This is a genomic window from Paracoccus sp. NIOT.M2S5SZ12 (assembly GCF_057748165.1).
In genome coordinates this window covers 1-220,976 of sequence record NZ_JBYLFR010000004.1, presented here as the reverse complement: position 1 = coordinate 220,976, position 220,976 = coordinate 1, and the positions used below count along the sequence as shown (strand labels likewise).

Genomic DNA, 220,976 nt, shown 5'->3' with positions numbered 1-220,976 from the left:
CGCGCAAGGCCGCCTGGCCCAGCTGGCGTCCGACCGACAACATGCTGCGCACCGAGCCGCAGCTGTACGGCCAGTTCCGCAACGGCCTGCCGGGCGGCATGCAGAACCCCCTCGGGTCGCGGGCGCTCTATCTCTATCAGGGCAGCGTGGACACCTATTACCGCATCCACGGCACTCTGGACCCCTCGTCCATCGGCAAGGCGACCTCGGCGGGCTGCATCCGCATGTTCAACCAGGACGTGATGGATCTGTTCGAGCAGATCCCGACCGGCACCGAGGTGATCGTGCGCTCTCAGGCGGAAAGCGTCCGCATGGAAGGCCCGATGGTCGAGACGCCCGAAGGCTATGTCGTGCCCGCGACTGCGGCGCCCGCCGCCGATCCGGCCGTGACCGCCCAGGCCGCGGCCCCGGTGCAGACCGCGATGGTGCAGGCCTCGCCCGTGCAGTCGGCCGTGCCGGCCGCGCCGCTGATGGACCCCTATGCCGCGATGGCCGCGGTTCCCGCCGCGACGCCGGTCGAGCCCGCGCTGGTCAGCGACCCCTTCGCCTCGGGCAGCGCGATCTTTGTCTCGCCGGTCGAAAGCGCGGTTCCGGCGCGCTGACCGCACGGCCCTGCCGGGCAGTTCGGCAACAGTGACGGGCCCTGGCAAAAGCCGGGGCCTTTCCAATTGCAAAAGGCCGGTTTCCTGCGCAATGTCGGTGCCGAACGCCCCCTGCCCGTCGAAGGTGCCCGGATGCCCAATTACGCCAAGCGCGAACAGGAAACGCTGAGCGCCGATCAGCTGGCGCTTGCCGGAAAAAGCCGCCATCCCGCCTTGGGTGCCTTGGACGATGCGGCGGTTCTGAGGCTGATCGCCGATCTGCGCGCGGCCCGCGACGATGCCCCCGCGGCGGCGACCGCGGGCGATCCGGGACCGGCGGAACTGCTGTCGGCGGCGCTGCGCCGTGTCGAGACGGAACGCCGCAAGCGGGGTCTCACGGCCGCGGGGACCGCGCCCGCCGCGGCACCCGTCGTCTCCGCCGCCAAGGTGGCCGCGACCAAGGTGCCCGCGACCAAGCGCAAGCCCGCGACCCTGCCGCGCACCCCCGCGGGCCGCAAGCCCGCCGAGACGCGCAAGACCGACCTGCGCACCGAGCCGCACCGCATCCCCAAGCGCGGCGCAAAGCCCGCGACCCTGCCGGGCCAATCCACCGACCCTGTCACGAGGACACCAGCCATGAGCACCGACGAGGCCAAGAAAGCCGAGAAGCAGGCCGCCCGCAAGGCCGAGAAGGACGCCGCCAAGGCCGCCGCGAAGGAGGCCGCGAAGGCCGCCCGCAAGGCCGAGAAGCAGGCCGCCCGCCAGGCCGAGAAGGAGGCCGAGAAGGCCGCCAAGGCCGCGAGGAAGGACGCTGAGCGCGAAGCCCGCCGCGCCGCCCGCAAGGCCGAGAAGCAGGCCGAGAAGGGCGCCGCGCCCAAGGCCGAAGCGACGGCCGAGCTGCCGAAACCCGCAAAGCCCACAAAGCCCGCTGCCGTCGCGGAGAAGCCCGCGAAGGCCAAGGCACCTGCATCCAAGGGCGCCGCCAAGCCCGGCAAGGCCAAGACCAAGACCAAGGCCGCCAAGCCCGCATCCGGCGCGGCGAAGAAGTCCAAGTGAGCCTGCGCCCGCGCCCCCGGGCGCGGGTCCTGCCGCGTCCCCTGCCGATGCTGTCGCGATCCCTGCTGCGGCCGCTGGCGGTCGCCCTGACGCTGGCGTTGGCCACGGCGCCCATGGCCGGAGCGCGCCCGGCGGTGGATGCGCATCACGGCCTGCCCCCGGTCCGCCAGTCCGAGGACCTGCGCTGCAGCGAGGATGCGCGCGACTGCATCGCCCGCGCGACCTATGCCGCCGATGTGTGCAAGCTGATCGAACGCAACGCCGCCGATCACGGGCTGGACCCGGCCTTCCTCGCGCGGCTGCTGTGGAAGGAGAGCCGGTTCGAACCCTCGGCCGTCAGCCCGGCGGGGGCGCTCGGCATCGCGCAGTTCATGCCCGGCACGGCCGATCTCTACTCGCTGGACGATCCGTTCAACCCGGCGCAGGCGATCAGCAAGGCCGCGTGGTACCTGGCCCATCTGCGCGACCGGTTCGGCAATATCGGCCTGGCCGCCGTCGCCTATAACGGCGGAGAGAACCGCGCCGCGCGGTTCATCGCCCAGGCCACCACCCTGCCCTACGAGACCGTCGATTACGTCGAATCCATCACCGGCTTCAGCGCGCATCGCTGGCGCGATAACCCGCCGCCCGCGTCCGAGCTGCGCCTGACGCTGGACCCCGACCAGCCCTTCCGCGCGGCCTGCGAACGCATGGCCGGAGAGCGCCGCCTGCGCGAGTTCAACAGCCAGCCCCCGGCGATGCCCTGGGGCGTGGTGGTGGCCAGCCATCCCAGCCAGGCGGGCGCGGCCCAGCAGGTCGCGCGGCTGAACCGCACGCTGCGGCCGATCCTGACGGACGGGGCGCGCGTCGGCTATGTCCGCAAGCGCATGAACAGCATGCCGCGCGCCGTCTATACCGCCCAGGTCGGCTATGCCTCGCGCGACGAGGCAACGCGGTTCTGCAACCGCTTCAAGTCGCTTGGCGGGCGCTGCATCGTGCTGAAGAACTGATCACAGAAAGCTCTGCGGATCGATGTCCACGGAGAGGCGCAGGTTCGTGGGCAGCCTGATCCCCGACAGCCAATCGGCGATCGCCGCCTGCAGCGGCGCCTGACGCGGCGCGCGGATCAGCATGCGCATGCGGTGCCGTCCCCGGACCCGCGCGATGGGCGCGGGCGCGGGCCCCCACAGCTCCGCCCCGACCTGGGCCAGCGGCTCGGCCCGCCCGGCCAGATGGCGCGCGAAATCGGTGACCGCGCCCAGGTCCGGATGGGACAGGATGATCCCCGCCAGCCGTCCGAAGGGCGGCATGCCCGCCGCCTGACGGCCCGCGGCCTCCGCGTCCCAGAAGGCCTCGTCCTGGCCCGACAGGATGGCGCGGATCACCGCATGGTCGGGCTGATGCGTCTGGAGCAGCGCCACCCCCGGCGCCGCCCCCGACTGCCGCCCGGCCCGTCCGGCCACCTGCCGCATCAGCTGAAAGCTGCGTTCCGCCGCGCGCAGATCGGCCCCCTGCAGGCCCAGATCGGCATCGACCACGCCCACCAGCGTCAGGCGCGGAAAGTTGTGCCCCTTGGCCACGATCTGGGTGCCGATGATGATGTCGGTGTCGCCCTCGGATATCTGGGCGATGGTCTCCTTGAGCGCGCGGGCGGAGTGGAACAGGTCCGAGGACAGGACGGTGGCCTTGGCCTCGGGGAACCGCACTGCCACCTCCTCGGCGATGCGCTCGACGCCGGGACCGATGGGGGCGAGCTTGCCCTCGACCCCGCAGTTGGGACAGGCGGTGGGGATGGGCCGCGTCTCGCCGCATTGGTGGCAGACCAGGCGGTTCTGGAACCGATGTTCCACCATCCGCGCATCGCATTGATGGCACCCGATCTGCTCGCCGCAGGCGCGGCAGACGGTGACCGGCGCGAATCCGCGCCGGTTCAGGAAGATCAGGGATTGCTCACCCTTGGCCAGCCGGTCGGTCACCGCCTGCGCCAGCGTCGGAGAGATCCAGCGCCCCTGCTCCATCGCCTCGGCGCGCAGGTCGATGGCGGCCATCTGCGGCAGCTCGGCCTCGCCATAGCGGGACCGCAGGTCGAGGCGTGCATATTTCCCGGTCGCGGCGTTCACCCAGCTTTCCAGGGAGGGCGTGGCCGAGGCCAGCACCACCTGCGCCCGGTTGATCGAGGCGCGCAGCACCGCCATGTCGCGGGCGCTGTAATAGACGACATCCTCCTGCTTGTAGCTGCCGTCATGCTCCTCATCGACGACGATCAGGCCCAGATCGGCAAAGGGCAGGAACAGCGCCGACCGCGCGCCGACGACCAGCCCGACCTGCCCGCGCCCGGCCATGTGCCACAGCCGGCGGCGTTCGCTGCGGGTGATGCCGCTGTGCCATTCGCCGGGGCGCGCGCCGAAGCGGGCCTCGACCCGGTCCAGGAACTCGGCGGACAGCGCGATTTCCGGCAAGAGGACCAGCGCCTGCCGCCCCTGCGCCAGGCATTCCGCCACGGCCTCAAGGTAGACCTCGGTCTTGCCCGAGCCGGTGACCCCGCGCAGCAGCGTGGTGCCGTAATTGCCCGCCCGGATCGCGGCGCGCAGCCTGTCGGAGGCCGCCTGCTGATCGGGGGCCAGGGGCTTGCCCGGCCGCGTGGGGTCCAGCAGGGGATAGGGGGTGTCGCGCGGCGCCTCGATCTCGGCCAGGGCGCCGCTGGCGACCAGGCCCTTGACCACCGAGGTGCCGACCCCTGCCAGCTGCGCCAGTTCCGAGGCCGCGAAACTGGCCCCGCCGTGATCGGCCATGACCTGCAGCACGCGGGTCCGCGCCTCGGTCGCGCGGCCGGGCTGGCCCGTGCCCGGCACGATGATCCGCCGCGCGGCGGGCGGCTGGTCGATGTCGGGCGCGCGGGTCGCCATGCGCAGCATCAGCGGCAGCGGCGTCAGCGTGTATTCCGCCGCCCGCGTCAGGAAATCCAGGAAGCGCGCGTCGAAGGGCTGCGCGTCCAGCACGCGGGCCACGGCGCGCAGCTTGGCCAGGTCGAAATCGCCCTTGCCCGGCCCCCAGACCAGCCCCAGCACCCGTCGCGGCCCCAGGGGGACCAGCACCAGCTGTCCCTGCCGCACCCCGCCTTCGGGGGACAGGTAGTCCAGCACGCCGACCGTCTCGGCGGTCAGGACCGCGATGCGGGCGCGGGGGGGAAAGAATTCGGGCGGGGTCATGATGGCGCGATAAAGACGGGCGGCGGGGCGGGTTGCAAGCCCCCGCCTTCGGGTTCTTCCCCTTCCCGCCCGACCCCATCTGCGATATGACCGTGCCGAACGGCAGCCTGAGGAGATGGGCCATGAAATTCTTTGTCGACACCGCCGATATCGCCGCGATCCGGGAGCTGAACGACCTGGGCATGGTCGATGGCGTGACCACCAACCCCTCGCTGATCCTGAAGTCGGGCCGCGCCATCGCGGAGGTCACCGCCGAGATCTGTGCCATGGTCGAGGGTCCGGTCAGCGCCGAGGTCGTGGCCGAGAAGGCCGACGACATGATCGCCGAGGGCCGCCACCTGGCGAAGATCGCGCCCAATGTCTGCATCAAGGTGCCGCTGACCTGGGACGGCCTCAAGGCCTGCCGCGTGCTGTCGGACGAGGGCCACAAGCTGAACGTCACGCTGTGCTTCAGCCCGGCGCAGGCGATCCTGGCCGCCAAGGCCGGCGCGACCTTCATCAGCCCCTTCATCGGGCGCCTGGACGACATCCACCTGGACGGCATGGACCTGATCGCCGACATCCGCGAGATCTATGACAATTACGGCTACGAGACCGAGATCCTGGCCGCGTCGATCCGCAGCGTGAACCACATCGTCGAGGCCGCCAAGATCGGCGCCGACGTGATCACCGCGCCGCCCGCGGTCATCAAGTCGATGGCCAACCACATCCTGACCGACAAGGGCCTGGCGCAGTTCAACGCGGACTGGGCCCAGACCGGCCAGAAGATCCTCTGACCCCCTGCCCCCGGAGAGACCCGCATGACCGACGCGCTGGACCCCGAGACCCGCGACCGGCTGCTGGCCGATCCGGGGGCGATCCTGGCCGACCGCGACCTGATGCGCGCCCTGGTGGCCGCGCGCGAGGCCGAGGTCGGCGGCAATGTCATCGACATCCGCGGCCGCGCCATGGAGGCGCTGGAGACCCGGCTGGACCGGCTGGAGGCCACGTATGAAGGCGTGATCGCAGCCGCCTACGACAACCAGTCGGGCATGGCGATGATCCACCGCGCCGTGCTGGGCCTGTTGGAGACCGCCGATCTGGCCGATCTGGGCGCGGCGCTGCAGGCCGACATCGCGCCGCTTCTGCGCATCGAGACGCTGCGCCTGGTGGCCGAGGGCGAGCCGCCCCTGGCCCTGCCCGCCGACACCGCCATCGTGCCGCCCGGCACCATCGCCCGCATCCTGGAGGCGGGCCGCCGGATGCCGCGCGGCGACGACATCGTGCTGCGCCCGGCGATGGTGGTGACCCGTCCGCTGCACGGCCGCACCATCGCCTCCGAGGCGCTGCTGCCGATGGATCTGGGCGCGGACCGCCCGCGCGCCCTGCTGCTGATGGGCAGCGCGGATGCCGCCCGCTTTCAGCCCGCCCAGGGGACGGACCTGCTGCGCTTCTTCGGACAGGTCTTCCGGCTGGCGCTGCTGGCGCGGCTGCCCGCATGATGGACCGGCTGACGGCCGCCGCGACGCAGGCCGCGCTGGACCGCTGGCTTCTGACCGAGGCCGCGGCGCGCGACCGCTCGGACCATACCGTCACCGCCTATCGCGGCGACGTCACCGCATTCCTGCATTTCATCGGCGCCCATTGGGGCGAGGCCGTGGCGCCCGGCGCGCTGGCCCGGCTGCGGCAGACGGACATGCGCGCCTTCGCGGCCTCCGAACGCAAGCGGGGTCTGGGCGCGCGGTCGCTGGCGCGGCGCATGTCGGGGGTGCGCTCCTTCCTGCGCTGGATCTCGGACCGCGAGGGGCTGGACCTGTCGGCCGCCCTGTCGACCCGCAGCGCGAAGTACGCCCGCAGCCTGCCCCGCCCGCTGACCCAGGACCAGGCCCGCGACACGCTGGATCGGGTGGCGGATCATGGGACGCCCTGGATGGGGGCGCGCGACGTGGCGGTGCTGACGCTGCTCTGGGGGTCGGGGCTGCGCATCTCCGAGGCGCTAGCGCTGAACGGCACCGACTGGCCCTTTGCCGAGGGGCTGGTGATCCGCGGCAAGGGCGGGCGCGAGCGGCAGGTGCCGGTCCTGCCCGTGGCCCGCGACGCGGTCGCCCGCTATCTGGACCTGTCGCCCTGGGGCCACAGCGCCGATGCGCCGCTGTTCCGCGGCGTCCGCGGCGGCCGCCTCTCCGCCGGCACGGTCGAGGCCGCGATGCGCCAGGCCCGCGCCGCCCTGGGCCTGCCCGCCAGCGCGACGCCCCATGCCCTGCGCCACAGCTTCGCCACGCATCTGCTGTCGGCGGGCGGCGACCTGCGCACCATCCAGGAGCTTCTGGGCCATGCCAGCCTGTCCACCACCCAAGTCTATACCGGGGTGGACGACGCACGGCTGATGGCCGTCTATCGCGGCGCGCATCCGCGCGGATGAACCCGCACGCGCGCTGCCGCGTTTCCCTGTCCCCCTGACCCCTGAGGCCCGCATGACCGACCACGCCATCTTCCACCGCCCCCTGGGTGCCAATCCCCCCGCCGGATACGACCAGGCCATCTTCGGGATGGGCTGCTACTGGGGTGTCGAGCGGCTGTTCTGGAAGCAGACCGGCATCTGGCTGACCGAGGTGGGCTTTGCCGGGGGCACGGTCCAGAACCCGACCTATGAGCAGGTCAAGCGCGGCGATACCGGCCATGCCGAGGTGGTGCGCATCATCTATGACAGCGCGCTGATCAGCTATGACCACCTGCTGCAGCTGTTCTGGGAGAACCACGACCCGACCCAGGGCGACCGGCAGGGCAATGACGTCGGCCCGCAGTATCGCAGCCTGATCATGACCTTCGACGACCATCAGGCGGCGATCGCCGAACAGTCGCGCATCGACTATGACAACCGCCTGGCCGTGCAGGGTTTCGGCAAGATCACCACGCAGATCCTGCCCGCGTCCACCTTCTGGCCGGCCCATGAGGCGCATCAGCAATATCTGGAAAAGAATCCGGACGGTTATTGCGGGCTGAAGGGCACCGGAGTAGAGGCCAGCCTTCCCAACCCGGATACGATCTGATGACCACCTTCACCGCGCTGACCCATGTGAAAGGCCGCGAGGCCGCCGAGGCCCTGGCCGAAGCCTGCGAGGACCTGACCCCCGAGCCCGTCGGCACCGGCGTCTTCGAGATCGAGGACGGCAGCGAGCGGTGGGAGGTCGGCGCCTATTTCACCGAAGCCCCCGACGAGATCACCTTGGCGATCCTGGCCGCGGCCTATGGCGCCAACCCCTTCGCCGTGTCCGAGGTCCCGGATGTCGATTGGGTCGCCCATGTGAAGCGGGAGCTGACCCCCGTGCGCGCGGGCCGCTTCTATGTCCATGGCAGCCATGATGCCGACGACATCCCGCCGGGGGTGGAGGCGCTGTGGATCGAGGCCGCGATGGCCTTCGGCACGGGCCACCACAACACCACCAAGGGCTGTCTGGAGGCGTTGGACCGGCTGGCGACCGAAGGGTTTCAGGCCACGCGCATCGCCGATATCGGCTGCGGTACGGCGGTGCTGGCCATGGGGGCCGCGCGTCTGTGGCCGGTCACCGTGTTGGCCAGCGACATCGACCCGGTCGCGGTGGACACGGCCGCCGCCAATGTCATCGCCAACGGCCTGGACGGTCGCGTGGAATGCCTGGAGGCCGCGGGCTTCGACCACCCGATGCTGGAGCGCGCGGCGCCCTATGATCTGGTGCTGGCCAACATCCTGAAGCAGCCGCTGATCGACCTGGCCCCCGACATGGCCCGCCATGTGGCGCCCAAGGGCCGGATCATCCTGTCGGGCATCCTGACCACCCAGGCCGATGAGGTCACGGCTGCCTATGGGGCCGCGGGCTTCGCGCCCGAGCGGCGCGACGACATGGGCGACTGGACCACGCTGGTCATGACCCGCGCCTGATCTCCGCCCGGCAGACATGGAAAACCCCCGCAAGCGCAAGCTTCGGGGGTTTGATCGTCAGGAAGGGGGGCTGGCTTCAGAAGCCGCGCGCAATCCGCTCGATGTCGCCGCGGCACAGACCGATATCGTCCAGCTCGCGATCCGACAGGCGGCTCAGTTCGCGACGCGTCACGCGGGTTTCCCGCCAGGACGCCATCAGCGACACGATATGCGCGACGATGTTGCCCACGCCTCCGACAGCCACGCTGCGGTTCGTTTCGATCGTCGACATCATTTCACCTGTTTTCACTTTGCCCTATCCGAGGGCAGTTTTCCGATACGCAGGAGATAATTCGGGCAGTCCGCAAAGAGTAGCCGGCAAAGCCGCAAGGCCGCCATGCGGTTTCTGCAACAGCCGGGGCCGAAACTGTCGCATTTCGGTCACAAAGGGCCGCACCCGGCGAATCGGGATCAGCGCCAGTCGCCCAGGGCCGCCTGCCACAGCGCCAGCGCCGCGACCGCCGCGGTATCCGCGCGCAGGATGCGCGGCCCCAGGCTGACCGGGGTGACGAAGGGCAGGCGCGACAGCTGCGCGCGCTCCTCCGGGGAAAACCCGCCTTCGGGGCCGATCAGGATGGCCCAGGGGCCGCGGGGAAGGCCGGACAGGGTCTCGGCCGGACCCGCCCGCGATTCATCGGCCCAGAGGATGCGCCGCCCCGCATCCCACCCGTCCAGCAGCGCCGACAGCGGTTGCAGTTCCGCCACAGGGGGCACGAAGGTCCCGCCGCATTGCTCGGCCGCCTCGACGGCATGGGCCTGGAGGCGGTCCTGGCGGATGCGTTCGGAATTGGTGAAGCGCGTCTGGACCGGCATGATCCGGGCGGCGCCCATCTCGGCCGCCTTCTCGACGATGAAGTCGGTGCGCGCCTTCTTGATGGGCGCGAAGATCAGCCACAGGTCCGGCGGGTCCTGCTGCGGCGCGCTCGGCGCGGCCACCGTCAGCACGCCGCCGCGCTTGCCCGCCTCCTGCAGATGCGCCTGCCATTCGCCGTCCCGCCCGTTGAAGACCAGAACCGCGTCACCCTGCCGCAGGCGCATGACGCCCGTCAGGTAATGCGCCTGCGGCCCGTCCAAGGGGACGGGTTGTCCTGCAACCAAAGGGTGATCTATGAACAGTCTGATCCGGGGCATGATGGGCGTGACGCTATGCAAAGCCAGACCGAAAGGCCAGATGCCGTCTTCGACGCGCCGCCCGACAACTGGGTGGACCGCTTCGCCCCCGCGCGGACCCGGCCCTGGCTGCGGCTCAGCCGGGCGGACCGGCCAATCGGCACCTGGCTGCTGCTGATCCCCTGCTGGTGGGGGATCGGGCTGGCGATGATGGCGGACGCGCCGCGCCTGTTCGACCTGTGGATTGCGCTGGCCTGCGCGATCGGCGCCTTCGTCATGCGGGGCGCAGGCTGCACCTGGAATGACATCACCGACCGCGCCATCGACGCGCAGGTGGCGCGGACCCGGTCGCGGCCGCTGCCCTCGGGGCAGGTCAGCCTGCGCGGGGCCTATTTCTGGCTTCTGGCGCAGGGGCTGGTGGGGCTGGTGATCCTGCTGACGCTTGGCCGGGCGGCGGTGTGGATGGGGGTCGCGTCACTGGCGCTGGTCGCGATCTATCCCTTCGCGAAACGCTTCACCTGGTGGCCGCAGCTGTTTCTGGGCTTCGCCTTCAACTGGGGCGTCATGCTGGCCTATGCCGCCCATATGGGCCGGGTCGATCCGGCGCCGGTGGTGGCCTGGCTGGGCGCCATCGCCTGGACGATCTTTTACGACACGATCTATGCCCATCAGGATGCGGATGACGACGCGCTGATCGGGGTGAAATCCACCGCCCGCCTGTTCGGCGACCGGAGCCCCGCGATCCTGGCGGGCTTTGCGGTCCTGTCTGTCGCGGTGCTGGCGCTGGCCACGGGTCTGGCGGGTCGCAATCAGTTGATGGCTTGGGCCGGGGTCGCGGCCTTCGGCCTGCACCTGCTGTGGCAGCTGCGGAATTTCCGCCCCGATCAAGGGGATGTCTGCCTGCGCCTGTTCCGGTCGAACCGCGATGCGGGGCTGATCCTTGCGCTGTTTCTTGCCATTGCGGGGCTGGCATGATTGCGCCGTTCCCCCCGCGTCGCTAGACGTTGCCCGCTTGCAACAGCCCAAGGTTTTTTCGATGGCCCGTTCCCGCCGCCTGTCCACATCCATGGCCACCATCCTTGTCTTGGCGGGCGCGGGCGGGCTGTCCTGGATGGGCGCCGAACAGGCCGCCAGCTTCATCGAGGATCGCGCCACCCGCGACGTGACCCAGGCCCTGCGCGAGGCCGGGCATGATTGGGCGGGCGTCGCGGCCGACGGGCTGCGCGTGACCCTGACCGGCACCGCCCCCACCGAGGTGGAACGGTTCCGCGCCGTGACCCAGGCCGGCACCGCCGTCGATCCGGGCCGGATCGAGGACCGCATGACCGTCGCCTCGGTCGAGGCGATGGCCGCCCCCGAGTTCAAGGTCGAGCTGCTGCGCAGCGTGGAGGGGCTGTCGATGATAGGCCTGATCCCCGCCGCCACCGACCGCGCGGCGATGCGGCGGGCCTTCGGCGGGGGCACGGTGCAGGACGACCTGCTGGAGCAGGCCGACCACCCGGTGCCGGACGGCTGGACCGAGGCGCTGCGTTTCGGCCTGCAGGCCGCGGGCATGGCCGATCAGGCCAAGATCACCGTGCTGCCGGGCCGGGTGCAGGTCACCGCCCTGGCCGCCGACCGCGCGGCCCAAGGGCAGCTGGAACAGGTGCTACGCAGCGCGGCTCCCGGCGGGGTCACGGTCGATCTGGACATCAGCGCGCCGCGCCCGGTGATCGCGCCCTATATCCTGCGCTTCGCGCTGGACGCGGACGGGGCGCGCTTCGACGCCTGCAGCGCGCCGGACGCGGATGGCCGCACCCGCATCATGGAAGCCGCCCGTGCCGCCGGGCTGGAGACCGCGCCCGACTGCGCCCTGGGCCTGGGCGCGCCGTCCGACGACTGGCCCCAGGCCGCCGCCGCCGCGATCGAGGCCCTGGGCCAGCTGGGTCAGGGCCAAGTGACGCTGTCGGATGCGCAGGTCGCGCTGGTCGTGCCCGCCGCCGTGACGCGCGAGCGGCTGGACCAGGTCGCGGGCGCGCTGGACGGGGCGCTGCCCGATCCCTACCGCCTGGAGGTCCAGCGCGAGGAGGCCGATGTCCAGGCCGCCCCGATCGAGTTCCAGGCCACCCTTCCCCCGTCGGGCGAGCTGGCCATGCGCGGGCGCATCGCGGACGACCAGATGCGCGAGGTCGTGGACAGCTTTGCCCGGTCGCGCTTTGCCGTGGCGCAGAGCGGGCTGCGGCCCGATCCGTCCGTGCCCGCGGGCTGGACCGTGCGGGTCATCGCCGGGCTGGAGGCCATGGCGCCGCTGCATGCCGGCCAGGCCCGCGTCACCCCCGAGATGGTCGAGCTGACCGGCGTCTCGGGCGATCCGCGCGCGACGGAACGCGCCGCCGCGCTGCTGTCGGACAGGCTTGGCGCGGGCGCGGCCTACCGGCTGGCCATCAGCTACGACCGGCGCCTGGACGAGGCCCTGGGCCTGCCCGACGGCGAGGAATGCGTGGCCCGGCTGAACATCATCATGTCCGAGAGCGAGATCGGCTTCGAGCCGAACAGCGCCGCCATCGCGGGCGATCCGGAGCCCACCATGGCGCGGCTGGCCCAGGCCATGACCGATTGCGACGACTTCCTGATGGAGGCCGGCGGCCATACCGATTCCCAGGGGTCGGAGGCGTTCAACGCCGAACTGTCGCGCAGCCGCGCGCAGGCGCTGGTCACCGCCATGACCGAGGCCGGGATCGACACCGCCAACATGTCCGCGCGCGGTTACGGCGAAAGCCGCCCCGTCGCCACCAACCAGACCGAGGAGGGCCGCGAGATCAACCGCCGGATCGAGTTCCGCCTGCTGTCGCCGCATCCGATGGGCGCCGATCAGCTGCCCAGCCCGGTGACGGTGACCGGCGTGACCGGCGACACCCCGCCCCCCGCACCCGTCCCGGCCGGGACGCTGGCCGACGACACGGCCCAGGGCCCGCAGCTGCCGCCCGTCCAGGGTCCGGTCCTGCCGGTCCTGGCGCCGCAGATGCAGGGGCCGCAGCTGCCCCTGCCCGCCGTCTCGACCGGGACGGCCCCCATGACCCTCGGCGTGACCGAGGAGTTCCAGACGCTGGACGAACGCGAGGAAAACCTTAGGGTGCCCGTGCTGACGCCCGATGACGACACCCCCCGCCCCGGACCGCGCCCCGACAGCGTCGCGGAACGGGCCGACGGCCAAGACGAAGCGACCGACGAATGACCCGATCCGATTTCATCGCCGTCACCGCCCTGATCCTGTTCGGAGCCTTCTTTCTGGGCTGGATCGCCAGCTGGCTGGTGCATCGCGTGACGCGTCCCGCGCGCGGCGACATGTCCGAACTGGACCGCATGGCCCATCAGCTGCACGAGGCCGAGGAGGCCCGCGACGCGGCCCTGGCGCAGACGCGCGAGCGCGAGGCCGCGCTGACCGCGCGCCTGGCGGGCACTCAGGCCGAGCTGCGCGCCGCCATGGAGGGCCTGCGCGACAGCCGCACCGAGGTCGAGGAACTGCGGGACTATATCGAGAGGGCGCTGGCGCGCAGCTGACGCGCCAGCCTGCGGGGATCAGATCCCCGCGTCGATGATGGCGCGGGCCAGGACCGGCACCGTGTCGCGGTTCAGGCCCGCGATGTTCAGGCGCGAATCGCCCACCATGTAGATGGCCGCATCAGTTTTCAGCTTCTGCACCTGCTCGGGCGTCGCGCCGAGGCGCGAGAACATGCCGCGGTGATGGCGGATGAAGTCGAACCGGTCGCTGCCCGACAGATCGCGCAGTTCGGCCGCCAGCTGGTCGCGCAGGCTCAGCATGGTGTTCCGGACCTCCTCCAGTTCCGCCGCCCAATCGGCGCGCAGCGCGTCGTCCGTCAGGATGGTGCTGACGATGCGCGCGCCATGATCCGGCGGGAACGAGAAGTTCTGGCGGTTCAGGAAGGCCATCGCCCCCTGCGCCAGATCGCGGCCCTTGGTCGTGTCGGCCAGCGCGATCAGGATGCCGGTGCGCTCGCGGTAAATGCCGAAGTTCTTGGAGCATGACGCCGCGATCAGCACCTCGGGCAGGCTGCGGGCGACCAGGCGCGTGGCCTCGGCATCCGCGTCCAGCCCGTCGCCAAAGCCCTGATAGGCGAGGTCGATCAGCGGGATCGCACCCGATTTCTCCAGGATCGCCACGACCTCGGACCACTGCTCAAGGGTCAGGTTCGCGCCGGTCGGGTTGTGGCAGCAGCCGTGCAGCAGGACTACATCGCCCTTGCCCGCCTGCGCGATGTCGGCCTTCATGCCGTCGAAATCGACGCCGCGGGTTTCCGCGTCGAAGTAACGGTATTCGGTATAGGGCAGGCCCATGAAGGCCATGATCGATAGGTGGTTCGGCCAGGTCGGGTTCGACACGAACACCCGCACGCCCGGATTGGCCAGCCGCGCCAGCTCCAGCGCCTGACGGATGGCACCCGTGCCGCCGACCGAGGCGACCGAGGCCAGACGGTCGGCGGGCAGATCGCCCAGCACCATCGTGGCCAGCGCGTTGCGGTAATCGGCCTCGCCCGCCAGTCCGGTATAGGCCTTCGTGGTCTGCGTTTCCCAGATCCGCTGTTCGGCGGCCTTGACGGCGCGCATGACCGGGGTGACGCCCTGCGGGTCCTTGTAGACGCCCACGCCCAAGTCGATCTTGCCCTGTCGGGTGTCGGCCTTGAACTCCTCGATCAGCATCAGGATCTTGTCGGGGCTTTGGGCTTTCAGGTCGGTCAGCATCAGGCGTCTCCGGTTGCGATGTTCAGGTCGGCGAAGCTGCCCCATTCGGTCCAGCTGCCGTCGTAAAGCGAATGGTCGCGATGGCCCGCCCGCTCCAGCGCGAAGGACAGCACCGCCGCCGTCACGCCGCTGCCGCAGGTGGTGATGACCGGCTTGGACAGGTCGATGCCCGCGTCCGAGAAGGCCGCGCGGATCGCGTCGGGCGCGATCATCGTGCCGTCGGCGTTGAACAGCCGGCCGAAGGGCAGGTTGCGCGAACCCGGAATGTGGCCGGCGCGCAGGCCGGGGCGCGGCTCGGGCGCCTCGCCGCGGAACCTCTCGGGGCTGCGCGCATCGACGATCTGCGGATCGCCCAGCTTGCTGGCCGCGGCGACCTGCGTCACGTCGCGCACGAGGCCCGCCTGACGCTGCACGGTGATGTGGCGGTCGCGCATCATCGGGGGCATGTCCTCGGTCGGGCGGCCCTCGGCGCGCCATTTGGGCAGTCCGCCGTCCAGCACGGCCACGTCGGTCTTGCCCATCAGCCGGAAGGTCCACCAGACACGAAAGGCACTGCGCACGTCGGAATTGTCATAGATGATCACCTGATGCCCGTCGCCCACGCCCATCGCGCGCATGCGGCTGATGAACATCTCGGGCGGGGGAGCCATATGCGGCAGGGCCGAGCGCTTGTCGCTGATCGCGTCGATGTCGAAGAAGCGCGCGCCGGGAATGTGGCCCGCGTCATATTCGGCCCGCGCGTCGCGGCCCGTGGCGGGCATGTGCCAGCTGGCATCCAGGATGCGCAGGTCCGGGTCGCCCAGATGCGCCGCCAGCCAGTCGGTCGAGACCAGTGTCTTCGGATCGTCCATGGCCCGCCCCCCTGCTGCGCCGCGCGCCCCGATTTACAGGGGCGGAGCCGGGGCTGCAACAGCCTATCCCTGCTTCAGCAGGCGCTGTTTCTGGCGGTTCCAGTCGCGCTTGGCGTCGGATTCGCGCTTGTCGTGGTTTTTCTTGCCCTTGGCGACGCCGATCTTCAGCTTCACCAGGCCGCGATGGTTGAAATACATCACCAGCGGAACCAGGGTCATCCCCTCACGCGCGGTGGCCTGCCACAGGCGCGACAGCTCGCGCTTGCTGACCAAGAGCTTGCGGCGGCGGCGTTCCTCATGGCCGAAGACGCCCGCACGTGCCAGGGCCGCGATATAGCCGTTGATCAGCCACAGCTCCCCGCCCTCGACCGAGGCATAGCTTTCGGCGATGTTGGACTGTCCGACGCGCAGGGATTTCACCTCGGAACCGGTCAGCATGATGCCGACCTCCAGGTCGCTTTCGATGAAGTAATCGAAGCGCGCCCGCCGGTTCTCGGCGATCACCTTGTAGTTCTTGCTGTCGTCATCCTTGGCCATGCCGGTCAGATAGGCGTGGCCGGTGCGTCTGTAAAGGCATGCGTTGCGCCCGCCCGCCGCCGCAGGTTAGGTCTGGGCGCAAGCATAAGGGGGGACAACATGCGGCATGGCGGACAGATCCTGGTCGAGGCCCTGCGCCTGAACGGGGTAACCCGGGTGTTCTCGGTCCCGGGAGAGAGCTTTCTGGCGGCGCTGGACGGGCTGCATGACAGCGGCATCGCCAACATCGTCTGCCGCCACGAGGGCGGCGCGGCCATGATGGCCGAGGCCCAAGGAAAGCTGACCGGCCGCCCCGGCGTGGCCTTCGTCACCCGCGGGCCGGGCGCCACCAATGCCAGCGCGGGCGTGCATGTGGCGCGGCAGGATTCGACGCCGATGATCCTCTTCGTGGGCCAGATCGCGCGCGGCGACACCGACCGCGAGGCTTTTCAGGAGGTCGATTACCGCGCCATGTTCGCGCCGCTCGCGAAATGGGTGGCGCAGATCGACCAGACCGACCGCATCGCCGAATATGTCGCGCGGGCCTTTCACGTCGCGCAGTCGGGACGCCCCGGCCCCGTGGTCCTGGCCCTGCCCGAGGACATGCTGTCCGCCCGCGCCGACTGCCCCGACCTGACCGCCGCCGCCCTGCCCCGCCCCCATGTCGCCCCCGACAGCGTGCAGGCGGTGGCCGAGGCGCTGGCCGGCGCGCGACGCCCGCTGGTCGTGGCGGGCGGCAGCCTGTGGTCGCAGCGCGCGGCCGATGATCTGGCGCGCTTTGCCGCGGCCTGGGACCTGCCGGTGGCGGCGCCCTTCCGCCGCCAGGACCGCATGGACAACCGCCTGCCGCATTACGTGGGCGATCTGGGCGTGGGCATGAACCCGGCCTTGGGCCAGGCGCTGCGCGAGGCGGATGTGATCCTGTCGCTCGGCTCGCGCTTGGGCGATACGCTGACGGGGGGATATGCGCTGATGGACCCCGCGCGGCCCCATGCGCGGGTGGTGATGGTCCATCCCGACCCCGATCAGCTGGGCGCGCTGTGGCGGGCCGATCCGGGCATCGCCGCCGATCCGCGCGCCATGGTGGCGGCGCTGGCCGCCCTGCCTGCGCCCGCGCCGGGCTGGGCTGCGTGGCGCGCACGTCTGCGCGCCGCCTATGAGGACTGGCAGCAGCCCCGCCCCACCCCCGGCGCGCTGCGGCTGGAGCAGGTCGTGACCTGGCTGGCCGAACACCTACCCGAGGACGCCATCGTCACCAACGGCGCGGGCAATTACGCCAGCTTCCTGCACCGCTACTACCGCTGGCGGCAAATGGGGACGCAGCTGGCGCCGACCTCCGGCTCGATGGGCTACGGGCTGCCCGCGGCCATTGCGGCCAGCATCGCCCATCCGGGCCGCATGGTGGTCTGCCTCGCGGGCGACGGCTGCATCCAGATGACCGTGAACGAGCTCTCCACCGCCGCCCAATACGGCGCGACGCCCATCGTCATCGTGGCCAATAACGGCCGCTACGGCACGATCCGCATGCATCAGGAGCGCCACTTTCCGGGCCGCGTGTCGGGCACCGACCTGTTCAACCCCGATTTCGCGGCGCTGGCGCGGGCCTATGGCGGCCACGGAGAGCGGGTTCAGCGCGACGCCGACTTCGCCCCCGCCTTCGAGCGCGCGCGCCTGTCGGGCCGCCTGGCGGTGATCGAGCTGGCCCTGGACCCCGAGGCGCTGACCCCCGGCGCGACCCTGACCCAGACCCGCGACGCCGCCCTGAAGGCGCAGGCATGATCCCCGGCCCGCGCAACCGGATCACCGACGTCGCCGGTCTGCGCGTGGGCCATGCACAGGACGACGCGCTGCGGTCGGGCGTGACGGTGCTGACGGCGGATGCGCCCTTCGCGGCGGCCGTGCATGTCATGGGCGGCGCACCCGGCACGCGCGAGACCGACCTGCTGGCGCCCGACAAGCTGGTCGGCGCGGTCGATGCGCTGGTCCTGTCGGGCGGGTCGGCCTTTGGCCTCGCCGCCTGCGACGGGGTGATGGAGGCGCTGCATGCCGCCGGGCGCGGCTTTGCCGTGGGCCCTGCCCGCGTGCCCATCGTGCCGGGGGCGATCATCTTCGACCTGCTGAATGGCGGCGACAAGGCTTGGGCCGCGAACCCCTATCCGGCGCTTGGCCGGGACGCATGGCGAGCGGCGGGGGCGGATTGCGCGACGGGTTCGGTCGGTGCGGGCACCGGGGCGCTGACCGGGGCGCTGAAGGGCGGGGTTGGCTCGGCCTCGGCGGTGCTGGCAGGGGGTGCGACGGTGGGCGCGCTGGTCGTGGTGAACGCGCTTGGGCAGGCGACGGTGGGCGACGGCCCGCATTTCTGGGCCGCACCATGGGAGCTGTCCGATGAATTCGGCGGGCTGGATCTGCCGGACCGTTTTCCGGCCGGTCACGAACCCCTGCCGACCAAACGGTTGGGTGAGGCCACGACCATCGCCATCGTCGCGACCGACGCGGCGCTGGACAAGGCCGGGCTGCAGCGGCTGGCCACGGCCGCCCATGACGGGCTGGCCCGGGCGCTGGTCCCGAGCCACACGCCCCTGGACGGCGATCTGGTCTTTGCGGTCTCGACCGGCGCGCGGGCCTTGGGCGATCCGGTCGGTGACGCCTTTGCCCTGGGCCATGCGGCGGCCTCGGTGCTGGCGCGGGCGGTGGCGCAGGGGGTGCATGCCGCCGACAGCCGTCCGGGCGACTTTCAACCCAGCTGGACGGCGCGTTTCGGATGAGAGAAGGGGCGGCGCGACCAGCGCACCGCCCCAGAGAGAGATCGCCAAGAGGGACAGCTCAGCGATTGGAGTCACAACGCCGCTTCGTCGCGTCGGTTGCCGCCCTTCGATCACGAATCCGTGACGCGCGGCATCCCGACCCCGCCCGCGGCGCTTTGACATTCCAGGCCGCGGCATGCTCACATGCCGCCAGACCGCACAGCGTGAGGATGTCATGACCGACCAGCCGACCGACCTGAAAAGCCTTCTGCGCGACCCGTCCCTGCTGGAGACCCGCGCCTTCGTCGCCGGTGACTGGGTCGATGCCGATGACGGCGCCACCTTCGAGGTCACGAACCCCGCCCGCGGCGACGTGATCGCCCGCGTGGCCGATCTGGGCCGGGCCGAGACCGCCCGCGCCATCGATGCCGCAGCCCGCGCCATGAAGGACTGGGCCGCCCGCCCCGCCAAGGAACGCGCCCAGGTGATGCGCAAGTGGTTCGACCTGATGATGGCCAACCAGGACGACCTGGGCACCATCCTGACCGCCGAACAGGGCAAACCCCTGGCCGAGGCCAAGGGCGAGATCGCCTATGGCGCAAGCTTCATCGAATGGTTCGGCGAGGAGGCAAAGCGCGTCTATGGCGAGACGATCCCCGGCCATGCCGCGGACAAGCGAATCAGCGTCATCCGCCAGCCCATCGGTGTGGTCGGCTCGATCACGCCCTGGAACTTTCCGAACGCGATGATCGCGCGCAAGGCGGGGCCAGCGCTGGCCGTGGGCTGCGGCTTCGTCGCGCGCCCGGCGACCGAGACGCCGCTCTCGGCCCTGGCCATGGCGGTGCTGGGCGAACGCGCGGGCCTGCCCAAGGGCATCCTGTCGGTGATCCCCTCGACCGGCGCCAGCGACATCGGCAAGGAGTTCTGCGAGAACCACCTGGTGCGCAAGCTGACCTTCACCGGCTCGACCGAGGTGGGCCGGGTGCTGCTGCGTCAGGCCGCCGACCAGGTGATGAAATGCAGCATGGAGTTGGGCGGCAACGCCCCCTTCATCGTCTTCGACGACGCCGATCTGGATGCCGCGGTCGAGGGCGCGATGGCGTCCAAGTTCCGCAACAACGGCCAGACCTGCGTCTGCGCCAACCGCATCTATGTCCAGTCCGGCGTCTATGACGCCTTCGCGAAAAAGCTGGCCGCGGCGGTGGAGAAGCTGAGGACCGGCGACGGCCTTAGCCAAGGCGTGACCACCGGCCCGCTGATCAACGAGAAGGCCGTCCAGAAGGTCGAGGAGCATATCCGCGACGTGCTGGACGGCGGCGGTTCGGTGCTGACCGGCGGCCGGCGCAAGGAGGGGCTGTTCTTCCAGCCGACCGTCGTGACCGGCGTCACCGCCGAGATGAAGGTCGCGACCGAAGAGACGTTTGGGCCGCTGGCACCGCTTTTCCGGTTCGACACCGAGGAGGAGGCGGTCGAGGCCGCGAACAACACCATCTTCGGGCTGGCCTCCTATTTCTACGCCCGCGACATCGGCCGCATCACCCGCGTCCAGGAGGCGCTGGAATACGGCATCGTCGGCGTGAACACCGGCCTGATCTCCACCGAAGTGGCGCCCTTTGGCGGGGTCAAGCAGTCGGGCCTGGGCCGCGAGGGCAGCCGCCATGGGTTGGAGGACTTCATGGAGATGAAGTATATCTGCCTCTCGCTGTGACATTTTCGCGCGTCCTTCGGGAACCGTGGGGGACAGGCGACGTTGCGATCCCAGAAGGGCAGACCGACAGGGTCGGCCAAGGGATCAAGGAGAATGACATGGGCTGGCTTGCAGCAATCATCGTCGGGGGCATCGCCGGTTGGCTTGCCGAACAATTCATGAAGTCGAACATGGGCCTGCTGGCGAACATCGTCCTGGGCATCCTGGGCGCGGTTCTGTTCAACTTCATCTTCGGCTCGCTGCTGGGCCTCTATGCGGCAGGCACCAGCTTCAGCTTCGCCTATCTGATCGCGGGCTTCGTGGGCGCCTGCATCCTGATCGCCATCGCACGCGCGGTGCGCGGTCGTGCCTGATTGCATCCGCGATCCGAAGATCAGGGCCGCGCCGGGGCAACCCGGTGCGGCCTTTTCATGGGCAGACCGCGAGGGCTGGAACGACAACGGCCGGGCAGATGCCCGGCCGTTCCGCATCATTGGTGCGATGGATCAGCGGCGGCGGCCGTCATCCTCGTCCTCGTCATCCTCATCTGATTCGGGCAGGTTGAAGAACGTGTCGGCATCCAGTTCCGGCTCGGGCTTTGCGGCGTCGCGGGTCAGGCTGAAGTTCTCCAGCCCGGCCATGGAACTTGGCAGGCGCGGCTCGTCGGACATGGCCAGCGAGGTCTCGGTGCTGACCAGCTTGCGACGCTCGTCATCGGTCATCACCCCGCCCTCGGCGGCCTTCTTCTTGGCGGCCTTCTGCACGGCGGCGTCCAGCTCGGTCTGGCGGCACAGGCCCAAGGCAACCGGATCGATCGGCTGGATGTTCTGGATGTTCCAATGCGTCCGCTCGCGGATCGAGGCGATCGTCGGCTTGGTCGTGCCGACCAGCTTGGCGATCTGCGCATCGGCCAGTTCCGGGTGGAACTTGACCAGCCACAGGATCGCCGCCGGGCGGTCCTGACGCTTGGACAGGGGCGTATAGCGCGGGCCACGACGCTTCTCCTCGCCCTCGGCGGCGGGGTTGTGCTTCAGGCGCATGCGATAGACGGGGCTCGCCTCGGCGCGCTTGATCTCCTCGGGGTCCAGCTGGTTCGAGGCGACCGGGTCGTAACCCTTGACGCCCGCCGCCACGTCGCCATCGGCGATGCCCTGGACCTCAAGCTCGTGCAGGCCGCAGAAATCGCCGATCTGCTTGAAGCTGAGCGTGGTGTTGTCGACCAGCCAGACGGCGGTGGCCTTGGCCATCAGCGGCTTGCTCATGTCAGTCTCCTTCGCGTGTCTCTTGGTCCCGGAACAGGGGGATTTGACAGGGGGCTTCGGCCGGAAAAACGGCTTCGGCTTGCGCCATTCCTCGTTTTCGGGGGGAATTGGCCGCTTCTATACCGATTTCGGGCGCCGGGGAAAAGAGGATTCGCGCGATTGCCGGTTGAGGCCGCGCCGCGCCGCGCTATCCTTGCCCCATGCGCCGCCTGATCCTGACCCTTGCCGCCCTGCTGACCCCGCTGCCGCTGGCCGCCCGCGACGTGGCGGGGCGGTTCGACTATTACGTCCTGGCGCTCAGCTGGCAGCCCTCCTGGTGCAGCGCCACGGGCGACGCGCGCGACGCCCCGGAATGCCGCCCCGGCACCGGGCGCGACGTGTCGGTCCACGGGCTCTGGCCGCAACACGAACGCGGCTGGCCGCAGGACTGCCGCAGCGGCGAGCGCGACCCCTCGCGCCGCGAGACGGCCGCGATGACCGACATCATGGGGTCGTCCGGCCTGGCCTGGCATCAGTGGAAGAAGCACGGCCGCTGCAGCGGGCTGTCAGCCGGGGACTATTTCGACGCGACGCGCCGGGCGGCGGCGGCCGTCACCGTGCCGCCCGTCCTGGACGACCTGGCCCGCGACGTGAACGCGCCCCCCGCCGTGATCGAGGAGGCCTTCCTGGAGGCCAACCCCGCCCTTTCGGCCGACGGCGTCACCATCGCCTGCCGCGACGGCGCCCTGACCGAGATCCGCATCTGCCTGACGCGGGACCTCGAACCCCGCGACTGCGCGCCGGACGTGCGCCGCGACTGCGGCGCCGCCCGCCTGCTGATCGAGGCCGTGCGCTAGTCCCCGCCGACCGTCAGGACGATCTTGCCGATATGCTGGCTGCTTTCCATCCGGCGATGCGCCTCGGCGGCCTCGGCCAGGGGAAAGGCCCCGTCAATGGTCACGCCGACCGACCCCGCCGCGATCATCGGCCACAGCTGCTTGCGCAGCGCATCCGCGATCTCGGCCTTGGCGACGTCGGATTGCGGGCGCAGCGTCGATCCGGTGATGGTCAGGCGGTTCATCATGATCTGGGCAAAGTTCAGTTCGACCTTCGGCCCCTCCAGAAAGGCGATCATCACCAGCCGCCCGTCCTGGGCCAGCGTCCTGATGTTGCGGGGGATGTAGCTGCCGCCGACCATGTCCAGGATCAGGTCCGCGCCGCCCGCCTCGGCCAGAACCTTGGTGAAGTCCTGGCTGCGATAGTTGATGGCGGTGGCGCCAAGCGCGGTGATGGCCGCGCATTTCGCGTCGCTGCCGGCGGTGGCGAAGACGCGCGCGCCAAGCGCGCGGGCGATCTGGATCGCCATCATCCCGATGCCCGACGTGCCGCCATGGACCAAGAACCGTTCGCCCCCGGTCAGGCGGCCGCGCTGGACCACGTTCGACCAGACGGTGAAGGCCGTCTCGGGCAGGCAGGCGCCCTCGCGCAGCGACAGGCCCTTGGGGATGCGCAGGGCGTGGTCGGCGTGGCAGACCGCATATTCGGCATAGCCGCCGCCCGGCAGCAGGGCGCAGACCCGTTCGCCCTTCTTCCATCGGGTCACGCCCGCGCCCAGGCCCACGATCTCGCCCGAGGCCTCCAGCCCCGGCAGGTCCGAGGCGCCGGGCGGGGGCGCATAGCTGCCCGAGCGTTGCAGCACGTCGGGACGGTTCACCCCGGCATAGGCGACCTTGATCAGGATCTGGTCATGGCAGGGCACCGGCACGGGCCGGGTCGTGGCGCGCAGCTGATCCGGGCCGCCGGGGCCCGCGATCTCGATGGCGGTCATGGTGTCGGGAAACATCGGCGGTCCTTCCTATCGCGCCCGTCCGGGCAGGGCGCGGTCGCGCGGCGCGCGGATCCAGCCCAGGGTCGCATCGGCCAACCGCGAGGCCCCCGGCAGGCGGCGCAGGCGGGCCTTCACGGTCTCGATCGACATGATGCCGTCGATGCGCCGGTCGATGAAGGCGCGCGTCTCGGCTTCGTCCTCGGACTCGTCGCCCAGCCAGAACAGCACGCTGGCCGAGATCACCGCCGACAGCGTCGCGCGTTTCGAATACCAGTTCACGTCCTGCGACCGGTCGCCCAGGGCGGTCCAGATCACGTCCGCCGTTTCCCAGACCAGCCGCGCGGCCAGGGTCGCGTTCTGCGGCAGGGCCAGCGTGGCCGCGCCGGCGCGCACCAGTTCGGGGTCCGACAGCTGCAGCCGCCGCCAGACGGCCTCGGCCACGCGGTCGCGGAACCGGCCCTCGGGCGGGGTGGCCGCCAGCGCCTCGCGCAGCGCCCGGTCCGCGCGGCGGTGATAGGCCGCGGCCAGATCGGCGCCGCCATGCGGGAAATGCACCCGGATCAGCGCAACATCCATGCCGATGTCGCGGGCGCCCGCGGCCAGGGCCAGGTCGTTCATCCCCTCGAAGGGGACATGGATCAGGGCGGCATCCAGCAATGCGTCTCGGTCTGTCTGGGTCATGCATACCTCGTCTGGACATTCGCGCCCGCCGCTGCTAGGGGGACGCTTCCTGCAATTGATCAACTCTAACCTAGGAAGGTGGTGACAACCACATGCAGGTCAATGTTCGCGACAACAACGTCGAACAGGCGCTCCGTGCCCTGAAGAAAAAACTTCAGCGCGAAGGTGTCTTCCGCGAAATGAAGCTCAAGCAGCATTTCGAGAAGCCGTCGGTCAAGAAAGCCCGTGAAAAGGCCGAGGCCGTTCGCCGCGCCCGCAAGCTGGCCCGTAAAAAGGCACAGCGCGAAGGCGCGCTGTAAGACGACGCGACATGTGTCATTTGGAAACCCCCGCGGCGCCATGCCGCGGGGGTTTTCTTTTGCCTGCGTGACGGTGGGCGCGCGATCAGCCGTTGCTGTCCGAGCCGCCCGAATCACCACCGTCCGAACCGCCGTCGCCGCCGGCATCACCACCGGAGTCACCGCCGGCATCTCCGCCGTCCGAACCGCCGTTGCCGCCGTCCGTGCCGGTGTCGCCGCCATCGCCGCCGGTATCGCCGCCATCGCCGCCGGTGTCGCCGCCGTCGGTGCCGGTATCGCCACCATCAGACCCGTCCGTACCATCGTCGCCGGTACCAGCCTCGCCATCCTCACCTACGGTCGTGCCGCCACCGACGACGCCGCCGCCACTCCCGGCCGGATCTCCGCCGGTCGCATCAGGCCCAACATCCGTGCCGGACGATCCCTCGGGCTCGGCCCGCGTCTCGACCCCGTCGACCGACACCAGACGACCGTTGGCGGTGCTGTAGACCAGTTCGGTCGGCACGCCACCACGCTGAGCCGTGATCGTCAGGATCGGGCCTTCGCGCTGGATGAAGATGTCGGAATAGCCCTGCGCCGATAGCGTCTCGGTGATGGCCTCATAGTTCTCGATGCTTTCCAGCCGGGGATAGTCGCCCTCGACCACGAAGCCTTGGGCGGGGGCCGCCTCCAGCGCTTCGTCGGGAACGATCACGGTCGTCCCTTGGGGCGATTCGACCGCGGTGGTCTGGGCGATGGCGGTGCCGGCCATCAGGCTGCCCGCGGTCAGGGTGGTGCCCAGCATCAGGGCCTTGAACGGAGTCTTCAACATCGTGCGTCTCCAGTTGTCTGTCTGGCGGCACAACGCGGCAGGAGGTCCGGAAGGTTCCCTCGACGCGGTTCAGACGGGAATCGCCGTGGTCCGGAAGACCGTGCGCAGGGCGAAGCTGGAATGCATCTGCGCGACCCCCGGCAGGCGGGCCAGGTGCTGGCGGTGGATGCGGGCGAAGTCGTCGGTATCCTCGACCACAATCTTCAGCAGATAGTCGGCCGTGCCCGCCATCAGGTGGCATTCCAGCACGTCGGGGATGGTCCGCACGCCGCGTTCGAAGGCGTCCAGAACCTCGTCCGCCTGACCCGACAGGGTGATCTCGACGAAGACGGTGGTCTGCCGGCGCAGCGCCCGCGCGTCCAAGAGCGCGACATAGCCCGAGATGACCCCCGCCTCCTCCAGCCGCTGCACCCGGCGGTGGCAGGCCGAGGGCGACAGATGCACCCGAAGCGCCAGTTCGGCATTGCTGATTCGCCCCTCTTTCTGAAGCAGGGACAGGATGCGTCGGTCTATTGCGTCAAGTTCGGCCATGCCGGCAGATTCTTCGATCGGGCGGGCCGTTGCCAGCGATTTCTTCGCCCAAGGACAGAATGGACGCCCCTGCTTCGCAGCACCTTGCGGATGCGACCTGTCAGGATGGAATCCCAAGGGAGAGGAGAGAGCCATGAAGATCGGATGCCCGAAAGAGGTCAAGCCGCAGGAATTTCGCGTGGGCATGACCTCCGCCGCCGCCGCCGAGGCGGTCGGACGCGGCCACACCGTCCTGATCCAGTCCGGCGCCGGAGAGGGGGCGGGCTTTGCCGATGACGACTATGCCGCCGCAGGGGCGCGGATCGTGCCCGATGCGGCGGCCGTCTTCGGCGAGGCCGAGTTGATCGTGAAGGTCAAGGAGCCGCAGCCCGCCGAACGCCGCATGCTGGCGCGCGGCCAGATCCTGTTCACCTATCTGCACCTGGCCCCCGACCCGGACCAGACGCGCGACCTGCTGGACAGCGGCGTGACGGCCATCGCCTATGAGACCGTGACCGATGCGCGGGGCGGGCTGCCGCTGCTGGCCCCCATGTCCGAGGTCGCCGGACGCTTGGCCCCGCAGGTCGGGTCCTGGGCGCTGCAGAAGGCCAATGGCGGGCGCGGCGTGCTGATGGGCGGTGTGCCGGGCGTGCGGCCCGCCAATGTCGTGGTGATCGGCGGCGGGGTCGTGGGCACCGCGGCCGCGCGCGTGGCGGTGGGCATGGGCGCGAACGTGACGGTCATGGACCGGTCGGTGCCGCGCCTGTCCTATCTGGACGACATCTTCATGGGCCGCCTGACCACGCAGTTCGCCAGCGCCGCGGCCACGGCCGAGGCGATTCGCACCGCCGATATGGTGATCGGGGCCGTGCTGATCCCCGGCGCGGCGGCGCCCAAGCTGATCAGCCGCGAACAGCTGTCCACCATGCCACAGGGCGCCGTGCTGGTGGACGTGGCCATCGACCAGGGCGGCTGCTTCCAGACCTCGCGCGCGACGACCCACCAGGACCCGATCTACGAGGTCGACGGCATCGTGCATTACTGCGTGGCGAACATGCCGGGCGCGGTTGCGCGCACCAGCACGCAGGCCCTGGGCAACGTCACCCTGCCGCATCTGCTGGCGCTGGCCGACAAGGGCTGGCACCGCGCGCTGAGCGATGACTCCCATCTGCGCGCGGGGCTGTCGGTGCATGACGGCCGGCTGACCTCGCCCCCGGTGGGCGAGGCCTTGGGCCTGGAGGCCGTCACCCCGGAGACCGCCCTGTCCTGCTGAGCGTCAGACCGGGTTCGCCCGGTCCGCCAGCAGGTCGCGGATCTGGGCCAGCAGCTCCTCCTGGCTGGGACCGGCGGGGGCGGCCTCCTTGGCCTCCTCCTTGCGGATCGCGGCGCGCTGCAGGCGGTTCACCGCCTTGACCAGCAGGAACACCGCCCAGGCCACGATCAGGAAGTTCAGCACCGCCATGGCGAAGGCGCCATAGGCGAAGATCGCGGCGCCCGAATCGCGCGCGGCGGCCAGGCTGGCACCATCCGGGACGTTGCCGGACAGGACCAGATACTTGTCGGTGAAGTCGATGCCCCCGGTCAGCAGGCCCAGGATCGGGTTGATCAGGTCCACCACCAGCGAATTGACGATGGCGGTGAAGGCGGCGCCGATGATGATGCCGACGGCAAGGTCGATGACATTGCCGCGGGCGATGAAGGTCTTGAATTCCTGGATCATGACAGATCATCCCTCGTGATGCGCGACAGCGTGCCGCAGACCGATCCTGCGGTCAGTCGGCCCGAAAAGCAATCGCGCCGAAGGATGGACCTCCGGCGCGCTGCCTGTCGGATCGGGAAGGGACGGTCACTCGGCCGGGGCGGCCTCGGCCAGCTTGGTGTCGATGACCTCCTTCATGCTCTCCCACGGCTGGTTCGAGACCTTCTCGCCGCCGATGATGAAGGTCGGCGTCGCCTCGACCTCGTCGGCGGTGGCATTGGCCTGGAAGGTGGCGATCAGCTGCTCGACCTTGCCGGTGTCGTTCCAGCAGGCGGTCATCTGCTCCTCGGTCATGCCGGCCTTGAGGCCGATGCGGCGCAGGTTGGCCGCGATCTCGTCGCCCGAACCGCCGGCCAGCCATTCCGACTGCTCGTCGAACAGCATGCCGCTGACGGGATAGAACTTCTCGTCCCCGCCGCAGCGCGCCAGAACGCCCGCCCACAGGCCCGGCTGGTCGAAATAGACGTCGCGCTGCACGAAGCGGACCTTGCCGGTGTCGATGTATTCGGCCTTCAGCTGCGGATAGACGTCGCTGTGAAAGTTCGCGCAATGCCCGCAGGTGAAGCTGGCATATTCGACGATGGTCAGCGGCGCGTCCTCGGCCCCCTGCGCGATATCGGGCAGGGTCGCGGGGGCGGCCGCGTCCTGCGCCAGGACGGGGGTCGCCAGCGTCAGGGCGAAGGCGGCGGCGGCGGTGCGAAGAAACATGGGTAATCCTTTCGGGTCGGGCAGATGGGTCAGGATCGGCGGCGGGCGACATTCATCGCCAGCCGGGCCATGGCCTGGGCCAGGCCGGGATCGTCGAACTGTCGGGCGACCCCCGCGGCCCGTTCCAGCAGCACCGGATCGGGGGCCGGAGGTTCGGGCGGGGCGTGGGTGAAGCGGGCGTGCCCCTCGGCAAAGCCCGAGGCCGCGGTCTGGGTCAGGGTGATGCGGCTGACCGCGTTGTAGCCATAGCAGGCGTTCACCCGTTCGCGCAGCTGCGGCAGCTGCATCTCGACCATGGGGGCCATCGGGCCGGTCGTCAGCAGCGTCAGCGTCGCGCCCAGACCGCCCCGCGCATGGCTGATGCGCACCGGACGGGTCACGGCGGCCAGCTGCGCGCCCGCGATCTCGGGCCAATGGGTCAACAGCCGCGTGACGGCGAAGCCGCGTCCCTCGGCCGCCTTCTGCACCCGCGCCGCCAACAGGCTGGAGGCCGCCTGAAAGCCGCGGCTGCGACGACGGGACCGGTCTGCGGCGGGATGGGACGGGTGGGCCATGGACGCCTTTGCTGCTATCACGCGCCCATCCTTAGCCAGCCATCCCCCCGGATGAAAGCGCGCCCTTCTGCAAAGGCCCACATAATTGCGTGAAAGCAAGGTGATCGCCCCCGACCTTCTGGCCTGGTATGACCGCCATGCCCGCGACCTGCCCTGGCGCGTACCGCCGGGCGGGCCGCCCGCCGACCCCTATCGCGTCTGGCTGTCCGAGGTGATGCTGCAGCAGACCACCGTGGCGGCGGTCAAGGCGTATTTCCTGCGCTTCACCGCGATCTGGCCGACGGTGCAGGACCTGGCGGCGGCGCCCGACGCGCAGGTCATGGCCGAATGGGCGGGCCTTGGCTATTACGCGCGGGCGCGCAACCTTCTGGCCTGCGCGCGGGCGGTGACGGCCATGGGCGGCTTTCCCGACAGCCGCGCGGGCCTTCAGGCGCTGCCGGGCATCGGCGCCTATACCTCCGCGGCCATCGCCGCGATCGCCTTCGACCGGGCCGAGACCGTGGTGGACGGCAATGTCGAACGCGTGGTCGCGCGGCTCGTCGCGGTCCAGACCCCCCTGCCCCGCGCCAAGCCGGAACTGGTCGCCTTGGCCGATACTCTGACCCCCGCGGCGCGGCCCGGCGACTATGCGCAGGCGATGATGGATCTGGGCGCGACCATCTGCACGCCGCGCAGCCCGGCCTGCGTGATCTGCCCGCTGCAGGCGCATTGCGACGCGCGCGCGCAGGGCATCGCGGCCGAACTGCCCCGCAAGACGCCCAAGCTGCCCAAGCCGCAGCGCAGCGGCACCGTCTGGCTGGCCCGTCAGGGCGACGCGCTGCTGCTGGAACATCGCCCGCCGCAGGGGCTTCTGGGCGGGGTGCTGGCCTTTCCCTCGGCCGGGTGGGACGGGCGCGACCTGCCGCCTCCCGGCCCGGCCGACTGGCGCGACCTGGGCACGGTGCGCCATGTCTTCACCCATTTCACGCTGGACCTGACGGTGCAGCTTGGCACGCTTGCCGGCAATCCCACGCGCGGAGAGCTGGTCCCCCTGGCGCAGATCGACCCCGCGGCCCTGCCGGGGCTGATGCGCAAGGTCTGGGATATGGCGCGACCGCAGCTGAGCGCCTAGCATCGGGGCATGAGCGAATCGCCCCGTTCCCCGATCCCCGCTGCGGCGCCCTTCTGGCTGTCGGTGGCGCTGGTCCCGCTGATGGCGCTGGCCGCGTGGCGGGGCGGGGCGTGGTGGCTGGTCGTGCCGGCCTATGCCTGGTATCTGACCACCGCGCTGGACGGGGTGCTGGGGCTGAACCCCGACAATCCGGACCCCGACACCGGTCCCGAACAGCTGTTCTGGCACCGCGCGGTCACGCTGATCTGGTTCCCGCTGCAGGCGGCGACCCTGGCCTGTTGCCTGTGGCTGGCGGGGCATGGCACGCATCTGTCGGGATGGGAGCTTCTGGGCCTGTTCTTCGCGCAGGGCGTGATGTCGGGCAGCGTGGGCATCGTCTATGCCCACGAACTGCTGCACCAGAAGTCGCGGGCCGAACGCTGGCTGGGCGACCTGCTGCTGGCCTCGGTGCTCTATTCGCATTTCCGGACCGAGCATCTGCTGGTCCATCACTCCTGGGTCTCGACCCCGCGCGACGCGGTCTCGGCGCGCTACAACGAGGGGTTCTACCGCTTCTTCGGCCGGGTCCTGACCCATGGCCCGGCCAGCGCCTGGCGGGCCGAGACGCGGTTCCTGGCGCGGGCCGGGCGCGGGCCTCTGGACCGGCGCAACCCGTTCTGGCGCTATGGCGCGCTGCAGGCGGGGATGCTGGCCGGGGCGCTGGCGCTTGGCGGATGGGCCGGCCTGGGTCTGTTCCTGTTCCAGGCCTTCATCGCCGTCTGGCAGCTGGAGCTGACCAATTACGTCGAGCATTACGGCCTGTCCCGCAAGCATCTGGGCGAGGGGCGATACGAGCCCGTCCGCCCGCGCCACAGCTGGAACGCCAGCCACACCGCGACCAACTGGCTGCTGATCAACCTTCAGCGCCATTCAGACCACCACACCCGGCCCGACCGCCGCTTTCCGCTGCTGCAGACCTATTCCGAGGACGAGGCCCCGCAGCTGCCGATGGGCTATCCGGCGATGACCCTGCTGGCGATGGTCCCGCCTCTGTGGCGGCGGCGCATGAACCCGCGGGTGCGCGCCTGGCGCCGCCGCTTCTACCCCGAGATCGAGGACTGGAGCGGCTACAACCGCGGCACCCTGCCCCTGCCGCGAAACGCGCTGTGACGCGCCGCCGCCGGGGTCCGCGTTAACCATCCGTGCAATGAATCGCCTCCGGACGGTTCCCTATGCCGCGATCTACCCCCATGGTATTTGTGTAGTGAAAATACACGCACGGGTTGATCGACCATGTATGACGATTCGGGACTGGCGGAGGGCGACAGGCCGCATTGGGCGGCAGCCCTGACCGGGGCGGGGGACATGGGGTACATGCTGTATCGCAGCGTGGCGCGTCCAGGGCTGGGGCGGGCAGATCTGGAGGCGATCCTGAACCAGGCCCGGCGGCGCAATGCCGAACGCGGGCTGACCGGCTGCCTGCACCATGAGAACGGGCTGTTCTTTCAATGGCTGGAGGGGCCGCGCTTCACCCTGTCGCGGCTGATGGAGCGGTTGCGCGACGATGACCGCCATGTGGGCGTGACGGTGATCGACCAAGGGCGGCTGGACCGGCGGCTGTTCGGCGATTGGCAGATGCGCCATTCCGACCCGGCGACGGCCTCGCTGCTGGAATGGCTGGCGGGCGGCGGACGGACCGAGGCGGACGGGGTGCGCAGTTTCCTCGAGACGATCCGCTGAACGAAAGATCCCCGCCATGCGGACATGGCGGGGCAAGGCGGCCCGGCCCGCGCGGCAGCGCGGCGCCAGACTGGCGAACGGAATGGGGGTCAGTTGGGCCGGGATTCCATCTCGGCCCTGATCTGCTGGCGCAGGATGTCCAGCGGGATCATCTTGCCCTCGCGGCGGAAATGCCAGTAGGTCCAGCCGTTGCACGAGGGCGCACCCTCCAGCGCGGCGCCGACCTGATGGATCGATCCCTTGACGTCGTTGCCGATCAGGCTGCCGTCGGCGCGGACCTTGGCCTTGTGGCGGTTGCCCAGGGAATACAGCTCCTCGCCGGGGCGCAGCATGCCGCGCTCGATCACCTGGCCGAAGGGGATGCGCACCTCGGCGCGCTTGGCGCGGGTCGTGGCGATGGCCTCGGCGTCCAGCGGGCGGACGCGGGACAGGCGGCGGGCGGCGACCTCGCGATAGGCCTCCTCGCGCTCGATCCCGACATAGGCGCGGCCCAGCATCTTGGCGACCGCGCCGGTGGTGCCCGTGCCGAAGAACGGGTCCAGCACCACGTCGCCGGGATTGGTCGTGCCGATGATGACGCGGTGCAGCAGACTCTCGGGCTTCTGGGTCGGATGGGCCTTCTCACCCGCGGCATCCTTCAGACGCTCGCCGCCGTTGCAGATCGGCAGGACCCAATCGCTGCGCATCTGCACGCCCTCGTTCAGCGACTTCAGCGCCTCGTAGTTGAAGGTGTACTTGGCGTTTTCCGACTTCGCGGCCCAGATCAGCGTCTCATGCGCGTTGGTCAGACGCTTGCCGCGGAAGTTCGGCATCGGGTTCGACTTGCGCCAGATCACGTCGTTCATGATCCAGAAGCCCTGGTTCTGGATCTCGGCGCCGACGCGGAAGATGTTGTGATAGCTGCCGATCACCCAGATCGCGCCGTTCGGCTTCAGCAGGCGGCGCGCGGCGGCCAGCCAAGCGCGGGTGAAGGCGTCGTAATCGGCAAAGCTGGAGAACTGGTCCCAATGGTCGTCCACCGCATCGACCCGGCTGTTGTCCGGCCGGTGCAGATCGCCGCGAAGCTGCAGGTTGTAGGGCGGATCGGCAAAGATCAGATCGACGCTGCCGGCGGGCAGCGCGTTCATGACCTCGATGCAGTCGCCCGCCAGAATCTGGTTCAGCGGTAAGGGATCATGCGGTGACGGGCGCGCGGAATCCGCGCGCTGGACCTTGGTTTTCATCGTGCTCTGCCTTCGGGAAATGCCGGCTTTTGCCGGTCTGGTATGGCCCCAAAGATGATTCAGATGCGAATCGGCGTCAATTTCTTTTTCGAATCAGTCACTTACAAAGGGGGGTTTACACAAGATATTGTGGACGGGCTTGAATGACCGCCTATGATGTGGGGTGATCCCCAGATTTAGCAGCGCGCGTTTATGGGCCGGTGTCGGATATCCCGCATTCACCTCCCAGCCATAACCGGGATGCTGTTGCGCCAAATCCACCATGATCGCGTCGCGCGCCTGCTTGGCCAGGATCGAGGCCGCGGCGATGGAGAGGCTGCGCCCGTCGCCCTTGACCACCGCCGTCGCGGGCAGGTCCAGATCGCGCGGCAGCAGGTTGCCGTCCACCAGGACGTGGCAGGGGCGCGTGCGCAGCCCGGCCAGGGCGCGGCACATGGCGACATGGCTGGCGCGAAGGATGTTCAGCGCGTCGATCTCGGCCACCTCGACATGGGCGACCGACCAGTCGCAATGCGCCGCGATCCATTCGGCCAGCGCCGCCCGGCGCGGCGCGGTCAGACGCTTGCTGTCGTCCAGGCCCTCGGGCAGCGAACCGTCGGGCAGGATCACCGCCGCCGCCGTCACCGGCCCGGCCAGCGGGCCGCGGCCGACCTCGTCCACGCCCGCGACATGGCGCGCGCCCGCGTCGCGCAGCGCGGTCTCCAGCGACAGGTCGGGCATCAGGCGGTGATCCGGACGGGGGGGATGGTGACCTCCTCCAGGTTGGTGCCCGCGCCCTCGCGGTCCACCACCAGGAAATCGGCCGCGCGGTCCAGCGGCGTCAGCACCCCGTGCCAGGTTCCCGCGTCCAGGTTCACCCCCGTATGGGCCGGCACCAGGAAGGCGCGCAGCGGCCCCGGACGCCCGTCCACATCGGGCGCCACGACCGACAGCCAGGGATCGGGCCCGAGCGGCATGAAGGCCTGGCTGCCCAGGGGGTGACGCTCCAGCAGGGTGCAGTCATGGGGCAGGCTGACGGCCTGGCTGCGGAACAGGCTGATGATCGCCTCGCCGCCGCCGCGTTCGACGGTGGCCAGCGCGTGATGGCGCTCGCAGCGGCCCGCATTGATCATGCGGTCGGGCGTGGCGCGCGGGGTCAGGACCTGCCCGAAGGGGGCGAAGGCGGCGGCGGTCAGGGGTTCGATGCGGATCTGGGTCATGCCCGCGGTTCTAGCGCAGCGCCGCCAGCCCGTCGAGGATCAGACCCGTCAGCGCGGCCCGCGCGGCGGGGTCGCGCAGATGCGCGGCCTCTGCCCGGGCGGCGGCGGATATGGCGCGGCACCGGTCGGGATGGGCGCGCGCCCAGGCCAGCTTGTCGCGCAGGTCGGTCAGGTGACGCGCCACGGGGATGTAATGGACCCACGGCCGGAAGCGGCCCGAATAGAAGACCTGCCAGCCGTCCTCCTCGGCCAGCAGCACCCCGTTCTGGTCCAGCCCCGAGATGAAGTTCGAGCCGTGGTCATAGCCCGTCATGCACAGCCGGTAGCGGAAGGCGTCAAAGTCGCGCGGCCCCATGCGCGGCCGGCAGAAGGGTGCGATCAGCGGGTCGTCGGCATGGTGGCGAAAGGCATGGGCCAGCACCAGCCCCACGTCGAAATCCGGATCGTCGATATGGGCGCGCAGGAAGGCCATGCGGTTCGTGCGGCACAGCCCTTCCCATGCGGCCCGGCGGTCGGCGGGGGTCGCCGCCTTGGCCAGGCGGGCCAGCCAGACATGGCTGGCGGGGCCGGGCTTCACGCCGGGCCGCATCTCCGAGCCCGAGATCATGCCGCGCCAGACCAGCCGGTCCTGCTTCTCCTCCCACGGGATGTCGTCGGGCGGCGTGGCCGGATCGAAGCCCGGCAGCCCCACCGCGTGCTGGTCGGGCAGCGGCCATAGCACGGCGTTCACCGCGCCGGCGCGACGGTTGTGGCACAGGACCGGCCGGTCCAGGGCCGCGCCTTGGGCGCTGCCGAACCAGCGGCTGTCCTCCATGTCGATCCAGACCGGGTCGCGGCGGTCCAGGGACAGGATGTCGTTGATGACCCCCTCGGCGCGGATCAGCTTGAAATGCCGCCCCTCGCGCGCCAAGGCCATCGGGCGCCCGCCGGGGGGCGTGACCAGCGTGAACTGGCGCGGTGCGCCCTTGGCGTCCGTCACCGCGCCCCGCCCGGACAGCGTCCCGTCCCAATGGCAGGCAAAGCCCGACAGGCCCGACAGATCGCCCGGCGCGCGGGCCCGCGCGCCCGACAGGCAGAAGCGCGCGACATCCGCCGCCCAGCCCTCTGGTGCGCGGGGCGGGGGCGGGGCATCGGCCCGCACGCGGGGTTCGGGCCAGCGGGACCGGGGGACGATGGGCAGCGGGACGATGTCCGACAGACGCGCGGCCAGATCAGCCGGGCGGGTCGTGGCCAGGTCCAGCACGATCAGCCGCGGATCGCCCGCGAACAGCGCCTCGACCGCCGCCTGATGGGCCGTGCCTTCGGGGTCGTCCTGGGTGGGGCGGGTCAGCAGGAAGACCGCATCGGGCATCCGCTCGCGCAAGAAGGCGGCACAGCGCCAGGCCTCCAGCCGCGGACGCCATGACGGTCGGTCCCGATAGAGCCCCGCGAAGAGCCGCATGCCCGGCCAGTCCCGCAGGGGAGGCGTCCCCTGCCCCATCGCGTAGAGGATGTCGGCGGCCAAGCGTCCGCCCTCGTGGCAGGCGACGGGGTGACCGTTCGCGCGGAACAGCGCGGCCAGCGCGTCGTCCACCGGGCCGTCGGGCCCGATATGGACCACGGGCCGCGCCATCAGGGCCGCGCGTTGCGCGGCAGCAGCACTGTCAGCAGCCCCAGCACCGGCAGCGCCGAGCAGATCAGGAACACCGTCCGGATGCCCTGCGCATCGGCCAGCACCCCGAGCGCCGCCGCCGAGATGCCGCCCATCCCGAAGGAGAAGCCGAAGAACAGCCCGGCGATCATGCCCGTCCGCCCCGGCACCAGCTCCTGCGCGAAGACGACGATGGCCGGGAAGGCGGAGGCCAGGATCAGCCCGATCAGCACCGCCAGCACGCCGGTCGGCACCAGCCCCACATGCGGCAGCGCCAGCGTGAGAGGCAGCACGCCCAGGATCGACACCCAGATGACCGTCAGCGGCCCGACCCGGTCGCCGATCACCCCGCCCAGCATCACCCCCCCGGCCATGCCCGCCAGGAACAGGAACAGCATCAGCTGCGCGCCCTGGGTGGACAGGCCGAAGCGGTCGATGGAGAAGAAGGTGAAATAGCTGCTCATCGAGGCGGTGTAGATGTTCTTGGTGAAGACCAGCACCGCCAGCACCGAGATGGCGCAGATCACCGTCGCGCGCGGCAGGCGCAGGCTGCGGTCGGGGACGGCCGCGGCGGCGCGGCGGCGATCCTCGGCCCAGGCCCCCACGCGCCACAGGATCGCCGCGCCGAGCGCCGCGGCCAGCGCGAACCAGGCCACCGCCGGACGCCCCATAGGCACGACCACGAAGGCCGCCAGCAGCGGTCCCATCGCCTGCCCGCCATTGCCGCCCAGCTGGAACAGCGACTGCGCCGTGCCGAAACGTCCCCCCGACGCGGTGCGCGCCACGCGCGAGCTTTCCGGGTGGAACACCGCCGAGCCGATGCCGATCAGCATCGCCCCCGCCAGAAGCCAGCCATAGCTGTCCGCGAGGCCCAGCATCGTGACGCCGGTCAGCGTGGACATCATCCCGAAGGGCAGCGAGCGGGGCTGGGGATGGCGGTCGGTTGCCATGCCGATCATCGGCTGCAGCAGCGATGCCGTGACCTGGAAGGCCAGCGTCATCACCCCGATTTGGGTATAGGACAGCGCGAATTCGGTCTGCAGCAGCGGGTAGATCGCGGCCAGCATCGACTGCATCACGTCATTGATCATGTGGCACAGGCTGATCGCCACCAGCACCCCCCAGGAGGTGGCGGTGCGTGCCGATGCCCGGGGCGCAGTCAACGGCGGGCGGGCGGTGGCGGGAGAGAGCGAATCGGGCATCGGGATCGTCTTCATGCTTGCACGCTCTGCATCTATCAGACAGGATGCAGAAAGAAAGCACAGCCATCGCGACGCTGATCACCCTGTTTGTCGCAAATGTCCCGCTCCGTGGCGTTCAGGACATCTAGCATTTATTTATTCGTCGGCTATCACGATAGGGTGTCCTGTCGGGAGTCGTCCATGAACCAATCCAGCCCCTCGTCCCGCGTGACCGTGCATTCCTCTGGTACCGATGGCGATCGGCGCCGTCCGAACACCTGGCAGGCCATCCGCGCCGAGGTGCTGGGCCGCATCCGGTCGGGCGAATGGCCCCCCGGCAGCCTGATCCCCACCGAGCAGATGCTGTCGGTCGAGATGGGCTGCGCGCGCGCCACGGTGAACCGGGCGCTGCGCGAGCTGGCCGACAGCGGCATCATCCAGCGCCGCCGCAAGGTCGGCACCCGCGTCGCTGCGACGACCTCGCGCCGCACCACCCTGTCGCTGCGGGTGATCCGCGACGAGATCGAGGCCCTGGGCGCCACCTATCGCCACGAGATGACGGAATGCGTCACCTGCGCGCCCAGCCCGGCCGCGATGCAGGCACTGCAGCTTGACGCATCGGAGCGGCTGCTGCTGGTCAAGTCGCGCTATACGGCCGACGGTCGTCCGCATTGCTGCGAAGCGATCTGGCTGCATCCGCGCCTGCTGACCATGCCGAGCGGTGCGGCGCCCGATGCCGCTCTTTTCGCCGCCGAACCCCCGCAGGAATGGCTGGCCCGCAGCCTGCCGGTCATCCAGGGCCACGTCTCGATCCTGGCCGAGGCCGCCAGCGGCTCCTGCGCACGGAATCTGGCGGTCGAGCCGGGCACCCCGGTCATGGCGATCGAGCGGGTGACCCTGCTGGACGGGCTGCCCGTCGCCTTCGCGCGGCAGTTCTATCCGCCGCGCCACCGCCTGGTCCTGGGGGACTAGACGGCCAGCAGATCCGCGAAATGCGCGATCAGCCGGTGCTTGAGCACCTTGCCGGTCGCCGCCGCGGGCAGCGGGCCGGTCAGGATGATCCGCGTGGGCCGCTTGTAGGCCGACAGCCGCGCCGCCGCATGGGCGGCGAGCGCCTCCGCCGTCACCGCATCCGGCGAAATCAGCTGGCAGAAGGCCAGGATATCCTCGTCGCCCCCCTCGCGCGCGCGGCCGATCACGGCGGTCTGCAGCACGGCCGGGTGGTCGTTCAGCGCGGCCTCGACCTCGGGCGGATAGACGTTGAAGCCGCCGCGGATGATCAGCTCCTTGCAGCGGCCCACGATGTGCAGCCGCCCCTGCGCGTCGATCCGGCCCAGATCGCCGGTGCGCATCCAGCCGTCGCGCAGCACCTGCGCCGTGCCCTCCGCGTTGCGGAAATAGCCGCGCATGATGTGCGGACCCCGCGTCAGCACCTCTCCGGTGCCGGGTTCGCGGCCGATCGTCTCGTCCAGCGCGATCTGGACCCCCGGCAGCGGGTGGCCCGCCGAGGGGTCCGGGTCGCCGATGGCGTTGTTCGTGACGGTCACCCCCGCCGTGGTCTCGGTCATGCCATAGCCGTTCTGCAGCGCGATGCCATAGAAGGCCTCGGCCCGCCGTTTCCAGTCCGGGTCCAAGGGCGCCGCGCCGCTGCTGACATAGCGCAGCGGTCGGGCCAGACGCTCCAGCCCCTGGGCGCGGGCCTCGGCCATGATGGCCGCGTGCATCTGCGGCACGGCGGGCAGGACGGTCACGTCCGATTGCAGCGCGGCCAGCGTCTGCGCGGCGGAAAAGCGCGGCTCCAGCCGGATATGCGCACCGGTGGCCAGCCCCGCCGCCAGCATCGAGGTCAGCCCGAATACATGCGTCAGCGGCAGCACGCCCCAGATGACGTCATCCGCCTGCATCCCCCGCAGCCGCGCCGAGCTTTCCCCGCCGAAGATCAGGTTCCCGTGGGTCAGCATCACCCCCTTGGGCGTGCCCGTCGTGCCGGTGGTGTAGAGGATCACCGCCGTCATCGCGTCCTGCGGCTCGACCTGCTCCGGCATGGCGTCGAACGGCCCCGCGACATGCAGCGCCGCCCCGGCCAGCGTGACGGCGCGCGCATCGCCCGCATGGACCCGCGCGGGTTCGCTGACATCGGACAAAAACAGGGTCAGGCGCGGTTCGGTATGGGCCGCGATCTTGGCCAGCTCCGGCGCGGTCATGCGCGCGTTCACGGGCACCAGCACCGCGTCCATGCGGCTGGCGGCCAGCAGCAGGACCGGCACGGGGGCCGCATTCTCGGCCACCACCAGCAGCCGGTCGCCGGGGCGCAGGCCCATCGCCGCCAGATCCGCCTGCGTCCGTCGGACCAGATCGTCCAGCGCGGCATAGGTCAGGGTGCGTCCTGTCCAATCGGTCAGGGCCGGACGGTCAGGATGGGCCGCAAGGGCGGCGTCGAACAGCTGGTGGATACGGGTCATGAATCCTCGCGAAGGCGGCGGAAATCGGGGGGGCGCTTGGCCAGAAAGGCGGTGATGCCCTCGGCCGCCTCGCTCGAGGCGAGGGCCGTGGCCATCGCGTCGCGTTCGGCGCTCAGCTGCGCCTCCAGCAGGGTGGCGCGGGCGCCGGTCAGCAGATGCTTGATCGCGGCCTGCGCCTCGGCGGGCCCTGCGGCCAGGCGGTCGGCCAGGGCCATGGCGGCCATGATGGCCTCTCCGGGCTCGGTCAGTTCCTGGATGACGCCCAGGGCGTGCAGGCGTTCCGCGCCCACGGGCTGGCCGGTCAGGGCCATGGACGCGGCCATCTGCGGCGGCAGGCAGGCGGTCAGCGCCGCGGTCAGCCCGCCATCGGGCACCAGCCCGGCATTCACATAGGCTGCCGTGAAACGCGCATCGCGGGCCGACACGATCATGTCGCAGGCCAGGGCCAGCGACAGGCCCGCGCCGGCGGCGCCCCCCTCGACCACGGCGATGACCGGGCGGGGGCAGGCCACGACCGCGCGCATCAGGTCGTTCAGCGCGTCGATGCGGGCGCGGCGCTGATCCTCGGGCATCTCCTGCGCCTTGATCAGCATGGTCAGATCGCCGCCCGCGCAGAAGAAGTCGCCCTCGCCCATGATCAGCACCGCGCCGATGCGGGAGTTGTCGGTGGCCAGCTCCAGCGCGCGGTGCAGGCCCTTGTAGAAATCGGGCGTCAGCGCGTTGCGGCGGGCGGCATTGCGGTTCTCGACCACCAGGCGGTCGCCCAGGTCGCTGATTTCGCAATGCGGATTGGTGAGGTCGGTCATGGGGCGGCCCTTGTCTTGCGGAAGACGCCGGTCGCGGTGGCGATCAGCGTGCCGTCCTCATGCCGCAAGGCGCCCTCGATGAACAGGGTGGCGCGCCCGCCCCCGGTGACGCGGCCCGTGGCGGTCACGCGCCCCGGCAGGCCCGGCGCCAGATAGTTCACCGTCAGCGACAGGGTGGTGAAGGGATGCCGGCCCGTGGCATCGACCGTCAGGCTGCCCGTGGCGCCCATCGCGCTGTCCAGAAGCGTCGCGGCCAGCCCGCCGTGCAGGATGCCCTGACGGTTCAGATGGCGGTCGTCCAGATCCAGCCAGCAGACCGCCCCCGCCCTGTCCCCCACGTCCAGGACATAGCCGATCAGGGACTGGGTGCCGGTTTCGCCGTGGATCAGGGTCATGCGAAGGCGGGCTCGCCGCGCGCAAAGCGCTCCAGATGGAAATCCGCGTCCCCCATGGCCGTGTCGGCGGCCAGCAGGCGGCGGATCATGCCGCCAAGCGCGTATTCCTCGGTCATGCCGATGCCGCCATGCAGCTGCACCGATTCCTCGGCCACCAGGCGGGCAACCCGGCCAAGCGTGACCTTGCAGGCCTGCAGATGCCGGTCGCGCAGGGGCGCCTCGGCGTCCAGGTGGCCCGCGAAGTTGATGACGGCGGAGCGCGCCTGTTCGACTTCGACCGACAGGTCGGCGGCGCGATGCGCGAGCGCTTGGAAGGCGATCAGCGGCTGGCCGAACTGCTTGCGGGTGCGCAGATAGTCCAGCGTCAGATCGACCGCAGCGCTCAGCGTGCCCAGGGCATAGGCCGCATGGGCCAGGACGCCCCGCGCCAGCACCGCGTCGAAGTTCGTCAGCGCCCCAAGCCGCGTGGCGGGGGTGGCGTCAAAGATCACGTCCGCGCCGCGCTGATCGTCCATCAGCGGATAGGGGCGGACGGTCAGACCCGTAGCGTCGGGCGCCACCCGCCACAGCGCATCGGCGGTGGTGACGATGATCGCCGCCGCCCCTTCGGCCCCCGCCACCATGGTCTTGCGCCCGGTCAGGCGGTCGCCCTCCGCGCGGATCGCCACGCCGCGGTCGTAACGCGTGCCGGGCTCGGCATCGGCGAAGGCGATGGTGGCCCCGTCGTCAGCAGGCTGACCCGCCTGCGCCAGGGCCGCGGCGCCGATCATCGTGCCGATCAGCGGCAGGGACGCGCCCGCCCGGCCCAGGGCCTCGAAGATCAGCGCCACGGCGGCGCCCGATCCGTCGAAGCCGCCCTCGGCCTCGGTCAGCAGGGCCTGGGGGACGCCGGCCTCGGCCAGGGCGGGCATCAGCGCCTCGCCGGAATGGCGGGCCAGGATGCCGCGCAGGCTGTCCTGCAGCATGCGGTGGTCGTCGGAAAGCTGAAAGTCCATGGGCTTATCCTTTTGCCAGCGCGCCGGCGATGATGCTGCGCTGGACCTCGTTCGAGCCGCCGTAGATCGACAGCTTGCGGTTGTTCAGCCAGGTGGCGCTGGCGGCCAGGGCCTCGTCGGCGCCCTCGGGGCCTTCGTTGCCCTCCAGCGTCAGGGCCATCGCCTGCCCGCCATAGGCGCGCCGCGTCAGCGCATCCAGCCGCTGGCGGATCTGGGTGCCCTTGATCTTGAGCATGCTGCTCTCGATGCCGGGCGCCTGGCCTTGGGCTGCGGCCGACAGCATGCGCAGGTTGGTGGTGGACATGGCCATCAGCTCGATCTCGACCCCCGCCGTCTCGGCGGCGAACAGCGGATCGTCGGACAGCGGCTGGCCGCGATGGCGCTGCGCGCGGGCCACACGTTTCAGATTGTCCAGCGCGGCGGTGGCAAAGCCCACGCCGGCGATGTTCGTGCGCTCATGCGTCAGCAGGTATTTGGCATAGGTCCAGCCCTGGTTCTCCTCGCCGACCAGATTGGCGGCGGGGACGCGGACATTGTCGAACCAGACCTCGTTCACCTCGGCCGTGCCGTCGAGCAGGACGATGGGGCGCACGGTGACGCCGGGCGTCTCCATGTCGATCAGCAGGAAGCTGATGCCCTCCTGCTTCTTGCCCGTCGCATTGGTGCGCACCAGGCAGAAGATCATGTTGGCGTGCTGGCCAAGCGTGGTCCAGGTCTTCTGCCCGTTGACGACATAATGGTCGCCGTCGCGCACGGCGGACGTGCGCAGGCTGGCCAGGTCCGATCCGGCGCCGGGTTCGGAATAGCCCTGGCACCACCAGTCGTCGCCGTTCAGGATGCGCGGCAGCCAATAGTCCTGCTGTTCCTTGCTGCCGAATTTCTGCAGGACCGGCCCCAGCATGGCGATGCCGAAGGGCACGATGCGCGGCGCATGGGCGCGGGCCGATTCCTCCTCGAAGATGTGCCGCTGGATCGCGGTCCAGCCCGCGCCGCCGAACTCCTTGGGCCAGTTCCCGGCCAGCCAGCCGCGCGATTGGAGTTTCGCGTGCCAGCCCTCCATCTCCGCCTTGGTCAGGTCGTGATGCAGCCGAACCTTGCGGGCCAGCGCGGGGTCCAGCTCGGCCTTCAGAAAGGCGCGGATGTCGTCGCGGAAGGCGGTTTCCTCGGGGGTGAAGCTCATGTCCATCAGAAGATCTCCAGAAGTCCGGCGGCGCCCTGGCCACCGCCCACGCACATGGTGACGACGCCCCATTTGGCACCCCGGCGGCGGCCTTCGCGCAGCAGATGGCCCGCGGTGCGCGCACCCGTCATGCCGAAGGGATGGCCGATGGAAATGGCCCCGCCGTTCACGTTGTATTTTGCCGGATCGATGCCAAGCGTGTCGCGGCAATAGAGGCACTGACTGGCGAAGGCCTCGTTCAGCTCCCACAGGTCGATGTCATCAACCGTCAGCCCGTGGCGCTCCAGCAGGCGCGGCACGGCAAAGACCGGGCCGATGCCCATCTCGTCGGGCGCGCAGCCCGCGACGGCAAAGCCGCGGAAGGCGCCAAGCGGTTCCAGGTTCAGCGATGCCGCCAGGTCGGCCTCCATGACCAGCAGCGCCGCCGCCCCGTCGGACAGTTGGGACGCATTGCCCGCGGTGATGAACTGACCCGCGCCGCGCACCGGCTCCAGCTTGGCCAGCGCCTCCAGCGTGGTGCCGGGGCGGTTGCCCTCATCGGCGGCGATGGTGACCTCGCGGTCGGCGCTCTCGCCGGTGGCCTTGTCGGTGACGGACATGGTGACCGTCATCGGGATGATCTCATCGTCGAAGATCCCGGCGGCCTGCGCGGCGGCCGTGCGGGCCTGGGATTCGACGCCATAGGCGTCCTGCGCCTCGCGCGTGATCCCATAGCGGGCGGCCACCACATCGGCGGTCTCGATCATGGTCATGTAGAGGTCGGGGCGGTTCGCCTCGATCCACGCTTCCCGCGAATGGCGCACCGGCGGCTGGACCATGGAAATGCTTTCCACCCCGCCGACCAGCACGGCGCGCGCGCCCTCATGGGCGACCATCTGCGCGCCCTGCGCCAGCGCCTGCAGGCCCGACGCGCAGAAGCGGTTGACCGTCGCGCCCGCGATGCTGTCGGGCAGGCCCGCGCGGATCACCGCCTGGCGGGCGATGTTGCCGCCCGTCGCGGCCTCGGGATAGCCGCAGCCCCAGAGGCTGTCCTCGATCAGGACGGGGTCGATGCCCGCGCGTTCGACCACGGCGCGGGCCACGGCCCCGGCCAGCACGGCCCCGTGGGTCTGGTTGAAGGCGCCGCGCTTGGCGCGCCCGATGGCGGTGCGGGCGGTCGAGACGATCACCGGCTGTTTCATGCGGATTGTCCTTCGTTCAAATCGGCAAAGCGGCGGCCCGTGGCCACCAGATCGACCAGCAGCGGCGCGGGGCGCCAGAAATGGTCGTCCTCCGCGGCAAAGCGGCGGATGTCGTCCAAAATGCGGTCCAGGCCATGGGCGTCGGCCCAGTGCATCGGCCCGCCCCGCCAGCGCGGAAAGCCGTATCCGTTCAGCATCACCACATCGACATCCAGGGGACGGGCGGCGGTGCCGTCCTCGACCACGCGGGCGGCCTCGTTCACCATCGCGGCCATGGTGCGGGTCACGATCTCATCGGCATCGAAACCGCGCGGCGTCAGGCCCAGATCGGCGCGCACGGCCTCCAGCAGCGCGGGCAGGTCGGGGTTCGGCACCGGGGGCTTGGACGCATAGTCGTAATAGCCGCGCCCGGACTTGCGGCCCAGATGGCCCTGTTCGTAGAGGCGGTCGGCAAAGACCGGCACCCGGTCGCGCGGATGGCGGTCGGCGGCCTTGCGCTGTCGGGTCATGTAGCCGATGTCCAGCCCGGCCAGATCGGTCACCGCATAGGGGCCCATCGCAAAGCCGAACCCGGTCAGCGCCCGGTCCACCGCGATCGGGTCGGCGCCGTCCAGCACCATCGCATCCACCGCCGCGCGGTAATGCGCCAGGATGCGGTTGCCGATGAAGCCGTCGCAGACGCCCGCGCGCACCGCGACCTTCTTCAGCCGCCTGGCCAGCGCAAAGCCCGTCGCGACGGCGTCCGGGGCGGCGCGGTCGGGAACCACCACCTCCAGCAGGCGCATCACATGGGCCGGAGAGAAGAAATGCAGGCCGATCACGTCGCGCGGGCGCGAGGTCGCGTCCGCGATCTGGTTCACGTCCAGATAGGAGGTGTTCGTGGCCAGGACCGCGCCCGGTTTCGCCACCCGGTCCAGCGCGGCAAAGACCTGACGCTTGACATCCATGGATTCGAAGACCGCCTCGATCAGCAGGTCGGCCTGGGCCAGCGCGGCGTGGTCGGTGGCGGTGCGGAAGGCCTCCGCCAGGATGGCGTCGCGGCGCGGCGCGGCCAGCTTGCCGCGGCTGACCGCGCCCGCCAGCAGGTCGGCCACGGTGGCCGCCGCCTTGTCGGCGCCCGCCTGGTCGCGCTCCAGCAGCGTCACGTCCAGCCCCGCCAGCAGGCAGGAGACCGCGATGCCCGCCCCCATCAGCCCGCCGCCGACGATGCCGACGCGGTCCAGCGCGCGCGGCGGCACGCCCGCGATCTGCGGCAGATGCGCGACGGCGCGTTCCGCGAAGAAGGCATGGATCAGCGCCGCGCGCTGCGGACTGTCCATCAGCGCCAGAAAGCCCGCGCGTTCCACGGCCATGCCTTCGTCGAAGGACAGGGCCAGCCCCTCGGTCGCGACATCGACGGCGGTTGTCTGGGCGATCTGGCCGGGCAGGCTGCGCGCCAGCCTGGCCTTCAGCGCGTCGGTCGCGGCGGGGTCCGCCTCGGGCGCGGGCAGGTCGCGGGTGCGGCGGGGGGGCTGGCCGGCCAGCGTCTCGGCCAGGGCGATGGCGGCGGCGGTCAGCTCGCCCTCGGCCAGCGCGTCGATCAGGCCCAGCTCGCGCGCCTCAGGGGCGGGGATCTGGCGGGCCGAGGTCATCGCCTCCAGCGCGGGCATCAGGCCGATCAGGCGCGGCAGGCGCTGCGTGCCGCCCGCGCCGGGCAGAAGGCCCAGGGTCACCTCGGGCAGGCCCATCCGGGCCGAAGGCGCCGCGATGCGCGCATGGCAGCCCATGGCCAGCTCCAGCCCGCCGCCCAGAGCGGTGCCGTGAATGGCGGCGACGACGGGCTTCTCCAGCGCCTCGATGGCGGCGATCACGTCGGGCAGGAAGGGCGCCTGCGGCGGACGCCCGAACTCGGTGATGTCGGCCCCCGCCACCCAGGTGCGGCCCGCGCAGACCAGGACGCCGGCCCGGGCCGCGTCATCGGCGGCGAAGGCGCGGGCGGCGTCGATCAGGCCCGCGCGCACCGCCTGACCGGTGGCGTTCACGGGGGGGTTGTCGATGGTGATCAGCCCGATGCGGCCTTGGCGCGCATAGGTCACGGGGGAAGTCATCGCGGAAACCTCTCAGTCATTGGGGCTGCCCGACCAGGCGGGGGTGCCGTCGGCGCCGACCATCCGGTGCAGGCGGGCGACGGTCTCGCGCAGGACGGGGCCGACATGGGCGTGGATGCGGTCGTCGGGCAGGACATCGTCCAGCGCACCGCAGGAAAAGGCGACCGGCCCGGCCAGCCGCGCCGACCGGAACGGCACCGACACCGCCGAGATCGAGCCGGAATAGCGCAGCCGCGGGTCCACGATCGCATAGCCGCGGGCGACCAGCTGGCTGCGCGCCTGCAGGCGCAGATCGGCCAGCGTGCCCCCGTCCAGCGGCGGTTCGGGATGATCGGCCATCAGCGAGGCGAATTCGTCCCGCGTCGAGGCGCCCAGCACCGCCAGCCCCGAGGACGAGCCGCCGATGGGCAGGCGGTGCCCGACCTCCAGCCAGATCGAGGCGGCGCGCTGCGGCCGCCAGGTGCGCATCAGCGCGACCTTGTCGCGGTCGCGCACCGCGAACAGGACCAGCGTGCCGGTCTGGTCGGCCAGGCCCTGCATCATGTCCTGCGCCGCGTCCAGAAAGGACAGCGACGCCGCCGCCACATGCCCCATCGCCAGAAGTGTCGGCCCGGGGCGATAGCGGTCGTTGCGCTGCGGCTGCGTCAGATAGCCCAGGCAGCCCAGGGTGAAGGTCAGCCGCGACACGGTCGATTTCGGCAGGCCGGTCCGTTCGGCGATCTGGGCATTGGTCAGGCCGTCATCCCCCGCCCGGAAGGCGCGCAGCACCGACAGGCCCCGCGCCAGCGTGGTGGCAAAGTTGCGGTCCTCCTCGTAATCCGGGCGGGGTTCGGGGCTCATCACATGGATCCCGGCAGCAGCAGCGAGATGATCGGGAACAGGATCAGCAGCACCAGGACCAGCACGTCCACGACCAGAAAGCGCGTGACGCCCGCAAAGATCGTGTCGATGCTGACATTCCTGGTCACGTTGCTGACCACGAAGACGTTCAGCCCGACGGGGGGCGTGATCAGCCCGATCTCCAGCAGCTTGACGACGATGACGCCGAACCAGATCAGGTTCATGTCATAGCCGTCCACCAGCGGAACCATGAAGGGCAGCGTCAGCACCATGATGCCGATCGGGTCGAGGAACATGCCCAGGACCAGATAGATCACGACGATCACCAGCATCAGCATGGCGAAGGACAGCTGCGCGTCCGACACCATGCCCACGACCGCGCCCGCCATCCCGGTCAGCGCGACGAAGCTGACGAAGATCTTGGCCGCACCCGCGATCAGGAAGATCGCGGCGGTCTGGGTCAGGCTCTCGCGGATGGCGCGCCACAGCACGCCCGGGGTCAGGCGGCGCTGCGCGAAGCCGATCAGCGTGGTCAGCACGACGCTGACGGCGGCGGCCTCGGTCGCGGTGAAGATGCCGCCATAGATGCCGCCGACGATCACGACGAACAGCATCAGCGCGGGCCAGGCGGCGATGGCCGCCTCGCGCCGGCTGGCGCCGCCGGCCTTGCCCGCGGGGGCGGCGGCCGGGTTGCGGCCCACCCACCAGGCGATGACGAGCAGCATCCCCGCCAGCGAGACCAGCCCCGGCAGCACGCCCGCGAGGAACAGCTGCGCGATCGAGGTCTCGGTGAAGATGCCGTAGAGGATGAAGAGGACCGAGGGCGGGATCAGCGAGCCGAGCGTGCCCCCCACCGCGACCGAGGCCGTGGCCAGTTTCGGGTCGTACCCCATGCGCAGCATCTCGGGCACGCAGATGCGGCCCATGGTCGAGGCGCAGGCGATGGACGAGCCCGAGATGGCAGAGAAGCCCCCGCAGCCCAGCACCGAGGCCATGGCCACCCCGCCCGGCAGCTGGCGCAGCCAGACCGCCGCCGCGTCATAGATGCGCGTGGTGATGCCCGCATGGAAGGCGATGTTGCCCAGGGCCACGAACAGCGGCACCATCGACAGGTCGTAGGAATGGACCAGGTCGAAGAAGTTCGAGAACACGACCGAGCTGGTCGGGTTCAACGCGCGTTCGGGCGCAAAGCCCCCCGCGCGGGTCGCATAGACCAGGAAGGTGCCGGTCGCCGCCACCCCGGCCAGCGCGAAGGCGATGGGCACGCGCGCCGCCAGAAGCACCAGAACGGCGGCCATGGCCACCAGGCCGATCGTCATCGGGTCCATCAGTTCACCTCATGTCCGTCGGCATCCAGGATCGCGTCGCCCCGGCGCAGCTGCGCCAGATCGCCCGCCAGCAGCGCGGCCAGCCGCACCCACATCAGCGCCAGCCCGGCAAGGAACAGCGCCACGCCCGGCCAGCGCGGGATGTTCAGGTCGCCATAGTAGAACTCGCCCGAGGCGAAGGCCTGCGCCGCCACGCGCCAGGCCGCATAGATCAGCGGCGTCAGCGCCAAAAGACCCGCGACATGGCCCAGCACGATCAGCCGCGACCGCATCCGCCGGGGCAGGCGGTCGCTGACGAAGGTGACGGCGACATGGCTGCGCGCCGCGGTCGCCGCCGCCATGGGCAGGATCACGGCCGCCACCATCAGCTCGCGCACCAGGATGATGGCGTCGGGCACGCTGGTGCCGAACAGCGCGCGCGCCACGACATTGGCGAAGATCACCAGCCCCAGGGCGATCAGCGCCAGGACCGACAGGTCCAGAAGCGTCCGTTCGATCACGCGCATGGGTCAGCCGCGCTCCCAGGGATAGCCCTGGGCTTCCAGCTCGGCGCTGTATTGCGCGATCAGGCCGCGATACTCCTCCAGCAGCGCGGCCCCGTCGAGGCCCGAGGCGTCGGCGCGCGCGATCCAGTCGTCCAGATAGGGCTGGGCGGCCTCGGTCAGCTTGGCGCGGTCCTCGTCCGAGAAGCGGACGATCTCCTTGCCGGCATCCTCGAGGATCTTGATCGATTCGGCATTGGCCTGCTCGATGATGCGCCCGAACTCGTCGGCCAGATCCTCGCCCGCGGTCATGATGACCTGCTGCTGCTCTGGGGTCAGCGAATCGTACATCGACTTGTTCATGACGATGCCCAGAGCACCGACCTGGCCCCAGTCGATGAAGGTGTAGCTGTCGAAGACCTCGTCGAACTTCAGCGCCGCGATCAGGTAGGAATAGGTCTGGGTGCAGTCGATCAGGCCGTTCTCCAGGCCCTGATAGGCCTCGTAGACGGTCATGTCGATCAGGGTCGCGCCCAGGTCGCGGAAGGTCTGGCCATAGGCGCCGACGCCGCGGACCTTCTTGCCTGCCAGCTGATCGACCGAGGTCACCGCCGGGCCCTTGCAGCCCATCTGCACCGCAGAGGTGGTGTAGGTGCCCACATAGACCAGGTTCTGCGCGGCCAGGTTGGCCTTGATCTGCTCGTTGTTGCGCATCAGCGCGTCGGTGGCCTTCATGCCGACCCAGGGGTCCGGGTTCTCCAGCGGCAGGTCGGCGATGCCGTAGGCCACCATGTCCTGCGGGAAGTAGACGCCGATGACACTGCCCAGGTCGGCCACCCCGTCGCGCAGCGACTGCACGGCGGCCTTCTCGGAGAACAGCGCGCCCCCCCAGGTGATGTCCAGCGACAGGTCGCCGCCCGACTGTTCGGCCACCTGGTCGGCGAACCATTGCGTCGCCTCGGCGCGCGCGCCGCGGTTCGGACCCGGCTCTCCGTAGATCAGCACGGTCTGGGCGGTGGCGGGGACGGCAAGCATCGCGGTCAGGCCAGCGGCCATCATCGCGTTCCGGGCGAACGATCTGGTCATGGTGAAACTCCTCCCTGTTCCACACAGCAGACTGTCATTCCACTGTGCGGAACGCAATGTCGAATTGACCGAAACGTGACCTCTGGGCTATCTGGCGGTTTTTCGCTCAATGCCGGATGGTGCGCCCTGATGATCGGAGCCTGCTCAATGCCCAACACTGTCCGTTCGGCCCTGCTGGCGCTTGCGCTTGGCTGGGCTTGGCCCGCCCTGGGCCAGACGCCCGACCTGCCCTTCACCGCTGCCGATATCGAGGCGGCGCAGTATGGCGGCGGCGCCCTGCCGGGCGGCCGGTCTGCGCTGACGGCCAAGGTGCAGCTGCTGCTTGACCGCTCGGGCACCTCTCCGGGCGTGATCGACGGGTTCAAGGGCGGCATGAGCCAGTCGGCCATCCTGGCCTTCGAACGCCGCACCGGCCTGCCCCAGGACGGGATCATGGACCCGCATGTCTGGAACCTGCTTCAATCCTTCGCGGTGCGCCCGGTCACGCAGTCCTACACCATCACCGCCGAGGACGCCGCCGGGCTGGCCGCGTCGATCCCGACCGACTATGCGGAAAAGGCGCTGATGCCCGCGATGGCGCATACCAGCATCGCCGAACGCCTCGGCGAGCGGTTCCACATGGACGAGAAGTTCATCCAGTTCCTGAACCCCGGCATCGACCTGATGCCGGGCGCCACGATCCAAGTGATGGCCCCGAACCCGCCCCTGCGCGGCCAGGTCACGCGAATTATCATCGACAAGGATAACCGTCGCGTCGCGGGCTACAATGCGCGGGGCGAGATGCTGGTCGACTATCCGGCCACCATCGGCTCCAGCGTCACCCCGTCGCCGCAGGGGTCGCACAACGTGCGGACGGTGGCGATCAATCCGAACTACACCTATAACCCGGACGTCAACTTCCGCCAGGAGGGCAACGACCGGCCGCTGGTGATCCCGCCCGGCCCGAACGGCCCTGTCGGCACGGTCTGGATCGGCCTGACCAAGCCCACCTACGGCATACACGGCACGCCGACGCCCTCGCAGCTGTTCCACAACCAGTCGATGGGCTGCGTGCGCCTGACCAACTGGGATGCCGAGGAGCTGGCCGGAATGGTCCGCATCGGCGGCACCGAGGTGCAGTTCCTGGACGCGGGCGTCAGCATCGCCGACGTGACAGGCACCGCCGCCCCCTCGACGCCCCCGGTTGCCGCCATCGCCCTGCCCGAGGACGGAACCGCCGCGGCAGCCACACCCGATCCGGCCCAGCCCCTGGCCCTGCCCGACCCGCTGGCGGCGCCCCAGGCTCAGGCAGCCCCGGTGCCCGAGGCCGCGCCCCCCGCGACCGATCCGGCGGCGCCCGCCCCCGACCCCCTCAGCCCCGATCCTCTCAGCAACGCGCTGACCGATGCGCTGCCGCAGGGCTTCGTGGTGCCGCCGCTGGACCCGGCGCAGCCATGATCCGGGCGGCGGCGCTGCTCATGGCCCTGGTCCTGACGCTTCCCGCCGCCGCGCAGGAGACCGCGCGCCCGCCCGAACGCCCTGCCGATCCCGCGGATACCGCGCCCGTCGAATCGGGCGCGGTCGAACCGCCCGCCGCCGACGCGACCACAGCCGCGGCGCCGCAGCCCTTCGGCCCGCCCGCGCCGCCCGTCTGGTTCACCCTGCGCGAGAGCGATGCGCGCTACGACGCCTGCCGCTTGGCGCTGACGGTGCTGGGCGCAGGCTTCCGCCCGGTGCCGGCCGTCACCGATTCCGGCAACCGCGATTGCGGCATCGCCCGGCCCCTGCAGGTCAGCCGGATCCTGCCCGGCATCCCCCTGAGTGCAGAGCCGGTCCTGCGCTGCGACACCGCGCTGTCGCTGGCGCTGTGGACGCGCGATTTCGTCATTCCTGCGGCCGCGACCCTGCCTGACGCGCCGCGCCTGACGGGTCTGGAAACCGGGCCGGGCTATTCCTGCCGCGAGCGGGTCGGGACCGGCGACGCCGATCCCAAGCCCTCGGAACACGGCTACGGCAATGCGATCGACGTGATGGGGTTCCGCCTGGACGACGGCGATCCGGTGCCCGTCCAGCCGCGTCAGGGCGACGGCGATCCGGCCGAGAGCTTTCAGAGGGCGGCGCAGGGGACGGCCTGCCTGATGTTCACGACGGTGCTGGGGCCGGGGTCGAACGCGGCGCATGACGACCACCTGCACCTGGACATCGCCGCGCGGAACAGCGGCTGGCGTCTGTGCGAGTGAGGCTCAGCGGCTCTGGCGTTCCATGTCCAGATAGGTCGGGTCGAACCGCGCCAGCGTCGCCAGCCCCTTCCAGTCGAGAATGACCACATCCGCGCCCGACCAGCGCAGCAGGCCCCGGTCGCGCAGGTCGCGCACCGCCCGGTTCACGTGGATCGGCGAATAGCCCAGGATGTCGGCCAGCTCGCGCTGCAGCAGCGGCAGGGAGAACTGATGGTCCGAGGCAGCCCCGACCGCGTTCAGCCGCACATAGACCTCGCAGAGCAGATGGGCCAGATGCGCGCTGGAGCGCAGCGACGCCGCCGCGACCAGCCATTGCCGATGCACCGCCGCGTCGATCAGCGTGGCCATCCACAGCAGCCGCGTCAGGTGGGGAAAGTTCTCGGTGATCTCGACCAGCTCGTCATGCTCGACGAACTCGACCTCGGCGGGACCCGCGGCCACCACCGAATGCTCCAGCCCGGCCAGCACGAAGCCGTGCAGATCGACGAAGTCGCCCGGCACGTGCAACGCGGTGATCACCCGTTCGTTCGGGCGACCGACCAGCTGATGCGAGCGTGCGGACATGCCGCGCAGCATCATGCAGCTGCGCTTGGCCAGCCGATGCGCGGGAACGATGACCTCTCCGGGGGCGAAGGCCACATGGGTGGTGCGCAGGCCGCGCAGCCGGTCCAGATCGCGTTCGGACAGGCTGTCGCGGCGCTGGAGGTAGCGGATGAAGTATTCGGTGATCGCCATTCCGCCCCTCCTTTCAAAGCAGCCGGACATTTGCAAATCGAGATTCTGGGCGCAATGGCCGCCCCTTCGGTTATAACAATGATTAAGCTCCAACGCAGTATGGTCCGACGCGGTTCACCGCCCGCATGCGAGGATCCTGCGCGACCGGTTGCGCCGCGTTGCGCTCAGGCCCGTGCGCGGAGCGGCACGCGCAGCGCCGCCTCCAGTGCCGCGAAGCTTTCGGGCACGCCGGGGCAGCGCCGCGTGACGAATTCGTCCAGCTGCGGGAACAGGCGCACCGCCTCGTCCAGCTTGGGGTCGGACCCCGGCGCATAGAGGCCCGCGCGGATCATCAGCTCGGATTCGGCATAGGCGCCCAGGGCGGCGCGCGCCCGCGCGATGGCCGCGTTCTCGACCGCGCTGGCCGCGTCGGGCAGCGACCGCGAGACCGACCGCACCACGTCCACCGCCGGGAACCGCCCGCGTTCCGCGATGCTGCGGTCCAGCACCACATGCCCGTCCAGCGTGCCGCGCAGGATGTCGGCCACCGGCTCCTCCATGTCCGATCCGGCGACCAGCACGCTGAAGATGCCGGTGATGTCGCCGGTGCCCTCGGGTCCGGGGCCCGCGCGTTCGGCCAGCGCCATGATCAAGTTCGACACCGAGGGCGGAAAGCCGCGATAGCTGGGCGGCTCTCCGGCGGCCAGGGCGATCTCGCGATGCGCCTCGGCGAAACGGGTGATCGAATCGGCCAGGAACAGGACGTGGCGGCCCTGGTCGCGGAAATGCTCGGCCACGGCCATCGCGGCCCAGGCACAGCGCCGCCGAATCAGCGGCGAGCGGTCCGAGGTCGCCGCCACGATCACCGCGCGGGCCATCCCCTCGGGGCCCATGGTCTTCTCCACGAACTCGCGCAGCTCGCGCCCGCGTTCGCCGATCATGGCGATGACCACGACATCGGCCTGCACGCCGCGGGCCATCTGCGACAGCAGCGTGGACTTGCCCACGCCGGACCCCGCAAAGAGGCCGATCCGCTGCCCCGCGACGATGGGCAGCAGCGTGTCGAAGACCGCCATGCCCGTGCCCAGACGCGCACCCAGACGCTTTCGGGTGACGGCGGGCGGCGCCTCGCTGCGAAAGCTGCGCTCGGTCAGGCCGTGCGACAGGGGGCGGCCGTCCAAGGGCTGGCCAAGGGGGTCGATGATGCGCCCGATCCAGTCGTCGCAGGGCGCGATTCGCGGGGCAAAGCACAGCTGCACCTCGGCGCCGACCGACAGCCCCTCGATCGGGCCCTCGGGCAGGACCTGGGCGGTGCGCGGCGACAGGCCCACGACCTCGCCGCCCAGATGCCCGGTGGCGAGGGCGATTCGCACCCGGTCGCCCACCGATGCGCGCCCGTTCAGCCCCTCGACCGCGATCAGCCCTGCGCGGATCGCCTGGACGCGCCCGAAATGCCGCGCCAGCCGCAGCTGCGACAGGCGGCGGGCGATCGATTCGAACTTGTCCATGCGGGGCATCCTTCGCGGCTGAGCATTTTTCGGTCCACGAAACGGTTTCTAAACCAATTGGGGTTAAGACCGGGTTTATCGGAATTGAGGAGAAGCCTCATGTTTGAGAAGATCGAGATGCTGCGGATGGCCCGCGCCATGGGCCAGCACAGCCAGGCCCGCCACATCGAGGTGGCGCGCAACATCGCCAATGCCGACACGCCCGGCTTCCGGGCGTCGGACCTGCAGCCCTTCGCCGACAGCTATCGCCGGGCCGAGGCGGCCGGCACGCTGCGCGTGTCGAACGCGCGGCACCTGGACAGCCCGCAATGGTCGCCCGGCACCGCCCGCGTGATCGAGACCGCGGGCCCGGTCTCGCCCAACGGCAACTCGGTCTCGCTGGAGGACCAGATGGTCCGCGCCGCCGAGGTCAAGCGCCATCACGACCTGTCTCTGACCATCTACCGTTCGGGACTGGACCTCATGCGGTCCAGCCTGGGACGCCGGTAAGGAACCCCACCCATGTCCGATCCGATCTCACCGCTGCGCCTCGCGGCGTCGGGGATGCGTGCGCAGACCGAACGGTTGCGCCACACCGCCGAGAACATCGCCAATGCCGACACGCCCGGCTATCGCCGCAAGCTGGTCACCTTCGAGGAGGCCGTCCGCTTCGGTCGCCCGACGGGCGAGGTCGAGGCCGGGCGCACCATCCTGGACCAGACCGCCCTGCCCCGCATCCACGACCCCGCGCATCCGATGGCCGATGCCGAGGGCTATTACGACGGCTCGAACGTCGATCTGGTGATCGAGCTGGCCGACAGCCGCGAGGCCGGCCGCAGCTACGAGGCCAACCTGCGCATGTTCGAACAGACCCGCCAGATGAGCGCGTCGCTTCTTGATCTCCTCCGTCGCTAGAAAGGCTGACCCATGATCTCCGGACTGAATGCCGCCAAGGCCTATTCCGCCGCCCGCACCGCGGTCGCGCCGCAACCCGGCTCCGACACGCTGGCCCGCGTGGGCCAGGCGGCCGAGGATTTCGCCGCCCAGATGGCCCAGGTCGATCAGGTCTCGGCCAGCACGATGATGGGGCAGACCAGCACCCAGCAGCTGGTCCAGACCATCGCCGAGGCCGAGCTGACCATGAACACCGTCGTGGCGATCCGCGACAAGGTGGTCGAGGCCTATCAGGAAATCCTGCGGATGCCGGTGTAACGGGAGGGTGTCGTGATGGGAGAGACGGTCCTCTTCGACATGCTGCGCCAGGCGCTGCTGATCTCGGTGCGCATCTCGGCCCCGCTTCTGGGGGTGGCGCTGATCGCGGGCGTGGTGATCGGCCTGTTCCAGGCGCTGACCTCGGTCCAGGAGATGACGCTGACCTTCGTGCCCAAGGTGGGGCTGATGCTGGTCGTGTTCTGGGTCTCGATGAGCTTCATGACCACGGCGCTCGCGGATTTCTACCTGGGCGAGATCATCCCCATGATCGCGGGCAGCTGAGATGGACAATGCAATCTATGCCAGCCTGTCGCGGCAATCCGGCCTGATGGCCGAGATGCGCGTCGTGGCCAACAACATCGCCAACGCGAACACCGCCGGTTACCGCCGCGAGGGGGTGATCTTTGCCGAACACCTCTCGGCGCTGGACCGCCAGGGCGACACGTTGTCGATGGCCCATGCCCGCGGCCGCCTGCTGGACCTGCAGCAGGGCTCGCTGACGCAGACGAACAACAGCATGGACCTGGCGATCGAGGGCGAAGGGTTCTTTCTGGTCGAGAGCCCCGAGGGGCTGCGCCTGACCCGCGCCGGAGCCTTCACCCCCTCGGCCGAGGGGGAGCTGATGAACGCCGACGGGCACCGCCTGCTGGACGAGGGGCAGGCCCCGATCATCCTGCCCGCGGGCGCCAGCTCGGTCGCCATCGGCGCCGATGGCACCCTGTCGGCGAACGGTCTGCCCTTCGGACGCATCGGTCTGTTCACCCCCCCAGAGGGCGTCGACCTGAGCCGCCAGAGCGGCACCGGTTTCGCCATCGAGGGCGCCCCCGAACTGGTCGAGGAAGGCCGCATCCGACAGGGCTTCCTCGAGGAATCCAACGTCGATCCCGTCTTCGAGATCACCCGCATGATCGAGGTCCAGCGCGCCTATGAGCTGGGCCAGACCTTCCTGGACCGCGAGGATCAGCGCATCCGCGGCGCCATCACCGCCATGACCCGCTAAGGAACCGCCATGAGAGCCCTGCAGATCGCCGCAACCGGCATGAGCGCCCAGCAGACCCGCGTCGAGGTCATCTCGAACAACCTCGCGAACATGTCCACCACGGGCTACAACGCCCGCCGCGCGGAGTTCGCCGACCTGCACTATCAGCAGGCCGCCCGCCCGGGCAGCGTCACCGCCGCCGACGGCACCGTGATCCCCGCCGGGGTCCAGCTGGGCCTGGGCGTGCGCCCCACCGCCGTCAGCGTCAACCTGCAGCAGGGCGCGCTGACCCAGACCGGCGGCGATCTGGACGTGGCCATCGAGGGCGACGGCTATCTGGAGGTCACCCTGCCCTCCGGCATCTCGGGCTATACCCGCGACGGCGGGCTGAAACGCTCGCCCGAGGGGCAGATCGTCACCTCGGACGGCTATCCGCTGGTCCCCGACATCACCATCCCCGAGGACGCGCGTGCCGTCACCATCAATGCCGGCGGAGAGGTCTGGGCCTCCTTCGCCGACCGGGTCCAGCCGGAGCTCCTGGGCCAGATCACGCTGGCCGGTTTCTCCAACGAGAAGGGCCTCGAGGCGATCGGCTCGAACCTGTTCGTCGAGACCGCGGCCTCGGGCGGCCCGCAGGTGGTCAATCCCGGCCAGGATGGGCTGGGCACCCTGCGCCAGGGCTATCTGGAGGAAAGCTCGGTCGATGCGGTGCGCGAGATCACCGAGCTGATCAAGGCGCAGCGCGGCTACGAGCTTAACGCCAAGGTCATCACCGCCGCCGACCAGATGCTCGGCGCGACGACGCAGGTGCGGTGATGCGGGCGCTGATCCTGGCGCTGGCGCTGATGCCGGGCGCGGCCCTGGCAGGGGGCCTGGGCGCCGCGCGCACCCTGCCGGTGGGCCATGTGATCGCCGCGGGCGACCTGACGGTCATCGACACCGACCGCCCCGGCCTGACCGACCCGTCCGCCGCGATCGGGATGCAGACCCGCATCACCATCTACGAAGGTCGGCCGCTGCACGCCACCATGCTTCAGGCCCCGCGCGTCGTGGGCCGCAACCAGATCGTACGCTTGCGCTTTCGGCGCGGCGCCCTGCAGATCGACACCGAGGGGCGCGCCATGTCGGACGGCGCCGCCGGAGAGCTGATCCGCGTCATGAACATGGCATCGCGCAGCACGGTCACCGCCCAGGTGATGCCGGACGGCACGCTGGCCATCACCCATTGAGAGGAAAGACGATGAAACCCGCCACCCTGCTGTGCCTGATGCTGGCCGCCGCCGGCTGCTCGCGCGCCGCCAATATCGGCCAGGCGCCGGAGCTGACCTCGCCCCGCGACACCGAGGAGTTCCAGGCGATGACCAACCCGCCGCTGAACCTGCCGCTGAACTCGGGCCGCCCCGAGGCCGCCGCATCGCTGTGGGCCGGTACCCAGTCCTCGCTGATCAGCGACCGGCGCGCGGCGATCCGCGGCGACATCCTGACCGTCGTGATCGCGATCGACGACGAGGCCACGATCAGCAACAGCAGCGGCCGCAACCGCACCAGCAGCGAGAACGTGTCGATCCCGCAGATGGTCGGCATCCCGCAGCGCCTTGGCGAGAAGCTGCCCGAGGGGGCCAGCTTCGACAACCTGGCCGATGCCTCGTCATCGTCCTCCTATCGCGGCAACGGCAACATCTCGCGGCGCGACCAGCTGACGCTCAGGGTGGCGGCGACGGTGGTGGACACGCTGCCCAACGGCACGCTGCAGATCCAGGGCACGCAGGAGGTCCGCGTCAACTTCGAGCTGCGCGAGCTGACCGTCAGCGGCTTCGTGCGCCCCGCCGACATCGATCGCAGCAACGAGATCGCCTATGACCGCATTGCCGGTGCGCGCATCAGCTATGGCGGGCGCGGCCAGATCACTGACGTGCAGCAGCCGCGCTATGGCCAGCAGATCGCCGATATCGTCCTGCCCTATTGAGGTGACATCGTGATACGCAAGATCATCCCCCTGTCCCTGCCCGTCCTGGCCCTGGTCGGCGGCGCCTTCGCCGGCGACATGCTGCGCGCACCGAAGGACGCGGAAGCCGCGGCCGCCGGCCACGAGACCGAGGCCGCCGACGCGCATGCCGAACCGGCCGAGGATCACGCGGCCGCCGCGCCTGCCGCCGACGACCATGGCGGGGGGCACGACGCCCCCGCCGCGGGTTCGCCGACCGAGGACGCCTTCTTCACCTTTCCGACCCAGTTCTTCGTGCCGCTGGTCCGGCAGGGCGACATGCGCGACGTGATGATCCTAACGCTGACGCTGAAGACCGACGGCGCCACCCTGCCCAAGCTGGCGCAGAAGGAGCACAGCCTGCGCGACGCGCTGCTGCGTCAGCTGATGATCCATGCCAATACCGGCGGCTTCGACGGCAACTTCACCGCCGATCGCAACCTGGCGACCCTGCGCGACGCCCTGGTCGAGGCGGCCCACGCGGCGACCGACCTGCCCGTCGCCGCGGTCCTGATCGAGGACATCGTCCGCCAGCCGGGCTAAGGCCGCTTGCCCTCCGCGCCGCGGCACGCCAGAACGACAGGGCCAGAAGCAGCCGCTTCGGGCCCTTGTCCGTTCAGTGCCCCGACCCGGAGACGCCATGCCGTCGCATCATATGGTGATCCTGCTTGCGACCTATCAGGGCGCCGCGCATCTGCAGCAGCAGCTGGAGAGCCTCGCGGCGCAGACCCATGCCGACTGGTCGCTGATCGCATCGGATGACGGATCGACCGACGACACCCCGGCCATCCTCGCGCGCTTCGCCGAGGCCCATCCCCACGGTCGGGTGCGCATCGTGCCGGGACCCCGCGCGGGGGCGACCGCGAATTTCCTCTCGCTGCTGGAGCAGGTCCCCGAGGGCGCCTTTGCCGCCTTCTGCGACCAGGACGACCTGTGGTTTCCGCCCAAGCTGCAGCGCGCGGTCGCGGCCTTGGCGGACCTGAAGGGGCCGGGCCACTATGCGGCGCGCACGATCATCACGGATGCGCATCTGACCCCACTGACGCCCTCGAGGCGCTTCCTGCGGCGGCTCTCGTTCCGAAATGCGTTGGTCCAGGCCTGCATGGCGGGCAACACCTCGGTCTTCGATCCGCAGGCGGTGCGGCTGCTGCAGCGCGCTGTGCCCCATGCGCGCCGGGCTGGCATCCTGTCGCATGACTGGTGGGCCTATCAGGTCACCGCCGGGCATGGCGCGACGCTGATCCATGACCCGGAACCGGCGCTTCTCTATCGTCAGCATGCCCGGTCCGAGGTCGGCCGCAACGACACGCTGCCCGCCCTGGCCGCCCGCCTGCGCCAGCTGATGGCCGGGAATTTCGGCGACTGGCTTCGGGCGAACCACGACAGCCTGGCACCGCTGGATCTGACGCCGGATGCGCGTCGCACGCTGGTCCATCTGCGCGACGCATTGAAGGCGCGCGCGCCGCGGGCCGTGATGGCGCTGCGACGCGGCGGGTTCTATCGGCAGACTCGGGCCGGGACGGCGGCGCTGTATCTCTCTGCCATGGCGGGCCGCCTGAAGGGCTGAGCGTCACTCCACGATCAGATCGGCATGCAGCGCCCCCGCCGAATGGATCGACTTCAGGATGTCGATCATGTCGCGGGGCCGCACCCCGAGCGCGTTGAGCCCGTCCACCAGGTCCGACAGGTTCGTCTCTCCGGCGACCTCGACGAAGCCGATCCCGGGCTCCTGCGTCACGTCGACCGCGGTGCGCGGCACGGTCACTGTCTCGCCCTCCGCGAAGGGGTTGGGCTGCGACACCAGCGGCGCCTCGGCCACGCGCAGGGTCAGGTTGCCCTGCGACACCGCCACGCGCGAGATGCGCACCCGCTCTCCGACGACGATCGTTCCGGACTTGTGATCGATGACGACCTTGGCGCGATCCTCAGGCTCGATCATCAGGTTCTCGATCCGGCCGACGACGCGCGCGGGGTTCACGTCCCCCAGGCCGCGGAAGTTGACGACCACCGTGCCGCTGTCCAAGGTCACCGCCAACTGGCGGTTGAAGTCGCGGTTGATGGCATCCTCGACCCGCGTAGCGGTGGTGAAGTCGGCGTTGCGCAGCGCGATCCGGATGTCGTCGATGCCGGCAAAGTCGAACTCGACCTCGCGCTCGACCCGGGCACCCACGGGAATGCTGCCGGTGGTGGGAACGCCCTCGACCACGCGGGCCGCGTCGCCCTCGGCGGAGACGCCTCCGGCGATGATCGACCCCTGCGCCACCGCATAGATGTTGCCGTCCGCCGCCTTCAGCGGCGTCATGACCAGCGTGCCGCCCAGAAGGCTCTTGGCATCGCCGATGGCCGACACGTTGACGTCGATCCGGCTGCCCGACCGCGCAAAGGGCGGCAGCGTCGCCGTCACGATCACCGCCGCCACGTTCTTCGAGCGCAGCGCGTCGTCGGTGACGTTCACGCCCAGCCGCTCCAGCAGCCCGGCCAGCATCTCCTCGGTGAAGGGGGCGTTGCGCATGCCGTCGCCCGATCCGTCCAGGCCCACGACCAGGCCATAGCCGACCAGGTCGTTGCCCCGCACCCCGTCGAAATCGGCCAGATCCTTGATCCGCACCGGGACCGCCAGGGCGGCCATGCTGAAGGCCAACCACAGCACGATGGCCTGAAGAACCGTTTTCACCGCAGGAAATCCACCAGCTTGAGTTTCGACAACCGGGCCGTCACCGCATAAAGCGATTCTAGTTGGGACTGCACTTCGTTCAGCGCCGCGGCGGTCTCGAACGGGTCCGCACTGCGGATGTCGCCGCGCGCCCGTTCCAGCGTGTTCAGGCTGGCGCCGTTGGTCACCTGCGCGCGCTGCACGGTCTGCTGATCCAGGCCGACGCGGCCCATCTCGTTCAGGACGGTGCCGTCGGCGGTGATCATCGTCCGCCCCGCGATCGACAGCAGCGCGGCCTTTTCGGAATGGCTGCCCGCCAAGGCCCCTCGGTCGATGATCGCGGCCGTCGCCAGACCCTTGAGCAGATCGCGCACCGCGGGACTTGCGGCGGTCGTCTCCATCTCCACCGCGACCCCCTCGCCAACCATGATGCGCTGCGGCGGCCCGAAAGTGCCGTGATAGGCGACGTCCAGAAAGCCTCCGCCCCCCGATGGCGCGTCGAACCATCCGGCGATGGCCTGCGCCACGTCATCCGCGGTGGTCATGCCGGCGGTCAGCGCCTGCAGACTATCCAGGATGTCCCCGGGCTCGGAGATCGGTCGGATGTCGCTGGCGTCGCCGGACAGGATGTGGCGGTTGCTGTTCGTGCCGTTGAACTTCTGGATGACGCTCGTGAAGGCGCTCACGGCCTCTTTGGTGCGGGTGTTCAGCAGGGCCTCGTCAGCGAAGGGGCTGATGCCCAGGGCCATGCCCAGGTCGGCGGTGGTGCTGCGCACGCCCTCGAACATGTCCTGGACCGCCTGCAGCCGGATCGCGGCATCGGCGCCGTTCTGCTGCATCTGGCCGGTCAGGCGGATGCGGCTCTCGATCTCGCTCAGCGCGCGGGTGTTGCCGTTCACGCGCTTACCGATATCGGCGACCTGCCCCGAGGAGACCTCTTGGGTCAGCGTCGCCATCGTCGTCTTGATCCGGTTCGAGGCGACCTGCAGCGCATAGGCGCGCGCCTGGTCACCGATACTGTTCAGGGTCACGGCTACATCCTCAGGATCTGGTTGATCATGTCGTCCACGGCGACCAGCACGCGGGCGTTGGCGGCATAGGACTGTTCGTATTGCAGCAGGCGCTGCATCTCGGCATCGCTGTCCACGCCATCGGCCATCATGCTGCCCGAGATCGTCGACTGACGGCTGCTGCGGATTGACAGATCGGCCTCGGCCTCCACGCGGCGGGCGGAGACGCGCGATTCGACGATGCCGAAGCGCTGTGCCAGCGTCGCGTTGCCCTCGAAGCCGGTTCCGGCCCCTGCGGGACGCGATGCATCCATCGCCCCGACCAGCGCCGACAGCACGGCACCCTGCCCCACAGGGCCATCCGTCAGGGCCTGCAGGCCCGCGCGAAGACGCCACAGCTGCCCGCCCTGCCGGGGATCGACCGCCGCGTTGAGGGCGAGACGCCCGGCCAGGCCGGTGCGCGCGGCCGGATCGGCGCGGGCGCCGGCATCGGTGAACAGGCCGGGATCCGTCGCGCCCAATGTCGGATCGACAGCCGGGTCGGCCAGCCGCTGTTGCAGATCGAAGGCCATGTCGTCCAGTTCGGACTGCAGGCGCGGCGCCATCTCGTCGCGAATCGCGAAGTTCGCTGCCAGCGATCCTCCGCCGAAAAGCCGCATCTGGCCCGCGCTCAGCGCAGTGCCGTTCAGCGTCAGAAGCTCAAGCGGCGCGCCGACGACCTGATCGGCGGTCACCTGGTCGCCGCCCTGAAAGCCCAGCCTGGCCGGAACGCTGCCATCCAGTAGCACCGCGCCTTCGGCGGTGAACAACGCGACCTTTCCGGCCTCGCGCGCGACCTCCTGGATCGGCACGATGGCCGAGATCCGGTCGATCATCTGCTGACGCTCGTCCATCAGCGGGGTGGCGTCCTTGCCGTCCGCGTCCAGAACCGCGATGCGCACGTTGAGGAAGGCGACCCGCTCCAAGGCGGCGTTCACCGTGGCCACGTCGGACCGGATGCCCTGCTGCGCGGCGCCGCGCATGGCCTGCACCTCGGCTGAGGCCGTGTTCAGCCGATCGGCCAGCGTGCCGGCCGTGCTGACGACCTGGGACAGGCGGATCTCGTCGTCGGGGCGGGTGGAGGCCGCACTCAGCGCGGCCTGGAAATCGGTCAGCGCCGTGGTCAGCGCATGCGGCTCTCCGGGCAGGCCCACGACCTTCTCGGCCCGCTTGTGGAACGCGGCCTGGGTCGACATGTCACCCACCGCCGAGGCCGCAAGCCGCTGTTCGGACAGCAGGCTGGCGTTCACGATGCGGGTGATGCCGTCGATGCGCACGCCCCCGCCCTGCAACTGGGCGGTGACGGCCATCTCGCGGCGCGCATAGCCCGGTGTCATGACGTTGGCCAGGTTCGACGCCACCGTCTCGGTTCCGCGCGCGGTGGCGGTCAGCCCCGACATCGCGTTCGATATCGCCTTGGCAATGCTCATGTCCGGCCTCCTTCACCCGACCCCCTGCGGGGCGGGTCAGCGCTTGATGTTAGTGGTTTCCTGGAGCATCTCGTCGACCGTCTGGATGATCTTGGCATTCGACGAATAGGCGCGCTGCGTGGTGATCAGATAGGTCAGCTCCTGCGCGATGTCCGTGGTCGAGGCCTCGCGCGAGTATCCCGCGATCTCTCCGGTCGGGCCCGAACCCGCATCCCACAGGAAGAAGCTGCCGGATTCGCGTGACGGCTTGTAGGCCTGCCCCTCGACCGCCTCGAGGCCGTTGGGGTTCGACACGTCCACTACTGGGATCTGATAGAGCGTCTTGACGAAGCCCGTGTCATAGGTCGCGTTCACGCGGCCCGCCTCGTCGATCTCAACCGACACCAGCTGCCCGGCAGGCGAGCCGTTGCGGATGATATTGGACGGGGAGAAGGGCGCGGCCAGCTGCTTCAATCCGGTCGTGCCGCCTTGCACGCCGACGAACAGCTCGATCTCGCTCTCGCCGTTGTTAACGTCCAACATGATGGTGCCCGAAGCCGCGTCATAGGTGCCCGCGCCGGTCAGCGGCGTCACCGAGGCGATGCTGCCGCCCTGAGCCTGACTCGCGTCGAACTCGACCCGGAAGCTGGCGATGGAGGCGCCGCCCGAGGCGGTGTCGGTGATGTTCACGACCCAGGTGTTGGACAGGCCCGGCGTGGCGGGGTCCACCTGCGGGGTGAAGGTCATCTCCAGCCGCTCGGAGGTGCCGAGGTTGCCGAAATACTCGACCCCGACGGGGATGGGCGTGCCGCCTGCGGTGGACAGCGTCTCGGTCGCGGGCAGGTTGGCGCCGATCTCGACCCGGGTGGTCGGATCGCCGACCGGACGGTTCGATTCGATGACGATCGGACGCAGTGCGGTGGGCGTGTCGCGCGCCACCAGCGGCAGGCCTCCGTCCGAAGCGGTCGGCCAGCCCATCAGGACAAGCCCGCTTTGCGTGCGCAGGATGCCGTTGGCGTCGGGGCGGAACGATCCGGTCCGCGTCATCAGCATCTGCGGCGCCTCACCGCTGTTCACGTCGGCCAGCGTGGTCACCGGCAGCATGCCCCGACCGGTCATGGCCAGGTCCAGCGGGTGCGAGGTGGTGACGATGGCGCCGTCCTGCATCACGACCCGCTGCGTCGAGGTGCGCACGCCCCCCGCGGTGTAGAGGCCGCTCCCCTGCCCGACGATCATCGAGGCGAATTCCGTCTCCACCCGCTTGTAGCCGAAGGTCGAGGCATTCGCGATATTGTCCGAGATCGTGCCGAGCCGGGACGAATTCGCAGCCAGCCCGGAGACGCCGGCATTCATCGCAGAGGAAATGGACATGGACAGACACCCTTCTGATTTCGGTCTTGTCCGTCACCCTGCCCATGAACGCTTAAGATAAGGCTAACCGGGACGCCTATCTCAGTAAAATCAGCTCAATCCGGTTGTTCAGCGGGTCCATCGGATTGGCCTGGCGGTTCTTGCGGTCGGCATGGCCGCTGACCCGCTGCACGCGGCGGTCGTCGAAACCCTGCTGTTCCAGCAGGTTGCGCAGCATGTGCGCCCGCGCGTCCGACAGCGGCCAGACAGGCGATTCGACCAGCGTCTCGGGATAGGCGCGCACATGGCCCGCGATCGCCACGTCATTGCGCACATGACCCACCACCCGCGCGATGATTCCCGCAAGCTCGGTCAGGGCGGGCATGGGCTGGGCGGTGTCCTCGACGAACAGCGGCGCGTCGGTCAGGTCGCCCAGCTCGATCACCAGGCCCTCGTCGGTCATGCGGGTCACGACATGCTGCAGCAGGTTGGTCAGCTGCGCCGATTCGGCGCCCGTGCCGGTCAGGCTGTCCTGGACCGCGCGGGCGACCTCCTCGAAATCGCCGGCGCTGTCGCTGTCGGGCAACGGCGCCTCGACCGCGTGGCGCACGCCCTCCTCGGCGCCGTCGCCGCCACCGCTGAAGGTCGAGGACGGGGTCTGGATCACCGTCGGCGCGAAATAGTCGGCCAAACCGGTCTTCTGCTCCTCGGTGGTGGCGTTCAGCAGCCACATCAGCAGAAAGAACGCCATCATCGCAGTCACGAAATCCGCATAGGCGACCTTCCAGGCGCCGCCATGATGGGCGCCGTCACCGCCACCCTCGACGCGCTTGATGATGATGGACGGCCCGTTCAGCCCCTTGCCCGCAGCCATGATGTCACCCTTTGTTCCGCTCGGATTCCGTTGTCGCCGGGCAAAGGGTTACAAGCAAGTTAACGGATCAAATGCGTCCTATTCATACTGGCGGCGGTCCTCGATGACCTTGCCATCGTTGGGCAGGCTGCCCGGCGCGACCAGTTCCACCCGCCCGCGCAGCTTCAGCGTGTCCATGACCGAAGCCGCGTAATCGCCCTCGCCCGACGCGGTCTCCAGCTGGACGGTCATCACGTCCATCTCTCCGTCGCGATCGGCAATGACGCGGGCGCGGGCCACGTCGGAATGGCGCGCGACCAGCGCCGCGACCTGCTCGGGGCGCACGAACATGCCCTTGATCTTGGTGGTCTGATCGGCGCGACCCATCCACCCCTTGATGCGCATGTTGGTGCGACCGCAAGGGCTGGTGCCCATCATCACAGCGGACAGATCCCCCGTGGCAAAGCGGACCAGCGGATAGTCGGGGTTCAGCGTGGTCACCAGAACCTCGCCGACCTCGCCCTCGGGGACCGGATCGCCGGTGCCGGGACGCACGATCTCGACGATGACGCCCTCGTCCACGATCATTCCCTCCATCGCCTCGCTCTCATAGGCGATGTTGCCCAGATCGGCGGTGGCATAGCATTGCCGCGTAACGATCCCCCGGTCGGCATACATCTGGCGCAGCGACGGGAACAGCGCGCCGCCGCCCACCACGGCCTTGGTGAAGGACAGCACCTCGCCCATCTCGTCGGCACGATCCAGGATCACCTTGAGGAAATCGGGCGTTCCGGCATAGCAGGTCGTGCCGATGTCGACGGCCGCGCGCACCTGCAGCTCGGTCTGCCCGGTGCCTGCGGGCAGCACGGCCGCATCGACGGCCCGCGCGCCCGATTCGAACATCATCCCGGCCGGCGTCAGGTGATAGCCGAAGCAGTTCTGGACGATGTCGCCCTGCCCGACGCCCGCGGCATGCAGGAAGCGGCCAAGCCGCCACCAGTCGCCCTCGCGGCGGCCCGGCTCATAGATGGGGCCTGGGCTCTGGAAGATGTGGTCGAACTGCGCGGCGGGGCGGGTGGTGTAGCCGCCGAAAGGGGGCTGCTTGCGCTGCGCCTCGGACAGCTCGGCCTTGCGGATCACCGGCAGGCGCGCCAGCGCGGCGCGGTCGGTCACCGCTTCCGGTTCCACGTCGCGCAGAAGGCGCGCCATCGCGGGGGCCAGCTTGGCGCGGCTCAGCGCCAGCGGCAGGGCCTGGGCCAGCGCCTCGGCGCGCTGACCCTCGTCGCGCGTTTCCAGATCGTCGTAATATCCCATGATGACCCCCTCAGGCCAGCCAGCGCTTGCGCCGGCGATAGCTGCGCACCTCGCGGAAGGACTTGCGCCCCTCGTCCGACATGCCCAGGTAGAATTCCTTGACGTCCGGGTTCTCGCGCAGCTGCGCGGCCGGACCCTCCATCACGACGCGCCCGTTCTCCAGGATGTAGCCTTGATGGGCATAGCGCAGCGCGACGTTGGTGTTCTGCTCGGCCAGAAGGAAGGTGACGCCCTCGCCCTCGTTCACGGCCTTGACGATCTGGAAGATCTGCTCAACCAGCTGCGGGGCCAGGCCCATCGACGGCTCGTCCAGGAGGATCATCTGCGGACGCGACATCAGCGCGCGCCCCATCGCGGTCATCTGCTGCTCGCCGCCCGAGGTGTATCCGGCCTGGCTTTTCCGCCGCTCGCGCAGGCGCGGGAAGTAGTCATAGACCATCTCCAGGTCGCGCTTGATGGCGGCCGACCCGTCGCGGCGGGTATAGGCGCCGGTCAGCAGGTTCTCCTCGACCGTCAGGTGCTCGAAGCAGTGACGACCTTCCATCACCTGGATGACGCCGCGCCGCACCAGGGCGGCCGGGTCCAGCGCGGTGATGTCGTCTCCCTGATAGGTGATCGACCCCTTGGTCACCTCTCCGCGTTCACTGGCCAGCAGGTTCGAGATCGCCTTCAGCGTCGTGGTCTTGCCCGCCCCGTTGCCGCCCAGCAGCGCGGTGATGCCGCCCTTGGGCACCGTCAGGCTGACGCCCTTCAGGACCAGGATGACGTGGTTGTAGATCACCTCGATGTTGTTGACGTCCAGCAGCGTCTCTTGGGTGCGGGTATCGAACATGGGCTGTCCCCTTGGATGCGGGACCGGCGGCGGGGTGACCGCCGCCGGTCGTGGATCAGTTGCAGCGCGCGGTCAGGCCCGCCTCGGCGGCATAGGCGGCGCTGTCCTCCTTGATCAGCGGGTCCAGGATCTCGGCATCCGGCTCGATGAAGTCGGTGATCAGCGACCAGCTGCCCTCGGCGGCGTTCCACTGCTGCACGCGGGCCAGGCCGTCGCCGCCGTGGTTGTCGCAGGACAGCGCGATGGGCGCGCCGAAGTCGGGCAGGCCCAGCTCGGCCATGCGCTCGGCGGTGATGTCCAGCGCCTCGAAGCCGTCGCGCATCTGCGCGGGCGTGATCTCGGAGGTGCCGGCCAGCTCCTGCGCCTTGGCGATGGCCTCGGCGATCACCAGCGCCGCATAGGCGCCGCGCGAATAGAGCACGCTGCCCGCCTGATCGCCCGCACCCGCGGCCTTGCCCGCGTCATAGACATATTGCTGCAGGTCCTCGTAGAGCGGATAGTCGCGGCCCACCCCGTGGAAGGTCAGCGCCTTGTAGCCGTCGGCCCCGGCACCCGCCGCGCGCACGTCGTTCTCGGAGCCCGACCACCAGATGCCGATGAACTTGTCCATCGGAAAGCGGATGTTCACGGCCTCCTGGATGGCGACCTGGTTCATCACGCCCCAAGCATACATGATCACGTAATCGGGCCGGTCGCGGCGGATCTGTAGCCATTGCGACTTCTGCTCCTGGCCGGGCGCATCGACCGGCAGCAGGCTCAGTTCGAACCCGTGCTTTTCGGACAGTTCCTCCAGCGTACGGATCGGCTCCTTGCCGTAGGCGGAGTTGTGATAGACCAGCGCGATCTTCTTGCCGGCGAGATCGCCCCCCTCCTGATCCAGAATGTGCTTGACCGCGACCGAGGCGCCATCCCAGTAGTTCGCGGGCGCGTTGAACACCCATTCGAAAACCGTGCCGTCCTTGGCCGAGGTGCGGCCGTAGCCCGGCGTATAGAGCGGGATGCCGTCCTGGGTGATCCGCGGGATCAGCTGATAGGTGATGCCGGTCGAGAGCGGGTTCAGCACCAGCGGGTTCTGGCTGCGCAGCGACTCATAGCACTCGACCCCCTTCTCGGTGTTGTAGGCGGTCTCGCATTCCGGGACCTGGACGATCTGGCCGCCGATGCCGCCGTCACGCTCGTTCAGCAGCGTGAAATAGTCGGCGAAGCCGTCGGCATAGGGGATGCCGTTCGCGGCATAAGGGCCGGTCCGATAGGACATGTTCGGCACGATCAGGTCGGCCAGGGCGGGGCTTGCGACCATCAGCGTGGTGGCCAGGGCGGTCAGGGTCAGTCTCATTGCGGGTCTCCTCCCAGAGATGCGATGCCGGTTGCCCGGTCTTGACGTTAATGCGGGAACGGCCACAGGCGCAGCTTGTCCTTGGCCAGGCGCCACAGGCGCGCCAGGCCGTGCGGCTCGACGATGAGGAAGGTCACGATCAGCGCGCCGACGATCATCAGCTCGATATGGGCGGCCAGATCGGTGGGCCAGCCCATGTTGCCGACCAGGAAATTCTTGAGCAGGACGGGCAGCAGCACCAGGAAGGCCGCGCCGGCGAAGCTGCCGAAGATGCTGCCCAGGCCGCCGATGATGATCATGAACAGGACGAGGAAGCTCTTGTTGATGCCGAAGGCCTCGCCGACCTCGGCCGCGCCCAGATAGACCGCGAAGAGCAGCGCGCCCGCGATGCCGACGAAGAAGCTGCTGACCGCGAAGGCCGACAGTTTCGCGCGCAACGGGTTCACGCCGATGATCTCGGCCGCGATGTCCATGTCGCGGATCGCCATCCACTTGCGCCCGATGCTGCCCCGCGTGAGGTTGCGCGCAAGCCAGGCCAGCGCGAAAGCGAAGACGAGGCAGATCAGGTATTTCGCCGGCGCGCTGGCGGCGGGGCCGGTCACGGCCTGGTCGAACACGGTGCGCGTCGGCGCGGTGATCTGACCCGAGGCCGAGTAGTTGTAGAACCACGGCACCTTGTTGAACAGCCAGACCAGGAAGAACTGCGCGGCCAGCGTGGCGACCGCCAGGTAGAAGCCCTTGATCCGCAGGCTGGGCAGGCCGAAGAGGACGCCAACCCCGGCGGTGATGCCGCCGGCCAGCAGGATGTGGACGACGATGCTGACATCGGGGAATGCCGTCATCAGCTTGTAGACCGCATAGGCCCCCACCGCCATGAAGCCGCCGGTCCCCAGGCTGACCTGACCCGCATAGCCGGTCAGGATGTTCAGCCCCAGGGCCGCGATCGCGTAGATCAGGAAGGGCACCAGCACCGCGTTGGCCCAGTAGTCGTTGATGACGAAGGGAATGATCCCGAAGGCCAGCGCCAGGATCGCGTAATAGCCCCAGCGGTCCAGCCGGATCGGGAAGGTCTGGCTGTCATCCCGGTAGCTGGTCTTGAAGTCGCCTGCCTCGCAATAGATCATGCGGTCGTTCCCTGTGCTGCGGTCGTCGCGGGGGCCAGCCCCCGCACCCCCGGGATATTTTTCTGAAGAAGAAGGGGCATGCTCACACCCGCTCGATGATGCGTTCGCCGAACAGGCCCTGGGGTCGGAACACCAGGAAGAGGAGCGCGAGGACGTAGGCGAACCAGTTCTCGGTCGCGCCGCCGACCATCGGGCCGATGGCGAATTCGAACAGCTTCTCGCCCACGCCGATGATCAGACCGCCCACGATGGCGCCGGGGATCGAGGTGAAGCCGCCCAGCATCAGCACCGGCAGCGCTTTGAGTGCGATCAGCGACAGGCTGAACTGCACCCCCGACTTCGTGCCCCACATGATGCCCGCGACCAGCGCCACGAACCCTGCGATCGACCAGACCATCACCCAGATGAAGCGCAGGCTGATGCCCACCGACATGGCCGCCTGATGGTCGTCGGCCACGGCGCGCATGGCGCGGCCCTGCTTGGTGTATTGCGCGAAGGCCACCAGGCAGGCGACCAGGATGGCCGCGATCACGGTCGCCCAGATGTCCAGCCGGTCGATGAAGAAACCGTAGCCGAACCATTCCGCGGTCAGCGCCTCGACCCCGTCCGAGATGCCCTGCGGCAGGCCCACGTCCAGCGCCTTGATGTCGGCGCCCCACATCACGTCGCCCAGGCCCTCCAGGAAGTAGGCGAGCCCGATGGTCGCCATGAAGAGGATGATCGGCTCCTGGCCCACCAGATGCTGCAGGACCAGCTTCTCGATCAAGAAGGCCAGCAGAACCATGACCAGCGCGGTCAGGGCCACGGCCAGGACCGCGGGCACCGTCCAGCCGAAATGGTGCAGCTGCGTGCCCAGGGCCGCGTTGATCAGATGCGCGAAGGGCACCTGGCCGTTCTGGATGCCGACCAGCGTCAGCGCCGCGAACAGCGCCAGCACCCCCTGGGCATAGTTGAAGACGCCCGACGCCTTGAAGATCAGCACGAAGCCCAGCGCCACCAGCGCGTACATGACCCCGGTCATCAGGCCGTTCAGCACGACCTCGGCGGCGAAGATCAGCTGGTCCATGGGTCGCGTCCTTTCACTGCTGCACGGATCGGATCAGTCATGGGCCACCCCCAGATAGGCGTCGATCACCGCCTGATTGCTGCGCACCTCGGCCGGCGTGCCGTCGCCGATCTTCTTGCCGTAATCCATCACCACCACCCGGTCGGACAGGTCCATGACCACGCCCATGTCGTGCTCGATCAGGCAGATCGTGGTGCCGAACTCGTCGTTCACCGACAGGATGAAGCGGGACATGTCCTCCTTCTCCTCGACGTTCATGCCGGCCATCGGCTCGTCCAGGAGCAGCAGGTTCGGTTCGGCCGCCAGCGCGCGGGCCAGCTCGACCCGCTTCTTCAGGCCGTAGGGCAGACGGCCCACCGGCGTCTTGCGGATGTTCTGGATCTCCAGGAAGTCGATGATGCGTTCGACCGCGGCGCGGTTCTCGATCTCCTCGCGCTCTGCCGCGCCCCACCACAGGGCCTGGGACAGGAACCCCGCCTTCATCTTGTTCAGGCGCCCGGTCATGATGTTGTCCAGGACCGACATGCCGTCGAACAGCGCGATGTTCTGGAAGGTGCGCGCGATCCCCAGGCGCGCGACCTGATAGGGCTTCATCGCCGGACGCGGCCGGCCCTTGAAGATGACCTGCCCCTCCTGCGGGTTGTAGAACCCCGAGATGATGTTCAGCATCGACGACTTGCCCGCGCCGTTCGGGCCGATGATCGCGCGGATCTCGCCCTGGCGGATGTCGAAGCTGATGTCCTTGATGGCCGTCACGCCGCCGAACCGCAGGGTGATGTTCTTCAGCTCCATCACCACGGGTCCGATCTGGCGGCCGTCGGCGGTCACGTATCCGTCCTGGCTCATCGCGTTCATTGGGCTGCTACCTTCTGACGGGCCGCGTCGCCGAAGACGCGGGCATCCTCGATGCGCAGGGTCGCGCTGATCGCGCCCTTGCGGCCGTCCTCATAGGTGACCTCGGTGCGGGTATGGACGCTGGACGAGCCGTCATAGAGCGCGGTGACCAGGTCGTGGAACTTCTCGGTGATGACGGCGCGGCGGACCTTGCGGGTGCGGGTCATCTCTCCGTCGTCGGGGTCCAGCTCCTTGTGCAGCACCAGGAAGCGGTGGACCTGACAGCCCGACAGCATCGGGTCCTGCGCGACGGAGGCGTTCACCGCCTCGACATGGCCGCGGATGGTCTCATAGACCTGCGGGTGGCCGGCCAGTTCCTGATAGCTGCCATAGGCGATGTTGTTGCGTTCCGCCCAGTTGCCGACCGCGGTCAGGTCGATGTTGATCATCGCGGTGCAGAAGTCGCGGCCGTTGCCGATGACCACGGCCTCCAGGATGTTGGGATAGAACTTCAGCTTGTTCTCGACATATTTGGGGGCGAACATCGACCCGTCGGCCATGCGGCCCACGTCCTTGGCGCGGTCGATGATGCGCAGATGGCCGGTCGCCTCCTCGAAGAAGCCCGCATCGCCCGTGGCGACCCAGCCCTCCGGGTCCTTGGTCGATGCCGTGCTGTCGGCGTTCTTGTAATATTCGACGAAGGTGCCGGGGCTGCGGTAATAGACCTCGCCGTTCTCGCCGATGCGCACCTCGACGCCGGGGCTGGGCACGCCCACCGTGTCCGAGCGCACCTGCCCGTCGGGCTGCTGGGTGATGAAGACACTTGCCTCGGTCTGACCGTAAAGCTGCTTCAGGTTGATGCCCAGGCTGCGGTAGAAATCGAAGATCTCGGGGCCGATCGCCTCTCCGGCGGTATAGCCCACACGCACGCGGCTGAGGCCCAGCGTGTTCTTCAGCGGGCCGAAGACGAAGATCTTGCCCAGCGCATAGGCGATCCGGTCGCCGAAGGACACGGTCTTTCCGTCCAGGAGCGCCGGGCCCGCGCGATGCGCCACCGCCATGCCGCGCTTGAACAGCCAGCGCTTCAGGCGGCCCGCATCCTCCATGCGGATCATCACCAAGGTCAGCTGCCCCTCGAAGACGCGGGGCGGCGCGAAGAAATAGGTCGGTCCGATCTCGCGCATGTCGGTCATCATCGTATGCGCGCCCTCGGGGCAGTTCACGGTGAAGCCCGACCACATCGCCTGGCCCATCGAGAAGATGAAATCACCCACCCAGGCCATCGGCAGATAGGCGACGATCTCCTCGACCTCGGTCAGCTTGTCGAAGTCGGCGGTGTTGCGGGCGGTCTCGATGATGTTGCGGTTGGACAGGACCACGCCCTTGGGCTTGCCCGTGGTGCCGCTGGTATAGAGCATCACGCAGGTGCTGTCGTAATCGAGGCCCGCGATGATCGCGTCCAGCCGCGCGCCCAGGGCACCCGCCTGTGCGCGGCCCTGGGCCTGCACGTCGGCCAGCGACGCCATGGTGGCGTGGTCGTATTTCCTCAGGCCCCGCGCGTCGGTATAGATGATGCGCGCCGACGCGCCGGTAGTCTGCTCGACCTCCAGGACCTTGTCGACCTGTTCCTGATCGCCGCACAGCACGAAGCGCGCGCCGCAATGGTCCAGCACATAGGCCATCTCGGCCGCGACCGCGTCCTGATAGAGCGGCACCGGCACCGCGCCGCACATCTGCGCGGCGATCATGCCCCAGTAGTGATGCGGCCGGTTGCGCCCGATGATCGCCATGTGATCGCCCGGCTTCAGCCCCTGCGCCATCAGGCCCAGGGCCAGGGCGCGGATCTCCTCGGCGGCCTGGGACCAGGTCCAGCTCTGCCAGATCCCGTATTCCTTCTCGCGATAGGCGGGGCGGTCACCGAAGCGGGCGACGTTGCGCGCCAGCAGCGCGGGCACGGATTGCGGATCGCCCGGGGGCGTTGTCTGAACGGTCATCTGTCCTCCCTCAAGGCGCGGCTGCGCCCGGCCGCGCGGCACCTCCCCGTGCTGTCGCGACCCGGGCAGCTTTGACGCCAAACCTTGCGCCAGTTTTGCCCGATTCCTACGAAATGTTACACCGCTTCCGCCGCCGCCCGCAGGGTGCTAACGCTCGACGCGGAGGAGAGCCCATGACCCAGACCGCCCGGCCCACACCGGATGCGATCCGCGACGACCTGACCCTGTCGGGCCTGAACCTGATCGGTCAGGCCCTGTCGATCTTCGATGCCGACCTGCGGCTGGCGGTGGCGAACCGGCAGTATCAGGCCATGTTCGATCTGCCCGACGCGCTGACCCTGCCCGGCACGTCGTTCGAGGACACGATCCGCTTTCTCGCGCAGCGCGGCGAATACGGCCGGGTGACGGACCCCGAATCGGCCGTGGCGCTGCGCGTGGCGCAGGCCCGGACCTTTCAGCCGCATTACTTCGAACGCGAACGGGCCGACGGCCGGTGGGTCGCGGTCGAGGGCGCGCCCCTGACCCAGGGGGGCTGGGTCACGGTCTATACCGACATCACGGACATCAAGCGGCAGGAACGGCTCCTGCGCGCGCGCTCGGACGCGCTGTCCGAACAGGTGCTGCTGAACGCCGAGCGGCTGGCGGCGGCGAACCGCAAGCTGGCCGCGACCAACGCCGCCCTGTCCGAGGCGCAGCGCATCCTGACCCGGACCGAGGCGCGCACCCGCCAGGTGACCGAGATGGTCCCCGCCCATATCGCGCATATGGATTCGCGCTTCCGCTATACCTTCTCCAACCGGCGGCTGCCGGTGGTCTTTCCGGGCGCCGCGGGCGACATCGTCGGCCTGACGCTGGACGAGGCCTTGGGCGCGGCCACGGCCCGCACCCTGCGCCCCTACATGGAGCGCGCCTTGGCCGGCGATCCGCAGGTCTTCGAGATCACGCATCCGACCTCGGGGCGGCGCATCCGCATCGCGCTGACGCCGGATCGTGACGGCCAGGGGGTCTATATCCTCTCCACCGATGTCAGCGCCGAGGTGCAGTCGCGCGAGGCGCTGGCCCATGCCGCGCGGCGCAACCTTGCTGCCCAGCTGACCCGCGGCATGGCGCATGATTTCGGCAACCTTCTGACGATCATCCTGGGCCTGCAGGCGCGACTGGCGGCCCGCGACCTCGCACCCGACGCGGCCGAGGACGTGCAGGCCACGCTGGCCGCCGCGCGACGCGGGGCCTCGCTACTGGACCGGCTGGCGCAGATCACCGGCGCGCGCGAACCGGCACTGGAGCCTACCGATCTGGGCGCGCTGCTCTCCGATCTGGCGGTGCTGGCGCGACCGTCGCTGTCGGAGGGCACGCGGCTTGACCTCGCCGTGGCCCTGCCGCCGGGCCAGCTTCTGCTGGACCCCGGCGCGCTGCAGGATTCGCTTCTGAACCTGATCCTGAATGCCAATGCCGCGATCACCCCGCCCGGCGTCATCACGCTGAAGGCGCGGCGCAGCGGCGACTGGCTGGAACTGACGGTAGGCGATACCGGACCCGGCTTCACCCCCGAAGCCCTGTCCCGCGCGACCGAGCCGTTCTTCACCACCAAGAAGGGCCAGGGATCGGGTCTGGGCCTGTCGATGGTCTATGACCAGACCAAGATGGTCGGGGGCACGATGCGCCTGTCGAACGGGCCGCGCGGCGCGCAGGTGATGCTGCGACTGCCCTGGCGGCCCGTGGCGCGGCGGATGGTGCTGCTGGTCGAGGATGACGACCAGATCCGCGCCCAGGTTCGCGACCAGTTGACCGGGCTGGGCCATGCGGTGATCGAGGCCGCGTCGCTCTCCGAGGCGCGCGCCCTGACCGACCTGCCGGGGCTGGAGGTGATCCTGTCGGACATCCAGCTGGGTGACGGGCTGGGCCTGGACCTGGCGGGCGGGGTCCCGCTGGTTCTGATGACCTCGCTGCCGCCGGGCGATCCGCTGCGCGCGCGCGCGCCCGGCCCGGTGCTGAGCAAACCCGTGACGCCGCAGCGCCTGGCGGCGGCCCTCGCCGTCCCGGCCAAGGAGATGCCATGACCGACGCCCCCCTGATCGCGATCCTGGACGACGAGCCGCAGATTCGCCGCATCCTGTCCGCCGCGCTGGAGCAGGCGGGCTTTCGCACCCAGAGCTTCGGCCGCGCGACCGAGTTCGAGGCCGCGCTGCGTCGCATCACGCCCGACGCCTGCCTGATCGACCTGGGCCTGCCGGACCGGGACGGGCTGGCGCTGGTGCATCGGCTGGCCTCCGATTCGGGCGCGGTGATCATCATCGTCTCGGGACGGGCGCAGGTGCAGGACCGGGTGACGGGGCTGGAGCTGGGGGCGGACGACTACATCACCAAGCCCTTCGAGCCGGCCGAGGTCGTGGCCCGCATCCGCGCCCGGCTGCGCCGCCCGGCCCAAGGCGCGGCGGCGCGCCCGCAGACGCTGCGCTTCGCGGGCTGGACGGCTGATTTCGACCGCTATCTGCTGACCGCGCCGGACGGCGCCGAGACACCGCTGAGCCATGCCGAGGCCGAGGTCCTGCGGATGTTCACCGACAACCCGCGCCGCCTGATCACCCGGGCACAGATGCTTGAAGCCTTGGGCGGGGCGGCGGGGGACAGCTTTGATCGGGCGATGGACGTCCGCATCTCGCGGCTGCGCACCAAGCTGGGCGAGGATCCGAAGAACCCGCGGCTGATCAAGACGATCTATGGCGCGGGCTACATCTTCCTGGCCGAGATCGGATGAGGTCCGCAGCGGATCGCCGATTGCCCTGCCGGGCGGTGGCGGCGAAAGCCGGCCCCCATCGAGGGGGCCGGCTTTCGCGCGGTGGCCATGCCCCCGCAGGCTCCAGTCCATAGGCGGGATCACGATACCGCATGGCTTGCGCATCGCGCCCCGGTCTGTGGGGCATCCCCGCAGGGGGGTCCGGGGGGACGGGAAGTCCCCCCGGCACGTCGCGGGACGCAGACGGCCCGACGGTCAGGCGTCGCGGTCCCATCCGCTGATGGCCTTACTGTCCATGAACTCCTCCAGCCCCATCACGCCGCCTTCGCGGGCGCGGCCGGATTTCTTGACCCCGCCGAAGGCCGATCCGGCCCCGCGCGATTCGCCGTTCATCTCGACCATGCCCGAGCGCAGCTGCCGCGCCACGCGGTTGCGGCGCGCGCCGTCCTGGCTCTGGACATAGTTCGTCAACCCGTAGGGCGTGTCGTTGGCGATGGCCACGGCCTCCTCCTCGCTGTCGAAGGGGATGATCGACAGGACCGGGCCAAAGATCTCCTGCTGCGCCACGGTCATGTCGTTCGACACATCCGCAAAGACCGTCGGCCGCACGAAATAGCCGCGGTTCACCCCCTCGGGCAGGCCCGGCCCGCCCGCGACCAAGCGCGCACCCTCGTCGATGCCGGCCTGGATCAGGCCCTGGATCTTGTCCCATTGCTGGCGGCTGACCACCGGGCCGATATGCTTGCCCGGCTGATGGGCGCTCGCCACGGCGGTCTCCTCGGCCACCTTGGCCGCGACCTCGACCGCGCGGTCATAGACCGAGCGTTCGACCAGCATCCGCGTCGGCGCGTTGCAGGACTGCCCGCTGTTGTAGAAGCAATGTCGCGCGCCGCGCACCACGGCCTTCTCGTCGGCATCGGCAAACACGATGTTGGCGCCCTTGCCGCCCAGTTCCAGAACGACCTTCTTCAGGCTGTCGGCCGCGGCCTTGCTGATCGCGATGCCTGCGCGGGTCGAGCCGGTGAAGCTGATCATTTCGACATCCGGATGCACCGACAGCTGGCTGCCGACCCCCGCCCCGTCGCCGTTCACCAGGTTGAAGACGCCCGCGGGCACGCCCGCCTCATGCAGCACCTCGGCAAAGACCATCGACGACAGCGGCGCGATCTCGGAGGGCTTCAGCACGCAGGTGTCCCCCGCCAGCAGCGCCGGGATCACCTTCAGCGTCACCTGGTTCATCGGCCAGTTCCAGGGCGTGATCAGCCCCACCACGCCCACCGGCTCCCATGCGACCATGCTGTTCGGCGCATGCGGACCCAGGGGCCGCACGAACTGGAACTCCTTGAAGGCGGTGATGAAGTTGCGCGTATGCCAGGCCCCGGCCTCGGCCTGATCGGCCAGCGCCATGTCCTGCGGCGCGCCCATCTCCAGGCTGATCGCGCGGGCGATGTCGGGCATGCGCCGCTCATAGATCGCCAGGATGCGCTCGACCACGGCCAAGCGCTCGGCGGGCGGCGTCGCGGCCCAGCCCGGGAAGGCGCGCTTGGCCGCCGCCACCGCCGCGTCGGTATCCGCCTGATCGCCGACCGAGATCACCGCGACCGCATCCTCGGTCGAGGGGTCGATCACCTCCAGGTCGCGCGCCTTCGCGGGGGCGACCCAGGCACCGTCGATGTAGAATTTCCGCTGATCCAGAATCTGGGACATCTTGCACTCCTCATGCATCATGCGCAAAGCCTGTCACCCCGCGCCGGGCTCCGCAAGGGTGGCACGCCACTGGCATTCCCTGCGGCAGGGCTTATCTAGGGGGCGACGCAACCGAACCGGAAAGGAGCGCCCATGTCCCTGCGCATCAACGACACGGCCCCCGACTTCACCGCCAATTCGACCGAAGGCCAGATCCGCTTCCACGACTGGATCGGCGACAGCTATGCCATCGTCTTCAGCCATCCGCGCGACTTCACCCCGGTCTGCACCACCGAATTCGGCGCCGTGGCGCAATTGGCCCCCGAGTTCGAGAAGCGCAACACCAAGGTTCTGGGCGTCTCCGTGGACAGCGTGGACGACCACCAGAAATGGAAGGCCGACATCGGCAAGGTAGCGGGCGTTCCCGCGAATTTCGCCATCATCGACGACAGCGACCTGACCGTGGCCAAGGCCTATGACATGCTGCCGGCGGAATACTATCTGCCGACCGAAGGCCGCACGCCCGCCCATTCCGCGACCGTGCGCACCGTCTTCATCATCGGGCCTGACAGGAAGGTCCGCCTGACCATGACCTATCCCATGTCCGTTGGCCGCAACTTCGCCGAGATCCTGCGCGCGCTGGACGCGGTGCAGAAGACCGACGGCGTGCCCATCGCCACGCCTGCCAACTGGGTGCCGGGCCAGGACGTGATCGTGGCCCTGTCGCTGGACAACGCCGCGGCCGAGGCGAAATACGGCCCCCTGGACATCAAGCTGCCCTATCTGCGCTATGCCAAGGACCCGGCCTGATCACGGCCAGCCGTAATGCTCCATCAGGGCGGCGATGGCCCGGTCATTGCCGCCCTGCCCCGCCGCGGGCCGGTTCACGGCGCGCAGGCTGACGACCTGACTGCCCTGCCATTCCAGGATGCGCGCGCGCCCGCCGATCTTGGCGGGCCGGGAGCCTGCCAGACGGTGCATCCAGTACAGCCAGATGTCATCCGCCCCCGGCGCCAGCCGCATGAACAGATCGTCCCGCGTCACGTCCGCATGGAACACGCCGGGCGCATAGATCACCCCCGACACGCCGGTCGGAAAGACCAGCGGCCCTGCCTCGGGCGCGTCGATGTTGTGAGTCCAGCCCTCGTATCCCGCGGGGCTCGCGCCCGCCATCACCACGCGATGCGCGCGCAGGCAGGCAACGCCCGACCCCGCGACGGCCACCAGCCGCTCCAGCCAGTCGGTGGCGTAATACAGGTCGTCATCCGCCGTCGCGACATAGGCCTCGGGATGCGCCATCAGGGTCGGCACGATCTTCTTGTAGGACCGCCAGTCGGGACAGATGCGGATCTCCAGCCCCGGCATCGCCGCGACCTCCGGCGGCAGGCGGTGCTGATCGCCCTCATCCAGCCACAGGATGACGCGGTCGGGCTGCACTGTCTGCCGCGTCAGCGCGCGCAGCGTCGGCGCCAGCGTGGCAAAGCGCGCCGCGTGGCTGGTCAGCGACACGATCAGCGGGCCGGGCAACCCGTGCGGACGGCCCGGACGGTCGGGGCGCGCGGCGATCTCGGCCAAGGCGCGGGCCTGACGGCGGCGCTGCTTGAACCGGCGGAAGGCCTCGGAGATCACGGGTTTTCCCATGCGCGGCGCAGCCAGCCGATATCGCCGATGCGGCGGTACCATTTGTGCCCGCGACCGGCAAAGACGTCCTCCATCTTGGGCGCGCCCGCGAACAGCACGATCTTCGCCCCCTCGGGCAAAGACGGGTCGCGCAGATAGCTGGCCAGATTGCGCGGCACGCAGTCGTTCTTGAAGCTGACGCACCAGCCCTTGGGCCAGTAATGCAGGTTCCCGTGGGCAGCCAGCTGCGCCGACTGGAACTGCTGGCTGATCTCATAGTCCCGCGTCGCGGCCGCCGGATCGGCCAGATAGGCGTCCAGCACATAGCCATGCGCCCCCACCCGATAGCGGAAGACGCTGGAATTGCCGACGCTGTGCAGGAAGCGGTCGCGCGCGGGGTTCACCTTGCGCAGCGGCTTTGCGCGGAACAGGTCGTCGTCGCGGATGATGAAGAAATCCCCCCGCAGGTCGAAGAACGGCCCCAGATCGTCCACCACCACCAGATCGATGTCCAGAAACAGCGCCGTCCCGGACAGGGCCGTCTCCGGGCCGCCCAGATCGCGCCGGAACAGGGCCAGCTTGCGCCAGCGCGTGTCGCCATGCCCCGGGGGCAGGCCCAGTTCGGGCAGCGCCATGGCCTCGACGCGCGGGTCCAGCCCCGCGGCGTCGTCGGTGAAGCAGATGAAGCGGTGCGGGCGGTCCAGATGCCGCCGCACCTGCGCCGCCAGCCGGTTCACGTCGGCGCTGGAATAGAGCGTGCCCCATTTCATCGTCAGGATCAGCAGGGGGTCCGTCATGTCAAGCTCTCCCCCTCCAGGGTCAGACCACGGCGAAGATACTGACCATCAAAGGTCAAAGCCGGTCGCGGCTTTTCGGTGTCACGCGGCGTAGTCACACGCATATCCGCATACCGCCCCATTTCCAAATCCTCGACAAAGCCATCATAGATCAGGTCGGCACGGGTTTGCCATTCATGGCGCAGACGGCGCTCCTTGCCGACCGGCATGCCGGCGGACGACATGGCCTTGCGGATCACCTTTCTCCAGCGGCGCGGCCAGGATTCCCGAGCGCGGCGGAGCAAGACGTCAGGGTCATAGGCCGCTTGGCGAACCAAATCGCGGAACGGCTCGTGGAATTGGCCCTGCACCGAATTCATGCAGTCCGGTTTCAGCCACGGCTTCTGAAAACTGGAGAAATGCAGAAAGACAGGCGGGAACCACTGTTCATACCCATAATTGAACAGCCCCTTTTGAAAGTTGAAGCGAGGGCTGAATTCGATCCAACGATCTTGGAAATGCCAGTTCAGGAAATCTTGGTCAGGCATCCGCACAGCCGCCCCAAACGTCGCCACGAAGCGTTTCAGGGCATCTGGAAAGTTGATCCGGTTCCACAGGATTTGGTCGATCATCAGAACGCCGGAGTTGAAATAGCGATGTGACAGAAGGCCGATCGATTTGCGCCACGCATCGCGTGTCAGACCTGCGCCATGCGGAGAGTAACCGATCGACGCCGTGTCCTGGACAGCCCCTAACCCATGGCTCAACGGGATTGAAAGGACATCGGGGACTGTGGTCAGAGGATAGATGTCGGCATCCAGATAGGTCAGCCGTTCGTATCCGGTCAGGAAGCGCGGTGCAAAGATGCGATCATAAACGATGGCTGGCCAGTTTCCAGTGACAGGAAGGCCATCAGGACGCAGCCCCGCCAATCGATTCACATGAACGCTGACGCGTCCCCGGCTTCCGCCACATGCCTCATCGGCGCGAGAATCTTCGAGGAAGACGTGAACGTCGCAGCTCCACTGCTCGGCCAAACGCTGCCCCAGGCCCTGTGCCAAGGGGAGATAGCCGCAATCGACAGTCAGAAAAAATGCATGACGTGCCATGAGGGCAAACCCTTATAAAAAGGGGGCCGCCCTTAGGCGGCCCCGCATCAAAATCATCAGGGCAGATTACTCTGCCGATTCCTGCTGCTTCTCGTCGATCTCGGCTCCGGTCTCCTGATCCACCATCTTCATGCCCAGACGGACCTTGCCGCGATCGTCGAAGCCCAGCAGCTTGACGCGGACCTCCTGGCCCTCCTTCAGGATCTCGTTCGGGTGACCCAGACGGCGGTTGGCGATCTGGCTGACATGGACCAGCCCGTCGCGCTTGCCGAAGAAGTTCACGAAGGCGCCGAAATCGACCAGCTTCACGACCTTGCCGACATAGACCTTGCCCTCTTCGGGCTCGGCCACGATCGAATAGATCATGTCATAGGCCTTCTTGATCGAATCGGCATTGGCCGAGGCGATCTTGATGACGCCGTCGTCGTTGATGTCGACCTTGGCGCCCGAGACCTCGACGATCTCGCGGATGACCTTGCCGCCCGAGCCGATCACTTCGCGGATCTTGTCGGTCGGGATCTGCATCGTCTCGATGCGCGGCGCGTGCGCGCTGAACTCGCGGCGGCCTTCGGTCAGGGCGGTGGCCATCTCGCGCAGGATGTGCAGACGGCCTTCCTTGGCCTGGGCCAGGGCCTGCTCCATGATCTGGGGCGTGATGCCCGCGACCTTGATGTCCATCTGCAGCGAGGTGATGCCGTTCTCGGTCCCCGCCACCTTGAAGTCCATGTCGCCCAGGTGATCCTCATCGCCCAGGATGTCGGTCAGCACCGCGAAGCGGCCATCGTCCTCCAGGATCAGGCCCATCGCGACGCCCGCGACCGGCGCCTTGAGCGGCACGCCCGCATCCATCATCGACAGCGAACCGCCGCAGACCGACGCCATCGAGCTGGAACCGTTCGATTCGGTGATCTCGGACACGACGCGGATGGTGTAGGGGAAGTCCGTCGCCGCGGGCAGCACCGCCTGCAGCGCGCGCCAGGCCAGCTTGCCATGGCCGATCTCGCGGCGGCCGGGCGAACCCACGCGACCAACCTCGCCAACCGAATAGGGCGGGAAGTTGTAATGTAGCAGGAAGTTCGAGCGCGAATTGCCGTGCAGCGCGTCGATGATCTGCTCGTCATCGCCGGTGCCCAGGGTCGTCACGACCAGCGCCTGCGTCTCGCCGCGGGTGAACAGCGACGATCCGTGCGTGCGCGGCAGGATGCCGACCTCGCTGACGATCGGACGGACGGTCTTGGTGTCGCGGCCGTCGATGCGGGCGCCGCCGCTGATGATGTCGCCGCGCAGGATGCCCGATTCCAGCTTCTTCAGCGCGGAACCCAGGTTGGCATCGGCCAGTTCGTCCTCGGTCAGACCGGCCTTCACCTTGTCCTTGGCGGCGGCGATGGCGTCCTGACGCTCGGACTTGTCGCGGATCGCGTAGGCGGCGCGCATGTCCGCCTCGCCCAGGGTCTTCACGCGGTCGTAGAGCGCGCTGTAATCCGGCGACTGGAAGTCGAAGGGCTCCTTTGCGGCTTCCTCGGCCAGGTCGATGATCAGGTCGATCACCGGCTTGATCGCCTCATGGCCGAACTTCACGGCGCCCAGCATCTCCTCCTCGGTCAGCTCGTAGGCTTCCGATTCGACCATCATCACCGCATCCTTGGTGCCGGCGATGACCAGGTCCAGACGCTGTTCGGGGTTGTTGCGCAGGCCGTCCATGTCCTGAACCTCGGGGTTCAGCACGTATTCGCCGTTCGAGAACCCGACGCGGGCCCCCGCGATCGGACCCATGAAGGGCACGCCCGAGATGGTCAGCGCGGCGCTGGCGGCGATCATCGCGACGATGTCGGGATCGTTGACCAGGTCGTGGCTCAGCACGGTGCACATCACCAGCACTTCATGCTTGAAGCCGGGGGCGAAGAGCGGGCGGATCGGCCGGTCGATCAGGCGCGCGGTCAGCGTCTCCTTTTCCGACGGGCGCGCCTCGCGCTTGAAGAAGCCGCCCGGGACCTTGCCGGCGGCATAGTATTTTTCCTGGTAATGCACCGTCAGCGGAAAGAAGTCCTGACCGGGCTTCGGCGCTTTCGCGAAGGTGACGTTGGCCATGACGCTGGTCTCGCCCAAAGTGGCGATGACACTGCCGTCGGCCTGACGGGCAACCTTGCCCGTTTCCAGCGTCAGGGTTTCCTGGCCCCACTGGATCGATTTCTTCACTTCGTCAAACATCTGATGTCCTCAAGGGGTGCACCGGCCCTCCGGCCACCCATGTCATATGGCGACCCCATTGCCGCCGCCCCTATCCTTTGCATGTGCCCCGGGGCCGGGCTTCACGTCGCAGATGACGAGGGCATACAGGAAATCGCCCGATTTGGAAAGGGCGGCGACGGATGCGCCGAAGCCCGCCGGGCCATGCCGCGGACGGGCGGTCGATCAGGCGGCGGTCGGCGCGCGATGCTCCGCGACGGGCGGAACCGCCACCTCGGCCTGCGCCGGACGGAACAGGTCGGGCAGCGTGCCGTAGCCCGTCCTTGCAAGGTCCAGCAGGCGGTCGCGGCGCAGCTGCGCCTCGGCGAAATCGCGCGCCTGCGCCTCCTCGTCAGAGTGCGGCCCATCGACGGTGACGATGGTCTCGGCCAGCGGCCGCGACGGCGCGGGTGCCTCCGCGGCGGCCGGCGTCGTCCGTGGGGCGGCCGGCTTCACCATGTCCGAGGGTCCGGCGGCGGCCCGGGCCATCGCGTCGGGGTCGTATCCCGCCTCGGCCTGCGGGGTCGGATCGGGCTGGACCGGAACGGCGCGCTCCTCGGCGGGCACGGGCTGGGTCTGCTGGGCGGGCGCAGTCTCCTGCGGCGGCTTTTGCGGGGCGCTGGCGGCGGCAGGTGCGGCGTTCCCGCGCCAGCTGTTGGTGAGGGCACTGATCAACATGTCGACTCTCCTGCTGTGATGGCAGGCTGTTAACGTTTCATTCACCAAGCGATCCAGAAGACGGTCCTGAAAGTTTTAGCGATTCGCGCAGGGCGACGAAGCCCGGCGGATGCCGGCCGGACCGGGCGCACCCGGCAGCATCTTGATTCGACTTTGATTCTTTCGGCCCCACCGATCACGGCGCGGCGCCGGGCCGCCGCTTTGCCCCCCGGAAACCTGCACGAAAGGACAGCCCTGCCCTGCAACGCAAGACGCCCGCGACAGGGTCGCGGGCGTCGGGACGTTCCGGGGCGGCGATCTTAGCGACGCAGGCCCAGCTTGGCGATCAGCGCGGTGTAGCGCGCCTCTTCCTTCTTCTTCAGGTAGTCCAGCAGCTTCCGGCGCTGCGCGACCATCATCAGAAGACCACGACGCGAGTGGTTGTCCTTCTTGTGCGACTTGAAGTGCTCGGTCAGCGTGGCGATGCGCGACGACAGGATCGCGACCTGCACCTCGGGCGAACCGGTATCGCCTTCCTTGGTGGCGAATTCCTTGAGGATGCGGGCTTTTTCTTCAACGGTGATCGACATCGGGATCTCCTTTCGGAACAGGGGTGAGGGCGCAGGCCGGGATGTCGTCCAGCAAGGTCCGTGGAATACCGCGCGGGCCGGATGCCCGGCGGATGCGCGCGTCTAGCGCATCGGCGCGCGGATGGAAAGCCCGTTCAGCCCCCCAGGGCCACGATGCGGACATCGTCCAGCCGCAGCGCGGCGGGGTTCAGCAGGCGTCCGATGGTCTGGCCGTTCAGCTCCAGCAGGGTCGTGCCGTCGTCGTCCTCGCGCAGGGTGATCGTGGCGTCGGCGGCCAAGGCTGCGTCGACATGCACCTCCAGCCGGTCGTGATCGCCGTCGAAATCCGCCAGGGTGGGAAAGCCCTCGGGCGTCACGCGCAGCTGGAACAGGTCGTCGCCCTCGTTCCCCGAGGCGAAGTCGTTGGCGCCGGGCATCAGCGTGTCGTTCCCCTCGCCGCCGTTCATCCAGACGGTCTCGGGGCCGTCATGGCCGATCAGCACGTCGTCGCCCCGCCCGCCGTCCAGATCGTCCGACCCTGCGGTCGAGACCAGGACGTCGTCGCCGTCATGGCCCGACAGCATGTCGTTGCCCGCGCCCCCGAACAGCGTATCGCGCCCCTCGCCCCCCAGCAGCGTGTCGTCGCCGTCATCACCGAACAGCAGGTCGTCGCCGCCCTGCCCAGCCAGCAGGTCGTCGCCCGCCCCACCATGGATCACGTCGTTGCCGCCCGGCCCATAGACCGCATCCCCCTGCACCCAGTCGTCGCCGTCCCCGGCCTCGATCGTGTCACAGCCCAGGCCACCGCGCAGATCGTCATCCCCGCCATGCCCGCGAATCAGGTCGTGGCCGGTCGTGCCCATCAGGATGTCCAGATCGTCGGACCCCTCGATCAGCGCGTCGATGCTGTCGTTGTCGGGCTCCGGCTCAGGTTCGGGCTGGGGCTCATCGGGATCGCCCGGCATGATCGGGGGAAGGCTGGGCTCCTCCTCTCCCGCGCCGTCGGTCGGGTCCTCGGCATCCTCGTCCTCGCGCGCGCTGGCGGACATGCCGCCCACATCGGCCATCAGCCCGGCCATCAGCACGCCCAGAATACCGCCCAGAATGATCATCGCCCCGATCCCGCCCGTGCCCGGCACCATGCCGCAGAAGAATAGGATACCGCAGCCCCGCACGGCTCAGAACGCAAAAGTTGATAAAACCTTAACGCGAGCGGCCCCCGCGACCGGCGGGCATGAAAAAACCCGCCCTTTCGGGGCGGGTCGTCGTCTTCGCGTGACCTGCCGATCGCCCGGCTAGGACTCCAACTCAGCCCTGGCGGGCCTTGAAGCGGCGGTTGGTCTTGTTGATCACGTAGATGCGGCCCTTGCGGCGCACGACCTGGCAGTCGCGGTGCCGGCTCTTGAGCGAGCGGAGCGAGTTGCGAACCTTCATCGGTTTTCTCCATCGTCGCGGCGCGTCGCAGCCGCATTGGAAAACGAAATGCCCCCGACGAACGGCCGGGGGCGGCGAAAGAATGGTGGGCGGTACTGGGATCGAACCAGTGGCCACTACGATGTCAACGTAGTGCTCTACCGCTGAGCTAACCGCCCTATGTCCTTGGCGCCTGTCGCGCGGCCTCTTGCAAGGCCCTGCGGCAACCCCCTCGGTCCGCGTGTCTATACCGGGGGCCTCAGGGGGATTCAAGGCCTATCCGCGTCCTATTTTTCGGGTTTATATGCAGGGGACGCGACGGATGCCGAGGCCCGCCTTGCAACAGCCCGACCTGCCCTATGTGCTGAACCGTCCCCGCCACTGGGCATCCGGGGTGATCTTCGCGTCGCCCCATTCCGGGCATGACTATCCCGACTGGTTCCTGCAGGGCACGCGCTTGCCCGTGCCGGTGCTGCGCTCGTCCGAGGACGCTTTCGTGGACCGGCTGATCGCGCCCGCCACGGACTTCGGGGCGGTCACGCTGGCCGCGCGCATCCCGCGCTGCATCGTGGACCTCAACCGCGGCGCGGACGAGATCGACCCGCTGGTGGTGCGCGGCGTGCCGCGCCATCCGCTGAACCAGCGCACCCTGGCCGGGCTGGGGGTGATTCCCCGCGTGGTCAGCCAGGGCCGGGTCATCCACGACCGGCCCATCGACCGGGCCGAGGCCGACCGCCGGATCGACGCCTGCTGGCGGCCCTATCATCAGGCGCTGGCCGGGCTGATCGCGCAGGCCCGCGCCCGATTCGGCAGGGCGATCCTGATCGACATGCACTCCATGCCGCATGACGCGCTGAGCCACCTGCAGGGCGCGCGCCCCGACATGGTGCTGGGCAACCGCCATGGCCTGTCGGCGGCGGCGCGAATCTCGGACGCGGTGGCCTCTGCGGTCGAGGCGCAGGGCTGGCGGCTGCGCCGGAACTCGCCCTTCTCGGGGGCCTACATCTGTTCGGCCTACGGCCGCCCCGCGCAGAACGTCCATGTCGTGCAGCTGGAGATCGACCGCTCGCTCTACATGCACGAAGCCACGATCACGCCGCGCGCGGATTTCGACGACTTCGCGGCGCGCATGGCGCAGGTGATCGGGCGGCTGGCCACGCTGGAGGCCGACCCGGCGGGCGACCGGATCGCGGCCGAGTGAGCGGCGCCTTTCACGGCGCCAAGCTGTGGCTGACGCTGGACGGGACCATGCTGACCTGTCTGCGCGACGACCGCCCCGGCCTGCCCTTCGCGGCCCATTGGGACCTGCCCGGCGGCGGGCGCGAGGGGGACGAATCGCCCCTCGCCTGCGCGCTGCGCGAGATGGAGGAGGAGTTCGGCCTGACCCTGGACCCCGCGACGCTGACAGGGCGCGCCTTTCGGTCCCATGCCGATCCGGCGATGCGATCCTGGCTGTTCGCCGGGCCGATCGACGCGGCGCAGGTCGCCGCGATCCGATTCGGGGATGAAGGCCAGGAATGGCGCATGATGCCGGTGGACGACTATCTGGCCCATCCGCGCGCGATTGCGCATTTCTGCCGCTGGATCACCGCGATGCGGCGATGACGGCGCGGGTCAGCGGGCGCAAGCTGTCGCCCTTGACCGCCCAGCTGGTGGCAAAGGCGAAGGTGGCGGCCGTCTCCAGCCAGAAGACCGGGCGCAGCCCGGCCAGCGCATCGTCCAGGCCCGTCGCGAAGAGCAGCCCGATCAGGGCGATGCTGACGACGATCGTCCATCCGCAGATGCGATAGATGCGGTTCGACGCGGCCTTTTCCGGGCCGTCCACCGCGCCTTTGACGAACAGTACCAGGCAAAACACCGCCAGCGCGGCAAAGAACAGCCCCGCCGCCGCGACATGGATCAGCGCCGACAGGCCCGGCCCCGCGATGCATTCCAGCGCGGTGCAGGGCCCGACCGGCCCGTCGGTGGGCACCAGGGCCACCAGCGCGATGGAGACCGCCGCCAGCCGCGCCATGGCCTTGTCGGTGATCCATTCGCCCGCATCGGGGCGGAATCCCTCATAGCTCCACAGGAACACGGCCTGCGCGATCAGCGTGCCGACCAGGACCTCGCGCATCGGAGAGTAGTAATAGGCCGAGATGCTGGTCCGCAGCGGCTCGGGCCACAGCACCGCAAAGGCGATCAGCGCCAGCGGTAGGAAGAACCCCAGCGCGCCGATGGCGCGGCGCACCGCCAGGAAGGACAGGACCAGCTCGTTGCGGACCTTCTGCACGCCGCCGTCATCGTCCATCGCCACCCCCGCGTTTCGCGCCATGCTGGGACGCGGGGGCGCCGGGCGTCAAGCCAGTTCGGCCAGGATCGCTTGCGCGGCGGCGCGCGGATCGGCGGCCTGCCAGACCGGGCGACCCACGACGATGTGGTCGACGCCCGCCGCGATGGCCGATGCCGGCGTCTCGACCCGCTTCTGGTCGCCCAGGGCGCTGCCCGCGGGGCGCACGCCCGGGGTCACGATCAGGCGCGATCCCGGCAGGGCGCGGATGTCGGCGGCCTCGCGCGGAGAGCAGATGATGCCGTCGGCCCCCGCCTCGAAGGCGCGGGCGGCGCGTTCCACGGTGATCTGGTGCAGATCGCCTGGCCGGATCATCCCCGCGTCCAGGTCGACCCGGTCCAGCGAGGTCAGGATGGTCACGCCCAGGATCTTCAGGTTCGACCCCGCCGCCCCCTGCTTGGCCGCCGCCACCACATGCGGGTCGCCATGCACGGTCAGGAAGTCCAGGTCGAACTGCGCCAGCCCCCGCACCGCGGCCTCGACGGTCGCGCCGATGTCAAACAGCTTCATGTCCAGGAAGATGCGCTTGCCATGCTCCTGCTTCAGCTCGTTGGCCAGGGCCAGACCGCCGCCGGTCAGCATGCCCAGCCCGATCTTGTAGAACCCCACGGCGTCGCCCAGCTTCTCGGCCAGGGCCAGCCCGTCCAACGCATTCGGCACGTCCAGCGCCACGATCAGCCGGTCATCCATCACGCATTCCCTTCTTTGTTCCGCGCGCCTTATGACATGCTTGAAACCACCCCGCGACCCCCCCAAATCTGATCCATCAGACCCGGACCGGGGCGTGCCTGCCACAGGGCGCCACCAGCACGGGGGCTTTGCAAAAGGAGTACTGCCGATGAACATGGAAAAGTTCACCGAACGGTCGCGCGGCTTCCTGCAATCCGCCCAGACCATCGCGATCCGCGAGAACCAGCAGCGCGTGATGCCCGAGCATCTGCTGAAGGCGCTGATGGATGACGACCAGGGACTGGCCGCGAACCTGATCACCCGTGCGGGCGGCGACGCGCGGCGCGTGCGCGAGGCGGTGGATGCCGCCGTGGCGAAACAGCCCAAGGTCAGCGGCTCGGGCAGCGGTCAGGTCTATGTGGACCCCACGCTGGTCCGCGTGCTGGACGAGGCGGAGTCCGTGGCCAAGAAGGCCGGTGACAGCTTCGTGCCCGCCGAGCGGGTGCTGATGGCGCTGGCCATGGTCAACACGAACGCCCGCGATGCGCTGGCCGCGGGTTCGGTCAACGCGCAGGCGCTGAATGCGGCCATCAATGACATCCGCAAGGGACGCACCGCCGACACGGCCTCGGCCGAGGACAGCTATGAGGCGCTGGAGAAATATGCCCGCGACCTGACGGCGGCCGCGCGCGACGGCAAGATCGACCCGATCATCGGCCGCGACGAGGAGATCCGCCGCGCCATGCAGGTCCTGTCGCGGCGCACCAAGAACAACCCCGTCCTGATCGGCGAGCCGGGCGTCGGCAAGACCGCCATCGCCGAGGGCCTCGCGCTGCGCATCATCGACGGCGACGTGCCGGAATCCCTGCGCGACAAGCGGCTGATGGCGCTGGACATGGGCGCGCTGATCGCGGGCGCGAAGTATCGCGGCGATTTCGAGGAGCGGCTGAAGTCCATCCTGAAGGAGATCGAGACCGCCGCCGGGGAAATCATCCTCTTCATCGACGAGTTGCACACGCTGGTCGGCGCGGGCAAGGGCGACGGAGCGATGGATGCCGCCAACCTGATCAAGCCGGCCCTGGCGCGGGGCGAGCTGCATTGCGTCGGCGCCACAACGCTGGACGAATACCGCAAGTATATCGAAAAGGACGCGGCCCTGGCCCGGCGGTTCCAGCCCGTGCTGGTCGAGGAGCCGACGGTCGAGGACACGATCAGCATCCTGCGCGGCATCAAGGAGAAATACGAGCTGCACCACGGCGTGCGGATCAGCGACGCGGCCCTGGTCGCGGCGGCGACCCTGTCGCACCGCTACATCACCGACCGCTTCCTGCCCGACAAGGCCATCGACCTGATGGACGAGGCGGCCTCGCGCCTGCGCATGGAGGTCGACAGCAAGCCCGAGGAGTTGGACCAGCTGGATCGCCAGATCCTGCAGATGCAGATCGAGGCCGAGGCGCTGAAAAAGGAGGACGACGCGGCATCGAAGGACCGGCTGGAGCGGCTGGAGAAGGACCTCTCCGGCCTGCAGGAGCGCAGCGGCGAGATGACCGCCCGCTGGCAGGCGGAGCGCGACAAGCTGCAGGGGTCGCGCGACCTCAAGGAGCAGCTGGACCGCGCCCGCGCCGACCTGGACCAGGCCAAGCGCGAGGGGAACTTGGCGCGGGCGGGGGAGCTGTCCTACGGCATCATCCCCGGTCTGGAGAAACAGCTGGCCGAAGCCGAGCAGGGCGACGGGCTGATGGTCGAGGAGGCCGTCCGCCCCGAACAGATCGCCGAGGTCGTGGAACGCTGGACCGGCGTCCCCACCGCCAAGATGCTGGAGGGCGAGCGCGACAAGCTGTTGAAGATGGAGGAGCAGATCGGCAAGCGCGTGATCGGCCAGCAGGAGGCCGTTACCGCGGTCAGCAATGCCGTCCGCCGCGCCCGCGCGGGCCTGAACGACGAGAACCGGCCGCTTGGCAGCTTCCTGTTCCTGGGGCCCACCGGCGTCGGCAAGACGGAACTGACCAAGGCGCTGGCCGAATACATGTTCGACGATGACAGCGCGATGGTCCGCATCGACATGTCCGAGTTCATGGAAAAGCATTCCGTGGCCCGGCTGATCGGCGCGCCTCCGGGCTATGTCGGCTATGACGAAGGCGGCGTCCTGACCGAGGCCGTGCGGCGGCGTCCCTATCAGGTGATCCTGTTCGACGAGGTCGAGAAGGCGCATCCGGACGTCTTCAACGTGCTGTTGCAGGTGCTGGATGACGGGGTGCTGACGGACGGCCAGGGCCGGACGGTGGACTTCAAGCAGACGCTGATCATCCTGACCTCGAACCTGGGCTCTCAGGCGCTGTCGCATCTGCCCGAGGAGGCAGATGCGTCGGACGCCCGCCATCAGGTGATGGAGGCGGTGCGCGGCCATTTCCGCCCCGAATTCCTGAACCGCCTGGACGAGATCATCATCTTCCGCCGCCTCTCGCGGACGAACATGGACGGGATCGTCAAGGTGCAGATGGCGCGGCTGGAAAAGCGCCTGGCGGGGCGCAAGATCACGCTGGACATGGACGACGCGGCGCGGATGTGGCTGGCCGATCAGGGCTACGACCCGGTCTTCGGCGCGCGCCCGCTGAAGCGCGTGATCCAGCGCGCGTTGCAGGACCCGCTGGCGGAACTGCTGCTGTCCGGAGAGGTCATGGACGGATCGACCGTGCATGTCAGCGCGGGGCCCGACGGCCTGCTGGTCGGCAATCGCGTGGGCCAGGCGGGACCGCGCCTTGGCGCAGTCGGCGAAGGGCCGCGCCCGAAGGTCCACTGAAAAGACGGCCCCCGGAGCGATCCGGGGGCCGTTTCCGTCAGGGCATCTCGGCCAAGAAGGCCTTGACCAGCGCCGCCGAATTGTCGGAGGCCAGCGACATGAAGCCGCCCATCTCGTTCTCGCCCTCGCCGCCGCCGGCCAGGTCCGACAGCGAGCGGAAGGCGATGAACGGCACCTGGTTCGCCCAGGCCACCTGCGCCACGGCGGCCGATTCCATGTCGACCACCTGCGCCTCGAAGGTCGTGGACAGCCAGTCGCGCACCCCGGCATTGTCCATGAAGGACGACCCCGACACGCCGTTTCCGCCGACCCGGATCTGCGGCGCCGTGGTCAGGCAGTCGTTCTGGGCATTGCAGTCGGCCAGATCGGTCGTCTCGGCCACGCGGGCGGCGACCTCCAGCAGGGCCGGGTCGGCGGGAAACCAGAACCGCGTCTCGGGCTCGCCCCGGTCCGAGGCCACGGTCGTCTCGCGCGTGTAGATCATGTCATAGTTCGGGAAGGGCGATTCCAGGAACCCCGGCAGGGCGAAGCCGTCCTCGGTCCGGCGCGCCATGACCGTCTCCAGCCACTGGCCCCACTGGTCCGCCACGACCACGTCGCCGATATTCAGCGCCGGATCGACCCCGCCCGCGATGCCCGAGAACACGATCGCCTCGATGTCGAACCGCTCCAGCGCCATCTGGGTGGTCATGGCCGCGTTGACCATCGACACGCCCGACAGGAACAGCACGACCTCCTGCCCCGACAGGGTGCCGGTGATGAACTCGGTGCCGTTGATGGTCTGGGTCTCGGCCCCCTCCAGATCGGCCTGCAGGCTGATCCATTCCGGCTCGAAGGCCGACATGACGGCGATGCGGGGCGTGTCGTCGACGCCCTGCGCGGCCAAGGGCGCGGCGCTGAGCATCAGGGCAAGGGCGGGACGAATCATGGGGCGGGCCTTTCACGATGTGCAATTCCGCCCCCGGCTTACGCTGCGGCACCCGCGATGGCCAGAGCCGCCGCCCTGTCGCCGCGTCACGGCTTGCCCGTTGCCCAAGGCGCGGGCATCGTGGCGCAAATCCAAGGGAGGACATCCATGCTGCCACCGATCCTGCAGGGCCTGCGCATTCCGGTCATAGCCTCGCCCATGTTCATCGTCTCGGGGCCCGATCTGGTCATCGCGCAGTGCAAGGCGGGCATCGTCGGCAGCTTTCCGGCGCTGAACGCGCGCGAAAAGGACGGCGAGCCGCCCCTGCTGGACGCCTGGCTGACCCGGATCGAGGAGGAGCTGGACCGCCACAACCAGGCAAACCCGGACCGCCCGGCCGCGCCCTTCGCGGTCAACCAGATCGTCCATCGCAGCAACGCCCGGCTGGAGCGCGACATCGAGATCTGCCACCGCCACAAGGTGCCGATCTGGATCACCTCGCTTGGCGCGCGGGTCGAGGTGAACCAGGCCGCCCATGACTGCGGCGGCATCGCGCTGCATGACATCATCAACAACATGTTCGCCAAGAAGGCCGTGGAGAAGGGCGCCGACGGGCTGATCGCAGTGGCCGCCGGCGCGGGCGGCCATGCCGGGCCGCAATCGCCTTTCGCCCTGATCCAGGAGATCCGCGAGTGGTTCGACGGGCCGCTGCTACTGTCGGGCTCCATCGCCACCGGGCGGGCGGTGCTGGCGGCGCAGGTGATGGGGGCGGATCTGGCCTATATCGGCAGCCCCTTCATCGCGACCGTGGAGGCGAATGCCCAGCCCGACTACAAGCAGATGATCGTGGACAGCACGGCGGAGGACATCGTGACCTCGTCGCTGTTCACGGGCGTGTCGGGCAACTATCTGGCGCCGTCGATCCGCAAGGCGGGGCTGGACCCGGAGAACCTGGCGGGGGCCGATGCCAGCGCGATGAACTTCGGCAGCGGATCGTCCAAGCCCAAGGCCTGGTCCACCATCTGGGGCGCGGGCCAGGGCATCGGCGCGGTGCGGGCGGTGGAACCGGCGGGCGCGCGCATCGACCGGCTGGCGGCCGAATATCAGGTCGCGAAAGAGGCCGTTTCGCGCCTGTGACCTTTGCGGAAGGGCGGGGCGCTTCCCATATAGGGGATCGAACCGCCCATTCGTGGAGGAAACGATGGCCTATGAGAAAACCCCCGACGCGATCGCCCGGCTGACCCCGGAGCAGTATCGCGTCACCCAGGAGAACGGCACCGAACGGGCCTTCACCGGCGAATACGACCACCATTTCGAACCGGGCCTTTATGTCGACGTGGTCTCCGGAGAGCCGCTGTTCGTCAGCAGCACGAAATACAATTCGGGCTGCGGCTGGCCGGCCTTCACCAAGCCGGTGGAGGGCAACGTGACCGAGCATCGCGACACCAGCCACGGCATGGTCCGGGTCGAGGTGCGCTCGAAGCACGGCGACAGCCACTTGGGCCATGTCTTCCCCGACGGTCCGCGCGACCAAGGGGGCCTGCGCTATTGCATCAATTCCGCGGCGCTGCGTTTCGTGCCCAAGGACCGGATGGAGGCCGAGGGTTACGGCGAGTATCTGGCGCAGGTCGAGGAGGCGCATCATGGTTGAACGCGCGGTTCTGGCGGGCGGCTGCTTCTGGGGCATGCAGGACCTGATCCGGCGGCTGCCGGGGGTGGTCTCGACCCGGGTAGGCTATAGCGGCGGCGATGTGGCGCATGCGACCTATCGCAACCATGGCGATCATGCCGAGGCGATCGAGATCATGTTCGACCCGGACCTGATCACCTATCGGCGGCTGTTAGAGTTCTTCTTCCAGATCCACGATCCCTCGACCGCGAACCGGCAGGGCAACGATATCGGGCGCAGCTATCGCTCGGCCATCTATTACGCCGACGAGGCGCAGAAGCAGGTCGCGCTGGACACGATCGCGGATGTGGATGCGTCGGGCATCTGGCCGGGACGCGTCGTGACCGAGGTCGAGCCGGTGGGCGACTTCTGGGAGGCCGAGCCCGAGCACCAAGATTACTTGGAGCGGTTCCCCAACGGCTATACCTGCCACTTCCCGCGCCCCGATTGGGTCCTGCCCAAACGCGACGCGGCCGAGTGAGGCACGGGCGCCCCGGAACAAGGGTTCCGGGGCGCTTTTTCGCGTTCCGCGACGGCCGGGGGGCTGCCGCCCCCCTGACCCCCCGCCCACCGCGTTCAGACTGCGGTGCTCAGGAGCGCGGCGGCTTGACACGGAACACCGCACAGTAGAGCGCCGGCACGAAGACCAGCGTGACCAGCGTTCCCGCGATGATCCCACCCATCATCGCATAGGCCATCGGGCCCCAGAACACCTGCCGCGAGATCGGGATCAGCGCCAGCGACGCGGCCGCCGCCGTCAGCAGGATCGGGCGAGCCCGGCTGTCCGAGGCCTCGAACACGGCGTCCCACTGGCTGCGGCCCTTGAGCAGCAGCTCTTGGATCTCGTGGACCAGGATGACCGAGTTGCGGATCAGGATGCCGATCAGAGCCAGGATCCCCAGGATCGCCACGAAGCCCATCGGCACGCCGAAGGGCACCAGAACCGCCACCACGCCGATCAGGCCCAGGGGGGCGGCGGCGATCACCACCAGCGACATCCGGAAGCTCTGCATCTGCGCCATGACCAGCACGGCCATGATCAGCAGCATCACCGGGACCACGGCGGCGATGGGCGCCTGGCTGTCGGCCGAGCTCTCCACGCTGCCGCCGACCTCGACGCGGACGTCCGGAGACAGGGTCGCCTGATACTCGGCCACCTGAGCCGCCAGCGCGGCGACCAGGGTCGCGGGCTGGTCGGCGGTGGCGATGGCGGCCTTGACCGTCACCGTGGGCAGGCCGTTCCGCTGCATGATCAGCGGCTGTTCCGAGCCGTATTCCAGCGTCACCAGCGCGGCCAGCGGCACCACCCGCCCGTCGGGCAGGTTCAGCTGCAAGTTGCGGATCGAGGCCAGAGACTGGCGGTCGTCGGCCTGACCGCGCGCGACCACGTCGATCAGGAAGATGTCGTCGCGCAGCTGCGTCACGCCAACCCCGCTGAACAGCGCCGACAGGGCCTGGGCGATGTCCTGGCTGGTCACGCCCAACTGACGGGCCTGATCCTGGTCCACGACCAGCCGGACCATGCGCGCGGGCTCGTTCCAGTCCAGCGCGATGTCGCGCAGGCGCGGCTCGGTCGCCATCACGGTGGCCAGGCCCTGGGCCGCGTCGCGGGCGGCGTCGCTGTCGGGGCTGCTGACGCGGTACTGGACCGGCTTGCCGACCGGCGGGCCGATCTCGAGGTTCTTCACGTAGATGTCGACGCCCGGAAACTCCTCCGCCGCCAGCGCGGTCAGCCGCGCCTTGACGCGGTCGCGCGCGGCCAGGTCGGGGGTCTGGATCACGATCTGGCCCATGTTCGGACCCGCCGTCGGCACGTCCATCGACAGCACGAAGCGCGGCGCCCCCTGCCCCACATAGGAGGTCCAGAACAGCACGTCGTTATCGCCGGCAAGGCTGGCCTCCAGCCGGTCCATGTCTGCGCGGGTGCGCGCGATGGAGGCGTTCTGGCGTTCGGTGATGTCAACCAGCACCTCGGTCCGGTCGGAGGTCGGGAAGAACTGCTGCTCCACGAAGCGCATCCCCCAGACCGATGTCGCGAAGATCGCCAGCGTCACGGCGATGGTCAGCCATTTCAGCCGCATCGCCGCCCGCAGCAGCCCGTGGAAGGCGCGGCGCAACCGGCCCGGCCCCTTGTGGGCATGGCCCATGTCGGCCCGCAGGAAGGTCACGCCCAGCAGCGGCGCGAACAGCACCGCCACGATCCAGGACACGATCAGCGACACCGCGATGACCACGAACAGAGAGAAGGTGAACTCGCCCGCGGCCGAGCTGTTCAGCCCGATGGGGATGAAGCCCGCGACCGTCACCAGCGTCCCGGTCAGCATCGGGAAGGCGATGGAGGTCCAAGCATAGCTGGCCGCATCGGTCAGCGATTCGCCGATCTCCAGGCGCGAGATCATCGTCTCGATGGCGATCATCGCGTCATCGACCAGCAGGCCAAGCGCGATGATCAGCGCGCCAAGCGAGATCCGCTGCAGCGTGATGCCGTAGAGGTCCAGGATCACGAAGGTGATCGCCAGGCACAGCGGGATGGTCAGCGTCACCACAAGCCCCGCCCGAAGCCCGAGGCTGATGAAGCTGATGACCAGGACGATGGCCACGGCCTCGGCCAGGGCCTTGACGAAATGGCCCACCGCGTCCTCGACCACATGCGGCTGGTCGGCGAATTTCGCCATCTCGATGCCGATGGGCAGGTCGGCGGCGATGCGCCCCATCAGCGCATCCAGCTCCTCGCCGAACTCCAGGATGTTGCCGCCCTTGCGCATGCCCACCTGCAGGCCGATGGCAGGCTGCCCGTTATAGCGGAACAGCGATTGCGGCGGGTCCTGATAGCCGCGGGTGACCGTCGCCACGTCGCCCAGGTTGAAGAACCGCTCGCCCACGCGCAGGTTCACCGCTTCGATGGAGGCGGCGTCGTCGAACTGGCCGCCCACGCGGACCAGGATGCGCTCGGGGCCGGCCTCGATCACGCCGGACGGCGCGATGGCGTTCTGCTGGGCCAGCGTGCCGATCACCTGCGACTGGTTCAGCCCCAGGGCCGCCAGCCGGGCGGCGGAGAACTCCAGGAAGACCTGCTCGTCCTGCACGCCCAGAAGCTCGGTCTTGCCGGCGGCGTCCAGCGCGGAGACCTGCCGCCGGATCGCCTCGACCCGGTCGCGCAGCTCGCGCGGCGTGAAGCCGTCGGCGGTGAAGGCATAGATGTTGCCGAACACGTCGCCGAAATTGTCGTTGAACTGGAAGCCCGCGAATTCCTGCGGGAAATCGGGGCGGATGTCGCCCATCATCTGGCGCACGCGCTTCCAGACCTCGGGGACGGCAGGGCCGCGGATGGTCGGGTCCAGCTCGACATAGACGACCGCCTGTCCGGGGGTGGTGACGGAGCGGGTGAAGTCCAACTCGTCCAGCTCCTCCAGCTTGGTCTCGATGCGGGTGGTGACCTGCTTCAGCGTCTCGTCGATGGTGGCGCCGGGCAAGCCCGCGCCGATGATCATCGTCTTGATGGTGAAGTCCGGGTCCTCCTCGCGGCCCAGGTTCAGATAGCTGATCGTGCCCGCGATCATCGACACGATCAGCAGGAACCAGACGAAGCTGCGATGCTTCAGCGCCCAGTCGGACAGGTTGAAGCGGGTCTTGGGGGTGCTCACGGTTCCAGCCTCCGGCCGACGGGCTGGCCGGGGGCCAGGGAATTGACGCCGCGGATCACGACCTCGTCGCCCGCCTCCAGGCCCTGCGTGATGGACACGCGGCCACGGAAGGGGGCGGCGGCCTCGACCGCGACCGGATCGACGCGCGCGCCCGCATCGCTGCGGGTGACGCGCCAGACGGTGCTGACGCCGTCGCGGGCGACGACGGCTTCGGCCGGCAGCGACAGCGAGGGCGCATCGACCGAGCCGAAGCGCGCCCGGACCAGCGCGCCCAGCCGGAAGGGCGTGTCGGGCGGCAGGGTCAGGTACAGGCGTCGGGTGCGGGTCGCGCTGTCGGCGATGGGGTCGATGCGGTCCAGCACGGCGGTGACCTCGGTCTGCGGGTCGCTGCGCTGCCAGACGGTGAAGGCCGCGCCGGGCCCGATCCCGACCAGGGCCGGTTCGGGCAGGTCGATCACCACCTCGGGCGTGTTCTCTGCCGACAGCTGCAGCACCGGCGCACCGGCGCCCACCACCGCGCCCGGCGCCTCGTAGACGGCGCTGACCACCCCGGCAAAGGGCGCGGTCATGCGCGCGAAGCCCTCGGCATCCTCGGCCTGCAGCAGCTCGGAGCGGGCCTGATCGGCGGCGGCGGTCGCGGCGCTGGCGGCCTGCTGGGCCTGCTCCAGCTGCGCGGCGGAGGCCACGTTGCGCGCGGCCAGGGCCTGCGTGCGCTCCAGCGTGGCGCGGGCGGTGCGCTCCTGCACCTCGGCCGCGTCCAGGGCGGCGCGCGCGGCCCGCACCGTCGCGGCCAGATCGTCGGTCGAGAGCTGCGCCAGCAGGTCCCCCGCCGCCACCTTGTCGCCCAGATCGACGGGCCGCGCGATCATCCGGCCCAGCGCCTGAAAGCCCAGCTGCACCTGCGTGCGCGCCGCGACCATGCCGGGAATCCAGCGCGCGTCCAGGCCGCGATCGTCCACGATGACGCTGACCACGGGGCGCGGCGGCCCCTCGGGCGGCGCAGACTCCTCGCCGAAGGACAGCCAGCCGGGCAGCGACAGCGCCGCGGCGGGCCCCGCCGCCAGCATCAGCATCAGCGCGATCATCCCCGCCCTCATGGCGCATCCTCCGCGACGGGACGCACCTTGCGCCCCGGATAAAGCAGCTGCGATCCGTCGCCCACCACCCGCTGGCCCTCGCTCAGCCCGTCGGACAGCAGGATCACCCCGTCGCCGAAATGACCGATGGTGACCGGGGTCAGGGTGACGCGATCCTCCTCGTCCAGGGTCCAGACCGCGGGCCGGTCGCCGGTCCGCATCAGCGCGGTCCAAGGGACAGCGACGCCCTGGTCCAGATCCATCGCCAGATGCCCGCGCACCGACGCGCCCAGCAGCGCGGTCTGGCCGGGCACGTCGTCGATGCGGGCGCGCACGGTGACGGTGCCGGTCTCGGGGTCGATCAGCGGCGAGACCTCGGTGACGCGTCCGGTCATCTCGGGTCCCGCGATGTCCAGCGTCTCCAGCCGGACCTCGCGGCCCAGGACCCCGCGCAGCAGCGGGTCGTCGGGGGCCTGGAACACCGCCTCAAGGCCGGGCAGCACCGCAAGGCTGAGCGCCGGCTGCGCGGCGGCGACGACCTGGCCGGGGGCGATCTGCTTGGCGGTGACGACGGCCTCGGAGGGCGCGCGCAGCACGGTGTCGTCCAATGCGCGGCGCGCCTGCTCCACCGCCGATTCGGCGCGTTCCAGCCCGCCCTCGGCCTGGGACAGCGCCTGTTCTGCCTGATCGGCAGCGGCCCGCGTGCCGACCCCGCGCGCCAGCAGCGCCTCGGCCCGCTCCTGCGCCTGGCGCGCCTGCTCGACCCCCGCCCGCGCGGCGGCAAGGCCCGCATCGGCGGCGTTCAGCGCCTGATCCTGCTGGACCGCGTTAAGCCGGGCCAGGGGCTGGCCCGCCGCGACCCGGTCGCCCTCCGCGACCAGCACCTCGGTCACGCGCCCACCCTGCCGGAAGCCCAGCTCCAGCGTGTCCACCGCCTCGATCTGCCCCGAGAGCTGCATGTCCAGCGCCAGGGGCTCGGAGCGCGCGGTGACGGTGGTGACCAGCAGGTCCTGCGCGGCCGCCGGGAACGGTCCCGCCAGCACGGCCATCAGGAGGAGAAGACGGTCAGGCTTCGGCATGGGACCTCCCGGCGCGACAGATGATACCGATCTGTGAGCGCTTTCGAACTTTTTGACAAGCCCCCTTCCCTCAGGTCACGGCCGCCTTGCGGTGGAATGACGCGTCGTCCCAGCTGCCGTCGCGCAGGATGCGGGCCAGCACCTCGACCGCGCGGGCCACGTCGTCCAGATCGTTGTAGAGCGGCGCGAAGCCGAACCGCAGCACGTCGGGCGCGCGGAAATCGCCCACCACCCCCGCCGCGATCAGCGCCTGCATCACGGCATAGCCCTGCGGATGGCGGAAGCCCACCTGCGACCCGCGTTGCGCCGGGTCGCGCGGGCTGTTCAGGACCAGGTCGGGGCACTGCGCCTCGACCCCCGCGATAAAGGCCTCGGTCAGCTCGATGGAGCGCGCGCGCAGCGCGGCCATGTCCACCTGATCCCAGATGTCCAGCGACGCCTCCAGCGCGCTCAGCGCGATGACCGGGGGCGTGCCCACGCGCATCCGCTCGATCCCCGGCGCGGGGCGGTATTCCCGGTCGAAGGCGAAGGGCGCGGCATGGCCCATCCAGCCCTGCAGGATCGGCTCGGCAGCGTCGGCATGGCGCGGATGGGTCCAGATGAAGGCCGGCGCCCCCGGCCCGCCGTTCAGGTACTTGTAGGTGCAGCCCACCGCGAAATCGGCATCCGACCCCAGCAGGTCCACATCCACCGCCCCCGCCGAATGGGCCAGATCCCAGATGGCCAGCGCGCCCGCCTCATGCGCCCGCGCGGTCAGGGCGGGCATGTCGTGGCGGCGGCCGGTGCGGTAATCGACCTCGGTCAGCATCAGCACGGCCAGATCGGGGCCGATGGCCGCCTCGACCTCCTCGGGCGCCACCACGCGCAGGGTCGCGCCCAGGGCCCGCGCGATCCCCTCGGCGACATAGAGGTCCGACGGAAAGTTGCCGCTGTCCGACAGGATCACCCGCCGGCCGGGCCGCAGGGCAAGCGCCGCACTCAGCGCCTGGAACACCTTGATCGACAGCGTGTCGCCCATCACCACCTGGCCGTCCCCCGCGCCGATCAGCCGGGCGATGCGGTCGCCGACCTTGCGCGGCTGGACATACCAGCCCGCCCTGTTCCACCCGGTGATCAGCATCTCCGACCATTCGTCGGCCATCATGGTCGCGACCCGGTCGGCGGCGGCGCGGGGCATCGGCCCCAGGGAATTGCCGTCCAGATAGGTCATGCCGTCGGGCAGATGGAATGCGGCGCGGGTCTTGGTGAAATCGGTCATCATGTGCTCCCTCTTGACGCGACGATAGCGCCGCGATTGGCTGCCCGAAAGAGGGGGAACCATGCTCTATCAGATCACCGATTGGGACGACGCCTACGCGAATGGCGCGCATATCCCGAATGCCGACAGCTATGTCCCCCGCTGGACCGAGGCGGCGGCGGCCTTCCGCGAGGCCCATCCGCCGCAGGAGCTGGGCCGGGGGCACCTGTTCCTGCCCGAGGGTGACCCGCGCGGGCTGATGGTCTTCATCCATGGCGGCTACTGGATGCGGTTCGATCCGACGCTGTGGTCGCATCTGGCCGCGGGCGCGCTGGCGGCGGGCTGGGCCTGCGCGATGCCGGGCTATCCCCTGGCGCCGGAGGCGCGCATCGCGGACATGACCCCCATCGTCGCGGAGCAGATCGCAGAGGCGGCGGGCCGCGTGGCGGGGCCTCTGGCGCTGACCGGTCATTCCGCGGGCGGGCATCTGGCGGCGCGGATGATCTGTCCGGGCGTCCTGCCCGATGCGGTGGCCGCGCGCGTCACCGCCTGTGTGCCCATCTCTCCGCTGACCGACCTGCGCCCGCTGATGCGCACGGCGATGAACGCCACCCTGCGCCTGGACGCGGCCGAGGCCGCATCCGAAAGCCCGGCCCTGCTGGAGCCCCGCGCGGGCATCCCGGTCACCACCTGGGTCGGCGGGGCCGAAAGGCCGGAGTTCATCCGCCAAGCGCGGCTGCTGGCGGATGTCTGGGCGGGGCTGGGGGCGGCGACCGAGTGCGTCATCGACCCCGGCCGCCACCATTTCGACGTGATCGAGGCGCTGGCGGACCCCGCCAGCCCCCTGATGCGACGCCTGCTGGATCAGAGCGGCTTGCGATAGTCGAATTCGTCGGGGTCCGGCCCGGTCCGGTGCCCCCGGTCCAGCGCGTCGATGGCCGCCATCTCCTCGGGCGTCAGGGTGAAGTCCAGCACGTCGAAGTTCTCGGCCAGCCGCTCGGGCTTTTCCGATTTCGGAATGACCGACAGGCCGTGCTGAATGTGCCAGCGCAGGATCACCTGCGCCACCGTCCGGCCCGTGCGCGCCGCCGCGTCGCGGATCGCGGGCGCGTCGAAGCTGTCGCCGCGGCCCAGCGGGGTCCAGCTCTGCGTGACGATGCCCAGCTGCTTGTTCACCGCCCGCATCTGCTCCTGCGTCAGCGATGGGTGCAGCTCGATCTGGTTAAGCGCGGGCGCCACGCCCGTCTCGTCGATCAGGCGGCGCAGATGCGGCTCATGGAAGTTCGCGACGCCGATCGAGCGCACACGGCCCTCGTCCCGCAGGCGGATCAGCGCCTTCCAGGTCTCGACATAGGCGTCCAGCGCCGGCAGCGGCCAGTGGATCAGGTAGAGGTCCAGATAATCCAGCCCCGACCGCTCCATCGTCGCGTCGAAGGCCCGCAGCGCCGCGTCATGACCCTGCGCATCGTTCCACAGCTTGGAGGTGACGAAGATCTCGTCCCGCGCCACGTCGCTGTCGCGGATGCCCGCGCCCATCCCCGCCTCGTTCTTGTAGGCCGCCGCGCCGTCGATCAGCCGGTATCCCACGCGCAGCGCCTCGGCCACCACGGCGGGGGTCTTCGCGTCGTCGATCTGCCAGATGCCGGTGCCCAGCTGGGGCATGGTGCGGCCGTCGTTCAGGGTCATCATCGGTTGGGTCATGCTGTCGTCCTTTCGGCTTCGGCCCACCCAACGCGCCGCGCCCCGGGGCGGGTTCATGCGACAAAATCACCCGTCCGTGCGCCGGTCAGCGCCAGAAGCCGGTCGGGCGCGATGGCAAAGACATGGCGCGGCGTTCCCGCCGCCGCCCAGACCTGCGCGAAATCCGCCAGGCGCGGATCCCAGAACGCCCGCACCGGCGACAGATGCCCGACCGGCGCGACCCCGCCGATGGCAAAACCCGTCCGCGCGCGCACCAGCGCCGCATCCGCCCGGCCCAAGGCCTCGCCCGCCAGCGCCGCGGCCTTGGCCGGATCGACCCGGTTGCCGCCCGCGGTCAGGAACAGCAGGACCGAGTCGCTGTCGGTGCCGTGAAAGATGATCGACTTGGCGATCTGGTCCAGCGCGCAGCCCACCGCATCGGCGGCGTCAGGGGCGGTGCGGGTGCTGCCCGGCATCTCGCGGATCTCCGCCGCGACCCCCGCCGCATCCAGGGCCGCGCGGACCCGTTCCAGACTGTCGCTCATCCCCGGCCCTCTCTTGCCGCGCGCAGCCTAGCGGGCGCGCCGCCCGCGTGGAACCCCCCGCCCCGGCGGCGGTTGTGCGGGATGCGGCCCCTCCGTCGCGAAAGGCAGCCCATGGATCAACCGGTCATCCCCTTCGATCTGGCCCGGATGTTTCTGGGCGAGCATCCCCCACTCTTCTATGCCGAGATCCTGGTCCGCACCCTGCTGATCTACATCTATGCGCTGCTGATGATCCGCTGGATCGGCGGGCGGGGCGTGGCGCAGCTGTCGATGGTCGAGTTCCTGCTGGTCATCGCCCTGGGGTCCGCCGTGGGCGACGCGATGTTCTATCCCGACGTGCCGCTGCTGGCGGCAATGGCGGTCATCACCACGGTCGTGGCGCTGAACAAGGTGCTGGACCGGCTGATCGTGCATTTCGACCGCGCCAAGCGGGTGATCGACGGGCGGCCCATCGCGCTGGTCCTGGACGGGCGCATCCTGTCCGACGTGGCCGGTCATCGCGACCTGGGACTGGCCGAGATCAAGGCGATGCTGCGCCTGGCGGGCGTCTCGAACCTGGGAGAACTGCGCGCCGCCTATCTGGAGGCGGGGGGCGGTCTGTCGGTCTTCCGCCGCGCCGTGCCGCAGCTGGGCCTGTCGCTGCTGCCGCCCGAGCATCTCTTGAACGGGCCGCCCGCCCCGGCAAAGGCGCTTGCGATGAACGGTCAGACATGCTGTTCCCTCTGCGGTGCGCTCTCGGGCGCGCAGATCATCGCCACCCGTGCGCGCTGTCCCGACTGCGGGGGCCGCATGTGGCAGGCGCCCGAATGGCCCGAGGGGGCCGACAGCGCCCAGGGCGGCGCCAAACCGATGGAGTAAGCCATGAAGGTCTTCACGCTGGTGGTCGAACTGGGCAGGCGCGCGGGCGACGGGCTGCCCAAGGGCGCGACCGGGGCGGGGCTGGTCTGCTATGCCGCCGGCCATGACGAACCCGAGGCCGTGCGCGAGACCGTGGCCATCCTGAAGCAGGCCGAGATGGCCCCCCTGGACGTCACCGGCTATGGCACGCTGGAGGAGCGGCTGGCCGAGGGCCATGAGATCGACGAGGCCGAGCGCGCCCTGATGGAGCGCGCCCTGGCCGAGAATGCCGTCATCATCGCCCAGATGACGCCCTGGTTCGGCGAGGCGCCGGACTCGGAATCGCTGCTGCATTAACCGTGCTACCCAAGCGGGAAAGCTTGGTCTAGACTGCCGGGCAATGACCAGATCCGGGCCCGAAATCCGGACATATTCCACTCGGCAGTCCAAGACAGGCACCTGACATGACCCTTTCCCGCTTCCTTCTGTCCACCACCTTGATCGGCGCGCTGGCCGCCTGTGCATCGCCGATATCGCGCATGCCCGCCGCGGGCGGCCCCCGCGCGCCCGCCGACGTGACCGTGACCCCGATCCCCCCCGCCAATCCCGGCGACGAGGCCGGTCTGCAGCGGTTCGTCCAGCAGTTCCGCGCCCGCGCCCTGTCCTCGGGCGTCTCGGCCGGGACCTATGACCGCGCCATGGCGCTGGCCCGCTACAACCCCGAGGTGATCCGCCTGGACCGCCGCCAGGCGGAATTCTCGCGCCCGGTCTGGCTGTACCTGGACAGCGCCGTGTCGGACGTGCGCATCACCACCGGCCGTCAGAAGCTGGCGCAGCTGAACCCCGTGCTGGCCCGGATCGAGGCGCAGTACGGCGTCCCGCGCGAGATCGTGCTGGCGGTCTGGGGGATGGAATCGAACTTCGGCGCCAATCGCGGCCGGATGCAGATCATCCCGTCGCTGACCACGCTGGCCTATGACGGCCGCCGCGGAGAGATGTTCCAGAACCAGCTGATCGCCGCGCTGCAGATCCTTCAGGCGGGCGACACCGACCCCCAGCACATGCTGGGCAGCTGGGCGGGCGCGATGGGGCATACCCAGTTCATGCCGACCTCCTATCTGGAATACGCGGTCGACTTCAACGGCGACGGCCGCCGCGACATCTGGTCCGAGGACCCGACCGATTCGCTGGCCTCGACCGCAGCCTATCTGGCGCGCAGCGGCTGGCAGCGCGGCGCGACCTGGGGCGCCGAGGTCCGCCTGCCCGCGAACTTCAACATGGGCCTGATCGGCAAGGGCACCCGGCGGTCGGCCGGCGACTGGTCGGCACAGGGCGTGCGCACCATGTCGGGCGGCGGGCTGCCGGCGGGCAACGGCTCGATCATCATGCCGGCGGGGGCGCGGGGGCCCGCCTTCTTCATCACCGACAACTTCCGGTCGATCCTGCGCTACAACAATTCGGACAACTACGCCTTGGGCGTGTCCTACCTGGCGGAGCGCATCGCGGGCCGTCCGGGCATCCAGGGCGCCTGGCCGCGCCAGGACCGCACCCTGTCCACCGCCGAACGCCAGGAGATCCAGCAGCGCCTGGCGCAGCGCGGCTTCTATCAGGGAGAGATCGACGGCCTGTTCGGTTCGGCCACGATGGAATCGGTCTCGGCCTTCCAGCGGTCCATCGGCGTGACGCCGGACGGCTATCCGACCTCGATCCTGCTGGACCAGCTGCGCCGGTGAGCGCAGGCGACGGCCTCGCCCCGGCGGGGCCGTTTTCGAACGCGGAGCGCGCGGCGGTCTATCGCGCGATCCGCGAACGCCGCGACGTGCGCGGCCAGTTCCGCCCCGACCCGGTCGACCCCGCGACCCTGCGCAGCCTGCTGCAGGCGGCGCATGACGCGCCGTCCGTCGGGCTGTCGCAGCCGTGGAACTTCATCCTGATCCGCGACTCGGCGCTGCGCGGGCGCATCCATGACGCCTTCGCCGCGGCCAATGCCGAGGCCGCCGACCGCTTTCCCGACCGCAAGGCGCTCTATTCGTCGCTGAAGCTGGAGGGCATCCTGCAAGCGCCGGTCAACCTGTGCATCACCTGCGACCGCACGCGGGGCGGCGCGCATGTGCTGGGCCGCACCCATGACCCGGCGTCCGACCTCTATTCCACCGCCTGCGCGGTGCAGAACCTGTGGCTGGCCGCGCGGGCCGAAGGCATCGGGGTGGGATGGGTCAGCATCTTTCGGCCCGACGACCTTCGCGGTCTGCTGCACCTGCCCGACCATGTGGTGCCGGTGGCCTATCTGTGCATCGGCCATGTCACCGAACTCTACCGCCAGCCCGAACTGCAAAGCCGGGGCTGGGCAGCGCGCCTGCCGCTGGACGAGCTGATCCTGGAGGATCGCTGGCCCGCGCCCTAGGCCAGATGGGGGCGGAAGGCGCCCAGCACCTCGGCATAGACAGCGCGCTTGAAGGGCACGATGCTGTCCAGCACGTCCGCCGCCCGCATCCACCGCCACTGGTCGAACTCCGGATGGGCGGTGTCGATGCGGATGTCGCCATCCTGGCCCAGGAACCGCAGCGCCAGCCATTTCTGGCACTGACCGCCATAGCGGCCCTTCCAGATCCGGCCGACGATCTCGGGCGGCAGGTCGTAGAAGACCCAGCCCGGCGTCTCGTCCAGCACCTCGACCAGGGAGGCATCCACGCCGGTCTCCTCGGTCAGCTCGCGCAAGGCGGCCTCGCGCGGGGTCTCTCCGGGGTCGATCCCGCCCTGGGGCATCTGCCAGGCGGGCGGCTGGTCGGGCGCGCGGTCGATCCGCCGACCGGCAAAGACCAGCCCCGCGCGGTTGATCAGCACGACCCCCGCGCAGGGGCGGTAAGGCAGGCCGCCCGGCCCGGTCCGCTCGGGGATCATCCCTGATCGGCCGCGTCGTCGTCCTGCCCGGTCGCACCCTCGCCGGTCACGGCAGGGGTGGCGGAGGCGGGCACCTGGTCGGCGCGGAAATCCACCGCCGCCAGACCCTTCAGGACGTCCACCGCATAGGCGAGCTGGTAATCCTCCTCGCGCAGGGCGGCGGTGGCCTCGACCTCGGCGGCCTCCTCCTCCATCTGCTTGCGCATCTCGTCGCTGACATCGTTGCCCAAGGCGCCGCGCAGATCGGCCTCGGACCGGCTGAAGTCGCTGTTGCTGCGGGCCTCCGGCTCCTCGGCCTCGGGGGCCGGGGCGGGCTGGGCCACCAGGATGTCGGGCTGCACGCCCAGGGCCTGGATCGACCGGCCCGACGGGGTGAAGTAGCGCGCCGTGGTCAGGCGGATGGCGCTGTCGGCGGTGACCGGCATCACCGTCTGGACCGAGCCCTTGCCGAAGGACTTCTCGCCCACGACGATGGCGCGGCGATGATCCTGCAGCGCGCCCGCGACGATCTCGGAGGCGCTGGCCGAACCGCCGTTGATCAGCACGACCATCGGCTTGCCCTGCGCCAGATCGCCGGCCTCGGCGTTCCAGCGCTCGCTTTCCTCGGGGTTGCGGCCGCGGGTGCTGACGATCTCCCCGGCATCCAGGAAGGCATCGCTGACGCTGATCGCCTGGTTCAGCAGACCGCCGGGATTGTTGCGCAGGTCCAGCACGAAGCCGGTCACCCGCTCGATCCCGCCCGCCTCCTTGACGGCCTTGTCCAGCTCGGCGCGCAGCGTGTCATAGGTCTCGTCGTTGAAGGTCGAGACGCGCAGCACCACCGCATGGCCCTCCACGCGCGACCGCACCACGGTCAGCTTGATCGTGTCGCGGGCCATGGTCAGGTCGAACGGCTCGCTCTCGCCCTCGCGCAGGATGGTGATGGTGATGTCGGACCCGACCGGGCCGCGCATCATCTCGACCGCGTCGTCCAGGGGCAGGCCCAGCAGCGATTCGCCGTTCACATGGGTGATGAAATCGCCCGGCTGCACGCCCGCATTGGCGGCCGGCGTGTCGTCGATCGGGGCCACGACCTTGACCAGGCCCTCCTCCTGGCTGACCTCGATGCCCAGCCCGCCGAAGCTGCCGCGGGTCTGGGTCTGCATGTCCTCGTAGTCGTTGGCCGACAGGAAGCTGGAATGCGGGTCCAGCGAGGTCAGCATGCCGTTGATCGCGGCCTCGATCAGCTCCTTGTCCTCGGGCGCCTCGACATAGTCGGTGCGGATGCGCTCGAAGATGTTCCCGAACAGCTCCAGCTGCTGATAGACCGAGGCGTTGCCCTCGGCGGTCTCCTGCGCCAGCAGCGGTCCGGCGATCTGCGTGGTCGCCAGGGCTCCGGCCAGAACGCCCCCCAGGCCTGCGATCAGATAGTGTCTCATGGCGGTCTTTCCTGCCTCAGTCCTGTTGCGGCTCGACGACGGGATTCAGCACGAACCAGTCGGCGGGGTCCAGCGTTTCGTTGCCCTGGCGCAGCTCCAGATACAGCGTCTCGCTGCGTCCGGCCTGCGCCCCCTGGGCGGCATTGGCGACGAATTGCGAGCCGAACTCCTGGGCGGGGGCCTCCATGCCCCCCATCAGACCGACCGGATCGCCCGCCTTCAGAACGTCACCCACCTCTCCGAAGACCTGGGCCAGGCCCGCGAAGATCATAAGATAGCCGCGCGATGGTTCGGTGATCATCACATTGCCGTAATCCAGGAACGGCCCGCGATAGCGGATTGTCGCAGGCCAGGGCGTCTGCACCAGGGCCGCGGGCGCGGTGGCGATGACCCAGCCCGGACGGCTGACCCCGGCGGCGTCGGGTTCGTTGTAGGGGCGCAGGATGGTGCCCACCACCGGCAGGGGCAGGCTGCCCTGCGCCCCTTCGAAATCCTCCATGGGCGGGCCGACATCGTCCTCCATCCGGGCGATGCCGGTGGCAAAGTCCTCCAGGCTCTGGGCGGCGGTGCGCAGCGCCTGCAGCTCCTCGGGCTCCTCGCCATAGCGGACCGGCATGGAGCTGCGGTCGGTGACCGCGCTGGCCAGCAGCCGCCGCGCCTCCTGGACCGAGGCCAGCCCGCTGCCCAGCATGCCCGCCGCATTGGCCTGCAATTCGCGCACCGTGGCGATCTCGTCCAGCTCGTCCTGCAGCGATTCCGCCTCGGCGCGCAGGCCCGGCGTCACGCCCGACAGCAGCATCCCGGAGCGCGCATTGGCCAGCGCCCCCGCGGGATGCAGCAGCATGGTCGATTCGGGGCTCTGCTGCAGGGCGGTCATCGCGCCCAGCACGCCAGCCAGGCGGTCGCGCTGCGCCTCGAAGCGGTCGCGCAGCTCGGCCTCGCGCAGGCTGGCCTGGCGCAGACCGTCGCGCAGCGCGGCCAGGCCCAGCTCATAGCCGCGGATCACCTCGGTCAGGGCCACGACCTGGTCGTCGGCGCTGACCGCCTCGCCCAGTTGACCCAAGGCCGCGCGCAGCAGCGCCGCGGCGGCCTCGGCATCGGCGACAGCGCGGTTGGCGGGCGTCAGCTGCGGCGCATCGGCCTGCGCATGGGCGGGCAGGCCCAAGGCGGGGGCCAGACCCAGCCCCAGGCACAGCGTCAGGACAAGGCGCGCGCTCATCGGCAGATCAGGCTTTCCCCGGTCATTTCGGCCGGCTTCTTGAGCCCCATCAGGTCCAGGACGGTGGGCGCCAGATCGGCCAGCCGCCCGTCGCGCAGCCCGACCGCATCCGGCGCGCCATAGACGATGACCGGCACCGGGTTCAGCGTGTGCGCCGTATGCGGCCCGCCCGTCGCGGGGTCGATCATCTGTTCGCAATTGCCGTGATCGGCGCAGATCACCGCCGCCCCGCCCGCGGCGTCCAGCGCCTCCAGCATGCGGCCCAGGCCCCGGTCCACCGCCTCGCAGGCGCGGGCGGCGGCGGCCAGATCGCCGGTATGGCCCACCATGTCGGGATTGGCATAGTTCACCACGATCAGGTCGTAGCCCTGCCCGATCACCGCGACCAGCGTCTCGGTCACCTCGGCCGAGGCCATCTCGGGCGCCAGGTCATAGGTGGCGACGTTCGGGCTTTTCGGCATGTGGCGGTCCTCGCCCGGTTCGGGCGTCTCCTTGCCGCCGTTCAGGAAGAAGGTCACATGCGGATATTTCTCGGTCTCGGCCAGGCGGAACTGGCGCAGCCCCTGCGCCGCGACCCAGGCGCCCAGCGTGTTGACAACCTGCCGCTTGGGGAAGGCGGTGCGCATGAAGGCGTCGTGGCGGGTCGAATAGTCGACCATGCCCAGCATCATCGCCCAGTCGGGCCGCGCGCCCGCGTCGAACCCGTCGAAGCCCGGCTCGCCCAGCGCCGACAGGATCTCGCGCGCGCGGTCGGCGCGGAAGTTCAGGCAGAAGACCCCGTCCCCGTCACGGGCCCCGGCATAGCCGTCGATCACGAAGGGGGTCACGAATTCGTCCGTCTCGCCGCGCGCATGGGCGGTGGCGATGGCCGTGGCCGCATCGGGCGCGGCCTCTCCCTCGGCCGCGACGATGGCGCGGAAGGCGCGCTCGACCCGGTCCCAGCGGGTGTCGCGGTCCATCGCGTAATAGCGCCCGATGACCGTGCCGATCCGCGCGCCCTGCGGCAAGCCCTCCGTCAGCGTGGCCAGAAAGCCCGGCGCGCTGTCGGGGGCCACGTCGCGGCCGTCGGTGATCGCGTGGATGACCACCGGCACGCCCGCCCCGGCCACCGCCCGCGCCGCTGCCAGCACATGGGTCAGATGCCCGTGCACGCCGCCATCCGAGATCACGCCCAGAAGATGCGCCGTCCCGCCCGTCCGTTTCAGCGTGTCGATGAAGCCGGTCAGCGCCTCGTTGCGGGCGAAGCTGCCATCTTCGATCGCCAAGTCGATCTGGCCCAGATCCATCGCGACCACGCGGCCCGCGCCGATATTCGTGTGGCCGACCTCGGAATTGCCCATCTGCCCCTTGGGCAGGCCCACGTCCGGGCCGAAGGTCGTCAGCGTGGCATGCGGGCAGTCGCGCATCAGGCGGTCGAAATGCGGCGTCGCGGCGCGGTCGGGCGCGCTCTGCTCGGGGCGCTCGGAGAGGCCCCAGCCGTCAAGGATGCACAGGATCACGGGTTTGGTCATCGGAGCCTCGCGGTTTTGCCCTCTCTATCGCCGCCGGGCGCGCGCGGCAACCAAGGGACCGGGGGCCAGCCCCCGGACCCCCGGGATATTTGCGTGAAGAAGAAGCCCGGCCGGATCACGCGCGATGATAGGGAGAGCCCGCTAGGATCGTGGCGGCGCGATAGAGCTGTTCGGCCAGCATCACCCGGACTAGCAGATGCGGCCAGACCATGCGGCCCAGGCTGATCTGCCAGTCGGCGCGGGTGCGCAGGGACGGGTCCAGCCCGTCCGCACCGCCGATCACGAAGCAGACATCGCGGGCCCCGTCGCGCCAGGCGGCGAGGCGCGCGGCGAATTCGGGCGAGGTCGGCTGATCGCCGCGCTCGTCCATCATCACCACGGCGGCACCGGGCGGGATGGCGCGCGACAGCAGCTCCGCCTCGGCGGCCATGGTGCCGGCGCGGCGATCCTCGACCTCGTGGACCGAGACGGGCGGCAGGCCGAGGCTGCGACCGGTCTTGGCGAAACGCTGGAGATAGTCGCCGACCAGCGCCGCCTCGGGGCCGGATTTCAGCCGCCCCACGGCGGCGATGTCGATGCGCATCAGCCCTGCGGCTGATAGCCCGAGGTCGGCGCGGTCTCGCGCACGCGGGCCAGCGCGTCGGCCGGCAGCCACATCTTCTCCAGCTGATAGAACTCGCGCACCTCGGGGCGGAACACGTGCACGATCACGTCATCGGTGTCGATCAGCACCCAATCGCCGGCATCCTTGCCCTCGATCCGGGGGCTGCGCCCGGTGACCTGCTTGACGCGCTCGGCCAGCTTCTCGGCGATGGCGCCCACCTGGCGCGAGCTGCGGCCTGATGCGATCACCATGTGATCGGCGATGGCGGTGCGGCCGCGCAGATCGATGGACACGATGTCCTCGGCCTTGTCGTCATCCAGGGATTTCAGCACCAGATCCAGCATCTGGTCGCTGGTTGGCGCGGTCGAGGTCGGCCGACCGGCCGACGGGACGTCTTGTGACAGGGTTTCATCCTCCGGTCCGCGCGCCGATAGCCCCCGGCGCCGGGGTTCCCCCAACATAGCATCTTTTCGCCCCGTCTCAATCGCCCGCGGCATTTTCCTGGGGTCGGACGCGCTTGCCAGCGGGCGGATGCTGGCCTAATCTGGCCCGATGATGCGTTATTTCGACATCCATGACCGCGCCCGCCTGCCGGGCCGCTTCTACGGCGAGATGCTGGGCGTGACCGCTCAGGGGTGAGGGCTGCGCGCCCTTCACCCCATTTCCGCATCACAGCCGAAAGACCTCAGCCATGACCGCACGCACGCTTTACGACAAGATCTGGGACGCCCATGTGGTGGATCGCCAGGAGGACGGCACCTGCCTTCTGTATATCGACCGCCATCTGGTCCATGAGGTGACCAGCCCGCAGGCCTTCGAGGGCCTTCGCATGACCGGCCGAAAGGTCCGCGCGCCCGAGCGCACCATTGCGGTGCCCGATCACAACGTGCCCACCACGCTGGACCGCCAGCAGCGCATCGACAACGAGGAAAGCCGCATCCAGGTCGATGCGCTGGACCGCAACGCCCGCGAGTTTGGGGTGCACTACTATCCGGTGACGGACATCCGGCAGGGCATCGTGCATATCGTCGGCCCCGAACAGGGCTGGACCCTGCCCGGCATGACCGTCGTCTGCGGTGACAGCCATACTGCGACGCATGGCGCCTTCGGGGCGCTGGCGCACGGCATCGGCACGTCGGAGGTCGAGCATGTGCTGGCCACCCAGACCCTGATCCAGGCCAAGTCCAAAAACATGAAGGTCGAGATCACCGGCCGTCTGGCCCCCGGCGTGACCGCCAAGGACATCGTCCTGCGCATCATCGCCGAGACCGGCACCGCGGGCGGCACCGGCCATGTCATCGAATATTGCGGCGAGGCGATCCGCAACCTATCGATGGAAGGCCGCATGACCATCTGCAACATGGCCATCGAGGGCGGCGCCCGCGCCGGTCTGATCGCGCCGGACGAGGTCACGTTCAATTATGTCAAGGGCCGCCCCCATGCGCCAAAGGGCGCGCAATGGGAGGCCGCCGTCGCCTGGTGGAAGACGCTGTTCAGCGACGAGGGCGCGCATTTCGACAAGGTCCTGACGATCCGCGCCGAAGACATCGCGCCCACCGTTACCTGGGGCACCTCGCCCGAGGACGCGCTGCCCATCACCGCGACCGTTCCCGCCCCCGAAAGCTTCGCGGGCGGCAAGGTCGAGGCCGCGCGCCGGTCGCTGGACTACATGGGCCTGACCGCCGGGACGCCGCTCACGGAGATCGCCATCGACGCGGTCTTCATCGGCAGCTGCACCAATGGACGGATCGAGGACCTGCGCGCCGCCGCCGAGGTGCTGCGCGGGCGCACGCTGGCGCCGGGCGTGCGCGGCATGGTCGTGCCCGGATCGGGCCTGGTGCGCGCCCAGGCCGAGGAGGAGGGGCTGGACGTCATCTTCACCAATGCCGGGTTCGAATGGCGCCTTGCGGGCTGTTCGATGTGCCTGGGCATGAATCCCGACCAGCTGAAACCGGGCGAACGCTGCGCCGCGACCTCGAACCGCAACTTCGAGGGGCGTCAGGGCTACAAGGGCCGCACCCATCTGATGTCGCCCGCGATGGCGGCAGCGGCAGGCGTCACCGGACGCCTGACCGATATCCGCGAACTCGCAGCGCAGCCCGCCTAAAGGACAGATCATGGACAAGTTCACCACCCTGACCGGCATCGCGGCCCCCATGCCGCTGGTCAACATCGACACCGACATGATCATCCCCAAGCAGTTCCTGAAGACCATCAAGCGGTCGGGCCTGGGCGTGAACCTGTTCGACGAGCTGCGCTATGACCGCGAGGGCCGCGAGATCCCCGATTTCGTCCTGAACCGGCCCGCCTATCGCGACGCCCAGATCCTGATCGCGGGCGACAATTTCGGCTGCGGCAGCTCGCGCGAACATGCGCCCTGGGCGCTTCTGGATTTCGGCATCCGCTGCGTGATCTCGACCAGCTTCGCGGACATCTTCTTCAACAACTGCTTCAAGAATGGCATCCTGCCGGTGGTCCTGCCCCAGGAGGCGGTCGACGCGCTGATGCGCGACGCCGAGAAGGGCGCGAATGCCCGCCTGACCGTCGATCTGGCGGCCCAGACCGTGACCGGCGCCGACGGCACGGCCTATGGGTTCGACATCGACCCGTTCCGCAAGCATTGCCTGATGAACGGGCTGGACGATATCGGCCTGACCATGGAGAAGGCCCCCGCCATCGACAGCTTCGAAAGCGCCATGGCGCAGGCCCGCCCCTGGATCTGAGGTCCGTGGATTTAAGGGCGCTGGCCCTTCTGGTCCTCGCCACGCCGGCGGGGGCCGAGACCCTGCGCGTCGCCACCTGGGACCCCGGCCTGACGCGGGACGGGCCGGGGCTGCTCTTGCGCGACATCGGGCGGGACGATCCGCAGGTGCGGGCGGCGGCGCAGGTCATCGCCCATGCCGCGCCCGATGCGATCCTGCTGACCGGGCTGGACTGGGACCTGGACGGGCGCGCGCTGGCGGCTTTCGCGGACCTGCTGGCGGCGCAGGGCCATGCGATGCCGCATCGCCACGCCTCCCAGCCCAATACCGGCCTGCCCACCGGGCGCGACATGGATGGCGATGGGCGCGCAGGCAGAGCGCGCGATGCGCAGGGCTATGGCGCCTTCACCGGCCAGGGCGGCATGGCGATCCTGTCGCGCCTGCCCATCGCGGGGGTCACCGACCATACCGCTGGGCTGTGGCGCGACATGCCGGGCAACCGCATGCCCGACAGCCCCTACGCCGACATCCAGCGCCTGTCGACCACCGCGCATTGGGACGTGGCGCTGACCACGCCCACCGGGCCGCTGCATCTTCTGGCCTTCGCGGCGACCCCCCCGGCCTTCGAGCCGCGCAACACGCACCGCAACCATGACGAGGCCGCCTTCTGGCTGGACCACCTCCCAGACGCGCGCTTCGTGATTCTGGGCAACGTGAACCTGGACCCGGCGGATGGCCACGGAGATCCGGCCGCGCTGGCGGCCCTGCTGGCCGTCACGCAGGACCCGCAGCCGCGCGGCACCTGGCAGCCGCCCCAGACCGGGCCGAATGCCGCGCAGCAGGGCGATCCGGCGCTGGACACCGCGGAATATGCGCGCGCGCCGGGGAACCTGCGGCTGGATTACGTGCTGCCCGCGACAGCGCTGCGGGTGCTGGACGCGGCCGTGATCTGGCCCGCGCCTGACGATCCGCTGGCCGAATCCGTGGCGCTGGCCTCGCATCGCAAGCTGGTCTGGGTCGATCTAGACCTCGAATGAGGTGACCGCGCCCCAGGCCGCGTCCAGATCCGCGCCCGTCACGCAATAGGGCGGCAGCACATAGACCGTGTTCCCCAAAGGCCGCAGCAGTACGCCACCGTCCAGGCAATGCGCGCGCATCCGCGGTCCGACCTCGGACAGGTAGCCGCCCTCGGGGACCACCAGATCGGCCGCGGCGATGGTCCCGCATTGGCGGATGTTGGTGAACCGCCCGTCCAGCCGCGCCAACCGTTCGGCCTGCATTGCGGACAGGGCGTCCAGCCGCGCCTGCATGGGGCTTGCCTGCCACAGCCGCACCTGCGCCAGCGCCGCCGCGCAGGCGATGGGGTTCGCGGTATAGCTGGAGGAATGATAGAAGGTCCGCCGCCGGTCCGTCGACCGGTGCGCGTCAAAGATCCGCGCCGTGGCCAGCGTCGCGGCCAGCGGCACCACCCCCCCGGTCAAGCCCTTGGAGGTGCAGAGGATATCCGGCGCGACGCTCGCGTGATCACAGGCCCAGAGCCGCCCCGTCCGTCCCCATCCGGTCATCACCTCATCCGCGATCATCAGCACGTCATGCCGGTCGCAGATCGCCCGCAGCCCGGCCAGAACCTCGGGCGGATACATGCGCATGCCCCCCGCGCCCAGCACCAGCGGCTCCAGGATGATCGCGGCCATCCGCCCCGATGCGGCCAGCGCCTCGAAGGCCGCCAGCGTCGCCGCGCCGTCGCCCTCGGGGAAGGGCAGCCTGTCCACCCCGAACATCATCGGGTCGTAGGCGGCGTTGAACACGCCGCGCTCGCCCACGCTCATCGTGCCGATGGTGTCGCCGTGATAGCTGTCCTCGATCACCGCGATGCGGTGGCGGCCGTCGCCCTCATGCCGCCAATAGCCCAGGGCCATCTTCAGCGCGACCTCGACCGCCGTGGACCCGCTGTCGCTGTAGAAGACATGCTCCAGCCCCGCGGGCGTCATCGCCACCAGCACCTCGGCCAGCTCCTCCGCCTGGTCATGGGTCAGCCCGGCAAAGATTACCTGATCCAGCCGCCCGGCGGTCTGGCGGATCGCCTCGACGATTTCGGACTGGTTGTGGCCATGCGTGACCACCCACCAGCTGCTGATCCCGTCCAGAAGCCGCCCGCGATCGGTGTCGATGAACGCCCCCGCGCTGCCCGTGGCCCGCAGCGGGGCCGGTTCGGTGCCGTGCTGAAAGAACGGATGCCAGACGGCGCTCACGCGAAATCCTCCGCCCGGAACCCGGCCCGCATCGCCGCCGACAGGCTGTCGCGGTCCAGCCGCTCCAGGACCGGCAGGCGCCCCAGCACCCGCACCTGCCCGATCTGCCCGATGGTCGCCATGTTGTCGTCATTGGCGGGACCGACGAAGGCCACGCCATGCACCGGCACGCCCCGCGCCCGCAGGCTTTCCAGCGCGGTCAGGCTGTGGCTGATCGTGCCCAGACCCGTGGCGCAGACGACGATCACCGGCACCTGCCAGCGCGCGAACAGATCGGCGTAAAGCACCTCCCGCGTGACCGGCACCAAGGCGCCGCCCGCCCCTTCGATCACCAGATCCCGCGCCTCAGGGATCGCCCAGGTCTCCGGCTCCAGAACCACCCCCTGCAGCTCCGCCGCCCGATGCGGAGACAGCGCCTCGCGCAGCAGCACGGCCTCGGGATGGGTGCGCGCGCCCGACAGCCGCTCGACCTCGGCGCGGTCGGTGCCGGGCTGGGCAACGCCCAAGGGCCGTTCCGCGCCGTCATTCGGCACGTTTCCGGCCAGCCCGGACTGCACCGGCTTCCAATAGTCCGCCCCGATCAGCCCGCACAGCCCGGCCGAAAAGACCGTCTTGCCGACATCGGTGCCGGTGCTTGTGATCACAAATCGGGCCATAGCTCCTCCAGCGTCTCGGCCAGGCGGATCACCTCCGCCCGACTGGGGTTCAGCGTCAATGAGACCCGCAACCGCGCGGTCCCCTGCGGCACCGTGGGCGGGCGGATGCCTCGCACGTCGAAGCCCCTCCCCTGCACCGCCGCAGCCAGGGCCATGGCCTGCGCATTGGGGCCAACAATCAGCGGCACGATCTGGCTGCCGCTGACCGGCACCTGCGGCAGACGCCGCGCCATCTCGGCGCCGAAGGCCGCCACATGACCCGCCAGCGTGGCCTGCCGCCACGGCTCATCGCGCAGGATCGCCAGCGATTCCAGCCCCGCCACTGCCATCAGCGGCGAGGGCGCGGTCGCGAAGATGAACGGCCGACAGCGGTTCACCAGGAAATCGATCAGCACTTGCGGCCCGCAGATCAGCGCCCCCGACCCGCCCAGGGCCTTGCCCAGGGTATGCAGGGTCATGACATTCTCGCGCCCCTCCAAATGATGCGCCAAGCCGCGTCCCTCCGGCCCGAAGACCCCGGTCGCATGCGCCTCATCCACCATCAGAAAGCCGTGCCGATCCGCCAGCCCCATCAGATCGTCCAAGGGCGCGCGGTCCCCGTTCATGCTGTAGAGGCTCTCGACCGCGATCCACACCGCACCGGTGTTGCCCCGACCCCGCCACTGCGTGATCACATCCTCGGCATGCCCGACATCCCCATGCCGGAAGGTCGCGACCTCGGCCCGCCCCGCCCGCGCCCCCTCATGCGTGCTGGCATGGGACAGCGCATCCATCAGCAGCAGGTCGCCCCGTTGCGGCAGGGTCGTGATCACCGCGAAATTCGCCACATAACCGCCGCCAAAGCCCAAGGCCGCCTCGGCCCCGAAGAACCGCGCGGCCTCCGCCTCGAACCGCGCCTGCGCCTCGGTCTCGCCGCGCAGCAGGCGCGACCCCGCTGCACCGACCGGCGCTGCCTCCAGCCCGCGCCGCACCGCCGCCACCATCCGCGACGACTGCGCCAGCCCGATGTAATCGTTCGACGAAAAATCAATCCCCCGCCGCGGGTTCAGCGACCGCAGCCGCGCCTCACCCTCCAGCGCCGCCAGATCTAGCCGATAGAACGCCAGCCGGTCCACGCCCTGCCCCTTCTTCTTCACTCAAATATCCTGGGGGTCCGGGGGTGAAACCCCCGGCGCTCAGCGCAGGATCGGGATGGCTGGATCCGCCGCCAGCAGCGCCTCCCGGCGCGCCTCGTCGGGCGCATGCTCATGCGCCACCATCGGCTGCAGGCCCAGCTTGGCGAACAGTCGCATGTCGCTACCCTCCTCGGGATTGTCCTTGGTCAACAGCGTGTCGCCGACAAAGATCGAGTTCGCCCCCGCAAAGAAACACATCGCCTGCATCTCGTCCGACATCGCGGTCCGGCCTGCCGACAGACGCACATGGCTGCGCGGCATCATGATCCGCGCCGTGGCGATGGTGCGCACAAAGTCGATCGGATCGACCGGCGCGGCATCCTCCAGCGGCGTTCCCGCGACCGGGATCAGCATGTTGATCGGCACGCTGTCCGGCGGCGAGGGCAGATTGGCCAGCGTCACCAGCATGTCGACGCGGTCCTGCTGCCCCTCGCCCAGGCCCAGGATGCCGCCCGAACAGACCTTGATCCCGGCCTGGCGCACATTCTCCAGCGTGTCGATCCGCTCGGCAAAAGTCCGGGTCGTGATCACAGTGGCATAATGCGCCTCGGAGGTATCGATGTTGTGGTTGTAGTAGTCCAGCCCCGCCTGGGCCAGCTGCGCCGACTGATCCGCATCCAGCATGCCCAGCGTCATGCAGGTCTCCATCCCCAGGGCCTTCACCCCCTCGATCATGGCGACGATCTGCGGCATGTCCCGCGCCTTTGGGCTGCGCCAGGCGGCACCCATGCAGTACCGCGTGGCGCCCGCATCCCGCGCGCGCCGCGCCTCGGCCAGAACGCGCTGGACCTCCATCAGCTTGGAGGCCGACAGACCGGATTCGTGCCGGGCCGACTGGCTGCAATAGCTGCAATCCTCGGGGCATCCGCCGGTCTTGATCGACAGAAGCCGGCTCAGCTGCACGCGGTTCGGGTCGAAATGCTGCCGATGCACGGTCTGCGCCTGGAACATCAGGTCCATCAGCGGCTGGTCGAACAGCGCGCGCGCGCTTTCGGCGGTCCAGATGCGGCGGTTGCCGTCGGTGTTCGGTTCGCTGTGCAGCATGGCTCTCCCCCTTGGACCTGCGCCGTGCCTAGCACCCCGCGATGCGCCTGTCCAACCCGGCGGGGTCAGAACCGCTCCTTGCGCTGGCGCTCGGCCTCCTCGCGACCAAGGCCCAGCAGGGCCTCGGCGCGGCCGAACTCGCGGGCGGCGTGCTGGCGCGCAAGGTCGAAACGGGGCTGCAGGCGCTGCATCTCGCTGTCGGCATGGCGCAGCTCGCGCGCGGCGCGACCGGCCTGGGCATTCGCGATGCGCGCCTCGGGCAGGGTCAGCGGCGCGTTGCTGTCATAGCTTTGCGTCAGCGCGGCCTGAAGCGCGTCGATGCGTTGGCGCGCCGCGGTCATGTGGGCGTTGAAGGCGGCGAATGCCTTCAGCTCGCGCTCGGCCTTCATGCGGGCGATCTGCTCCAACTGCTGCAGCTGCCTGATCTTCGTCACCATCCCTGTCGTGCCTTCTGACGCATCTTTTCGGCGAATCGGATCGCGGCGGCGACGGCGGCGAAATGGCTGCGGTCGACCTCGTCCCCGACCTTGACCTGCGCGTGGATGGCCCGCGCACAGGGTGGGTCGGACCAGATCGGGACGCCCGCCTCGGTGGCCTTGGCACGGATGCGGGCCGCGACCTCGTCGGTGCCCTTGGCCACGCAGACCGGCGCGCGCCCCGACCCCCGCGACCACTTCAACGCGACCGCATAATGGGTCGGGTTGACGATCACCACATCGGCCTTTGGCACCTCGGCCAGCATCTGCTTCATGGCGATGTCCACGGCGCGTTGCCGGCGCGCGGCCTTCAGGTGCGGATCGCCCTCCGAATCCTTGAACTCATCCTGCATCTCCTGGCGGCTCATGCGGTTCTTGCGGCGATGGTCGAACCATTTCCACAGCATGTCCGGCACGGTGAACAGGATCGACACCGCCAGGCCCAGCAGCAGCACCTGCCCCAGGATCGTGCCCAGCCCGCCGATCCACTGCCCGTCCGCCATGGCCGAGGCCGCGATGCGATCGGCCAGCGACGCGAACAGGAACCACCCCCCGACGCAGACCAGCCCCGCCTTGCCCAGTGAGAAGGCGAAGGTGATCAGCCCGTCCGTGCCGAACTTCTGCTTGGCGTTGGAGAGGGGGTTGATCCGCTTGATGTCGAAGGCCAGCTTCTGGGGCGCGAAGATCAGGCTGCGCGTCGCCATCAGGCCCAGGATGATCGCCACGACGACCAGCCCCGCCAGACCGATCGTGGCCATCGCGGCATAGGCGCCCAGCCCCCGAGCGATGGCGGCAGGACCGGCGTCGGACCAGCCCTCGGAACCCAAAGCACGCTCGGCCATGGACAGCCAGTGCCGGACGGCAACGCCCGCCGCGACCGCGAAGGCCAGGAAGGCGCCCAGATACATCATCGTGACGTTCAACTCGGTCGAGCGGGGGATGTCGCCCTTCTCGCGCGCCCGCTGCAACTTCTGCTCGGTCGCCTCGAACTGCTTGTCGTCCTTGTCGTCGCTCATGGCCGCGCCCTACCGGATCTGGGGCAGCATGAAGGACAGGACCGCATCCGCCCAGATCCCGACCAAGAGCGGCGCCAGGATCACGAGCCCGCCCAAGGCCAGCAGGATCGCCGCAGGCGCGCCGATGAAGACGATTGGCAGGGCCGGCATCACGCGGTTGATGACGCCGGTCAACGCCTGGAACAGGAACCCGCCCAAGGTGAAGGGCGCGGCCAGCAGCATTGCCAGCCAGAAGCTGTCGGCAATGATGCGCACGACCGCCATGACCAGCCCCTCGACCTGCGGCAGGTCCGCGGGTGGCCAGAGGCGCAGGCTGTCGGCCATCAGGTCCACCATCATCACGGGCAGCCCCATCGCCATCAGGATGGCCAAGCCGCCCATATGCAGCATGTTGCCGATGGGATGGGGCGACATCTCGTTCTGGATGCCCATGATCTGGGACAGCGACGCGGTGGCGGCGATGGCTGTCGTGGCGATGTCGATGGCCAAGGTCAGCAGGCGCAGCATCAACCCGGTCACCGTGCCCAGCACCAGCTCGACCGCGACCTGCCCGACGAGGCCCAGGGGCGTGTCGGGCATCTGCGGACCGGACGCGACCCCGGACAGAAGCGGCGTCAGGGCCAGCGCGACGGCGACCTTGACGCGGGTCGAGATCACCCGCTCACCCAGTCCCGGCAGCGCCAGCACGCAGGCCTGCACGCGCACATAGACCAGCACCAGCGCCCAATCCAGGCCCGGAACGATGGCCTGAAGCTGGTCCCACATCACGCGGCCTCGACCGTGCCCAGAAGGCGCAGCTCGGCCGAGGGATCGATCTCCTCCAGCCCCAGCACGGGCACCGCGACGCCGTTCGCGCCCAGCACCGCGCGCACCATCCGCCGCCGATGGTCGGGGGCGACCAGGACCGTGCGGGCGACCGGCTCGGCCAACGACATGGACTTGCGGACCGCGTCGATCAGCTTGCGCGACATGGCGGGCGTCATGGCGCCGCCGCCGGCCCGGCCGGTCTCGGCATCGGCGCGCACGAACTCGGCCTCCCATGCGGGATGCAGCTGGAGGGCCGCGACGCGGCCGGCCTCGTCGGAATACTGCTGGGTGATCTGGCCGCGCAGGCGCTTGCGCACCAGCTCGTAGATGGTCTCGGCCTGCTCGACATGGCGGAACTCGCAGATGGCGTCGACGATCAGCGGCAGGTTGCGGATCGAGATGCGCTCCTCCAACAGCGCCCGCAGGATCGCCAGCAGGGTCTCGGGTGTGACCTTCTCGGGGATCATGCTGTCGAAGTACTTGCGATAGCGTTCGGCCCGGCCGGTATCGGACAGGGTCTTCAGCTCCTCGATCTGGCGCTGCATCGCGCCCAGGGTCAGCAGCGCGGGCAGGTTCGACTTGACCACCTCCATCAGGTGGGTGGACAGCACCTCCATCGGCGTGACGATGGTGGCGCCCATCGTCGCCGCATCCTCCTGATCGGCGGGCTGGATCCAGCGCGCGGGGCTGGAATAGACCGGCTCGCGCACCGCGACGCCGCGCAGATCGGCCAGCACCGCGTCGGGACCCAAGGCCAAGATCTCGGCCGGGCGCAGGGTCCCGCGGCCGCGGATCACGCCGTGGATGCGGATCTGATAGTCGCCGGGCGGCAGGTCGTCTGTGTCCGTGATGCGCACGTCGGGCAGGATCAGGCCAAAGCTGCGGGCGATGTGGATGCGCAGGTTGCTGATCCGGCTGCCCAGACCGCGCGCCTGGTCCAGCGCGGTGACGATCAGGTCGGCCCCGATCTCCACGCTGATGTCATCTGTGTCCAGCACGTCGCCGATGCGGGCTGCGGGGCGCGGCGTGCCCTCGGCCTGGGGCAGCTCCGGCAAGGTCTCGTCGCGCATCTTCTGCCGCCGCGCGATGCTCCAGGCCAGAAAGCCCATTCCGGCGGCGATGCCGAAGAACAGCGGCTTGGGCATGCCCGGCACCAGCGAGATCACGATCATCGCGACCGCGACCATCACGGCCGGCTGCCAGCTGCGGGTGAACTCGCTGGACATCAGCCCGGCGGTGGTCTCGGTCGCGCCGCCCCGCGACAGGAGCAGCGCCGCCGCCATCGAGGTGATCAGGGCGGGGATCTGGCTGACCAAGCCGTCGCCGATCGTCAGATGCGAATATGTCGAGACCGCCTCGCCCACCGGCATACCGTGGACGGTGACGCCGACCGCAAGGCCGACGCACAGGTTGATCAGGGTGATGACGATGCCCGCGACCGCATCGCCCTTGACGAATTTCGACGCCCCGTCCAGCGAGCCGAAGAAGCTGATCTCGCGCTGTTCGTTGATGCGGCGGCGCTTGGCCTCGTGGTGGTCGATGGCGCCCGCGTTCAGGTCGCCGTCAATGGCCAGTTGCTTGCCGGGCAGCGAATCCAGCGCAAAGCGCGCCGCGACCTCGGCCATGCGGCCCGATCCCTTGGTGATGACCATGAAGTTCACCACCGAGATCACTGCAAAGATAGTGATCCCGACCAGGATCGAGCCGCCGGCCACGAAATCGGCAAAGCCGTTGATGACGTGACCGGCCGCCTCCTTGCCGTTCTGTCCCTCGGTCAGGATCAGCCGCGTTGAGGAGACGTTCAGCGACAGGCGGATCACAAGGCTGACCAGCAAAAGGACGGGAAAGGCCTGAAAGTCGGTCGGCTTCTCGACAAGCGAGGCCATCACAAGGATCATCACCGCCGAGGCGATCGAGATCGCGATCCCGAAATCCAGCACGCTGGCCGGCAGCGGGATCACCAGCGAGATCACGACCAGCACGAGGCCGCCCGTGACCAGCAGGGGGGCGTCCAGGAACTTGCTCGACTTGCCCGCAAGGGCGGCGACAGGGGTCATTCGCGGGGCTCCGTTCTGGTGGCCGCGGGGCGCAGGAGGTCGTCAAGCGACCAGGGTCGTTCGGTCAGAAGGCCGATCCGGCGAAGATAGGCGATGGCCTGCAGGCGTTCGGCGCTGTCCATGTCCATCAGCATCACGCGATAGTCGCGCGGCAGCCCGCGGCCCGACAGCAGCCAGTCGTCGGCCGTGCGCCGGAACGCGTCGATGCCCTCGGCCGCGACTGGTCCGGCTCCGAGGCACAGCGCCAGGATCAGCAGGCCCGCGCGCATGGTCAGGCAGCCTTCTTCAGTTCGCGCAGGGCGCCTTCCAGCGTGTCGAAGCTGGGCCGGACATGTTCGGGAACGGTCTGGCGGCCGACCTCGACGCAGAGCGTCGTGGCGTGCTGATGCAGACCCGCGACCAGGACCGACTTCACCACCTCGTAGAACCCCAGGTCCTGCTTGACGACCGCGCCGAGGCGGTTGGCCAGCGGTGCCACGAACCCGTAGGACAGGAACACCCCGAGGAACGTGCCGACCAACGCCCCGCCGATCATCTTGCCCAGCACCGCGGGGGGCTGGTCGATCGAGGACATGGTCTTGATCACCCCCAGGACCGCCGCGACGATCCCCAGGGCGGGCAGCGCGTCGGCCATGTTCTGCAAGGCGTGGGGGACGTGCATCTCCTCCTCCTTCAGGACGGCGATGCGGCGCGACAGCATGTCCTCGACCTGATAGGGGTCGTCGTAGTTCAGGCTGGCCGAGCGCAGCGTGTCCGCGATCAGCGAGACGACGTGATGATCCGCCGCCAGCTTGGGATAGGCGGTGAAGATGGGCGATTCGCCCGGATTCTCGATGTGCTGCTCCAGCGCGACGGGGTTCTCCTTGGCGATCTTGAGCAGCCGGAACATCAGGCACAGCACGTCCTGATGGTCCTGGGCATTCCATTTCGGGCCCTTGAAGGCGCGGATCAACCCGCCCAGCGTGGCCTTCAGCGTGTGGCTGTCGTTGCCCAGCAGATAGGCGCCGACGGCGGCGCCCATGATCATCATCATCTCGAAGGGCAGCGAATGCAGGATGACGCCCATCTTGCCGCCGGCCAGCAGATAGCCGCCGAACACCATGGCGATCGTAAGGAAGATTCCGACGAATCCGAACATTTCGGGGTTCCTTATGGGTTGCGGACGCTGCGCGCGCCCATCTGCGCGGTCAGCAGGGCGGCCTGGCGGGGCTCGACCGCGGCGATGATGCGGGCGCCGGCCTCGGGCTGGACGCGCATCAGGATCTCGGCCGCGAAATCGGCGGGAAGGTTGGTCAGGATGGCGGCGGCCTCGGCGGGCTTCATCTGGTCGTAGAGCGCCACCAGGCGGTCGATGTCGGCGCGAACGGCTTGGGTCGCACCCTCCTGCCGGGTGGTGATGCTGCCCTTCTGGGCACGCAGCTCGGCCAGCCGCTCGCGCAGCGTCGATTCGGCCTGGACCAACTCCGCCTTGCGGGTCTCGATGGCCTCCATGTAGCGCTCGATGCGCAGGGCGCGGTCGCGCAGCGCCTCGGCCAGGGCCACGGCCTCGGGCACGTCGCCGCATCCCTCCAGCAGGTCCGAGGGCGCGGCCACGGCGGCGAACAGGCGGGACAGGTCCTGCCCCTGCCACAGCATCGCACCGGCGGGCAGCGCGAACATCAGCGTCAGCGCGGGCATCAGGTATCTAGCCATGGCTGACCTCGCGCTTGCGCAGCCGGCGGGCCGAGGCCTGGGGCGCGGGGGCCTCGGAGGCGGCGGCGCCGATCCGCTGGCGCAGGTCCCAGATCGCGCGTTCGCGCCGTGCCGTCTCGATCTCGTCGGCCAGAAGCTCGCTGGCGGCGGTGGCCTCGTCGCGGGCGGCGCGGATGGCGCGCTCCAGGCGGTCGACCTCGGCGGCCATCACCGCGATGGCGCCGCCCAGCCCGCTTTCCAGGTCGTTCATCTTGCGCAGCCGCCGGGTGAGGCTGAAGCAGAAGACCCCCAGTCCCAGGCAGGCGACCAGCAGCAGGATCTGCATCATGTGTTCCAGGGTCATTTGAAGCGAAACTCCGTGATCAGAAGGTCCTTGACCGGCTCCTCGCCCAGGACGAAGCGGGTCCGGGTGACCAGCTCGGCGCGGATCACCTCGAGGACGCCGCGCTTGTCGTAGGCGGCCGGGTCCACGCCCGAGAGGAAGGTCGTGAAGGCGTCCGAGACGCGCGGCATCAGGTGGGTCACCTCGGCCTTGTGGCTGGCGTCGGTCTCGATGGTGGCGGACAGGACCAGGCTGCGGGCGCGGCCGCCGGGAATCACGATCTCGATCGTTGGAATGTCGATGAACTCGACGCTGAGATGCTCGGTCGAGAGCTCCGGTTCGGGCATGCCCTGCAGAAGGGACGCGGGTGACCAGAAGCCCAGATAGCTGGAGGCGAAACCCGCCCCGCCCAGGACCAGCGTCGCGGCCAGCGGAACCAGCAATCCTTTCTTCCGGGGCGCCTTTTCAGGGGCTGCGGCAACAATGTCGGTCATCGTGATTCTCCGTCCTGACCAGACCGAAATATCAGGTCGCGACTAACCAAATCTTAACATCGCCCATGTCATTTCAGGGTCAGACGACGATGGTCCGATGATTCGAAGGGGGACGGTTTTGCAAAAACTGCAGGACTACTGGAACGAGCGAAGCTCTCAGCAGAAGATGATCCTGGGCGCCGCTTTCCTGGGGACATTCCTCATGATCGCGGGCTTTGCCTGGCTTGCGAACCGGCCCAGCATGGTGCTGATCTATGGCGGTCTGGACAGCGCCCAGGCCGGTGAGGTCATCGCCGGGATCGAGCGGGCGGGCGTCCCCTACGAGGTGCGCGGCGACGCGATCTGGGTCGAGGCGGGCCAGCGCGACCGCCTGCGCATGGACCTCGCAGCCGAGGGTCTGCCCGCCGCCGGCAGCACCGGCTACGAGCTGCTGGACGGCATGTCGGGCTTCGGCACCACGTCGCAGATGTTCGACGCGGCCTATTGGCGCGCCAAGGAGGGCGAGCTGGCGCGCACCATCCTGGCGCTGCCGAACGTGGCCAGCGCGCGCGTGCATCTGGCCATCGAGAACGGCCGCGGCTACCGGCGCGACCAGAACGGCAGCGCCTCGGTCACGCTGACCACCAAGGGCGGCGCGATCACCCGCGAACAGGCGGCGGCGCTGAAGTACCTGGTGTCGTCCGGCGTGCCGGGGATGCAGCCCGAGCGCGTGACCGTCATCGATTCGCAGCGCGGCATCGTCGCCGCGACCGAGGATCAGTCCGGGGCCGACCGCGCCGCCGAGATGAAGCGCAACGTCGAGCGCATCCTGGAGCCCCATGTCGGCATCGGCAACGCCATCGTCGAGCTGAACCTGGATCTGGTCACCGACACCGAGCTGCTGACCGAACAGCGCTTCGACCCCGAGCAGCGGGCGCTGATCTCGACCGTGACCGAGGAGACGACCGACCAGAGCAACTCGACCGGGTCGGGCGCGGTGACCGCCGCCTCGAACCTGCCCGACACCGAGGAGCAGCCCGGCGACACCAGCCAGAGCAACCGCGCCGAGAACCGCAGCCAGGCCAATTACGAGGTCAGCCGCGTCACCCGCGAGGTGCAGCGCCAGCCCGGCTCGACCCGGCGCCTGACCGTCGCGGTGCTGGTCAACGGCACGACCCAGCCCGGTCCCGACGGACAGCCCGTGGCGATCGCCCGCCCCGAGGCCGAACTGCAGACGCTGCGTGAGCTGGTGGCCTCTGCCGTGGGCTTCGACGAGGCGCGGGGCGACCAGATCACCGTCAAGTCGCTGCCCTTCGCCGCCCTGGGCGAGGACGGCACGCTGGCGCAGCCCGGCCTGATGGACCGGCTGGCGCTGAACGATCTGGCGCGGATCGCGCTGATCGGGGTCTTTGCGCTGGCGATCATCCTGCTGGTTCTGCGCCCGATGATGCGCAACCGCACGCCTGCCCCCGCACCGCTGCCGATGCTGGACACCAGCCTTCCGCCCATGCCGCCGATGATGGGCGGGCTGAACGGGATGATCGACGACGAGCCCTCGCCCGACAATCCCCGCGTGGTGCCGATCGAATTTCCGGGCCTCGAGACGCCGCTCTCGCTGCCACCTGCGGACCCGGTCGCCCGCCTGAAGGCCATGATGAAGGAGCGTCATGACGAAAGCGTCAAGATTCTGTCCGGCTGGATCGACAACAAGGAGAAGGTGAATTGAGCCTGGCCATGTTCAAGCTGGAATCCTTCTCGAACGCCGTCGCCGCCCGCAGGGTCGAGGTCACCTATTCGCAGGCCGACCTGGACCAGGCTCATGCCGACGGCCGCGCCGAGGCCCTGGCTGAGGCACGCAACGCCGATCTCGCGGCCCTGATCGCGGGGCTGGAGCAGGTCGCGGCCGGGCTGGCCGCCGAGGAGACCCGCCGCCGCGAAATCCGGCAGGAGGCCGTCGACGTGCTGGCGCCGATCCTGCACCAGGTGCTGGACCTGATGGCCCCTCCCACCGCCTCGCGCCGGCTGGAGGAGGCTCTGCACGCAGAACTCACGCACTTGGCGCAGCGGACAGAGGCGCTGACACTGCGCATCGCCTGCAGCGAGAGCCTGCGCGCGCTGGCCGAACGCTGCCTTGCGCAGACCGGGCTGGAAGCGGTGGTGCTGGAGCCCGCGCGCGACGACCGCATCACCGTCACGCTGCAGGGCGGGCGGATCGACTTTACCCCCGACGACATCGCGGAAGACATCCGCGGCCTGATCGCGGAAATCTCTCAGGAGGACGACACATGGACGCATTGAAGCACCTGATCGACACCGACACCATCCAGGTCGAGGTCACCATCCGGCTTGGCCGCACCCGCCAGACCGTGGCGCAGCTGTCCTCGCTTCGGGCCGACGACATCCTGGTGCTGGATCATGCGATAGAGGACGGGGTCGAGATCTGCGTCGGCGACAAGGTCATCGCCCGGGGCGAGCTGACCGGCGACGGCACCACCGAGGACCGGCTTTGCGTCCGGGTCCTGGGCTCCACGGGGGCGGTGTGAGCGTCTGGCGAACCCTCGCGGTCCTGACGGCTGTCGCGGCCCCGTCCGCGGCGCTGGCCCAGGACCTGGGGCAGGCGCTCGGGGCGGGTCTGGGCGACAACGCGGTGATGCTGGTGGTGGCGCTGACCGCGCTGTCGCTGGCGCCCGGCATCGCCATCATGGTGACAGCCTTCCCGTTCATCGTCACCGTCCTGTCGATCCTGCGCCAGTCGATCGGCCTGCAGCAGTCGCCGCCGAATATGCTGATTGTCAGCCTGGCGATCTTCCTGACGTGGTTCATCATGGACCCGGTCCTGCGAGAGGCCTGGACGGTGGCGGGCCAGCCGCTTCAGGCCGGCCAGATCGGCATCGCCGAGGCCCTCCAGCGCGGCATCGTCCCGTTCGAGGGGTTCATGGCCGCGCGCACCGACCCGGACGTGCTGGCCAATTTGGCCGAGATCGCCCCCGGCACCGGACCCGAGGACCGGCTGTCGGTCCTGATCCCCTCCTTCATGCTGTCGGAAATCCAGCGCGCCTTCGAGATCGGCTTCCTGATCGCGCTCCCGTTCCTGATCATCGATCTGGTCGTGGCGGCGGTGCTGATGTCGATGGGCATGATGATGCTGCCCCCGGTGGTGGTGTCGCTGCCCTTCAAGCTGGCCTTCTTCGTCGTCGTCGACGGGTGGGGCATGATCGCGGGCGCGCTGGTGCGCAGCTACGCCCCCGGCTGATCGCGGCCCCGGGCCGGGCCTCAGGCCCGGTCCGACCGCCGCGCCGACAGCGAGGGCACGCCCATCACCGACAGGACCTTCTCCTCGATATGCTGGGCATTGAGGCAGGAGGCGTCATACATCGCCCGCGGCGCATCGTGATCCACAAAGGCATCGGGCAGCACCATCGACCGGAACCGCAGCCCTGTGTCAAAGGCCCCCTCCTCGGCCAGCAGATGCGCGACATGGCTGCCGAAGCCGCCGACCGCACCCTCCTCGATGGTGATCAGCGCGTCGTGCCCCTGCGCCAGCGCCAGGATCAGGTCACGGTCCAGCGGCTTGGCAAAGCGCGCATCGGCGACCGTGGGCGTGATACCCCGCGCCATCAGCGCCTCTCGCGCGGCCATCACCTCGGACAGGCGTGTCCCGAAGGACAGGATGGCGACGCCCGAACCCTCGGCGATCATGCGGCCCTTGCCAATGGGCAGGACCTCACCGCGCTCGGGCATCTCGACCCCGGTGCCCTCGCCGCGCGGAAAGCGGAAGGCGATGGGCCCGCCGTCATGGGCCGCGGCGGTGGCGACCATGTGGGCCAGCTCCACCTCGTCCGCGGCGGCCATCACCACGAAGCCGGGCAGGTTTGCCAAAAAGGCGATGTCATAGGCCCCGGAATGCGTCGGCCCGTCCTGACCCACCAGCCCCGCCCGGTCGATGGCAAAGCGCACCGGCAGGCCCTGTACGGCCACGTCATGCACGACCTGATCATAGCCGCGCTGAAGGAAGGTCGAATAGATCGCCACGAACGGCTTCATCCCCCCCGCCGCCAGACCGGCGGCAAAGGTCACGGCATGCTGTTCGGCAATGCCGACGTCGAAGCAGCGGCGCGGAAAGCGCTGCGCGAACTGCTTCAGGCCCGTTCCGTCCGGCATGGCCGCCGTCACGCCCAGAATGCGGTCGTCGCGCGACGCCTCGTCGATCAGCCCCTGCGCAAAGACCGCCGTATAGCTGGGCGCGTTCGATTTGGCCTTCGCCTGCACGCCGGTCAGCACGTCGAACTTGCCGGTCGCATGGCCCTTGTCGGCCGCGGTCTCGGCCGGGGCATAGCCCTTGCCCTTCTTGGTGACCACATGGATCAGCACCGGCCCGTCGGCCCGCGCCCGCACCGTGCGCAGCAGGGGCAGCAGCTGCTCCATGTCATGTCCGTCGACGGGACCGACATAGGAGAAGCCCAGCTCCTCGAACAGCGTCCCGCCCACAGTCATGCCCTTGAGCATCTCCTTGGCGCGGCGCGCGCCCTCCTGCAGGGCGTCGGGCAGCATGCCGACCGCACCCTTGGCCACGGCCTTCAGCTCCTGGAAGGGACCGCCCGCGTAAAGCCGCGTGAGATAGGCCGACATCGCGCCAACCGGGGGCGCGATGGACATCTCGTTGTCATTCAGGATCACGAACAGGCGCTTGCCCTCGTGACCGGCATTGTTCAGCGCCTCATAGGCCATGCCCGCGCTCATGGCGCCGTCGCCGATCACCGCGATGGCATCGCCCGGATCGCCGCCCAGCTCGCGCGCCATCGCAAAGCCCAAGGCCGCGCTGATCGAGGTCGAGGAATGCCCCGCCCCGAACGGGTCATAGGGGCTCTCCGCGCGCTTGGTGAAGCCGGCCAGGCCCCCGCCCATGCGCAGGGTGCGGATGCGGTCGCGCCGCCCGGTCAGGATCTTGTGCGGATAGCACTGATGCCCCACGTCCCAGATCAGCTTGTCGCGCGGCGTGTCGAAGACCGCGTGCAACGCGACGGTCAGCTCGACCACGCCCAGGCCCGCGCCCAGATGGCCGCCGGTCACGCTGACGGCGCTGATCGTCTCGGCCCGCACCTCGTCGGCCAGCTGGCGCAGCTGCGCGTCGGTCAGGGATTTCAGATCCGACGGCAGGGTCACGCGGTCCAGAATCGGCGTCTTGGGTCGATCGGTCATGGCTGGCCCTCCTCGGGGCGGGCGTTCAGGTATCGCGCTCGATAACGAAACGCGCAAGCTCGTGCAAGTTTCCGGCCGCCGCACCATAGGCCGCCAGCGCTTCGATGCTGACGGCGGCATGACGCCGCGCCTCGGCCCGCGCCCCGTCCAGGCCCAGCAGCGACACGAAGGTCGCCTTGCCCGCACCCGCATCCTTGCCGACGCGCTTGCCGGTCACGGTTTCGTCACCGGTCACGTCCAGGATGTCGTCGGCGATCTGGAAGGCCAGCCCAAGCGCCTCGGCATAGCGGTCCAGCGCGGCCGGGTCCTCGCCCGCGATCCGCGCGCCCGCCGTGGCGGCAAAGCGGATCAGCGCCCCGGTCTTGCCCCCCTGCAATTCGGTGATCGCCTCCAGGTCCAGCGGTGTTCCCGCCGTCTCGGCGGCGATGTCCAGCGCCTGCCCCCAGACCATGCCCGCGGCCCCCGACGCCTGCGCCAGCGCCGCGACCAGCCGCATCCGCGCCTCCGCCGCGCCGATCCGCGGCTCGGTCAGCATCTGGAAGGCCAGCGTCTGCAGCGCGTCACCCGCCAGGATGGCGGTCGCCTCGGTCCATTTCACATGCACCGTGGGCTGCCCGCGCCGCAGGTCGTCATCATCCATCGCAGGCAGGTCGTCATGGACCAGGCTGTAGGCATGCAGCGCTTCCACCGCCGCCGCCACGGGCAGGGCCGCGTCGTCGGACACCCCGTGCAGCCGCGCCGATTCCATCACCAGGAACGCGCGCAGCCGCTTGCCGCCATGGGCCGCATAGGCCATCGCATCGCGCAGATCGCCCGGCGGCAGCGCCCCGACGGCGCGGTCCAGCTCGGCCTGGACGGCGGCGCGCACCTGCGCCAGACGCTCCTGCATCACAGGCCCTCGGCCGGGGTCGTGCCGACGGGCTGGCCGTTCGCGGCCAGGGTGATCTTCTCGACCCGCTCCTCGGCCTCGCGCAGGCGCGCCTCGCAATGCGCACGCAGGGCGGCGCCGCGTTCGTAGAGCGCGATGGATTCCTCCAGCGTCGCCTCGCCTGTCTCCAGCTTGCCGACCGTGGCCTCCAGCTCGCGCATGGCCTCCTCGAAGGAGAGGGTGTTGATATCGCTCATGCATCGGCCTCCAGCAGCACATCGACATGGGCCCGCACGCTGCGGCCCAAGGCGGCCAGATCATAGCCGCCTTCCAGGCAGGATACCACCGGCGCCCCGCCCGACGCCGCCAGGATGTCGCGCGTCAGGTCGCGGTAATCGTCGTCATCCCAGTCCAGCTGGGCCAGCGGATCGTCGCGATGCGCGTCGAACCCGGCCGAGATCAGCACCAACTGCGGCGACAGGTCGCGCATCCGCTCCAGCGCGCCGCGCCACTCCGACAGGGCCAGGGCCCCGTCCGATCCCGGCGGCAATGCCAGGTTCACCATCTGCCCATGCGCCCCCCGTTCAGAGGCCGCGCCGGTCCCCGGCCACAGCGGCGACTGCTGGCTGCTGACGAACAGCACCCGCGCCTCATCCCACAGCAGCGCCTGCGTGCCGTTGCCGTGATGCACGTCGAAATCCAGCACCGCGATCCGCTCCAGTCCGTGATGATCCAGCGCGCGCTTCGCCGCGATGGCCACCGTGCCGAACAGGCAGAACCCCATCGACGTGGCAGCCTCGGCATGATGCCCGGGCGGGCGCATGGCGACAAAGGCCCGGCGCGCCTGCCCCGCCAGCACGGCATCCACCGCCGCGCAGGCCCCGCCCACGGCCCGCATCGCGGGCTCCAGGCTGCCGGGCGACAGATGCGTGTCGGGGTCGATCTGCCGCGTGCCCGCCCCCGGCACCGCATCTTGCAGCGCCTGAAGATAGCTGGCCGGGTGACAGCGCAGAATTTCGGCCTCCTCGGCCACGGGCGCCTCGCGCCGGTCCAGCGACAGCCCCTCCAACGCGGCCATCACCGCATCGAAACGGGCCACCTGCTCGGGATGGCCCTCGGGCGTCACATGCTGTCGGGCGCTGTCATGCGAATACAGGATCACGGTCATCTCTCTCCTCCAGGGCGGGAGGCTAGAAGCCCCGCCCCGGATCGACAACCCGCCAATTCTTCTTCATACAAATATCCCCGGGGGAGTCCGCAGGACGGGGGGCAGCGCCCCCCCAGCAACGCCGGCTCAGACCGTCAGCCGCTGCCCGTCATGCCCCGCGATGGTCAGCATCATCAGCGCACCCTCGGGCTGGTCACTGTCGAAGGCCACCTCGGTGAACTGCTCGGTCCGCCCAAGCCGCGGCCCCTCGGTCAGCACCCGGTGGGTCCGCCCCACCTGCGCCTCCAGATGCGCGCGCAGCGCCGCTTCGCCCGCCGCCCGCAGACGCGCGGCCCGGTGGCGGATCGCGGGACCGGGCACGGCGGGCATGCGCGCCGCGGGCGTGCCCTTGCGCGCCGAGTAAGGGAAGACATGCAGGAAGGTCAGGCCGCAATCCTGAACCAGCTTCAGCGAATTGTCGAACATCGCCTCGGTCTCGGTCGGAAAGCCCGCGATGATGTCGGCGCCGAAGACCATGTCGGGACGTAGCCGCCGCGCATCCTCGCAGAAGGCGATGGCATCGTCGCGCAGATGGCGGCGCTTCATCCGCTTCAGGATCATGTCGTCGCCCGCCTGCAGCGACAGGTGCAGATGCGGCATCAGGCGCGGCTCGGTCGCGATGGCCAGCATCAGGTTCTCATCCGCCTCGATCGAATCGATCGAGGAAATCCGCAGGCGCGGCAGGTCCGGCACCAGACGCAGGATGCGCATGACCAGATCGCCCAGACGCGGCGTGCCCGGCAGGTCCGCGCCCCAGCTGGTCAGGTCCACCCCGGTCAGCACGACCTCGTTGAAGCCGCGCCCGACCAAGCGCTTGATCTGCTCGACCACCACGCCCGCCGGGACCGAGCGCGAATTGCCGCGGCCGAAGGGGATGATGCAGAAGGTGCAGCGGTGATCGCAGCCGTTCTGGACCTGCACATAGGCGCGGTGCCGCCCGAACCCGTCGATCAGATGGCCCGCGGTCTCGCGCACCGACATGATGTCGTCCACCACGACCTTCTCGGTCTCGCCGATCAGGTCGGGGGCGCGCAGCGAGGCCCAGGTCGCGGGCTGCATCTTCTCATGGTTGCCGATCACCTTGGTGACCTCGGGCATGGCGGCAAAGGTCTCGGGCTCGGTCTGGGCCGCGCAACCGGTGACGATGACCGGCATGCCCGGGTTCTCGCGCGACAGGCGGCGGATTTCCTGGCGGGCCTTGCGGACGGCCTCGGCGGTCACGGCGCAGGTGTTCACCACGACCGCGCCCGACAGGCCCGCGGCCTCGGCCATCTCGCGCATGGCCTCGGTCTCATAGGCGTTCAGGCGACAGCCCAGGGTGGAAAAGACGGGAGCGCTCATGCCAGCCACGCGGGCGTCAGGCGCCCCTCGAAGACGATGGCGGTCGGCCCCTCCATCCAGACGCCGTCCTCGCGCCAGTCGATCAACAGCTGCCCGCCGGGCACGTCCACCCGGACGCGACGATCCGTCAGACCGCGCCGGACCGCAGCCACCACCGCCGCGCAGGAGCAAGAGCCCGAGGCCAGCGTCGGCCCCGCCCCCCGTTCCCAGATGCGCAGCAGGATCGCGTCGCGCGACAGGACCTGCACGACCTCGACATTGGTGCGTTGGGGATAGAGCGGGTGATGCTCGTGTTCCGGGCCGAAGCGGTCCAGATCGACGGCATCGGCATCCGCCACGAAGAAGGTGATGTGCGGATTGCCCATCCCCGTCGCCACCGGATCGCCCGCGATGGGCAGGTGGTCGATGTCGACCGCCTGCGCCAGGGGGATGGCGCGCCAGTCGAGGACCGGCGGCCCCATGTTGACGCGCGTCAGTCCGCCCCCGGCATCCTCGGCCAGAAGCAGCCCGTGATCGGTGCGCAGGCGCAGCGACGCGGCCCCGGTCCGGTCCATCAGCCAGCGCGCGATGCAGCGCGTCGCGTTGCCGCAGGCCGCCGAGAGCGACCCGTCCGCGTTCCAGAAGATCAGCCGCGCATCGGCATCATCGCAATCCTCGACGCCCGCCAGCTGGTCGAAGCCCACCCCGCGATGCCGGTCGGCGATGCGCGAGACAAGGTCCGCGCCGGGCCGGGGCCGCCCGCCGCGCAGGTCGAGGATCACGAAGTCGTTGCCCAACCCGTGCATCTTCAGGAAGGGCAGCCCCCCGTCAGGGGCGGTGCGTTGGGTCTGTGTCATGCGCGCCCTATACGCCCTGCGACGGGAAATCGCCAGATGGATCATTTTTCGGGTTGACGCCACCGGCCACCCCCCCTAGGAAGCGCCTCGTGATGGGCCCATAGCTCAGTTGGTAGAGCAACTGACTTTTAATCAGTGGGTCACAGGTTCGAATCCTGTTGGGCTCACCACTGTATCTCCTTACACTTGAAGACAGGCAGACCGCCAGGCATCCGCGGGGGGCTTCGGTCCTGTCGCAGGCGTCGGTGTCTTGCAACGATACCCTTATCGTCGAAGGGCGGGCGCCGGAGGACGGCACCCGCATCGTCTCGTCGCGGCCGGTCAGAACAGGCGCGCGACCTCGGGGGCCGGGACGAATCGCCAGTTCCGGCGGGGGCCTGCCATCACGTTCAGATAGTAGAGCTGGAAGCCCGGCGGCACAGTGCAGGGATGGTGGCCGCGCGGCACCAGGACCACGTCGTGATCGCGCAGCGCCATCACCTCGTCCAGGCTGCCGTCATCGGTATAGACCCGCTGCACGGCCCAGCCGTCGGGCGGGTCGATGCGGTGGTAGTAGGTCTCCTCCAGATAGGTGACGCGGGGAAAGTCGTCCTCGTCGTGGCGGTGGCTGGGATAGGAGGACCAGTGCCCGGCGGGGGTAAAGACCTCGGTCACCAGCAGGCTGTCGCAGGCGTCGCTGTCCTCCATCGCGATGTTGTTGATCCAGCGGGCGTTGTTGCCCTCGCCCCGCTGCGTCAGGACGATGCCCTCGGGGCCCAGACGCCTCGCGGGGCGCCTGCCCGCCGCGGGGGCGGCGCAGACGGCGATGAGACAGTCGGTCGCGGCCTTGACCGCCCAGTCGGCGCCGGGGGGCACGTAGAGGCAATGGGGCGCGGAGCGTTCGAATACGCTGGCGCGGTCGCCCATGACGCCCCAGTCCTGCCCGGCGGCATGGACTACGGCCTTGCCCTCGACCATCACCAGGATGACCTCGGTCGCGCCGGTGGCGGCCGCCACGCGGTCTCCGGGGCGCAGGGCGTGGAGCTGGAAACCCACATGCCGCCAGCCCGCATCGGCGGGCGTGATGCGGTGGATCTCGCCGTGGCGGCCGAAGGGCCGTCGAAGAAGTCGGGTCATGCGCCTGTCCTTTCCTGATTGCCTGCCACGGCAGGCTTGCCGCGCCGACCCCATCGAGGGGTCGTCCCGGCAGTCGGGGCCGTCGCCCCTCCGACCCCGCCGCACAGGCGGGTGCGGGTCCGCAGGCCGGGTCGTGTCGCCTGCTCAGCCATCGGTGCGGGGGTCCAGACCGGCCTCGCAGGCCGCGGCCTTTAGCGCCTTGAGCCCCATCGACTGATACGCCAGCGGGTTGCGGTGGACAGGGTCCTGCTCGGCCTCGATCACCAGCCAGCCGTCGTAACCCACCTGCGCCAGCACCCGGAGCAGCGGCACGAAATCGATCGCGCCTTCCGGATCGCCCGGCACGGTGAAGGCGCCCGCCATGACGCCCTGCAGGAAGGACAGACCTTCGGCCCGTACCCGGTCGGTCACCGGGCGACGGATGTTCTTGGCATGAACATGCGCGACGCGACCCGCGTGGCGCGTCAGCACGGCCAGCGGATCGCCGCCACCGAAGGCGCAATGGCCCGCGTCGAACAGCAGATGCGTCGCGGGCCCGGTCGCGGCCATCATCGCGTCGATGTCCTGGGGGCTTTCGACGATGGTGCCCATGTGGTGGTGATAGGCCAGCGCAACCCCCTGCCCGGCCATCCAGGCGGCGAATTCCTCCAGCCTGGCGCCGAAGGCCGCCATCTGGTCCGCGGTCAGCCGGGGGCGGTCGTTCACGGCGACATCCGGGTCGCCATGCACCGTGTTGGAGCATTCGCAGACGATGCAGACGGTGCATCCGTTCGCCTTGAGCCGCGCCAGATGGGGCCTGACCGCCGCGATCTCATCCGCGACCGAGCGGGTCAGCAGATGCGTCGAATACCAGCCGGAGATGAAGCGCAGCCCGTATTCCGCCAGCAGCGCCTTCAGCTCCTGAGGATCGTCGGGCCAGCGATGGCCGTTCTCTATGCCGTCAAAGCCGATCTCGCGGCCCGCCTCGTGCAGGATCTGTTCGGTCGGGATATGGGCGCCGATCGACTGGTCGTCGTCATTGGCCCAGGCAATCGGGTTGGTGCCGTAAAGGATCATCAGGGGTCCGCCTTCAGTTGATCGTGATCTGCCGCGCCATCCGGTCCAGATAGCGCGCATGGGCCTGTCGCAGGCCTTCGGTCGTGTCCGCATCGGGAATGGCCACGTCCCACCAATGGCCCGCCCCCTCCAGCCCGTCGCCGGGGCCGGGCCGGGGGGTCGTCTCGATCACGATGACGGTGGGGATGTCGCGGCGGGGCGCTGCCGTGATCTCCGCCTCCAACGCGGCCAGATCGGCCGCCCGGACCGCATGCGCCCCCATGCTGGCCGCATGGGCCACGAAGTCGATCGCGGGCTGGGCCGCGACGCGGCTGTCGATATAGAGGTTGTTGAAGGGCGCCCCCCCGCAATGCGCCTGCAGCCGGTTGATGCAACCATAGCCGCGATTGTCGGTCAGGATCACCGTGAAGGGCACGCGGCGCATGACGGCCGTGACCAGCTCGCTGTTGGCCATCATGTAGCTGCCGTCGCCCACGAAGCACAGCACCTGCCGGTCGGGCCTGGCCAGGGCCAGACCCATTGCGCCCGCGATCTCGTATCCCATGCAGGAAAATCCGTACTCCATATGATAGCCGCCCTGCGACGCCTGCCACAAGAGCTTCAGCGCGCCGGGCATCGTGCCGGCCGCACACATGGCGATGCCCTCGGGTGCCGCGCGCTGGACCGCGCCGATGACCTGCGCATCGGTCGGCAGGCCTTGGGGCGCGGTGGCGCAATGCGCATCGACCGCGGCCAGCCAGTCCGCGCGCGGCTGCGTGTCGGGGTCGAAGCGCAGATCGCCCAGGGCGCGGCTCAGCGCCTCAAGCGCGACCCGCGCATCGGCGACCAGCGTCATCGCGCCATGCTTGCCGGCGTCATAAGGCTGCACGTTGATCCCCAGGATCGGCGCTCCGAACAGCGTCCGCGATCCGGTGGTGAAATCCTGCAGCCGCGTGCCGACCGCGACGACCAGATCGGCCGCCTGCGCCACCGCATTGGCCGCGGCGGACCCATCGACCCCCGCCGCACCGAAATTCATCGGATGCGCCTGCGCCAGGGCGGACTTGCCCGCCTGCGTCTCGATCACCGGGATGGCATGGCGGGTCGCGAAATCGGCGAGAACCGCCTCGGCGCCGGAATGGATCACGCCGCCGCCGCAGACGATGACCGGCGCACGGGCCGCCCGGATCGCCTCGACCGCGCGGGCCAGTTCGCCCTCATCGGGCGCAGGGCGGCGGATATGCCAGACGCGGGGCTGAAAGAACGCCTCGGGCCAATCATAGGCCTCGGCCTGCACATCCTGGCAGAAGGCCAGGCAGACTGGCCCGCATTCGGCCGGGTCCGTCATCACCCGCATCGCACGGGGCAGCGCGCTCAGCAGATGCTCGGGCCGGGTGATGCGGTCGAAATAGCGCACCACGGGCCGGAAACAGTCATTCGCGCTGACCGTGCCGTCACCGAAATCCTCGATCTGCTGCAGCACCGGATCGGGGCGGCGGCTGGCATAGACATCGCCCGGGATCAGCAGCAGCGGCAACCGGTTCACATGGGCGACCGCGGCGGCGGTGACCATGTTCGTGGCGCCGGGCCCGATGCTGGCCGTCACCGCCTGCGCGCGCCTGCGCCCATGCCCCTTGGCAAAGGCGATGGCGGCATGGGCCATGGTCTGCTCGTTCTGCCCGCGCCAGGTCGGCAGGGCGTCGCCCGCCTCCTGCAGGGCCTGCCCCAGCCCGGCCACATTGCCATGCCCGAAGATCGCCCAGACCCCGTCGATGAACCGCTCGCCCTCCTCGGTCATCTGCACCGACAACCAGCGCACCATCGCCTGCGCCGCGGTCAACCGCACCGTCTCACCCATGCCCTGCCCCTTCTTCTTCACGAAAATATCCCGCGGGGGGAAATCCCGCAGGGATTGGGGGGCGCGAAGCCCCCCTACCGCCCTCACGCCGCATCGCGCGCCGCATCCCAGATCGCACACAGCCGCCGATAGCGCGCCGCCATCTCCGCCACCGCATCCGCGTCCCCGATCCGGCCCGCGAACCAGTCCCGCGCCACCGCGCCAAAGATCGTCCGCCCGACCGCAAAGCCCCGGACCAGCGGAAACCGCGCCGCCACCGCGAAGCTGGCGGCCAGCTCGTCCTCGGGCGCATCCAGCCCGAGGACCACGATGCCGCGCGTGTGGCGGTCATGCGCCTCGATGGCCGCGATGGCCTTGGCCCAGGCCGCAGCGCCGGTCAGCGGCTCCAGCTTCCACCAGTCGGGGAAGATGCCCGCCGCATAGAACTGCGCGATCAGGGTCGCGGTCGTGTCCTCATCGACCGGCCCGACCTTCGACGGGATGATCTCCAGCAGGAAATCCAGCCCGTTCCGACGCGCAGCGGTGTAGAGCCGCAGCACCGTCGCCTCCTGCTCGGCGCGCAGCGCCGGGTCATCGTCCGGGTGGCAGAAACACAGCACCTTCACGACATTCTCGCGCGCCCATTCGCCCAGCCCCCCGCAGTCGGGGCCCAGTTCAGGCTCCAGCGTCAGGGGCCGCGATCCCGGCCATTCGGCGGGCCGCCCGACCCAAAGGCCCGTGCCGCTGGCCGCATGCAGCGCCGCCCGTCCGATACGGTCATCGCAGAGGATACCGTATCCCGCCTGCCCGTCCTGCACCTGCAACGCGGCCTCAAGGCACAGCCGCTTGAAGGCGCCGCCCCTCTCGGGCGTATAACCCTCCATCGCCTCCAGCTGCATCCGGTGGTCGAAGGCAAAGACCCGCATCGTGGTCCAGTCGCCGCCCATCCGCCCCTGCCGGTTGGTGGCCCAATGCGCCTGCTCCAGCGCCGCGTCGTTCCTCAGATCGGGCCGCACCACGCCGCGCTCCAGGAAGAAGCGCAGCTCCTCCCGGGACGGATAGGCGGGGGTGCAGCCGTGGCGGCTGACCGCGAAGGCGCCGCAGGCATTGGCGTATTCCAACGCGCGGGGCCACGCCTCGCCGTCCAGCCAGCCCTTCAGAAGCCCCGAGAAGAACCCGTCCCCCGCGCCCAGCACGTTGAAGACCTCGATGGGAAAGCCCGGCCCTTGCTGGCCGCTCTCCCACCCCTCGATGGCGCCTTGGAAGGCCACGGCCCCCGCCGCCCCCCGCTTGCAGACCAGCACGGCGTCGCTGATGGCGCGCACGGCGCGCAGCGCCGCCAGCGTGTCCGTGGTGCCGCCGGCGATGTGGAACTCCTCCTCGGTGCCGACGATCAGGTCGAACAACGGCAGCGTCGCCTGCAGGCGCGCGGTTACGGTGGCGCTTTCGACAAAGCGGCTCTCGCCCGCGCCATGGCCCGCCACCCCCCACAGGTTCGGGCGATAGTCGATGTCCAGCGCCGTCCGCGCCCCATGCGCCCGCGCCAGGGTCAGTGCGCGCATCACCGCGGCCTCGGTCCGGGGATGGCTCAGATGCGTGCCGGTCGCCAGGACGCAGCGCGCATCCGCGATCAGGCCTTCGTCGATATCGGCCTCGGACAGGGCCATGTCGGCGCAGTTCTCGCGATAGAAGATCAGCGGAAAGCTGTCCTGATCGCGGATGCCCAGGATGACCAGCGCGGTCAGCCGCTCGGGGTCGGTCGCCACGCCGCGCACATCGACGCCCTCGCGGATCAGCTGTTCGCGGATGAAGCGGCCCATATGCTCATCCCCCACCCGGGTAATGACCGCCGAGCGCAGCCCCAACCGCGCCGTCCCGCAGGCGATGTTCGTGGGGCTGCCCCCGATATACTTGGCGAAGGACCCCATATCCTCCAGCCGCCCGCCGACCTGCTGGCCATAGAGGTCGACGCTGCTGCGTCCGATGGTGATGACGTCGAGGCTCTTCATGCGCCCTCCAGGGAAACGGGGCGACCGGCGCTGGTCGCCATGGCGTGGATGATCCGTTCGATTTGCAATCCGGCGACAAAGTCGGGCCCGCAGGGGGCGGTGCCCCGGATGGCGCGGATCAGGTCGCGGCATTCCACGACCTTCTGTTCGTTGAAGCCGAAACCATGCCCCGGCGCGGGGCAGAAGGCCACGAAATCAGGCTGGTCCGGCCCGGTGACATGGCGCACGAATCCCGCATCGCCCGCCCGGTGGACCCACAATTCGTTCATCTGCTCCTGATCGAAGACCAGCGTGCCTTCCGATCCGTGCACCTCCCATTGCAACCGGCATTTGCGGCCCCGCGCCACGCGGGAGGTGGCGAAGGACCCCTGCGCGCCGCTGGCGAATCGGATCAGGGCGAGGGCGCTGTCCTCGTTCTCGACCGCGCGGGGGCCGTCGGGGGAGGGGCGCGTGGGCACGGCGATCTGGGTCATGGCGGTCAGTTCGGCCACCGGACCCATCAGCGCGACCATGACGCTGACCAGATGGCAGCCCAGATCGCCAAGCGCGCCCAAGCCGCCCCCCTGATGCGTCATGCGCCAGGACCAGGGCAGCGATGGATCGGCCGAATAATCCTCGTCATAGACGCCGCGAAAGGCCAAGGGCCGCCCGATCGCGCCATCCGCGACCATCGCGCGGGCCGCCTGAAAGGCCGGGCTGCGCAGATAGTTGTAGCCCAGAAGCGTCACCTGACCCAGATGCGCGGCGGCCAGATCGGCCATGGCCTGCGCATCCGCCAGCGTCAGGGCCATGGGCTTTTCCAGCCAGACATGCTTGCCCGCGCGCAGCGCAGCCTCCGCCATGGGCCGGTGCAGGCCGTTGGGCGTGGTGATGCTGACCACATCGACGCCCGGGTCCGCGACCGCCGCCTGCCAATCGGCGGTGGCGCGGGCAAAGCCCCAGGCCCGGGCCAGATCGTCCGGCGCCGTGGCATCGGCCAGAACCTCCAGCCGCGGCGGCGTGCCGCCGAAGGCGGTCGCCACGTTGCGCCATGCCATGGCATGACACTTGCCCATGAAGCCGGTGCCGATCAGCGCGACGCCCAGGGACATCAGACCGTCCCCCCCAGGCTGCCTTCCAGCGTGGCCAGCTCCTGCCCGCCGGCCATCAGGTCCTGCAGTTCGGCGGCATCGATCTGGCCCTTCTCGGCGGTGCCGAGCGTCTGGCCCCGGTTCAGCACCGTGAAGCGGTCGCCCACCGCCAGCGCGTGGCGCACGTTGTGGCTGATGAAGACCACGCCCACCCCCTGCGCCCGGACCCGCGCGATGGTGGCCAGAACGTTCGAGGTCTGGCGCACGCCAAGCGCGCTGGTCGGCTCGTCCAGGATCAGCACCTTAGCGCCGAAATGGACGGCCCGCGCGATGGCGACCGTCTGGCGTTCGCCGCCCGACAGCGTGCCCACCGCCTGATCGGGCGCGCGCAGGTTGATGCCCATCTGGCGCATCTTCTCCATCGTGATGCGGTTCGCGGTCTCCAGGTCGAACCGCTTGATGAAGCGGCCCTTGGTGGGTTCGCGCCCCATGAAGAAGTTGCGCGTGACGCTCATCAGCGGGATCATGGCGAGGTCCTGGAAGACCGTGGCGATGCCCGCCTCCATCGCGTCGCGGGGGCTGGAGAATTCCATCGGGCGGCCTTCGAAGGAGATCGTGCCCTCGGTCGGCTTGTGGACGCCCGACATGGTCTTGATGAAGGTCGATTTCCCCGCGCCGTTGTCGCCCAAAAGGCAGTGGCATTCGCCGGGGCGCACGTCGAAGGTAACGCCGTTCAGGGCGATCACGTTGCCGAAGCGCTTCTTGATGCCCTGCATGTGGATGATCGGATCGGACATCAGCGTTCCCCCGTCACGCGCTTGCGGATGGCGTTGTTGAAGACCACGGCCAGCAGCAGCATCGCCCCCAGGAAGACCTGGAACCAGTCTTGGTCGAACCCGGTATAGGTCAGCCCGATGGTGACCATGCCGAAGATGATCGCCCCGAAGAACGCCCCGATGGCGGACCCGTAGCCCCCGGTCAGCAGGCAGCCCCCGATGACGGCGGCGATGATCGCCTCGAACTCCTTCATGAAGCCGCGCCGGGCATCGGTCGATCCGGTGTCGATCACGGTGATGATCGCGACCAGCGCCGCAGCCAACGCGGTCAGCATGAACAGCGTGATCTTGACCCGCCTGACCGGCACGCCCGAATTGCTGGCGGCCTGCCGGTCGCCGCCGGTCGCGAAGATCCAGTTGCCTGCGGGCGTGCGCAGCAGCACAAAGGTGGCGGCGGCGGCGATGGCCAGGAACCACAGGATCTCGACCGGGATGCCGGGGACGGACGGCGCGCCGTTGTTCAGCGTCGCGATGATGCCCTGATCGCCCAGCCAGCGGAACAGCGCCGGGAACGCGTCACCCGAAAAGATCGGGGTCAGCCAGTCGCCCGCCACCGCCTCGCGCACGCCGCGCAGCTGGGTCGAGCCGCCCGTGAACACCTTCAGCCCCACCAGCGACGCTCCGCGCAGGATGAACAGGAAGGCCAGCGTCACGATGAAGCTGGGCAGCCCCGTGCGCAGCACGATGGCCCCGTTGACCGCGCCCATGGCGGCCGCGAAGGCCAGCGTCAGCGGGATCGCGAAGATCAGCGGCAGGCCCATGTTCACGACCAGCACGCCGAAGATCATTCCCGCAAAGGCCACCATCGAGCCGATGGACAGGTCGAACTCTCCGCCGATCATCAGCATGGCGGCGGCGATGCCGAGGATGCCCAGTTGCGCCGCGGGCGTCAGGAAGTTCATGATGCCTGCCAGCGTGAACATGCTGGGGCTGGCGGTCGCCAGAAAAAAGATCGTGACCAGGATCAGGCCGCCGATGGCGCCCAGTTCGGGCCGCTTCATCAGGCGCGTGGTCATGGATTCGGTGGCGATGCGTTCGTCCTTGGACGGGATGTCGGTCATCTTTCGCTCCCCTGTGGGCGGAGGGGGGCGGGCGCGGCAGGGGCGCCCGCCCGCATGTCTCAGCGGATGCCCTGGGCGGACAGCTCGATCACCTGGGCGGCCGCGTCCTGCGTCACCAGGTTCGGGCCCGAGGGCACGTCGCCGCCCGGCATCAGGCCATAGGTCGCGTTCAGCGCCAGGAAGGTCACCGGCAGATAGCCCTGCAGATACTGCTGCTGGTCGATGGCGAAGGCCGCCTTGCCGTCGGCCACCGCCTGCAGGAAGCCTGCCGACAGATCGAAGCTGGCGATCATCACGTCGTCGCGGCCAAGCGCCTCGACGGCGGCCACGGCGGGTTCGCCCACCAGGCTGGCGCCCAGGCCCAGGACGGTGTCGACCTCGGGGTCGGATTCCAGCGCGGCGCGGATCTTGGACTGCACCTCGGTCGGGTCGTTGGCGGTGGGCACCACGGTCACCGTCTGCCCGAAGCCCTGGGCAAAGCCCTCGCAGCGCTGGTCCAGCGAGACGTTGCCGACCTCCTGGTTGACGCAAATGGCCTTGGTCCCGCCCATCTCGGCCAGACGCTCGCCCGCGGCGACGCCCGCGTCGAATTCGGACTGGCCCACATGCAGCAGCGCGCCCAGATCGGCCGCCACGTCGGAGCCGGAGTTCATCGAGATCACCGGGATGCCCGCATCGACCGCCCGCCGGATCGACGGCTCGAGCGCGTCGGCATCCGGGATCGACACGACCAGCCCGTCGGGCTGCTGGTTCACGGCGGCGTCGATCAGCTGGCTCATCGCCACCATGTCGAAGGTCTCGGGCGAGCGGAAATCGACCGTCGCGCCGGTATGCTCTCCGGCCTTGGCGGCGCCGTTCTTGACCACCGACCAGAAGGGGTCGTTGGCCTGGCCATGGGCCACCACGATGATGTTCTGCGCCATGGCGGGCGCGGCCAGCGCCATCAGCGCGGCGGTGGCGGCGGCGGTCGTGAACCTTGTCATGTCTCTCTCCCTTGTTGTTGGCGCAGCCGGCTCCCCCCGGCTGCGATGTCCCGCGCGTGCTTTGCCGCGCGGGATCGTCAGTGGCCCATGGCGCGGATGGCGCGGACGGACCGTGCCAGCATCGCCTCGAGCCTGTCTCGATAGCCCGGGCCCTTATCCGTGCTGAACGGATCGGGGCCGGGGGCGGCGGGTTCCACGATCAGGGGACCCGCATAGCCGATGGCATCCAGCGCGGCGAACTGGGCCGCGAAATCGACATGCCCCTCCCCCACCGCGCCGCGGTTGCTGTCGGCCAGATGATAGAGGCCGATCAGGGCGCCCCCCGCGCGCAGGGCGGCGGCCGGATCGGATTCCTCGATGTTCATGTGATAGGCGTCGGGCAGCAGCGACAGGTTCGCCGCCCCCACCCGCTCCAAGAGCGCCAGCCCCTCGGCGACGGTGCGGACCTGATGGCTCTCGTAGCGGTTCAGGATCTCGAAGCAGACCGGGCGCGGCGCGGCCATGGCGGCGATCCGGGCGACGCTGTCGGCCAGGATCGCGTCCTCATCCGCCCCGCCCACGGGGCGGATGCGCCCGACCAGCCCGTGACAGCCGATGCGCGGGCCGTGGCCCAGCGCGTCCGACCAGGCGATCAGGTCGCGGTAGTAGTCCAGGCCCCGCTGACGCACCGCGTCGTCGGGATGGCTGATGTCGGCATCCCCCGGCGTGATCGACCAGATGGCCAGCCCCGCATCGCGGAAGGCCGCGCCCGCCGCGACCGGGTCCAGCGTCAGGTCGCCATGGATCTCGACCCCGCCCAGCCCCGCGCGGACGGCACGGGCGGCGATGGCGGACAGGTCCTCTCCGCCGAAGATCCAGGTGCAGCAGCCGATCCCGCGCATGCGCTCAGCCCAGCATGTCGGGGGTGATCGCGACGGTCGCGCCCTGGGCCAGCGACCGCGCGGCCGCCTCGGCGCAGGCCAGTGCCGCGACGCCCTCGCGCAGCGTCACGGGCATGGGCGTCCCCTCGGTCACGCCCTTCAGGAAGGCCGCCCATTCGATCTCATAGGCGCGCATGTAGCGTTCCAGGAAGAAATGCAACGGCCTGGCGCTGACCGCGCCGGCGGTGGTGATCTTCTGGACGGTGGTCTCCAGCACGTTGGCCGCCGACAGCAGGCCCCTTGATCCCAGCAGCTCCAGCCGCTGATCGTATCCGTATCCGGCGCGGCGCGAGTTCTTGATGACTGCGATGCGCCCGTCCTGCCAGACCATCGTCACGGCGGCCGTGTCCACGTCGCCCGCCAGGCCGATGGCCGGATCGACCAGCGACGATCCATGCGCCGTCACCCGCGCGGGCGGCCCGCCGAAGATCCAGCAGGCCATGTCGAAATCATGGATCATCATGTCGCGGAACAGCCCGCCCGAAACCTTGACGTAATCGACCGGCGGCGGGGCCGGGTCGAAGGAGGTGATCGACAGCAGCTCCCCGTCGCCGATCTCTCCGGCGTCGAAGGCCGCCTTCAGCGCCGCGAAGTTCGGATCGAACCGGCGGTTGAAGCCGATCATCACCGGCCGCCCCGTCGCCTCGGCCGACTTCAGCGTCGCCAGCGCGCGTTCCAGCGACAGGTCCACCGGCTTTTCGCACAGGACCGCCTTTCCGGCGGCGGTGGCGCGGGTGATCAGGTCGGAATGCGTGTCGGTGGATGTGGCGATCAGCACCGCGTCGATGGCCGGATCGGCGATGACCGCATCAACGCTGCGGGCCTCGGCCCCGATGCGCGCGGCCAGCGCCTGCGCGGCCTCGGCGTTCACGTCGGCCACGGCCACGACGGTGCAACGGCCCCCGACCGTCATCGATTGCGCGTGGACCTGGCCGATCCGGCCAGCGCCCAGCAATGCCACGTTCAGCATCTGGTCTTTCCCCCCTCGAATCACCCTGCGGCGACCCCCTCGACCTGACGCTGCGTCAGCTTGCACGCGCGTGCAACAAATTTCTGCACGCGCGTGCAACGACCTTTCGGCGGCGGTCCGGCCGGGCTATCCTGACCCCATGGACGACACGACGGACAGCAAGGGCGCGGTGACGGCGGATGACGTGGCGGCGGCGGCCGGCGTCTCGCGCTGGACGGTCGCGCGCGCCTTCAAGAAGGACGCCTCGATCAGCCGCGCCAGCCGCGACCGGGTGCTGGCGGCGGCGGATGCCCTAGGCTATGCGCCGGATCTGGCGGCGGCGGGGCTGGCCTCGGACCGCTCGAACCTGGTCGCGATCATCACCAACGACTTCAACAACCCGCACAAGCTGGTCCTGCTGGAGCGGCTGACGCGCATCCTGTGGTCGCGGGGCTGGGGCACGCTCTTGGTGCACATGTCCGACAGCGACGACGCATCGGCCGCGCTGCTGGCGGCCAGCCAGCGGCGGGTGGATGCGGCGGTGGTCATCGGCACGCGCTTCGACGACCGCATCCTGGGCACCGCCCTAGGCGCGCGGCGCCTGAAGAAGCTGGTGATCTTCGCCCGCTACAGCCAGGACCCGAACACGCTGACCATCGCCTGCGACGACGTGATCGCCATGCGCGAGATCGCCGACCACCTGCTGGAGCGCGGCTATCGGCGCCCGGTCTTCCTGGCCGGGCCGGACACGCAATCGGCCAAGCTGCACCGCAAGACGACCTTCATCGCCTATTGGGAACAGCGCACCGGCCATCCCGTCCCCGCGATCCATGCCGAGGCCTATGACTTCGGCCCCGCGATCGACCGCGTGACCGACCTGCTGAGCGGCCCCGGCCCGCGCCCCGACGTGCTGGTCTGCGAGAACGACATCGTCGCCATCGGCGCCATGGACGCGATCCGCCACGGGCTGGGCCTGCGGGTGCCGCAGGACGTGGCCGTGACCGGGTTCGACGACATCCCGCTGTCGGCCTCTCCCGCCTATCGGCTGACCACCTATCGCCAGCCGATCACCGCCATGGCCGAACAGCTGCTGGAGGTGCTGGAGGGGCGGCGGACCACGGACGTGCATCTGCCCGGCCGCTTCATCGCCCGCGACAGCAGCTGAGCGCGACGGTTTGAACGCTGGCCCTTGCGCGCGCCAGCCGCTACATCTGGGGCATGCGCAAGATCACCCTTCCCGAACGCCCCGACCTGGCCGCCAAGGCCGCCGACGTCGGCTTCACCTTCGCCCATATGCATGGCGAGCCCTATTGGGACGAAACCAGCGCCTATCGCTTCACGCTGGCCCAGATCGAGGATGATCTGGAGGCCCCCGCGACCGAGCTGCACGCCATGACGCGGCAGGCCGTGGCACGGATCGTCGCGGAGCCCGCGCTAATGACGCGGCTTGGCATCCCCGCCGCGCATCAGGGGCTGGTGCGCGACAGCTGGGCGCGCGGCGAGCCCGAGATCTATGGCCGGATGGACCTGGCCTATGACGGCACCGGCCCGGCCAAGCTGCTGGAATACAACGCCGACACGCCGACCTCGCTCTATGAATCCGCGTCGTTCCAGTGGCAGTGGCTGGAGGATCAGCTGGCCGCGGGGCACCTGCCCCAGGGCGCCGACCAGTTCAACGGCATCCACGAGGCGCTGGTCGAACGCTTCGGCGCCGTCTTCGGGCCGAACACCGACATCCACTTCACCGCGGTGGCGGGCAACCCCGAGGATTACGCCACCGTCGAATCGATGGCCTGGGCCGCGCGCGAGGCCGGTATGGGCGCGCATTACACCGATCTGGAGAAGCTGGCCGTCAGCCGTCAGGGCCAGTTCCTGGACGATCAGGACCGTGTCATCGGCACGCTGTTCAAGCTCTATCCGTGGGAGGACCTGCTGGCCGACGACTATGCCCGCCACATCGCGGGGTCGGGCTGCCTGTTCCTGGAGCCCGCCTGGAAGGCGGTCGTGTCGAACAAGGGCCTGCTGCCCATCCTGTGGGAGATGTTCGAGGGCCATCCCAACCTGCTGCCCGCCTTCTTCGCCGATGACGTGGCCCCTGCCCTGGTCGAGGGCGGCCGGCCCGACCCGGCGGTGGCCGCGGCCTTCCGGCGCGTCGCGGACAGGTTCCGCGCCGCCCATGTGGTCAAGCCGATCTTCTCGCGCGAAGGCGCGGGCGTTGTGATCGTCGAGAACGGCGACGTGACCGAGGCGTCCGAGAACCGCGACTATGACGCCCATGCGCGGATCGTGCAGGCCTATCAGCCGCTGCCCGAGTTCGACGGCTTCCGCCCGGTGATCGGCGCCTGGATCGTGGGCGATGCCTGCGCGGGCATCGGCATCCGCGAGGACCGCGCCCGCATCACCCAGGACCTGTCGCGCTTCAAGCCGCATTTCATCGCGGGCTGACCCGCAAGGAGGATTTCCATGAGGACCCGTTCCAGAAAAGTCGCCCTGACCATCCTGGGGGCCGCCGCCTTCACCGTCGCGGGGTGCCGCGAGGAGCAGGTCGAGGCGCAGGCCTTTCCCGATCTGGCATCGTGTCAGGCGGCGGCCTCGAATGGCGGCCTGGTCACGGCCGATCAGTGTGCCCAGGCCTTTGCCGAGGCCGAGGCCCTGCATGTCGAATCCGCCCCCCGATACGACAGCCTGGCCGTCTGCGAGGAGCAGCACGGCGCCGGCAATTGCGGCTCCGAGGAACAGCAGGTCAGCAATGGCGGCTCGGGCAGCATCTTCATGCCGCTTCTGGCGGGCTATCTGATCGGGTCGATGCTGGGTCGCGGGACTGCGGGCATGGCCGCGTCCCAGCCCATGTACCGCAACGCGCAGGGCGGCTTCACCAATGCCGCCGGGACCACCAATTTCGGCAGCAATGCGGGCCGCGCGACCATGTCGGCGCAGAACTTCACCCGTCCGGCGGCGACCGCGGGCCAGCCGCCGATGACGCGGGCCACAGCGGCCTCGCGCGGGGGTTTCGGCGGCTCCAGCGCGGCGCGCAGCTTCGGCGGCTGAGGCGCGGGGCGGCAGGGAACCAAATCGTCGCGGGGGCATTGGGCCGTTACGTCCCACATTGCCGTCCGCGCGACAGGAGATCCCATGAAAGCCCTCACCCCCCTTGCCGCACTGCTGATCGGCGCCGGCATGTCCGCCGCTGCGCAGGACATCACCGTGTCCTCCAAGATCGACACCGAGGGCGGCCTTCTGGGCAACATGATCCTGCTGGCGCTGCAGGATGCAGGCCTGCCGGTGCAGGACCGCCTGCAGCTGGGCGGCACGCCGATCATGCGCGACGCGATCACCTCGGGTCAGATCGACATCTATCCGGAATACACCGCCAACGGCGCGTTCTTCTTCAACGAGGCCGACAGCGAGGTCTGGAAGGATGCCGAGGCCGGCTACAAGCGTGTGGCCGAGCTGGATCTGGAGCAGAACGGCATCGTCTGGCTGCAGCCCTCGCCCGCGAACAACACCTGGGCCATCGCCCTGCGCCAGGACCTGGCAACTGAGAACGATCTGCAGACCATGACCCAGATGGGCGAATGGATCGCGGGCGGCGGCGCGATCAAGCTGGCCGCATCGACGGAATTCGTCACCTCGCCCGCGGCGCTGCCCGCGTTCCAGGAGACTTACGGCTTCACCATGAGCCCCGATCAGCTGGTGCAGCTGTCGGGCGGCGACACGGCCGCTACCATCGCGGCGGCGGCGCAGCAGACTTCGGGCGTGAACGCCGCGATGGTCTATGGCACCGACGGCGGCATCGCCCCCGCGGGCCTGGTGGTGATGGAGGACGACCAGGGCGTGCAGCCCGTCTATCAGCCCGCCCCGATCATCCGCGCCGAGGTCCTTGAGGCCCATCCGACCATCCCCGACATCCTGGCGCCCATCTTTGCGTCGCTGGACCTTGAGACCCTGCAGGAGCTGAACGGCCGCATCCAGATCGGCGGCGAACCCGCGGCCACCGTCGCCCGCGACCACCTGACTCAAGCGGGCTTTCTGGACTGATGCGCGCGCGGCTGGACCGGCCCGGCCTGCTGTTCGCCGCGATCGGTCTGGCCGGGCTGGCCCTGCCGCTGGTCCAGTTCAAGCCGAACCGCATCGTGCTGGGCGAGGGGCTTTCCCTGACCGCCGCCCTGCCCCAGGGACTGCTGCTGTCGCTGGCCTTGGGCGCGGTGCTGGTCGCGGGCTGCCTGCGCTGGCCGCCGACGCTGCGCCTGGCCGCCGCTGCGGCGGCGCTGCTGGCGGTGCTGCTGGCCTTGGGCGCGGCGGCGACGCATCTGACCCCGCCCGACAACACGCTGGCCCGCGTCGCGCCCTCGGTCGGGTTCTGGCTGATGGCCCTGGCCTTCGCGCTGATGCTGGCCGATGCGCTGGCGCGGATGAACCCGGCGCTGTGGCTGCGCTGGCTGATCCTGGCCGGGGCGGTGGCCGCCATCGGCGCGGTGCTGGGCTCGGGCGCGCTGGACGGGGTCTCGGTCATGCGCGAATACGCCGCGCGGCAGGACATCTTCCTGCGCGAGGCGCGGGCGCATCTGACGCTGGCCTTCGGGTCGCTGGCGCTGGCGCTGCTGATCGGGCTGCCGCTTGGGGTCGCGCTCTATCAGGCGCGACGCCTCAGGGGGCCGGTCCTGTCGGTGCTGAACATCCTGCAGACGATCCCGTCGCTGGCCCTCTTCGGCGTGATGATCCCGGTCTTCGGCTGGATCGCGGCCACCGTGCCCGGCGCGGCGCAGGCGGGGGTGGCGGGCATCGGCCTGTTTCCGGCGCTGGTCGCGCTGTTTCTCTATTCGCTGCTGCCGGTCGTGTCGAACACGCTGACCGGGCTGACCGGCGTGAACCCCGCCACGCGCGAGGCCGCGATCGGCCTGGGCCTGACGCGGACGCAGCTGATGCTGCAGGTGCTGATCCCGCTGGCGCTGCCGGTGCTGCTGGCGGCGGTGCGGATCGTTCTGGTCCAGAACATCGGGCTGGCGGTCATCGCCGGGCTGATCGGCGGCGGCGGTTTCGGCACCTTCGTCTTTCAGGGCCTGAACCAGACCGCGATGGATCTGGTCCTGCTGGGCGCCCTGCCCACCATCGCCCTGGCGCTGATCGCCGGCATTGCCCTTGATCTGCTGGTGCGTTCCAGCCGGAGGTCCGCATGATCGACATCCAGAACCTGACCCGCCTCTATGACGGCCGCGCTGCGGTCGACGATGTCAGCCTGACGGTCGAGCCCGGCCAGATCGCGGCGCTGGTCGGCACCTCGGGCTCGGGCAAGACGACGCTGCTGCGCATGATCAACCGGCTGGTCGAACCCTCGGCCGGGCGCGTGCTGATCGACGGGCAGGACACGCGCGAGGTCGCGCCCCACCTGCTGCGCCGCCGCATCGGCTATGCGATCCAGGGCCACGGGCTGTTCCCGCATCGCAGCGTGGGCCAGAACATCGCCACAGTTCCGCGCCTTCTGGGCTGGGACCAGACCACGATCCGCGACCGGGTGGACGAACTGCTGACGCTGTTCCAGATGGAGCCGGACCAGTTCCGCGACCGCATGCCCCATGAGCTGTCCGGCGGCCAGCAGCAGCGCGTGGGCGTGGCGCGCGCGCTGGCGGCAAAGCCCGACCTGCTGCTGATGGACGAACCCTTCGGCGCGCTGGACCCGGTGATCCGCGCCAAGGCGCAGGCCGACCTGCGCGACATCCAGCGCCGGCTTGGCACGACCCTGATCCTGGTCACCCATGACATGGAGGAGGCGGTGACCCTGGGCGACCGCATCGCCGTCATGGACAAGGGCCGCCTGGTCCAATACGCCCCCCCGTCCGAGATCCTGACCGCCCCCGCCACGCCCTTCGTGCGCGACCTGATCGGGCTGGATCAGCGACCCTTCCACCTGCTGTCGCTGACCCCGGCCTTTGCCCTGGCGCGCGAAGGCCATGCCGACGGCCCCGCCCTGCCGCGCGAGGCGACCCTGCGCGACGCGCTGGCCGAATGCCTGTGGAGCGGGCGCGACGCCCTGCCGGTCGAGGGCGGCGGCGTCATCACCCTGGCCGTGCTGCGCGCCCAGGCCGCACCGCAGGCACGGGCGGCGGAATGATCGGACGCATCCTGCTGGCCCTGGCCGCGGTCCTGCTGCTGGCCTTCCTGATCGCGCCGGGCTGGTTCGCGCCGGTCTTTCAGCCCTTCACCCGCAACAATGCGCCCGCGATCTATACCCAGACCCCGCTCTGGTCGCTGACCCTGTCGCATCTGGCGCTGGTCGCACTGGCGGTAGCGGCATCGACGGTGGTGGCGCTGGTGTTGGCCGTGCTGGTGACGCGGCCCGCGGGGCGCGAGTTCCTGCCCCTGGCGCGCACGATCACCGGCGTGGGCCAGACCTTTCCGCCCGTCGCGGTGCTGGCGCTGGCCGTGCCGATCATGGGCTTCGGCGCCGGGCCGACGCTGGTGGCGCTGTTTCTGTATGGCCTGCTGCCGGTCTTCGAGAACACGCTGGCCGGCCTGACCACCCAGCCCGCCACCGTGGCCGAGGCCGCGCGCGGCATGGGCCTGACCCCGCGCCAGCGCCTGTGGCAGGTGGACCTGCCGTTGGCCCTACCGGTGATCCTGGGGGGGATGCGGCTGACGGCGGTGATCTCGCTCGGCACGGCCACCATCGGCTCAACCGTCGCGGCCCGCACTCTGGGCGAGGTGATCATCGCGGGGCTCTTGTCCTCGAACACGGCCTTCGTGCTGCAGGGCGGGCTGGTCGTGGGCATCATCGCCGTGCTGATCCACGAGGGGTTTCAGGCGCTGGAACGCCGCGCCCGCGCGCGGATCGGTCAGGCCTGACGCCGCAGCGCCGCGGCCAGCCCGTCCGTCGCGGGCAGCGCCTCGTCAAAGCGGATGCCGCCCTCGATATGGCGCAGATGCATGTCCAACAGCGACAGGGCCCGCGCCTCGTCCCGCGCGGCGATGGACGCGACGATGCCCGCATGCTCATCCTCGGCGCAAAGCGTGGTGTGCCCCTGCGCGTATAGGCCGATGATCAGCGAGGACCGCATCGTCAGCTCGTCCAGATAGCGGGCCAGGACCGGGTTGCGCCCGATCCGCGCCAGCAGAATGTGAAACCCCCGCGAGAGGCGGATCAGGGCGGGGCGGTTCTCATGGCCGCGCGCGGCATCCTCCTCGGCCAGATGGGCGCGCAGATCGGCCAGATCGGCGGCATCGGCCAGGCGCACCGCATTGCGGCAGATCGTCGTCTCGATCGCGCGGCGGGCCTGGAACACGTCGCGCGCGTCCTGCGGCGTGGGGGTCGCCACATAGGCGCCCCGGTTGGGCAGGTGATCGACCACCTGCCAGCCGGTCAGCATCGACAGGGCGCGCCGCACATGGGCGCGGTTGCAGGCGAAGATGTCCGACAGCGCCTGTTCGCCCAGCTTCGTCCCCGCCATCAGCCGCTGATCGGCGATGGCGTCCAGGATGCTGTCCACGATCAGGGTCTCAGCCGGCTTGTCCATGTTTCCTGATTGCACCTTCCCCGGGCGGTCGCAACATCCTTCCGCCTTATAATATGGCAGGAAAATATGATTATTGATTGTTAACAATCGCTGGTAACAATGGTGCGACTCAGGAAGGAATCCCCGATGAAGCTGGCCGTGATCAACCCCAACTCCACCGCGTCGATGACCGACAAGATCGCCGCCGCCGCCCGCGCCGTGGCCGCACCCGGCACCGAGGTCGAGGGCCGCACCGCCCATGGCGCCCCCGCCAGCATCGAGGGCCAGTTCGACGAGGTGATGTGCGCGGCCCACCTGCTGCGCGAGGTCCAGGAGGCCGAGGCCCAGGGCGCCGACGCCATCGTGGTGGCCTGCTTCGACGACCCCGCCATCGGCGCCTGCCGCGAGGTGGCGACCGGCCCGGTGCTGGGCATCTGCGAGGCGGGCGTCAAGGCCGCCAGCATGATCGCCACCTCCTTCAGCATCGTCACCACCCTGCCCCGCTCGGTTCCCGTGATCGAGGATCTGGTGCGCCGGTACGGGCTGGACCACCAGTGCCGCCGCGTCCGTTCCGCCGCGATTCCGGTCCTGGCCCTGGAAGAGCCTGGTTCGGATGCACGCGGCCGGGTGCGTGCCGAAATCCTGCGCGCCATCGAGGAGGACGGCTGCGAGGCGGTGCTTCTGGGCTGCGCGGGCATGGCCGATCTGACCGAATGGCTGTCGGCGGAATGTGGCATCCCGGTCATCGACGGCGTCACCGCCGCCACGACATTCGCCGAGGCGCTGGTCCGCGCCGGGCTGAGGACCTCCAAGATCGGCGCCTATGCGCGACCGATCCAAAAATAAGAAAACCGCCATCCTCCGACAGGGAAAACCCCCATGACCACAACCACGATGACCGCGGGCGCGGTCCCCCAGGACGACAAGAAGATGGGCGAGGAAAGCCTCGCCCCGCAGCAGACCCGCATCATGGATCCCTGGTCCTACCTGTTCGCATGGCTGGGCGGCTGCGTCAGCATCGGCACCTTCACGGTCGGCTCGGGCCTGGTCGGCACGCTGAACCTGATCCAGACGGTGGTGGCCATCGCCATCGGCTGCACGGTGATCGGCATCGCGCTGATGATCAACGGGCGCGCGGGCCACAAATACGGCATCCCCTTCATGGTGCAGGCGCGCGCGGCCTTCGGCTTTTCGGGCACGCGGCTGCCGGCGCTGGTGCGGTCGGTCCCGGCCATCGTCTGGTACGGCTTCCAGAGCTGGATCGGCGCCGGGGCGCTGAACCTCGTCTCCGAGACCATGTTCGGCTACTCCAACATCTGGGTGTTCTTCATCGGATTCCAGTTCCTGCAGATCGGCCTGTCGGTTCTGGGCTTTCACGGCATCAAGTGGCTGGAGAACATCGGCGCGGTGTTCATCGTGGGCGCGCTGATCTACATGTTCTTCAGCGTCATCGACCAGTATGGCGCACAGATCAGCGCCAACCTGATCCAGACCGAAGGCACCTGGGGCGCGCCCTTCTGGGGGGCCACCATGCTGTTCCTGGGCGTCTATTCGACGATGATGCTGAACGTGTCCGACTATTCGCGCGAATTGCAGCATCGCGTGGGGTCGGTGCGGCAGGTGGTGATCTATGCCAACTCGATCCTGCCCGCGACGCTGTTCATGGGGCTGATCGGGCTGATGGTGTCCTCGGCCACCGGAGAGGTCGACCCGATCAAGGTCTTCTCCAGCGCGTTGGACAACCCGATCCTGCTGGTGGTGACGCTCCTGTTCATCGCCTTCGCGCAGGTGACGACGAACATCCTGAACAACGTGGTGCCGCCCGCCTATGCGATGATGGATGTCTTCAAGCTGCCCTTCAAGGCGTCCGCGGTCATCGTGGGCCTCCTGGCCTTCGCGACCTTCCCCTGGCTCCTGGTGCGCGATGAATCCGCGGCGGGGCTGGGGCTTTTCATCCAGACCTACAGCGCGTTCCTGGGGCCGATCTTCGCGATCCTGGTGGTCGATTACTACGTCATCCGCCGCCAGACCCTGAACCTTGACCACCATTACGATGCCGAAGGCCCCTATCGCGGCTGGAACCCGGCGGCGGTAATCGCGACCGTGGTGGGCGTGATCGTGGCGCTGATCTTCTCGGGCATCAGCTGGTATGCCAGCCTGATCCCGGCGGGGGCCACCTACTGGCTGCTGATGCGGCACCTGCCCGCGGCGCAGCGTTTCCGCGCGTGACCAAGAAAAAGGCCCCCGGTGACAGGGGCCTTTCACATCACGCGAGCACGACCGGCACCGCGTGCCAGATGTCGCGCATATAGCCCCGGATCGTCCGGTCCGAGGAGAAGAACCCCGACCGCGCGATGTTCAGGGCCGCCATCCGGTCCCAGCCCGCGTGATCGGCATAGGCCCGATCCACCGCCCGCTGCGTCGCGAAATAGCTGTCGAAATCCGAGGCCACCAGGAACGGGTCGTCGTTCCACGTGCGGTCCAGCAGCGTGTAATAGCTGTCGGCCCGGCCGAAGCGCCCTTCGGCGATCAGCTGCAGGGCGATCTTCATGTCCTCGCTGGCCTCGATGGCGCGACGGGCATGGCCGGGGCGGGCCTTTTCGGCCGCCGCCTCCTCGGCGGTCAGGCCGAAGAGGAAGAAGTTCTGGGCGCCCACATGCTCGCGGATCTCGACATTGGCGCCGTCCAGCGTGCCGATGGTCAGCGCGCCGTTCATGGTGAACTTCATGTTGCCGGTGCCCGACGCCTCCTTGCCGGCGGTGCTGATCTGTTCGGAAAGATCGGCGGCGGGAATCAGGTCCTCGGCCATCGAGACGTTGTAGTTCGGGGGATAGGCGATCTGCAGGTATTTCGCCGTGACCGGGTCGTTGTTGATCTTGGCCGCCACGTCGTTGACCAGGTGGATCACCGATTTCGCCAGCCAGTATCCCGGCGCGGCCTTGCCGCCGAAGATCTTGACGCGCGGCGTCCAGTCGCCGTTCGGATCGTCATGGATGCGATGCCACAGCGCGATCGCCTCCAGCACGTTCAGAAGCTGACGCTTGTATTCATGGATGCGCTTGACCTGCACGTCGAAGATCGCGTCCGGGTCGGCCTTGACGCCCAGCCCCGCCAGCAGCCCGTTCGACAGGATCACCTTGTTCGCGCGCTTGGCCCCGCGCAGATGCGAAAGGAAGCCCGCATCATCGGCATGGGCCTCCAACCCCTTCAGCTGATCCAGGTCCCGCGTCCAGCCGGTGCCGATCGTGTCGTCCAGAAGCCGCGTCAGACCGGGGTTCGACATGCGCAGCCAGCGCCGCGGGGTCACGCCGTTGGTCTGGTTCACGATCCGGTCGGGATGCAGCTTGTGCAGATCGGCAAAGACCGTGTCCTTCACCAGATCGGTATGCAGCGCGGACACGCCGTTCACGCGGCCCGCCATGATGAAGGCCAGTTCCCCCATATGGACCTGATCGCCATGAACGATGCCGATATGGGCGGGGCGGTTGGTCGTCTTGCGGTGATCGTCGTCGATCATCTGGATGATCTGCATGTGGCGCGGCAGGACGCGGCCCATCAGCCAGGTCGACCACCGCTCCAGCGCCTCGGGCAGCAGGGTGTGGTTGGTATAGTTCAGCGTGCGCCGCGCCAGATCCTGCGCGCGGTCGAAGGGCAGGCCGTGGACGTCCATCAGCAGGCGGATCAGTTCGGGGCCCGCGATGGCGGGATGCGTGTCGTTCAGCTGGATCGCGACCTTTTCTGGGAGGATCTCCAGATCGCCATGTTCGGCCAGGAAGCGCGCCAGGATGTCCTGCAGCGCGGCCGAGGTCAGGAAATATTCCTGCTTCAGCCGCAGCTCCTTGCCACTGTCGGTGGTGTCGTCGGGATAGAGGACGCGCGACAGGGTGCGGGCCAGCGCCTCGGGCTCGGCCGCCGCAGTATGATCGCCCGCGTTGAAGCGCGACAGGTCCAGCAGCGTCGTCGGCAGCGCCCCCCACAGCCGCAGCGTGTTGGCCCAATCGCCGCCCCATCCGATGACCGGCGTGTCATAGGCGCGCGCGATCACGCTCTCGCCCGGATGCCAGACGGCGTGGCCGTCCACGGTCTCGACATGCCCCTTGAAGCCGATCTCGTAGCTGTAGTTGATGCGCACGAATTCCCAGGGATGCGGCTGGTTCAGCCAATCCTCGGGCGTCTCGACCTGCTGGCCGCCCTCGAAGCGCTGGCGAAACAGCCCGTGCTCATAGCGGATGCCATAGCCGAAGGCCGGGCAGGACAGCGACGAGAGCGATTCCATGAAACAGGCCGCCAGACGCCCCAGGCCCCCGTTGCCAAGCGCCGCGTCGGGCTCATTGTCCAGGATCACCTGCTCGTTCAGGCCCAGCAGGGTCAGCGCCTCGCCCATGGCGGGCTTCAGGTTCAGGTTGATGATCGCGTCGCCCAGGATGCGGCCGATCAGGAACTCCATCGACAGGTAATAGACCCGCTTGGCGCCCTGGTCGCGGGCGGCGCGGATGGCGCCGACCCAGGGGCCGACCATCAGGTCGCGCACCGTATAGCTGACGGCAAGCCGCCAATCGAAAACGGTTGCGAATTCCGGGCCGCGGCCCTGGGTATAGGTCAGGTGATGCAGGATCTGGTCGCGCAGATCCTGTGCCGAGGGTGCTTGGGTCAAAATCGGCCTCATGGGCAGGGTAAATCAGGACATCCAGACGCGGCCATAGGGCGGCAAGGCCAGCATGTCGTCATGCAGCGCCACCGTCGCGTCGGACAGGATGTCGCGCATGTCGGTCACGCCTTGAAAGCGCATCCAATCGCCGCTGACCTGTTGCCAGCTTTCCGTGAAGTTGAAAAGACACAGAATGGCGCCCTGGGGCGCGCGGCGGGCGAATGCCAGGATGGCGGGGTTGCCGCTGTCCAGAATCTCGGTCGGATGCCCGCCATGCAGGCGGTCGCAGGACCGGCGCGCGGCCAGGATGGCGCGGGTGCCGTGCAGCACGCGCCCCTCGGGGCTGTCGGGATGGGCGGCGGCCCGGGCGGCGCGGTCCCAATCCATCGCGGGGCGGTTGATCCAGCGGCTGTCATGGGCGTGTTCCGGCACGTCCAGATAGCCGTGGTCGTTCCCCATCGCCAGCTCGTCACCCATGTAGATCAGGGGGATGCCGCCGAAGGACGCGATCAGCGCATGGCCCAGCAGGATGCGGTCGACGGCATGATCCACGGCCAGCGGATCGCCCGCGGCCAGCCCCGCCTCCATCCCCGCCAGCGCGGCAAAGCTGCCCGCGATGCGCTTGTCGCCGGTCTCGGGGTTCTCCTGGAACAGCATGCCGCGAGCGAAGCTGCCCGGAAAGCTGCCGTCATAGAAAGCCGACAGGAAGGCGCGATGCGCCGCCCCGGACAGGCCCAGGGTGCCCGCATCCTCATCGGTGATCGCCCATCCGATGTCGTCGTGACAGCGGATATAGGTCGCATAGGTCGCGTTGGTCAGCACGGGCGGGAAATGCGTGCGCAGCACATGCGTCATCAGCCGCGTGTCGCGCGTGGCCAGCGCCGACCAGTACTGGACCATCAGGCTGTTGTGATAGCAGAGGTTCCCCTCGCGCCCGTCATGCTCTCCGCGCCCGAAATAGGTCAGCATCTCGGCCGGGCCGACGATGGCCTCCTCCAGGTGGATCACCGCATTGGCCGCGATCCGGGTGCAGGCGCGCAGAGCGCGCAGGATCATGTGGACCTCGGGCTGGCTCTGGCAGGTGGTGCCCATGCGCTTCCACATGAAGGCCACCGCGTCCAGGCGCAGCACGTCGACGCCCTTGTTGGCCAGGTTCAGCATGATCCGCACGATTTCCAGGAACACCCGCGGATTGGCCCAGTTCAGGTCCCATTGATGGGTGTTGAACGTCGTCCAGACCCATTTGCCGAATTCCGGGTGATGGGTGAAGCTGCCCGGCGCGGTCTCGGGAAAGATCTCGATCAGGGTCTGCTCATAGGCGCGGGGCAGCGTGTCGTCGTCGAACATCAGGTACATGTCCTGATAGTCCGGGTCGCCCGCCGCTGCGCGCCGCGCCCAGTCATGCTCCTGCGCGGTATGGTTCAGCACCAGATCGACACACAGCGACATGCCCCGCTCGCGCAGGCTGCCCGCCAGCCGCGTGAGGTCGGCCATGCGCCCGAAGGCCGGGTTGATCTGGCGATAGTCCATCACCGAATAGCCGCCATCGCTGTCGCCCGGGCGCGGCATCAGGCAGGGCATCAGATGGACATAGCTGATCCCCAGATCGCGCAGGTAATCCAGCCGGTCATGCACCCCCGCCAGCGTCCCGGCAAAGCGGTCGATGTAGAAGACATAGCCCGCCATGCCCGACCGCTGGAACCAGTCGGGCTCCAGGTCGCGCATCAGGTCCAGGCGTTTCAGGTCGGCGGGACGCGCGGCCCAGCCCTCGCGCAGGGCGGTCTCCAGCTCCGCGCAAAAGGCGCCGTAATCGGGGCGGTCGCCATAGAGACGCTCCAGCATGGGCCAGAGGTCGGGGGCGCTGCGCGCCAGGCGCATGTCGAAGATCGAAGGGGTCATGATACGCTCAAGGGGTCAGCACGAAGGCCGCGACGCTGTCGGCGGCGATGGGTTCAAGGTCATGGGCGGGCAGGTCGGTATCGTCGTCGCGCGCGCTGTCCAGGCGGCGGCGCCAGCGGCCCTCGGGCGCGTCAGGCAGGCAGACCTGCGCCTCGGGGCCGTTGTTGAAGACCAGGAACACCGCCCCCGGCAGGGCCGCATAGGCGGGCGTGCCCGAGGCCATGCGCATCTCGGCCGCCAGCAGGCGGCGGTCCGGATCGATCCAGTCTTCGCGCGTCATGGGCGCCCCGTCGGCCCGGCGCCAGAACAGGTCGGGCAGCCCGTCCTCTTCGCGCGGCTGGCTGTGCAGGAACCGCTTCTGCCGCAGGATGGGATGCGCGCGCCGGAACGCGATGACGCGGCGCACGAAATCCAGGAAGGCCGGGTCCGCGCCGTCCCAATCGACCCAGCCCGTCGGATTGTCCTGGGCATAGGCGTTGTTGTTGCCGCCCTGGCTGTTGCCCAGTTCGTCACCCGCCAGCAGCATGGGCGTGCCTTGGGACAGCATCACCGTGGCGATCAGGTTGCGGCGGCGCCGGTCGCGCGCGGCGATGATGGCGGGGTCGTCGGTCGGGCCTTCGACGCCCATGTTGTCGGACAGGTTGTGGTTGTGGCCGTCGCGGTTCTCCTCGCCATTGGCCTCGTTGTGCTTGTCGTTGAAGCTGACCGTGTCCATCAGCGTGAAGCCGTCATGGGCGGCCACGAAATTCACCGAGCTGGTGGCGGGGCGGCCGTCATGGTCGAACCGCGCGGCCGATCCCGCCACCCGCTTGGCCAGCTTGCCGATCAGCCCCGGATCGCCCCGCCAGAAGCCGCGGATCTGGTCGCGATAGCGGTCGTTCCATTCCGCGAAGGGCGCGGGATAGGCGCCCAGCTGATAGCCCCCCGGCCCGATGTCCCAGGGCTCCGCGATCAGCGTGACGCGGTTCAGGACCGGGTCCTGGCGGATGGCGCGGAACAGCGGCGCGTCGCGGTCGAACACGCCCCGCGTGCGCCCCAGCACCGAGGCCAGGTCGAAGCGGAACCCGTCCACATGCATCACCTGCACCCAATAGCGCAGCGAATCCATCACCAGCCGCAGCGTGAAGGGGCTGTCCAAGTTCAGCACATTGCCCGTTCCGGCATCGTTGACGTAGAAGCGCCGATCCTCCGCCAGGCGGTAATAGGCGGCATTGTCCAAGCCGCGGAAGGACAGGGTCGGGCCCAGCTCGTTGCCTTCGGCGGTGTGGTTGTAGACCACGTCCAGGATCACCTCGATCCCGGCCTTGTGAAAGCGCGCGACCATCTGCTGGAACTCGGCGATGTCGCCAGTCTGCATGTAGCGCGGCTCGGGCGCGAAGAAGCCGTAGGACATGTAGCCCCAGTAGTTCCGCAGCCCCTTGTCGGTCAGGAAACGGTCATCGGTAAAGGCATGGACGGGCAGCAGCTCGACCGCGGTGACGCCAAGGCGCGTCAGATGCTCCAGCACCGGGTCCGAGGCCATGGCCAGATAGGTGCCGGGATGGGCGATGTCGGGGCGACCCGCGGTCATGCCCTTCACATGCGCCTCATAGATCACCGTGTCCGACAGCGGCCGGTGCAGCGCGCGGTCGTCGCCCCAGGCGAAGCTGGGGTCCACGACCACCGATTTCGGCATGTGCTGCGCGCTGTCGCGGCGGTCGAAGGACAGGTCCGCCTCGGGGTGCCCGGCCTTGTAGCCCATCAGCGTGTCATGGGGGGCGGGGCGCCCTGTCAGCCGCTTGGCATAGGGGTCGATCAGCAGCTTGCGCGCGTTGAAGCGGTGCCCCTCGTGCGGACGGTAGGGGCCGTGCATGCGAAATCCGTATTTCTGCCCCGGCCGCAGCCCCCCGACATAGCCGTGCCAGACATGGCCGTCGCGTTCGGGCAGGTCGATCCGGGTCTCTCGGTTGCGCTCGTCGAACAGGCACAGCACCGCGCGCTCGGCATGCTGCGAGAACACGGCGAAGTTCACCCCCGCCCCATCGAAGGTCGCCCCCAGGGGTGCGGGGTGACCGGCGGTCATCGTGACGGTCTGGGTCATCGCCCCTGGATCAGCCTTCCGTAAAGTGCGGCATAGGCGTCGGCCGATTGCGACCAGCCGACGGGATGGGCCATGGCATTGGCCTGCATCCGCGTCCAGTCCTGCGGCTCCGCGAACAGCGCCGCCAGCCGCAGCAGCGCGCCGCGCAGCGCGGTGGCGGTGACCGGCGCGAACTGGATGCCCGTCGCCACGCCCCGCGCCATGGCGGCGGGCGAGGCGTTGATGACCGTGTCGGCCAGCCCCCCGGTCAGCGCGACCACGGGGATGGTGCCATAGCGCAGCCCGTACATCTGTGTCAGGCCGCAGGGCTCGAAGCGCGACGGCACCAGGATCGCGTCGCCCCCGGCGATCAGCCGATGCGACAGCCCCTCGTCATAGCCGATGCGCACGGCCACGTTCGGGTCCTGCGCCGCCTGGCGGAAGGCCTGCTCCAGCCCCGGGTCGCCCGATCCCAGAACCGCCAGCTGCCCGCCCGCCTCCAGCAGCGTCGGCAGGACCTCCAGCACCAGGTCCAGCCCCTTCTGATGCGTCATCCGCGACACGATCACGCAAAGCGGCCCCGCGGCCTCGGGCAGGCCCAGCTCGGCCCGCAGGGCGGCGCGGGCGGCGGCCTTGCCCGCCGGGTCGCGGAAACGGGCGATCTCGGGGTCGGTCTCGGGGTCCCAGACCGCGTCGTCGATGCCGTTCAGGATGCCGGTCAGATCCGCCTGACGGTGGCGCATCACCCCGTCCAGCCCCATGCCGAATTCAGGGGTCATCAGCTCCTCGGCATAGCGGGGCGACACGGTGGTCAGCGCATCCGCCCCCATCAGCCCCGCCTTGAGTGCCGAGATGGCGCCCCAGAACTCGTATCCCTCGCTGTAAAACCGCGCCGGGTCCAGGCGCAGGCCGTGCATCCGCCCCGGATCGGTCGCCCCGGTGAAGGCGATGTTGTGGATGGTCAGCACGGTGCGCGGCGCGGCGCCGCCCATGCGCGGCAGGTATTCGGTCATGAACCCCGCCTGCCAGTCATGCCCGTGCAGCACCTGCGGCAGCCAGCCGCCCGCGCCATGCGCGCCCAGATGCGCCGCAGCCCAGGACAGGGCCGCAAAACGTTCCGGATTGTCCGGCCAGTCGCGCCCGTCCGGCCCCAGATAGGGGTTGCCCGGCCGCGCGTAGAGATGCGGCGCATCCAGCACCAGAAGGTTCAGCCCCGCCGCCCGACCGGCCAGCACGACCGCCGGGCCGCCGAACAGGTCCTCGAACCGATGCACCGCCTCGGGCTCGGCCAGTGCGGCCATCACCGCCGGATAGCCCGGAACCAGGCTGCGCATCTGCACCCCCGCGCCCGCCAGCGCGCCGGGCAGCGCGCCGGTCACGTCGGCCAGGCCGCCGGTCTTGACCAGGGGCGCGATCTCGGAGGCGACGGAGAGGACCCGGATCACAGCGCCGCCGCCCGCCGGTCCAGCATGTCCTGGGTGATCAGCGTGATGCCGCGATCGCTGACGCGAAACCACTGCGCGTCATCCTTGGGGTCCTCGCCGACGACCAGGCCCTCGGGAATGACCACGCCGCGGTCGATGACCACGTTGCGCAGCCGCGCATGGCGGTGAACGGTGACATAGGGCAGCACCACCGCGTGATCCAGGATGGCATAGCTGTTGGTATGCACCTCGGTGAACAGCAGCGAATTGCGGATCTCGGTCCCCGAGACGATGCAGCCCCCCGACACCATCGAGGAGATGGCGACCCCCCGGCGGTCCTTCTCGTCATGGATGAACTTGGCGGGCGGCTTGCTCTCGGAATAGGTCCAGATGGGCCAGTCGCTGTCCCAGAGGTTCAGCTCGGGGACGAAGTTGGTCAGGTCGATATTGGCCTGCCAGAAGGCATCGACCGTGCCCACGTCCTTCCAGTAGGCGGGCGCGCCCGCGTCTCGCACGCAGCTGGTGTCGAAGCGGTGCGCCATGGCCTTGCCGTTCTTTACGATGTCCGGGATCAGGTCGGTGCCGAAATCATGGCTGGAATTCGGGTCCTCGGCGTCGCGCAGCAGCAGGTCGCGCAGGAAGGCCCAGTTGAAGACATAGATGCCCATCGAGGCCAGCGCCTTGTCCGGCTCGCCCGGCATGGCGGGCGGATCGGCGGGCTTCTCCAGGAAGGACACGATCCGGCCCGTGGCGTCCACGTCCATCACGCCAAAGGCCGTGGCCTCCATCCGGGGCACGGTCAGGCAGCCCACGGTGACGTCCGCGCCGCTTTCGACATGCTCGCGCAGCATGATCTCGTAGTCCATCTTGTAGATGTGATCGCCCGCCAGGATGACGATGTAATCGACGTCGTAATCGTCCACGATGTCGATGTTCTGCGTCACCGCATCGGCCGTGCCGCGATACCAGTGATCCTCGGAGGTGCGCTGGCTGGCGGGCAGGATGTCCAGGAACTCGTTGCGTTCCGCCCGAAAGAAGTTCCAGCCCCGCTGGCAATGCCGAATCAGGCTGTGGGCCTTGTACTGCGTGGCGATGGCGATCTTGCGGATGCCGGAATTCATCGCGTTCGACAGGGCGAAGTCGATGATCCGCGTCTTGCCGCCGAAATAGACGGCGGGCTTGACGCGGCGGTCGGTCAGCTCCTTCAGGCGGCTGCCGCGCCCCCCCGCCAGCACGAAGGCCATCGCCCGGCGCGTCAGCCGTTGCGTTTCCACCATGGTCCTCTCCTCCCTCATGATTTCAGCCTGCCGCCACGAAGATCACCACGGACAGGGGCGGCAGGGTCACAGCCATCGAAGCCGGCTGACCGTCCTGCGGTTCCCCGTCCGCCACGACCCCGCCCAGATTGCCCATGCCGCTGCCGCCATAGATCGCGGCATCGGTGTTCAGCGCCTCGCGCCAGCGCCCCGCCTGCGGCACGCCGATGCGGAAATCGGGGCGCGGCACGGGCGTGAAGTTGCAGACCACCACCACCGGCGGATCGCCCGCATCCCCGCGCCTGATCCAGGCATAGGTCGATTGCGCGGGATCGGTCGCGATCCACTGGAACCCCTCGGGCTCGGCATCCTTGACATGCAGCGCGGGCGTGCCGCGATAGAGCCCGTTCAGGTCGCGCACCAGCGCCTGCACGCCCTGGTGCATCGGCTGACCGGCGGCGTGCCAGTTCAGCTCGCCGTTGTGGTTCCATTCCTCGGGCTGGCCGAACTCGCAGCCCATGAACAGCAGCTTTTTCCCCGGATGCCCCCACATGAAGCCGTAATAGGCGCGCAGGTTCGCGAATTGCTGCCATTCGTCGCCGGGCATCTTGTGCAGCAGGCTGCCCTTGCCGTGGACGACCTCGTCATGGCTGATCGGCAGGATGAAGTTCTCGCTGAAGGCATACATCAGCCCGAAGCTCATCAGGTCGTGGTGATAGCGGCGGTGGACCGGATCGCGGCTCATGTAGCGTAGGGTGTCGTTCATCCAGCCCATGTTCCACTTGAAGCCAAAGCCCAGCCCCCCCGCATCGACCGGGGCCGACACCTTGGGGAATGACGTGCTCTCCTCGGCCACGGTCATGATGCCGGGTTGTTCGCCGTAAGCCTCGATGTTCATGTTCTGAAGGAAGGCGATCGCCTCGTAGTTCTCGCGCCCGCCATCCTTGTTCGGAACCCATTCGCCGGCCTTGCGGGAATAGTCGCGGTACAGCATCGACGCCACCGCATCCACGCGCAGCCCGTCGATATGGTATTCGTCCAGCCAGTAGACCGCATTGGCGGTCAGGAAGTTCTGCACCTCGGTCCGGCCATAGTTGTAGATCAGCGTGTTCCAGTCCTGGTGGAACCCCTCGCGCGGGTCGGCATGCTCATACAGCTCGGTCCCGTCGAAGCGGGCCAGACCATGCGCATCGGTCGGGAAATGCCCCGGCACCCAGTCCAGCAGCACGCCCAGACCGGCCCGATGCGCCGCATCGACCAGGTCGCGGAACTCGTGCGGCGGGCCGAAGCGGATCGTCGGCGCATAAAGGCCCACCGGCTGATAGCCCCAGGACCCGTCGAAGGGAAATTCGCTGACCGGCATCAGCTCCAGATGGGTAAAGCCCATGTCCTTGGCATAGGCCACCAGGTCCCGCGCCATCTCCTGATAGGAGAGCGGCCGCCCGCCATCGTCATACCGGCGCCGCCAGCTGCCCGGATGGACCTCATAGATGCTGATCGGCGCGCGCCGGTCCTGCGCCTTGGCGCGCCCCGCCATCCACTCCGCGTCCTTCCAGCCATAGCCACGGATGTTGCGCACCACGCTGGCCTTTTCCGGCGGGTGCTGGCTGCCGAAGCCCACCGGATCGGCCTTCTGCATCACGCCGCCCTGGGCATCCAGGATCTCGTACTTGTAGAGCGTCCCCTCATCCAGGTCGGGCAGGAAGATCTCCCAGAACCCCTGCCCCACGCGGCGCATCGGATGCCGCCGCCCGTCCCAGGCATTGAACGGCCCCACGACCGAGACGCGCCGTGCATTGGGCGCCCAGACCGCGAAATGCGTCCCCGCGACCCCCTCATGGGTCATCACATGCGCGCCCAGCACCCGCCAGAGCCGCCGATGCGTCCCCTCGGCCAGCAGATGCAGGTCGATCTCTCCCAGCACCGGGCCGAAGCGGTAGGGGTCCTCGAAGGTCCACTCGACCCCGCCCCCGGTCCGCGCCTTCAGGCGATAGGGCCCCGCCGGGATCGGCCCCGCGAAGACATCCCCCGCCACGCGCGGCAGCGGCACCGTGCCCGCAGGCCCCACCGCGGACAGCGCGGCCAAGTCGGGGTGGAACACCGTCAGCCATTGGCCCTCGCCCTGCGGGCGCGGCCCCAGAATCGAAAACGGTTGCGAACAGCGGCCCTGCGCCAAGGCGGCCTGATCGTCCCGGCTAAGCTGCGGAGGATTCGTGATATTGTCCATAGCTCCTACCATAGCCCAGCCCGTGAATCAGGCAATTGACTGGTTAACGCTAACACCTCCTTTTTGATCCCGCTATAGTCATGCATGACTGAACCGGAATCCCCGACCCCGAAAGGTGACGACATGGCGGAATGGTGGCGCGACGCGGTGATCTATCAGATCTATCCCCGCAGTTTTCAGGACAGCGACGGCGACGGCATCGGCGATCTGCCGGGCATCACGCGGCGGCTGGACCATGTGGCGGGGCTGGGGGTGGACGCGATCTGGCTGTCGCCCTTCTTCACCTCGCCGCAGAAGGACATGGGCTATGACGTGTCCGACTATACCGACGTGGACCCGCTGTTCGGCAGCATGGCCGATTTCGATGCGATGGTCGCCCGCGCCCACCAGCTGGGTCTGAAGGTCATCATCGACCAGGTCATCAGCCATTCCAGCGACCTCCATCCCTGGTTCGAGGAAAGCCGCCGCGACCGCACCAACCCCAAGGCAGACTGGTATGTCTGGGCCGATCCGAACCCGGACGGCACGCCGCCGAACAACTGGCCCTCGGTCTTCGGCGGCCCGGCCTGGGAATGGGAGCCGCGCCGGCGGCAGTATTACCTGCACAACTTCCTGATCGAACAGCCCGACCTGAACATGTGGAACCCCGAGGTCCAGGACGCGCTGCTGGAGACGATGCGCTTCTGGCTGGAACGCGGCGTGGACGGGTTCCGGCTGGACACGGTGAACTACTATTTCCACGACCGCGAGCTGCGGGCGAACCCGCCCAATCCCGACCATACCGGCCCCGAGACTTACGGTTTCCAGCGCCACATCTATTCCAAGAACCGCCCCGAGAACATCGCCTTCCTCAGGCGGATGCGGGCGCTGACCGACGAATACGACGCGCGCATGATGGTCGGAGAGGTCGGCGACGGCGGCCAGACCGCCATCGACATCATGGCCGAATACACCGCCGGCTCCGACCGGCTGCACATGTGCTACAGCTTCGAGATGCTCAGCCCCGACTTCACCGCCGCGCATTTCCGCCGCTGCATCGAGGGCGTGCAGCAGGGCGCGCCGGACGGGCACAGCTGCTGGTCCTTCTCGAACCACGACGTGGTGCGGCACGTGACGCGCTGGACGCCGCATGCGCAGGACCCGGACGTGCTGGCGCGGCAGGCGGCGGCGATGCTGCTGTCCTTCCCCGGCACGATCTGCCTCTATCAGGGCGAGGAGCTGGGCCAGGCCGAGACCACCTTGGTCTATGAGGAGCTGACCGACCCCCCCGCCCTGCGCTTCTGGCCCGAGGTCAAGGGCCGCGACGGCTGCCGCACGCCGATGGTCTGGGATCAGGGCGAACCGCATGCGGGATTCTCGGACACCACCCCCTGGCTGCCGGTCAAGGAGGCGCAGGCCCTGCGCGCCGTGGCCCAGCAGCAGGACCGCAACGACGGCGTGCTGGCCGCCTATCGCGCGACCATCGCCTTCCGGAAGGGGTCCGATGCGCTGCGCTTCGGCGCGACGACCTTCCTGGACCTGCCCGAACCGCTGCTGGCCTTCCGGCGCGACCATGACGGGCAGGGGCTGACCGCGGTCTTCAACCTCTCGGCCACGCCGCGCGACCTGACGGTCGGGGGCGACACCGCCCTGACCGGCCCCGGGCATGCCACGCTAGAGGGGGGGCGCCTCAGCCTGCCCGCCAACGGCTTCGCCTGGCTGACCGGCGCACTTACGCTGACCGCGTGAGCGCATGCGGCGCGCGGATCAGCCCGCGCGCCGCCTGAAAAACAGCATCACCGCCAGATAGACCCCCGCCGCCCCGAACAGCCCCGCCCAGAGCGGGCTGCCCATCCACAGCTCCACCCCCGCCCAGCTCAGGGGCAGCGCCACGCACAGCACCCGCACCCATAGCGGGCGGAAGAACGGCGCATCGGGATCGACCAGCTTCATGGCATCTCCTCTCGGGGCTCGGGCGGGCGGGGGGTCCGGGGGGCTGGCCCCCCGGCCGTCGCGGGACGCAACAGCCCGCGCTGCCAGGGGGGCGCCCCGGCAAAGGCCGCCGCGATGTGATCGACAAAGGCGCGCGTCTTGCGCGGCAGCGGCCGGATCGGCGGCCAGACGACGCTGATCGGCAGGGGGTCGGTCATGTCCGGCAGCACCTGCACCAGCCGCCCGTCGCGCAGCGCGTCATGCACGATGAACAGCGGCAGCAGCGCCAGCCCCAGCCCGCCGATGGCCAGATCGCGCATCGCCTCGCCGTTGTTGGCCGACACCCGGCTCTGGCGCGGCGGCGGGATCTCGGCGGCAAAGGGCCAGATCTCGGCCAGCCGCGTGTTCAGGTATCCGATGACCTCGTGCCCGGCCAGATCGGCGGGCCGCGCCACCGCGCCGTGCTGGGCCAGATAGTCGGGGCTGGCGACCAGGGCGCGCGGGTCCTCGCACAGGCGCCGCGCCATCAGGCTGCTGTCCTTCAGATGCCCGATCCGCAGCCCCAGATCGAACCCGGCCCGGCCCAGATCCATCTGCCGATCGTCGTAATCCAGCACGATCTCCAATCCCGGATGGGCGCGCGCAAAGCCTGCGATCACCGGACCCAGATGCCTGATGCTAAAGCTCATCGGCGCCGCGATGGCCAGGCGTCCGCGCAGGGCGGCCTCGGGGGCGGCGGCGCCTTCGGTCGCGGCGACCAGTTCGGCCAGGGCCGGGCGCACCCGTTCGGCCAGGGACAGGGCGCTGTCGGTGGGCGCGATCCGGCCCGCGTGGCGGGTGAACAGCGCAACCCCAAGCGCCGCCTCGAAATCGCTGATCCGCTTGCTGACCACCGATTTCGACAGGTCGGCCCGCGCCGCCGCGCCCGAGATGCTGCCCGCATCCAGCACCGCCAGGAAGGTCTCGATATCGGTGATCGTCCACGCCATGCCTCAGCCTAGCATGCCGCCGACCGTTCGCAAGAACCGAACGCGGTGTTGGGTGCGTGACGGGTGCCGCGAACGCAGGCGCTGCGCCATATTTCGTGGCAACAGCCACCGAACCGAACGGAGCCCGCCATGCAGCTGACCGGAATCCACCACCTGACCGCCATCACTGCCGATGCGGCAGGCAATAACCGCTTCTACACGGAAACCCTCGGCCTGCGCCGGGTCAAGAAGACCGTGAATCAGGACGACACCTCGGCCTATCACCTGTTCTTCGCGGACGGGGCCGGCAGCCCCGGCACCGACATCACCTTCTTCGACTGGCCCGCCCCGCGCGAGCGGCGCGGCACGAACGCGATCACCCGCACCGGCCTGCGCGTGGCCGAGGAGAGCCTCGACTATTGGGCCGACCGCCTGTCGGGCCTCGACGCGCGGCTGACGACCATCGACGGCCGCCCCAGCCTGGAGGTCGAGGACCCCGAGGGCCAGCGCCTGCGCCTGGTCGCGGCCCCCACCCCCGCGGGCCAGCCCTGGGCGCGCAGCGAGGTGCCCGCCGAACACCAGATCCGCGGCCTGGGCCCCATCACCATCTCAGTCCCCGAACTGGCCCCGACCGAGGCCGTGCTGACCCAGGTCATGAACATGCGCCGGGTCCGCGACTATGCCAGCCCCGACGGGCAGGGCCAGGTCCATGTCTTTGAGATGGGTGAGGGCGGCGCCGCCGCCGAACTGCATGTCGCCGTCCAGCCCGGCCTGCCCCAGGCCCGCCAGGGCGCGGGGGGCGTGCATCACGTGGCCTTCCGCGTGCCCGACACCGCCGCCCTGACCGCCTGGACCGATCGCGTGGCCCGGTTCCGCGTGCCCAGCAGCGGCGAGGTCGAGCGGTTCTATTTCCGGTCGTTGTATTTCCGTGAACCGGGCGGCAATCTGTTCGAGCTTGCCACCGACGGACCGGGCTTCGACGTGGACGAGCCCTTCGAGACGATGGGCGAGGGCCTGTCCCTGCCCCCCTTCCTGGAGGGCAAGCGCCAGCAGATCGAGGCCGGGCTGAAGCCCCTGGCCTGACCCGCCCCATAACGGAGAGATGCGATGACCACGATCCTCGGACTGTCCGGCAGCCTGCGCCGCGCGTCCCTTAACAGCGCGCTCCTGCGCGCGGGGGCGCAGCTGGCGCCCCCCGGCGTCACGCTGCGGATCGGCGACATCCGCGGCGTGCCGCTCTATGACGGCGACCTGGAGGCCGAGAGCGGCATCCCGGCCGCCGTCACCGCGCTGACCGATGCGCTGGCCGCGGCGGACGGGCTGCTGCTGGTCACCCCGGAATACAACAACGGCGTGCCGGGCGTGCTGAAGAACGCGCTGGACTGGATGTCGCGCGGCCCGGGGCTGGAGCGGTTCCGGGGCAAGCCGGTCGCGGTCATCGGCGCTTCGCCCGGGGCCTTCGGCACGGCGCATGCGCAGTCGCACTGGCTGCCGGTGCTGCGCAGCCTGGCCATGCGCCCTTGGTTCGAGGGGCGGCTGATGGTCTCGCGCGCGGGCGGCCTGGTCGACGCACAGGGCCGGCTGACCGACGAGGCCACCCGCGCGAAGCTGGCCGATTTCATCGCGGGCTTTGCCGCCTCCATCGGAGACAGGCCATGAACGGCATCGCCCATGTCGCGCTGACGGTGCGCGACCTGCCCGCCATGACGCAGTTCTATCGCGACGCGATCGGGCTTTTGCCGCTGTCGGGCGACGGGACGGTGCAGGATCTGGGCGCGGGCGGGCGCGTGCTGCTGCGCCTGATCGCGGACCCGGCCGCGCGGCCCGCCGATCCGCGCGACGCGGGCCTGTTCCACACCGCCTTCCTGCTGCCGGACCGCGCCGCCCTGGGGGCCTGGCTGCGCCATGCCGCCGAGACCGGCGTGCGGCTGACCGGCGCCTCGGATCACGGCGTCAGCGAAGCGCTGTATCTGGACGATCCCGAGGGCAACGGCATCGAGATCTATCGCGACCGCCCGGCCGCCGACTGGCCCCGCGACGGCGCCCGCATCCTGATGACGACCGGGCGGCTGGACATGGCCGACCTGGCCGCGGCGGCGGCGGCCCCCTGGCGGGGCGCACCCGACGGGGCGGTCGTGGGCCACGTGCATCTGCAGGTGGGCGACCTGGATCAGGCGCACGGCTTTCTGACCGGCGATCTGGACCTGACCCGGACCTTCGATGCGCCCGGCGGCGCGTGGTACGGGTGGGACGGCTATCACCACCACCTTGCCGCGAATGTCTGGAACAGCCGCGGCGCGGGCCCGCGTCCAGAGGACCGGACCGGCCTGCGACATGTTGCGCTGCGGCAACAGTTTCGCCGCAGCAGCGAAATCGTCGATCCGTGGGGAAACCGTTTCACCGCAAGCGACGTTCAGCCCGCGTAATCCAGTACCAAGTACGCCCGCCCCCACATCATGTGGAGGCGGGCATTTTTCATCGCTGATCAAGGGGCCATCCAGCCCTGCGCCGCATCCAGGTCGTCCTGCGACAGCTCATGCCCCGCAGCGATCACCCGCGCGTCCAGATCGGCCCCGCTGGCCGCCAGCCAATCGTTCAGCGCCGGCGCATGCGGGCCGTAGGGGTCCCGCGCGCCCTGCAGCGTCAGCACGCGCGTGCCGGTCAGATCGGCCGCGGGCACCGGGTCCAGCGCCAGCATCGGCCGCATCAGGATCGCGCGCCAGATCAGGCCCGGATGAAGGCCCATGACCGCCCCCGCGAAGTTCGCGCCGTTGGAGTATCCCAGCACCGTCAGCCGCGCCGGGTCCAGGTCATAGGCGGCCATGGCCCCCTCCCAGAAGGCGGCGAAGGCCGCGGCCTCGGACCGGATGTCGGCCTGATCGAAGCGCGCCATGGACAGGCGGCGGAAGAACCGCGCCACCCCCTCCTCGGTCGAGCGGCCGCGCAGGCCCAGAAGGGTCGCGCGCGGGGCGATGCGATGCGCCAGCGGCATCAGGTCGGTCTCGGACCCGCCGGTGCCGTGCAGCAGCATGAGGGTCGATCCGTCGGCATCCTCGGGGGCGTGGATGCGGTGAACGAAGGGCAGGTCGCGCATGGGTCTCCTTTCCTCGCCCGGCAGGGCGAATTGCGGCAGCTGCAGCCGCAGGTCGATGTCGTCGGTCATGTGCGGCGGCACCCGCAGGCTGCGGCCCAGGGCATCCGCCGGTTCGTCCACGGTCATGCCGGGACCGTCGGTCGCCAGCTCCACCAGCAGCCCCGCCGGATCGCGGACATAGAGCGAGGCGAAGTACAGCCGGTCGTGCAGGACCGTGTCCGACAGCCCCGCGCGATGCGCCTGAAGGGCTGCCGTGTCGGGCACGCGCAGGGCGACATGGTCGATGGTCCCGGTGCCCGGAATGCCCGGCACGAAGCCCGCCGCGTCGCGGATGTCGATCACGTCGCGCCCCGAGGCCAGCCGCGTCACGCCGCCCTCCGCCCCCTGCGGCGCATAGCCGAAGCGCGACAGGAAGGCCGCGGTGGCGGCGGCATCGCCGCTCCACAGGGTCACGCCGGACAGGCGCTGCGGCGGGGCGGGCCAGCCCGCATCGGGCAGGTCGGTGCCGACCAGCTTGACGATGATCCCGTCCGGGTCGCGCAGGCGCAGGACCGGGGCGCCGAACTCGCGCAGCGGCCCCTGGACCGACAGGCCATGCTGCAGCGCGCGGGTCAGCCAGTCGCCGATCCGGCCGCGCGGGATGGCCAGCGCGATCTCGGCCGGCTGGCCGTGGCCCACGCGGCCGGGCGCGCCGTCCTGCCAGACCAGGAAGCTGACCAGCGTGCCGGGGCGGCCCGCCGCATCGCCGTAGAACAGGTGCAGCTGGCGCGCGTCCTCGAACCCCGCCACCTGCTTGACCAGGGACAGACCCAGAAAGCCCGCCCAGTAATCGACATTGGCCTGCACGTCGCGTGTGATGGCCGTCACGTGATGAAGTCCCGTCATGGCGACCTCCTTTCGCGCACCAAGATGCACAGCCGCGGCGTTCGGCGCCACGGGGTCCGGTCGCAATCCGGCGTTCGGCGCAGGCGAACGACAGCGGGCTTGCCCGAGGCCGCGCGAAGGACCACCCTTTCGGCAACCCACAGGAGGATGCACATCATGAGCTGGAACCCCGCCCTGACCCCCGGCTGCCCCGACGAGATCGGCCCCGACGCCATCGAGACGCTGATCATCCCCCGCGCCCGCGATCTGGGCGGGTTCGAGGTGCGCCGCGCCCTGCCCGCGCCGAAACGCCAGATGGTGGGGCCGTTCATCTTCTTCGACCAGATGGGCCCGGCCGAGTTCCTGACCGACCAGGGCATCGACGTGCGCCCGCATCCCCATATCGGGCTGGGCACGGTGACCTATCTCTATCGCGGCAGCTTCCAGCATCGCGACAGCACCGGGGCCGACCAGATCATCACCCCCGGCGCGCTGAACTGGATGGTGGCGGGGCGCGGCGTGACCCATTCCGAACGCAGCCCCGAGGCGGTGCGCGCCGGTCCCAGCAGCCTGCTGGGCATCCAGACCTGGATCGCCCTGCCCGAAAGGGCCGAGGACATCGCCCCCAGCTTCGAGCACCACGCCGCCACCGCCCTGCCCGAGATCCGCGACCAGGGCATCACCGCGCGGCTGATTCTGGGCGACGCCTATGGCGAGCGCGCGCCCGCCACGATGCATTCCGAGACCTTCTATCTGGACGTGACGCTGGCGGCGCGGGCGCGCTTTCCGCTGCCCGACAACCACGAGGATCGCGGCCTCTACATCACCGAGGGCAGCGTCGGCATCGCCGGGCAGGAGTATCAGGCCGGGCAGATGATGGTGTTCCGTCCCGGCGACCGGATCACCGTCCAGGCGGGCGACCGGGGCGCGCGGCTGATGGCGCTTGGCGGGGCGACGCTGGAGGGGCCGCGCCACATCTGGTGGAACTTCGTCGCCTCCTCGCGCGAGCGGATCGAGGAGGCGAAACGCGAATGGCGCGAGGCGCGTTGGGGCCAGGGCCGGTTCGACCTGCCGCCGACCGACCGCGACGACTTCATCCCCCTGCCCTGAGCCCCCTGCCAGGCCCCGACGGAGACAGCCATGCCCAAATCCGCGCACGACGTGCTGGAGTTCTGGTTCTCGGACGAAATGCGGCCCTACTGGTTCGCCAAGTCCGACAGCATCGACAAGGAGATCGCCGCCCGCTTCTCCGAGACCTACGAGGAGGCGCATGCCGGCCGGCTGGACGCCTGGATGGACGCGCCGGACAGCGCGCTGGCGCTGGTCATCGTGCTGGACCAGTTCCCGCGCAACATCCATCGCGGCGGTCCGCGCAGCTTCGAATCGAACGACATCGCGCTGGCCCATGCGCGCAGCGCGCTGGAGATGGGCCATGACGCTGGCCAGACGCCCGACCGGCGGCAGTTCTTCTACCTGCCCTTCATGCACAGCGAGGACCTGGCCGATCAGGAGCGCTCGGTCGCGCTCTACGAACAGCTGGGCGACGCCAATTCGCTGCGCTTCGCGCGCGATCACCGCGACATCGTCGCCCGCTTCGGCCGCTTTCCACATCGCAACGCCATCCTGGGCCGCGATAGCACCCCCGAGGAGGCCGAGTTTCTAAAGACCCACAAGGGCTTCTGAGCGGCGCGGCCCTTGCCCGGCGCGCCGCGCCCGCCTAGCCTGCCGGGCATGACCGACCTGCTCTGCTTTCATGCACCCGACACCGACGCCCACGACCCGCAGTTCTGGATGCTGCGGGGCGTGCCCCTGCCCAACAAGGAGACCGCCGAACGCGCCCGACGCCTTCTGGACGGGATCGCGGCGGCCGGGCTGACGGTGCAGGACGCGCCGGTGACGGACCGCGCCGCCATGCACCGCATCCACACCCCGCGCTATCTGCGCTTTCTGGAGACCGCATGGGAGGAATGGCAGCAGGCCCCCGGTGCCGGCGCCGAGGTCGTGGCGAACCTGCATCCGCAGAAGGCCCATCAGACCTATCCCTCCGGGATCACCGGGCGGGCGGGATGGCACATGGCCGACACGGGCTGTCCCCTGGGACGGCACACCTGGGCTGCGGCGCTGCGCGGGGTGGACACCGCCCTGGCGGCGGTGGCGGCGGTGATGCAGGGCGCGGGGGCGGCCTATGCGCTGTGCCGTCCGCCGGGGCATCACGCCGATGCCGACACGGCGGCCGGGCACTGCTTCCTGAACAATTCCGCCATCGCGGCCGAGGCGCTGCGCACGGCGCATGACCGCGTGGCGGTCTTGGACATCGACGTGCATCACGGCAACGGCACGCAGGAGATCTTTTATGACCGGGCCGACGTGCTGACCCTGTCGGTCCATGCCGATCCCGACGCCTTCTATCCCTTCTACCTGGGCCACGCGCATGAGACCGGGACCGGCGCCGGAGAGGGGTTCAACCTGAACCTGCCGCTGCCGCTCGGGTCGGGCGACGCGCCTTGGCTGGACGCGATCGACCGCGCGCTGGACCGGGTGCGCGATCACCGCGCCGGGGCGCTGGTCCTGGCTCTGGGGCTGGACGCGCATGAGAACGACCCCTTCCGCGGGCTGACCGTCACGACGCCGGGCTTTGCCCGGGCCGCCGCGCGCATCCGCGCCCTGGGCCTGCCCACCGTCATCGTGCAGGAGGGCGGCTATCTCTCCGAGGACCTGACCCACAACCTGGCCGCCTTCCTGCGCGGCTGGCAGGGCCGGGACTGGAACGGGCGGGGCTGAGCGGGTAACAGCGGGGCATCCGGTCAACGGGGGGGCGGCCATGCGCATCTGCATCATCAACACCGGCGGCACGATCAGCTGCGCGGGCCAGCCGCTGGCGCCCATGCCCGCCGACCGCTTCGCCCAGGCCGCGCGCCGCCTGCTGGTCCCCGCGCTGGAGGCGGCGCTGCCGGGCTGCGCGCTGACCTTCGACACCGGGCTGCGCTTCTCGGACAGCGGGCCGGGGCTGCTGGACAGCACCGACCTGCGCCCCTCGGACTGGTGCCGGATCGCGGCGCGGGTGCTGGACCTCCATGCCGATCACGACGGCTTCGTGATCCTGCACGGCACCGACACGATGGATTACAGCGCCGCGGCGCTGGCCATGCTGCTGGGGGTCCGGGACGGGCTGGGCCTGGCGCGGGCGGCGCTGTCCAAGCCGGTCATCCTGACCGGATCGCAGCTGCCGCTGTTCCGCGAGACGCCGGACGGGCTGGTCCTGAACGCAGGCAGCGACGCGCAGGCCAACCTGACCGGCGCGCTCAGGGCGCTGCGCCTGCGCCTGCCCGAGGTGGGGCTGTTCTTCGACGGGCGGCTGATGCGGGGAACCCGCGCGCTGAAGGTCTCGACGACCGCGTTCGCGGCCTTCGACAGCCCGCACCTGCCGCCGCTGGCGCAGGTGGGCATCGGCACGCATCCCGGCCTGGCCGCGGCGCTGGACGGTCCGGCCGCCCCCGATCTGGCGCTGGACGCGCCGGGCGCGCGGGCGCTGGTCGCGGATCAGCTGGCCGCCGTCGTGGCGCGCATCGACGATCAGCGCATCGTGCAGATCCCCATGGTGCCCGCCGCGCCGGGCGTGATGGCCGGCCTGGTCGAGGCCGCGCTGGCGCAGGGCGCGACCGGGTTGATCCTGGAGGGGTTCGGCGCGGGCAACGTCCCGCAGGGCGTCGATGCCGCGGGGACCGGCACCATGGCCCGCGCGCTGGCCCGCGCCACCGTGCCGGTGCTGATCGCCAGCCGGGCGATCGGCGGTCGGGTGGGGGCCTTCGACTATGCCGCCGGGGCCTGGATTGCGGCGACCGGCGCCATTCCCCTGGACGACATGACGCCCGTGGCGGCCCTGGCCAAGCTTGCGGTGCTGTCCGCGGCGGCGGACCACCACGGATGGGACCGCGCCACGCTGGCCGCGCTGATGCGGCGCAGCCTGGCGGGCGAATGCACGGCCCGCGACCGGCTGAGCGGCACCCTGCTGCCCGGAGAGGCGCTGGAGGCGGCGGACGGCCCGGTGCGGCTGTGGAACGACCCCGATGCCGGACCGCGCCTGACCGATGGCGACCGGGTGATCTGGCAGGCCCCCGGACCGGGGCTGCTGCGCAGGACGGGCGGGCGGCTGGTGCTGACCGGACCCTGCGGCACCGAACTGTGGTCTGCGCCCGCCGCGCCCGATGCCGTCGCGCTGCTGACCGCCCAGCCGCCCGCGCTGCGCCTGATCGATCCGGCGCGGCGCGTGCCGGACGCGACCGTGCTGCCCGCCTGATCCCCCGACGAGGAACCGCCCCATGCCCCTGATCCATGTCCTGAACGGTCCCAACCTGAACCTGCTGGGCCAGCGCCAGCCCGAGGTCTATGGCCGCGCCACGCTGGCCGATCTGGAGGCGCTGTGCGTCGAGGCCGCCCGCCCGCACGACATCCGCTTCCTGCAGTCGAACTGGGAGGGGCAGATCGTGGACTGGATCCACGAGGCACGGCGTGAGGCCGCCGCCATCGTCATCAACCCCGCCGCGCTGAGCCATACCTCGGTCGCGGTGCTGGATGCGCTGAACGCCTTCGACGGCCCGGTGATCGAGGTGCATATCAGCCAGATCCACAAGCGCGAGGCGTTCCGCCACCACTCCTACGTCTCGCACCGGGCGGACGGGGTGATCGCGGGTCTGGGGCTGGAGGGATACGCCGCCGCTCTGCGCCATGTCGCGGCGCTGATCGGCTGAGATGCGCCGGACCCGGCCGCAGGGAGGAGGATGCAGCAGGGCCCGGCGCGTTCCGTGAAGACCCGTGACCGGGTCGGAGGGATGCTCGGGAAGAGGAACGCCCTGACCTCATCCTGCGCCCGTCACGGCTGCCTGTCACGGCGATGCGGTGCGGGTGCCGGGGCGGAACGGGCGATGCCCGCTTTGCAGGCAGATCCGGCACCCCCTGCCCGCGGGACGGGCGGCAATGCGTCACTCCGGTGATTCGCCCTCGCCTGTCAGCGCGTCCAGATAGGTGCGCGACCACCAAGCGACGTCCTGCGTCACCACCCCTTCCAGCAGGGCTGCGTGCCGCGCGCGGCGTTCGGGTTGCGACATGCGCATGGCCTGCGCCATCGCGACCGCCAGGTCGTTGGGGTCGTGCGGGTTGATGATCAGCGCCTGCTCCATCGTCTCGGCCGCGCCGGCAAAGCGCGACAGGATCAGCACGCCCGGATCGTCGGGGTCCTGGGCCGCGACGAATTCCTTGGCCACCAGGTTCATCCCGTCGGCCAGCGGCGTGACCAGGCCGATGCGCGCCTGACGATACAGCCCGGCCAGGACCGTGCGCGGGAAGGGCCGGTGGATGAAGCGGATCGGCGTCCAGTTCAGCGTCGCGAACTGGCCATTGATGCGCCCGGCCAGATGCTCGGTCTCCTCGCGGATGGCCTGATAGGCCTCGACCGCGCCGCGGGTGGGTGGCGCGATCTGCAGGAAGCTGATCTTCTCGTGCAGGTCGGGGATCTTCTCCAGCAGCAGCTGATAGGCGCGGAACCGCTGCGGGATGCCCTTGGAATAGTCCAGCCGGTCCACCCCGATCATCATGCGCGCGCCGGTCAGCATGCGCATGCGGTCGCTGTCGGGAGCCTCGGCCGCCTCCTCCATGAAGGACCGGGCATCGATGCCGATGGGAAAGACCCGGCAGCGCACGTCGCGTCCCGACAGCCGGTACCGGTCGGGACCCGTCTGCTCTCCATCGGCCAGCTGGCGCGCGCTTTCCGCGAAGGCGCCCAGATCGCGTTCCGCCTGAAAGCCCAGCAGGTCGTAATGCGACAGCCAGTCGAACAGCTGCGCGGGGTTCGGCAGGGCGGCGCAATCGGCGGGTCCCGGAAAGGGGATGTGCAGGAAATGCCCGATCGGGTTCCGCACCCCCAAGGCGCGCAGTTCGGCCGCCAGCGGGAACAGGTGGTAATCCTGCACCCAGATCCGGTCTTCGGGGCGCAGATGCGGGACGATCATCCGCGCGATCATCGCGTTCACGCCCGCATAGCCGTCCAGGTATTCCGGCCGGATCAGCATCAGGTTGGGCCGCCCATGGCACAGCGGCCAGAGGATCGAGTTCGCATAGCCGAGGTAGTATTCCTCGTGCTGCTGCGGCGTCAGGTCGAAGGACATCCGCGCGAAGGCCGCGCCGGGATGGTCCTGCAGCTCGGGGGCCGGATCGTCGGTCACCTGCCCCGAGAACCCGATCCACAGGCCGTCCGATCCGCTCAGCGCGTCCTGCAGCGCGACGACCAGCCCGCCCGACGGGTCGTCACCCAGAGGCAGGCGGTTCGACACGACGATCAGGCGGGATTGGGCAGGCATCGGGGGCAGTCCTCAGGTCAGGTGGGCGTCCAGCCAGGCGGCCAGGGCGGCCGGGTCGGGCAGGCGGTGGGCGGCGGCGGTCGGCCCGTCGCCGATCTTGATGGCAAAGCCGCCGCGGGACTGGGCCTCGGCCATGGCGGGTTCGTCGGTGGTGTCGTCGCCCGCGAAGACGGGGATGCGGCCCGCGAAGGGCGGCAGGCCCATCAGATGCGCCATGGCGCTGTCCTTGCCAACGCCGGCGGGGCGCAGCTCCAGCGCCATCTTGGCGGGTTGCAGCATCAGATGCGGATGCGCGCGGGCCAGATCGTCCATCACCGCCTCGACATAGCCGCGCAGGTCGGGCGCGTCGCGATAATGCAGCGCGACGCCGTGCGGCTTTTCCTCGACCAGAAGGCCGGGATGGGAGGCGGCGCGGTCATGGGCGGCGGCATGCAGCGCGGCTACATCGAAGGCCGCGCCGTGCAGCAGCGCGATCCGCCCGGGCGACAGCGACAGCTCGGAGCCGTGGCTGCCCGCGATGATGCCTTCGAACCCGCCCAGATGGCTGCGCAGGTCCGCCACGTCGCGCCCCGAGATCAGCGCCAGCGCGCCCCCCTGCCGCCGCGTCAGCGCCGCCAGCCGGTCGCGCAGGGCCTGCGTCACCACCACGGCATCCGGTCTGGGGGCGATCTCGACCAGGCAGCCGTCGAAATCCAGGAACAGGGCGGCGTCGGGCGGCAGATGCGGCAGGGTCATGCGGCGGCGTCTCTCCATGATGGATGTCGCAACACAACCCTCGGATGCCGCACCGGTTCACGGGAACGCGAGTTTTTTCCCGCGCGCCCGCGATCCGGGATCAGAACTCGACGCCGGCCTGGGCCTTGATGCCGGCGCGGAACGGATGCTTGACCTGGGTCATCTCGGTCACCAGGTCGGCCGCCTCGACCAGCGCCTCGGGGGCGCCGCGGCCGGTCAGGACGACATGGGTCATGGGCGGCTTCTCGGCCTCCAGGAAGGCCAGCACCTGCGCCACGTCCAGATAGCCGTAACGGAAGGCGATGTTGATCTCGTCCAGCAGGACCATGCGGATGGCCGGGTCGCGGATCAGTACCTGCGCGCGCGCCCAGCCCGCCTCGGCGGCGGCGATGTCGCGGGCCTTGTCCTGCGTCTCCCAGGTGAAGCCCTCGCCCATGGCGTGGAACTGGCACAGATCGGCGAAATGCGTGGTCAGCAGGCGCCGTTCGCCGGTGTCCCACGCGCCCTTGATGAACTGCACCACCGCGCAGGGCATGCCATGGGCGACGCAGCGCATGATCATCCCGAAGCCCGAGGACGACTTGCCCTTGCCCGGCCCGGTATGGACGATGATCAGGCCCTTCTCTCCGGTCCGGGTCTGCATCATGCGGTCGCGCGCGGCCTTCTTGCGGGCCATCTTCTGGGCGTGGCGGGCCAGATCCTCGGCGGCGATCGGGTCGGTCTGCGTCATCGGGTCGCTCCTGGCGGTTGACAAAGGGCGGGCGCGGGGGTTGGTTGGGTGCGTGTTGGTTCCTGTCTATGACAGGCGAAGAGGGAATGCGACAAGGTCCGCCGAATGCCGGGCCCCAAGCGCAGCCGCCCCCGCGACCGTGACCGGAAAGGTCGCCCGATCCACTGGCCCCGCGGGGTCGGGAAGGTGGGACGACCATTGGGGAGACCCTGAATCCGCAAGCCGGGAGACCTGCCAGCACCGATGATGACGGGCGGACGGGGTGTTTCGCGACCGGCAGGTGATGGCCGGATGCCCCGTGCCGTCCCCTTTCGGATGCCCCATGCCGCCGCAACGGAGGGAAGGGGCCGCGATGCGCGCCGTTCTGCATGTCTGCACCACCTGCCGGGGGACCGATCCCGCCGCGGACCCGGATGCGCCGCGCCCGGGCGCGCTGCTTCATGCGCGGCTGAGCGGTGCCGCGCCGCAGGGCGTGGAGGTGCGCCCCGTCGAATGCCTGTCGGCCTGTTCGCAGGGCTGCGCCGTGGCGCTGTCGGCGCCGGGCTGCTGGTCCTATGTCTATGGCCGCCTGACCCCCGCCGACGCCGCCGAGATCATCGAGGGCGCCCGCGCCTATGCCGCCAGCGGCGACGGCGTCGTGCCATGGCGCGAACGCCCCGCCATCTTCCGCAAGCAGAGCCTTGCCCGCATCCCCCCGCATACCCTGTCGCAGGAGTGACCATGACCGACCTTGTTAAGACCCCCGTCACCGTGATCACCGGCTTTCTGGGCTCGGGCAAGACGACCCTGGTGCGCCATCTGATGGCCAATCCGCAGGGGCTGCGCCTGGCGGTGATCGTGAACGAGTTCGGCACGATGGGCGTCGACGGCGAGATCCTGAAGGGCTGCGCCGACGCATCCTGCCCGGCCGAGAACATCGTCGAGCTGTCGAACGGCTGCATCTGCTGCACCGTGGCCGACGACTTCATCCCCACGCTGGAGGCGCTGATGGCGCTGCCGCAAAAGCCCGATCACATCCTGATTGAGACCTCCGGGCTGGCACTGCCGAAACCGCTGCTGAAGGCCTTCGACTGGCCCGCGATCCGCTCGCGCATCACGGTCGATGGCGTGATCGCCCTGACCGATGCCGAGGCGGTGGCGGCGGGCCGCTTCGCCCCCGACGTGGCCGCGGTGGACGCGCAGCGCGCCGCCGACCCGTCTCTGGACCACGAGACGCCCCTGTCCGAGGTCTTCGAGGATCAGATCGCCTGCGCCGACGTGATCCTGCTGACCAAGGCCGATCTGGCCGGGCCGCAGGGCGTCGCCGCCGCCCGCGCCGCGATCGAGGCCGAGTTGCCCCGCCCCCTGCCCATCCTGACCGTGACCGAGGGCGCGGTCGATCCGCGCCTGGTCCTGGGCCTGGGCAAGGCCGCCGAGGACGACCTGGACGGCCGCCCCAGCCATCACGACGGCGCCGACGACCACGAGCATGAGGATTTCGACACCGTCGTGATCGAGCTGCCCGAGATCACCGACCCGGCCGACCTCTCCGCCCGCATCGCCCGTCTGGCCGCCGAGCAGAACGTCCTGCGCGTCAAGGGCCATGTCGCCGTCGCGGGCAAGCCCATGCGCCTTCTGGTGCAGGCCGTGGGCGCGCGGGTGCGACACCAGTACGACCGCCCCTGGGGCCAGACCCCGCGTCGGTCGCGCCTGGTGGTGATCGCGGAGCATGACGACGTGAACCCCGACGCGATCCGCGCCGTGCTGGAGGGTGTGCCCGCCTGATGCATGTCATCTTCCGCGAACAGGTCGGGCTGGAGCAGGCCGACACCCCCTATGATCCCGGTCAGACGCCCGGCGATCTGGTGGTCCTGTCCTTTTCGGACAGCGACCTGGGGGCCTTTGCGGAGGGCTGGCGGCGCGCGGCGGGGGGGCTGCCGCCCACGCGGCTCTGCAACCTGGTGGCGCTGCGGCACCCGGTCTCGGTCGACACCTATGTCGAGAACACGCTCTCGGGCGCGCGCGGCATCCTGATCCGGCTGATCGGAGGAGAGGCCTATTGGCCCTACGGGCTGGCCTCGGTGCAGGACCTGGCGCGCCGGCGGGGCATCGCGCTGGCCGTGCTGCCGGCCGACGGGCGCGACGATCCGCGGCTGGAGGAGATCTCCACCGTCCCCGCCTCGGTGCTGCGCGTCCTGCGGCGGCATTGCGATCAGGGCGGCGCGGTGGCGGCGCAGGCGGCGCTGGCGCAGATGGCCGTTGCATCGGGCCTGCACGCGGCGCCCGTGCCGGGTGCCAAGACGCTGCCCGCGATGGGGTTCTACGACCCCGACCGGGGCCTCGTCGATCCATGCCCCGCACAGGCCGTGGTCACCTTCTATCGCAGCTGGCTGGCGGCGGCGGATGTGGCGCCCATCGACGCGCTGATCCGGGCCCTGCGCGATCGCGGCATTACTGCGATGGGCGTCTTCGTGCCGTCGCTGAAGGCGCCGGGGCTGGCGGACTGGCTGACGGCTGCCCTGCCGGACGGGCCGGAGCTGGTCGTGAACGCGACCGGCTTTTCCGGGGGCGGCGTGCCCTTCTGCGGCTGGTCCTGCCCGGTGTTCCAAGTGGCCCTGTCCACCAACCGCCGCCGCGACTGGCTGGCGGCCGAACGCGGCCTGTCGCCGTCGGACCTGGCGATGACCGTCGTCCTGCCCGAGGTGGACGGGCGCATCTTCGCAGGCCTCATCAGCTTCAAGGCGGTCAGCCCGCGCGACCCGGACCTGCAATATGCGCGCTTCGTGCATCGCCCGGATGCGGGGCTTCTGGCGCAGGCGGTGGACCGGATCGTCGCCTGGCGCGGACCCGCGCGCCGCGTGGCGATGGTGCTGTCCACCTATCCGGGCCGCGACTGGCAAGAGGCCCATGCCGTGGGGCTGGACGCGCCCGCCTCCGCGCAGGCGGTGGGGGCGATGCTGGGCGCGGACCTGCCCGCGCTGCCCAACGGCACCGTCGCCTGGCCGCTGGACGAATACCGCGCGGCCCTGGCCCGCCTGCCGCAGGCGCTGCGGGACGATCTGCACGCGGCCTGGGGGCCGCCCGAGACCGATCCCGATTGCCGGGACGGCGCGTTCCATCTGCGCGCCAGCCTGCACGGGCCGGTGATCCTGGCGCTGCAACCCGAGCGCAGTCACCGCGCGGGGCGCGAGGACAGCTATCACGACCTGACCCGCGTGCCGCGCCACGGCTATGTGGCCTTCTATCTGTGGCTGGCGCGGCAGGGCGCGCGGGCGCTGATCCACATGGGGGCGCATGGCACGCTGGAATGGCTGCCGGGCAAGGCGGTGGCGCTGTCGGGCGACTGCTGGCCGCAGGCGCTGCTGGGCGCGATGCCGGTGATCTATCCCTTCATCGTCAACGATCCGGGAGAGGCCGCGCAGGCGAAACGCCGCATCGGGGCGGTGACGCTCGGCCATATGCCGCCGCCCATGCGCGACGCCGCCCTGCCCCCCGGCATGGCCGGGCTGGAGCGCAGCTTGGACGAATATTCCACCGCCGACGGGCTGGACCCCGCGCGCCGCGACCGCCTGATCGCCGCAATCCGGGACGAGGCCCGCGCCCTGGGCGTCGAGGCCGATCTGGGCATCCCGCCCGACGCCAGCGCGGCCGAGGCGATCACCCGCATCGACCGCTTCGTCTGCGACATCAAGGAAAGCCAGTACGGAGAGGGGCTGCATGTCTGGGGCAGCGGCGCCTGTGGCCAGGCCGAGCGCGACGGGCTGATGGCGGCGCTGGCCGGGCGGTTCGTGCCGCCGGGACCGTCCGGATCGCCCAACCGGGGGCGGTCGGATGTGATGCCCACGGGGCGCAACCTCTACAGCGTGGACCCGCGCGCGGTGCCCACGCCTTCTGCCCATGCGCAGGGGGTGAAGCTCGCCGAGGAGCTGCTGCGCCGCCACCTGCAGGATCATGGCGACTGGCCGCGCGGGCTGGTCGTGGACCTCTGGGGCAGCGCGACCATGCGCACCGCCGGAGAGGAATTCGCCATGGCCCTGCATCTAGCCGGGCTGAAGCCGGTCTGGGATGCCGGGTCGGGCCGCGTCTCGGGGGTCGAGGTGGTGCCGCTGGCTCTGCTGGGCCGTCCGCGCATCGACGTGACGCTGCGGGTCTCGGGCCTCTTCCGCGACGTCTTCCCGGTGCTGGCGCAGCTGTTCCAGACCGGGGCCGCGACGCTGGCTGCGCGGGACGAAGCGGCGGATCAGAACCCCTATGCCGGGGGCGCGCGGGTCTTTGGCCCGCAGCCGGGGCAATACGGGCTGGGCATGGGCACCGCGCCCACGGAATTCACCGATGCCACACGGCAGGCGGCGGGCGAGGCTTGGATCGCCGCCTCCAGCTGGGCCATCGGCGCGGATGGCGCCAGCCAGGAGGACCGCGCCGCGCTGGAGGCCCGGCTGACCCGCGCCGATAGTTTCGTCCACGCGCAGGACCTGCCCGAGACCGACCTGCTGCTGGCCGCCGATTATGCCGCGCATGAGGGGGGGTTCGCCGCCGCCATGGCGCGGATCGGGGCGGATGCGCCCGCGCTTTACCATCTGGACGCCACGCAACCCGACCGCCCCCGCGCCCGGACCCTGACCGAGGAGATCGCCCGCACCACCCGCGCCCGCGCCGCCGATCCGGCCTGGGCCGATGCGATGACGCGCCACGGCTATCGCGGCGCGGCCGAGATCGCGGCGACGCTGGATCACATGGCGGCCTTCGCGCATCTGGCGGGGGCGGTGCCCGCGCATCTCTTCGACCTCTACCACGACGCGACCTTGGGCCGCCCCGAGATCGTGGCCTTCATGCAGGACGCGAATCCCGCCGCCCTGGCCGCGATGCGCGACCTGTTCCAGCGGCTGCACGATGCCGGCCTGTGGGTCACGCGGCGCAATTCGATCATGGCAGGGCTGTCATGATCCGCGGCTGGTGCCCCGGCGCGCTGCGGCCGATGGAGTCCGGCGACGGGTGGGTGGTACGCATCCGCCCCCCCGGCGGGCGGCTGGACGCGGCCCAGGCCCAGGCCATTGCCGATGCCGCCCGGACCCATGGCAACGGCGTGATCGAACTGACCGGCCGCGCCAACCTGCAGCTGCGCGGGGTGACGCCCGCGACCCATGCGCCGCTGATCGCGGCGCTGCGCCCGCATGGGCTGATCGACCCCGACATCGCCACCGAGACGCGCCGCAACATCCTGGTCACGCCCTTCGCGGATGCCGCCGCCGATGCGCTGGCCGCCGATCTGGCAGCGGCGCTGGCGGCCAGTGACCTGGCCCTGCCCGCCAAGTTCGGCTTTGCGGTCGACACCGGCCCGGCGCCCGTGCTGACCCGAGACCCCGCCGACATACGCATTGAGGCAGGCCCGACGCTCCGCGCCGACGGCATGGACCGCGCCGCGCCCTATCGCGGACCGCAGGATGCGCTGGCACTGGCCGGCTGGTTCCTGGATCAGGGCGGCGCGCCCGACGGGCGGGGCCGCATGGCCGGGCTGACCGCGCGGCTGCGGCCCCCCGGCGCCACCCTGCCCGCCCCCCGACCTGCCGCGCCGCCGCAGCCGGGGCCGCATGCGCAAGGCCTGCTGGTCGCGCTGGAATTCGGCCAGATCACCCCCGACACGCTGCGCCGCCTTGGGCGCCTGGCACCGCTGCGCCTGACGCCGTGGCGGATGCTGCTGGTCGAGGGGGTGCGCCACCTGCCCGCGCTGAAGGGGCTGATCCCGGACCCCCGCGATCCGCGCATCCGCCTGCGCACCTGCCCCGGCGCGCCCGCCTGCCCGCAGGGGCGTGCCGCGACGCGCCCCCTGGCGCGGGCGCTGGCGCCGCTGATCCCGGCGGATGCGGTGCTGCATGTCAGCGGCTGCGCCAAGGGCTGCGGCTGGCCGCGTGCCGCCGACCTCACCCTGACCGCGACGCCCGAAGGGTTCGACCTGATCCGCCATGGCCGCGCCCATGACCCCGCCGCCCTGCGCGGCCTGCACCCCGACCAACTGCCAAAGGTTCTGTGATGCCCCATGACTACGAAAGGGACGGCGCCGCCATCTATCGCCAGTCCTTCACCACCATCCGGGCCGAGGCCGATCTGGCGCGTTTCGACGCGGACGAGGAACCCGTCGTCGTCCGCATGATCCATGCCGCGGGCCTGGTGGGGCTGGAACGCGACGTGGCCTTCACCCCCGGCATGGCGACCGCCGCCCGCGCCGCGCTGGCCGCCGGTGCGCCGATCCTCTGCGATGCGCATATGGTCAGCGAGGGCGTGACCCGTTCGCGCCTGCCCGCGCACAATGCCGTGATCTGCACCCTGCGCGACCCGCGCGTGCCGGACATGGCGGCGGGCATGGGCAACACCCGCAGCGCCGCAGCACTTGAGCTGTGGCGGCCGCATCTGGCGGGGGCGGTCGTGGCCATCGGCAATGCGCCCACCGCGCTGTTTCACCTGCTGAACATGCTGGAGGACCCCGCCTGCCCCCGCCCCGCCGCGATCATCGGCTGCCCCGTGGGCTTCGTCGGCGCGGCGGAGTCAAAGGACGCGCTGATGGCCGCGCCGCCCGCGCCGTCGGTCGTGGTGCGCGGCAGGCTGGGCGGGTCGGCCATCACCGTCGCCGCGATCAACGCGCTGGCCAGCCGGAGGGAATGATGGGACGCATCATCTGCGCGGGTCTGGGGCCGGGCGATCCGGACCTGATCTCGGTCCGGGCCGACAGGGCGGTGCGCGCCGCGCGCCACGTTGCCTATTTCCGCAAACCCGGCCGCCCCGGTCAGGCGCGGCGCATCGTGCAGGGGATGCTGACCGCCGATGCGGTCGAATATCCGATGGAATACCCGGTCACAACCGAGATCCCCTTCGATCACCCCGATTACAACGACGCGCTGGCGGGGTTCTATGACCTCTGGGCCGCGCGCCTGGGGCAGCTGGCCCAGACCGAGGATGTGGTGGTGCTGTGCGAGGGCGATCCGTTCCTCTATGGCAGCTTCATGCATCTGCAGGTGCGCCTGCAGGGACTGGCCCAGGTCGAGGTGATCCCCGGCATTCCCGGCATGGTCGGCTGCTGGAACGCGGTGGGCCAGCCCATGACCTGGGGCGACGACGTGCTGACCGTGCTGATGGGCACCCTGCCCGAGGCGGACCTGATTCGCCACATGCAGGGCAGCGACGCGCTGGTGGTGATGAAGACGGGCCGCAACCTGCCCAAGCTGCGCCGCGCGCTGGCGGCATCCGGGCGTCTGGCCGACGCCTGGCTGATCGAACGCGGCACCATGCCCGGCCAGCGCATCCAGGCGCTGCGCGAGGTGGCCGATGACGACTGCCCCTATTTCGCGATCCTGCTGGTCCATGGGCACGGGCGGCGCCCCATGGCGCGGGTGGCGGAATGAGCGGCTGGATCACCGTCGCGGGGCTGGGGCCGGGCTCCGATGCCATGGTCACGCCCGAGGTCATGGCCGCGCTGGATCAGGCGACGGACGTGATCGGATACATCCCCTATGTCGCCCGCGTGGCGGCGCGGCCCGGCCTGACCCTGCATGCCAGCGACAATCGAGTGGAGCTGGACCGCGCCCGCCATGCCCTGTCCCTGGCGGCACAGGGCGCGCAGGTGGTGATCGTCTCGTCGGGCGATCCGGGCGTCTTCGCCATGGCCTCCGCCCTGTTCGAGGCGTTGGAGGCCGACGGCGGCGATCCCGACATCCGCATCCTGCCAGGCATCACCGCGATGCTGGCGGCGGCGGCGCGGGCCGGCGCCCCCTTGGGCCACGATTTTTGCGCCATTAACCTGTCGGACAACCTCAAACCCATGGCGCTGATCGAACACCGCCTGCGCCATGCTGCGCGGGGCGATTTCGCGATGGCCTTCTACAACCCACGCTCGGCCAGCCGCCCCGCAGGCTTCGCCCGCGTGCTGGAGGTCCTGCGCGAGGAATGCGAACCCGAACGCCTGATGATCTTTGCCCGCGCCGTCACCACGCCGGACGAGGCGCTGCACGTGGTCACGCTGGAGGAGGCCACGCCCGACATGGCCGACATGCGCACCGTCGTGCTGGTCGGCAACCGCGCGACGCGGCGCGTGGGCCGGTGGGTCTATACCCCGCGGGGGGCCGCCTGATGCAGCCAGTCCAGCGCCTGTTCCGGCGTGGCGACCTGCGACCGGTCCGGCGCGGAGGGCCGGTCGATCAGCACGACCCGCACGCCCAGATCACGCGCCGCGTCCAACTTTGCGCTGGCCCCCGCACCGCCGCTGTTCTTGGCGACCAGATGGGTGATGCCATGCGCCTGCATCAGCGCCCGATCGCCCGCGACCGTAAAGGGGCCGCGGGCCAGAACGACCCGCGCGCCGGGCAAGGGGGGCGCACCCGGCGCATCGACCAGCCGCAACAGCCACCGATGCGGCAGGGCGGCAAAGGGCGCCAGGGTCTGCCTGCCGATGGCGAGGAACACGCCGGTCGGCGCGCAGGGCAGCGCCGCGACCGCGCCCGCGATGTCGGGGACGCGGCTCCAGCCGGGATCGACCGGCCAGGCGGGGCGGCGCAGCATCAGCATCGGCACCCCCGCCGCGCGGCAGGCGGCATCGGCATTGCGGCTGATCTGGGCGGCGAAGGGATGGGTCGCATCAATGACCGCGCCGATGTCCTGGTCCCGCAGATAGCGCGCCATGCCCTCGGCACCGCCGAAGCCGCCGATCCGCGTGGGCAGGGGCTGGGCTGCGGGCGCCTCGGTCCGGCCGGCATAGGAGAAGACCGCCGCGACACCGGCGCGGGCCAGCAGGGCGGCCAGGCGGCTGGCCTCACTCGTGCCGCCCAGCAGCAGGATGCGTCGCATGTCTGACCCCTGGCTGACGATCATCGGGATCACCGAAGATGGACCGGACGGCCTGCCCGGCGCAAGCCTGCGCGCGCTGGCGGCGGCCGAGGTGGTCTTCGGCGGCCCGCGCCACCTGGCCCTGGCGGGGGTTGGCGCGCGGGGGCGGGCCTGGCCGGTGCCCTTCGACCTGGCGCCGCTGCTGGCGCTGCGGGGGCGGCGCGTGGCGGCGCTGGTCTCGGGCGATCCCTTCTGGTGCGGCGCGGGGGGCAGCATCGCCGCCGTGCTGGAGCCCCACGAATGGCGCGCCCTGCCCGCGCCGGGGGTGCTGTCGCTGGCCGCCGCGCGGCTTGGCTGGCGGCTGGAGGACACAGTGACCCTGGGCCTGCACGCCGCGCCTTTCGCCCGGCTGCGCCCGCATCTGGCGCGCGGCTGCCGCATCATCGCGACGCTGCGCGATGGCGACGCGCCCGCCGCGCTGGCCGATTGGCTGGTCGCCGCGGGCGCCGGGGCCGCGCGGCTGACGGTGCTGGAGCGTCTTGGCGGGCCGACCGAACGGGTGCGCAGCACGCGCGCCGACGGCTTTGCCCCGACCTGCGCGGCGCCGGTGGCGGTGGCCATCGACGGGGCGGATCTGCCGCGCGGCTTCGGCCTGCCTGCGGTGCCGGGCAGGGCGGACGGGCTGTTCACCCATGACGGGCAGATCACCAAATCGCCCATCCGCGCGCTGACGCTGGCCGCGCTGGCCCCGCGCGCGGGAGAGGTGCTGTGGGATATAGGCGGCGGTTCGGGCTCGGTCGCGGTGGAATGGGCGCTGGCCGGGGGGCGCGCCGTGACGGTCGAGCCGCGCGCGGACCGCATCGCCACCATCCGCGCCAATCTCGACGCCTTCGGCCTGGGCGGGCGGATCACGGTGATCGAAGGGGCGGCGCCCGAGGCGCTGCCCTCCGACACGCCCGATGCGGTCTTTGTCGGCGGCGGCGCGTCACAGGGACTGCTGGAGGCGCTGTGGGCACGCCTGCCCCCCGGCGCGCGGCTGGTCGCCAATGCCGTGACGCTGGAGACGGAATCGCTGCTGACCCGCTGGCACGCGGATCACGGCGGCCGCCTGCTGCGCATCGACATCGCCGAGGCAATCCCCTTAGGCCGGATGCGCGGCTGGACCCCCGCCCGCCCGATCGTGCAATGGAGCGTCACATGCGCATCGCCGGAATAGGCTGTCGCCCCGGCACATCCCTACCCGCCCTGCTGGCCGCGCTGGAGGCCGCGGGCGGTGCCGAGGCACTGGCCACCATCCCCGAACGCGCGGCCGAGCTGCGCCCGCTGGCCGATGCGCGCAGCCTGCCCCTGCATCTGGTCGGGGTTGCGGGCATCGCCACGCCCACGCAATCCGCCCGCATCCTGGCCGCCTTTGGCACCGGATCGGTGGCCGAGGCCGCCGCTATCGGGGCGGGCGGCCGCCTGACCCATCCGCGCCGGACCTTCGGTCCCGTCACCATCGCCATCGCAGAGGTTCCATGACCGTCCATTTCATCGGCGCAGGCCCCGGCGCGCCCGACCTGATCACGCTCCGCGGCCGCGACCTGATCGCGGCCTGCCCTGTCTGCCTCTACGCCGGGTCGTTGGTGCCTGCCGCGCTGCTGGCCCATTGCCCTCCCGGTGCGCGGATCGTGAACACCGCGCCCCTGTCGCTGGACCAGATCATGGAGGAGATCGCCACCGCCCATGCGGCGGGCCAGGACGTGGCGCGGCTGCATTCGGGCGATCTGTCGGTCTGGTCCGCGATGGGGGAACAGATCCGCCGGTTGCGGACGCTGGACATCCCCTTCGACGTGACGCCGGGCGTGCCGTCATTCGCCGCCGCCGCCGCCGCGCTGCAGGCCGAGCTGACCCTGCCGGGCCTTGCGCAATCCGTGGTGCTGACCCGCACGCCGGGCCGCGCCTCGACCATGCCCGAGGGCGAGACGCTGGCGGCCTTTGCGGCGACCGGGGCGACGCTGGCCATCCACCTGTCGATCCACGCGCTGGAGCAGGTGGTGGCCGATCTGACCCCGCATTACGGCCCCGATTGCCCGGTGGCCATCGTCTGGCGGGCCAGCTGGCCGGACCAGCGGGTGATCCGCGCGACCCTGGCCACCGTGGACGCGCAGGGCATCGACCGCACCGCGCTGATCCTGGTCGGCCCCGCGCTGGCGGGCGAGGGGTTCGAGGACAGCCGTCTCTACGCCGCCGATTACGACCGCCGCTATCGCCCCGTGGGCGACGCGCCGAGGTTCCCGGAATGACGCGCCCCTTGACGCCGGGCCTGATGATCTCGGCCCCCGCATCGGGGACGGGCAAGACGATGCTGATGCTGGGCCTGCTGACCGCTTTGCGCAGGCGGGGGCTCACGGTGCAGCCCTTCAAGTCGGGGCCGGATTACATCGATCCGGGGTTCCACCTGGCGGCTTCGGGGCGGGCCAGCTTCAATCTGGATGCCTGGGCGATGGAGCCGGGGCGGCTGATCGCCCATGCGACCGGCCAGCCGCCCGCCGACCTGGTCCTGGCCGAGGGGTCGATGGGCCTGTTCGACGGGGTGGCGACGAAGGGGGAAACCGGCATCGGCTCCAGCGCCGAGATCGCGCAGATGATGGGCTGGCCGGTGGTGCTGATCCTGGATGTGGGCGGGCAGGCGCAATCGGCGGCGGCGACCGCGCGGGGCTTTGCCACGCTGCGCCCCGATCTGCCCTTCGCGGGGGTGGTGCTGAACCGCGTGGCCTCGCCACGCCATGACCGGCTGATCCGCGAGGGGATGGATCAGGCGGGCATCCGCGTGCTGGGCAGCCTGCCGCGTCAGGGCAACATTACCCTGCCGGAACGCCACCTGGGCCTGATCCAGGCCGAGGAGACGGCGGGCCTGCAGGCCATCCTGGACCATGCGGGCGATTTCATCGCGGCGCATTGCGACCTGGAGGCGATCATCGCCGCCGCCGCCCATCGCGCCCTGCCCGAGGCCCCCGCGCCGCGTCCGCTGACGCCCCCCGGCGGGCGGATCGCGCTGGCCCGCGACGCGGCCTTCAGCTTCGTCTATCCGCATGTGCTGGAGGCGTGGCGGCGCGCCGGGGCCACGATCCTGCCCTTCTCGCCGCTGGCGGATGAGGGGCCGGATGACAGTGCCGACTGCTGCTGGCTGCCGGGCGGATATCCGGAGCTGCACGCGCCCCGGCTGGCCGCCTGCGACGGCCTCCGCGCGGCCATGCACCGCTTTGCGGCGACGCGTCCGGTGCATGGGGAATGCGGGGGATACATGGCGCTTGGGGCGGGGCTGGTGGATGCCGATGGGGTGCGCCACCCGATGTTGGGGCTGCTGGGCCTTGAGACCAGCTATGCCAAGCGGCGGATGCATCTGGGATACCGCCGCGCCGAGCCGCTGACCGCCCTGCCAGGCCTGGGCCGGGTGGCGCTGCGCGGGCATGAGTTCCACTATGCCCGGGTCCTGTCCCAGCCCGATGCGCCCCTGGCCCGCGTCACCGATGCGACCGGCGCCGAGGTCCCCGAGACCGGCAGCTGCCGCGGCCTGGTCACCGGCACCTTCTTTCACCTGATCGCGCCTGCGTCGGCTTGACGCGGGCCGGCGCTTCCCGTCTAGCTGAAGGCCTGCATGGTGCCCGTCAGGCGTGAAACGCCGGGCTTCATCGGGAACGGGGAAGGGTGGACCCAATCGCGGCACCCGAAGCCCCGGCCGCCCCCGCGACTGTATGCGGAGAGCGCGCGTCACCCATGCCACTGGAGCGATCCGGGAAGGCCGACGCCGCGCCCTGACCCGCAAGCCAGGAGACCGGCCATGTCAGACAAATCCATGCCGTCGGGTGGACGGCCACAGGAGAGTGACATGCATATCGAAGAAGGCGTCGTGACCGGCGCCAAGATCATCCTCAGCTATGCGACCGCCGCGACGGTCGGTCTTTATGCGCTGAAACAGGCGGCGGGCGACCTGCGCGCCCAGGGGCCGGGGTCGCTGGCCGCGCGCGCCGTGCTGGCCACGGCCGCGACCTTCACGTTCTTCCAGGTCCTGCCGACCTGGCCCGTGGGCGTGTCCGAGGTGCACCTGATCCTCGGCTCGACCCTGTTCCTGATCCTCGGGGCCGCGCCCGCGGCGATCGGGATGGCGCTTGGCCTGCTGATCCAGGGGCTGGTCTTCGCGCCCTTCGACCTGCCGCAATACGGGATGAACGTGACGACGCTGCTGGTGCCGCTGTTCGCGCTGCAGGCGGTGGCGCGGCGGATCATCGCGCCGGGCACGGCCTATGTGGACCTGCGCTATGGCCAGGCGCTGGCGCTGTCGGCGGCCTATCAGGGGGGCATCGTGGCCTGGGTCGCGTTCTGGGCCTTCTACGGCCAAGGGGCCGAGACGCTGTCGGGGGTGCTGTCCTTCGGCGCGGCCTACATGCTGGTCCTGGCGCTGGAGCCGCTGGTCGATCTGGCGGTGCTGGCGGGCGCCAAGGCGGCGCGCGGCCTGCGCGGCAGCGGGCTGGTCACGCCGCGGCTCTTTGCATGATCGAGCTGGTGCTGATCGGGGCGGGCACCGGCCACCCCGACCACCTGACCCTGCAGGGCGTCCGCGCCCTGCAGGAGGCCGACCTGGTCCTGATCCCCCGCAAGGGCGCGGGCAAGGAGGACCTGGCCCATCTGCGCCACGCGATGCTGGCCCGCCACCGCCCCGATGGCGCGGTGATCGAGGTCGACCTGCCCCGTCGCGACCCGTCCCTGCCCTATCTGGACGGGGTGGAGGCCTGGCACGACGCCATCGCCGCGGCCTGGGCGCAGGCCGTGGACCTGCCGCGCGGCGGCACGGTCGCGATGCTGATCTGGGGCGATCCGTCGCTCTATGACAGCAGCCTTCGGATCGCCGCGCGGCTGGATTGGCGGCCGCGGGTGATCCCCGGCATCACGGCGATCCAAGCGCTGTGCGCGGCCCATGCCATCCCCCTCAACGCCCTTGGCGGAGAGGTCCGAATCACCACCGGCCGCCAGCTGCGCGAAGGCGGCTGGCCCCCGGACTGCGACCGCGCCGTGGTGATGCTGGACGGCGGCTGCGCCTTTGCGACGCTGCCGCCCGAGGACCTCCACATCTGGTGGGGCGCCTATCTGGGCATGCCCGAGCAGCGCCTGGACCACGGCCCCCTGGCCGAGGCCGCCCCCCGCATCGAGGCCACCCGCACCGCCACCCGCGCCGCCCATGGCTGGATCATGGACTGCTACCTGCTGGCGCGCATGGCCTGAGCTTCGGGGGCTGCGGCGCTGGCTGGCCTGGGCGGGGAGCCGCCGCGTGCTCCCTCGGAGCCTGGGGCTGGGGAGCCCATGGAGGGACCCCGCCGGATCGGCGAAAGGGGGAAGAGGGCGCTGCTGGAGGAGATGATGAAGCGGAAGGGGATGTGAAAGATGTACATTAGATATTGACCCGGCGTAGGTGTACCGTACCGTGTCGCGGAAGCGGAGGCATATGAAATGGCGCTAGTTCAACATAGACAGATCAAAGATCGCATCGAAAACGAATTTGCGCCTCACCTTGATATGTCCGACGTAGAAAGCGATGAAAACAATAATTGCCTTCTATCAAGGGGCCTTTGTGCACTGTCGCTAAGTCACCTTGCGGACGTGGACGTGGCCACGGCTTGCAAAAGCATAACCGACGGCTTTAATGATAACGGAATTGACGGGGTCCTCTACGAGCCGACGGACAAAACGCTTTATCTGGTGCAATCCAAGTGGAATAATACACACACTGGCGGCGTCGACAACGGCGGCGTACTAAAGTTCCTACAAGGAGTTAAAGACCTCCTGAATAGCAGATATGAAAAATTCAACGCGAAGTTCCAAAAGCGGCGATCCGAGCTTGATCGCGCAATCACAAGCGCCAGCAAAGTTGTAGTGGCTGTAGCGTACTCTGGATCTGCTTCTTTCGGTGAGGAAAACCGCTCCTCTATGGAGGACTTCATCTCCGACGTCGACGAGACAAAGGAGCTGGTATCATACGTTAGCATAAATCAAAATCATCTTTACAGTCACATATTAATGGGCGCACAGGGAGCCGCAGTTTCCGACACTTTAAATATTTTTCACTGGGGATACTTGGATGAACCTGTCCGAGCGTACTATGGGCAAGTTTCTGCAAGTGATCTTGCGCAAATGCACAGGAAATATGGTCATAAGCTTTTCTCGAAAAACATACGGATGTTCCTCGGCAGCGAAGGCGCGGTAAACAGAAATATCATTGAGACTATCAATGGTGCGCCAGAACACTTTTGGTATTTCAACAACGGAATTACTGCTTTGGCAAATACCGTCGTCAGGAAAGCGATCGGCGGCTCTAACAGAGACTCAGGGCAGTTCGAGTGCGAGGGGCTCACAATCGTGAATGGCGCCCAAACGGTGGGCTCGCTGTCCGCTATAGCTGAAAAGTCGCCGCAGAAGCTATCCGATGCAAAGGTACTCATACGCATCATATCCCTCGATGGCGCACCAGATGGCTTCGCCCCGTCGATCACCCGGAATAACAATACGCAAAATAGGATTGACCCACGAAACTTCGTTGCTCTCGACCCGACGCAAGAGCGTCTAAAGTCAGAATTTCTTGTAGACAATATTGATTACGAATATAGGCAAGGGGAGATAGAGCATTCGTCTGCGACAAGGCTTGGTCTTATGGAGGCGACTCTTGCATTGGCGTGCACCGACGACGACGTTAATTTAAGTACGCAGGCAAAACGAGAAGTTGGCCGGCTGTGGGAAGATATAGAGCGTCCGCCCTATAAGAAGTTGTTTCATAGCGGCATAAGCAGCGAGCAGATCTGGAAGCGGGTGCTGGCCTTCCGCAGGATAGAACAAGCAATTTCTGCACTTACTGTGACTTCAGGTGGTAAGGACCGCAACGTAGCCATTCACGGAAACCGCTTCTTAACCCACCTCACCTATCACTCCTTGACGAACAAGGCTTCTCAACAGGGACTAGAAGGTTTGACAGCCGCGGAAATCGACGATGCGGTCCGCACGAACTTCTCGGCTATGACGACGGATATTCTGCAACATTATCCTGACAACTACATCGCGAGCCTGTTCAAGAACCAGACCAAATGCCGCGAGATGAAAACACGATTGGTTCAAGGTGGAATTGCAGCTTGAAAATGAGCCGCAATTCCTCGCCACAACTAATGAACCACAAGTCTAAGCCTGCAGCGACCTGACCCCGACTTCCCCCTCCTCGCGTGACTTGATCGCCGCCACGGCGGCGATGCTGCCCGCGGCCGTGGTGAAATAGGGGATCTTGTCGTAGAGGGCGACGGCGCGGATCTCGCGGCTGTCGGCGATGGCCTGGGCGCCTTCGGTCGTGTTCAGGACCATCGCGATCTCGCCGTTCTTCAGACGGTCGACGATGTTCGGGCGCCCCTCATAGACCTTGTTCACGCGGGTCGAGGCCACGCCCTCGGCATCCAGGAAATCCGCCGTGCCGGAGGTCGCGATCAGGGTGAAGCCCATCGCCACCAGGTCGCGCGCGGCCTGGGCCAGGGCGGGCGTCTTGTCAGCATCCTTGACCGACAGGAACACGCGGCCCTCGGTCGGCAGATGCGTGCCCGCGCCCATCTGCGCCTTGAGGAAGGCGCGCGCGAAGTTGCGGTCCCAGCCCATGACCTCTCCGGTCGAGCGCATCTCGGGGCCCAGGAGCGTGTCGACGCCGGGGAAGCGGGCGAAGGGCAGCACCGCCTCCTTGACCGAAAACCAGGGCGTGATCGGATCGGCCAGCGTCATCGGATCGGCGAAGGGCAGGTCGGTCTCGGGGCCGACGCCCGCCAGATAGGGCGCGCGGGCCGGGAAGTTCGACATCGGCTCTCCCGCCATCAGCCGCGCGGCGATCGAGGCGATGGCGCTGTCGGTGGCCTTGGCGACGAAGGGCACGGTGCGGCTGGCGCGCGGGTTGACCTCCAGCACGAAAATCTGCCCGTCCTTCAGCGCGAACTGCACGTTCATCAGGCCGCGGACCTTCAGCGCGCGGGCCATGGCCTCGGTCTGGGTCTTCAGCTCCGCGATGGTCGCGGCGTCCAGCGTGTGCGGCGGCAGCGAACAGGCGCTGTCGCCCGAATGGACGCCCGCCTCCTCGATATGCTCCATGATGCCCGCGACATGCACGGTCTCACCGTCGCACAGCGCGTCGACATCGACCTCGATCGCGCCCGCCAGATAGCTGTCCAGCAGGACCGGGCTCTTGCCCGACACGGTCACCGCCTCCGAGATGTAGCGCCGCAGGTGGTCCATGTCGCGCACGATCTCCATCGCGCGGCCCCCCAGCACATAGGAGGGACGGATGACCAGCGGGAAGCCGATGCGCTCCGCGATTTCAATGGCTTGCGCGTCGCTGCTGGCGATGCCGTTGATCGGCTGGCGCAGGCCCAGATCGTTCAGCAGCTTCTGGAACCGCTCGCGGTCCTCGGCCAGGTCGATGGCGTCGGGGCTGGTGCCCAGGATCGGGATGCCCTCCTCCTCCAGTGCATTGGCCAGCTTCAAGGGCGTCTGGCCGCCGAACTGGACGATGACGCCGTGCAGCGTGCCGTTCTGCTGTTCGGTGTGCAGGATCTCCAGCACATGCTCGAAGGTCAGCGGTTCGAAATACAGCCGGTCCGAGGTGTCGTAATCGGTGCTGACCGTCTCGGGGTTGCAGTTGACCATGATGGTCTCGTAGCCCGCCTTGGTCAGCGCGAAGCAGGCATGGCAGCAGCAATAGTCGAACTCGATCCCCTGGCCGATGCGGTTCGGACCGCCGCCCAGGATCACGACCTTCTTCGCCGCGGTGGGGCGCGATTCGCATTCGACGTCGCCCATCGCCGGGGCTTCGTAGGTCGAATACATGTATGGGGTCTGCGCCTCGAACTCGGCCGCGCAGGTGTCGATGCGCTTGAATACCGGGCGGATGTCCAGGGCGCGGCGGGCGCGGCGGATGTCGCCTTCGTCGCGCCGGGTCAGATGCGCCAGGCGGGCATCGGTGAAGCCCATCATCTTGACGCGGCGCAGCCCGTCGGCATCCTGGGGCAGGCCGTTTTCGCGGATCTGATGCTCGGCATCGACGATTTCTCGGATGCGGGCCAGGAACCACGGGTCGAAGCGCGTGACGCGGTGGATCTCCTCATCCGACAGGCCGAAGCGCATGGCCTCGGCGATGACGCGGATGCGGTCGGGTGTGGCCTTGGACAGGGCGGCGATGACGGCGGGCTTGCCCTGATCGGCGGCGCCCTCGATGGCGATCTCGTCGAGGCCCGTCAGGCCGTTCTCCATTGAGGCCAGCGCCTTCTGCAGCGATTCGTGGAAGCTGCGGCCGATGGCCATGACCTCGCCCACCGATTTCATCGCAGTGGTCAGGTCCGGCTTGGAACCCGGAAACTTCTCGAAGGCGAAGCGCGGGATCTTGGTCACGACATAGTCGATCGACGGCTCGAAGCTCGCGGGCGTGACCTTGGTGATGTCGTTGTCCAGCTCGTCCAGCGTATAGCCCACGGCCAGCTTGGCCGCGATCTTGGCGATGGGAAAGCCGGTCGCCTTGGACGCCAGGGCCGAGCTGCGCGACACGCGGGGGTTCATCTCGATCACCACCATGCGGCCGTCCGCCGGGTTGATCGCCCATTGCACGTTCGAGCCGCCAGTCTCGACACCGATCTCGCGCAGCACGGCGATCGAACCGTTCCGCATGATCTGGTACTCGCGGTCCGTCAGGGTCAGGGCCGGGGCCACTGTCATGCTGTCGCCGGTATGTACGCCCATCGGATCGATGTTCTCGATCGCGCAGACGATGATGGCATTGTCGTTGCGGTCCCGCACGACCTCCATCTCGTATTCCTTCCACCCCAGGAGGGATTCGTCGACCAGCACCTGCGCCACGGGCGACGCGTCCAGCCCCGAGCGCACGATGCGTTCGTAATCGTCGCGGTTGTAGGCCACGCCGCCACCGGTGCCGCCCAGGGTGAAGGCGGGGCGGATGATGGCGGGCAGGCCGATCTCCTCCAGCGCATCCATCGCCTGCTGCACGCCGGCATTGATGTCGTACTTGCCGCTGGCCAGCTTGGGGGCCGCGACGATGGTGGCCTTCGGGTTCTCCAAGCCGATGCGATCCATCGCCTCGCGGAACAGCTTGCGGTCCTCGGCCATCTCGATGGCGCTGCGCTGCGCGCCGATCAGCTCGACCCCGTAGCGGTTCAGCGCGCCGCTGTCGGCCAGGGCCAGCGCGGTGTTCAGGCCGGTCTGCCCGCCCATGGTCGGCAGCAGCGCATCGGGGCGCTCCTTGGCGATGATCTTCTCGACGACCTCGGGGGTGATCGGCTCGATATAGGTGGCGTCGGCCATCTCCGGGTCGGTCATGATCGTCGCGGGGTTCGAGTTGACCAGGATGACCCGGTAGCCCTCCTCGCGCAGCGCCTTGCAGGCCTGGGCGCCGGAATAGTCGAACTCGCAGGCCTGCCCAATGACGATGGGACCTGCCCCGATGATCAGGATCGACTTGATATCGGTACGTTTCGGCATGGTTCTGGCCCCCGGGCTGGTCGTGCAACGATCTCGGCAAATCGTCCGGGGTTATAGCCAGCCACGCCTTGGGCGCAAGGTGCGGCGGACGGGCCGAGCGTCGAATTCCCGGCTGCGGCGCTGGTCCCGCTTCCTTGCGTCATCCGCGCTGCAGCAACGTCAGTGCGGCGGTGTAACGGTTGGCCACCGGTGCGGTCGTCAGCTGGGAGCGGACCATGAAGGTCTGGATCAGCTTTTCCAGATTCTCGGGCTTGGCGATCTCGTCGAATTTCGACGTGCCCAGCAGCCGCTCGGACGCCTTAGTATATTCCTCGAACTGACGGTCGATATCCAGCCTCCCGTAATTGTCGCCAAAGCCGAACGCGCCCTGAAAGACCTTGCGCAGCGGGGCGTTGCCGATCACCTCGAACCAAAGCGTCCGGTCCGACGAGGTCCGCTCGGCCAGCTGGGCCACCTCGCGACGCGCGTTCAGGGCAAGGCGCAGGTTGTCGTCGCCCTCTCCGATCCGGCGTTCGAACTCGCGCTGCACGAAGGCGGTGCTGATGGTGTCGGCCAGGTCCTTCGCGGGTTTGGACGAGCCGTATCCCATCGCCTCGTTCATGCGCAAATAGCGCTTGTCGGCCAGCCGGTTGACCAGCGACGACTTGTCCGCGGGATCGGACTCCAGGACCTTCTGGATGAAAGCCTTGTTGGGCAGGTCGGCCTCCAGTCCGAAGGCCGACAGCGTGGTGCTGAGCAGGCGGAAGTCCTTGACCAGCTCCTCGGCCTTGGTGGTGCGCGCGATGGTGTCGCGGAAATAGGCCGTGTTACGCTGGACCACCGAGTCGCGGGCGACGGCCTCGATCTGACGGGCCTCGGTCCGCTGGACAATCTTCCAGCCCAGCAGGCCTGTGGCACCGACAGAGATGGTCATAGCGCCCTCATGTCCTCGCAGCGGCGAACAACCGCGCCTCGCGGGGCAGCAGATCGCGCAGCTTGCGCAGCGCCTGATAGGCGTTGGCCTCGACCGCCGCGGCGCTGGCATCGGCCAGCAGGATGCGGCTGTCCCGGTCGTCGAAGACCTGGCTCAACTGCTCGATCGCGACCAGCAGCTGGCGGCGGCCGTCCTCGGGGTCCGCATCGCCAGACAGGATCATCTGGGCAATATACATGGCACGGGATACGGGCGTGTGCGCGCTGTCGGGATGGATCGCGTCGCGCAGGCGCAGCACGTTCACGTTCGGCGTCTTGATCGCGATCTTGGTGCGCCGGTCGCCGTTCTCGATCACCGCGCCGTTGATCAGAACACGCTCGTTCGGGGCAAGCTTCAGGACCAGGCCGCTCATGCCGCGCCCTCGCCCCGCAGGCCGCGCATGACGGTCATATTGATATCGATCAGCGGATCGGTCAGGGCGTCGCCTTGGGTCACCGCGCGACCATGGCGGATCGCGAAACCGGCCAGAGAGATCAGTCCGGCCTTGACCTCGTCGGGCAGGCCGTTGCCGGGATCTGCCAGATCGGCCGCCAGCAGCGTCCAAAGTTCGGAGTTCTTGTACACCGCCTGGATGGTGTCGGTGTTGTCCGCCTGGCGCGGCGCCTGGCGCAGCATGCGCGTGACCCGCGAGAAGATGTCGTATTCGGCATCGCGCGGCGAGCGGATGGCGGATGTCCTGTAGCCATGGTCGGTGAGTGGCGTTACCGCGTTCAAGATCGTGCTTCCCGTTCTGGAGTGAGATCAAGGCCTGGAATTCTGTCTGGGGCGGCGGGCGCCCGAAGGCGCCCGCCGGTCTTCATCAGCGGAAGAGCGACATTACGGCGCCCGGCGCCTGGTTGGCGATCGACAGAGCTTGGATGCCCAGCTGCTGCTGGGTCTGCAGCGCCTGAAGGCGGGCCGAGGCCTCCTCCATGTCAGCGTCTACCAGCGAGCCGACACCGGCCTTCAGCGAGTCGGCCAGCGCGCCCACGAAGTTCGACTGGTCCGAAATCCGCTTGCCCGATGAGCCCAGATCGGCGGCACCTTGGACCGCGATGTCAAGCAGGGCCTCGATCTCGCCGATCGCGGTCTTGGCCGTGGCCTGATCGGTGATCGCCGTGGGAACGGCGCCACCGATGTTGGCCTCGAAATCCACGCCCGCGACGACAATGTCGCTGGATGCGGTCGCGACGGTGCCGTTCGTGCGGTCCAGCGATCCCAAGACGGTGAAGTCGGTCGCGCCTGCGCCGTTCACGTCGGTCTTCAGCAGGTTGATGCCGTTCATCTGCGACGCGCCGATGACCGCGTTGATCTGGGCCATCTTGCCGTCGATGTCCGTCTGGATCTTGCCGAAGTCGGCCGCGTCGTTGCCGGCGCCGATGGCCAGGTTCTTCATCTCGGTCAGGAGCTTGACGACTTCTTCGGCGCCCTTTCGGGCGGTTCCGACGACCGAGTCGGCCACGTTCAGGTTCGACTGGATCGTCTTGAAGCCCGACTGGTCGGTCTCCATGACCTTTGAGATCGCCCAAACGGCGGCGTTGTCCTTGGCGTTGGCGACCGACTTGCCGGTCGCGATGTCGGCCTGGGTTTTACCCAGCTGCGAGTTGATGTTCTTCAGGGTCTGCAGCGCGACCATGGCGCTGTTGTTGGTCAGAATGCTGGTCATGTTGTCCTCCATCAGGTGCTTTGCACCGGGATTGCATCTTGTGGCCTTCTGACCTGTCGGGCGGTTGCCCTTGCCATTTCCCTGGCATGTCTCCGGTTTAGCGGCCGGTTATTGACAAGTAGTGAATTGGGACCCTCGTCTCAAACAAACCTTCCGGCGCATTTTATCAAAACCTTTGCGGTGCGTTCGCGCGGGTCTCGCTGACCGTGCGGCGGCCCAAGGAATCGTAGGTCTGCAGGCTGCGCGCGGCCATCACGATGGCGCGCACCTGTTCGGCGGCCTGCTGGGCCCCCTTCAGCGAGGCCTGGGCCAGCATCCGGATCTCCGCCATGACGGGCTCAAGCGCGTCGCGCGTGGCCGCGTCGATGCCCTTGCGGGCAGCGATCCGCGTCATCTCGTCCAGCGCGGACAGGGCGGCCTGTGGGTTCCCGGCCAGAAGCGCGGCGCGGATCTGGGCGACCTCGCGGGTCAGGGCGCGGCTCATGCGCGGCCCTCCAGCAGGCCCGCGAAGCCGAGGTCCAGGCGGCGGGCCATCAGACCCGCATGCTCGCGCGTGAGGAAGCTGGAGAACTGCTCCTCCCCGGCGCCGCCGGAGAAGCCGCCTTCGGAGGCGGAGGGGCCGCAGTATTTCAGCATCTCCTCCAGAAAGGCCTGTTCAAGCTTGTCGGCGGCCGAAAGAGGCGCACCGCCCGTCAGGGTCTTGGGTTGTATCGGTTCGATCTGCATCATGTCCCCGCATTGGATCGGATGGGGCCGATATTCACGCCAGAGCGGTAAATAATTGGTAAGGAATCACGGGTATCAGGGAAAAAACCGCGAAAGGTTCGCTCCATGGCCGACATCCACATGATTCCGACCGCAGCGCCCCGGATGGACGGCATCCCAGCCACGCCGGCGACAATGCCGTTGCCGATGGGCGATTCTGGTTTTGCCGCCTGGCCGGGGGCGGAGCTGGTGATGCCGGATTGGGCGGCAGCGACGCACGCGGCGCCGCACACGGCCCCTTCGGGCGACGCGCTGGCGCGCTGGCTGGCGGGGCAGGCAGGGCTCAGTCCGGATTTCGCCGCCGTTCCGGGCACCGATCCCGCGCTGGAGGCGCTGGCGGCGGGCCTGCCCCAGTTGCCGCAGATGGTCGTCAAGGCCGAGGGCGGGACCCCGCCGGCGATCGACGCCGCCGCGGGCGACGCGGATGTCCCCCGCCCCGAGATGACCGCCACGCCCGATCTGCCGGTGGCTCCCGTCGCGATGCCCGTCGCATCCGCTCCTCAGGCAGCGGCCATGACCGAAGCGCCGCCGCAGCCTGCACGACCCGTCGGCGGCGTGGCCGAGCCGCAGGCGACGCCAGCCGCGGTGACCTCCACGGCAACGGAGCCGGACGTGGCCGCGCCGCTGCAGGCGGGTGCGGCTGCCGCCGTCACCGCCACACCGCTGACAAAGCGGATCGAGTCCAGTAACGCCCCCCTGCATCCCGACATGCCGGCCTTGGTGGCGGCGCCGCTGCAGAGTGGCACGGCTGCCGCCCTCCCCGCCACGCCGTTGCCAAAGCGGACCGAGCCCGGCAAGGCCCCCCTGCATCCCGATATGCCGCCCCCGGACGCGGTAACACCGAAGGCCGCCGCCATCGCGTCCGACCGGGTGGAGCAAGCCCCGCCGCCTGCCGCCATCTCGGCCGCGGCACCCGGCGGCGATTCGCCGGTAGCCGCCCGGAGCGCCGATCTGCCCGCCGGGCTTGCGGACAGCATGGCCGCCCTGGTGCACGGGCTAGAGGGCGGGCGCGATCCGTCGCTGCACGGTCCAGCACGCGGCTCGACGGCCGGACCCGCAGGTGCCACCGTCCAGCACGATCCGCGCCCGGTGATGCAGCAGGTGGCCGAGGCGGTGGTGACGGCGCGCGGCGACCGCACCGAGATCGCCCTGTCCCCCGAGGAGCTGGGGCGTCTGCGGCTGGTCATGACCGGCGCGGATCGCGGCCAGATCACCATCTGGGCCGAACGCCCCGAGACGCTGGACCTGATCCGGCGCAACGCCGACCTGCTGACGCAGCAGCTGGCCGAGGCCGGGATCACCGCGGGCACACTGGACTTCCGTCAGGACGAGCGGATGGGACGCCCGGACCAGACCTGGCGCCGGGCCGACGGAGAGGCGGGCGACAGCCTGTCGGACGGCCCCGCCCTGCCCGCGGCCGCGGCAATCCGCCTGTCCCAAACACCGCTCAGCGACCGCCGCATCGACATCAGACTGTAGGAGACCACCATGGTTGACGTGATCACCGCGACCTCGACCCCTGTCACGACCTCCTCGACCACCGCGGGCGGCAGCTTTGCCAGAGCCAGCGCGGGGGCGGATTTCCAGACGTTCCTGACGATGCTGACCGCGCAGCTGACGAATCAGGACCCTCTGAACCCGATGGAGAGCACCGATTTCGCCATCCAGCTGGCGACCTTCGCAGGCGTGGAGCAGGCGGCGCTGAGCAACCGGTTCCTGGAGCAGATGGCCGGACAGAGCGGTGGCGCGGGCATCGCGGGCTGGATCGGCAAGGAGGCGCGAACCACGGCCCCGGTCTGGTTCGGCGACGATCCGATCACGCTGGACGTGGCGCCCCACAGTCTGGCCGACAGCGTCCAGCTGGTCACGCGCGACGCGCAGGGCCGCGAGGTGACGCGCGAGGAGATCGGGCCGGGCGTGGGCCAGCTGGACTGGCTGGGTCGCAATGCCGAAGGGGCCAAGCTGGCCGACGGGCTCTACAGCTTCACGCTGGAGAGCCGGCGCGGCGGCGAGCTGATCCAGGAGTCGCGCGTCGGGGCCTATGCCCGGATCGTGGAGGCCCAGTTCGACGCGGATGGCGGGCGGGTGGTCTTCGAGGGCGGCGGCTCGGCGCTCGCATCGGAGGTCACCGCGCTGCGCGATCCGGCCTGACGCGGCCCATCGCGGGCTTGACGTCGCGCGCGCCAGCGGGCAGGCCGCAGCCATGTTCCCCGCGCCGACGATCAAGGAGACAGCCATGGATTTCGACCGCCGGATCAAGATCGCTCCGTCGATCCTCTCAGCCGATTTCGCCAATTTCGGGGCCGAGATCCGCGCGATCGAGGATCAGGGCGCGGATTGGGTGCATGTGGACGTGATGGACGGGCATTTCGTGCCGAACCTGACCTTCGGCCCGCCGGCCGTGCAGGCGTTCCGCCCGCATGTGAAGACCGTCATGGACGTGCATCTGATGATCGCCCCGGTCGACGCCTATATCGAGGCATATGCCGAGGCCGGCGCCGACATGATCACCGCCCATGTCGAGGCGGGGCCCCATCCGCACCGCACGCTGCAGGCGATCCGCGCGACCGGCAAGAAGGCGGGCATCGCGCTGAACCCCGGCACCCCGGCCGAGGCGGTCGAGTATCTGCTGGACCTTTGCGACGTGGTGCTGGTCATGACGGTGAACCCCGGCTTCGGGGGGCAGCGTTTCATCCACGGGCAGCTGGGCAAGATCGCGCGCATCCGCGAGATGATCGGCGACCGGCCGATCCATATCCAGGTCGATGGCGGGGTGGACCCGTCTACGGCGCCGCTGGTGGCGCGGGCCGGGGCCGATGTGCTGGTGGCGGGATCGGCGGTCTTCAAGGGCGGCTCGGTGGAGCGTGCCGAGGTCTATGGCGCCAACATGCGCGCGATCCGCGAGGCAATCGCAGGCTGAGCGCGAGGCGGCGGCGGGGCCGTCGATGCCCCTTCGCCGCCGCGGGGCTGCGCCCCGCCCCGAGCCGCAACGTCATCGCGTTTGACAATGCCGCCCCGCCCGCGTCTCCTGCGCCGCGCAAGCATCAGGAGGACGCGATGGATCTGGGCATCAGGGGCAAGCGGGGGCTGGTCTGCGCGGCCTCCAAGGGGTTGGGGCGCGGCTGCGCCGAGGCGCTGGCCGAGGCGGGCGTGAACCTGGTCATCAACGCCCGCACCGAGGCCGAGATCACCCGGACCGCCCATGAGATCGCCGAACGCCACGGCGTCAAGGTCATCCCTGTCGCCGCCGACATCACCACCGAGGACGGTCGCGCCCGCGTCCTGGAGGCCGTGGGCCATGCCGACATCCTGGTGACCAATGCGGGCGGCCCGCCGCCGGGCAACTGGCAGGACTGGTCGCGCGACGACTTCATTCGGGCGCTGGACGCCAACATGCTGTCGGCCATCGCGCTGATGCAGGCGCTGGTGCCGGGGATGATGGACCGGGGCTGGGGCCGGGTGGTGAACATCACCTCAGGCTCGGTCCGCGCGCCGATCTCGGTCTTGGGGCTGTCCAACACGGCGCGGACCGGGCTGACCGGGTTCGTGGCGGGCATGTCGCGCCAAGTGGCGGGCAAGGGCGTCTGCGTGAACAATCTGCTGCCCGGAATCCACGCCACCGACCGGGCCGACAGCCTGGATGCAGGCGTGGCCAAGGCGCAGGGCATCTCCGTCGATCAGGCCCGCGCACAGCGTCAGGCGGGCATCCCGACCGGCACCTATGGCACGGCCGAGGATTTCGGCGCCGCCTGTGCCTTCCTGTGCAGCCGGCATGCGCAGTTCATCGTTGGGCAGAACCTGCTCTTGGACGGGGGCGCGCTGAACGTGACCGTGTAGGGCCGCGCGGTTGCAGGAGGGGGGCGTGCCTGATAGGCACGCCCGACCGAAACGCCAAGGATTGCCCGTGACCTTGCCCCCCCGCCTGGATGTTCAGGGACTGACCCGCCGCTTCGACGGACGGGCGGTGGTGGACGATGTCAGCTTTCGGGTCGAGGCGGGTCAGGTGGCCTGCCTGCTGGGCCCCTCGGGCTGCGGCAAGTCGACCACGCTGCGCATCGTGGCGGGGGTCGACATGCAGGACCGGGGCCGCATCCTGGTCGATGGCCAGCTGATCTGCGACACGCAGGTCCGCGTCCCGCCCGAACAGCGCGCCATCGGCCTGATGTTCCAGGATTTCGCCCTGTTCCCGCATCTGCCGGTGCGCGAGAACGTGGCCTTCGGCCTGCCCGGCGGCTGGAAGGCCAACCGCAACCGCGTGGCCGAACTGCTGGATCGCGTGCGCATGGGCCGCCACATCGACAGCTGGCCGCACGAGCTGTCGGGCGGAGAGCAGCAGCGCGTGGCCCTGGCCCGCGCGCTGGCGCCCAGGCCCCGCGTCCTGCTGATGGACGAGCCCTTCAGCGGGCTGGACGAGCGGCTGCGCGACGGCATTCGCGACGAGACGCTGGCCCTGCTGAAGGAGGAGGGCACCGCCGTCCTGCTGGTCACCCACGAGCCGCATGAGGCGATGCGCATGGCCGACCAGATCCTGCTGATGCGGGCGGGCCGGATCGTGCAGCAGGGCGCGCCCTACAATCTCTACAACGCGCCGGTGGACCGGCAGGCGGCGGCCTTCTTCAGCGACATCAACGTGCTGACCGGCCGGGTGCGGGGCGCCCTGACCGCGACGCCCTTCGGCGAGTTCCTGACGCCAGGCCTGCCCGACGGGGCCGAGGTTGACATCGTCATCCGCCCGCAGCACCTGAAGATCGACTTCGACCGCGCGGGTCAAGGCCCCGCCCCCACGGCGGAGAACGGCACCGCGGCACGCGCCCGCGTCACCCGCGCCCGCTATCTGGGCCGCGAATCGCTGGTGGAGTTCGCGACCGACGAAGGCGCCATCGCCCTGAACGCGACAGTGCCGGGGGTGTTCCTGCCGCCGCCGGGCACGCCCATGTGGGTGATGCTGCGCCGCGACCGGGTCTTCGTCTTTCCGCGCGGCTAGTCCTGGCCTGTGGCGCGGCGGTAGTCGGCCAGCACCTGCGCCAGATGCAGCCGACGACCCGCCGGATCGGCCAGCCGTGCCCAGAGGCGCCGGGCCTGACGCACCATCCGGCGGCATTCCTGCGGATGGGCGCGCGCCCAGTCCAGCTGCCGGTCCAGGTCGGTGCAGCCCGGCGCCAGCGGCAGATAGTGCCTGTGCGCGCGGAACAGGCCCGTGACGAAGCCCTCCCACCCGTCCTCCTCGATCAGGACCAGCGCCTGACCGCCCAGCAGCGGCAGGGCATCGGCATCCCCCTCGGACCCGGACAGGGCCAGATGAAAGCGGGCGGGCGTCCCCGCTGCGGCCACGGGCACCGGGGCGGTCAGCCCGGCGCGGGCCAGCACCCGGTCGCGTCGCGCATCCGGGATCAGCGCCAGGTCCATGCCCGCCCGCCCGGCCAGCGCCGACAGGACCCGCCAGCGCCCGGTCCGCGGCAGCAGGGCGCAGGCGGGGCCGTGCGGATCGTGCTCCAACGCGGTGATCAGCGCCTCGGCGGGTTGGCGGTCGTCGGGCGCATGGCCCGACAGCGTGCCACGCCAGGACAGGATGTCGGCCCGGTCGTCCCATTCGGGACCGGCCGCGACCGGGCTGCCGGGAAAGCCCGCGTTCCCGATGCGGTGCCGCCAGGGCGCGGGCCACAGAAAGACGTTGCGCGCCTCGCGACGGCGCAGCGACGCGATCAGCGGGCCATCCGCCGGATCGTCGGGGCCGCTGCCCGCCCAGGTCGCGGGGCGCGGGTCCAGCCAGTAGCGGCCGCGCCCGGTCACCTGCGCGATGTCGTTTGCCATGGCCGCGGCGCGCAGCAGGCCGGGCCGTTCCGCGGCCAGATGGAACAGACCCTGCGGCCCGCGGATCAGCGGCATCACCGTCCCGTCGGCGCCGCGCAGCTGATCGCGCTCCAGGTCCAGGCACAGCGCCTGACCATGCGGCGGGCGGTCGATTCCGCCCTTCTGCCGCAGGCGGGCGGGCGCGGCCAGGCGCGCCAGGCGGGCGGCCAGCTGTGCGCGGCGGTTGGGGTCCTCCTCCGCGCCGGGCTGGGGTTCGTCCATCATCGCCAGGACCTTGGGCAGGGTCGTCCGGCGGGCGCGGCGCACCCCTGCGCCCGGCAGGGGCGGCAGATGTGGCAGGTCGTACCAAGGGGACAGGGCGGTGCGGTAGTCCTCGGGGGCGGCCTCGTCGATGTCGATGTCGATGAAGCACTCGCGTCCCGCGAAATGCGCACGCACGCCCGCCAGATGCGCGTCCCAGTCCGCCGCCCAGATGTCGCCCAGGGCGCCCAGAGGCACGTCCATCGCCGCCGCGATGCTGCGCGCATAGGCGCCGCCCCGGTGGAGATAGCGGCTGGCGATCCAGTCCTCGACCCGGCGGGTGTTCAGCAGAAAGACCGCGCCGGGATAATGCGCGTCCAGCAGGGCATAGTCCTTGAACGCCTCGATCACCGGCATGTTCAGGAAGCGCACCGATTCCATGTCTGTGAAGGCCGTGATGCCGTCGGCCCATCGCGCCAAGGGCCTGGTGCCCGAGAGCTTCGCATGGGCGATGTCATCGGCCAGCGCCCCCTCCAGCCAGTGCGCGGCGGGGATGCGGTTCAGGTCGAACAGCCGCGCGATGAAGGTCGTGCCGCATTTGTTGAAGCCGATCTGGAAGAACTTGGGCGGCATGGCTGTCTGTCCGGGGTTCACCGCGAGGTTGCGCAGGGCGCAGCTTCCTGTCAACGCCCGCCCGTCCCATGGGCGAAAAGCGCCGCTTCGGCGTCCGGCTGCGACAAAGGTCTTGCCTTGCAGCGGGCGCGCGGCTAGCACCGAAGGCAGGAATTCGGGAGACGCCGGCGGCAGCGCCGGGGCCGAAGGAGAAGCCGCCCCGGCAAGCTCTCAGGCGAAAGGACCGTCTTCCCCAAGAACTCTGGAGAGTGGCCGAGAGGCCCGCCGAAGGGATAACGATCTCAGGCGCCGCTTGCGGCAGGGACAGAGGGGGCATCGACGCGCGGGGGGCACCCCCCGGCCCACCGATGCCGGCTGTCCGGCGCAGATGCAGGAGGCCAGATGGCCGAGACGAGCCGCCGGACGGGTCTTTACGACCTTCATGTCGAACTGGGCGCCCGGATGGTGCCCTTCGCGGGCTGGGAGATGCCGGTCCAATACCCGATGGGCGTGATGGCCGAGCATCTGCACACCCGCGCCCAGGCCGGACTGTTCGATGTCAGCCATATGGGCCAGGTCCTGGTGACGCCGGACGATGGCGACATGACCACCGCCGCCGCCGCGCTGGAGACGCTGATCCCGGCCGATGTGGCGGGGCTGGCGCCGGGGCGGCAGCGTTACGGGTTGTTCACCAACGATGCGGGCGGGGTCCTGGACGACCTGATGTTCGCCAATCGGGGCGATCATTATCTGCTGGTCGTGAACGCGGCCTGTGCGGACCAGGACATCGCGCATCTGCGGGGGCTTTCGGGCGTGACGGTGACGCCGGTGACCGATCGCGGACTCATTGCGCTGCAGGGGCCGCAGGCCGAGGCGACGCTGGCGCGGCTGGTGCCGGGGGTGGGCGCGATGCGCTTCATGGACAGCACGGTGCTGGACTGGGACGGGGTCGCGCTGTGGATCTCTCGGTCGGGCTATACCGGCGAGGACGGGTTCGAGATCTCGGTGCCCGAGGCGCGGCTGGAGGCGTTTGCCCGGGCGCTGCTGGATCAGCCCGAGGTCGCGCCCATCGGTCTGGGCGCGCGCGATTCGCTGCGGCTGGAGGCGGGGATGCCGCTTTACGGCCATGACATGGATCAGGGCGTGACGCCCGCGCAGGCGGCGCTTGGCTGGTCGATCCCCAAGGTGCGTCGCAGCGGTGGCACGCGCGCGGGCGGGTTTCCGGGCGCCGATGCGGTCCTGGCCGAGTTGGGCGCCCCCGCCGTCACCCGGCGCGGGCTGCGCCCCGAGGGGCGCGCGCCGATCCGCGAGGGGGTCGCGCTGTTCGCCGAGGACGGCGCCCCCATCGGGACTGTCAGTTCGGGCGGGTTCGGCCCGTCGGTGGGCGGGCCCATCGCCATGGCGCGCATTCCCGCCGACATCCCCGAGGGCGCCACGATCGAGGCCGAGCTGCGCGGCAAGCGCGTGCCGCTGACGGTCTGCGCCCTGCCCTTCGTCATCCCCTCCTACAAACGCTGAGGACATCATGCTGAAATACACCGAAGACCATGAATGGCTGCGCGCCGAGGGCGACGAGATCGTCGTGGGCATCACGAAACATGCCAGCGAGCAGCTGGGCGATGTCGTCTTCATCGAGCTGCCCGAGGAGGGCCGCGAGGTCGCGGCGGGCGACGAGGTCGTGGTGATCGAGAGCGTCAAGGCGGCCAGCGACATCGCGGCGCCGGTGGCGGGCGTGATCACGGCGGTGAACGGCGCGCTGGCCGATGCGCCCGGCGACGTGAACGGCGATCCGATGGCGGCCTGGTTCTTCCGCATCAAGCCCGCGGATGCGGGTGCCATTGACGGGTTCATGGACGAGGCGGCCTACAAGGCGCTGGTCGGGTAAGCGACGGCCGGGCCGTGCGGCCCGGCGAAGTCCGGGGGCGCTTCGCCCCCCGGACCCCCCGAGGATATTTGAGTGAAGAAGAGGGGGCTGGCCCGCCCCGCAAGGAGGCGTGATGAGCCGCTGGACCGCAAGCACATACAATCCCGACGATTTCGCCAACCGGCGCCATATCGGACCGTCTCCGGTCGAGATGGAGGCGATGCTGAAGGCGGTGGGCGCCGACAGCCTGGACCAGCTGATCGAGCAGACCGTGCCTGCCGCCATCCGCCAGTCGGATGCGCTGGACTGGCCGGCCCTCTCCGAGGCGGGGCTGATCGCGCGGATGCGCGAGGTGGCCGAGAAGAACCGCGTGATGACCAGCCTGATCGGGCAGGGCTATTACGGGACCGTCACGCCGCCCGCGATCCAGCGCAACATCCTGGAGAACCCTGCCTGGTACACGGCCTACACCCCCTACCAGCCCGAGATCGCGCAGGGGCGGCTTGAGGCGCTGCTGAACTTCCAGACGATGGTGGCGGATCTGACCGGGTTGCCGGTCGCGAACGCGTCCCTGCTGGACGAGGCGACGGCGGCGGCCGAGGCGATGGCCATGGCGCGGCGGCAGTCGAAGTCCAAGGCGGATGCGTTCTTCGTGGCCCATGACCTGCACCCGCAGACCATCGCGGTGATCGAGACCCGGGCCGCGCCTTTGGGCATCCGCGTCATCAAGGGCTCGGTCGACGATCTGGTGGCGGATCAGGTCTTTGCCGCGGTGTTCCAGTATCCCGGCACCTATGGCCATCTCCGCGACCTGACCCCCGAGATCGAGGCGCTGCATGCCGCGGGCGCGCTGGCCATCGTCGCGACCGATCTGCTGGCGCTGTGCGTGCTGAAGGAGCCGGGTGCGATGGGCGCCGACATCGCCGTCGGATCGTCGCAGCGCTTTGGCGTGCCGATGGGCTATGGCGGGCCGCATGCGGCCTTCATGTCCTGCCGCGACGCGCTGAAGCGGGCGATGCCGGGGCGCATCGTGGGCGTCAGCATCGACAGTTCGGGCAATCAGGCGCTGCGCCTGTCGCTGCAGACGCGCGAGCAGCATATCCGCCGCGAGAAGGCCACCAGCAACGTCTGCACCGCGCAGGCTCTGCTGGCGGTGATGGCAGGGTTTTATGCAGTGTTCCACGGGCCGGTCGGCCTGAGGGCCATCGCGCAGCGGGTGCATTTGCACGCGGTCACGGTGGCCGATGCCCTGCGTGCTGCGGGTGCCGAGGTCGCGCCGGAGGCGTTCTTTGACACGATCACCGTCAAGGTGGGCGTGGGCCAGCAGGGCATCATGGCCGCCGCGCGTCATCGCGGCATCAACCTGCGCAAGGTGGGCCGCGACCGCGTGGGCATCAGCGTGGACGAGACGACCGATGCGGGCGTGATCGTTCGCCTGCTGGACGCGTTCGGGATCACCGATGCGGCCCCTGCGGCGACGGCGCCCGCGATCCCCGAAGCGCTGCTGCGCGAGAGCGAGTACCTGACCCATCCGGTGTTTCACATGAACCGCGCCGAATCCGAGATGATGCGCTATATGCGCCGCCTGTCGGACCGGGACCTGGCGCTGGACCGTGCGATGATCCCCTTGGGCTCCTGCACCATGAAGCTGAACGCCGCGGCCGAGATGATGCCGATCACCTGGCCGCAATTCGGCGCGCTGCATCCCTTCGCGCCGGCCGATCAGGCGGCGGGGTATCATGAGGCGATCGCGGACCTGACCCAGAAGCTGTGCGTGATCACCGGCTATGATGCGTTTTCGATGCAGCCGAACAGCGGCGCGCAGGGGGAATATGCCGGGCTGCTGACCATCCAGGCCTATCACAGGGCGCGCGGAGAGGAGCGCGACATCTGCCTGATCCCGATGTCCGCGCACGGCACCAACCCGGCATCGGCGCAGATGTGCGGAATGCAGGTCGTGGTGGTGAAATCCGCGCCGAACGGCGATATCGACCTGGAGGATTTCGCCGACAAGGCGGCCAAGGCTGGCGACCGGCTGGCGGCGGTGATGATCACCTATCCCAGCACGCATGGCGTCTTCGAGGATACCGTGCGGCAGGTCTGCGATATCACGCATGAACACGGCGGTCAGGTCTATATCGACGGCGCGAACATGAACGCGCTGGTCGGTCTGGTGAAACCCGGCGAGATCGGCGGCGATGTCAGCCACCTGAACCTGCACAAGACCTTTGCCATCCCGCATGGCGGCGGCGGCCCCGGCATGGGGCCGATCGGGGTCAAGGCGCATCTGGCGCCCTTCCTGCCCGGCGATCCGCAGGGGGGCGAAGGCGCCGTGTCGGCGGCGCCCTACGGGTCGGCGTCGATCCTGCTGATCAGCTGGGCCTATTGCCTGATGATGGGTGGCGAGGGCCTGACGCAGGCCACGCGCGTGGCGATCCTGAACGCGAACTATGTCGCGGCGCGGCTGGCCGGGGCCTATCCGATCCTGTTCATGGGCAATCGCGGCCGGGTGGCGCATGAATGCATCATCGACACGCGGCCCTTTGCCGAGCACGGCGTGACGGTGGACGACATCGCCAAACGCCTGATCGACAACGGTTTCCACGCCCCCACGATGAGCTGGCCGGTCAGCGGCACGCTGATGGTCGAGCCGACCGAGAGCGAGACGAAGGCCGAGATCGACCGCTTCATCACCGCCCTGCTGGCCATCCGCGACGAGATCACCGAGGTGGCCGAGGGCCGCATCGCGGCGGATCAGAGCCCGCTGCGCCACGCGCCGCATACGGTCGAGGATCTGGTCCGCGAGTGGGACCGCCCCTACTCGCGCGAACAGGGCTGCTTCCCTCCGGGCGCCTTCCGGGTGGACAAGTACTGGCCGCCCGTGGGCCGTGTGGACAACGCCCATGGCGACCGCAACCTGATCTGCACCTGCCCGCCGCTGGAAAGCTACGCGCAGGCGGCAGAGTGACGGAAAGGAGCCGGGTCGACGACCCGGCCCCTTGACAATCGCGCCGTGCCGGATACACCAAGGCGCACGTGGGGTCGTAGCTCAGTTGGTAGAGCGCGTCGTTCGCAATGACGAGGTCAGGGGTTCGATTCCCCTCGGCTCCACCAAGCATCCCTTTGCTAATGAATACAGTTAGTTAGTAGGGTGCTTTCCCACCTCTATATCCCACCTGTCAGGCTCACTCCTACGATTTTTTTTCTAGAATCCAGGTTGCTCCTTGGTGTTTTCCTCAGAGGCCATGAAGTTTTCACTTTGGGAAGGACGTAGCCTGAGCTATCAGGTTAGCAGCCACAAAAAGGTGATCCTATGCCGAAGGCGCTACAAGTCCTCCTAGGTGCAGCCTGTCTAGTTATCATCGTCGCTGGGGGATGGGTTGCTGTCAGTCAGTACACAGCACGAGCAGAGGCAAATCGGCTTGAGGCTTTTTCCTCTGAAATGCGAATTAAACGTCAAGCTAAGGAATGCGATCAGCTTTTGCGCCGCCCAGACCTTCTAGACAACTTTACTTGGGATACGTGCAACAGCATCAAGAAGCAGGCGAGAGAGCTTAGGTAAATTTTTTTATTTTGTAGATCAGTAGCCCTACCCGAACGCTACAAGGGTGGTCCGGTTATTTTCAGGGGGGACCCTAAGCCTTCTGCGAATCAGAAAGAGGACTCCCGTAAGGGAATCCCCGTTCATCATCCTACACTCAAGTCAAGAAAATTAGTCTGACAGACAACGATAGACAGAGGCGCGGCTGATACCAAGCGTCTCTACGATCTTTGCTGGCTTCATTCCCTCACTGTGTAGCTGCTTCACCTTCTCTGCCTGTGACATGGCTGTAGGCTTCCTGCCTTTGTACTTCCCTTGTGCCTTGGCCTTGGCAATCCCTTCCCTCTGACGCTCTAGCATGATGCTTCTCTCGAACTCAGCTACACCACCCATGATGTTCAACATCAGCTTGCCAGTGGGCGTAGAGGTATCAATCCCCATATCAAGTATCTTGAGTGCAGCACCCTTGGCTTGGATCATGGACAATAGTTCATGCAGATGGGCCACAGAGCGGGCCAGACGATCCAACTTAGTGACAATAAGGGTGTCACCTTCCCTAATGAACTCCAGGGCCTCAGCAAGCTTCTGACGGGCTGTCACGTCTACTGATGAAACCTGCTCTACAAACAGCTTCTCACAGCCTGCTTGGTGTAAATCACGCTCTTGGGCTGCAAGTCCTGCGGTCTGGTCCAGGGTAGAGGTTCGGGCATATCCAACAAGCATGGTCCTAGTCTCCAATTGGGGAATCAGTCTCAATAGGGTCTAAGATGTTATGCCGTGATCGTCTCAAAATGTAAATGGCATTTCAGTGAGACAGGATTCATGGGGCTATCGTCTCACAGGTGCTATCTCACACCACCAAGGCTCATTGAGACACTGATAACCGAAAGAATCGCTTAGTGAGAGGCACCCTAAAGTATTCCAGGAAGTCAATAGAAGATAGGCAACATGCCCTAAGTTGGCACTACCCTTCCCTGATGGAAAATTGAATATTTCAGTTTGTCTAAGAGAGCGAAAGGATAGCCTTTTCTGACTGAATACGACCAAGGGCCGGGCAGGAACTAACAGTGAACATATCACTGATAACAATGACTAAATAAACGGAACTAGGCTAAAGTTGCACCCGTGTAAGGATGATCTAAATTACACATAGTAATAAAGGTATACATATGTATTAGGACTGTTGGTATTACGAGCGCCAGCGGATCAGCTAAAACACTTATCAGTGTTCTATCTGTCACTCTTTGCAGAGTGAAAATCCTTGGACTCCTGTCGGTAACCTACAAAGAATAGCTACATAATAAGATGGACACCCAGTAGTCTAAATCATATCTTCTATTAATTAATAAGCCTACAGGCTGACCGATAGGTCTAGTCATTAACCATATACAGTCTAACTACTGTAGCCTCTTTAGCTTATGTTCTTATTACCGTGCTATCGCATCTTAGCCTGTAGGCTATTTATATGGCGTTGTTGCAGAACTCTCCCCGTGAAGGATTCACTTGGTGAATCCATGCGGTTAGATGGGCAGCATGAGCAAGCCCAAGCCCGCCCGCTACCGCACC

The 220,976-nt window shown here is 69.4% G+C and carries 215 protein-coding genes, 3 tRNA genes and 3 riboswitches (1 of these 221 running past the window's edge); of the genes, 97 read left to right on the top strand and 121 right to left on the bottom strand.

Annotated features, from left to right (window positions below; translation table 11 throughout):
- The 3 genes from AC2SGK_RS05885 to AC2SGK_RS05875 form a co-directional block, all read left to right on the top strand.
- A protein-coding gene (locus AC2SGK_RS05885; RefSeq protein ID WP_488322659.1) for a L,D-transpeptidase crosses the window boundary here: on the top strand, window positions 1-602 show its 3' portion. 358 nt of this gene lie to the left of the window's left edge; only the last 602 of its 960 coding nucleotides appear in the window; the start codon falls outside the window, past its left edge; it ends in the stop codon at window positions 600-602.
- Window positions 603-734: 132 nt separating this feature from the next.
- On the top strand, window positions 735-1,637 hold the full coding sequence (locus AC2SGK_RS05880; protein ID WP_488322658.1) for a hypothetical protein: 903 nt from the start codon (window positions 735-737) through the stop codon (window positions 1,635-1,637).
- Complete coding sequence (locus AC2SGK_RS05875; RefSeq protein WP_488322657.1) at window positions 1,634-2,626, top strand: transglycosylase SLT domain-containing protein; 993 nt, start codon at window positions 1,634-1,636, stop codon at window positions 2,624-2,626. Before AC2SGK_RS05880 ends, AC2SGK_RS05875 begins: the two co-directional genes overlap by 4 nt.
- Here the strand turns inward: AC2SGK_RS05875 and AC2SGK_RS05870 are convergent, their stop codons facing one another.
- Window positions 2,627-4,825 (bottom strand): primosomal protein N', encoded by a 2,199-nt coding sequence (locus tag AC2SGK_RS05870; RefSeq protein ID WP_488322656.1) that lies wholly within the window; start codon window positions 4,823-4,825, stop codon window positions 2,627-2,629. It lies immediately after the preceding gene.
- A 122-nt stretch (window positions 4,826-4,947) separates the two neighbouring features.
- On the opposite strand from AC2SGK_RS05870, the gene fsa reads away from it, so the two are divergent.
- The 5 genes from fsa to AC2SGK_RS05845 are packed head-to-tail and all read left to right on the top strand — an operon-like array spanning window position 4,948 to window position 8,723.
- Window positions 4,948-5,601, top strand: a complete 654-nt coding sequence (gene fsa, locus AC2SGK_RS05865) for a fructose-6-phosphate aldolase (protein ID WP_488322655.1) — start codon at window positions 4,948-4,950, stop codon at window positions 5,599-5,601.
- 24 nt (window positions 5,602-5,625) lie between these two features.
- Complete coding sequence (locus tag AC2SGK_RS05860; RefSeq protein ID WP_488322654.1) at window positions 5,626-6,306, top strand: DUF484 family protein; 681 nt, start codon at window positions 5,626-5,628, stop codon at window positions 6,304-6,306.
- Entirely contained in the window at window positions 6,306-7,226 is a 921-nt protein-coding gene (locus AC2SGK_RS05855; RefSeq protein ID WP_488322653.1) for a tyrosine recombinase XerC, read from the top strand. Before AC2SGK_RS05860 ends, AC2SGK_RS05855 begins: the two co-directional genes overlap by 1 nt.
- A gap of 52 nt (window positions 7,227-7,278) precedes the next feature.
- Entirely contained in the window at window positions 7,279-7,854 is a 576-nt protein-coding gene (gene msrA / locus AC2SGK_RS05850) for a peptide-methionine (S)-S-oxide reductase MsrA (RefSeq protein WP_488322652.1), read from the top strand.
- Complete coding sequence (locus AC2SGK_RS05845; protein ID WP_488322651.1) at window positions 7,854-8,723, top strand: 50S ribosomal protein L11 methyltransferase; 870 nt, start codon at window positions 7,854-7,856, stop codon at window positions 8,721-8,723. The genes msrA (AC2SGK_RS05850) and AC2SGK_RS05845 overlap by 1 nt, the downstream gene beginning before the upstream one ends.
- Before the next feature lie 76 nt (window positions 8,724-8,799).
- Here AC2SGK_RS05845 and AC2SGK_RS05840 read toward each other — a convergent pair whose 3' ends face one another.
- Window positions 8,800-8,994: a DUF1127 domain-containing protein gene (locus AC2SGK_RS05840; protein WP_488322650.1), complete on the bottom strand. Its 195-nt coding sequence runs from the start codon at window positions 8,992-8,994 to the stop codon at window positions 8,800-8,802.
- A gap of 179 nt (window positions 8,995-9,173) precedes the next feature.
- Window positions 9,174-9,893: a 16S rRNA (uracil(1498)-N(3))-methyltransferase gene (locus AC2SGK_RS05835; protein ID WP_488322649.1), complete on the bottom strand. Its 720-nt coding sequence runs from the start codon at window positions 9,891-9,893 to the stop codon at window positions 9,174-9,176.
- A gap of 15 nt (window positions 9,894-9,908) precedes the next feature.
- Here AC2SGK_RS05835 and ubiA point away from each other — a divergent pair, with 15 nt between their 5' ends.
- The 3 genes from ubiA to AC2SGK_RS05820 all read left to right on the top strand — a co-directional run bounded on the left by ubiA (window position 9,909) and on the right by AC2SGK_RS05820 (window position 13,412).
- Window positions 9,909-10,847 (top strand): 4-hydroxybenzoate octaprenyltransferase, encoded by a 939-nt coding sequence (gene ubiA, locus AC2SGK_RS05830; RefSeq protein WP_488322648.1) that lies wholly within the window; start codon window positions 9,909-9,911, stop codon window positions 10,845-10,847.
- A gap of 91 nt (window positions 10,848-10,938) precedes the next feature.
- Entirely contained in the window at window positions 10,939-13,086 is a 2,148-nt protein-coding gene (locus AC2SGK_RS05825; protein ID WP_488322647.1) for an OmpA family protein, read from the top strand.
- Window positions 13,083-13,412, top strand: coding sequence for a hypothetical protein (locus tag AC2SGK_RS05820; RefSeq protein WP_488322646.1), 330 nt, complete (start codon window positions 13,083-13,085; stop codon window positions 13,410-13,412). Before AC2SGK_RS05825 ends, AC2SGK_RS05820 begins: the two co-directional genes overlap by 4 nt.
- An 18-nt stretch (window positions 13,413-13,430) precedes the next feature.
- Here the strand turns inward: AC2SGK_RS05820 and AC2SGK_RS05815 are convergent, their stop codons facing one another.
- From AC2SGK_RS05815 to smpB, 3 genes are all read right to left on the bottom strand, one after another.
- Window positions 13,431-14,612 carry an amino acid aminotransferase gene (locus AC2SGK_RS05815; protein WP_488322645.1) on the bottom strand — a complete coding sequence of 394 codons (1,182 nt, stop codon included), beginning with the start codon at window positions 14,610-14,612 and terminating at the stop codon, window positions 13,431-13,433.
- Window positions 14,612-15,463 carry a 3-mercaptopyruvate sulfurtransferase gene (sseA, locus tag AC2SGK_RS05810; protein ID WP_488322644.1) on the bottom strand — a complete coding sequence of 284 codons (852 nt, stop codon included), beginning with the start codon at window positions 15,461-15,463 and terminating at the stop codon, window positions 14,612-14,614. Before sseA ends, AC2SGK_RS05815 begins: the two co-directional genes overlap by 1 nt.
- A gap of 63 nt (window positions 15,464-15,526) precedes the next feature.
- A complete protein-coding gene (smpB, locus tag AC2SGK_RS05805) occupies window positions 15,527-16,000 on the bottom strand; it encodes an SsrA-binding protein SmpB (protein ID WP_488322643.1) in 474 nt (157 codons plus the stop codon).
- 99 nt (window positions 16,001-16,099) lie between these two features.
- Between smpB and AC2SGK_RS05800 the strand changes: the two genes are divergently transcribed.
- From AC2SGK_RS05800 to AC2SGK_RS05785, 4 genes are all read left to right on the top strand, one after another.
- A complete protein-coding gene (locus tag AC2SGK_RS05800; RefSeq protein WP_488322642.1) occupies window positions 16,100-17,758 on the top strand; it encodes a thiamine pyrophosphate-binding protein in 1,659 nt (552 codons plus the stop codon).
- Window positions 17,755-18,744, top strand: coding sequence for a P1 family peptidase (locus AC2SGK_RS05795; protein WP_488322641.1), 990 nt, complete (start codon window positions 17,755-17,757; stop codon window positions 18,742-18,744). Before AC2SGK_RS05800 ends, AC2SGK_RS05795 begins: the two co-directional genes overlap by 4 nt.
- A 214-nt stretch (window positions 18,745-18,958) precedes the next feature.
- Entirely contained in the window at window positions 18,959-20,431 is a 1,473-nt protein-coding gene (locus tag AC2SGK_RS05790; RefSeq protein ID WP_488322640.1) for an NAD-dependent succinate-semialdehyde dehydrogenase, read from the top strand.
- Window positions 20,432-20,529: 98 nt separating this feature from the next.
- The gene (locus tag AC2SGK_RS05785) at window positions 20,530-20,784 is read left to right on the top strand and encodes a GlsB/YeaQ/YmgE family stress response membrane protein (RefSeq protein WP_488322639.1); all 255 of its coding nucleotides are present in this window, start codon (window positions 20,530-20,532) and stop codon (window positions 20,782-20,784) included.
- Window positions 20,785-20,916: 132 nt separating this feature from the next.
- On the opposite strand, the gene AC2SGK_RS05780 is transcribed toward AC2SGK_RS05785, so the two are convergent.
- The gene (locus AC2SGK_RS05780) at window positions 20,917-21,672 is read right to left on the bottom strand and encodes a DUF1013 domain-containing protein (RefSeq protein WP_488322638.1); all 756 of its coding nucleotides are present in this window, start codon (window positions 21,670-21,672) and stop codon (window positions 20,917-20,919) included.
- Window positions 21,673-21,872: 200 nt separating this feature from the next.
- Here AC2SGK_RS05780 and AC2SGK_RS05775 point away from each other — a divergent pair, with 200 nt between their 5' ends.
- Window positions 21,873-22,508, top strand: coding sequence for a ribonuclease T2 family protein (locus AC2SGK_RS05775; RefSeq protein ID WP_488322637.1), 636 nt, complete (start codon window positions 21,873-21,875; stop codon window positions 22,506-22,508).
- On the opposite strand, the gene AC2SGK_RS05770 is transcribed toward AC2SGK_RS05775, so the two are convergent.
- A complete protein-coding gene (locus AC2SGK_RS05770; RefSeq protein WP_488322636.1) occupies window positions 22,505-23,494 on the bottom strand; it encodes an NAD(P)H-quinone oxidoreductase in 990 nt (329 codons plus the stop codon). The genes AC2SGK_RS05775 and AC2SGK_RS05770 overlap by 4 nt on opposite strands.
- A gap of 12 nt (window positions 23,495-23,506) precedes the next feature.
- Window positions 23,507-24,160, bottom strand: a complete 654-nt coding sequence (locus tag AC2SGK_RS05765; RefSeq protein ID WP_488322635.1) for a COQ9 family protein — start codon at window positions 24,158-24,160, stop codon at window positions 23,507-23,509.
- Between the two features lie 92 nt (window positions 24,161-24,252).
- On the opposite strand from AC2SGK_RS05765, the gene rpsU reads away from it, so the two are divergent.
- A complete protein-coding gene (gene rpsU / locus AC2SGK_RS05760; RefSeq protein WP_081994671.1) occupies window positions 24,253-24,459 on the top strand; it encodes a 30S ribosomal protein S21 in 207 nt (68 codons plus the stop codon).
- Between the two features lie 85 nt (window positions 24,460-24,544).
- On the opposite strand, the gene AC2SGK_RS05755 is transcribed toward rpsU, so the two are convergent.
- Window positions 24,545-25,243 (bottom strand): hypothetical protein, encoded by a 699-nt coding sequence (locus AC2SGK_RS05755; protein WP_488322634.1) that lies wholly within the window; start codon window positions 25,241-25,243, stop codon window positions 24,545-24,547.
- A 96-nt stretch (window positions 25,244-25,339) separates the two neighbouring features.
- On the bottom strand, window positions 25,340-25,801 hold the full coding sequence (locus AC2SGK_RS05750) for an Lrp/AsnC family transcriptional regulator (protein ID WP_488322633.1): 462 nt from the start codon (window positions 25,799-25,801) through the stop codon (window positions 25,340-25,342).
- 133 nt (window positions 25,802-25,934) lie between these two features.
- On the opposite strand from AC2SGK_RS05750, the gene ald reads away from it, so the two are divergent.
- Window positions 25,935-27,053 (top strand): alanine dehydrogenase, encoded by a 1,119-nt coding sequence (gene ald / locus AC2SGK_RS05745; protein WP_488322632.1) that lies wholly within the window; start codon window positions 25,935-25,937, stop codon window positions 27,051-27,053.
- 3 nt (window positions 27,054-27,056) lie between these two features.
- Here the strand turns inward: ald and mscL are convergent, their stop codons facing one another.
- The 3 genes from mscL to AC2SGK_RS05730 all read right to left on the bottom strand — a co-directional run bounded on the left by mscL (window position 27,057) and on the right by AC2SGK_RS05730 (window position 28,801).
- On the bottom strand, window positions 27,057-27,500 hold the full coding sequence (mscL, locus tag AC2SGK_RS05740) for a large conductance mechanosensitive channel protein MscL (protein WP_488322631.1): 444 nt from the start codon (window positions 27,498-27,500) through the stop codon (window positions 27,057-27,059).
- A gap of 126 nt (window positions 27,501-27,626) precedes the next feature.
- Window positions 27,627-28,247, bottom strand: coding sequence for a DsbA family protein (locus AC2SGK_RS05735; protein ID WP_488322630.1), 621 nt, complete (start codon window positions 28,245-28,247; stop codon window positions 27,627-27,629).
- Between the two features lie 29 nt (window positions 28,248-28,276).
- Window positions 28,277-28,801 carry a DUF721 domain-containing protein gene (locus AC2SGK_RS05730; protein ID WP_488322629.1) on the bottom strand — a complete coding sequence of 175 codons (525 nt, stop codon included), beginning with the start codon at window positions 28,799-28,801 and terminating at the stop codon, window positions 28,277-28,279.
- An 85-nt stretch (window positions 28,802-28,886) separates the two neighbouring features.
- Between AC2SGK_RS05730 and AC2SGK_RS05725 the strand changes: the two genes are divergently transcribed.
- From AC2SGK_RS05725 to AC2SGK_RS05715, 3 genes are all read left to right on the top strand, one after another.
- On the top strand, window positions 28,887-29,912 hold the full coding sequence (locus AC2SGK_RS05725) for an A/G-specific adenine glycosylase (RefSeq protein ID WP_488322628.1): 1,026 nt from the start codon (window positions 28,887-28,889) through the stop codon (window positions 29,910-29,912).
- A gap of 9 nt (window positions 29,913-29,921) precedes the next feature.
- Complete coding sequence (locus AC2SGK_RS05720; protein ID WP_488322627.1) at window positions 29,922-31,061, top strand: alkane 1-monooxygenase; 1,140 nt, start codon at window positions 29,922-29,924, stop codon at window positions 31,059-31,061.
- 123 nt (window positions 31,062-31,184) lie between these two features.
- Window positions 31,185-31,631 carry a BLUF domain-containing protein gene (locus AC2SGK_RS05715; RefSeq protein WP_488322626.1) on the top strand — a complete coding sequence of 149 codons (447 nt, stop codon included), beginning with the start codon at window positions 31,185-31,187 and terminating at the stop codon, window positions 31,629-31,631.
- Between the two features lie 89 nt (window positions 31,632-31,720).
- On the opposite strand, the gene AC2SGK_RS05710 is transcribed toward AC2SGK_RS05715, so the two are convergent.
- The 5 genes from AC2SGK_RS05710 to AC2SGK_RS05690 form a co-directional block, all read right to left on the bottom strand.
- Window positions 31,721-32,854 (bottom strand): DNA methyltransferase, encoded by a 1,134-nt coding sequence (locus AC2SGK_RS05710; protein WP_488322625.1) that lies wholly within the window; start codon window positions 32,852-32,854, stop codon window positions 31,721-31,723.
- Between the two features lie 93 nt (window positions 32,855-32,947).
- Window positions 32,948-33,574 (bottom strand): ribonuclease HII, encoded by a 627-nt coding sequence (rnhB, locus tag AC2SGK_RS05705; protein WP_488322624.1) that lies wholly within the window; start codon window positions 33,572-33,574, stop codon window positions 32,948-32,950.
- Window positions 33,574-34,053: an ureidoglycolate lyase gene (locus tag AC2SGK_RS05700; protein ID WP_488322623.1), complete on the bottom strand. Its 480-nt coding sequence runs from the start codon at window positions 34,051-34,053 to the stop codon at window positions 33,574-33,576. The genes rnhB and AC2SGK_RS05700 overlap by 1 nt, the downstream gene beginning before the upstream one ends.
- Before the next feature lie 10 nt (window positions 34,054-34,063).
- The gene (locus AC2SGK_RS05695) at window positions 34,064-35,665 is read right to left on the bottom strand and encodes a glycosyl transferase family 90 (protein ID WP_488322622.1); all 1,602 of its coding nucleotides are present in this window, start codon (window positions 35,663-35,665) and stop codon (window positions 34,064-34,066) included.
- Entirely contained in the window at window positions 35,665-36,900 is a 1,236-nt protein-coding gene (locus AC2SGK_RS05690; protein WP_488322621.1) for an MFS transporter, read from the bottom strand. The genes AC2SGK_RS05695 and AC2SGK_RS05690 overlap by 1 nt, the downstream gene beginning before the upstream one ends.
- Window positions 36,901-37,065: 165 nt before the next feature.
- On the opposite strand from AC2SGK_RS05690, the gene AC2SGK_RS05685 reads away from it, so the two are divergent.
- Complete coding sequence (locus tag AC2SGK_RS05685; protein ID WP_488322620.1) at window positions 37,066-37,836, top strand: GntR family transcriptional regulator; 771 nt, start codon at window positions 37,066-37,068, stop codon at window positions 37,834-37,836.
- Here AC2SGK_RS05685 and AC2SGK_RS05680 read toward each other — a convergent pair.
- Genes AC2SGK_RS05680 through AC2SGK_RS05630 form a run of 11 tightly spaced genes read right to left on the bottom strand, consistent with a single transcriptional unit; the run spans window position 37,833 to window position 49,706 of the window.
- On the bottom strand, window positions 37,833-39,326 hold the full coding sequence (locus AC2SGK_RS05680; protein WP_488322619.1) for a class I adenylate-forming enzyme family protein: 1,494 nt from the start codon (window positions 39,324-39,326) through the stop codon (window positions 37,833-37,835). The two genes, AC2SGK_RS05685 and AC2SGK_RS05680, sit on opposite strands and share 4 nt — an antisense overlap.
- Window positions 39,323-40,132: an oxepin-CoA hydrolase, alternative type gene (locus AC2SGK_RS05675; RefSeq protein WP_488322618.1), complete on the bottom strand. Its 810-nt coding sequence runs from the start codon at window positions 40,130-40,132 to the stop codon at window positions 39,323-39,325. The genes AC2SGK_RS05680 and AC2SGK_RS05675 overlap by 4 nt, the downstream gene beginning before the upstream one ends.
- Entirely contained in the window at window positions 40,129-40,527 is a 399-nt protein-coding gene (locus tag AC2SGK_RS05670) for a PaaI family thioesterase (RefSeq protein ID WP_194886146.1), read from the bottom strand. The genes AC2SGK_RS05675 and AC2SGK_RS05670 overlap by 4 nt, the downstream gene beginning before the upstream one ends.
- Window positions 40,524-41,522 carry an acyl-CoA dehydrogenase family protein gene (locus AC2SGK_RS05665; protein WP_488322617.1) on the bottom strand — a complete coding sequence of 333 codons (999 nt, stop codon included), beginning with the start codon at window positions 41,520-41,522 and terminating at the stop codon, window positions 40,524-40,526. Before AC2SGK_RS05665 ends, AC2SGK_RS05670 begins: the two co-directional genes overlap by 4 nt.
- Before the next feature lie 4 nt (window positions 41,523-41,526).
- On the bottom strand, window positions 41,527-42,708 hold the full coding sequence (locus AC2SGK_RS05660; RefSeq protein WP_488322616.1) for an acyl-CoA dehydrogenase family protein: 1,182 nt from the start codon (window positions 42,706-42,708) through the stop codon (window positions 41,527-41,529).
- A complete protein-coding gene (locus tag AC2SGK_RS05655) occupies window positions 42,708-43,883 on the bottom strand; it encodes an acetyl-CoA C-acyltransferase (RefSeq protein ID WP_488322615.1) in 1,176 nt (391 codons plus the stop codon). Before AC2SGK_RS05655 ends, AC2SGK_RS05660 begins: the two co-directional genes overlap by 1 nt.
- Complete coding sequence (locus AC2SGK_RS05650; RefSeq protein ID WP_488322614.1) at window positions 43,880-45,970, bottom strand: 3-hydroxyacyl-CoA dehydrogenase NAD-binding domain-containing protein; 2,091 nt, start codon at window positions 45,968-45,970, stop codon at window positions 43,880-43,882. The genes AC2SGK_RS05655 and AC2SGK_RS05650 overlap by 4 nt, the downstream gene beginning before the upstream one ends.
- A 12-nt stretch (window positions 45,971-45,982) precedes the next feature.
- Window positions 45,983-46,810 (bottom strand): IclR family transcriptional regulator, encoded by an 828-nt coding sequence (locus AC2SGK_RS05645; RefSeq protein ID WP_488322613.1) that lies wholly within the window; start codon window positions 46,808-46,810, stop codon window positions 45,983-45,985.
- A complete protein-coding gene (locus AC2SGK_RS05640) occupies window positions 46,810-48,138 on the bottom strand; it encodes a TRAP transporter large permease (RefSeq protein WP_488322612.1) in 1,329 nt (442 codons plus the stop codon). Before AC2SGK_RS05640 ends, AC2SGK_RS05645 begins: the two co-directional genes overlap by 1 nt.
- Entirely contained in the window at window positions 48,138-48,644 is a 507-nt protein-coding gene (locus AC2SGK_RS05635; RefSeq protein ID WP_488322611.1) for a TRAP transporter small permease, read from the bottom strand. The genes AC2SGK_RS05640 and AC2SGK_RS05635 overlap by 1 nt, the downstream gene beginning before the upstream one ends.
- Window positions 48,645-48,647: 3 nt before the next feature.
- The gene (locus AC2SGK_RS05630; RefSeq protein ID WP_488322610.1) at window positions 48,648-49,706 is read right to left on the bottom strand and encodes a C4-dicarboxylate TRAP transporter substrate-binding protein; all 1,059 of its coding nucleotides are present in this window, start codon (window positions 49,704-49,706) and stop codon (window positions 48,648-48,650) included.
- Between the two features lie 147 nt (window positions 49,707-49,853).
- Between AC2SGK_RS05630 and AC2SGK_RS05625 the strand changes: the two genes are divergently transcribed.
- On the top strand, window positions 49,854-51,143 hold the full coding sequence (locus tag AC2SGK_RS05625) for a L,D-transpeptidase family protein (RefSeq protein WP_488322609.1): 1,290 nt from the start codon (window positions 49,854-49,856) through the stop codon (window positions 51,141-51,143).
- Between the two features lie 20 nt (window positions 51,144-51,163).
- Complete coding sequence (locus AC2SGK_RS05620; RefSeq protein WP_488322608.1) at window positions 51,164-51,925, top strand: extensin-like domain-containing protein; 762 nt, start codon at window positions 51,164-51,166, stop codon at window positions 51,923-51,925.
- A 3-nt stretch (window positions 51,926-51,928) separates the two neighbouring features.
- Here the strand turns inward: AC2SGK_RS05620 and AC2SGK_RS05615 are convergent, their stop codons facing one another.
- Window positions 51,929-52,660, bottom strand: a complete 732-nt coding sequence (locus AC2SGK_RS05615; RefSeq protein ID WP_488322607.1) for a Crp/Fnr family transcriptional regulator — start codon at window positions 52,658-52,660, stop codon at window positions 51,929-51,931.
- A 164-nt stretch (window positions 52,661-52,824) separates the two neighbouring features.
- A complete protein-coding gene (locus AC2SGK_RS05610) occupies window positions 52,825-54,147 on the bottom strand; it encodes a FliI/YscN family ATPase (RefSeq protein ID WP_488322606.1) in 1,323 nt (440 codons plus the stop codon).
- A gap of 99 nt (window positions 54,148-54,246) precedes the next feature.
- Here AC2SGK_RS05610 and AC2SGK_RS05605 point away from each other — a divergent pair, with 99 nt between their 5' ends.
- From AC2SGK_RS05605 to AC2SGK_RS05560, 10 genes are all read left to right on the top strand, one after another.
- The gene (locus tag AC2SGK_RS05605; protein ID WP_488322605.1) at window positions 54,247-54,636 is read left to right on the top strand and encodes a FlgB family protein; all 390 of its coding nucleotides are present in this window, start codon (window positions 54,247-54,249) and stop codon (window positions 54,634-54,636) included.
- Window positions 54,637-54,648: 12 nt separating this feature from the next.
- Entirely contained in the window at window positions 54,649-55,041 is a 393-nt protein-coding gene (flgC, locus tag AC2SGK_RS05600; RefSeq protein WP_488322604.1) for a flagellar basal body rod protein FlgC, read from the top strand.
- A 12-nt stretch (window positions 55,042-55,053) separates the two neighbouring features.
- On the top strand, window positions 55,054-55,338 hold the full coding sequence (gene fliE, locus AC2SGK_RS05595) for a flagellar hook-basal body complex protein FliE (RefSeq protein WP_488322603.1): 285 nt from the start codon (window positions 55,054-55,056) through the stop codon (window positions 55,336-55,338).
- A 15-nt stretch (window positions 55,339-55,353) separates the two neighbouring features.
- Entirely contained in the window at window positions 55,354-55,620 is a 267-nt protein-coding gene (locus tag AC2SGK_RS05590) for a flagellar biosynthetic protein FliQ (RefSeq protein ID WP_042250834.1), read from the top strand.
- Between the two features lies 1 nt (window position 55,621).
- A complete protein-coding gene (locus AC2SGK_RS05585; protein ID WP_488322602.1) occupies window positions 55,622-56,338 on the top strand; it encodes a flagellar hook-basal body complex protein in 717 nt (238 codons plus the stop codon).
- Window positions 56,339-56,347: 9 nt separating this feature from the next.
- Window positions 56,348-57,133 (top strand): flagellar basal-body rod protein FlgG, encoded by a 786-nt coding sequence (gene flgG / locus AC2SGK_RS05580; RefSeq protein WP_488322601.1) that lies wholly within the window; start codon window positions 56,348-56,350, stop codon window positions 57,131-57,133.
- Window positions 57,133-57,546, top strand: coding sequence for a flagellar basal body P-ring formation chaperone FlgA (flgA, locus tag AC2SGK_RS05575; protein ID WP_488322600.1), 414 nt, complete (start codon window positions 57,133-57,135; stop codon window positions 57,544-57,546). Before flgG ends, flgA begins: the two co-directional genes overlap by 1 nt.
- A gap of 11 nt (window positions 57,547-57,557) precedes the next feature.
- Window positions 57,558-58,283: a flagellar basal body L-ring protein FlgH gene (flgH, locus tag AC2SGK_RS05570; RefSeq protein ID WP_488322599.1), complete on the top strand. Its 726-nt coding sequence runs from the start codon at window positions 57,558-57,560 to the stop codon at window positions 58,281-58,283.
- 9 nt (window positions 58,284-58,292) lie between these two features.
- A complete protein-coding gene (locus tag AC2SGK_RS05565; protein ID WP_488322598.1) occupies window positions 58,293-58,844 on the top strand; it encodes a hypothetical protein in 552 nt (183 codons plus the stop codon).
- 97 nt (window positions 58,845-58,941) lie between these two features.
- Window positions 58,942-59,868, top strand: coding sequence for a glycosyltransferase (locus tag AC2SGK_RS05560; RefSeq protein ID WP_488322597.1), 927 nt, complete (start codon window positions 58,942-58,944; stop codon window positions 59,866-59,868).
- 3 nt (window positions 59,869-59,871) lie between these two features.
- On the opposite strand, the gene AC2SGK_RS05555 is transcribed toward AC2SGK_RS05560, so the two are convergent.
- From AC2SGK_RS05555 to AC2SGK_RS05500, 12 genes are all read right to left on the bottom strand, one after another.
- Complete coding sequence (locus AC2SGK_RS05555) at window positions 59,872-60,930, bottom strand: flagellar basal body P-ring protein FlgI (RefSeq protein WP_488322671.1); 1,059 nt, start codon at window positions 60,928-60,930, stop codon at window positions 59,872-59,874.
- Between the two features lie 41 nt (window positions 60,931-60,971).
- Window positions 60,972-61,985 carry a flagellin family protein gene (locus tag AC2SGK_RS05550; RefSeq protein ID WP_488322596.1) on the bottom strand — a complete coding sequence of 338 codons (1,014 nt, stop codon included), beginning with the start codon at window positions 61,983-61,985 and terminating at the stop codon, window positions 60,972-60,974.
- A 2-nt stretch (window positions 61,986-61,987) separates the two neighbouring features.
- On the bottom strand, window positions 61,988-63,433 hold the full coding sequence (gene flgK / locus AC2SGK_RS05545) for a flagellar hook-associated protein FlgK (protein ID WP_488322595.1): 1,446 nt from the start codon (window positions 63,431-63,433) through the stop codon (window positions 61,988-61,990).
- A gap of 36 nt (window positions 63,434-63,469) precedes the next feature.
- Window positions 63,470-64,783: a flagellar hook protein FlgE gene (locus tag AC2SGK_RS05540; protein WP_488322594.1), complete on the bottom strand. Its 1,314-nt coding sequence runs from the start codon at window positions 64,781-64,783 to the stop codon at window positions 63,470-63,472.
- A gap of 76 nt (window positions 64,784-64,859) precedes the next feature.
- Entirely contained in the window at window positions 64,860-65,636 is a 777-nt protein-coding gene (locus AC2SGK_RS05535; RefSeq protein ID WP_488322593.1) for a flagellar motor protein MotB, read from the bottom strand.
- A 78-nt stretch (window positions 65,637-65,714) separates the two neighbouring features.
- Window positions 65,715-66,929: a phenylacetate--CoA ligase family protein gene (locus tag AC2SGK_RS05530; RefSeq protein WP_488322592.1), complete on the bottom strand. Its 1,215-nt coding sequence runs from the start codon at window positions 66,927-66,929 to the stop codon at window positions 65,715-65,717.
- Window positions 66,930-66,939: 10 nt separating this feature from the next.
- On the bottom strand, window positions 66,940-67,761 hold the full coding sequence (locus AC2SGK_RS05525; RefSeq protein ID WP_045980988.1) for an ABC transporter ATP-binding protein: 822 nt from the start codon (window positions 67,759-67,761) through the stop codon (window positions 66,940-66,942).
- A 55-nt stretch (window positions 67,762-67,816) separates the two neighbouring features.
- Window positions 67,817-69,097 carry an ABC transporter substrate-binding protein gene (locus AC2SGK_RS05520; RefSeq protein ID WP_488322591.1) on the bottom strand — a complete coding sequence of 427 codons (1,281 nt, stop codon included), beginning with the start codon at window positions 69,095-69,097 and terminating at the stop codon, window positions 67,817-67,819.
- Between the two features lie 47 nt (window positions 69,098-69,144).
- Window positions 69,145-70,221, bottom strand: a complete 1,077-nt coding sequence (locus AC2SGK_RS05515) for a branched-chain amino acid ABC transporter permease (protein WP_488322590.1) — start codon at window positions 70,219-70,221, stop codon at window positions 69,145-69,147.
- 82 nt (window positions 70,222-70,303) lie between these two features.
- On the bottom strand, window positions 70,304-71,287 hold the full coding sequence (locus AC2SGK_RS05510; protein ID WP_411837805.1) for a branched-chain amino acid ABC transporter permease: 984 nt from the start codon (window positions 71,285-71,287) through the stop codon (window positions 70,304-70,306).
- A 33-nt stretch (window positions 71,288-71,320) separates the two neighbouring features.
- A complete protein-coding gene (locus AC2SGK_RS05505) occupies window positions 71,321-72,142 on the bottom strand; it encodes an ABC transporter ATP-binding protein (protein ID WP_488322589.1) in 822 nt (273 codons plus the stop codon).
- Complete coding sequence (locus AC2SGK_RS05500; RefSeq protein ID WP_488322588.1) at window positions 72,139-74,115, bottom strand: AMP-binding protein; 1,977 nt, start codon at window positions 74,113-74,115, stop codon at window positions 72,139-72,141. The genes AC2SGK_RS05505 and AC2SGK_RS05500 overlap by 4 nt, the downstream gene beginning before the upstream one ends.
- A 173-nt stretch (window positions 74,116-74,288) precedes the next feature.
- Between AC2SGK_RS05500 and AC2SGK_RS05495 the strand changes: the two genes are divergently transcribed.
- Complete coding sequence (locus AC2SGK_RS05495; RefSeq protein ID WP_488322587.1) at window positions 74,289-76,175, top strand: hybrid sensor histidine kinase/response regulator; 1,887 nt, start codon at window positions 74,289-74,291, stop codon at window positions 76,173-76,175.
- The gene (locus tag AC2SGK_RS05490; protein WP_488322586.1) at window positions 76,172-76,873 is read left to right on the top strand and encodes a response regulator transcription factor; all 702 of its coding nucleotides are present in this window, start codon (window positions 76,172-76,174) and stop codon (window positions 76,871-76,873) included. Before AC2SGK_RS05495 ends, AC2SGK_RS05490 begins: the two co-directional genes overlap by 4 nt.
- A 234-nt stretch (window positions 76,874-77,107) precedes the next feature.
- Here the strand turns inward: AC2SGK_RS05490 and AC2SGK_RS05485 are convergent, their stop codons facing one another.
- Complete coding sequence (locus AC2SGK_RS05485; protein WP_488322585.1) at window positions 77,108-78,559, bottom strand: aldehyde dehydrogenase family protein; 1,452 nt, start codon at window positions 78,557-78,559, stop codon at window positions 77,108-77,110.
- A gap of 132 nt (window positions 78,560-78,691) precedes the next feature.
- Here AC2SGK_RS05485 and AC2SGK_RS05480 point away from each other — a divergent pair, with 132 nt between their 5' ends.
- Window positions 78,692-79,348, top strand: coding sequence for a peroxiredoxin (locus AC2SGK_RS05480; protein WP_488322584.1), 657 nt, complete (start codon window positions 78,692-78,694; stop codon window positions 79,346-79,348).
- On the opposite strand, the gene AC2SGK_RS05475 is transcribed toward AC2SGK_RS05480, so the two are convergent.
- The 9 genes from AC2SGK_RS05475 to AC2SGK_RS05435 all read right to left on the bottom strand — a co-directional run bounded on the left by AC2SGK_RS05475 (window position 79,349) and on the right by AC2SGK_RS05435 (window position 87,087).
- The gene (locus AC2SGK_RS05475; protein ID WP_488322583.1) at window positions 79,349-80,179 is read right to left on the bottom strand and encodes a glycosyltransferase family A protein; all 831 of its coding nucleotides are present in this window, start codon (window positions 80,177-80,179) and stop codon (window positions 79,349-79,351) included.
- On the bottom strand, window positions 80,164-80,955 hold the full coding sequence (locus AC2SGK_RS05470) for a hypothetical protein (protein ID WP_488322582.1): 792 nt from the start codon (window positions 80,953-80,955) through the stop codon (window positions 80,164-80,166). Before AC2SGK_RS05470 ends, AC2SGK_RS05475 begins: the two co-directional genes overlap by 16 nt.
- Window positions 80,952-82,043, bottom strand: coding sequence for a glycosyltransferase family 8 protein (locus tag AC2SGK_RS05465; RefSeq protein ID WP_488322581.1), 1,092 nt, complete (start codon window positions 82,041-82,043; stop codon window positions 80,952-80,954). The genes AC2SGK_RS05470 and AC2SGK_RS05465 overlap by 4 nt, the downstream gene beginning before the upstream one ends.
- Window positions 82,044-82,109: 66 nt before the next feature.
- Entirely contained in the window at window positions 82,110-84,251 is a 2,142-nt protein-coding gene (gene pnp / locus AC2SGK_RS05460; protein ID WP_488322580.1) for a polyribonucleotide nucleotidyltransferase, read from the bottom strand.
- A gap of 204 nt (window positions 84,252-84,455) precedes the next feature.
- Window positions 84,456-84,947, bottom strand: coding sequence for a hypothetical protein (locus AC2SGK_RS05455; RefSeq protein WP_488322579.1), 492 nt, complete (start codon window positions 84,945-84,947; stop codon window positions 84,456-84,458).
- Window positions 84,948-85,246: 299 nt separating this feature from the next.
- Window positions 85,247-85,516 (bottom strand): 30S ribosomal protein S15, encoded by a 270-nt coding sequence (gene rpsO / locus AC2SGK_RS05450; protein WP_488322578.1) that lies wholly within the window; start codon window positions 85,514-85,516, stop codon window positions 85,247-85,249.
- A gap of 134 nt (window positions 85,517-85,650) precedes the next feature.
- Entirely contained in the window at window positions 85,651-86,637 is a 987-nt protein-coding gene (locus AC2SGK_RS05445; RefSeq protein ID WP_488322577.1) for a calcium-binding protein, read from the bottom strand.
- A 166-nt stretch (window positions 86,638-86,803) separates the two neighbouring features.
- Window positions 86,804-86,929, bottom strand: coding sequence for a type B 50S ribosomal protein L36 (gene ykgO / locus AC2SGK_RS05440; RefSeq protein ID WP_042245282.1), 126 nt, complete (start codon window positions 86,927-86,929; stop codon window positions 86,804-86,806).
- An 83-nt stretch (window positions 86,930-87,012) separates the two neighbouring features.
- Window positions 87,013-87,087, bottom strand: a tRNA-Val gene (locus tag AC2SGK_RS05435).
- A 143-nt stretch (window positions 87,088-87,230) separates the two neighbouring features.
- Between AC2SGK_RS05435 and AC2SGK_RS05430 the strand changes: the two genes are divergently transcribed.
- Together AC2SGK_RS05430 and AC2SGK_RS05425 are read left to right on the top strand one after the other, a co-directional pair.
- Window positions 87,231-88,109, top strand: coding sequence for an N-formylglutamate amidohydrolase (locus AC2SGK_RS05430; protein WP_488322576.1), 879 nt, complete (start codon window positions 87,231-87,233; stop codon window positions 88,107-88,109).
- Window positions 88,106-88,513 (top strand): NUDIX hydrolase, encoded by a 408-nt coding sequence (locus AC2SGK_RS05425; protein ID WP_488322575.1) that lies wholly within the window; start codon window positions 88,106-88,108, stop codon window positions 88,511-88,513. The genes AC2SGK_RS05430 and AC2SGK_RS05425 overlap by 4 nt, the downstream gene beginning before the upstream one ends.
- Here AC2SGK_RS05425 and AC2SGK_RS05420 read toward each other — a convergent pair.
- Together AC2SGK_RS05420 and pyrF are read right to left on the bottom strand one after the other, a co-directional pair.
- On the bottom strand, window positions 88,494-89,222 hold the full coding sequence (locus AC2SGK_RS05420; protein WP_488322574.1) for a hypothetical protein: 729 nt from the start codon (window positions 89,220-89,222) through the stop codon (window positions 88,494-88,496). The genes AC2SGK_RS05425 and AC2SGK_RS05420 overlap by 20 nt on opposite strands.
- A 24-nt stretch (window positions 89,223-89,246) precedes the next feature.
- Window positions 89,247-89,927, bottom strand: coding sequence for an orotidine-5'-phosphate decarboxylase (gene pyrF / locus AC2SGK_RS05415; RefSeq protein WP_488322573.1), 681 nt, complete (start codon window positions 89,925-89,927; stop codon window positions 89,247-89,249).
- A 148-nt stretch (window positions 89,928-90,075) separates the two neighbouring features.
- Here pyrF and clpB point away from each other — a divergent pair, with 148 nt between their 5' ends.
- On the top strand, window positions 90,076-92,706 hold the full coding sequence (clpB, locus tag AC2SGK_RS05410) for an ATP-dependent chaperone ClpB (protein WP_488322572.1): 2,631 nt from the start codon (window positions 90,076-90,078) through the stop codon (window positions 92,704-92,706).
- A gap of 37 nt (window positions 92,707-92,743) precedes the next feature.
- Here the strand turns inward: clpB and AC2SGK_RS05405 are convergent, their stop codons facing one another.
- Complete coding sequence (locus AC2SGK_RS05405; RefSeq protein WP_488322571.1) at window positions 92,744-93,634, bottom strand: 5'-methylthioadenosine/S-adenosylhomocysteine nucleosidase; 891 nt, start codon at window positions 93,632-93,634, stop codon at window positions 92,744-92,746.
- A 147-nt stretch (window positions 93,635-93,781) separates the two neighbouring features.
- Here AC2SGK_RS05405 and AC2SGK_RS05400 point away from each other — a divergent pair, with 147 nt between their 5' ends.
- The 3 genes from AC2SGK_RS05400 (at window position 93,782) to msrA (AC2SGK_RS05390) (ending at window position 95,763) form a co-directional block, all read left to right on the top strand.
- Window positions 93,782-94,750, top strand: a complete 969-nt coding sequence (locus AC2SGK_RS05400) for an NAD(P)H-dependent flavin oxidoreductase (RefSeq protein ID WP_488322570.1) — start codon at window positions 93,782-93,784, stop codon at window positions 94,748-94,750.
- A 64-nt stretch (window positions 94,751-94,814) separates the two neighbouring features.
- The gene (msrB, locus tag AC2SGK_RS05395) at window positions 94,815-95,264 is read left to right on the top strand and encodes a peptide-methionine (R)-S-oxide reductase MsrB (RefSeq protein ID WP_488322569.1); all 450 of its coding nucleotides are present in this window, start codon (window positions 94,815-94,817) and stop codon (window positions 95,262-95,264) included.
- A complete protein-coding gene (gene msrA, locus AC2SGK_RS05390) occupies window positions 95,257-95,763 on the top strand; it encodes a peptide-methionine (S)-S-oxide reductase MsrA (RefSeq protein ID WP_488322568.1) in 507 nt (168 codons plus the stop codon). Before msrB ends, msrA (AC2SGK_RS05390) begins: the two co-directional genes overlap by 8 nt.
- Window positions 95,764-95,872: 109 nt before the next feature.
- On the opposite strand, the gene AC2SGK_RS05385 is transcribed toward msrA (AC2SGK_RS05390), so the two are convergent.
- From AC2SGK_RS05385 to kynU, 4 genes are all read right to left on the bottom strand, one after another.
- Complete coding sequence (locus AC2SGK_RS05385) at window positions 95,873-98,926, bottom strand: efflux RND transporter permease subunit (protein ID WP_488322567.1); 3,054 nt, start codon at window positions 98,924-98,926, stop codon at window positions 95,873-95,875.
- Entirely contained in the window at window positions 98,923-100,023 is a 1,101-nt protein-coding gene (locus tag AC2SGK_RS05380; protein ID WP_488322566.1) for an efflux RND transporter periplasmic adaptor subunit, read from the bottom strand. The genes AC2SGK_RS05385 and AC2SGK_RS05380 overlap by 4 nt, the downstream gene beginning before the upstream one ends.
- Window positions 100,020-101,081, bottom strand: a complete 1,062-nt coding sequence (locus tag AC2SGK_RS05375) for an efflux RND transporter periplasmic adaptor subunit (protein WP_488322565.1) — start codon at window positions 101,079-101,081, stop codon at window positions 100,020-100,022. The genes AC2SGK_RS05380 and AC2SGK_RS05375 overlap by 4 nt, the downstream gene beginning before the upstream one ends.
- Before the next feature lie 70 nt (window positions 101,082-101,151).
- Complete coding sequence (gene kynU, locus AC2SGK_RS05370) at window positions 101,152-102,339, bottom strand: kynureninase (RefSeq protein ID WP_488322564.1); 1,188 nt, start codon at window positions 102,337-102,339, stop codon at window positions 101,152-101,154.
- A 61-nt stretch (window positions 102,340-102,400) separates the two neighbouring features.
- On the opposite strand from kynU, the gene AC2SGK_RS05365 reads away from it, so the two are divergent.
- On the top strand, window positions 102,401-103,201 hold the full coding sequence (locus AC2SGK_RS05365) for an alpha/beta hydrolase (protein WP_488322563.1): 801 nt from the start codon (window positions 102,401-102,403) through the stop codon (window positions 103,199-103,201).
- On the opposite strand, the gene AC2SGK_RS05360 is transcribed toward AC2SGK_RS05365, so the two are convergent.
- Both AC2SGK_RS05360 and AC2SGK_RS05355 read right to left on the bottom strand, forming a co-directional pair.
- Complete coding sequence (locus AC2SGK_RS05360; protein ID WP_488322562.1) at window positions 103,183-104,019, bottom strand: aldo/keto reductase; 837 nt, start codon at window positions 104,017-104,019, stop codon at window positions 103,183-103,185. The two genes, AC2SGK_RS05365 and AC2SGK_RS05360, sit on opposite strands and share 19 nt — an antisense overlap.
- Before the next feature lie 53 nt (window positions 104,020-104,072).
- A complete protein-coding gene (locus AC2SGK_RS05355) occupies window positions 104,073-104,543 on the bottom strand; it encodes a YbaK/EbsC family protein (protein ID WP_488322561.1) in 471 nt (156 codons plus the stop codon).
- A 111-nt stretch (window positions 104,544-104,654) separates the two neighbouring features.
- On the opposite strand from AC2SGK_RS05355, the gene AC2SGK_RS05350 reads away from it, so the two are divergent.
- From AC2SGK_RS05350 to bluB, 4 genes are all read left to right on the top strand, one after another.
- The gene (locus AC2SGK_RS05350) at window positions 104,655-105,401 is read left to right on the top strand and encodes a DUF421 domain-containing protein (protein WP_488322560.1); all 747 of its coding nucleotides are present in this window, start codon (window positions 104,655-104,657) and stop codon (window positions 105,399-105,401) included.
- Window positions 105,402-105,404: 3 nt separating this feature from the next.
- Complete coding sequence (locus AC2SGK_RS05345) at window positions 105,405-105,737, top strand: hypothetical protein (protein ID WP_488322559.1); 333 nt, start codon at window positions 105,405-105,407, stop codon at window positions 105,735-105,737.
- 107 nt (window positions 105,738-105,844) lie between these two features.
- Window positions 105,845-107,113: a lytic murein transglycosylase gene (locus AC2SGK_RS05340; protein ID WP_488322558.1), complete on the top strand. Its 1,269-nt coding sequence runs from the start codon at window positions 105,845-105,847 to the stop codon at window positions 107,111-107,113.
- Complete coding sequence (gene bluB, locus AC2SGK_RS05335) at window positions 107,110-107,784, top strand: 5,6-dimethylbenzimidazole synthase (protein ID WP_488322557.1); 675 nt, start codon at window positions 107,110-107,112, stop codon at window positions 107,782-107,784. The genes AC2SGK_RS05340 and bluB overlap by 4 nt, the downstream gene beginning before the upstream one ends.
- On the opposite strand, the gene AC2SGK_RS05330 is transcribed toward bluB, so the two are convergent.
- The 6 genes from AC2SGK_RS05330 to rsfS all read right to left on the bottom strand — a co-directional run bounded on the left by AC2SGK_RS05330 (window position 107,781) and on the right by rsfS (window position 113,377).
- Window positions 107,781-108,281: an RNA pyrophosphohydrolase gene (locus tag AC2SGK_RS05330; RefSeq protein WP_488322556.1), complete on the bottom strand. Its 501-nt coding sequence runs from the start codon at window positions 108,279-108,281 to the stop codon at window positions 107,781-107,783. The two genes, bluB and AC2SGK_RS05330, sit on opposite strands and share 4 nt — an antisense overlap.
- Entirely contained in the window at window positions 108,278-109,699 is a 1,422-nt protein-coding gene (locus tag AC2SGK_RS05325) for a S41 family peptidase (protein WP_488322555.1), read from the bottom strand. The genes AC2SGK_RS05330 and AC2SGK_RS05325 overlap by 4 nt, the downstream gene beginning before the upstream one ends.
- 16 nt (window positions 109,700-109,715) lie before the next feature.
- On the bottom strand, window positions 109,716-110,918 hold the full coding sequence (locus tag AC2SGK_RS05320; RefSeq protein WP_488322554.1) for a murein hydrolase activator EnvC family protein: 1,203 nt from the start codon (window positions 110,916-110,918) through the stop codon (window positions 109,716-109,718).
- The gene (gene gpmI / locus AC2SGK_RS05315) at window positions 110,915-112,429 is read right to left on the bottom strand and encodes a 2,3-bisphosphoglycerate-independent phosphoglycerate mutase (RefSeq protein ID WP_488322553.1); all 1,515 of its coding nucleotides are present in this window, start codon (window positions 112,427-112,429) and stop codon (window positions 110,915-110,917) included. The genes AC2SGK_RS05320 and gpmI overlap by 4 nt, the downstream gene beginning before the upstream one ends.
- A 115-nt stretch (window positions 112,430-112,544) precedes the next feature.
- On the bottom strand, window positions 112,545-113,012 hold the full coding sequence (gene rlmH / locus AC2SGK_RS05310) for a 23S rRNA (pseudouridine(1915)-N(3))-methyltransferase RlmH (RefSeq protein WP_488322552.1): 468 nt from the start codon (window positions 113,010-113,012) through the stop codon (window positions 112,545-112,547).
- The gene (rsfS, locus tag AC2SGK_RS05305) at window positions 113,012-113,377 is read right to left on the bottom strand and encodes a ribosome silencing factor (RefSeq protein WP_488322551.1); all 366 of its coding nucleotides are present in this window, start codon (window positions 113,375-113,377) and stop codon (window positions 113,012-113,014) included. Before rsfS ends, rlmH begins: the two co-directional genes overlap by 1 nt.
- Before the next feature lie 347 nt (window positions 113,378-113,724).
- Here rsfS and leuC point away from each other — a divergent pair, with 347 nt between their 5' ends.
- Genes leuC through AC2SGK_RS05290 form a run of 3 tightly spaced genes read left to right on the top strand, consistent with a single transcriptional unit; the run spans window position 113,725 to window position 116,772 of the window.
- Entirely contained in the window at window positions 113,725-115,140 is a 1,416-nt protein-coding gene (gene leuC / locus AC2SGK_RS05300; RefSeq protein ID WP_488322550.1) for a 3-isopropylmalate dehydratase large subunit, read from the top strand.
- 10 nt (window positions 115,141-115,150) lie between these two features.
- Complete coding sequence (leuD, locus tag AC2SGK_RS05295) at window positions 115,151-115,756, top strand: 3-isopropylmalate dehydratase small subunit (protein ID WP_488322549.1); 606 nt, start codon at window positions 115,151-115,153, stop codon at window positions 115,754-115,756.
- Window positions 115,757-115,761: 5 nt separating this feature from the next.
- Window positions 115,762-116,772 (top strand): endonuclease/exonuclease/phosphatase family protein, encoded by a 1,011-nt coding sequence (locus tag AC2SGK_RS05290; protein ID WP_488322548.1) that lies wholly within the window; start codon window positions 115,762-115,764, stop codon window positions 116,770-116,772.
- Here the strand turns inward: AC2SGK_RS05290 and AC2SGK_RS05285 are convergent.
- The 13 genes from AC2SGK_RS05285 to AC2SGK_RS05225 all read right to left on the bottom strand — a co-directional run bounded on the left by AC2SGK_RS05285 (window position 116,758) and on the right by AC2SGK_RS05225 (window position 127,726).
- On the bottom strand, window positions 116,758-117,987 hold the full coding sequence (locus tag AC2SGK_RS05285; RefSeq protein ID WP_488322547.1) for an adenosylmethionine--8-amino-7-oxononanoate transaminase: 1,230 nt from the start codon (window positions 117,985-117,987) through the stop codon (window positions 116,758-116,760). The two genes, AC2SGK_RS05290 and AC2SGK_RS05285, sit on opposite strands and share 15 nt — an antisense overlap.
- A complete protein-coding gene (gene bioD / locus AC2SGK_RS05280) occupies window positions 117,984-118,643 on the bottom strand; it encodes an ATP-dependent dethiobiotin synthetase BioD (RefSeq protein WP_488322546.1) in 660 nt (219 codons plus the stop codon). The genes AC2SGK_RS05285 and bioD overlap by 4 nt, the downstream gene beginning before the upstream one ends.
- Window positions 118,628-119,779, bottom strand: a complete 1,152-nt coding sequence (locus AC2SGK_RS05275) for an 8-amino-7-oxononanoate synthase (RefSeq protein ID WP_488322545.1) — start codon at window positions 119,777-119,779, stop codon at window positions 118,628-118,630. Before AC2SGK_RS05275 ends, bioD begins: the two co-directional genes overlap by 16 nt.
- A 39-nt stretch (window positions 119,780-119,818) precedes the next feature.
- On the bottom strand, window positions 119,819-120,862 hold the full coding sequence (gene bioB / locus AC2SGK_RS05270) for a biotin synthase BioB (protein WP_488322544.1): 1,044 nt from the start codon (window positions 120,860-120,862) through the stop codon (window positions 119,819-119,821).
- Window positions 120,863-120,927: 65 nt separating this feature from the next.
- Entirely contained in the window at window positions 120,928-121,299 is a 372-nt protein-coding gene (locus tag AC2SGK_RS05265; protein WP_488322543.1) for a hypothetical protein, read from the bottom strand.
- Window positions 121,293-122,354, bottom strand: coding sequence for a flagellar type III secretion system protein FlhB (flhB, locus tag AC2SGK_RS05260; protein WP_488322542.1), 1,062 nt, complete (start codon window positions 122,352-122,354; stop codon window positions 121,293-121,295). The genes AC2SGK_RS05265 and flhB overlap by 7 nt, the downstream gene beginning before the upstream one ends.
- A gap of 9 nt (window positions 122,355-122,363) precedes the next feature.
- Complete coding sequence (locus tag AC2SGK_RS05255; RefSeq protein ID WP_488322541.1) at window positions 122,364-123,119, bottom strand: flagellar biosynthetic protein FliR; 756 nt, start codon at window positions 123,117-123,119, stop codon at window positions 122,364-122,366.
- Window positions 123,119-125,218: a flagellar biosynthesis protein FlhA gene (locus AC2SGK_RS05250; protein WP_488322540.1), complete on the bottom strand. Its 2,100-nt coding sequence runs from the start codon at window positions 125,216-125,218 to the stop codon at window positions 123,119-123,121. Before AC2SGK_RS05250 ends, AC2SGK_RS05255 begins: the two co-directional genes overlap by 1 nt.
- The gene (locus AC2SGK_RS05245; protein ID WP_488322539.1) at window positions 125,215-125,487 is read right to left on the bottom strand and encodes a hypothetical protein; all 273 of its coding nucleotides are present in this window, start codon (window positions 125,485-125,487) and stop codon (window positions 125,215-125,217) included. Before AC2SGK_RS05245 ends, AC2SGK_RS05250 begins: the two co-directional genes overlap by 4 nt.
- 2 nt (window positions 125,488-125,489) lie before the next feature.
- On the bottom strand, window positions 125,490-126,356 hold the full coding sequence (gene motA / locus AC2SGK_RS05240; protein WP_488322538.1) for a flagellar motor stator protein MotA: 867 nt from the start codon (window positions 126,354-126,356) through the stop codon (window positions 125,490-125,492).
- Window positions 126,357-126,367: 11 nt separating this feature from the next.
- Window positions 126,368-126,910, bottom strand: coding sequence for a MotE family protein (locus AC2SGK_RS05235; RefSeq protein WP_488322537.1), 543 nt, complete (start codon window positions 126,908-126,910; stop codon window positions 126,368-126,370).
- Window positions 126,903-127,253, bottom strand: a complete 351-nt coding sequence (locus AC2SGK_RS05230) for a hypothetical protein (RefSeq protein WP_488322536.1) — start codon at window positions 127,251-127,253, stop codon at window positions 126,903-126,905. The genes AC2SGK_RS05235 and AC2SGK_RS05230 overlap by 8 nt, the downstream gene beginning before the upstream one ends.
- Window positions 127,250-127,726, bottom strand: coding sequence for a flagellar basal body-associated FliL family protein (locus tag AC2SGK_RS05225; protein WP_488322535.1), 477 nt, complete (start codon window positions 127,724-127,726; stop codon window positions 127,250-127,252). Before AC2SGK_RS05225 ends, AC2SGK_RS05230 begins: the two co-directional genes overlap by 4 nt.
- 118 nt (window positions 127,727-127,844) lie before the next feature.
- Here AC2SGK_RS05225 and fliF point away from each other — a divergent pair, with 118 nt between their 5' ends.
- From fliF to fliP, 4 genes are read left to right on the top strand one after another with little or no spacing between them, the layout of a single operon-like run.
- A complete protein-coding gene (fliF, locus tag AC2SGK_RS05220; RefSeq protein ID WP_488322534.1) occupies window positions 127,845-129,431 on the top strand; it encodes a flagellar basal-body MS-ring/collar protein FliF in 1,587 nt (528 codons plus the stop codon).
- Window positions 129,428-130,003 carry a hypothetical protein gene (locus AC2SGK_RS05215; protein ID WP_488322533.1) on the top strand — a complete coding sequence of 192 codons (576 nt, stop codon included), beginning with the start codon at window positions 129,428-129,430 and terminating at the stop codon, window positions 130,001-130,003. Before fliF ends, AC2SGK_RS05215 begins: the two co-directional genes overlap by 4 nt.
- A complete protein-coding gene (locus tag AC2SGK_RS05210) occupies window positions 129,991-130,248 on the top strand; it encodes a FliM/FliN family flagellar motor switch protein (protein WP_488322532.1) in 258 nt (85 codons plus the stop codon). The genes AC2SGK_RS05215 and AC2SGK_RS05210 overlap by 13 nt, the downstream gene beginning before the upstream one ends.
- On the top strand, window positions 130,245-130,958 hold the full coding sequence (gene fliP, locus AC2SGK_RS05205) for a flagellar type III secretion system pore protein FliP (RefSeq protein WP_488322531.1): 714 nt from the start codon (window positions 130,245-130,247) through the stop codon (window positions 130,956-130,958). Before AC2SGK_RS05210 ends, fliP begins: the two co-directional genes overlap by 4 nt.
- Before the next feature lie 20 nt (window positions 130,959-130,978).
- On the opposite strand, the gene dxs is transcribed toward fliP, so the two are convergent.
- The 6 genes from dxs to dapF all read right to left on the bottom strand — a co-directional run bounded on the left by dxs (window position 130,979) and on the right by dapF (window position 137,156).
- Window positions 130,979-132,904 carry a 1-deoxy-D-xylulose-5-phosphate synthase gene (gene dxs, locus AC2SGK_RS05200; protein ID WP_488322530.1) on the bottom strand — a complete coding sequence of 642 codons (1,926 nt, stop codon included), beginning with the start codon at window positions 132,902-132,904 and terminating at the stop codon, window positions 130,979-130,981.
- A 25-nt stretch (window positions 132,905-132,929) separates the two neighbouring features.
- The gene (locus AC2SGK_RS05195; protein ID WP_488322529.1) at window positions 132,930-133,793 is read right to left on the bottom strand and encodes a polyprenyl synthetase family protein; all 864 of its coding nucleotides are present in this window, start codon (window positions 133,791-133,793) and stop codon (window positions 132,930-132,932) included.
- Window positions 133,793-134,029: an exodeoxyribonuclease VII small subunit gene (locus AC2SGK_RS05190; protein WP_488322528.1), complete on the bottom strand. Its 237-nt coding sequence runs from the start codon at window positions 134,027-134,029 to the stop codon at window positions 133,793-133,795. Before AC2SGK_RS05190 ends, AC2SGK_RS05195 begins: the two co-directional genes overlap by 1 nt.
- Entirely contained in the window at window positions 134,026-134,940 is a 915-nt protein-coding gene (locus AC2SGK_RS05185) for a histone deacetylase family protein (RefSeq protein ID WP_488322527.1), read from the bottom strand. The genes AC2SGK_RS05190 and AC2SGK_RS05185 overlap by 4 nt, the downstream gene beginning before the upstream one ends.
- A 126-nt stretch (window positions 134,941-135,066) precedes the next feature.
- Window positions 135,067-136,320 (bottom strand): tRNA (N(6)-L-threonylcarbamoyladenosine(37)-C(2))-methylthiotransferase MtaB, encoded by a 1,254-nt coding sequence (mtaB, locus tag AC2SGK_RS05180; RefSeq protein ID WP_488322526.1) that lies wholly within the window; start codon window positions 136,318-136,320, stop codon window positions 135,067-135,069.
- Window positions 136,317-137,156, bottom strand: coding sequence for a diaminopimelate epimerase (dapF, locus tag AC2SGK_RS05175; protein WP_488322525.1), 840 nt, complete (start codon window positions 137,154-137,156; stop codon window positions 136,317-136,319). The genes mtaB and dapF overlap by 4 nt, the downstream gene beginning before the upstream one ends.
- 94 nt (window positions 137,157-137,250) lie before the next feature.
- On the opposite strand from dapF, the gene AC2SGK_RS05170 reads away from it, so the two are divergent.
- Window positions 137,251-137,326: transfer RNA gene (locus tag AC2SGK_RS05170), tRNA-Lys, on the top strand.
- Between the two features lie 151 nt (window positions 137,327-137,477).
- Here the strand turns inward: AC2SGK_RS05170 and iolB are convergent.
- From iolB to iolG, 10 genes are all read right to left on the bottom strand, one after another.
- The gene (gene iolB, locus AC2SGK_RS05165; RefSeq protein WP_488322524.1) at window positions 137,478-138,272 is read right to left on the bottom strand and encodes a 5-deoxy-glucuronate isomerase; all 795 of its coding nucleotides are present in this window, start codon (window positions 138,270-138,272) and stop codon (window positions 137,478-137,480) included.
- Between the two features lie 144 nt (window positions 138,273-138,416).
- Window positions 138,417-139,328 (bottom strand): myo-inosose-2 dehydratase, encoded by a 912-nt coding sequence (gene iolE, locus AC2SGK_RS05160; protein ID WP_488322523.1) that lies wholly within the window; start codon window positions 139,326-139,328, stop codon window positions 138,417-138,419.
- 13 nt (window positions 139,329-139,341) lie between these two features.
- The gene (iolD, locus tag AC2SGK_RS05155; RefSeq protein WP_488322670.1) at window positions 139,342-141,165 is read right to left on the bottom strand and encodes a 3D-(3,5/4)-trihydroxycyclohexane-1,2-dione acylhydrolase (decyclizing); all 1,824 of its coding nucleotides are present in this window, start codon (window positions 141,163-141,165) and stop codon (window positions 139,342-139,344) included.
- Window positions 141,166-141,248: 83 nt separating this feature from the next.
- Window positions 141,249-143,153 carry a bifunctional 5-dehydro-2-deoxygluconokinase/5-dehydro-2-deoxyphosphogluconate aldolase gene (locus AC2SGK_RS05150; protein WP_488322522.1) on the bottom strand — a complete coding sequence of 635 codons (1,905 nt, stop codon included), beginning with the start codon at window positions 143,151-143,153 and terminating at the stop codon, window positions 141,249-141,251.
- A complete protein-coding gene (locus AC2SGK_RS05145) occupies window positions 143,150-144,244 on the bottom strand; it encodes a Gfo/Idh/MocA family protein (RefSeq protein ID WP_488322521.1) in 1,095 nt (364 codons plus the stop codon). The genes AC2SGK_RS05150 and AC2SGK_RS05145 overlap by 4 nt, the downstream gene beginning before the upstream one ends.
- Entirely contained in the window at window positions 144,244-145,020 is a 777-nt protein-coding gene (locus tag AC2SGK_RS05140) for an ATP-binding cassette domain-containing protein (protein ID WP_488322520.1), read from the bottom strand. The genes AC2SGK_RS05145 and AC2SGK_RS05140 overlap by 1 nt, the downstream gene beginning before the upstream one ends.
- Window positions 145,020-146,120, bottom strand: coding sequence for an ABC transporter permease (locus AC2SGK_RS05135; RefSeq protein WP_488322519.1), 1,101 nt, complete (start codon window positions 146,118-146,120; stop codon window positions 145,020-145,022). Before AC2SGK_RS05135 ends, AC2SGK_RS05140 begins: the two co-directional genes overlap by 1 nt.
- A 59-nt stretch (window positions 146,121-146,179) precedes the next feature.
- Window positions 146,180-147,103, bottom strand: coding sequence for a sugar ABC transporter substrate-binding protein (locus AC2SGK_RS05130; protein WP_488322518.1), 924 nt, complete (start codon window positions 147,101-147,103; stop codon window positions 146,180-146,182).
- A gap of 77 nt (window positions 147,104-147,180) precedes the next feature.
- Window positions 147,181-147,984 (bottom strand): sugar phosphate isomerase/epimerase family protein, encoded by an 804-nt coding sequence (locus AC2SGK_RS05125; RefSeq protein WP_488322517.1) that lies wholly within the window; start codon window positions 147,982-147,984, stop codon window positions 147,181-147,183.
- A 4-nt stretch (window positions 147,985-147,988) separates the two neighbouring features.
- Window positions 147,989-148,993 (bottom strand): inositol 2-dehydrogenase, encoded by a 1,005-nt coding sequence (iolG, locus tag AC2SGK_RS05120; RefSeq protein ID WP_488322516.1) that lies wholly within the window; start codon window positions 148,991-148,993, stop codon window positions 147,989-147,991.
- Between the two features lie 139 nt (window positions 148,994-149,132).
- On the opposite strand from iolG, the gene AC2SGK_RS05115 reads away from it, so the two are divergent.
- The 7 genes from AC2SGK_RS05115 (at window position 149,133) to AC2SGK_RS05085 (ending at window position 155,812) form a co-directional block, all read left to right on the top strand.
- Window positions 149,133-150,137: a LacI family DNA-binding transcriptional regulator gene (locus AC2SGK_RS05115; RefSeq protein ID WP_488322515.1), complete on the top strand. Its 1,005-nt coding sequence runs from the start codon at window positions 149,133-149,135 to the stop codon at window positions 150,135-150,137.
- Between the two features lie 53 nt (window positions 150,138-150,190).
- Window positions 150,191-151,417: a glutathionylspermidine synthase family protein gene (locus AC2SGK_RS05110; protein ID WP_488322514.1), complete on the top strand. Its 1,227-nt coding sequence runs from the start codon at window positions 150,191-150,193 to the stop codon at window positions 151,415-151,417.
- Between the two features lie 18 nt (window positions 151,418-151,435).
- On the top strand, window positions 151,436-152,020 hold the full coding sequence (locus AC2SGK_RS05105) for a DUF1190 domain-containing protein (RefSeq protein ID WP_488322513.1): 585 nt from the start codon (window positions 151,436-151,438) through the stop codon (window positions 152,018-152,020).
- 84 nt (window positions 152,021-152,104) lie between these two features.
- Complete coding sequence (osmF, locus tag AC2SGK_RS05100) at window positions 152,105-153,010, top strand: glycine betaine ABC transporter substrate-binding protein OsmF (protein ID WP_488322512.1); 906 nt, start codon at window positions 152,105-152,107, stop codon at window positions 153,008-153,010.
- On the top strand, window positions 153,010-154,149 hold the full coding sequence (locus AC2SGK_RS05095; RefSeq protein WP_488322511.1) for an ABC transporter permease: 1,140 nt from the start codon (window positions 153,010-153,012) through the stop codon (window positions 154,147-154,149). Before osmF ends, AC2SGK_RS05095 begins: the two co-directional genes overlap by 1 nt.
- Window positions 154,146-155,081, top strand: a complete 936-nt coding sequence (locus AC2SGK_RS05090; protein WP_488322510.1) for an ABC transporter ATP-binding protein — start codon at window positions 154,146-154,148, stop codon at window positions 155,079-155,081. Before AC2SGK_RS05095 ends, AC2SGK_RS05090 begins: the two co-directional genes overlap by 4 nt.
- Entirely contained in the window at window positions 155,078-155,812 is a 735-nt protein-coding gene (locus AC2SGK_RS05085; protein WP_488322509.1) for an ABC transporter permease, read from the top strand. Before AC2SGK_RS05090 ends, AC2SGK_RS05085 begins: the two co-directional genes overlap by 4 nt.
- On the opposite strand, the gene AC2SGK_RS05080 is transcribed toward AC2SGK_RS05085, so the two are convergent.
- Window positions 155,803-156,480: a GntR family transcriptional regulator gene (locus AC2SGK_RS05080; protein WP_488322508.1), complete on the bottom strand. Its 678-nt coding sequence runs from the start codon at window positions 156,478-156,480 to the stop codon at window positions 155,803-155,805. The genes AC2SGK_RS05085 and AC2SGK_RS05080 overlap by 10 nt on opposite strands.
- 126 nt (window positions 156,481-156,606) lie before the next feature.
- On the opposite strand from AC2SGK_RS05080, the gene AC2SGK_RS05075 reads away from it, so the two are divergent.
- The gene (locus tag AC2SGK_RS05075) at window positions 156,607-157,305 is read left to right on the top strand and encodes an aspartate/glutamate racemase family protein (RefSeq protein WP_488322507.1); all 699 of its coding nucleotides are present in this window, start codon (window positions 156,607-156,609) and stop codon (window positions 157,303-157,305) included.
- A gap of 33 nt (window positions 157,306-157,338) precedes the next feature.
- A complete protein-coding gene (locus AC2SGK_RS05070) occupies window positions 157,339-158,688 on the top strand; it encodes an NCS1 family transporter (protein WP_488322506.1) in 1,350 nt (449 codons plus the stop codon).
- 37 nt (window positions 158,689-158,725) lie between these two features.
- Here AC2SGK_RS05070 and AC2SGK_RS05065 read toward each other — a convergent pair whose 3' ends face one another.
- The 6 genes from AC2SGK_RS05065 to glgB are packed head-to-tail and all read right to left on the bottom strand — an operon-like array spanning window position 158,726 to window position 169,972.
- Window positions 158,726-161,125, bottom strand: a complete 2,400-nt coding sequence (locus AC2SGK_RS05065; protein WP_488322505.1) for a glycogen/starch/alpha-glucan phosphorylase — start codon at window positions 161,123-161,125, stop codon at window positions 158,726-158,728.
- Window positions 161,126-161,137: 12 nt separating this feature from the next.
- Window positions 161,138-163,006 (bottom strand): alpha-amylase family glycosyl hydrolase, encoded by a 1,869-nt coding sequence (locus tag AC2SGK_RS05060; RefSeq protein WP_488322504.1) that lies wholly within the window; start codon window positions 163,004-163,006, stop codon window positions 161,138-161,140.
- Between the two features lie 7 nt (window positions 163,007-163,013).
- Entirely contained in the window at window positions 163,014-165,086 is a 2,073-nt protein-coding gene (gene glgX, locus AC2SGK_RS05055; protein WP_488322503.1) for a glycogen debranching protein GlgX, read from the bottom strand.
- The gene (gene glgA, locus AC2SGK_RS05050; RefSeq protein WP_488322502.1) at window positions 165,083-166,510 is read right to left on the bottom strand and encodes a glycogen synthase GlgA; all 1,428 of its coding nucleotides are present in this window, start codon (window positions 166,508-166,510) and stop codon (window positions 165,083-165,085) included. The genes glgX and glgA overlap by 4 nt, the downstream gene beginning before the upstream one ends.
- A complete protein-coding gene (glgC, locus tag AC2SGK_RS05045) occupies window positions 166,507-167,766 on the bottom strand; it encodes a glucose-1-phosphate adenylyltransferase (RefSeq protein WP_488322501.1) in 1,260 nt (419 codons plus the stop codon). The genes glgA and glgC overlap by 4 nt, the downstream gene beginning before the upstream one ends.
- Window positions 167,767-167,788: 22 nt before the next feature.
- A complete protein-coding gene (gene glgB / locus AC2SGK_RS05040; RefSeq protein WP_488322500.1) occupies window positions 167,789-169,972 on the bottom strand; it encodes a 1,4-alpha-glucan branching protein GlgB in 2,184 nt (727 codons plus the stop codon).
- A gap of 123 nt (window positions 169,973-170,095) precedes the next feature.
- On the opposite strand from glgB, the gene AC2SGK_RS05035 reads away from it, so the two are divergent.
- Complete coding sequence (locus AC2SGK_RS05035) at window positions 170,096-171,700, top strand: alpha-glucosidase (RefSeq protein WP_488322499.1); 1,605 nt, start codon at window positions 170,096-170,098, stop codon at window positions 171,698-171,700.
- Window positions 171,701-171,718: 18 nt separating this feature from the next.
- Here AC2SGK_RS05035 and AC2SGK_RS05030 read toward each other — a convergent pair whose 3' ends face one another.
- On the bottom strand, window positions 171,719-171,904 hold the full coding sequence (locus AC2SGK_RS05030; RefSeq protein WP_488322498.1) for a hypothetical protein: 186 nt from the start codon (window positions 171,902-171,904) through the stop codon (window positions 171,719-171,721).
- On the bottom strand, window positions 171,901-172,872 hold the full coding sequence (locus tag AC2SGK_RS05025; RefSeq protein ID WP_488322497.1) for a LysR family transcriptional regulator: 972 nt from the start codon (window positions 172,870-172,872) through the stop codon (window positions 171,901-171,903). Before AC2SGK_RS05025 ends, AC2SGK_RS05030 begins: the two co-directional genes overlap by 4 nt.
- 129 nt (window positions 172,873-173,001) lie before the next feature.
- On the opposite strand from AC2SGK_RS05025, the gene AC2SGK_RS05020 reads away from it, so the two are divergent.
- Genes AC2SGK_RS05020 through AC2SGK_RS05010 form a run of 3 tightly spaced genes read left to right on the top strand, consistent with a single transcriptional unit; the run spans window position 173,002 to window position 175,277 of the window.
- A complete protein-coding gene (locus tag AC2SGK_RS05020; RefSeq protein ID WP_488322496.1) occupies window positions 173,002-173,934 on the top strand; it encodes a ring-cleaving dioxygenase in 933 nt (310 codons plus the stop codon).
- Between the two features lie 24 nt (window positions 173,935-173,958).
- Complete coding sequence (locus tag AC2SGK_RS05015) at window positions 173,959-174,510, top strand: NADPH-dependent FMN reductase (RefSeq protein ID WP_488322495.1); 552 nt, start codon at window positions 173,959-173,961, stop codon at window positions 174,508-174,510.
- Entirely contained in the window at window positions 174,507-175,277 is a 771-nt protein-coding gene (locus AC2SGK_RS05010) for a VOC family protein (RefSeq protein ID WP_488322494.1), read from the top strand. Before AC2SGK_RS05015 ends, AC2SGK_RS05010 begins: the two co-directional genes overlap by 4 nt.
- 59 nt (window positions 175,278-175,336) lie before the next feature.
- On the opposite strand, the gene AC2SGK_RS05005 is transcribed toward AC2SGK_RS05010, so the two are convergent.
- The gene (locus tag AC2SGK_RS05005) at window positions 175,337-176,830 is read right to left on the bottom strand and encodes a VOC family protein (protein WP_488322493.1); all 1,494 of its coding nucleotides are present in this window, start codon (window positions 176,828-176,830) and stop codon (window positions 175,337-175,339) included.
- Between the two features lie 156 nt (window positions 176,831-176,986).
- Here AC2SGK_RS05005 and AC2SGK_RS05000 point away from each other — a divergent pair, with 156 nt between their 5' ends.
- The 5 genes from AC2SGK_RS05000 to aroQ are packed head-to-tail and all read left to right on the top strand — an operon-like array spanning window position 176,987 to window position 181,557.
- Entirely contained in the window at window positions 176,987-177,919 is a 933-nt protein-coding gene (locus AC2SGK_RS05000) for a pirin family protein (protein ID WP_488322492.1), read from the top strand.
- Window positions 177,920-177,949: 30 nt separating this feature from the next.
- Window positions 177,950-178,492, top strand: a complete 543-nt coding sequence (locus AC2SGK_RS04995; RefSeq protein WP_488322491.1) for a DUF924 family protein — start codon at window positions 177,950-177,952, stop codon at window positions 178,490-178,492.
- 48 nt (window positions 178,493-178,540) lie between these two features.
- A complete protein-coding gene (locus AC2SGK_RS04990) occupies window positions 178,541-179,590 on the top strand; it encodes a histone deacetylase family protein (RefSeq protein WP_488322490.1) in 1,050 nt (349 codons plus the stop codon).
- Window positions 179,591-179,630: 40 nt separating this feature from the next.
- Window positions 179,631-181,106, top strand: coding sequence for an asparaginase (locus tag AC2SGK_RS04985; RefSeq protein ID WP_488322489.1), 1,476 nt, complete (start codon window positions 179,631-179,633; stop codon window positions 181,104-181,106).
- 22 nt (window positions 181,107-181,128) lie between these two features.
- Complete coding sequence (gene aroQ, locus AC2SGK_RS04980) at window positions 181,129-181,557, top strand: type II 3-dehydroquinate dehydratase (protein ID WP_488322488.1); 429 nt, start codon at window positions 181,129-181,131, stop codon at window positions 181,555-181,557.
- Between the two features lie 231 nt (window positions 181,558-181,788).
- Here the strand turns inward: aroQ and AC2SGK_RS04975 are convergent, their stop codons facing one another.
- From AC2SGK_RS04975 to cobO, 3 genes are all read right to left on the bottom strand, one after another.
- Window positions 181,789-183,162, bottom strand: coding sequence for an alpha,alpha-trehalose-phosphate synthase (UDP-forming) (locus AC2SGK_RS04975; RefSeq protein WP_488322487.1), 1,374 nt, complete (start codon window positions 183,160-183,162; stop codon window positions 181,789-181,791).
- Between the two features lie 12 nt (window positions 183,163-183,174).
- Entirely contained in the window at window positions 183,175-183,897 is a 723-nt protein-coding gene (otsB, locus tag AC2SGK_RS04970) for a trehalose-phosphatase (protein WP_488322486.1), read from the bottom strand.
- 100 nt (window positions 183,898-183,997) lie between these two features.
- Window positions 183,998-184,627 carry a cob(I)yrinic acid a,c-diamide adenosyltransferase gene (gene cobO / locus AC2SGK_RS04965; RefSeq protein WP_488322485.1) on the bottom strand — a complete coding sequence of 210 codons (630 nt, stop codon included), beginning with the start codon at window positions 184,625-184,627 and terminating at the stop codon, window positions 183,998-184,000.
- Window positions 184,628-184,666: 39 nt separating this feature from the next.
- Window positions 184,667-184,880: riboswitch (cobalamin riboswitch) on the top strand.
- 99 nt (window positions 184,881-184,979) lie between these two features.
- Here cobO and AC2SGK_RS04960 point away from each other — a divergent pair.
- Genes AC2SGK_RS04960 through cobJ form a run of 7 tightly spaced genes read left to right on the top strand, consistent with a single transcriptional unit; the run spans window position 184,980 to window position 192,725 of the window.
- Window positions 184,980-185,345: a DUF1636 family protein gene (locus AC2SGK_RS04960; RefSeq protein ID WP_488322484.1), complete on the top strand. Its 366-nt coding sequence runs from the start codon at window positions 184,980-184,982 to the stop codon at window positions 185,343-185,345.
- A gap of 2 nt (window positions 185,346-185,347) precedes the next feature.
- Window positions 185,348-186,391, top strand: coding sequence for a cobalamin biosynthesis protein CobW (gene cobW / locus AC2SGK_RS04955; protein ID WP_488322483.1), 1,044 nt, complete (start codon window positions 185,348-185,350; stop codon window positions 186,389-186,391).
- Entirely contained in the window at window positions 186,391-189,549 is a 3,159-nt protein-coding gene (cobN, locus tag AC2SGK_RS04950; RefSeq protein ID WP_488322482.1) for a cobaltochelatase subunit CobN, read from the top strand. Before cobW ends, cobN begins: the two co-directional genes overlap by 1 nt.
- On the top strand, window positions 189,546-190,634 hold the full coding sequence (cobG, locus tag AC2SGK_RS04945; protein WP_488322481.1) for a precorrin-3B synthase: 1,089 nt from the start codon (window positions 189,546-189,548) through the stop codon (window positions 190,632-190,634). Before cobN ends, cobG begins: the two co-directional genes overlap by 4 nt.
- A complete protein-coding gene (locus AC2SGK_RS04940) occupies window positions 190,634-191,263 on the top strand; it encodes a precorrin-8X methylmutase (protein ID WP_488322480.1) in 630 nt (209 codons plus the stop codon). The genes cobG and AC2SGK_RS04940 overlap by 1 nt, the downstream gene beginning before the upstream one ends.
- The gene (gene cobI, locus AC2SGK_RS04935) at window positions 191,263-192,000 is read left to right on the top strand and encodes a precorrin-2 C(20)-methyltransferase (protein ID WP_488322479.1); all 738 of its coding nucleotides are present in this window, start codon (window positions 191,263-191,265) and stop codon (window positions 191,998-192,000) included. The genes AC2SGK_RS04940 and cobI overlap by 1 nt, the downstream gene beginning before the upstream one ends.
- A complete protein-coding gene (gene cobJ, locus AC2SGK_RS04930; RefSeq protein WP_488322478.1) occupies window positions 191,997-192,725 on the top strand; it encodes a precorrin-3B C(17)-methyltransferase in 729 nt (242 codons plus the stop codon). Before cobI ends, cobJ begins: the two co-directional genes overlap by 4 nt.
- Here cobJ and AC2SGK_RS04925 read toward each other — a convergent pair.
- The gene (locus AC2SGK_RS04925; RefSeq protein ID WP_488322477.1) at window positions 192,701-193,438 is read right to left on the bottom strand and encodes a cobalt-precorrin-6A reductase; all 738 of its coding nucleotides are present in this window, start codon (window positions 193,436-193,438) and stop codon (window positions 192,701-192,703) included. The two genes, cobJ and AC2SGK_RS04925, sit on opposite strands and share 25 nt — an antisense overlap.
- Between AC2SGK_RS04925 and cbiE the strand changes: the two genes are divergently transcribed.
- From cbiE to AC2SGK_RS04890, 7 genes are all read left to right on the top strand, one after another.
- Window positions 193,437-194,633, top strand: a complete 1,197-nt coding sequence (cbiE, locus tag AC2SGK_RS04920; RefSeq protein WP_488322476.1) for a precorrin-6y C5,15-methyltransferase (decarboxylating) subunit CbiE — start codon at window positions 193,437-193,439, stop codon at window positions 194,631-194,633. The genes AC2SGK_RS04925 and cbiE overlap by 2 nt on opposite strands.
- Window positions 194,615-194,938: a cobalamin biosynthesis protein gene (locus AC2SGK_RS04915; RefSeq protein WP_488322475.1), complete on the top strand. Its 324-nt coding sequence runs from the start codon at window positions 194,615-194,617 to the stop codon at window positions 194,936-194,938. The genes cbiE and AC2SGK_RS04915 overlap by 19 nt, the downstream gene beginning before the upstream one ends.
- Window positions 194,935-195,702 (top strand): precorrin-4 C(11)-methyltransferase, encoded by a 768-nt coding sequence (cobM, locus tag AC2SGK_RS04910; protein ID WP_488322474.1) that lies wholly within the window; start codon window positions 194,935-194,937, stop codon window positions 195,700-195,702. Before AC2SGK_RS04915 ends, cobM begins: the two co-directional genes overlap by 4 nt.
- Window positions 195,699-197,021 (top strand): cobyrinic acid a,c-diamide synthase CobB, encoded by a 1,323-nt coding sequence (locus tag AC2SGK_RS04905; protein WP_488322473.1) that lies wholly within the window; start codon window positions 195,699-195,701, stop codon window positions 197,019-197,021. Before cobM ends, AC2SGK_RS04905 begins: the two co-directional genes overlap by 4 nt.
- Before the next feature lie 20 nt (window positions 197,022-197,041).
- Window positions 197,042-197,257, top strand: a riboswitch (cobalamin riboswitch).
- Window positions 197,258-197,288: 31 nt separating this feature from the next.
- Entirely contained in the window at window positions 197,289-197,954 is a 666-nt protein-coding gene (locus tag AC2SGK_RS04900) for an energy-coupling factor ABC transporter permease (RefSeq protein WP_488322472.1), read from the top strand.
- The gene (cobF, locus tag AC2SGK_RS04895; RefSeq protein WP_488322471.1) at window positions 197,951-198,679 is read left to right on the top strand and encodes a precorrin-6A synthase (deacetylating); all 729 of its coding nucleotides are present in this window, start codon (window positions 197,951-197,953) and stop codon (window positions 198,677-198,679) included. Before AC2SGK_RS04900 ends, cobF begins: the two co-directional genes overlap by 4 nt.
- 225 nt (window positions 198,680-198,904) lie before the next feature.
- On the top strand, window positions 198,905-200,578 hold the full coding sequence (locus AC2SGK_RS04890; RefSeq protein WP_488322470.1) for an AIPR family protein: 1,674 nt from the start codon (window positions 198,905-198,907) through the stop codon (window positions 200,576-200,578).
- A gap of 42 nt (window positions 200,579-200,620) precedes the next feature.
- On the opposite strand, the gene carB is transcribed toward AC2SGK_RS04890, so the two are convergent.
- The 7 genes from carB to AC2SGK_RS04855 all read right to left on the bottom strand — a co-directional run bounded on the left by carB (window position 200,621) and on the right by AC2SGK_RS04855 (window position 207,306).
- Window positions 200,621-203,959, bottom strand: a complete 3,339-nt coding sequence (gene carB, locus AC2SGK_RS04885) for a carbamoyl-phosphate synthase large subunit (protein ID WP_488322469.1) — start codon at window positions 203,957-203,959, stop codon at window positions 200,621-200,623.
- A 139-nt stretch (window positions 203,960-204,098) separates the two neighbouring features.
- Complete coding sequence (locus AC2SGK_RS04880; protein WP_488322468.1) at window positions 204,099-204,872, bottom strand: DUF1217 domain-containing protein; 774 nt, start codon at window positions 204,870-204,872, stop codon at window positions 204,099-204,101.
- A 7-nt stretch (window positions 204,873-204,879) separates the two neighbouring features.
- Complete coding sequence (gene flbT, locus AC2SGK_RS04875; protein WP_488322467.1) at window positions 204,880-205,284, bottom strand: flagellar biosynthesis repressor FlbT; 405 nt, start codon at window positions 205,282-205,284, stop codon at window positions 204,880-204,882.
- Entirely contained in the window at window positions 205,281-205,646 is a 366-nt protein-coding gene (flaF, locus tag AC2SGK_RS04870) for a flagellar biosynthesis regulator FlaF (RefSeq protein ID WP_488322466.1), read from the bottom strand. The genes flbT and flaF overlap by 4 nt, the downstream gene beginning before the upstream one ends.
- An 85-nt stretch (window positions 205,647-205,731) precedes the next feature.
- Window positions 205,732-206,577 carry a flagellin N-terminal helical domain-containing protein gene (locus AC2SGK_RS04865; protein ID WP_488322465.1) on the bottom strand — a complete coding sequence of 282 codons (846 nt, stop codon included), beginning with the start codon at window positions 206,575-206,577 and terminating at the stop codon, window positions 205,732-205,734.
- A 166-nt stretch (window positions 206,578-206,743) separates the two neighbouring features.
- Window positions 206,744-207,061 (bottom strand): hypothetical protein, encoded by a 318-nt coding sequence (locus AC2SGK_RS04860; RefSeq protein ID WP_488322464.1) that lies wholly within the window; start codon window positions 207,059-207,061, stop codon window positions 206,744-206,746.
- Window positions 207,058-207,306, bottom strand: coding sequence for a hypothetical protein (locus AC2SGK_RS04855; protein WP_488322463.1), 249 nt, complete (start codon window positions 207,304-207,306; stop codon window positions 207,058-207,060). The genes AC2SGK_RS04860 and AC2SGK_RS04855 overlap by 4 nt, the downstream gene beginning before the upstream one ends.
- A gap of 183 nt (window positions 207,307-207,489) precedes the next feature.
- Here AC2SGK_RS04855 and AC2SGK_RS04850 point away from each other — a divergent pair, with 183 nt between their 5' ends.
- From AC2SGK_RS04850 to AC2SGK_RS04830, 5 genes are all read left to right on the top strand, one after another.
- The gene (locus AC2SGK_RS04850) at window positions 207,490-208,821 is read left to right on the top strand and encodes a flagellar hook-length control protein FliK (RefSeq protein WP_488322462.1); all 1,332 of its coding nucleotides are present in this window, start codon (window positions 207,490-207,492) and stop codon (window positions 208,819-208,821) included.
- A gap of 9 nt (window positions 208,822-208,830) precedes the next feature.
- Window positions 208,831-209,493, top strand: coding sequence for a flagellar hook capping FlgD N-terminal domain-containing protein (locus tag AC2SGK_RS04845; RefSeq protein WP_488322461.1), 663 nt, complete (start codon window positions 208,831-208,833; stop codon window positions 209,491-209,493).
- An 85-nt stretch (window positions 209,494-209,578) separates the two neighbouring features.
- Entirely contained in the window at window positions 209,579-210,262 is a 684-nt protein-coding gene (gene rpe / locus AC2SGK_RS04840) for a ribulose-phosphate 3-epimerase (RefSeq protein ID WP_488322460.1), read from the top strand.
- 137 nt (window positions 210,263-210,399) lie between these two features.
- Entirely contained in the window at window positions 210,400-211,179 is a 780-nt protein-coding gene (locus tag AC2SGK_RS04835) for an SDR family oxidoreductase (RefSeq protein WP_488322459.1), read from the top strand.
- A 67-nt stretch (window positions 211,180-211,246) separates the two neighbouring features.
- Window positions 211,247-212,326: an ABC transporter ATP-binding protein gene (locus AC2SGK_RS04830; protein WP_488322458.1), complete on the top strand. Its 1,080-nt coding sequence runs from the start codon at window positions 211,247-211,249 to the stop codon at window positions 212,324-212,326.
- Here the strand turns inward: AC2SGK_RS04830 and AC2SGK_RS04825 are convergent.
- A complete protein-coding gene (locus tag AC2SGK_RS04825; protein WP_488322457.1) occupies window positions 212,323-214,026 on the bottom strand; it encodes a glycosyl transferase family 90 in 1,704 nt (567 codons plus the stop codon). The genes AC2SGK_RS04830 and AC2SGK_RS04825 overlap by 4 nt on opposite strands.
- A gap of 145 nt (window positions 214,027-214,171) precedes the next feature.
- Window positions 214,172-214,262, top strand: a riboswitch (glycine riboswitch).
- Between the two features lie 145 nt (window positions 214,263-214,407).
- On the opposite strand from AC2SGK_RS04825, the gene gcvT reads away from it, so the two are divergent.
- The 4 genes from gcvT to AC2SGK_RS04805 all read left to right on the top strand — a co-directional run bounded on the left by gcvT (window position 214,408) and on the right by AC2SGK_RS04805 (window position 218,983).
- Window positions 214,408-215,523 (top strand): glycine cleavage system aminomethyltransferase GcvT, encoded by a 1,116-nt coding sequence (gene gcvT, locus AC2SGK_RS04820; RefSeq protein WP_488322456.1) that lies wholly within the window; start codon window positions 214,408-214,410, stop codon window positions 215,521-215,523.
- 10 nt (window positions 215,524-215,533) lie between these two features.
- A complete protein-coding gene (gcvH, locus tag AC2SGK_RS04815; RefSeq protein ID WP_488322669.1) occupies window positions 215,534-215,890 on the top strand; it encodes a glycine cleavage system protein GcvH in 357 nt (118 codons plus the stop codon).
- Between the two features lie 112 nt (window positions 215,891-216,002).
- Window positions 216,003-218,837 carry an aminomethyl-transferring glycine dehydrogenase gene (gene gcvP, locus AC2SGK_RS04810; protein ID WP_488322455.1) on the top strand — a complete coding sequence of 945 codons (2,835 nt, stop codon included), beginning with the start codon at window positions 216,003-216,005 and terminating at the stop codon, window positions 218,835-218,837.
- A 70-nt stretch (window positions 218,838-218,907) separates the two neighbouring features.
- Window positions 218,908-218,983 (top strand) — tRNA-Ala (locus AC2SGK_RS04805).
- 598 nt (window positions 218,984-219,581) lie between these two features.
- Here AC2SGK_RS04805 and AC2SGK_RS04800 read toward each other — a convergent pair.
- Window positions 219,582-220,133 (bottom strand): recombinase family protein, encoded by a 552-nt coding sequence (locus AC2SGK_RS04800; protein WP_488322454.1) that lies wholly within the window; start codon window positions 220,131-220,133, stop codon window positions 219,582-219,584.
- Window positions 220,134-220,976: the final 843 nt, after the last annotated feature.

Excerpts from the sequence above, each read along its gene's own strand:
- AC2SGK_RS04960 (WP_488322484.1), top strand. The coding sequence starts at position 184,980 with ATGCGCGCCGTTCTGCATGTCTGCACCACCTGCCGGGGGACCGATCCC.
- AC2SGK_RS05015 (WP_488322495.1), top strand. The coding sequence starts at position 173,959 with ATGACCACGATCCTCGGACTGTCCGGCAGCCTGCGCCGCGCGTCCCTT.
- cobF (WP_488322471.1), top strand. The coding sequence starts at position 197,951 with ATGATCGAGCTGGTGCTGATCGGGGCGGGCACCGGCCACCCCGACCAC.
- AC2SGK_RS05770 (WP_488322636.1), bottom strand. The coding sequence starts at position 23,494 with ATGTTTCCCGACACCATGACCGCCATCGAGATCGCGGGCCCCGGCGGC.
- AC2SGK_RS05855 (WP_488322653.1), top strand. The coding sequence starts at position 6,306 with ATGGACCGGCTGACGGCCGCCGCGACGCAGGCCGCGCTGGACCGCTGG.
- AC2SGK_RS05795 (WP_488322641.1), top strand. The coding sequence starts at position 17,755 with ATGATCCCCGGCCCGCGCAACCGGATCACCGACGTCGCCGGTCTGCGC.
- AC2SGK_RS05775 (WP_488322637.1), top strand. The coding sequence starts at position 21,873 with ATGCGCCGCCTGATCCTGACCCTTGCCGCCCTGCTGACCCCGCTGCCG.
- cobI (WP_488322479.1), top strand. The coding sequence starts at position 191,263 with ATGGGACGCATCATCTGCGCGGGTCTGGGGCCGGGCGATCCGGACCTG.
- AC2SGK_RS05815 (WP_488322645.1), bottom strand. The coding sequence starts at position 14,612 with ATGCTGACCGACCTGAAAGCCCAAAGCCCCGACAAGATCCTGATGCTG.
- AC2SGK_RS05340 (WP_488322558.1), top strand. The coding sequence starts at position 105,845 with ATGACCCTTTCCCGCTTCCTTCTGTCCACCACCTTGATCGGCGCGCTG.
- rlmH (WP_488322552.1), bottom strand. The coding sequence starts at position 113,012 with ATGCGCATCGACATCGCCGCCGTGGGGCGGCTGAAATCCGGCCCCGAG.
- AC2SGK_RS04975 (WP_488322487.1), bottom strand. The coding sequence starts at position 183,162 with ATGCCTGCCCAATCCCGCCTGATCGTCGTGTCGAACCGCCTGCCTCTG.
- dapF (WP_488322525.1), bottom strand. The coding sequence starts at position 137,156 with ATGACACAGACCCAACGCACCGCCCCTGACGGGGGGCTGCCCTTCCTG.
- iolD (WP_488322670.1), bottom strand. The coding sequence starts at position 141,165 with ATGGGTGAGACGGTGCGGTTGACCGCGGCGCAGGCGATGGTGCGCTGG.
- flgG (WP_488322601.1), top strand. The coding sequence starts at position 56,348 with ATGAGAGCCCTGCAGATCGCCGCAACCGGCATGAGCGCCCAGCAGACC.
- pyrF (WP_488322573.1), bottom strand. The coding sequence starts at position 89,927 with ATGGATGACCGGCTGATCGTGGCGCTGGACGTGCCGAATGCGTTGGAC.
- AC2SGK_RS05510 (WP_411837805.1), bottom strand. The coding sequence starts at position 71,287 with ATGGACCAGCTGATCTTCGCCGCCGAGGTCGTGCTGAACGGCCTGATG.
- AC2SGK_RS04835 (WP_488322459.1), top strand. The coding sequence starts at position 210,400 with ATGGATCTGGGCATCAGGGGCAAGCGGGGGCTGGTCTGCGCGGCCTCC.
- bioD (WP_488322546.1), bottom strand. The coding sequence starts at position 118,643 with ATGGCCCGATTTGTGATCACAAGCACCGGCACCGATGTCGGCAAGACG.
- AC2SGK_RS05380 (WP_488322566.1), bottom strand. The coding sequence starts at position 100,023 with ATGAGGGCGGGGATGATCGCGCTGATGCTGATGCTGGCGGCGGGGCCC.
- AC2SGK_RS05135 (WP_488322519.1), bottom strand. The coding sequence starts at position 146,120 with ATGACCGACATCCCGTCCAAGGACGAACGCATCGCCACCGAATCCATG.
- leuC (WP_488322550.1), top strand. The coding sequence starts at position 113,725 with ATGACCGCACGCACGCTTTACGACAAGATCTGGGACGCCCATGTGGTG.
- AC2SGK_RS04915 (WP_488322475.1), top strand. The coding sequence starts at position 194,615 with ATGCGCATCGCCGGAATAGGCTGTCGCCCCGGCACATCCCTACCCGCC.
- AC2SGK_RS05500 (WP_488322588.1), bottom strand. The coding sequence starts at position 74,115 with ATGACCGTTCAGACAACGCCCCCGGGCGATCCGCAATCCGTGCCCGCG.
- AC2SGK_RS05555 (WP_488322671.1), bottom strand. The coding sequence starts at position 60,930 with ATGGCCGCCCTGGCGGTCCCGGTGCGGATCAAGGATCTGGCCGATTTC.
- AC2SGK_RS05010 (WP_488322494.1), top strand. The coding sequence starts at position 174,507 with ATGAACGGCATCGCCCATGTCGCGCTGACGGTGCGCGACCTGCCCGCC.
- cbiE (WP_488322476.1), top strand. The coding sequence starts at position 193,437 with ATGTCTGACCCCTGGCTGACGATCATCGGGATCACCGAAGATGGACCG.
- kynU (WP_488322564.1), bottom strand. The coding sequence starts at position 102,339 with ATGACCGATTTCACCAAGACCCGCGCCGCATTCCATCTGCCCGACGGC.
- cobW (WP_488322483.1), top strand. The coding sequence starts at position 185,348 with ATGACCGACCTTGTTAAGACCCCCGTCACCGTGATCACCGGCTTTCTG.
- AC2SGK_RS05330 (WP_488322556.1), bottom strand. The coding sequence starts at position 108,281 with ATGATCCCCGAGCGGACCGGGCCGGGCGGCCTGCCTTACCGCCCCTGC.
- AC2SGK_RS05525 (WP_045980988.1), bottom strand. The coding sequence starts at position 67,761 with ATGTTCGATACCCGCACCCAAGAGACGCTGCTGGACGTCAACAACATC.
- AC2SGK_RS05655 (WP_488322615.1), bottom strand. The coding sequence starts at position 43,883 with ATGAAACAGCCGGTGATCGTCTCGACCGCCCGCACCGCCATCGGGCGC.
- AC2SGK_RS05645 (WP_488322613.1), bottom strand. The coding sequence starts at position 46,810 with ATGAGCCCCGAACCCCGCCCGGATTACGAGGAGGACCGCAACTTTGCC.
- AC2SGK_RS05185 (WP_488322527.1), bottom strand. The coding sequence starts at position 134,940 with ATGACCGTGATCCTGTATTCGCATGACAGCGCCCGACAGCATGTGACG.
- AC2SGK_RS05735 (WP_488322630.1), bottom strand. The coding sequence starts at position 28,247 with ATGTTTCTTCGCACCGCCGCCGCCGCCTTCGCCCTGACGCTGGCGACC.
- AC2SGK_RS05710 (WP_488322625.1), bottom strand. The coding sequence starts at position 32,854 with ATGAAAACCAAGGTCCAGCGCGCGGATTCCGCGCGCCCGTCACCGCAT.
- AC2SGK_RS05715 (WP_488322626.1), top strand. The coding sequence starts at position 31,185 with ATGTATGACGATTCGGGACTGGCGGAGGGCGACAGGCCGCATTGGGCG.
- AC2SGK_RS05880 (WP_488322658.1), top strand. The coding sequence starts at position 735 with ATGCCCAATTACGCCAAGCGCGAACAGGAAACGCTGAGCGCCGATCAG.
- AC2SGK_RS05695 (WP_488322622.1), bottom strand. The coding sequence starts at position 35,665 with ATGGCGCGGCCCGTGGTCCATATCGGGCCCGACGGCCCGGTGGACGAC.
- AC2SGK_RS05110 (WP_488322514.1), top strand. The coding sequence starts at position 150,191 with ATGCGCAAGATCACCCTTCCCGAACGCCCCGACCTGGCCGCCAAGGCC.
- AC2SGK_RS04850 (WP_488322462.1), top strand. The coding sequence starts at position 207,490 with ATGGGCGATTCTGGTTTTGCCGCCTGGCCGGGGGCGGAGCTGGTGATG.
- fsa (WP_488322655.1), top strand. The coding sequence starts at position 4,948 with ATGAAATTCTTTGTCGACACCGCCGATATCGCCGCGATCCGGGAGCTG.
- AC2SGK_RS05350 (WP_488322560.1), top strand. The coding sequence starts at position 104,655 with ATGGATCAACCGGTCATCCCCTTCGATCTGGCCCGGATGTTTCTGGGC.
- AC2SGK_RS05485 (WP_488322585.1), bottom strand. The coding sequence starts at position 78,559 with ATGTCCCAGATTCTGGATCAGCGGAAATTCTACATCGACGGTGCCTGG.
- AC2SGK_RS04825 (WP_488322457.1), bottom strand. The coding sequence starts at position 214,026 with ATGCCGCCCAAGTTCTTCCAGATCGGCTTCAACAAATGCGGCACGACC.
- AC2SGK_RS05000 (WP_488322492.1), top strand. The coding sequence starts at position 176,987 with ATGAGCTGGAACCCCGCCCTGACCCCCGGCTGCCCCGACGAGATCGGC.
- AC2SGK_RS05060 (WP_488322504.1), bottom strand. The coding sequence starts at position 163,006 with ATGACCCCTTCGATCTTCGACATGCGCCTGGCGCGCAGCGCCCCCGAC.
- AC2SGK_RS05475 (WP_488322583.1), bottom strand. The coding sequence starts at position 80,179 with ATGGGAAAACCCGTGATCTCCGAGGCCTTCCGCCGGTTCAAGCAGCGC.
- flgA (WP_488322600.1), top strand. The coding sequence starts at position 57,133 with ATGCGGGCGCTGATCCTGGCGCTGGCGCTGATGCCGGGCGCGGCCCTG.
- AC2SGK_RS05130 (WP_488322518.1), bottom strand. The coding sequence starts at position 147,103 with ATGACAAGGTTCACGACCGCCGCCGCCACCGCCGCGCTGATGGCGCTG.
- flgH (WP_488322599.1), top strand. The coding sequence starts at position 57,558 with ATGAAACCCGCCACCCTGCTGTGCCTGATGCTGGCCGCCGCCGGCTGC.
- AC2SGK_RS05480 (WP_488322584.1), top strand. The coding sequence starts at position 78,692 with ATGTCCCTGCGCATCAACGACACGGCCCCCGACTTCACCGCCAATTCG.
- AC2SGK_RS05730 (WP_488322629.1), bottom strand. The coding sequence starts at position 28,801 with ATGGCCCACCCGTCCCATCCCGCCGCAGACCGGTCCCGTCGTCGCAGC.
- rpsU (WP_081994671.1), top strand. The coding sequence starts at position 24,253 with ATGCAGGTCAATGTTCGCGACAACAACGTCGAACAGGCGCTCCGTGCC.
- AC2SGK_RS05660 (WP_488322616.1), bottom strand. The coding sequence starts at position 42,708 with ATGGACATGAGCTTCACCCCCGAGGAAACCGCCTTCCGCGACGACATC.
- ubiA (WP_488322648.1), top strand. The coding sequence starts at position 9,909 with ATGCAAAGCCAGACCGAAAGGCCAGATGCCGTCTTCGACGCGCCGCCC.
- gcvP (WP_488322455.1), top strand. The coding sequence starts at position 216,003 with ATGAGCCGCTGGACCGCAAGCACATACAATCCCGACGATTTCGCCAAC.
- AC2SGK_RS05585 (WP_488322602.1), top strand. The coding sequence starts at position 55,622 with ATGGACAATGCAATCTATGCCAGCCTGTCGCGGCAATCCGGCCTGATG.
- AC2SGK_RS05765 (WP_488322635.1), bottom strand. The coding sequence starts at position 24,160 with ATGACCCAGACAGACCGAGACGCATTGCTGGATGCCGCCCTGATCCAT.
- cobM (WP_488322474.1), top strand. The coding sequence starts at position 194,935 with ATGACCGTCCATTTCATCGGCGCAGGCCCCGGCGCGCCCGACCTGATC.
- AC2SGK_RS05030 (WP_488322498.1), bottom strand. The coding sequence starts at position 171,904 with ATGAAGCTGGTCGATCCCGATGCGCCGTTCTTCCGCCCGCTATGGGTG.
- gpmI (WP_488322553.1), bottom strand. The coding sequence starts at position 112,429 with ATGACCAAACCCGTGATCCTGTGCATCCTTGACGGCTGGGGCCTCTCC.
- cobO (WP_488322485.1), bottom strand. The coding sequence starts at position 184,627 with ATGACGCAGACCGACCCGATCGCCGCCGAGGATCTGGCCCGCCACGCC.
- AC2SGK_RS05035 (WP_488322499.1), top strand. The coding sequence starts at position 170,096 with ATGGCGGAATGGTGGCGCGACGCGGTGATCTATCAGATCTATCCCCGC.
- glgX (WP_488322503.1), bottom strand. The coding sequence starts at position 165,086 with ATGACCCAGACCGTCACGATGACCGCCGGTCACCCCGCACCCCTGGGG.
- AC2SGK_RS05590 (WP_042250834.1), top strand. The coding sequence starts at position 55,354 with ATGGGAGAGACGGTCCTCTTCGACATGCTGCGCCAGGCGCTGCTGATC.
- AC2SGK_RS05225 (WP_488322535.1), bottom strand. The coding sequence starts at position 127,726 with ATGACCGACATTGTTGCCGCAGCCCCTGAAAAGGCGCCCCGGAAGAAA.
- AC2SGK_RS05325 (WP_488322555.1), bottom strand. The coding sequence starts at position 109,699 with ATGAGACACTATCTGATCGCAGGCCTGGGGGGCGTTCTGGCCGGAGCC.
- AC2SGK_RS05720 (WP_488322627.1), top strand. The coding sequence starts at position 29,922 with ATGAGCGAATCGCCCCGTTCCCCGATCCCCGCTGCGGCGCCCTTCTGG.
- bioB (WP_488322544.1), bottom strand. The coding sequence starts at position 120,862 with ATGCTGCACAGCGAACCGAACACCGACGGCAACCGCCGCATCTGGACC.
- AC2SGK_RS05105 (WP_488322513.1), top strand. The coding sequence starts at position 151,436 with ATGAGGACCCGTTCCAGAAAAGTCGCCCTGACCATCCTGGGGGCCGCC.
- AC2SGK_RS05640 (WP_488322612.1), bottom strand. The coding sequence starts at position 48,138 with ATGGACCCGATGACGATCGGCCTGGTGGCCATGGCCGCCGTTCTGGTG.
- AC2SGK_RS05430 (WP_488322576.1), top strand. The coding sequence starts at position 87,231 with ATGCCGAGGCCCGCCTTGCAACAGCCCGACCTGCCCTATGTGCTGAAC.
- cobJ (WP_488322478.1), top strand. The coding sequence starts at position 191,997 with ATGAGCGGCTGGATCACCGTCGCGGGGCTGGGGCCGGGCTCCGATGCC.
- AC2SGK_RS05235 (WP_488322537.1), bottom strand. The coding sequence starts at position 126,910 with ATGGCTAGATACCTGATGCCCGCGCTGACGCTGATGTTCGCGCTGCCC.
- AC2SGK_RS05750 (WP_488322633.1), bottom strand. The coding sequence starts at position 25,801 with ATGGCCGAACTTGACGCAATAGACCGACGCATCCTGTCCCTGCTTCAG.
- AC2SGK_RS05470 (WP_488322582.1), bottom strand. The coding sequence starts at position 80,955 with ATGACGGACCCCCTGCTGATCCTGACGATGAAATGGGGCACGCTCTAT.
- ykgO (WP_042245282.1), bottom strand. The coding sequence starts at position 86,929 with ATGAAGGTTCGCAACTCGCTCCGCTCGCTCAAGAGCCGGCACCGCGAC.
- AC2SGK_RS05625 (WP_488322609.1), top strand. The coding sequence starts at position 49,854 with ATGCCCAACACTGTCCGTTCGGCCCTGCTGGCGCTTGCGCTTGGCTGG.
- iolG (WP_488322516.1), bottom strand. The coding sequence starts at position 148,993 with ATGCTGAACGTGGCATTGCTGGGCGCTGGCCGGATCGGCCAGGTCCAC.
- glgB (WP_488322500.1), bottom strand. The coding sequence starts at position 169,972 with ATGGACAATATCACGAATCCTCCGCAGCTTAGCCGGGACGATCAGGCC.
- AC2SGK_RS05825 (WP_488322647.1), top strand. The coding sequence starts at position 10,939 with ATGGCCACCATCCTTGTCTTGGCGGGCGCGGGCGGGCTGTCCTGGATG.
- AC2SGK_RS04995 (WP_488322491.1), top strand. The coding sequence starts at position 177,950 with ATGCCCAAATCCGCGCACGACGTGCTGGAGTTCTGGTTCTCGGACGAA.
- AC2SGK_RS04845 (WP_488322461.1), top strand. The coding sequence starts at position 208,831 with ATGGTTGACGTGATCACCGCGACCTCGACCCCTGTCACGACCTCCTCG.
- AC2SGK_RS05650 (WP_488322614.1), bottom strand. The coding sequence starts at position 45,970 with ATGACTTCCCCCGTGACCTATGCGCGCCAAGGCCGCATCGGGCTGATC.
- AC2SGK_RS05605 (WP_488322605.1), top strand. The coding sequence starts at position 54,247 with ATGTTTGAGAAGATCGAGATGCTGCGGATGGCCCGCGCCATGGGCCAG.
- carB (WP_488322469.1), bottom strand. The coding sequence starts at position 203,959 with ATGCCGAAACGTACCGATATCAAGTCGATCCTGATCATCGGGGCAGGT.
- AC2SGK_RS05025 (WP_488322497.1), bottom strand. The coding sequence starts at position 172,872 with ATGGCGTGGACGATCACCGATATCGAGACCTTCCTGGCGGTGCTGGAT.
- AC2SGK_RS05320 (WP_488322554.1), bottom strand. The coding sequence starts at position 110,918 with ATGAGCGCGCGCCTTGTCCTGACGCTGTGCCTGGGGCTGGGTCTGGCC.
- AC2SGK_RS05075 (WP_488322507.1), top strand. The coding sequence starts at position 156,607 with ATGAAGCTGGCCGTGATCAACCCCAACTCCACCGCGTCGATGACCGAC.
- AC2SGK_RS05230 (WP_488322536.1), bottom strand. The coding sequence starts at position 127,253 with ATGACCCTGGAACACATGATGCAGATCCTGCTGCTGGTCGCCTGCCTG.
- AC2SGK_RS05210 (WP_488322532.1), top strand. The coding sequence starts at position 129,991 with ATGGACGCATTGAAGCACCTGATCGACACCGACACCATCCAGGTCGAG.
- msrA (WP_488322652.1), top strand. The coding sequence starts at position 7,279 with ATGACCGACCACGCCATCTTCCACCGCCCCCTGGGTGCCAATCCCCCC.
- pnp (WP_488322580.1), bottom strand. The coding sequence starts at position 84,251 with ATGTTTGACGAAGTGAAGAAATCGATCCAGTGGGGCCAGGAAACCCTG.
- fliE (WP_488322603.1), top strand. The coding sequence starts at position 55,054 with ATGATCTCCGGACTGAATGCCGCCAAGGCCTATTCCGCCGCCCGCACC.
- sseA (WP_488322644.1), bottom strand. The coding sequence starts at position 15,463 with ATGGACGATCCGAAGACACTGGTCTCGACCGACTGGCTGGCGGCGCAT.
- AC2SGK_RS05620 (WP_488322608.1), top strand. The coding sequence starts at position 51,164 with ATGGCCCTGGTCCTGACGCTTCCCGCCGCCGCGCAGGAGACCGCGCGC.
- AC2SGK_RS05670 (WP_194886146.1), bottom strand. The coding sequence starts at position 40,527 with ATGACCCTGATCCACGGCGAAACCGGCACCCAGTCCCTGATCGGCTAT.
- flhB (WP_488322542.1), bottom strand. The coding sequence starts at position 122,354 with ATGAGCGACGACAAGGACGACAAGCAGTTCGAGGCGACCGAGCAGAAG.
- otsB (WP_488322486.1), bottom strand. The coding sequence starts at position 183,897 with ATGACCCTGCCGCATCTGCCGCCCGACGCCGCCCTGTTCCTGGATTTC.
- AC2SGK_RS05790 (WP_488322640.1), top strand. The coding sequence starts at position 18,959 with ATGACCGACCAGCCGACCGACCTGAAAAGCCTTCTGCGCGACCCGTCC.
- flgK (WP_488322595.1), bottom strand. The coding sequence starts at position 63,433 with ATGAGCATTGCCAAGGCGATATCGAACGCGATGTCGGGGCTGACCGCC.
- AC2SGK_RS05420 (WP_488322574.1), bottom strand. The coding sequence starts at position 89,222 with ATGGCGCGAAACGCGGGGGTGGCGATGGACGATGACGGCGGCGTGCAG.
- leuD (WP_488322549.1), top strand. The coding sequence starts at position 115,151 with ATGGACAAGTTCACCACCCTGACCGGCATCGCGGCCCCCATGCCGCTG.
- gcvT (WP_488322456.1), top strand. The coding sequence starts at position 214,408 with ATGGCCGAGACGAGCCGCCGGACGGGTCTTTACGACCTTCATGTCGAA.
- AC2SGK_RS05690 (WP_488322621.1), bottom strand. The coding sequence starts at position 36,900 with ATGAAGACGATCCCGATGCCCGATTCGCTCTCTCCCGCCACCGCCCGC.
- AC2SGK_RS05835 (WP_488322649.1), bottom strand. The coding sequence starts at position 9,893 with ATGCCCCGGATCAGACTGTTCATAGATCACCCTTTGGTTGCAGGACAA.
- iolB (WP_488322524.1), bottom strand. The coding sequence starts at position 138,272 with ATGACCCGACTTCTTCGACGGCCCTTCGGCCGCCACGGCGAGATCCAC.
- AC2SGK_RS05355 (WP_488322561.1), bottom strand. The coding sequence starts at position 104,543 with ATGAGCGACAGTCTGGAACGGGTCCGCGCGGCCCTGGATGCGGCGGGG.
- AC2SGK_RS05140 (WP_488322520.1), bottom strand. The coding sequence starts at position 145,020 with ATGTCCGATCCGATCATCCACATGCAGGGCATCAAGAAGCGCTTCGGC.
- AC2SGK_RS04900 (WP_488322472.1), top strand. The coding sequence starts at position 197,289 with ATGCATATCGAAGAAGGCGTCGTGACCGGCGCCAAGATCATCCTCAGC.
- AC2SGK_RS05870 (WP_488322656.1), bottom strand. The coding sequence starts at position 4,825 with ATGACCCCGCCCGAATTCTTTCCCCCCCGCGCCCGCATCGCGGTCCTG.
- AC2SGK_RS05255 (WP_488322541.1), bottom strand. The coding sequence starts at position 123,119 with ATGTGGGACCAGCTTCAGGCCATCGTTCCGGGCCTGGATTGGGCGCTG.
- msrB (WP_488322569.1), top strand. The coding sequence starts at position 94,815 with ATGGCCTATGAGAAAACCCCCGACGCGATCGCCCGGCTGACCCCGGAG.
- AC2SGK_RS05095 (WP_488322511.1), top strand. The coding sequence starts at position 153,010 with ATGCGCGCGCGGCTGGACCGGCCCGGCCTGCTGTTCGCCGCGATCGGT.
- AC2SGK_RS04880 (WP_488322468.1), bottom strand. The coding sequence starts at position 204,872 with ATGACCATCTCTGTCGGTGCCACAGGCCTGCTGGGCTGGAAGATTGTC.
- AC2SGK_RS04855 (WP_488322463.1), bottom strand. The coding sequence starts at position 207,306 with ATGATGCAGATCGAACCGATACAACCCAAGACCCTGACGGGCGGTGCG.
- clpB (WP_488322572.1), top strand. The coding sequence starts at position 90,076 with ATGAACATGGAAAAGTTCACCGAACGGTCGCGCGGCTTCCTGCAATCC.
- aroQ (WP_488322488.1), top strand. The coding sequence starts at position 181,129 with ATGCCCCTGATCCATGTCCTGAACGGTCCCAACCTGAACCTGCTGGGC.
- AC2SGK_RS05445 (WP_488322577.1), bottom strand. The coding sequence starts at position 86,637 with ATGGTGCCGGGCACGGGCGGGATCGGGGCGATGATCATTCTGGGCGGT.
- glgC (WP_488322501.1), bottom strand. The coding sequence starts at position 167,766 with ATGGTGGAAACGCAACGGCTGACGCGCCGGGCGATGGCCTTCGTGCTG.
- AC2SGK_RS05535 (WP_488322593.1), bottom strand. The coding sequence starts at position 65,636 with ATGGCTGCGGGCAAGGGGCTGAACGGGCCGTCCATCATCATCAAGCGC.
- AC2SGK_RS05125 (WP_488322517.1), bottom strand. The coding sequence starts at position 147,984 with ATGCGCGGGATCGGCTGCTGCACCTGGATCTTCGGCGGAGAGGACCTG.
- AC2SGK_RS05505 (WP_488322589.1), bottom strand. The coding sequence starts at position 72,142 with ATGAACGCGATGAGCCAGGACGGATACGTGACCGCCGACGGCCGCCAG.
- AC2SGK_RS05610 (WP_488322606.1), bottom strand. The coding sequence starts at position 54,147 with ATGGACAAGTTCGAATCGATCGCCCGCCGCCTGTCGCAGCTGCGGCTG.
- AC2SGK_RS05400 (WP_488322570.1), top strand. The coding sequence starts at position 93,782 with ATGCTGCCACCGATCCTGCAGGGCCTGCGCATTCCGGTCATAGCCTCG.
- AC2SGK_RS05635 (WP_488322611.1), bottom strand. The coding sequence starts at position 48,644 with ATGCGCGTGATCGAACGGACGCTTCTGGACCTGTCGGTCCTGGCGCTG.
- AC2SGK_RS05495 (WP_488322587.1), top strand. The coding sequence starts at position 74,289 with ATGACCCAGACCGCCCGGCCCACACCGGATGCGATCCGCGACGACCTG.
- AC2SGK_RS05090 (WP_488322510.1), top strand. The coding sequence starts at position 154,146 with ATGATCGACATCCAGAACCTGACCCGCCTCTATGACGGCCGCGCTGCG.
- AC2SGK_RS05195 (WP_488322529.1), bottom strand. The coding sequence starts at position 133,793 with ATGCAGGAGCGTCTGGCGCAGGTGCGCGCCGCCGTCCAGGCCGAGCTG.
- AC2SGK_RS05190 (WP_488322528.1), bottom strand. The coding sequence starts at position 134,029 with ATGAGCGATATCAACACCCTCTCCTTCGAGGAGGCCATGCGCGAGCTG.
- AC2SGK_RS04865 (WP_488322465.1), bottom strand. The coding sequence starts at position 206,577 with ATGACCAGCATTCTGACCAACAACAGCGCCATGGTCGCGCTGCAGACC.
- flgC (WP_488322604.1), top strand. The coding sequence starts at position 54,649 with ATGTCCGATCCGATCTCACCGCTGCGCCTCGCGGCGTCGGGGATGCGT.
- AC2SGK_RS05265 (WP_488322543.1), bottom strand. The coding sequence starts at position 121,299 with ATGGTGACGAAGATCAGGCAGCTGCAGCAGTTGGAGCAGATCGCCCGC.
- mscL (WP_488322631.1), bottom strand. The coding sequence starts at position 27,500 with ATGATCCAGGAATTCAAGACCTTCATCGCCCGCGGCAATGTCATCGAC.
- AC2SGK_RS04990 (WP_488322490.1), top strand. The coding sequence starts at position 178,541 with ATGACCGACCTGCTCTGCTTTCATGCACCCGACACCGACGCCCACGAC.
- AC2SGK_RS05755 (WP_488322634.1), bottom strand. The coding sequence starts at position 25,243 with ATGCTGGGCACCACCCTGACCGCGGGCAGCCTGATGGCCGGCACCGCC.
- motA (WP_488322538.1), bottom strand. The coding sequence starts at position 126,356 with ATGTTCGGATTCGTCGGAATCTTCCTTACGATCGCCATGGTGTTCGGC.
- AC2SGK_RS05675 (WP_488322618.1), bottom strand. The coding sequence starts at position 40,132 with ATGACCGACCTCACCAATCCGCATTGCGAAATCAGCGACCTGGGCGAC.
- rsfS (WP_488322551.1), bottom strand. The coding sequence starts at position 113,377 with ATGCTGGATCTGGTGCTGAAATCCCTGGATGACGACAAGGCCGAGGAC.
- AC2SGK_RS05065 (WP_488322505.1), bottom strand. The coding sequence starts at position 161,125 with ATGAGGCCGATTTTGACCCAAGCACCCTCGGCACAGGATCTGCGCGAC.
- AC2SGK_RS05700 (WP_488322623.1), bottom strand. The coding sequence starts at position 34,053 with ATGACCCAGATCCGCATCGAACCCCTGACCGCCGCCGCCTTCGCCCCC.
- osmF (WP_488322512.1), top strand. The coding sequence starts at position 152,105 with ATGAAAGCCCTCACCCCCCTTGCCGCACTGCTGATCGGCGCCGGCATG.
- AC2SGK_RS05250 (WP_488322540.1), bottom strand. The coding sequence starts at position 125,218 with ATGACCCCTGTCGCCGCCCTTGCGGGCAAGTCGAGCAAGTTCCTGGAC.
- smpB (WP_488322643.1), bottom strand. The coding sequence starts at position 16,000 with ATGGCCAAGGATGACGACAGCAAGAACTACAAGGTGATCGCCGAGAAC.
- msrA (WP_488322568.1), top strand. The coding sequence starts at position 95,257 with ATGGTTGAACGCGCGGTTCTGGCGGGCGGCTGCTTCTGGGGCATGCAG.
- AC2SGK_RS05115 (WP_488322515.1), top strand. The coding sequence starts at position 149,133 with ATGGACGACACGACGGACAGCAAGGGCGCGGTGACGGCGGATGACGTG.
- AC2SGK_RS05785 (WP_488322639.1), top strand. The coding sequence starts at position 20,530 with ATGGGCTGGCTTGCAGCAATCATCGTCGGGGGCATCGCCGGTTGGCTT.
- AC2SGK_RS05375 (WP_488322565.1), bottom strand. The coding sequence starts at position 101,081 with ATGCCGAAGCCTGACCGTCTTCTCCTCCTGATGGCCGTGCTGGCGGGA.
- iolE (WP_488322523.1), bottom strand. The coding sequence starts at position 139,328 with ATGATCCTTTACGGCACCAACCCGATTGCCTGGGCCAATGACGACGAC.
- AC2SGK_RS05455 (WP_488322579.1), bottom strand. The coding sequence starts at position 84,947 with ATGTTGATCAGTGCCCTCACCAACAGCTGGCGCGGGAACGCCGCACCT.
- AC2SGK_RS04890 (WP_488322470.1), top strand. The coding sequence starts at position 198,905 with ATGGCGCTAGTTCAACATAGACAGATCAAAGATCGCATCGAAAACGAA.
- AC2SGK_RS05665 (WP_488322617.1), bottom strand. The coding sequence starts at position 41,522 with ATGGACTTTCAGCTTTCCGACGACCACCGCATGCTGCAGGACAGCCTG.
- AC2SGK_RS04860 (WP_488322464.1), bottom strand. The coding sequence starts at position 207,061 with ATGAGCCGCGCCCTGACCCGCGAGGTCGCCCAGATCCGCGCCGCGCTT.
- AC2SGK_RS05365 (WP_488322563.1), top strand. The coding sequence starts at position 102,401 with ATGCTCTATCAGATCACCGATTGGGACGACGCCTACGCGAATGGCGCG.
- ald (WP_488322632.1), top strand. The coding sequence starts at position 25,935 with ATGAAGATCGGATGCCCGAAAGAGGTCAAGCCGCAGGAATTTCGCGTG.
- AC2SGK_RS05085 (WP_488322509.1), top strand. The coding sequence starts at position 155,078 with ATGATCGGACGCATCCTGCTGGCCCTGGCCGCGGTCCTGCTGCTGGCC.
- dxs (WP_488322530.1), bottom strand. The coding sequence starts at position 132,904 with ATGACCGATCGACCCAAGACGCCGATTCTGGACCGCGTGACCCTGCCG.
- rnhB (WP_488322624.1), bottom strand. The coding sequence starts at position 33,574 with ATGCCCGACCTGTCGCTGGAGACCGCGCTGCGCGACGCGGGCGCGCGC.
- cobG (WP_488322481.1), top strand. The coding sequence starts at position 189,546 with ATGATCCGCGGCTGGTGCCCCGGCGCGCTGCGGCCGATGGAGTCCGGC.
- AC2SGK_RS05150 (WP_488322522.1), bottom strand. The coding sequence starts at position 143,153 with ATGAAGAGCCTCGACGTCATCACCATCGGACGCAGCAGCGTCGACCTC.
- AC2SGK_RS05465 (WP_488322581.1), bottom strand. The coding sequence starts at position 82,043 with ATGGCACGTCATGCATTTTTTCTGACTGTCGATTGCGGCTATCTCCCC.
- AC2SGK_RS05515 (WP_488322590.1), bottom strand. The coding sequence starts at position 70,221 with ATGATCTATTGCGAGGCAGGCGACTTCAAGACCAGCTACCGGGATGAC.
- AC2SGK_RS05540 (WP_488322594.1), bottom strand. The coding sequence starts at position 64,783 with ATGTCCATTTCCTCTGCGATGAATGCCGGCGTCTCCGGGCTGGCTGCG.
- AC2SGK_RS05345 (WP_488322559.1), top strand. The coding sequence starts at position 105,405 with ATGAAGGTCTTCACGCTGGTGGTCGAACTGGGCAGGCGCGCGGGCGAC.
- flbT (WP_488322467.1), bottom strand. The coding sequence starts at position 205,284 with ATGAGCGGCCTGGTCCTGAAGCTTGCCCCGAACGAGCGTGTTCTGATC.
- AC2SGK_RS05840 (WP_488322650.1), bottom strand. The coding sequence starts at position 8,994 with ATGTCGACGATCGAAACGAACCGCAGCGTGGCTGTCGGAGGCGTGGGC.
- AC2SGK_RS05070 (WP_488322506.1), top strand. The coding sequence starts at position 157,339 with ATGACCACAACCACGATGACCGCGGGCGCGGTCCCCCAGGACGACAAG.
- AC2SGK_RS05685 (WP_488322620.1), top strand. The coding sequence starts at position 37,066 with ATGAACCAATCCAGCCCCTCGTCCCGCGTGACCGTGCATTCCTCTGGT.
- rpsO (WP_488322578.1), bottom strand. The coding sequence starts at position 85,516 with ATGTCGATCACCGTTGAAGAAAAAGCCCGCATCCTCAAGGAATTCGCC.
- AC2SGK_RS05520 (WP_488322591.1), bottom strand. The coding sequence starts at position 69,097 with ATGAGACTGACCCTGACCGCCCTGGCCACCACGCTGATGGTCGCAAGC.
- AC2SGK_RS04925 (WP_488322477.1), bottom strand. The coding sequence starts at position 193,438 with ATGCGACGCATCCTGCTGCTGGGCGGCACGAGTGAGGCCAGCCGCCTG.
- AC2SGK_RS05490 (WP_488322586.1), top strand. The coding sequence starts at position 76,172 with ATGACCGACGCCCCCCTGATCGCGATCCTGGACGACGAGCCGCAGATT.
- AC2SGK_RS05800 (WP_488322642.1), top strand. The coding sequence starts at position 16,100 with ATGCGGCATGGCGGACAGATCCTGGTCGAGGCCCTGCGCCTGAACGGG.
- AC2SGK_RS05405 (WP_488322571.1), bottom strand. The coding sequence starts at position 93,634 with ATGATTCGTCCCGCCCTTGCCCTGATGCTCAGCGCCGCGCCCTTGGCC.
- AC2SGK_RS05615 (WP_488322607.1), bottom strand. The coding sequence starts at position 52,660 with ATGGCGATCACCGAATACTTCATCCGCTACCTCCAGCGCCGCGACAGC.
- AC2SGK_RS05080 (WP_488322508.1), bottom strand. The coding sequence starts at position 156,480 with ATGGACAAGCCGGCTGAGACCCTGATCGTGGACAGCATCCTGGACGCC.
- AC2SGK_RS05780 (WP_488322638.1), bottom strand. The coding sequence starts at position 21,672 with ATGAGCAAGCCGCTGATGGCCAAGGCCACCGCCGTCTGGCTGGTCGAC.
- AC2SGK_RS04800 (WP_488322454.1), bottom strand. The coding sequence starts at position 220,133 with ATGCTTGTTGGATATGCCCGAACCTCTACCCTGGACCAGACCGCAGGA.
- AC2SGK_RS05245 (WP_488322539.1), bottom strand. The coding sequence starts at position 125,487 with ATGCGCGCGGGCCTGCTGATCCTGGCGCTGTGCCTCGGAGCCGGACCA.
- AC2SGK_RS05860 (WP_488322654.1), top strand. The coding sequence starts at position 5,626 with ATGACCGACGCGCTGGACCCCGAGACCCGCGACCGGCTGCTGGCCGAT.
- AC2SGK_RS05680 (WP_488322619.1), bottom strand. The coding sequence starts at position 39,326 with ATGACCCGTATCCACCAGCTGTTCGACGCCGCCCTTGCGGCCCATCCT.
- AC2SGK_RS05845 (WP_488322651.1), top strand. The coding sequence starts at position 7,854 with ATGACCACCTTCACCGCGCTGACCCATGTGAAAGGCCGCGAGGCCGCC.
- AC2SGK_RS05145 (WP_488322521.1), bottom strand. The coding sequence starts at position 144,244 with ATGTCCCTGGGCGTCGCGCTGATCGGCACCGGCTTCATGGGCAAGTGT.
- AC2SGK_RS05820 (WP_488322646.1), top strand. The coding sequence starts at position 13,083 with ATGACCCGATCCGATTTCATCGCCGTCACCGCCCTGATCCTGTTCGGA.
- AC2SGK_RS04985 (WP_488322489.1), top strand. The coding sequence starts at position 179,631 with ATGCGCATCTGCATCATCAACACCGGCGGCACGATCAGCTGCGCGGGC.
- rpe (WP_488322460.1), top strand. The coding sequence starts at position 209,579 with ATGGATTTCGACCGCCGGATCAAGATCGCTCCGTCGATCCTCTCAGCC.
- mtaB (WP_488322526.1), bottom strand. The coding sequence starts at position 136,320 with ATGAGCGCTCCCGTCTTTTCCACCCTGGGCTGTCGCCTGAACGCCTAT.
- AC2SGK_RS05360 (WP_488322562.1), bottom strand. The coding sequence starts at position 104,019 with ATGACCCAACCGATGATGACCCTGAACGACGGCCGCACCATGCCCCAG.
- AC2SGK_RS04905 (WP_488322473.1), top strand. The coding sequence starts at position 195,699 with ATGACGCGCCCCTTGACGCCGGGCCTGATGATCTCGGCCCCCGCATCG.
- AC2SGK_RS05005 (WP_488322493.1), bottom strand. The coding sequence starts at position 176,830 with ATGACGGGACTTCATCACGTGACGGCCATCACACGCGACGTGCAGGCC.
- AC2SGK_RS04940 (WP_488322480.1), top strand. The coding sequence starts at position 190,634 with ATGCCCCATGACTACGAAAGGGACGGCGCCGCCATCTATCGCCAGTCC.
- cobN (WP_488322482.1), top strand. The coding sequence starts at position 186,391 with ATGCATGTCATCTTCCGCGAACAGGTCGGGCTGGAGCAGGCCGACACC.
- AC2SGK_RS05560 (WP_488322597.1), top strand. The coding sequence starts at position 58,942 with ATGCCGTCGCATCATATGGTGATCCTGCTTGCGACCTATCAGGGCGCC.
- AC2SGK_RS05020 (WP_488322496.1), top strand. The coding sequence starts at position 173,002 with ATGCAGCTGACCGGAATCCACCACCTGACCGCCATCACTGCCGATGCG.
- AC2SGK_RS05630 (WP_488322610.1), bottom strand. The coding sequence starts at position 49,706 with ATGACCAGATCGTTCGCCCGGAACGCGATGATGGCCGCTGGCCTGACC.
- AC2SGK_RS05530 (WP_488322592.1), bottom strand. The coding sequence starts at position 66,929 with ATGGGATATTACGACGATCTGGAAACGCGCGACGAGGGTCAGCGCGCC.